The organism is Pseudonocardia ammonioxydans, assembly GCF_900115005.1.
Lineage (GTDB): Bacteria > Actinomycetota > Actinomycetes > Mycobacteriales > Pseudonocardiaceae > Pseudonocardia > Pseudonocardia ammonioxydans.
In genome coordinates this window covers 1-189,255 of sequence record NZ_FOUY01000011.1, presented here as the reverse complement: position 1 = coordinate 189,255, position 189,255 = coordinate 1, and the positions used below count along the sequence as shown (strand labels likewise).

Annotated in this window: 189 protein-coding genes, 1 tRNA gene, 2 rRNA genes and 3 pseudogenes; 77 read left to right on the top strand and 118 right to left on the bottom strand. The window is 74.3% G+C overall.

What is annotated here, in order from left to right; genetic code table 11:
• Positions 1-382: sigma-70 family RNA polymerase sigma factor (locus tag BM093_RS13390; RefSeq protein ID WP_143105369.1), on the top strand; the 382-nt coding region annotated here is incomplete at its 5' end.
• Positions 383-457: 75 nt separating this feature from the next.
• Here the strand turns inward: BM093_RS13390 and BM093_RS13385 are convergent.
• The 5 genes from BM093_RS13385 to BM093_RS13365 all read right to left on the bottom strand — a co-directional run bounded on the left by BM093_RS13385 (position 458) and on the right by BM093_RS13365 (position 5,508).
• Positions 458-1,600: a glycosyltransferase family 4 protein gene (locus tag BM093_RS13385; RefSeq protein ID WP_177238454.1), complete on the bottom strand. Its 1,143-nt coding sequence runs from the start codon at positions 1,598-1,600 to the stop codon at positions 458-460.
• Positions 1,601-1,686: 86 nt separating this feature from the next.
• Positions 1,687-2,889, bottom strand: a complete 1,203-nt coding sequence (locus BM093_RS13380; protein ID WP_093342345.1) for an alcohol dehydrogenase catalytic domain-containing protein — start codon at positions 2,887-2,889, stop codon at positions 1,687-1,689.
• Between the two features lie 12 nt (positions 2,890-2,901).
• Complete coding sequence (locus BM093_RS13375; protein ID WP_093342342.1) at positions 2,902-3,555, bottom strand: flavodoxin family protein; 654 nt, start codon at positions 3,553-3,555, stop codon at positions 2,902-2,904.
• A gap of 79 nt (positions 3,556-3,634) precedes the next feature.
• A complete protein-coding gene (locus BM093_RS13370) occupies positions 3,635-4,588 on the bottom strand; it encodes a glycosyltransferase family 2 protein (RefSeq protein WP_093342340.1) in 954 nt (317 codons plus the stop codon).
• Positions 4,588-5,508 carry a glycosyltransferase family 2 protein gene (locus tag BM093_RS13365; RefSeq protein WP_093342338.1) on the bottom strand — a complete coding sequence of 307 codons (921 nt, stop codon included), beginning with the start codon at positions 5,506-5,508 and terminating at the stop codon, positions 4,588-4,590. Before BM093_RS13365 ends, BM093_RS13370 begins: the two co-directional genes overlap by 1 nt.
• A gap of 73 nt (positions 5,509-5,581) precedes the next feature.
• On the opposite strand from BM093_RS13365, the gene BM093_RS13360 reads away from it, so the two are divergent.
• The 8 genes from BM093_RS13360 (at position 5,582) to BM093_RS13325 (ending at position 14,814) form a co-directional block, all read left to right on the top strand.
• Positions 5,582-6,574, top strand: a complete 993-nt coding sequence (locus BM093_RS13360; RefSeq protein ID WP_093342335.1) for an NAD-dependent epimerase/dehydratase family protein — start codon at positions 5,582-5,584, stop codon at positions 6,572-6,574.
• A gap of 87 nt (positions 6,575-6,661) precedes the next feature.
• Entirely contained in the window at positions 6,662-8,302 is a 1,641-nt protein-coding gene (locus tag BM093_RS13355; RefSeq protein WP_093342332.1) for a carbamoyltransferase family protein, read from the top strand.
• Complete coding sequence (locus BM093_RS13350) at positions 8,299-9,369, top strand: glycosyltransferase family 9 protein (protein ID WP_093342328.1); 1,071 nt, start codon at positions 8,299-8,301, stop codon at positions 9,367-9,369. Before BM093_RS13355 ends, BM093_RS13350 begins: the two co-directional genes overlap by 4 nt.
• Positions 9,366-9,935 (top strand): D-sedoheptulose-7-phosphate isomerase, encoded by a 570-nt coding sequence (locus tag BM093_RS13345; protein ID WP_177238453.1) that lies wholly within the window; start codon positions 9,366-9,368, stop codon positions 9,933-9,935. Before BM093_RS13350 ends, BM093_RS13345 begins: the two co-directional genes overlap by 4 nt.
• Positions 9,932-11,428, top strand: a complete 1,497-nt coding sequence (locus BM093_RS13340; RefSeq protein ID WP_093342325.1) for a PfkB family carbohydrate kinase — start codon at positions 9,932-9,934, stop codon at positions 11,426-11,428. The genes BM093_RS13345 and BM093_RS13340 overlap by 4 nt, the downstream gene beginning before the upstream one ends.
• Positions 11,425-12,114, top strand: coding sequence for an SDR family oxidoreductase (locus BM093_RS13335; RefSeq protein WP_093342322.1), 690 nt, complete (start codon positions 11,425-11,427; stop codon positions 12,112-12,114). The genes BM093_RS13340 and BM093_RS13335 overlap by 4 nt, the downstream gene beginning before the upstream one ends.
• Positions 12,105-13,052, top strand: a complete 948-nt coding sequence (locus tag BM093_RS13330; protein ID WP_093342318.1) for a glycosyltransferase family 9 protein — start codon at positions 12,105-12,107, stop codon at positions 13,050-13,052. The genes BM093_RS13335 and BM093_RS13330 overlap by 10 nt, the downstream gene beginning before the upstream one ends.
• A 172-nt stretch (positions 13,053-13,224) precedes the next feature.
• On the top strand, positions 13,225-14,814 hold the full coding sequence (locus BM093_RS13325; RefSeq protein ID WP_093342314.1) for a phytoene desaturase family protein: 1,590 nt from the start codon (positions 13,225-13,227) through the stop codon (positions 14,812-14,814).
• A 6-nt stretch (positions 14,815-14,820) separates the two neighbouring features.
• On the opposite strand, the gene BM093_RS13320 is transcribed toward BM093_RS13325, so the two are convergent.
• Positions 14,821-15,273, bottom strand: coding sequence for an SRPBCC family protein (locus tag BM093_RS13320; RefSeq protein WP_093342310.1), 453 nt, complete (start codon positions 15,271-15,273; stop codon positions 14,821-14,823).
• Between the two features lie 130 nt (positions 15,274-15,403).
• Here BM093_RS13320 and BM093_RS13315 point away from each other — a divergent pair, with 130 nt between their 5' ends.
• On the top strand, positions 15,404-16,255 hold the full coding sequence (locus BM093_RS13315; protein ID WP_093342307.1) for a PIG-L deacetylase family protein: 852 nt from the start codon (positions 15,404-15,406) through the stop codon (positions 16,253-16,255).
• A complete protein-coding gene (locus BM093_RS35915; protein ID WP_245773499.1) occupies positions 16,183-16,656 on the top strand; it encodes a methyltransferase in 474 nt (157 codons plus the stop codon). The genes BM093_RS13315 and BM093_RS35915 overlap by 73 nt, the downstream gene beginning before the upstream one ends.
• A 9-nt stretch (positions 16,657-16,665) precedes the next feature.
• Here the strand turns inward: BM093_RS35915 and BM093_RS35085 are convergent, their stop codons facing one another.
• A complete protein-coding gene (locus BM093_RS35085) occupies positions 16,666-16,860 on the bottom strand; it encodes a VOC family protein (protein ID WP_143105368.1) in 195 nt (64 codons plus the stop codon).
• A gap of 173 nt (positions 16,861-17,033) precedes the next feature.
• On the opposite strand from BM093_RS35085, the gene BM093_RS13305 reads away from it, so the two are divergent.
• Both BM093_RS13305 and BM093_RS13300 read left to right on the top strand, forming a co-directional pair.
• Positions 17,034-18,878, top strand: a complete 1,845-nt coding sequence (locus BM093_RS13305; protein ID WP_093342304.1) for a glycoside hydrolase family 15 protein — start codon at positions 17,034-17,036, stop codon at positions 18,876-18,878.
• A gap of 80 nt (positions 18,879-18,958) precedes the next feature.
• Positions 18,959-19,765 (top strand): SAM-dependent methyltransferase, encoded by an 807-nt coding sequence (locus tag BM093_RS13300; protein WP_342742993.1) that lies wholly within the window; start codon positions 18,959-18,961, stop codon positions 19,763-19,765.
• 29 nt (positions 19,766-19,794) lie between these two features.
• Here BM093_RS13300 and BM093_RS13295 read toward each other — a convergent pair whose 3' ends face one another.
• The 3 genes from BM093_RS13295 to BM093_RS13285 form a co-directional block, all read right to left on the bottom strand.
• The gene (locus tag BM093_RS13295) at positions 19,795-20,148 is read right to left on the bottom strand and encodes a carboxymuconolactone decarboxylase family protein (protein WP_093342301.1); all 354 of its coding nucleotides are present in this window, start codon (positions 20,146-20,148) and stop codon (positions 19,795-19,797) included.
• 153 nt (positions 20,149-20,301) lie between these two features.
• Positions 20,302-20,505, bottom strand: a complete 204-nt coding sequence (locus BM093_RS13290; protein ID WP_093342298.1) for a hypothetical protein — start codon at positions 20,503-20,505, stop codon at positions 20,302-20,304.
• A 44-nt stretch (positions 20,506-20,549) separates the two neighbouring features.
• Positions 20,550-20,981 carry a hypothetical protein gene (locus BM093_RS13285; RefSeq protein WP_093342295.1) on the bottom strand — a complete coding sequence of 144 codons (432 nt, stop codon included), beginning with the start codon at positions 20,979-20,981 and terminating at the stop codon, positions 20,550-20,552.
• A 400-nt stretch (positions 20,982-21,381) separates the two neighbouring features.
• Between BM093_RS13285 and BM093_RS13280 the strand changes: the two genes are divergently transcribed.
• Positions 21,382-22,296, top strand: a complete 915-nt coding sequence (locus BM093_RS13280) for a slipin family protein (protein ID WP_093342292.1) — start codon at positions 21,382-21,384, stop codon at positions 22,294-22,296.
• A 32-nt stretch (positions 22,297-22,328) separates the two neighbouring features.
• On the opposite strand, the gene BM093_RS13275 is transcribed toward BM093_RS13280, so the two are convergent.
• From BM093_RS13275 to fdxA, 3 genes are read right to left on the bottom strand one after another with little or no spacing between them, the layout of a single operon-like run.
• Entirely contained in the window at positions 22,329-22,709 is a 381-nt protein-coding gene (locus BM093_RS13275; protein WP_093342289.1) for a cupin domain-containing protein, read from the bottom strand.
• Positions 22,710-22,711: 2 nt separating this feature from the next.
• Positions 22,712-23,362 (bottom strand): DUF2249 domain-containing protein, encoded by a 651-nt coding sequence (locus tag BM093_RS13270; RefSeq protein WP_093342286.1) that lies wholly within the window; start codon positions 23,360-23,362, stop codon positions 22,712-22,714.
• Positions 23,363-23,403: 41 nt separating this feature from the next.
• Complete coding sequence (fdxA, locus tag BM093_RS13265) at positions 23,404-23,763, bottom strand: ferredoxin (RefSeq protein WP_093342282.1); 360 nt, start codon at positions 23,761-23,763, stop codon at positions 23,404-23,406.
• Positions 23,764-23,948: 185 nt separating this feature from the next.
• Here fdxA and BM093_RS13260 point away from each other — a divergent pair, with 185 nt between their 5' ends.
• Positions 23,949-24,650 carry a helix-turn-helix transcriptional regulator gene (locus tag BM093_RS13260; RefSeq protein ID WP_093342278.1) on the top strand — a complete coding sequence of 234 codons (702 nt, stop codon included), beginning with the start codon at positions 23,949-23,951 and terminating at the stop codon, positions 24,648-24,650.
• A gap of 21 nt (positions 24,651-24,671) precedes the next feature.
• Here BM093_RS13260 and BM093_RS13255 read toward each other — a convergent pair whose 3' ends face one another.
• Positions 24,672-25,718 carry a MerR family transcriptional regulator gene (locus tag BM093_RS13255; RefSeq protein WP_177238452.1) on the bottom strand — a complete coding sequence of 349 codons (1,047 nt, stop codon included), beginning with the start codon at positions 25,716-25,718 and terminating at the stop codon, positions 24,672-24,674.
• 105 nt (positions 25,719-25,823) lie between these two features.
• On the opposite strand from BM093_RS13255, the gene BM093_RS13250 reads away from it, so the two are divergent.
• Positions 25,824-26,084 (top strand): WhiB family transcriptional regulator, encoded by a 261-nt coding sequence (locus BM093_RS13250; protein WP_342742992.1) that lies wholly within the window; start codon positions 25,824-25,826, stop codon positions 26,082-26,084.
• A gap of 448 nt (positions 26,085-26,532) precedes the next feature.
• Here the strand turns inward: BM093_RS13250 and BM093_RS13245 are convergent, their stop codons facing one another.
• The 4 genes from BM093_RS13245 to BM093_RS13230 all read right to left on the bottom strand — a co-directional run bounded on the left by BM093_RS13245 (position 26,533) and on the right by BM093_RS13230 (position 29,849).
• A complete protein-coding gene (locus BM093_RS13245) occupies positions 26,533-27,393 on the bottom strand; it encodes a class I SAM-dependent methyltransferase (RefSeq protein ID WP_093342270.1) in 861 nt (286 codons plus the stop codon).
• Positions 27,390-28,112, bottom strand: coding sequence for a GAF and ANTAR domain-containing protein (locus BM093_RS13240; protein ID WP_177238451.1), 723 nt, complete (start codon positions 28,110-28,112; stop codon positions 27,390-27,392). Before BM093_RS13240 ends, BM093_RS13245 begins: the two co-directional genes overlap by 4 nt.
• Before the next feature lie 67 nt (positions 28,113-28,179).
• Complete coding sequence (locus BM093_RS13235) at positions 28,180-29,538, bottom strand: cryptochrome/photolyase family protein (protein WP_093342262.1); 1,359 nt, start codon at positions 29,536-29,538, stop codon at positions 28,180-28,182.
• Positions 29,539-29,672: 134 nt separating this feature from the next.
• Positions 29,673-29,849, bottom strand: coding sequence for a CsbD family protein (locus BM093_RS13230; protein ID WP_093342259.1), 177 nt, complete (start codon positions 29,847-29,849; stop codon positions 29,673-29,675).
• Positions 29,850-30,045: 196 nt separating this feature from the next.
• On the opposite strand from BM093_RS13230, the gene BM093_RS13225 reads away from it, so the two are divergent.
• From BM093_RS13225 to BM093_RS13215, 3 genes are read left to right on the top strand one after another with little or no spacing between them, the layout of a single operon-like run.
• On the top strand, positions 30,046-30,621 hold the full coding sequence (locus tag BM093_RS13225; protein ID WP_093342256.1) for a hemerythrin domain-containing protein: 576 nt from the start codon (positions 30,046-30,048) through the stop codon (positions 30,619-30,621).
• 42 nt (positions 30,622-30,663) lie between these two features.
• On the top strand, positions 30,664-31,707 hold the full coding sequence (locus BM093_RS13220; RefSeq protein WP_093342254.1) for a phosphotransferase: 1,044 nt from the start codon (positions 30,664-30,666) through the stop codon (positions 31,705-31,707).
• A 16-nt stretch (positions 31,708-31,723) separates the two neighbouring features.
• Complete coding sequence (locus BM093_RS13215; protein WP_093342251.1) at positions 31,724-32,461, top strand: HAD family hydrolase; 738 nt, start codon at positions 31,724-31,726, stop codon at positions 32,459-32,461.
• 69 nt (positions 32,462-32,530) lie between these two features.
• Here the strand turns inward: BM093_RS13215 and BM093_RS35910 are convergent, their stop codons facing one another.
• Positions 32,531-32,743, bottom strand: coding sequence for a hypothetical protein (locus tag BM093_RS35910; RefSeq protein WP_177238450.1), 213 nt, complete (start codon positions 32,741-32,743; stop codon positions 32,531-32,533).
• A 112-nt stretch (positions 32,744-32,855) separates the two neighbouring features.
• Here BM093_RS35910 and BM093_RS13210 point away from each other — a divergent pair, with 112 nt between their 5' ends.
• Together BM093_RS13210 and BM093_RS13205 are read left to right on the top strand one after the other, a co-directional pair.
• The gene (locus BM093_RS13210; protein WP_177238449.1) at positions 32,856-33,614 is read left to right on the top strand and encodes an ANTAR domain-containing protein; all 759 of its coding nucleotides are present in this window, start codon (positions 32,856-32,858) and stop codon (positions 33,612-33,614) included.
• Between the two features lie 227 nt (positions 33,615-33,841).
• Positions 33,842-34,996, top strand: a complete 1,155-nt coding sequence (locus BM093_RS13205; protein WP_143105366.1) for a hypothetical protein — start codon at positions 33,842-33,844, stop codon at positions 34,994-34,996.
• Here BM093_RS13205 and BM093_RS13200 read toward each other — a convergent pair.
• Together BM093_RS13200 and BM093_RS13195 are read right to left on the bottom strand one after the other, a co-directional pair.
• Positions 34,927-35,859: an SDR family NAD(P)-dependent oxidoreductase gene (locus tag BM093_RS13200; protein ID WP_093342241.1), complete on the bottom strand. Its 933-nt coding sequence runs from the start codon at positions 35,857-35,859 to the stop codon at positions 34,927-34,929. The genes BM093_RS13205 and BM093_RS13200 overlap by 70 nt on opposite strands.
• Positions 35,860-35,901: 42 nt before the next feature.
• On the bottom strand, positions 35,902-36,294 hold the full coding sequence (locus BM093_RS13195) for a hypothetical protein (RefSeq protein ID WP_093342239.1): 393 nt from the start codon (positions 36,292-36,294) through the stop codon (positions 35,902-35,904).
• 248 nt (positions 36,295-36,542) lie between these two features.
• Here BM093_RS13195 and BM093_RS13190 point away from each other — a divergent pair.
• Positions 36,543-36,707 (top strand): annotated as a pseudogene (locus BM093_RS13190) (ANTAR domain-containing protein); the annotation flags it as partial.
• A gap of 109 nt (positions 36,708-36,816) precedes the next feature.
• Here BM093_RS13190 and BM093_RS13185 read toward each other — a convergent pair.
• Positions 36,817-37,683 carry a manganese catalase gene (locus BM093_RS13185; RefSeq protein ID WP_093342236.1) on the bottom strand — a complete coding sequence of 289 codons (867 nt, stop codon included), beginning with the start codon at positions 37,681-37,683 and terminating at the stop codon, positions 36,817-36,819.
• Positions 37,684-37,995: 312 nt separating this feature from the next.
• Here BM093_RS13185 and BM093_RS13180 point away from each other — a divergent pair, with 312 nt between their 5' ends.
• Genes BM093_RS13180 through BM093_RS13165 form a run of 4 tightly spaced genes read left to right on the top strand, consistent with a single transcriptional unit; the run spans position 37,996 to position 40,889 of the window.
• On the top strand, positions 37,996-38,658 hold the full coding sequence (locus tag BM093_RS13180; protein ID WP_093342233.1) for a HemK2/MTQ2 family protein methyltransferase: 663 nt from the start codon (positions 37,996-37,998) through the stop codon (positions 38,656-38,658).
• A 40-nt stretch (positions 38,659-38,698) separates the two neighbouring features.
• Positions 38,699-38,881, top strand: a complete 183-nt coding sequence (locus BM093_RS13175) for a CDGSH iron-sulfur domain-containing protein (protein ID WP_218162754.1) — start codon at positions 38,699-38,701, stop codon at positions 38,879-38,881.
• Positions 38,878-39,930, top strand: a complete 1,053-nt coding sequence (locus BM093_RS13170) for an iron-containing redox enzyme family protein (RefSeq protein ID WP_425439149.1) — start codon at positions 38,878-38,880, stop codon at positions 39,928-39,930. The genes BM093_RS13175 and BM093_RS13170 overlap by 4 nt, the downstream gene beginning before the upstream one ends.
• Complete coding sequence (locus BM093_RS13165; protein ID WP_093342383.1) at positions 39,927-40,889, top strand: L-histidine N(alpha)-methyltransferase; 963 nt, start codon at positions 39,927-39,929, stop codon at positions 40,887-40,889. Before BM093_RS13170 ends, BM093_RS13165 begins: the two co-directional genes overlap by 4 nt.
• Positions 40,890-40,914: 25 nt before the next feature.
• Here the strand turns inward: BM093_RS13165 and BM093_RS13160 are convergent, their stop codons facing one another.
• Entirely contained in the window at positions 40,915-41,874 is a 960-nt protein-coding gene (locus BM093_RS13160; RefSeq protein ID WP_093342227.1) for a YihY/virulence factor BrkB family protein, read from the bottom strand.
• 34 nt (positions 41,875-41,908) lie between these two features.
• Positions 41,909-43,447 (bottom strand): FAD-dependent oxidoreductase, encoded by a 1,539-nt coding sequence (locus BM093_RS13155; RefSeq protein ID WP_177238448.1) that lies wholly within the window; start codon positions 43,445-43,447, stop codon positions 41,909-41,911.
• A gap of 332 nt (positions 43,448-43,779) precedes the next feature.
• On the opposite strand from BM093_RS13155, the gene BM093_RS37230 reads away from it, so the two are divergent.
• Positions 43,780-44,538 carry an ANTAR domain-containing response regulator gene (locus tag BM093_RS37230; RefSeq protein ID WP_177238447.1) on the top strand — a complete coding sequence of 253 codons (759 nt, stop codon included), beginning with the start codon at positions 43,780-43,782 and terminating at the stop codon, positions 44,536-44,538.
• Here BM093_RS37230 and BM093_RS13145 read toward each other — a convergent pair.
• The 3 genes from BM093_RS13145 to BM093_RS13135 all read right to left on the bottom strand — a co-directional run bounded on the left by BM093_RS13145 (position 44,529) and on the right by BM093_RS13135 (position 46,336).
• Positions 44,529-44,831, bottom strand: coding sequence for a PASTA domain-containing protein (locus BM093_RS13145; protein ID WP_093342222.1), 303 nt, complete (start codon positions 44,829-44,831; stop codon positions 44,529-44,531). The genes BM093_RS37230 and BM093_RS13145 overlap by 10 nt on opposite strands.
• A gap of 10 nt (positions 44,832-44,841) precedes the next feature.
• Positions 44,842-45,696 (bottom strand): MBL fold metallo-hydrolase, encoded by an 855-nt coding sequence (locus BM093_RS13140; RefSeq protein WP_093342381.1) that lies wholly within the window; start codon positions 45,694-45,696, stop codon positions 44,842-44,844.
• A 67-nt stretch (positions 45,697-45,763) separates the two neighbouring features.
• A complete protein-coding gene (locus tag BM093_RS13135; protein WP_093342219.1) occupies positions 45,764-46,336 on the bottom strand; it encodes a bifunctional nuclease family protein in 573 nt (190 codons plus the stop codon).
• Between the two features lie 164 nt (positions 46,337-46,500).
• Here BM093_RS13135 and BM093_RS13130 point away from each other — a divergent pair, with 164 nt between their 5' ends.
• Entirely contained in the window at positions 46,501-47,073 is a 573-nt protein-coding gene (locus BM093_RS13130) for a DUF6328 family protein (RefSeq protein ID WP_093342379.1), read from the top strand.
• Between the two features lie 7 nt (positions 47,074-47,080).
• On the opposite strand, the gene BM093_RS13125 is transcribed toward BM093_RS13130, so the two are convergent.
• Genes BM093_RS13125 through BM093_RS13115 form a run of 3 tightly spaced genes read right to left on the bottom strand, consistent with a single transcriptional unit; the run spans position 47,081 to position 50,725 of the window.
• A complete protein-coding gene (locus tag BM093_RS13125; protein WP_093342216.1) occupies positions 47,081-49,195 on the bottom strand; it encodes a xanthine dehydrogenase family protein molybdopterin-binding subunit in 2,115 nt (704 codons plus the stop codon).
• 1 nt (position 49,196) lies between these two features.
• The gene (locus BM093_RS13120; protein WP_093342213.1) at positions 49,197-50,195 is read right to left on the bottom strand and encodes an FAD binding domain-containing protein; all 999 of its coding nucleotides are present in this window, start codon (positions 50,193-50,195) and stop codon (positions 49,197-49,199) included.
• On the bottom strand, positions 50,192-50,725 hold the full coding sequence (locus BM093_RS13115) for a (2Fe-2S)-binding protein (protein ID WP_093342211.1): 534 nt from the start codon (positions 50,723-50,725) through the stop codon (positions 50,192-50,194). The genes BM093_RS13120 and BM093_RS13115 overlap by 4 nt, the downstream gene beginning before the upstream one ends.
• A 397-nt stretch (positions 50,726-51,122) precedes the next feature.
• Here BM093_RS13115 and BM093_RS13110 point away from each other — a divergent pair, with 397 nt between their 5' ends.
• Positions 51,123-51,407, top strand: coding sequence for a hypothetical protein (locus BM093_RS13110; RefSeq protein WP_093342209.1), 285 nt, complete (start codon positions 51,123-51,125; stop codon positions 51,405-51,407).
• Positions 51,408-51,461: 54 nt separating this feature from the next.
• Positions 51,462-52,424, top strand: a complete 963-nt coding sequence (ppk2, locus tag BM093_RS13105) for a polyphosphate kinase 2 (protein ID WP_245773494.1) — start codon at positions 51,462-51,464, stop codon at positions 52,422-52,424.
• 28 nt (positions 52,425-52,452) lie between these two features.
• Here the strand turns inward: ppk2 and BM093_RS13100 are convergent, their stop codons facing one another.
• Both BM093_RS13100 and BM093_RS13095 read right to left on the bottom strand, forming a co-directional pair.
• On the bottom strand, positions 52,453-55,689 hold the full coding sequence (locus BM093_RS13100; RefSeq protein ID WP_093342375.1) for an acetyl-CoA carboxylase family protein: 3,237 nt from the start codon (positions 55,687-55,689) through the stop codon (positions 52,453-52,455).
• The gene (locus BM093_RS13095; RefSeq protein WP_093342206.1) at positions 55,686-57,287 is read right to left on the bottom strand and encodes an AMP-binding protein; all 1,602 of its coding nucleotides are present in this window, start codon (positions 57,285-57,287) and stop codon (positions 55,686-55,688) included. The genes BM093_RS13100 and BM093_RS13095 overlap by 4 nt, the downstream gene beginning before the upstream one ends.
• A gap of 45 nt (positions 57,288-57,332) precedes the next feature.
• Here BM093_RS13095 and BM093_RS13090 point away from each other — a divergent pair, with 45 nt between their 5' ends.
• Entirely contained in the window at positions 57,333-57,953 is a 621-nt protein-coding gene (locus BM093_RS13090) for a TetR/AcrR family transcriptional regulator (protein WP_177238446.1), read from the top strand.
• Here the strand turns inward: BM093_RS13090 and BM093_RS13085 are convergent.
• Complete coding sequence (locus BM093_RS13085; protein ID WP_177238445.1) at positions 57,896-58,786, bottom strand: class I SAM-dependent methyltransferase; 891 nt, start codon at positions 58,784-58,786, stop codon at positions 57,896-57,898. The genes BM093_RS13090 and BM093_RS13085 overlap by 58 nt on opposite strands.
• A 210-nt stretch (positions 58,787-58,996) precedes the next feature.
• On the opposite strand from BM093_RS13085, the gene BM093_RS13080 reads away from it, so the two are divergent.
• Positions 58,997-61,429: an AfsR/SARP family transcriptional regulator gene (locus BM093_RS13080; protein WP_177238444.1), complete on the top strand. Its 2,433-nt coding sequence runs from the start codon at positions 58,997-58,999 to the stop codon at positions 61,427-61,429.
• 57 nt (positions 61,430-61,486) lie between these two features.
• Here the strand turns inward: BM093_RS13080 and BM093_RS13075 are convergent, their stop codons facing one another.
• Complete coding sequence (locus BM093_RS13075; RefSeq protein WP_177238443.1) at positions 61,487-62,215, bottom strand: GntR family transcriptional regulator; 729 nt, start codon at positions 62,213-62,215, stop codon at positions 61,487-61,489.
• A gap of 236 nt (positions 62,216-62,451) precedes the next feature.
• Here BM093_RS13075 and BM093_RS13070 point away from each other — a divergent pair, with 236 nt between their 5' ends.
• On the top strand, positions 62,452-62,901 hold the full coding sequence (locus tag BM093_RS13070) for an FmdB family zinc ribbon protein (protein ID WP_093342191.1): 450 nt from the start codon (positions 62,452-62,454) through the stop codon (positions 62,899-62,901).
• 73 nt (positions 62,902-62,974) lie between these two features.
• On the top strand, positions 62,975-64,087 hold the full coding sequence (locus BM093_RS13065; protein ID WP_093342188.1) for a Zn-dependent alcohol dehydrogenase: 1,113 nt from the start codon (positions 62,975-62,977) through the stop codon (positions 64,085-64,087).
• Between the two features lie 92 nt (positions 64,088-64,179).
• Here the strand turns inward: BM093_RS13065 and BM093_RS13060 are convergent, their stop codons facing one another.
• Positions 64,180-64,395, bottom strand: coding sequence for a hypothetical protein (locus tag BM093_RS13060; RefSeq protein WP_093342185.1), 216 nt, complete (start codon positions 64,393-64,395; stop codon positions 64,180-64,182).
• 248 nt (positions 64,396-64,643) lie between these two features.
• Positions 64,644-65,360 (bottom strand): MmpS family transport accessory protein, encoded by a 717-nt coding sequence (locus BM093_RS35905; RefSeq protein ID WP_177238442.1) that lies wholly within the window; start codon positions 65,358-65,360, stop codon positions 64,644-64,646.
• A 73-nt stretch (positions 65,361-65,433) separates the two neighbouring features.
• Between BM093_RS35905 and BM093_RS35075 the strand changes: the two genes are divergently transcribed.
• Positions 65,434-66,120 carry a hypothetical protein gene (locus BM093_RS35075; RefSeq protein ID WP_143105362.1) on the top strand — a complete coding sequence of 229 codons (687 nt, stop codon included), beginning with the start codon at positions 65,434-65,436 and terminating at the stop codon, positions 66,118-66,120.
• 216 nt (positions 66,121-66,336) lie between these two features.
• Here BM093_RS35075 and BM093_RS13040 read toward each other — a convergent pair whose 3' ends face one another.
• Positions 66,337-67,758 (bottom strand): aldehyde dehydrogenase family protein, encoded by a 1,422-nt coding sequence (locus BM093_RS13040; protein WP_093342175.1) that lies wholly within the window; start codon positions 67,756-67,758, stop codon positions 66,337-66,339.
• Between the two features lie 155 nt (positions 67,759-67,913).
• Entirely contained in the window at positions 67,914-68,729 is an 816-nt protein-coding gene (locus BM093_RS13035) for an N-acyl homoserine lactonase family protein (RefSeq protein ID WP_177238441.1), read from the bottom strand.
• A gap of 328 nt (positions 68,730-69,057) precedes the next feature.
• Here BM093_RS13035 and BM093_RS13030 point away from each other — a divergent pair, with 328 nt between their 5' ends.
• The gene (locus tag BM093_RS13030; RefSeq protein WP_093342168.1) at positions 69,058-70,704 is read left to right on the top strand and encodes a long-chain fatty acid--CoA ligase; all 1,647 of its coding nucleotides are present in this window, start codon (positions 69,058-69,060) and stop codon (positions 70,702-70,704) included.
• A gap of 77 nt (positions 70,705-70,781) precedes the next feature.
• Positions 70,782-73,949 carry an ATP-binding protein gene (locus BM093_RS13025; protein WP_093342165.1) on the top strand — a complete coding sequence of 1,056 codons (3,168 nt, stop codon included), beginning with the start codon at positions 70,782-70,784 and terminating at the stop codon, positions 73,947-73,949.
• On the opposite strand, the gene BM093_RS13020 is transcribed toward BM093_RS13025, so the two are convergent.
• Genes BM093_RS13020 through BM093_RS13010 form a run of 3 tightly spaced genes read right to left on the bottom strand, consistent with a single transcriptional unit; the run spans position 73,903 to position 76,297 of the window.
• Complete coding sequence (locus BM093_RS13020) at positions 73,903-74,454, bottom strand: MSMEG_0567/Sll0786 family nitrogen starvation N-acetyltransferase (protein ID WP_093342162.1); 552 nt, start codon at positions 74,452-74,454, stop codon at positions 73,903-73,905. The genes BM093_RS13025 and BM093_RS13020 overlap by 47 nt on opposite strands.
• Entirely contained in the window at positions 74,451-75,632 is a 1,182-nt protein-coding gene (locus BM093_RS13015) for an MSMEG_0568 family radical SAM protein (RefSeq protein WP_093342159.1), read from the bottom strand. The genes BM093_RS13020 and BM093_RS13015 overlap by 4 nt, the downstream gene beginning before the upstream one ends.
• Positions 75,629-76,297: a hypothetical protein gene (locus BM093_RS13010; RefSeq protein WP_093342155.1), complete on the bottom strand. Its 669-nt coding sequence runs from the start codon at positions 76,295-76,297 to the stop codon at positions 75,629-75,631. Before BM093_RS13010 ends, BM093_RS13015 begins: the two co-directional genes overlap by 4 nt.
• 133 nt (positions 76,298-76,430) lie before the next feature.
• Between BM093_RS13010 and BM093_RS13005 the strand changes: the two genes are divergently transcribed.
• From BM093_RS13005 to BM093_RS12995, 3 genes are read left to right on the top strand one after another with little or no spacing between them, the layout of a single operon-like run.
• Complete coding sequence (locus BM093_RS13005) at positions 76,431-77,393, top strand: carbamate kinase (protein ID WP_093342373.1); 963 nt, start codon at positions 76,431-76,433, stop codon at positions 77,391-77,393.
• Positions 77,390-78,949 (top strand): AllF/FdrA family protein, encoded by a 1,560-nt coding sequence (locus tag BM093_RS13000; RefSeq protein ID WP_093342152.1) that lies wholly within the window; start codon positions 77,390-77,392, stop codon positions 78,947-78,949. Before BM093_RS13005 ends, BM093_RS13000 begins: the two co-directional genes overlap by 4 nt.
• Entirely contained in the window at positions 78,946-80,115 is a 1,170-nt protein-coding gene (locus tag BM093_RS12995; RefSeq protein ID WP_093342148.1) for an MSMEG_0565 family glycosyltransferase, read from the top strand. Before BM093_RS13000 ends, BM093_RS12995 begins: the two co-directional genes overlap by 4 nt.
• 90 nt (positions 80,116-80,205) lie before the next feature.
• On the opposite strand, the gene BM093_RS12990 is transcribed toward BM093_RS12995, so the two are convergent.
• The 6 genes from BM093_RS12990 to BM093_RS12965 all read right to left on the bottom strand — a co-directional run bounded on the left by BM093_RS12990 (position 80,206) and on the right by BM093_RS12965 (position 84,096).
• The gene (locus BM093_RS12990) at positions 80,206-80,607 is read right to left on the bottom strand and encodes a nitrile hydratase accessory protein (RefSeq protein WP_093342145.1); all 402 of its coding nucleotides are present in this window, start codon (positions 80,605-80,607) and stop codon (positions 80,206-80,208) included.
• Positions 80,604-81,194, bottom strand: a complete 591-nt coding sequence (nthA, locus tag BM093_RS12985) for a nitrile hydratase subunit alpha (protein ID WP_093342142.1) — start codon at positions 81,192-81,194, stop codon at positions 80,604-80,606. Before nthA ends, BM093_RS12990 begins: the two co-directional genes overlap by 4 nt.
• On the bottom strand, positions 81,191-81,859 hold the full coding sequence (gene nthB / locus BM093_RS12980) for a nitrile hydratase subunit beta (RefSeq protein ID WP_093342140.1): 669 nt from the start codon (positions 81,857-81,859) through the stop codon (positions 81,191-81,193). Before nthB ends, nthA begins: the two co-directional genes overlap by 4 nt.
• An 88-nt stretch (positions 81,860-81,947) precedes the next feature.
• Positions 81,948-82,433 carry an MSMEG_0572/Sll0783 family nitrogen starvation response protein gene (locus BM093_RS12975; protein ID WP_093342137.1) on the bottom strand — a complete coding sequence of 162 codons (486 nt, stop codon included), beginning with the start codon at positions 82,431-82,433 and terminating at the stop codon, positions 81,948-81,950.
• 53 nt (positions 82,434-82,486) lie between these two features.
• Positions 82,487-82,747: a hypothetical protein gene (locus BM093_RS12970; RefSeq protein ID WP_093342134.1), complete on the bottom strand. Its 261-nt coding sequence runs from the start codon at positions 82,745-82,747 to the stop codon at positions 82,487-82,489.
• A gap of 2 nt (positions 82,748-82,749) precedes the next feature.
• Positions 82,750-84,096: an FAD-dependent oxidoreductase gene (locus BM093_RS12965; RefSeq protein WP_093342131.1), complete on the bottom strand. Its 1,347-nt coding sequence runs from the start codon at positions 84,094-84,096 to the stop codon at positions 82,750-82,752.
• 131 nt (positions 84,097-84,227) lie between these two features.
• Between BM093_RS12965 and BM093_RS12960 the strand changes: the two genes are divergently transcribed.
• Entirely contained in the window at positions 84,228-84,860 is a 633-nt protein-coding gene (locus BM093_RS12960; protein WP_093342127.1) for a helix-turn-helix domain-containing protein, read from the top strand.
• Here BM093_RS12960 and BM093_RS12955 read toward each other — a convergent pair.
• From BM093_RS12955 to BM093_RS12925, 7 genes are read right to left on the bottom strand one after another with little or no spacing between them, the layout of a single operon-like run.
• Positions 84,797-85,609 carry an oxamate carbamoyltransferase subunit AllH family protein gene (locus BM093_RS12955; protein ID WP_177238440.1) on the bottom strand — a complete coding sequence of 271 codons (813 nt, stop codon included), beginning with the start codon at positions 85,607-85,609 and terminating at the stop codon, positions 84,797-84,799. The genes BM093_RS12960 and BM093_RS12955 overlap by 64 nt on opposite strands.
• 10 nt (positions 85,610-85,619) lie before the next feature.
• Positions 85,620-87,053, bottom strand: a complete 1,434-nt coding sequence (locus BM093_RS12950; RefSeq protein WP_093342122.1) for a YlbE family protein — start codon at positions 87,051-87,053, stop codon at positions 85,620-85,622.
• Entirely contained in the window at positions 87,050-88,606 is a 1,557-nt protein-coding gene (locus BM093_RS12945; protein ID WP_093342119.1) for an argininosuccinate lyase, read from the bottom strand. Before BM093_RS12945 ends, BM093_RS12950 begins: the two co-directional genes overlap by 4 nt.
• Positions 88,603-89,601, bottom strand: a complete 999-nt coding sequence (locus BM093_RS12940; RefSeq protein ID WP_177238439.1) for a 1-aminocyclopropane-1-carboxylate deaminase/D-cysteine desulfhydrase — start codon at positions 89,599-89,601, stop codon at positions 88,603-88,605. Before BM093_RS12940 ends, BM093_RS12945 begins: the two co-directional genes overlap by 4 nt.
• Positions 89,598-90,980 (bottom strand): class-II fumarase/aspartase family protein, encoded by a 1,383-nt coding sequence (locus BM093_RS12935; RefSeq protein ID WP_093342113.1) that lies wholly within the window; start codon positions 90,978-90,980, stop codon positions 89,598-89,600. Before BM093_RS12935 ends, BM093_RS12940 begins: the two co-directional genes overlap by 4 nt.
• The gene (locus tag BM093_RS12930) at positions 90,965-91,957 is read right to left on the bottom strand and encodes a DUF7714 family protein (RefSeq protein WP_093342110.1); all 993 of its coding nucleotides are present in this window, start codon (positions 91,955-91,957) and stop codon (positions 90,965-90,967) included. The genes BM093_RS12935 and BM093_RS12930 overlap by 16 nt, the downstream gene beginning before the upstream one ends.
• Positions 91,954-92,739 (bottom strand): phosphosulfolactate synthase, encoded by a 786-nt coding sequence (locus BM093_RS12925; RefSeq protein ID WP_093342107.1) that lies wholly within the window; start codon positions 92,737-92,739, stop codon positions 91,954-91,956. Before BM093_RS12925 ends, BM093_RS12930 begins: the two co-directional genes overlap by 4 nt.
• A gap of 39 nt (positions 92,740-92,778) precedes the next feature.
• On the opposite strand from BM093_RS12925, the gene BM093_RS12920 reads away from it, so the two are divergent.
• Positions 92,779-93,765 (top strand): AIR synthase related protein, encoded by a 987-nt coding sequence (locus BM093_RS12920; RefSeq protein ID WP_177238438.1) that lies wholly within the window; start codon positions 92,779-92,781, stop codon positions 93,763-93,765.
• Between the two features lie 31 nt (positions 93,766-93,796).
• Here the strand turns inward: BM093_RS12920 and BM093_RS12915 are convergent, their stop codons facing one another.
• Entirely contained in the window at positions 93,797-94,147 is a 351-nt protein-coding gene (locus tag BM093_RS12915; protein WP_093342101.1) for a hypothetical protein, read from the bottom strand.
• Positions 94,148-94,241: 94 nt separating this feature from the next.
• Here BM093_RS12915 and BM093_RS12910 point away from each other — a divergent pair, with 94 nt between their 5' ends.
• Positions 94,242-94,739: an OsmC family protein gene (locus BM093_RS12910; RefSeq protein ID WP_177238437.1), complete on the top strand. Its 498-nt coding sequence runs from the start codon at positions 94,242-94,244 to the stop codon at positions 94,737-94,739.
• Here the strand turns inward: BM093_RS12910 and larE are convergent.
• Entirely contained in the window at positions 94,682-95,521 is an 840-nt protein-coding gene (larE, locus tag BM093_RS12905; protein WP_093342096.1) for an ATP-dependent sacrificial sulfur transferase LarE, read from the bottom strand. The genes BM093_RS12910 and larE overlap by 58 nt on opposite strands.
• 98 nt (positions 95,522-95,619) lie before the next feature.
• Here larE and larB point away from each other — a divergent pair, with 98 nt between their 5' ends.
• The 5 genes from larB (at position 95,620) to BM093_RS12880 (ending at position 99,225) form a co-directional block, all read left to right on the top strand.
• Positions 95,620-96,297 carry a nickel pincer cofactor biosynthesis protein LarB gene (gene larB, locus BM093_RS12900; RefSeq protein ID WP_093342371.1) on the top strand — a complete coding sequence of 226 codons (678 nt, stop codon included), beginning with the start codon at positions 95,620-95,622 and terminating at the stop codon, positions 96,295-96,297.
• Between the two features lie 53 nt (positions 96,298-96,350).
• The gene (locus tag BM093_RS12895; RefSeq protein ID WP_177238436.1) at positions 96,351-97,178 is read left to right on the top strand and encodes an amidohydrolase family protein; all 828 of its coding nucleotides are present in this window, start codon (positions 96,351-96,353) and stop codon (positions 97,176-97,178) included.
• A 59-nt stretch (positions 97,179-97,237) separates the two neighbouring features.
• Complete coding sequence (locus BM093_RS12890) at positions 97,238-97,489, top strand: DUF6158 family protein (protein WP_093342093.1); 252 nt, start codon at positions 97,238-97,240, stop codon at positions 97,487-97,489.
• Positions 97,490-97,695: 206 nt separating this feature from the next.
• Entirely contained in the window at positions 97,696-97,881 is a 186-nt protein-coding gene (locus BM093_RS12885; protein WP_143105361.1) for a DUF4177 domain-containing protein, read from the top strand.
• 315 nt (positions 97,882-98,196) lie between these two features.
• Positions 98,197-99,225, top strand: coding sequence for an LLM class flavin-dependent oxidoreductase (locus tag BM093_RS12880; protein WP_177238435.1), 1,029 nt, complete (start codon positions 98,197-98,199; stop codon positions 99,223-99,225).
• 3 nt (positions 99,226-99,228) lie between these two features.
• On the opposite strand, the gene BM093_RS12875 is transcribed toward BM093_RS12880, so the two are convergent.
• The gene (locus tag BM093_RS12875) at positions 99,229-99,702 is read right to left on the bottom strand and encodes a CinA family protein (RefSeq protein ID WP_093342085.1); all 474 of its coding nucleotides are present in this window, start codon (positions 99,700-99,702) and stop codon (positions 99,229-99,231) included.
• A gap of 35 nt (positions 99,703-99,737) precedes the next feature.
• On the bottom strand, positions 99,738-101,135 hold the full coding sequence (locus tag BM093_RS12870) for an aldehyde dehydrogenase family protein (protein ID WP_093342082.1): 1,398 nt from the start codon (positions 101,133-101,135) through the stop codon (positions 99,738-99,740).
• Positions 101,136-101,285: 150 nt separating this feature from the next.
• Here BM093_RS12870 and BM093_RS12865 point away from each other — a divergent pair, with 150 nt between their 5' ends.
• The gene (locus BM093_RS12865) at positions 101,286-101,516 is read left to right on the top strand and encodes a ribbon-helix-helix domain-containing protein (RefSeq protein ID WP_093342079.1); all 231 of its coding nucleotides are present in this window, start codon (positions 101,286-101,288) and stop codon (positions 101,514-101,516) included.
• Positions 101,503-101,850, top strand: a complete 348-nt coding sequence (locus tag BM093_RS12860) for a type II toxin-antitoxin system PemK/MazF family toxin (protein WP_093342077.1) — start codon at positions 101,503-101,505, stop codon at positions 101,848-101,850. The genes BM093_RS12865 and BM093_RS12860 overlap by 14 nt, the downstream gene beginning before the upstream one ends.
• 249 nt (positions 101,851-102,099) lie before the next feature.
• On the opposite strand, the gene BM093_RS12855 is transcribed toward BM093_RS12860, so the two are convergent.
• A complete protein-coding gene (locus BM093_RS12855; RefSeq protein ID WP_093342074.1) occupies positions 102,100-102,432 on the bottom strand; it encodes a nuclear transport factor 2 family protein in 333 nt (110 codons plus the stop codon).
• A 165-nt stretch (positions 102,433-102,597) separates the two neighbouring features.
• On the opposite strand from BM093_RS12855, the gene BM093_RS37225 reads away from it, so the two are divergent.
• Both BM093_RS37225 and BM093_RS37220 read left to right on the top strand, forming a co-directional pair.
• The gene (locus BM093_RS37225) at positions 102,598-102,978 is read left to right on the top strand and encodes a MerR family transcriptional regulator (protein ID WP_245773493.1); all 381 of its coding nucleotides are present in this window, start codon (positions 102,598-102,600) and stop codon (positions 102,976-102,978) included.
• The gene (locus BM093_RS37220; RefSeq protein WP_245773492.1) at positions 102,975-103,445 is read left to right on the top strand and encodes a GyrI-like domain-containing protein; all 471 of its coding nucleotides are present in this window, start codon (positions 102,975-102,977) and stop codon (positions 103,443-103,445) included. Before BM093_RS37225 ends, BM093_RS37220 begins: the two co-directional genes overlap by 4 nt.
• A gap of 12 nt (positions 103,446-103,457) precedes the next feature.
• Here the strand turns inward: BM093_RS37220 and BM093_RS12845 are convergent, their stop codons facing one another.
• From BM093_RS12845 to BM093_RS38175, 3 genes and pseudogenes are all read right to left on the bottom strand, one after another.
• The gene (locus BM093_RS12845; RefSeq protein WP_093342071.1) at positions 103,458-103,895 is read right to left on the bottom strand and encodes a hypothetical protein; all 438 of its coding nucleotides are present in this window, start codon (positions 103,893-103,895) and stop codon (positions 103,458-103,460) included.
• Complete coding sequence (locus tag BM093_RS38180) at positions 103,892-104,806, bottom strand: GMC oxidoreductase (protein WP_342742990.1); 915 nt, start codon at positions 104,804-104,806, stop codon at positions 103,892-103,894. The genes BM093_RS12845 and BM093_RS38180 overlap by 4 nt, the downstream gene beginning before the upstream one ends.
• A 610-nt stretch (positions 104,807-105,416) precedes the next feature.
• Positions 105,417-105,488, bottom strand: a pseudogene (locus tag BM093_RS38175) (hypothetical protein); the annotation flags it as partial.
• An 88-nt stretch (positions 105,489-105,576) separates the two neighbouring features.
• On the opposite strand from BM093_RS38175, the gene BM093_RS12835 reads away from it, so the two are divergent.
• Positions 105,577-106,293 (top strand): TetR/AcrR family transcriptional regulator, encoded by a 717-nt coding sequence (locus BM093_RS12835; protein ID WP_093342069.1) that lies wholly within the window; start codon positions 105,577-105,579, stop codon positions 106,291-106,293.
• 24 nt (positions 106,294-106,317) lie between these two features.
• Here BM093_RS12835 and BM093_RS12830 read toward each other — a convergent pair whose 3' ends face one another.
• From BM093_RS12830 to BM093_RS12810, 5 genes are read right to left on the bottom strand one after another with little or no spacing between them, the layout of a single operon-like run.
• Entirely contained in the window at positions 106,318-107,607 is a 1,290-nt protein-coding gene (locus tag BM093_RS12830; protein WP_093342067.1) for a TRAP transporter large permease, read from the bottom strand.
• Positions 107,607-108,107, bottom strand: coding sequence for a TRAP transporter small permease subunit (locus tag BM093_RS12825; RefSeq protein ID WP_093342065.1), 501 nt, complete (start codon positions 108,105-108,107; stop codon positions 107,607-107,609). Before BM093_RS12825 ends, BM093_RS12830 begins: the two co-directional genes overlap by 1 nt.
• On the bottom strand, positions 108,104-109,171 hold the full coding sequence (locus tag BM093_RS12820; protein WP_093342062.1) for a TRAP transporter substrate-binding protein: 1,068 nt from the start codon (positions 109,169-109,171) through the stop codon (positions 108,104-108,106). The genes BM093_RS12825 and BM093_RS12820 overlap by 4 nt, the downstream gene beginning before the upstream one ends.
• A 29-nt stretch (positions 109,172-109,200) precedes the next feature.
• On the bottom strand, positions 109,201-110,364 hold the full coding sequence (locus BM093_RS12815) for an acyl-CoA dehydrogenase family protein (protein ID WP_093342059.1): 1,164 nt from the start codon (positions 110,362-110,364) through the stop codon (positions 109,201-109,203).
• A gap of 5 nt (positions 110,365-110,369) precedes the next feature.
• A complete protein-coding gene (locus BM093_RS12810; RefSeq protein WP_143105360.1) occupies positions 110,370-111,599 on the bottom strand; it encodes a CaiB/BaiF CoA transferase family protein in 1,230 nt (409 codons plus the stop codon).
• A 162-nt stretch (positions 111,600-111,761) separates the two neighbouring features.
• On the opposite strand from BM093_RS12810, the gene BM093_RS12805 reads away from it, so the two are divergent.
• Positions 111,762-112,160: a cupin domain-containing protein gene (locus BM093_RS12805; protein WP_177238434.1), complete on the top strand. Its 399-nt coding sequence runs from the start codon at positions 111,762-111,764 to the stop codon at positions 112,158-112,160.
• A 109-nt stretch (positions 112,161-112,269) separates the two neighbouring features.
• Complete coding sequence (locus BM093_RS12800; RefSeq protein ID WP_093342052.1) at positions 112,270-113,217, top strand: alpha/beta fold hydrolase; 948 nt, start codon at positions 112,270-112,272, stop codon at positions 113,215-113,217.
• A 41-nt stretch (positions 113,218-113,258) separates the two neighbouring features.
• On the opposite strand, the gene BM093_RS12795 is transcribed toward BM093_RS12800, so the two are convergent.
• From BM093_RS12795 to BM093_RS12785, 3 genes are all read right to left on the bottom strand, one after another.
• Positions 113,259-115,316, bottom strand: coding sequence for an ATP-dependent Clp protease ATP-binding subunit (locus BM093_RS12795; RefSeq protein WP_093342050.1), 2,058 nt, complete (start codon positions 115,314-115,316; stop codon positions 113,259-113,261).
• 72 nt (positions 115,317-115,388) lie between these two features.
• Positions 115,389-115,598, bottom strand: coding sequence for a dodecin (locus BM093_RS12790; protein ID WP_093342047.1), 210 nt, complete (start codon positions 115,596-115,598; stop codon positions 115,389-115,391).
• A 346-nt stretch (positions 115,599-115,944) separates the two neighbouring features.
• Positions 115,945-116,550: a TetR/AcrR family transcriptional regulator gene (locus BM093_RS12785; RefSeq protein WP_093342045.1), complete on the bottom strand. Its 606-nt coding sequence runs from the start codon at positions 116,548-116,550 to the stop codon at positions 115,945-115,947.
• A 100-nt stretch (positions 116,551-116,650) separates the two neighbouring features.
• On the opposite strand from BM093_RS12785, the gene BM093_RS12780 reads away from it, so the two are divergent.
• The 4 genes from BM093_RS12780 to BM093_RS12765 are packed head-to-tail and all read left to right on the top strand — an operon-like array spanning position 116,651 to position 124,455.
• Positions 116,651-118,774, top strand: coding sequence for an acyl-CoA dehydrogenase family protein (locus BM093_RS12780; RefSeq protein ID WP_093342042.1), 2,124 nt, complete (start codon positions 116,651-116,653; stop codon positions 118,772-118,774).
• Between the two features lie 37 nt (positions 118,775-118,811).
• Positions 118,812-120,938: an acetate--CoA ligase family protein gene (locus BM093_RS12775; RefSeq protein ID WP_093342039.1), complete on the top strand. Its 2,127-nt coding sequence runs from the start codon at positions 118,812-118,814 to the stop codon at positions 120,936-120,938.
• Positions 120,935-122,083 (top strand): NAD(P)H-dependent flavin oxidoreductase, encoded by a 1,149-nt coding sequence (locus BM093_RS12770; RefSeq protein ID WP_245773490.1) that lies wholly within the window; start codon positions 120,935-120,937, stop codon positions 122,081-122,083. The genes BM093_RS12775 and BM093_RS12770 overlap by 4 nt, the downstream gene beginning before the upstream one ends.
• A complete protein-coding gene (locus BM093_RS12765; RefSeq protein ID WP_093342036.1) occupies positions 122,080-124,455 on the top strand; it encodes an acetyl-CoA acetyltransferase in 2,376 nt (791 codons plus the stop codon). The genes BM093_RS12770 and BM093_RS12765 overlap by 4 nt, the downstream gene beginning before the upstream one ends.
• On the opposite strand, the gene BM093_RS12760 is transcribed toward BM093_RS12765, so the two are convergent.
• Both BM093_RS12760 and BM093_RS12755 read right to left on the bottom strand, forming a co-directional pair.
• Positions 124,385-124,903: a hypothetical protein gene (locus BM093_RS12760; protein WP_093342033.1), complete on the bottom strand. Its 519-nt coding sequence runs from the start codon at positions 124,901-124,903 to the stop codon at positions 124,385-124,387. The genes BM093_RS12765 and BM093_RS12760 overlap by 71 nt on opposite strands.
• Positions 124,904-124,981: 78 nt before the next feature.
• Positions 124,982-125,524: a pyridoxamine 5'-phosphate oxidase family protein gene (locus BM093_RS12755; RefSeq protein ID WP_218162753.1), complete on the bottom strand. Its 543-nt coding sequence runs from the start codon at positions 125,522-125,524 to the stop codon at positions 124,982-124,984.
• A gap of 190 nt (positions 125,525-125,714) precedes the next feature.
• On the opposite strand from BM093_RS12755, the gene BM093_RS35900 reads away from it, so the two are divergent.
• The 7 genes from BM093_RS35900 (at position 125,715) to BM093_RS12720 (ending at position 130,777) form a co-directional block, all read left to right on the top strand.
• Positions 125,715-125,933 carry a hypothetical protein gene (locus BM093_RS35900; protein ID WP_177238433.1) on the top strand — a complete coding sequence of 73 codons (219 nt, stop codon included), beginning with the start codon at positions 125,715-125,717 and terminating at the stop codon, positions 125,931-125,933.
• Positions 125,926-126,240, top strand: a complete 315-nt coding sequence (locus BM093_RS12745; protein ID WP_093342027.1) for a type II toxin-antitoxin system PemK/MazF family toxin — start codon at positions 125,926-125,928, stop codon at positions 126,238-126,240. Before BM093_RS35900 ends, BM093_RS12745 begins: the two co-directional genes overlap by 8 nt.
• A 592-nt stretch (positions 126,241-126,832) precedes the next feature.
• Positions 126,833-128,089, top strand: a complete 1,257-nt coding sequence (locus BM093_RS12740; RefSeq protein ID WP_342742988.1) for a sensor histidine kinase — start codon at positions 126,833-126,835, stop codon at positions 128,087-128,089.
• Positions 128,089-128,526, top strand: a complete 438-nt coding sequence (locus tag BM093_RS12735; RefSeq protein WP_093342021.1) for a roadblock/LC7 domain-containing protein — start codon at positions 128,089-128,091, stop codon at positions 128,524-128,526. Before BM093_RS12740 ends, BM093_RS12735 begins: the two co-directional genes overlap by 1 nt.
• Before the next feature lie 17 nt (positions 128,527-128,543).
• A complete protein-coding gene (locus BM093_RS12730) occupies positions 128,544-128,921 on the top strand; it encodes a DUF742 domain-containing protein (RefSeq protein ID WP_093342018.1) in 378 nt (125 codons plus the stop codon).
• Positions 128,896-129,555, top strand: coding sequence for a GTP-binding protein (locus BM093_RS12725; RefSeq protein WP_093342015.1), 660 nt, complete (start codon positions 128,896-128,898; stop codon positions 129,553-129,555). The genes BM093_RS12730 and BM093_RS12725 overlap by 26 nt, the downstream gene beginning before the upstream one ends.
• On the top strand, positions 129,548-130,777 hold the full coding sequence (locus tag BM093_RS12720) for a styrene monooxygenase/indole monooxygenase family protein (protein WP_093342012.1): 1,230 nt from the start codon (positions 129,548-129,550) through the stop codon (positions 130,775-130,777). The genes BM093_RS12725 and BM093_RS12720 overlap by 8 nt, the downstream gene beginning before the upstream one ends.
• Before the next feature lie 81 nt (positions 130,778-130,858).
• Here BM093_RS12720 and BM093_RS12715 read toward each other — a convergent pair whose 3' ends face one another.
• Positions 130,859-131,515, bottom strand: coding sequence for an FG-GAP repeat domain-containing protein (locus BM093_RS12715; RefSeq protein WP_143105358.1), 657 nt, complete (start codon positions 131,513-131,515; stop codon positions 130,859-130,861).
• A gap of 166 nt (positions 131,516-131,681) precedes the next feature.
• Here BM093_RS12715 and BM093_RS12710 point away from each other — a divergent pair, with 166 nt between their 5' ends.
• The gene (locus BM093_RS12710) at positions 131,682-132,479 is read left to right on the top strand and encodes a class I SAM-dependent methyltransferase (RefSeq protein WP_093342007.1); all 798 of its coding nucleotides are present in this window, start codon (positions 131,682-131,684) and stop codon (positions 132,477-132,479) included.
• A gap of 21 nt (positions 132,480-132,500) precedes the next feature.
• On the opposite strand, the gene BM093_RS12705 is transcribed toward BM093_RS12710, so the two are convergent.
• On the bottom strand, positions 132,501-133,781 hold the full coding sequence (locus BM093_RS12705) for an ArgE/DapE family deacylase (RefSeq protein ID WP_093342004.1): 1,281 nt from the start codon (positions 133,779-133,781) through the stop codon (positions 132,501-132,503).
• A 147-nt stretch (positions 133,782-133,928) separates the two neighbouring features.
• Positions 133,929-134,882, bottom strand: coding sequence for an AraC family transcriptional regulator (locus BM093_RS12700; protein ID WP_093342001.1), 954 nt, complete (start codon positions 134,880-134,882; stop codon positions 133,929-133,931).
• Between the two features lie 82 nt (positions 134,883-134,964).
• Between BM093_RS12700 and BM093_RS12695 the strand changes: the two genes are divergently transcribed.
• Together BM093_RS12695 and BM093_RS12690 are read left to right on the top strand one after the other, a co-directional pair.
• Entirely contained in the window at positions 134,965-135,384 is a 420-nt protein-coding gene (locus BM093_RS12695) for a pyridoxamine 5'-phosphate oxidase family protein (RefSeq protein ID WP_093341998.1), read from the top strand.
• A 390-nt stretch (positions 135,385-135,774) separates the two neighbouring features.
• Complete coding sequence (locus BM093_RS12690) at positions 135,775-136,755, top strand: glucosyl-3-phosphoglycerate synthase (RefSeq protein WP_093341995.1); 981 nt, start codon at positions 135,775-135,777, stop codon at positions 136,753-136,755.
• A gap of 349 nt (positions 136,756-137,104) precedes the next feature.
• On the opposite strand, the gene BM093_RS12685 is transcribed toward BM093_RS12690, so the two are convergent.
• From BM093_RS12685 to BM093_RS12655, 7 genes are all read right to left on the bottom strand, one after another.
• Positions 137,105-138,433: an MFS transporter gene (locus BM093_RS12685; protein WP_245773489.1), complete on the bottom strand. Its 1,329-nt coding sequence runs from the start codon at positions 138,431-138,433 to the stop codon at positions 137,105-137,107.
• 61 nt (positions 138,434-138,494) lie between these two features.
• Complete coding sequence (locus BM093_RS12680) at positions 138,495-139,259, bottom strand: urease accessory protein UreD (RefSeq protein WP_093341990.1); 765 nt, start codon at positions 139,257-139,259, stop codon at positions 138,495-138,497.
• Positions 139,256-139,936, bottom strand: coding sequence for an urease accessory protein UreG (gene ureG, locus BM093_RS12675; RefSeq protein WP_093341987.1), 681 nt, complete (start codon positions 139,934-139,936; stop codon positions 139,256-139,258). Before ureG ends, BM093_RS12680 begins: the two co-directional genes overlap by 4 nt.
• The gene (locus tag BM093_RS12670; protein ID WP_093341984.1) at positions 139,929-140,597 is read right to left on the bottom strand and encodes an urease accessory protein UreF; all 669 of its coding nucleotides are present in this window, start codon (positions 140,595-140,597) and stop codon (positions 139,929-139,931) included. Before BM093_RS12670 ends, ureG begins: the two co-directional genes overlap by 8 nt.
• Before the next feature lie 14 nt (positions 140,598-140,611).
• Positions 140,612-142,321: an urease subunit alpha gene (locus BM093_RS12665; RefSeq protein ID WP_093341981.1), complete on the bottom strand. Its 1,710-nt coding sequence runs from the start codon at positions 142,319-142,321 to the stop codon at positions 140,612-140,614.
• Positions 142,318-142,770: an urease subunit beta gene (ureB, locus tag BM093_RS38170; RefSeq protein WP_093341978.1), complete on the bottom strand. Its 453-nt coding sequence runs from the start codon at positions 142,768-142,770 to the stop codon at positions 142,318-142,320. The genes BM093_RS12665 and ureB overlap by 4 nt, the downstream gene beginning before the upstream one ends.
• Positions 142,767-143,069: an urease subunit gamma gene (locus BM093_RS12655; protein WP_093341976.1), complete on the bottom strand. Its 303-nt coding sequence runs from the start codon at positions 143,067-143,069 to the stop codon at positions 142,767-142,769. The genes ureB and BM093_RS12655 overlap by 4 nt, the downstream gene beginning before the upstream one ends.
• Before the next feature lie 129 nt (positions 143,070-143,198).
• Here BM093_RS12655 and BM093_RS12650 point away from each other — a divergent pair, with 129 nt between their 5' ends.
• Positions 143,199-144,557: a DUF2252 domain-containing protein gene (locus BM093_RS12650; RefSeq protein WP_093341973.1), complete on the top strand. Its 1,359-nt coding sequence runs from the start codon at positions 143,199-143,201 to the stop codon at positions 144,555-144,557.
• Positions 144,558-144,601: 44 nt separating this feature from the next.
• Here BM093_RS12650 and BM093_RS12645 read toward each other — a convergent pair whose 3' ends face one another.
• Positions 144,602-146,209, bottom strand: coding sequence for a GMC family oxidoreductase (locus BM093_RS12645; protein ID WP_093341970.1), 1,608 nt, complete (start codon positions 146,207-146,209; stop codon positions 144,602-144,604).
• 210 nt (positions 146,210-146,419) lie between these two features.
• Here BM093_RS12645 and BM093_RS12640 point away from each other — a divergent pair, with 210 nt between their 5' ends.
• The gene (locus tag BM093_RS12640; protein WP_093341966.1) at positions 146,420-147,025 is read left to right on the top strand and encodes a dihydrofolate reductase family protein; all 606 of its coding nucleotides are present in this window, start codon (positions 146,420-146,422) and stop codon (positions 147,023-147,025) included.
• Positions 147,026-147,034: 9 nt separating this feature from the next.
• Here BM093_RS12640 and BM093_RS12635 read toward each other — a convergent pair whose 3' ends face one another.
• The 5 genes from BM093_RS12635 to BM093_RS12615 are packed head-to-tail and all read right to left on the bottom strand — an operon-like array spanning position 147,035 to position 151,313.
• Complete coding sequence (locus BM093_RS12635) at positions 147,035-148,045, bottom strand: amidohydrolase family protein (RefSeq protein WP_093341960.1); 1,011 nt, start codon at positions 148,043-148,045, stop codon at positions 147,035-147,037.
• Between the two features lies 1 nt (position 148,046).
• Complete coding sequence (locus BM093_RS12630; RefSeq protein WP_093341956.1) at positions 148,047-148,571, bottom strand: 3-hydroxyanthranilate 3,4-dioxygenase; 525 nt, start codon at positions 148,569-148,571, stop codon at positions 148,047-148,049.
• Positions 148,568-149,005, bottom strand: coding sequence for a RidA family protein (locus BM093_RS12625; protein ID WP_093341952.1), 438 nt, complete (start codon positions 149,003-149,005; stop codon positions 148,568-148,570). Before BM093_RS12625 ends, BM093_RS12630 begins: the two co-directional genes overlap by 4 nt.
• Complete coding sequence (locus BM093_RS12620) at positions 149,002-149,799, bottom strand: 2-keto-4-pentenoate hydratase (protein WP_093341948.1); 798 nt, start codon at positions 149,797-149,799, stop codon at positions 149,002-149,004. Before BM093_RS12620 ends, BM093_RS12625 begins: the two co-directional genes overlap by 4 nt.
• A gap of 47 nt (positions 149,800-149,846) precedes the next feature.
• The gene (locus tag BM093_RS12615) at positions 149,847-151,313 is read right to left on the bottom strand and encodes a 2-hydroxymuconic semialdehyde dehydrogenase (protein ID WP_245773488.1); all 1,467 of its coding nucleotides are present in this window, start codon (positions 151,311-151,313) and stop codon (positions 149,847-149,849) included.
• Between the two features lie 95 nt (positions 151,314-151,408).
• Here BM093_RS12615 and BM093_RS12610 point away from each other — a divergent pair, with 95 nt between their 5' ends.
• From BM093_RS12610 to BM093_RS12595, 4 genes are all read left to right on the top strand, one after another.
• Positions 151,409-152,359: a LysR substrate-binding domain-containing protein gene (locus BM093_RS12610; protein ID WP_245773487.1), complete on the top strand. Its 951-nt coding sequence runs from the start codon at positions 151,409-151,411 to the stop codon at positions 152,357-152,359.
• Between the two features lie 225 nt (positions 152,360-152,584).
• A complete protein-coding gene (locus tag BM093_RS12605) occupies positions 152,585-153,826 on the top strand; it encodes an MFS transporter (RefSeq protein WP_093341935.1) in 1,242 nt (413 codons plus the stop codon).
• The gene (locus BM093_RS12600) at positions 153,823-154,749 is read left to right on the top strand and encodes an MBL fold metallo-hydrolase (protein ID WP_093341931.1); all 927 of its coding nucleotides are present in this window, start codon (positions 153,823-153,825) and stop codon (positions 154,747-154,749) included. Before BM093_RS12605 ends, BM093_RS12600 begins: the two co-directional genes overlap by 4 nt.
• Before the next feature lie 2 nt (positions 154,750-154,751).
• The gene (locus tag BM093_RS12595; RefSeq protein WP_093341928.1) at positions 154,752-156,251 is read left to right on the top strand and encodes a carboxylesterase family protein; all 1,500 of its coding nucleotides are present in this window, start codon (positions 154,752-154,754) and stop codon (positions 156,249-156,251) included.
• Between the two features lie 488 nt (positions 156,252-156,739).
• On the opposite strand, the gene BM093_RS12590 is transcribed toward BM093_RS12595, so the two are convergent.
• The 18 genes and pseudogenes from BM093_RS12590 to BM093_RS12505 form a co-directional block, all read right to left on the bottom strand.
• Positions 156,740-156,813: transfer RNA gene (locus BM093_RS12590), tRNA-Pro, on the bottom strand.
• 26 nt (positions 156,814-156,839) lie between these two features.
• Positions 156,840-157,607 carry a response regulator transcription factor gene (locus tag BM093_RS12585; protein ID WP_245773486.1) on the bottom strand — a complete coding sequence of 256 codons (768 nt, stop codon included), beginning with the start codon at positions 157,605-157,607 and terminating at the stop codon, positions 156,840-156,842.
• Positions 157,604-158,344 (bottom strand): DUF5995 family protein, encoded by a 741-nt coding sequence (locus BM093_RS12580; RefSeq protein WP_245773496.1) that lies wholly within the window; start codon positions 158,342-158,344, stop codon positions 157,604-157,606. Before BM093_RS12580 ends, BM093_RS12585 begins: the two co-directional genes overlap by 4 nt.
• 81 nt (positions 158,345-158,425) lie before the next feature.
• Positions 158,426-161,452, bottom strand: a complete 3,027-nt coding sequence (locus tag BM093_RS12575) for an ATP-binding protein (protein WP_143105356.1) — start codon at positions 161,450-161,452, stop codon at positions 158,426-158,428.
• A 25-nt stretch (positions 161,453-161,477) separates the two neighbouring features.
• Complete coding sequence (locus BM093_RS12570) at positions 161,478-161,729, bottom strand: hypothetical protein (RefSeq protein ID WP_093341917.1); 252 nt, start codon at positions 161,727-161,729, stop codon at positions 161,478-161,480.
• Between the two features lie 31 nt (positions 161,730-161,760).
• The gene (locus BM093_RS12565) at positions 161,761-162,741 is read right to left on the bottom strand and encodes a quinone oxidoreductase family protein (RefSeq protein ID WP_245773485.1); all 981 of its coding nucleotides are present in this window, start codon (positions 162,739-162,741) and stop codon (positions 161,761-161,763) included.
• Entirely contained in the window at positions 162,741-164,156 is a 1,416-nt protein-coding gene (gene der / locus BM093_RS12560; RefSeq protein ID WP_177238456.1) for a ribosome biogenesis GTPase Der, read from the bottom strand. The genes BM093_RS12565 and der overlap by 1 nt, the downstream gene beginning before the upstream one ends.
• A 106-nt stretch (positions 164,157-164,262) precedes the next feature.
• Positions 164,263-164,955, bottom strand: coding sequence for a lysophospholipid acyltransferase family protein (locus tag BM093_RS12555; protein WP_093341912.1), 693 nt, complete (start codon positions 164,953-164,955; stop codon positions 164,263-164,265).
• Positions 164,952-165,626 (bottom strand): (d)CMP kinase, encoded by a 675-nt coding sequence (gene cmk, locus BM093_RS12550; protein ID WP_177238455.1) that lies wholly within the window; start codon positions 165,624-165,626, stop codon positions 164,952-164,954. Before cmk ends, BM093_RS12555 begins: the two co-directional genes overlap by 4 nt.
• A 99-nt stretch (positions 165,627-165,725) precedes the next feature.
• A complete protein-coding gene (gene aroH / locus BM093_RS12545; RefSeq protein WP_093341905.1) occupies positions 165,726-166,088 on the bottom strand; it encodes a chorismate mutase in 363 nt (120 codons plus the stop codon).
• Positions 166,089-166,874, bottom strand: a complete 786-nt coding sequence (locus tag BM093_RS12540; protein WP_245773484.1) for a pseudouridine synthase — start codon at positions 166,872-166,874, stop codon at positions 166,089-166,091. It abuts the gene before it with no gap.
• Positions 166,864-168,477 carry an SMC-Scp complex subunit ScpB gene (gene scpB / locus BM093_RS38345; protein WP_425439145.1) on the bottom strand — a complete coding sequence of 538 codons (1,614 nt, stop codon included), beginning with the start codon at positions 168,475-168,477 and terminating at the stop codon, positions 166,864-166,866. The genes BM093_RS12540 and scpB overlap by 11 nt, the downstream gene beginning before the upstream one ends.
• A gap of 292 nt (positions 168,478-168,769) precedes the next feature.
• A pseudogene (locus BM093_RS37195) lies at positions 168,770-169,627 on the bottom strand (segregation and condensation protein A); the annotation flags it as partial.
• Positions 169,624-170,517 carry a ParA family protein gene (locus BM093_RS12525; RefSeq protein WP_093341899.1) on the bottom strand — a complete coding sequence of 298 codons (894 nt, stop codon included), beginning with the start codon at positions 170,515-170,517 and terminating at the stop codon, positions 169,624-169,626. The gene BM093_RS12525 and the pseudogene BM093_RS37195, both read right to left, overlap by 4 nt.
• Positions 170,518-170,727: 210 nt before the next feature.
• Positions 170,728-171,393 (bottom strand): DUF4097 family beta strand repeat-containing protein, encoded by a 666-nt coding sequence (locus BM093_RS12520; protein ID WP_143105355.1) that lies wholly within the window; start codon positions 171,391-171,393, stop codon positions 170,728-170,730.
• A 127-nt stretch (positions 171,394-171,520) separates the two neighbouring features.
• Positions 171,521-172,390 (bottom strand): DUF559 domain-containing protein, encoded by an 870-nt coding sequence (locus BM093_RS12515; protein ID WP_177238432.1) that lies wholly within the window; start codon positions 172,388-172,390, stop codon positions 171,521-171,523.
• A gap of 128 nt (positions 172,391-172,518) precedes the next feature.
• Positions 172,519-173,442: a site-specific tyrosine recombinase XerD gene (locus BM093_RS12510; RefSeq protein ID WP_093342356.1), complete on the bottom strand. Its 924-nt coding sequence runs from the start codon at positions 173,440-173,442 to the stop codon at positions 172,519-172,521.
• A gap of 12 nt (positions 173,443-173,454) precedes the next feature.
• Positions 173,455-174,447, bottom strand: a complete 993-nt coding sequence (locus BM093_RS12505) for an LLM class F420-dependent oxidoreductase (protein ID WP_093341890.1) — start codon at positions 174,445-174,447, stop codon at positions 173,455-173,457.
• 112 nt (positions 174,448-174,559) lie between these two features.
• On the opposite strand from BM093_RS12505, the gene BM093_RS12500 reads away from it, so the two are divergent.
• Positions 174,560-175,921, top strand: coding sequence for a DUF1707 domain-containing protein (locus BM093_RS12500; RefSeq protein WP_093341887.1), 1,362 nt, complete (start codon positions 174,560-174,562; stop codon positions 175,919-175,921).
• A gap of 3 nt (positions 175,922-175,924) precedes the next feature.
• Here BM093_RS12500 and BM093_RS12495 read toward each other — a convergent pair whose 3' ends face one another.
• From BM093_RS12495 to BM093_RS35895, 10 genes are all read right to left on the bottom strand, one after another.
• Positions 175,925-176,563, bottom strand: coding sequence for an NUDIX domain-containing protein (locus BM093_RS12495; RefSeq protein ID WP_093341884.1), 639 nt, complete (start codon positions 176,561-176,563; stop codon positions 175,925-175,927).
• A gap of 152 nt (positions 176,564-176,715) precedes the next feature.
• Positions 176,716-178,521, bottom strand: a complete 1,806-nt coding sequence (locus BM093_RS12490) for a CTP synthase (protein WP_245773483.1) — start codon at positions 178,519-178,521, stop codon at positions 176,716-176,718.
• Between the two features lie 24 nt (positions 178,522-178,545).
• Positions 178,546-179,457, bottom strand: a complete 912-nt coding sequence (locus BM093_RS12485; protein WP_093341881.1) for a copper transporter — start codon at positions 179,455-179,457, stop codon at positions 178,546-178,548.
• A complete protein-coding gene (gene steA, locus BM093_RS12480; RefSeq protein ID WP_093342353.1) occupies positions 179,454-180,629 on the bottom strand; it encodes a putative cytokinetic ring protein SteA in 1,176 nt (391 codons plus the stop codon). Before steA ends, BM093_RS12485 begins: the two co-directional genes overlap by 4 nt.
• Before the next feature lie 190 nt (positions 180,630-180,819).
• Complete coding sequence (recN, locus tag BM093_RS12475) at positions 180,820-182,658, bottom strand: DNA repair protein RecN (protein ID WP_093342350.1); 1,839 nt, start codon at positions 182,656-182,658, stop codon at positions 180,820-180,822.
• A gap of 113 nt (positions 182,659-182,771) precedes the next feature.
• Positions 182,772-183,683, bottom strand: a complete 912-nt coding sequence (locus BM093_RS12470) for an NAD kinase (protein ID WP_093341876.1) — start codon at positions 183,681-183,683, stop codon at positions 182,772-182,774.
• Positions 183,680-184,501 (bottom strand): TlyA family RNA methyltransferase, encoded by an 822-nt coding sequence (locus BM093_RS12465; RefSeq protein ID WP_093341873.1) that lies wholly within the window; start codon positions 184,499-184,501, stop codon positions 183,680-183,682. Before BM093_RS12465 ends, BM093_RS12470 begins: the two co-directional genes overlap by 4 nt.
• A 2-nt stretch (positions 184,502-184,503) precedes the next feature.
• Positions 184,504-184,710, bottom strand: a complete 207-nt coding sequence (locus BM093_RS12460; RefSeq protein ID WP_093341871.1) for a hypothetical protein — start codon at positions 184,708-184,710, stop codon at positions 184,504-184,506.
• A gap of 117 nt (positions 184,711-184,827) precedes the next feature.
• Positions 184,828-185,823, bottom strand: coding sequence for an HAD-IIA family hydrolase (locus BM093_RS12455; RefSeq protein WP_093341868.1), 996 nt, complete (start codon positions 185,821-185,823; stop codon positions 184,828-184,830).
• Complete coding sequence (locus BM093_RS35895; RefSeq protein WP_177238431.1) at positions 185,820-187,277, bottom strand: tetratricopeptide repeat protein; 1,458 nt, start codon at positions 187,275-187,277, stop codon at positions 185,820-185,822. Before BM093_RS35895 ends, BM093_RS12455 begins: the two co-directional genes overlap by 4 nt.
• Before the next feature lie 612 nt (positions 187,278-187,889).
• Between BM093_RS35895 and BM093_RS35890 the strand changes: the two genes are divergently transcribed.
• Positions 187,890-188,894, top strand: a complete 1,005-nt coding sequence (locus BM093_RS35890; protein WP_177238430.1) for a hypothetical protein — start codon at positions 187,890-187,892, stop codon at positions 188,892-188,894.
• 35 nt (positions 188,895-188,929) lie between these two features.
• Here the strand turns inward: BM093_RS35890 and rrf are convergent.
• Both rrf and BM093_RS12440 read right to left on the bottom strand, forming a co-directional pair.
• Positions 188,930-189,046 (bottom strand): 5S ribosomal RNA (gene rrf, locus BM093_RS12445).
• A gap of 107 nt (positions 189,047-189,153) precedes the next feature.
• Positions 189,154-189,255, bottom strand: a 23S ribosomal RNA gene (locus tag BM093_RS12440); the annotation flags it as partial.

Below are 189,255 nucleotides of genomic sequence, written 5' to 3'. Positions count from 1 at the left end.
GTCCCAGCGGCTCGGCCGCGCACCGCGGCCCAGCGAGCTCGCCGAGGAGCTCGACGCCGACACCTCGGAGGTCGTGGAGGCGCTCGGAGCCCTGGAGTCCTACCGCGCCGCCTCACTGGACATGCCCGGCCCGGACGGGGAGCTCACCCTCGGCGAGCGGCTCGGCGACGACGACCCCGACCTCGAGACCGCCACGATGCGCGACGAGCTGCGGACCCGGATCGACGCCCTGCCACCGCGGGAGCGGCGCATCCTGCTGCTGCGGTTCTACGGCGACCGCACGCAGTCCGAGATCGCCTCGGAGATCGGTGTGTCCCAGATGCACGTCTCCCGGCTGCTGACCCGCATCGTCGGCAGGCTCCGCGAGGAACTCGGAGCCTGACCCGCCCGGTGCACGACGGAACGGGGGAGGGACCGGCGGTCCCTCCCCCGTCTGCCGTGTGTGCGGGCCGGGGCGTCAGCCCGCAGCGGCGTGTTCCGGTTCCCCGACGACGGAGCGGTGGCTGGCCAGCAGAGCGGTCCCGGCTGCGGCCCGGTCGTACACCGCCGTGGCCCGGTTGCGCCCGGCGATCCCGAACGCCTCACGCCGGCACCGGTGCTCGAGCGTGTCCCGCAGCGCCTGCAGGAGCGCGCGGTCGTCGCGCGGCGCCACGAGCAGCCCGCTGACCTCGTCGACGACGAGGTCGGCCTGCGGGCCGGCGGCCGTGGCGACGACGGCGCGACCGCAGGCCATCGCCTCCAGTGCGCCGGTGCCGGCCGACCACTCCGGGGCCGCGCACACGACGACGTCGGCCGAGCGCAGCAGCCGGGGCACCGCGCCGCGGTCGACCGGACCGACGAAGCGGACCCGGTCGGCGACGCCGCACCGCCGGGCCACGGCGAACAGCCGCTCCCGGTCCGGATCCCGCTCCTCGGCCGGACGGCCGCCCGCGACCAGCAGCTCCGCCTCGGGCACCCCGGCGAGGACCGTGATCGCGTGACCGGCACCGCTGTCCGGGCCGACCCCGTCGATCGTCACCATCCGCGGCCGCTCGGCGCGCCGCAGCGACGGGCCGTCGGGCCGGAAGGCCTCGACGTCGACGCTGACCGGGCGGATGTCCAACCGGCTCGGGTCGACGCCGTCGGCCACCAGGGCACTGCGGTCGGACGACCCGGTGACCAGCACCCGGTCGGCCTCGCGCGCCACGGCCCGCTGCACCGAGGCACGGTCGCCCGCGCTCTCCCGCTCGCCGGCGAACACGTTGAGCAGCAGCGGCATCCGGTCGGAGCCGGCCGCCCGCCGTGCGGCGAGCGCGGCCGTCCAGTGGTGGGCGTGCACGAGGTCCGGACGGCCGCCGCGCCACAGCGCACGCAGCCGCCGGGTCATCTCCTCGACCGTGGCCGCCGGGTCCCCCGCCGCGTCCACGCGGACCCGGTGCACCGCTCCGTCCGAGTCGGACGGAGCAGAGGAGTCGCGCCCGGGCACCACGGTCTCGGAGCGGACCCCGGCCTCGGTGAGCAGCGCGACCGTCTGCCGGAGGTGGCCGGCCCGGCCGCACCAGTCGGGCCGGCCGGGCACGGTCCACGGATCGAGGGCGGACGAGACGACGGTGATGTGCACGCGGACCTCCACGGGGGCAGGTGGGACGGCGTCCGCGCAGTCGGTTCTACGCGCTCTCGCCCTCGGACTACCCGACCGGCTCCGCCTCACACACCGGCGGTCGGTTCCGGGATGAAGAGCACCTTGACCGCGCCGTCCTTCTTCTCCTGGAACATCCGGTAGGCGTCCGGGGCCTGCTCGAGCGGCACCCGGTGGGTGGCGAAGCCCTCGACGCCGAGCGGGTCGTCGTCGTCGAGCAGCGGCAGCAGGTCGGGGATCCAGCGCCACACGTTCGCCTGGCCCATCCGCAGCTGGATCTGCTTGTCGAACAGGGTGAGCAGCGGCAGCGGGGTGGCCGCGCCGCCGTACACACCGGACAGCGAGATCGTCCCGCCCCGCCGGACCAGCTCGATCGCCAGCAACAGCGCGGCGGTGCGGTCGGAGCCTGCGGTCTGCATCATCTTCTGCCCGACCGCGGACGGCAGGACCGACGCCAGCTTCTGGCCGGCCGCGGCCACCGGCGACCCGTGCGCCTCCATCCCGACCGCGTCGATGACGGCGTCGGCGCCGCGGCCCTGGGTCAGCGCGTGCACGGCGGCGCGGACCTCGCGGTCGCCCTGTGCCAGGTCGATCGTGGTGGTGCCGCGGGCCTCGGCCCGCTGCAGGCGCTCCGGGACGCGGTCGATGCCGATGACCTGGCGGACGCCGAGGTGGCGGGCGAGCCGGGTGCACATGTCACCGATCGGGCCCAGCCCGAGTACGACGAGCGTGCCGTCGGCGGGGGTGTCGGCATACTGCACGGCCTGGTAGGCCGTGGGCATGACGTCGGAGAGGTAGACGAACCGGTCGTCCGGCGGCCCGCTCGGGACCTTGATCGGCAGCGAGTTCCCGAACGGCACCCGCAGGTACTCGGCCTGCCCGCCGGGAACCTGGCCGTAGAGCTTCGTGTAGCCGAACAGCGATGCCCCGGTCCCCATCTCCCGGTTCTGGGTGGTCTCGCACTGTGACTGCAGGCCCTGGTCGCAGGTCCAGCAGTTCCCGCAGTTGACGTTGAACGGGATCACCACGCGGTCGCCGACCGACAGCTCGGTGACGCCCGGCCCGGTCTCGGCGACGACGCCCATCGGCTCGTGGCCGAGGACGTCACCCTCCTCCAGGAACGGGGTGAGCACCTCGTAGAGATGCAGGTCCGAGCCGCACAGCCCGGAGCTGGTGACCTGCACGATCACGTCGTCCGGCTGCTGGATCACCGGGTCGGGCACGGTGTCCACCCGCACGTCGCGGCGGCCGTGGAAGGTCAGGGCACGCATCAGCGGTCCTCCTCAGGAAGCGTCGGGGCCGGGATACGGGTGCTGCGCGAACAGCCGCACGAGGTGTGCGGCGTTGGCGGCGAGCATCCGCTGGGTGGAGCGCACGGGCTCCGGGGTCTTGTCGAGGTCGCGGTAGTCCGACCCCTGCATGGCCTCGCCGTTCCAGTACACCGAGCCCTGGGCCGGCACGGTGAAGCCGATGTCGGTGAGGGCCTGGCAGAGGTCGGCGATGATCTTGTGGGCGCCGTCCTCGTTGCCGACCGAGGCGATCACCGCGACCTTGCCGAAGGTGGGCGGTCGGCCGCGGTCGTCGGTCTCGGACAGCTCGGCGTCGAGCCGCTCCAGCACGCGCTGGCAGACGCTGCTCGGGTGGCCGAGCCAGGTCGGGGTGGCCAGGACCAGGACGTCGGCGTCGAGGACCCGCCGGCGCAGCGCGGGCCACGCGTCGCCGTCCCCCTCGTCGGCCGAGACACCGGGGGCGACGTCGTGGTCCACGACCCGGACGGAGTCGCCCGTGATGCCCTCGTCACCGAGCACGCCGAGGATCTCGTCGATCATGCGCTGGGTGCTCGAGTCGTGCGGCGAGCGCTCCAGGGTGCAGTTCAGGGCCAGTGCCGTGGGTGCGGTGCCGCCGGGTGTGGCCGTACCGCCGGATGTGACCGTCATGGTCGGTCGGCTACCCGCGTGCCTCCGCCGGAAACAGTGCGGGCGGCAGTGTCAGCCGACACGGCAGCGCGCGGCGGTGTCAGCCGACGTATCGGCGGGCGATCGAGGTCCGCTGCGGTTCCTCCAGCAGCCACAGTCCGTGCTCGACGGCCGGTGGCACGACGCGTCGTTCCCGCAGCACCCAGCCCAGCCCGGCCAGTGCCGCCAGCACCGCCCCCACGGTCGCGCGGTCGGCCGGGGCGCTGCGCAGCACCGCCCCGGTCCGCCGCAGCGCGCTGCGCACCGGGCGGCGCAACCACACCGTCCACAGCGTGTTCCGGATGCCGAGCCGGCGGCGGGCGCGCGGATCACGCAGCGTCGACGGGGCATGGTGGACGACCACGTCCTCGCACCAGCACATCCACCAGCCGGCCGCGGCGAGGTCGAGGGCCAGCAGCTCCTCCTCCCCGCCGATCCACAGCCGCGGATGGAAGCCCCCGGCGGCGCGGAACGCCGCGGTCCGGATCGTGGTCAGCCCGGCCATGATCCCCAGCAGCGCAGGTCCCGGCAGGTCGTCCGGGGCCGGCACCGGCGAGTGCCGCATCTCCGGAGTGATCGGGTCCTCGGCCAGCCCGGGCTCGACCAGGCAACGCCCGGTCACCGAGGCCACGCCGGGGTGGGCGTCGAGCACGTCGGCCGCCCGGCTCAGCGCTCCGGGCTGCGGGCGGGTGTCGTCGTCGCAGAACGTGACGTACGGCGTCCGGACGCGGGCGACGGCCACGTTGCGCCCGACCGCACCGAGGTTGTCCGGCCCGGCGACGAGCTGCGTGCGCGGGTGCCGGTCGCGGACCGCGGTGACGGTGCCGTCGGTCGAGCCGTTGTCGACCACGATCACCGGTGCCGGGTCCGGCAGCGCCTCGAGGTGGGCCAGCGTGCGCAGCAGCTCGTCGCAGCGGTCCCGGGTGATCACGACGACGGTGGTGCGGGCCGCCTCGGCCGGCGGGTGCGGGCGCGTCTGCAGTTCGGGGTCGATCAGCGGGTCGGCGGGGTCCATCACTGCTCCAGCAGGTCGAAGCGCTGCTCCAACCCGGCCGGCAGCACGTCCCGGCGGGCCAGCGCACGCGGTGCGGCGAGCAGGGCGGAGCCCAGCGCCCGGCGCGACGGCGGGTGCGACACCGCCCGCCTGGCCAGCGCCGCGAGCTCGGCCCGCACCCGCGGACCGCGCCGGCGCATCAGGGCGATGAGCAGCTGGTTGCGGGCCTCCAGGGCCAGCCGGCGCTCGTGCGGCATCCGGTGCGGTGACGGGTGGTGGTGGGCGACGACGTCGGGGTGGTGGCACAGCCGCCAGCCCCGGGCGGCGAGGTCGGCGGCGAGCAGCGTCTCCTCGGCCCCGAAGCCGAGCAGCGAGCTGAACCCGCCGGCGTCGTGGAAGGCCCGGACCCGCAGCACGGCCGCGCAGCCGAGGAAGCCGAGCACGTCCGGTCCCGGATCGGTGCCGCCGAGCGGGCTGTCGCGCAGCTCCGCGTTCACCGGGTCGGGCCGGTTCTCGGGCCCGACGAGCACCGCGCCGGCGAGCAGGCCGACGTCGGGGTGGGCGTGCAGGATCTCCGCCGCGCGCCGCAGCGCCTGCGGGGCCCACCAGGAGTCGTCGTCGCTGAAGGCGACGTACGGCGTCCGGACCCGCTCGACGCCGGCGTTGCGGGCCGCCGCGCCCTGCCGGACCGACAGCCGCACCAGCTCGACGCCGGGCCGGCCCTCCACGGTCGCGGCGGTGCTGCCGGTCGACGCGGGTTCGGTCGGGGCAGGACCGCCGGTCGGGGCGGGGCCGTCGGTCGGGGCACCGTCGGTGGAGGCATCGTCGACGACGACGATCGGGGGGCGCGGCCGCAGCGCGCTCAGCCGGTCGAGCGTGCGGGCCAGCTCGCGGGCCCGGTTCCTGGTGGCGATCACCACGGTGGTGTCCGAGTCGTCCACGCCGCCCGGCTACCCCGGCCCGGCCCGCCCATGCCGCCGTTTCACCGCACAGCGCGGAGGTAGCCGCCGCGGTATGACTGCTCACCCCTTCGACCGCGCGATCGTGACCGGCGGTGCCGGGTTCGTCGGTTCACACCTGTGCGAGGCGCTGCTCGCCGCCGGCACCCGCGTGACCTGTCTCGACGACCTGTCCAGCGGCCGCGCGGACCACATCGACCACCTGCTGGGCACCCCCGGCTTCCGCTTCGTCCGGCACGACGTCACGACTCCGTGGCCGGAGCCGGAGCCGTGGCCCGGCGACGCCCGGCCGGGCCGGGTGCTGGTCGCGCACCTGGCCTCGGCGGCGTCCCCGGTGGACTACCACCGCCGTCCACTGGAGACACTGCGGGCCGGGGCGGCCGGCACCGAGCACGCGCTGGCCGCGGCGCACAAGCTCGGCGGCCGGTTCCTGCTCGCCTCCACCAGCGAGGTCTACGGCGACCCGCAGGTGCACCCGCAGCGCGAGGACTACCACGGCGACGTGGACCCGGTCGGCCCGCGCAGCTGCTACGACGAGGCCAAACGCTATGCCGAGGCGCTGACCACCGCGCACCGCCGGGTGCACGGCACCGACACCACGATCGCCCGGCTGTTCAACACCTACGGCCCGCGGATGCGCCCCGGCGACGGCCGTATGGTGCCCGCGTTCGTGAGCCAGGCCCTGGCCGGCGAGCCGATCACCGTCAGCGGCACCGGCACCCAGACCCGGTCGCTGTGCCACGTCGACGACACGGTCCGCGGCCTGCTCACCCTGGCCGCGTCCGGGCTGCCGGGCCCGGTGAACATCGGCAACCCGGTCGAGCGCACGGTGCGCGAGGTCGCCGAGCTGGTCCGCGACCTGGCCGGGTCCGCCTCGGAGATCGTCGCAGTGCCCGCGGCCGCGGACGACCCGCGGCGGCGCCGGCCGGACATCGGCCTGGCCCGCCACGGGCTGGGATGGGAACCGCGCATCGGGCTGGAGGACGGGCTGCGCCGCACCCTCGGCTGGTTCGCCGCCCTGCAGGTCGGGGTCGACTCCGCTGTGTAGCGACGTCCTGGGGCGCCGTTTGTGGCCGGTCGCGGAGGGTAGGAGACCGGTCGTCGGCGATCCGGCCCGCAACGATCAGGAGGTGTGATGCGCGTCCTCGGTGTCAACGCCGTGTTCCACGACCCGGCCGCCGCACTCGTCGTGGACGGCCGTGTGGTCGCCGCGGCCGAGGAGGAGCGGTTCACCCGGCGTAAGCACGGCAAGGAACCCGTCCCCTTCTCCGCGTGGGAGCAGCCGGCGGCCGCAGCGGCCTGGTGCCTGGAGCAGGCCGGGCTCACGCCCGCCGACCTGGACGCGGTGGGCTGGTCCTACGACCCCGACCTCGTCGAGCACGGCCTGCCCGGGACCGACCCGGGCTGGGAGCAGCTGCGCACCGACTTCGCCCGCCGCGCGCCCTTCTTCCTGCGCACGGCGCTGCCGGGGCTGGACCCCGGCATCGTCCGGTTCGTCCAGCACCATCTCGCCCACGCCGCGTCGGCCGCGGCGGCCGCGCGATGGCGGTCGGGCACCGGCGGCGACAGCTGCGCCGTGCTGGTCGCCGACGGTCGCGGGGAGGCCACGTCCTACCTGGCCGGCCGGTACCGGGACGGGACTGTGCAGCGGATGGGGACCCAGCGGCTGCCGGACTCGCTCGGCCTGCGCTACGAGGACCTCACCGCCCACCTGGGCTTCCGGCGCTCGTCCGACGAGTACAAGGTGATGGCGCTGGCCTCCTACGGGACACCGCGCTTCGCCGAGGAGCTCGCCGCCGACCTGCACGCCACCGGCGACGGCGGTGTCCGCGCGGCGCCGCTGGACCTGTCGCGGTTCGCCGAGCAGCGCGGCCCGGCGGACCCGATGGAACCCGAGCACGCCGACCTGGCCGCGAGCGTGCAGCTGCGGCTGGAGGAGACGCTGCTGGACCTGGCTCGCTGGTTGCACAGGCGCACCGGGGAGAACCGGCTCGCGCTGGCCGGCGGGATCGCGCTGAACTGCGTGGCGAACACCCGGATCGCCGACGAGGGCCCGTTCGACGAGGTCTGGGTCCAGCCCGCCGCGGGCGACGCCGGCACGGCGCTCGGCGCCGCGCTGCACCTCTCCGCGCAGGCGGGTGACCCGGTCGTCCCGATGCCCGGGGCCGACCTCGGCCGCGGCTGGAGCGACGACGAGCTCGAACAGGTGCTGCGCGACGCGCGGGTCCGCTACGAGCGCCCCGACGACCTGGCCGCCACCGTCGCCGACACGATCGCCGGCGACGGCGTCGTCGCCTGGTTCCAGGGCCGCTCCGAGTTCGGCCCACGCGCACTCGGGCACCGTTCGCTGCTGGCCCACCCGGGCAAGCAGGAGAACGTCGACCGGCTCAACGCGGTGAAGGGCCGCGAGTCGTTCCGGCCGGTCGCGCCCATGGTCCGCGCCGAGCGGGCCGCGGAGCTGTTCTCCCGCGGCCCCGCGGCCAGTCCCTACATGCTGTTCGTGCACGACGTCGCCCCGGAGTGGCAGCAGCGGATCCCCGCGGTCACCCACGTCGACGGCACCGCCCGGATCCAGACCGTCGAGCCCGACGGCAACCCGCTGCTGGCGGAGCTGCTCGCCGCCGTCGAGGACCGGACCGGGCTGCCGTGCGTGATCAACACCAGCCTGAACACCGCGGGCCGGCCGATGGTCGACACGCCGGTGCACGCGCTGGAGACGTTCGGGTCGGCACCGGTGGACCTGCTGGCCCTCGGACCGTTCGTGGTGCGCCGATGACGCCCCCGCAGCGGGTGCTGGTCGTGCGCCAGGACGCGGCGGGCGACATGCTGCTCGCCGGGCCGTGCGTGCGCGCGGTCGCGGCCGGCGCCGGGTCGGTGACGGTGCTGGCCGGTCCGCGCGGGCGGGCCGCGGCCGACCTGCTGCCCGGGGTGGACGCCGTGCTCGAACGGGCCGCACCGTGGATCGAGCCGGTCCCGGGGCCGGTCGACCGGCGCGAGGTCGACGACGCCGTCGCGGAGCTGACCGTCGGCCGGTTCGACGTCGCGCTGGTGCTGACGTCGTTCCACCAGTCGCCGCTGCCCGCCGCGCTGCTGCTGCGCGCGGCCGGCGTGCCGTGGATCGGCGCGGCCTGCGAGGACTACCCCGGGTCGCTGCTGGATCTGCGCCACCCGCCCGAGCACCACCTGCCCGAGCCGGAACGGATGCTGTCGCTGGCCGACGCCGCCGGTTTCCCCCGCCCCACCGGGGACGACGGCCGGCTCACCGTCCGGCGCCCGCTGCCCGAGACCGGTGTGCGCACCGGCCCGCCCGGCTACGTCGTCCTGCACCCGGGCGCCTCGGTGCCCGCCCGCCGCCCGTCGGAGCGACGCAGTGCCGAGCACGTGCGCGCGCTGGCCGACGCCGGGTACCGGGTCGTGGTCACCGGGGGTCCCGACGAGCGCGCGGCCGCCACCCGGATCGCCGGCGAGCACGCGACCGTCGTGGCCGGGGACCTGGACCTGCCGGAGCTGGCGGCGGTGCTCGACGGTGCCCGGGTCGTCGTCGCGCCGAACACCGGCCCGGCCCACCTGGCGGCCGCCGTCGGCACCCCGGTGGTGTCGCTGTTCGCGCCGGTCGTGCCCGCGCACCGGTGGCAGCCCTACGGCGTGCCGTCGGTGCTGCTGGGCGACCAGCACGCCCCCTGCCGGGACACCCGCGCGACCACCTGCCCGGTCCCCGGACACCCGTGCCTGGACGGGGTCGCCGGTGCCGACGTCGTGGCCGCGGTACGAGGACTGACCCACGACGACCCCGACCCGTACCGCGGCCGGCACGGCCGCCCGAGTATCGGAGGTTTCCGGTGAGCGAGTACCAGCTCGACGAGCTCGGCCGCGCCCTCGTCGGCGCGCGGGCCCACCTGCCGATCCTGCGTTCCTGGGGAGCGCACCTGGCCGAACGGCTCGCCGGCGGCGGCCGCCTGCTCGCCTGCGGCAACGGCGGCAGCGCGGCCGAGGCCCAGCACCTCACCGGGGAGCTCGTGGGTCGCTACCTGCACGACCGGCGGCCGCTCTCGGCGATCGCCCTGCACGCCGACACCTCCTCGGTGACCGCGATCGGCAACGACTACGGCCCCGACGAGGTCTTCGCCCGGCAGGTGCACGCGCACGGCCGCACCGGGGACGTGTTGATCCTGCTGTCCACCAGCGGGACCAGCTCCAACGTCGTCGCCGCGGCCAAGGCCGCGCACGAGCTCGGCGTCGTCACCTGGGCCCTGACCGGCCCCACGCCCAACCCGCTGGCCGCGCTCTGCGACGACGCCGTGACCATCGAGTCGGGGCTGACCAGCACCGTGCAGGAACTGCACCTGGTACTGGTGCACGTGCTCTGCTCCGCCGTGGACGACGCCCTCGGCGTCGGCGCGCCGCGATGAGCGCACCCCTCGTGGTGGTGGGGGACGCCCTGCTCGACGTCGACCTCGACGGCACCTCGACCCGCGACTGCCCGGACGCCCCCGGCGCACCGGTTGTCGACCTGGACGACGAGCGTGCCCGCCCGGGCGGTGCGGGGCTGGCCGCACTCCTGGCCGCGGACCTCACGGCCGGGCGGCGACCGGTCGTGCTGCTCACCGCGCTCGGGACCGATCCCGCGGCCGCCCGCCTGGCCGGCCTGCTCGAGGACCGGGTCGAGCTGCACCCGCTGCCGCTGTGCGGCACGACCCCGGTCAAGACCCGGCTGCTCGACCGCGGACGGCCGGTGGCCCGCCTCGACACCGGCGACGGTCGCGCCGCGCACGACGCCGTCGACGACCGCACCGCGGATCTGCTGGCCGGCGCCCACGCGATCCTGGTCGCCGACTACGGCCGTGGGGTCGCCGCACACCCCGGGCTGCGCCGGCTCCTCGCCGCCCGCCCGCCCGGGGTGCCGCTGGTCTGGGACCCCCACCCCCGGGGCCCGGCGCCCGTGCCGGGTGCCTGGCTGGTCACGCCCAACAGCGCCGAGGTGCGGGAGGCGACCGCGCACGGCCTCCCCGACGCTGCCGCAGTCCCCGACCCCGCAGTCCCCGACCCCGCAGTCCCCGACCCCGCAGTCCCCGACCCTGCGGTGTCCGATCCCGCGGTGTCCGACCCTGCGGCCGCCCGGGCCGCGGAGCTGCTGCGGTGCCGGTGGGACGTGCACGCCGTGGCGGTCACCCGCGGGTCCCGCGGGGCGCTGCTCCACACCGGCCGGACGAGCACCCTGCACCCGCCCCCGGCCGTGGGAACCGGCGGGCGGCCGGACACCTGCGGGGCGGGTGACATGTTCGCCGCCGCGGCCACCGTCGCCGTTGCCGACGGCGCCGACCTGCCGGGCGCGGTCGGGGCCGCCGTCGACACGGCGACCCGCTACATCGCCTCCGGCACGAGGTCGCGGGGTGCCGCCCCGGCGACCGGGCGCGACGATCCCGGGAAGGACGACGGCTTCGCCCTCGCCGACCGCGTCCGCCGGGCCGGGGGCCGGGTCGTCGCCACCGGCGGCTGCTTCGACCTGCTCCATCCCGGTCACCTCGCGCTGCTGCGCACCGCCCGCGCCCGCGGTGACGTCCTCGTCGTCTGCCTCAACAGCGACCGCTCGGTGACGCGGCTCAAGGGGCCCACCCGCCCGCTGACCACCGCCACCGACCGGGCCGCCCTGCTCGACGCCCTGAGCTGCGTCGACGCCGTCGTCGAGTTCGACGAACCGGACCCGTGCGCGGTCCTCGACCGGCTGCGCCCGCACGTCTGGGTCAAGGGCGGCGACCACGACCCCGACCACATGCCCGAGACCACCGTGGTGCGCGCGTACGGCGGCACCGTCGAGACCGTGCCCCGGATCCCGGGCCACTCGACGAGCCGGCTCGCCCACGGCATCGGAGTACCGGACACCCAGGAGGAGATGTGCTCATGACCGACGACCTCGGCACCGTCCTGATCACCGGCGGGGCCTCCGGCCTCGGCGCCGCGGTGGTGGACGCCGTCGCCGACGCCGGCGGCCGCCCGCAGGTCCTCGACCTGCACCCCCCGAAGCGGGACGTCCCGCACGTCACCGCGGACCTCGCCGACACCCGCGCCACCGAGGCCGCCGTGGCCGAGCTCGCCCGCACCGACGGCGCACCCGATGCGGTGGTGACCGCTGCCGGCATCGACCATCCCGCCCCGTTCGACGCGCTCGACGCGACCGACTGGGAGCGCGTCGTCGCGGTGAACCTGCTCGGCACCGCCGCCGTCGTGCGGGCCACCCTCCCGCACCTGAAGGAGCACGGCGGCCGGATCGTGACGGTGGCGTCCACCCTGGGGCTCAAGGCCGTGCCGGACGCCACCGCCTACTGCGCCTCGAAGTTCGGCGTCCTCGGTTTCAGCCGGGCGCTGGCCGCCGAGACCGCCGGCCGGGTCGCCGTCACCACGCTCGTGCCCGGTGGGATGCACACCGCGTTCTTCGACGGGCGCGACGAGCAGTACCGCCCGCCCGAGGACGCCAAGCTCAACCGCCCCGAGGACACCGCGGCCGCCGTCCTGCACGCGCTGCGCCAGCCGGCGGGCTGTGAGATCCGGGAGCTGGTGGTCTGTCACTCCGAGGAGGGCTCGTGGCCGTGACCGGCCGGGACCGTCCGCCGGTGCTCGCCCTGCGGGCACCCGGGATCGGGGACCTGCTGACCGCGGTGCCCGCGCTGCGGGCCCTGCGCCGCGGCTTCCCCGGGGACCGGCTGGTGCTGGCCGCACCGGCCGGCCTCACCGGCATCGTCGAGCTGATCGGCGGGATCGACGCCACCGTCGCCGCGGACGGACCGACCGGCCTGCACTGGAGCGGCCCGCCGCCGCGGCTCGCGGTGAACCTGCACGGCAGCGGCCCGCAGAGCATCGACGCGCTGCAGGCCACCCGGCCCGGCGAGCTGCTGACCCACCGGCACCCGGACCGCCCCGGGGTGTGCGGCCCGCCGTGGCGCAGCGAGGTGCACGAGGTCCGCCGCTGGTGCGACCTGGTCGTCGGGGCCGGCCTGCAGGCCGACCCCGACGACCTCGACCTGGCGCGGCCGGCGACCGCCCCACCGGTGACGGACGCGGTCCTCGTGCACCCGGGTGCGGCGCACCCGTCCCGCCGCTGGCCGCCGGGCCGGTTCGCCGAGCTCGCCCGCGCCCTGCACGCCGAGGGCCACCGCGTGGTCGTCACCGGCGGCCCGGCCGAACGGGAGCTCACCGCGGAGGTCACCGCGCGGGCCGGCCTGCCGCGCTCGGCCGACCTCGCGCCGCGGTGCACCCTGGAACTGCTCACCGCGCTCGTCGCCGCGGCCCGGCTGGTGGTGTGCGGCGACACCGGGCCCGCACACCTGGCCACCGCCTACCGGACACCCTCGGTCCTGCTCTTCGGCCCGACGCCCCCGCAGCGCTGGGGCCCGGAGCGGGACGGCCCGCACACGGTGCTGTGGGCCGGCACCACCGGCGACCCGCACGGCGACCGGCCCGACCCCGGGCTGCTGCAGATCGGCACCGGGCGGGTGCTGCGCGCCGCCCGGGCCCGGCTCGCCGGGCGCTGACCCGCGGGCTCAGGAACCGTCGCGCCCGGGGTCACCGGTCGAGGAGCGCACGCTCCGCTCCCGCAGCCCCGGCGACGTGTGCCGGCCCGGGCCACGGGTAGGCCGCCGGGGTGCTTCGCAGCCCCCGCTCCGGCAGGGTGATCGGGGTGGACGACCCACGGGGAGGACAGCGATGACCGAGCACGTCGACGCCGTGGTGGTCGGGGCCGGGCACAACGGCCTGGTCGCCGCGAACCTGCTCGCCGACGCGGGCTGGGAGGTCCTGGTCTGCGAGGCGGCCGAGGCACCGGGCGGGGCCGTCCGCTCGGCGGAGATCACCGCGCCCGGCTTCGTCAGCGACCTGGCCAGCGCGTTCCACCCGCTGGGCGCGGCGTCGCCGGTGCTGCGCGAGCTGGACCTGGCTGCCCACGGGCTGCAGTGGCGGCACGCACCGGCCGTCGTCGCCCACCCCACGCTCGACGGCCGGTGCGCCGTGCTGCACCGCTCGGTCGACGACACCGCCGCGGCGCTGGACCGGGACCACCCCGGCGACGGGGACGCCTGGCGCTCGCTGGCCGCGGACTGGGACCGGATCGGCACCGACGTCGTCGAGGCGGCGCTGCGGCCGTTCCCCCCGGTCCGTCCGGCGACCCGGCTGTGGCGCCGGCTCGGCACCGGCGACACGCTGCGCCTGGCGCGGATGCTGGTGCAGCCGGTCGCGCGGATGGCGCACGAGCGGTTCGGGGGGTCCGAGGCGGCGCTGCTGCTGGCCGGCAACGCCGCGCACACCGACCTCGGCCCGGACTCGGCCGCGAGCACCGCCTACGGATGGCTGCTGGCGATGATCGGCCAGCAGCTCGGCTTCCCGGTGCCGGCCGGCGGGTCGGGCGCGCTCACCGACGCACTCGTCGCCCGGCTCGCGAGCCGCGGCGGCCGCCTCGACTGCGACCGGCCGATCCGCTCGGTGACCGTCGAGCGTGGCCGCGCGACCGGTGTGCTCGACGCCCACGGCGGCCTTGTGCGGGCCCGCCGGGCCGTGCTGGCCGACGTCGACGCGCCCCGGCTGTACCGGGACCTGGTCGGTGAGGAGCACCTGCCGGCCCGCTTCGTCGCCGACCTCGACCGGTTCCACTGGGACTTCTCCACCGTGAAGCTGGACTGGGCGCTGGACGGTCCGGTGCCGTGGACCGCCGAGGGTGCGCGCTCGGCCGGGACCGTGCACCTGGGCGCCGACGTCGACGGGCTGCGCCGCTACGCCGCCGACCTCACCGCCGGGCGCCTGCCCTCCGACGCCTTCCTGCTGTTCGGGCAGATGACGACCGCCGACCCGGACCGCTCCCCGCCCGGGACCGAGTCGGCGTGGGCCTACACCCACGTCCCGCGCGGGCTCGGCTGGGGCCGCGACGACGTGCTGCGCTGGGCCGACCGGATGCAGCAGGTCGTGGAGGAGCACGCGCCCGGGTTCGGGTCGCTGGTCCGGGCCCGGGTCGTGTCGGGTCCGGCCGACCTGCAGGCCCGCGACGGCAACCTCGTCGACGGCGCCATCACCGGCGGCACCAGCGCCCCGCACCAGCAGCTGGTGTTCCGGCCCGTCCCCGGGCTCGGCCGGGCGGACACGCCGGTGCCGGGGTTGTTCCTGTCCGGGGCGTCGGCCCACCCGGGCGGGGCGGTGCACGGCGGCCCGGGCGCCAACGCGGCCCGGGCCGCGCTGGCCGCCGGCGGGCGGGCCGGGCCGCTGTACCGGGGTGCGGTGCGCTTCGCCCACCGCAGGCTCTACGGCTGAACCGGGTCAGCCGGGGTCCGGCTTCTCCGGCCGGCCACGCGCGATCGCGGCGAGCCGGGCCAGGCTCTCGGTGTTGCGCCACTGCAGCAGTGGTGTGCGCAGCGGGGCCGGCACCCACTGGCCCGGCCCGGACACGGCGTCCTCGTGCATCCGGACCAGCGTCCCGTCCCGGTCGGGCTCGAGCTCCAGCCGGACCCGGGCCGCTCCGAGCGGCCAGGCGTGGGCGAGCAGCTGCAGCACCCGCCGCGGCTCGTAGCGCTCGACCTCCGTGCGGTCCTCGATCATCGTCGGCCACGCACCGACGCTGTGCCGGATGTAGGCACCGGGGTGCGGCCAGTCCGGCGACACCTCCCGGATGTGCACCGCGCCGACCACCCAGAGCCCGAACACCCAGCCGTCGGCCAGCGCCCGGTCGACGTCCTCGGGGCGGGCGTCCATCCGCCGGGTCACCTCTGCCACACGTACTCCTCCCACTCGCGAACGGATCCGTCGCACTCCTACCCGGACCGCGACGGTCCACGCCCACCCGCGGGTTTGCCACGCCGACCGCCGGTGACACGGCCCGGGACACCGCGACCGAGGAGGTGGGATGGGCCCCCGGCACTCCGCCGACGTCTGGGAGGACGCGGCCGACGCGCTCGCCGTCCGGCAGCTCGACCCGGCCGTGTTCCGACGGCTGGTCGTCGTCGCGGCACATCCCGCCGACGACACGCTCGGAGCGGGCGGTCTGCTCCGCGCGGTCGCCGCCGCAGGCGGGACGGTGGACCTGGTGCTCGCCGGCGCCGGCGCGGCGGCGCAGGCCCGGCAGGACCGGACCGAGGTGGACGACGCGCTGGCCGCGCTCGACGTGCCGGCCACCGTGCACCGGCTCGGCATGCCGGACTCCGCGCCCGACGAGCAGGAGCTGGCCACGGCCCTGGCCCCGCTGCTGACCGGCGCCGACGCCTGGGCCGGTCCGTGGCGCGACGACCCGCACCCCGACCACGCCGCCGTCGGGCGCGCCTGCCGTACCGCGGCGCCGGTGACCGCACACGGGTTCGGCTTCCCGATCCGGGCGCGCACCCGGCTCGACCCGACCGATCCGTCCGTGCCCTGGGACCGCGGGTACCGGCTGGTCCTCTCCGAGACCGACCGCGCCGCAAGATCCGGGCCGTCGCCGCGCACACCTCCCGGACCACCGTCCCGCCGGGGGCCACCCACGCCGTCCTGTCCCCCGCCACGCTCGAGCACTTCCACGGCTCCCGGGAGATCTACTTCCGGGAGCCGCCCGAGTCCGGTGCACCGGCGGAGCTGTTCGCCGAGCGCTACCGCGGCGGCGCGGACCCGTGGCGAGTACGCAGCTGCTGGTACGAGCGTCGCAAGCGCGACCTGCTGCTCGCCGCCCTGCCCCGCGAGCACTACCGGCTGGGCGCCGAGCCGGGGTGCGGTCCGGGCGCGCTGACCCGGGAGCTGGCCGGACGGTGCCGGCGGCTGGTGGCGAGCGACGTCGTCGCCGAGGCGGTCGCCGCGACGACCGCGGCCACCGCCGGCAGCCCGGGCACGGAGGTCCACCGCTCCGATGTGGACGATGCCGCCGCGGTCCCGGACGGCGCCGACCTCGTCGTGCTGTGCGACGTGCTCCACCACCTCCTCCCGGCCCGGATCGACGCCGTCCTCGACCGGGTCGCCGGCTCCGTGCCCGCCGGCGGGGACGTCGTCGTGGCGCACCGGCTGCAGTGGCCGGCCGAGGCCCCCACCGACGCCCGCGCCGTGCACCGCCGGGTGTGCGGGGACGACCGGTTCACCACCGTGGTCGAGCACGTCGACGACGACCTCCTGCTGCACGTGGTGCGCCGACGCTGACGCGGGCCGTCAGGTGCCGCCGCCGACGCCGATCTCGTTGCCGTCCGGGTCGCGGTAGAGCGCCTTGCGCACACCGTTGCCGTAGGTCTCGCTGGTCGTGGGCCGAATGCCGCGCCGGGCCGCCGCGTCGACGAACGCGTCGAGATCATCGAGGTCGCCCACGAACAGCGTGACCCGCGAGCGCCCGGCGTGCGGTGGGTGCAGCTCGACGTAGAGGTGGCGGTGCGGCGCGAGGGTCCAGACGCGCTCGGTGTCGTTCGAGGGCCGATCGCCACTGGTCCCGGCCGCGTCCGGCCGTCACCGTGGACCTCCGGCAACGGTCCCGACGGGAATCCGCGCAGGTATCGCGACGGCGCCGGCGTGGAGGTGAGCCCGGAATGGACCACGGTGTCCGCGACGACACGCGCTACCAGCCCATCGAGGATCACGGCGTCGTCGGTGACCTGCACACCGTCGCGCTGGTCGGCAAGGACGGCTCGGTCGACCTCATGTCGTTCCCGGGCTTCGACTCGCCGACGATCTTCGCCGCGCTGCTCGACCACGACCGCGGCGGTCGCTTCCGGATCGCGCCGGAACTGGCCGGGCCGGCGCAGAAGCAGCTGTACCTGCCCGACACCAACGTCCTCCTCACGCGTTGGCTGTCCGCGGCGGGCGTCGCCGAGGTGTCGGACTTCATGCCGGTCGGCACCGACCTGCCCGACCACCCGCGGGTGCTGGTACGGCGGGTCAAGTGCGTCCGCGGGCAGGTCACGTTCGACCTGTGCTGTGCTCCGCGCTTCGACTACGGCCGCGCGGGGCACACCGCGCACGCCCGCGAGCGCCAGATCTACTTCACCGCCCGGGACGCGGCCGGTACCGCGGTGCGGCTGCACCACGAGGTGCCGCTCGAGGTGCGCGGGGACGACGCCGTGGGCCGGTTCACCCTCGCGGCCGGGGAGACGGCGGCGTTCGTCCTCGAGGAGGCGACCGGTGGCCTGGAGTCGGTCGTCGGGCCGGACTCGGTGAGCCGCTGGTTCAAGGACACCGTCAACTTCTGGCGCCACTGGATCGGCCGGTCGCGCTACTCGGGGCGCTGGAGCGAGATCGTCAACCGGTCGGCGCTCGTGCTCAAGCTACTGGTCAGCCGGACGCACGGCTCGCTCGTCGCCGCGCCGACCTTCGCGCTGCCCGAGCAGCCCGGCGGAGAACGCAACTGGGACTACCGCTACACCTGGATCCGCGACGCCTCCTTCACCCTCTACGCGCTGATGCGGCTCGGGTACACCGAGGAGGCCGGTGCGTTCATGCGGTGGATCGCCGACCGGTGCACGGAGCTCGGCGCGGACGAGCCGATGCAGATCATGTACGGCCACGACGGGCGCCGGGTGCTCACCGAGGAGACGTTGCCCCACCTGGAGGGCTACCGCGGCTCCGCGCCGGTGCGGATCGGCAACGGCGCCTACGACCAGCTGCAGCTCGACATCTACGGCGAGCTGATGGACGCGGTCTACCTCTACAACAAGTACGGCGAGCTGATCCCCTCGGGGCTCTGGGACGACCTCGTCCGGCTCGTCGACCACGTCTGCGCGCACTGGCGGCGACCGGACGAGGGCATCTGGGAGGTCCGCGGCGGCCGGCAGGAGTTCCTGTACTCGCGGCTGATGTGCTGGGTCGCCGTCGACCGCGCGATCCGGCTCGGCGACCGGCGCTCGTTCCCGTACCCACGGCAGCGCTGGCACGACGTCCGGGACGACCTCTACCGGGAGATCTTCACCGAGTTCTGGGACCCGCAGCGCGAGACCTTCGTGCAGTACAAGGGTTCGGGCACCGTCGACGCGTCCAGCCTGCTGATGCCGCTGATGCGCTTCGTCAGCCCGACCGACCCGCGGTGGCGCAGCACGCTGGCCGCGATCACCGCCGACCTGGTCGACGACTCGCTGGTCCGGCGCTACCGCCAGTCGGACGGGGCGGCCGACGGCTTCACCGGGGAGGAGGGCACGTTCTCCGTCTGCTCGTTCTGGTACTGCGAGGTCGTGGCCCGCTCCGGTGACGTGCAGAAGGCGCGCCTGCTGTTCGAGAAGATGCTCGGCTACGCCAACCACCTCGGCCTCTACGCCGAGGAGCTGGGTCCGCACGGCGAGCACCTCGGCAACTTCCCGCAGGCGTTCACCCACCTCGGGCTGATCAGCGCCGCGTACGCGATCGATCGCAGGCTCTCCGACGACTCCGGCTGGGTCGGGTGAGACGCACCGTTGGTGAGATGCACCCTTGGCGAGAGGGACCCGCATGACCGGGGCCCGCCCGCGTCGGTGATGCTGCAGGGGTGGATGTGGCGGACCCGCACGGAGCGGAAGCGGTACCGAACCTCGCCCGGATGTACGACTACTACCTCGGCGGCTCGCACAACTTCGCCGTGGACCGCGCGGCCGCGGACCGCGCCCTGCGCACGGTCCCGCACGCCCGGACGTTCGCGCTGGCCAACCGGGCCTTCCTCGGCCGGGTGGTGCGCGCGCTGGTCGCCGACGGGATCGACCAGTTCCTCGACCTCGGGTCCGGGGTCCCGACGGTCGGCAACGTCCACGAGATCGCGCAGGCCGCCGACCCGGCCGCGCGGGTGGCCTATGTGGACATCGAGCCGGTCGCGGTCGGGGTCGCGGGCCAGGTGCTGGCCGACAACCCGAACGCCACGATCACCCACGCCGACATCCGGGACCCGGCGGCCGTGCTCGCCGCCCCCGGCGTGGCGGACCTGCTGGACCTCGACCGGCCGGTGGCGGTGCTGGCCATCGCGATCCTGCACGCGCTCCCGGACGCCGACGACCCCGCCGGCATCCTCGCCGCCTACCGCGACGCCTGCGCCCCGGGCAGCCACCTCGCCGTGTCCCACCTGGCCGCGACCAGCTTCTCCGCCGACCAGCAGAAGGTCGTGCGGGAGGTGCTCGACGAGACGCCGACCCCGGTCACCCTGCGCACCCGCGAGCAGCTCACCGAGATGCTCGCCGGCTACGAGATCCTCGAACCGGGGGTGTGCCTGCTCCCGGCGTGGCGGCCCGACGACACGGGCACCACGGCCGCCGACGACGCCGACTCCAACGGCTACGGCGCCCTCGCCCGGCTTTCCGCCCGCTGAGCGCCGGTGGCGACCCGGGCCGCGGACGGCTACGGGTGCCGGTGGTTCCCTGGGCTCGTCTCCCCCAGCGCGTGCAGCGCCAGGGTCGAGTGGGCGTAGGCGCCGCCCGCCCGCATCTCCGCCGCGACCCAGATCGCCTCCATGACCTCCTCGGCGCTCGCGCCCTTGCGGTGCGCGAGCTTCGTGTGCCCGGTGATGCAGTAGGGGCACTGCGTGACGTGCGCGACGGCCACCGCGATCAGCTGCTTGGTCTTCTCCGGCAACGCGCCCTCGGCGAAGACGGCACGGCTGAAGTTCTCGAAGGCCTCGTTGATGTCGGGGGCCAGCTCCGCCCGGCGGGCGCCGAGCTCGCGGGTCGCCTTCGGGTACGTGTCGTCGGGCATCGGTACTCCCTCCGTCCGGACGCTGCGTCAGCGCCCCGGGGTCGGTGTCTCGGGGTCGGCTTCTCGGGCTCGGCTACTCGGGGCCACTGCCTCGGGGCCAGGACTCGGGGGCCAGGGACTCGGACTCAGTGCCTCGGAGCCAGCGCCTCGGGGTCAGTGCCTCGGACTCGTCTCCCGGCGCCAGGGCGTGGGAACCCGGAGCCGGAGGCCACACGGCTCCCGGTCGAACGGCTCGGCGCCGCGGGCGCGCTGGGCGTCGATCGCCGCGGCGAGCCCGAGACCGAGCCGATGGCCGTCGGCCGGGAAACCCCTCGGCACCCGGCGCAGGCCGCGCAGCACACGCTCGATGACGGTCATGCTTCCTCCCGGTCTCGTGCCACGGATACGGCCCAGGGACGCGGTCACGGCGACGCCGTCCGCAGCCGCACCCGTGGCGGGCGTGCGGCCGCCCGGCGGGCCACCTCGGACCCGGTCAGGGCGCGGGGGCCGGCCAGCAGCACGGTGCCGAGCACCAGACCGGCGACCGCGGTGCTCGCCCGGTCCCGGCGACGCCGGCGAGCTCGGACGACCGGTGTCGTCCGGGCGACCGCGACCGTCTCGAGCGGGACCGCGTCGCCCGGGACAGCGTCGTGCGGGACGGCGTCACCCGGGACAGCGTCGCCCGCGACAGTGTCGTGCGGGACAGCGTTGCCCGTGACAGCGTTGCCCGGGGCAGCATCGAGGGAGACGGGCCCGCTCGCGAACGCCTCGAACGAGCGGGTCAGCTCCGGGGCGTCCAGCAGCAGCCCGCGTTCGATCTCGGCCAGTAGCCCGCGTTCGCGATCATCGAGCATGAGCCACCCCCTGCGCGCACCACGGCCCCTCGTCGGGCCTTCTCCAATTTATATCGCAACACGATATAAATTGCGACGACGTGCGACCCGCCATCCGGCAGCCCGACGCCACCGCTCACCGGTTCCGTGAATGCGCACCCGATCGCGCGAGCGCCTACCGGAATCGGTGAGCGTCGACAGACCCGCCTCGGCGGGCATGCCTGACCGCCACGATTTATATCGTGACACGATATAACGTGCTACGATGCGTGCAGATCGCACCCGGCATATCCGCTGGTCATCCAGCCGGAAGCGCTCATCGACACCCTCCGGCGCGATCGTCCGTCGATGCGACGGGACGGGCCGACACGGACCCCGAGGGCCCCTCCGGCCATGGCGACGAGAGCATGCGGAGGGCGACATGATCATCACTCTCGTGGTGGCGCTCGCGATCGCGGTCCTGCTGGTGGCCGGGTCCTCGGTCCGGATCATCACCCAGTACGAGCGGGGTGTGGTGTTCCGGTTCGGCCGGGTCCTGCCCGAGCCCCGCGGCCCAGGGCTGGCGCTGCTCGTCCCGGTCGCCGACCGGCTGCACAAGGTCACCATGCAGGTCGTGACGATGCCGGTGCCCGCCCAGGCCGGGATCACCGCCGACAACGTCACCGTCACCGTCGACGCGGTCGTCTACTTCCGGGTCATCGACCCGGTCAAGGTCGTCGTGGACGTACAGGACTACGTCCACGCCATCGGCCAGGTCGCGCAGGCCTCGCTGCGCTCGATCATCGGCAGGAGCGACCTGGACGACCTGCTGTCCAACCGGGAGCGCCTCAACCAGGGGCTCGAGCTGATGATCGACAGTCCGGCACTGGGCTGGGGCGTGCACATCGACCGCGTCGAGATCAAGGACGTCGCGCTGCCGGAGTCGATGAAACGCTCGATGTCCCGGCAGGCCGAGTCCGAACGCGAACGCCGCTCCCGGGTGATCACCGCTCAGGGCGAGCTGCAGGCCTCGCAGAAGCTGGCCGAGGCCGCCGAGGTGATGAGCGAACATCCCGCGGCGCTCCAGCTCCGCCTGCTGCAGACCGTGGTCGAGGTCGCGGCCGAGCGGAACTCGACCCTCGTCCTGCCCTTCCCGGTGGAGCTGCTGCGCTTCCTCGAACGGGCCACCCCCGGTGATGTCGCCACCGGCACCACTCCCGCACCACCCGCACACGACGCCGGTCCGGCGCCGCAGCAGGAGGCTGCAGGTGAACCGGCCCCCGCTCCGCTGCACACCGCTGCGGGACGGGAGCGCTCGGAGCACGCAGCGAGCAACGGCGCCCGGGCCGGATGCTAGGCCCCACCCGGGGCGGATCGACGGCCCCGACCTCACCCGGCAGACTGTTCGGGCCAGTCGCGCATGCCGGCGAGGAAGTCGGTCGGCCCCGCCGCGACCAGGACCTCGGCCGGCGCGTCGCCGGGGTTGGTCAGCGACACCGTCTCGTCCTTGCGCACGAGCAGGGAGTCGCCGGGCTCGACGTCGACCGACTCACCGGCGTCGGCGACCCGGATCCGGCCGGTCACGACGGTGAGGACGACGTCCGACCCGCCGTGCGAGTGGGCCGGCATACCGCCACCGGGTGGCACGTGCGCCCGGACCAGTCCGACGTCCGGCCCGCCCTCGTCACCACCGAAGACGACGGTGACGACCGGGCCGTCCGGGATCGGAGGCTTCCGCACCAGTCCGTCGGTCTTCCTGCAGAGCTCCATGATCACGACTCCGTGCCGCGTCGGGAACTGCTGACCGGGGCCTCCAGGACGAGCGCCTGCCGGCGCCGGTGCACCGTCAGGTAGCGGAGTCCGTCGGGTCCCGCCGTGAACGCGCGGCGCGAGCCGCGGGGCAGCCAGAGCAGCGTGCCCGCCTCCAGCTCGACCGTCCCGAGTTCGGTGGTCAGCTCGCCCGATCCGGCCAGGACGTGGACGAGCACGTCGAGGTCGGGGCCGGTGTGGGCGGCGATGGCCCCCTCGGGCGGGAGCGCGATGACGTTCGAGTCCAGGTCGCGCTCGGAGACCTCGAGCTTCCACACGGCACCACTCACGTCCGGGGCGGCGGCGTCCGCGCCGAGCGCGTCGGTACGGGTGAGGACCCGGGGCAGCGGCGTGGAGGCCAGCTTGGTGATCCGGATGCGCCAGTCCCGCGGCTCCCGGTTGAGGTACTCCCAGCCGTAGCCGCCCGGGTGGTCGGTCTCGAACTCGTCACGCAGGTGCCGCGGGTCGTGGTCGTTGACGAGCACGAACGATCCGCCGACCGGCAGCGCGGCGTACCTGGAGAAGATCGTCGGGTGCTTCTCCGGCTTCCGCAGTGGACGGACGTCGAGTTCGTCCTCCACGTCGGCGGGGTGCAGGGATCCCGGGGTGGACATGTCCGTACCTCCTGATCACCGGCCGGGCCTCCGGCCGTCGGTCATCGTCGTGCGTCGTCGAGCGGGTGCGCGGGCAGGGCCGCGACCAGCGGGGTGTCGGCCGGGACCGGACCGAGCCGGGCGGCGCCGCCGGGACCGCCCAGCGGGGTCTCGCGGCCGGGGAGGCCCTCGGTGAAGAAGGCGGCGTTGTCGGCGGTGTGCGCCACCCACTGCTCGGGGACGTCGTCCTCGTAGTAGATCGCCTCGACCGGGCACACCGGCTCGCACGCACCACAGTCGACGCACTCGTCGGGGTGGATGTAGAGCGCGCGCCCGCCCTCGTAGATGCAGTCGACCGGGCACTCGTCCACGCACGCGCGGTCCAGGACGTCCACGCACGGCAGTGCGATCACGTAGGCCATGGCCCCTCCCCCTGTTACGGCGTCCTCTGTTTAACACAAGATGATTGTGAAAAACCAGAGACCGTTGCCGCTGGCCGCACGGCGGCCGACATGCCTGTTCACAGGCATTCAACAGCCACCGAAGGGCGCCGCCGGAGGTGCTTCCTTCTTGTTTTCACGACGATCGGCCGGAGATACTGGCGGGCATGACCGACGGCCTGATGGACCCGTCCCCGGCACGCCCGGCTCCGGACCGGCGGGCCGAGGTGCTGGCACGCCTGCGGGAGTCGGCGGGCACCGTGGGCACCTCCCGGATCGCCGAGTGGACCGGTCTGCACGTGAACACCGCACGCTTCCATCTCGACGGCCTGGTGCGGGACGGCCTGGCCGAGCGCGTCACCGAGCAGCGACACTCCCCCGGCCGCCCCCGCGTCCTCTACCGGGCGGTGACCGGGCACCCCGACACGCGCGGCTACCGCTGGCTGGCCGAGATGCTCACCGGGCTGGTGTCCACACTGGATGATGCCGGGCCGGCCGCGGCCGAGGCCGGCCGGAGATGGGGAGGCCACCTCGTCGAGCGGTCGGCGCCGTACGAACGGGTCGGCGTCGACGACGCGCTGGCCCGGCTGGAGCAGATGCTCGACACGGCGGGGTTCCGGCCCGAGCTCCGCGTGGACGACGACGACCCGCAGGTGCGGCTGCGGCACTGCCCGTTCGGCGAGGTCGCGGCCCAGCATCCCGACGTCGTGTGCCGGCTGCACCTGGGGCTGATGCAGGGTGCGCTGGCCGAGCAGCCTGCACCTGTCGAGGTCCGCTCGCTCGACCCGCTCGTCGAGCCCGGGCTGTGCGTGGCGCGGCTGCACCTGGGGCCGCCCGATCCCGCCACCCGGTCACCCGGCGGACTCTGAGCATCCGCCCGCCCGGCCGGGTCAGGGCGCGGCCGGCGAGCGGTCACCGACCCCGGCGGACATCACCCGCCGGGCCACACGGAGCGCGCCCTCGAGCGACTCCACCCGCTCGACGCCGTCCGGCAACCGCCGCGCGGCCCAGCCGGGGCCCGCCGCGGCCACGGGGGCGTGCGGTTCCAGGCGGGCGATCCGGCCCGGCCGGGCGGTGCGTCCGGTCTGGGCCCAGACGAACAGCACCGCGGTCGACGCGTGCCGGGCGGCGTGGTCGATCGCCGGCCAGGGCACGGACGGACCGAGCACGCGCACCGGCAGCCCCTCCTCCGGCAGGGCCGCGGCCAGGGCCTCCATCGCGAGGGTGTGCTGCTCGCCCTCGGCGCACGCCAGCAGGGCCCGCGGTCCGGGCGCGGAACGCGGGGGCAGCGCCCGCGGCCGGCGCAGGCAGCTGGAGATCGCCCAGGTCAGGACGCATTCGGCGTCGATGCAGGCCAGCGGGTCCTCGTCCGGGTCCGCCGGGGGCGGGCCGGGCCGAGGACCGTCCGCTGCCGTCGGCGGCGGCCCCGTGCGGGCGAGCGCCGGGCGGCACAGCTCGTTCCAGGTGACCGCGCTCCCCTGGCCGGTGATGCTCTCGGCGACGATCGACATGATCGACTCGGCGTCGAGGCGGCGGGCCGCGGTGACCAGCGCATCGACGGGGTGGTCCGCGGCCTGCCGCATGGGCGGCGCCGGCCGGGCCGGGGACGGGCGGGGCCGGATCGCCGTCTCCGGTGGGGTCTCCCGGGCCAGCTGCGCCGCCGTGCCCATGGGCATCCCCTGGCCACGCAGCCGGCACATGGTCACGAACACCGCGACGTCGGCGTCGGTGAAGCGGCGGTGCCGGCCCGCCTCGTGCCCGCGCGGGCCGATGCCGTACCGGGCGCTCCAGCTGCGCAGGGTCGCCGGCGACACCCCGAGGTGACGGGCGACCGCCGCCGCCGTCCAGGCCGGGCCCCGCTCCGGTGCCGCACCGGCCGGCCCGCCGGTGCCGGACCGGTCGCCGGTCGGCGGGACGGGGTCCGGGCGCAAGCTCACACGCGCCATCGTCGCCCATCACCGCTCTCGTGTCGCGCCGTCGCGCTGCCGATTTGCCACGGTTGTGCAACGCTTTGTGGGCACCCGACACGGAAGGAGGTCCGGATGGCGTCCATCGTTCGGCTGCCCCTCCCGATCGACCGGCACTGGGACTGGCAGCGGTGGGCCGCGTGCCGCGGCATGGATCAGTCCGCGTTCTTCCACCCTCCCGGCGAGCGCGGAGCACCGTTGCGGGCACGCGAGGAACGGGCCAAGGAGATCTGCGCCGGGTGCCCGGTGCGCGAGCAGTGCCTGGAGCACTCGCTGAGCGTCGAGGAGGACTACGGCACCTGGGCGGGCTGGGCGAGCGGGAGCGCCGCGCCCTGATCCTGCAACGCCGCCGCGCCCGGCGCGGCCCGATGACAGCAACGGAATCCGACGCGCCCGGGCCCTGACCGGCATCCGGCGGTGACGGACCCATCCCGCTGTTCCTGCTCTCCGGCGTCCTCAACTCGGTGCTGGTCAACACCGAGTTCAACCCGCTCGGGTTCCGGATGCCCGACGTGGTGTTCAGCCTGGTCGTCGGGCTGCTCCTGCTCGTGCTCGGCGCCTACGGACGGTTCACCGGACGCCTGCCCGACGACAGCCCCTACCGTCGCAGGACCCGAGGCCGAGCGGGCCGTGGCGGCCGGTGGCGGCACCGACCGGCAGCGGCACGTCCTGTCCCGCGTCGACGCCGAACGCGACCCGGAGCGTCGGCCGGCGCTGTGGCGGCGGATGACCGCCGGGTGAGCGCGACGGACGAGACCCGCGCGCGACGGGCGGCCGACTCGGCTCACCGCCGGCGCGCCCGGACCAGCCAGGCCGCCGAGTCGTAGACGACACCCCGGTCACCCCGGTGCCGGTCGAGGTCGGCACGCAGTGCCTCGAGGGCGCGGGCGCGGCGGCCGGGGCCCAGCTCGTCGAGCATCCCCGCCTGCTGGCCGGCGACGAAGCGCAGCGCGTCCTCGGTGTCCGGGCCGATGTACATCGACTCACGTACCCCGTCGAGCTGCACGTCGGTGAAGCCGGCGGCGTCCAGGATTCCCCGGACCCGCCCGGGGTCGCTGAGCGCGAACGGGCTGGGCGCGTCCGACGGCGGCACGGGCACCGGGCCCCCGTCGGCGAGCACCGTGACGAAGCTGCTCAGCCATTCCTGCTGGTCGAAGGGTTGCCAGGTCAGCAGCACCAGGCGCCCGTCCGGCCGCAGGGCCCGTCCGATGTTGGTGAACGCCGCGACCGGGTCGCCGAAGAACATCGCACCGTGCCGGCTGATGGCGATGTCGGCAGCGCCGTCGGGGAAACGGTGGACCTGGGCGTCGGCCTGCTCGAACGACACGTTCGGGACGCCCTCGAACTCCGCCCGGCGACGGGCGAGCTCGACCATTCCGGCCGAGAGGTCCACCCCCAGCGCGCTCCCCGACGACGCCGCACGGGCGGCGTCGCGGGTCGTCTGCCCCGTCCCGCACCCGACGTCGAGCACGTGCGCGGTCTCCCCGATCGCCGCGGCGGCCCGGAACGGGGCGCGGTAGGCGGCGACGCCCTCGTCGAACCGGTCCGCGTTCGCGGTCCAGAAGTCCCCGCCGGGGCCGTCCCAGCTGTCCGCCTGCCTCCGGTTCGACGGGTCGACGGGTGCTGCGGCTCCCCCGCCGGTCATGGCCGGCCCGCCAGGTCGCCAGGGATCCCGCCGGCCTCGACGATCACGCCGGCCACGTCGCGGAGCTTGCGGTTGAGCCGCTGCGAGACGTCGACGAGGAACTCGAACGCCCGGTTCTGGGACAGGTTCTCCCCACGCATCAGGATGCCGATCGCGATCCCGATCCGGCGGCTGTTCTCCAGCGCGGCCTCCAGGTTCTCGCCGTGCTCGCGCGAGCGGGCCGAGGCCATGGCGATCGCGGCGTGCGCGGCCAGGATCGTGCCGATGGCGCGCGAGTGCGCATCGAAAGCGTTCGGCCGGGTGGCGTAGAGGTCCAGCGCCCCCGTCGTGTCCTCGGAGGTGAACAGCCGGAACGAGAGCATGCTGGCGACCGGGAACTCCTCACCGACCCGGGCGGCGAAACGGGGCCAGCGCTCATCCCGGCGCAGGTCGTCGATCTGATAGACGGCGTGGTCGGTGATCGCACTCAGGCAGGGGCCCTCGCCGAGCTCGTTCTGGATCACGTGGATGCGGTCGGCGACCTCGTCGGTGGCAGCCACCGTGGTGACCGTGCCGTTGCGGCGGACCAGGGAGACGCCGGCGTGGTCGCAGCCGGGGACCTGCTCGACCGCACGGCGGGTGATCACGAGCCGGGTCGTCTCGGGATCGGCAGCGGAGTCCAGCTCCCGCGCGATGGTGGCGAACACGTCCGCGAGGCGCTCGGGTTCAGGCACCGACATTTCCGTGACGCTAACGCCGGTCATGACGGGTGTCGACCGGGTGATCGCCGACCGACGGCCGCGCCGCTCACCGGCCGCGGGCGGCGCGGAACCGCTCGGCGGCCTCGGAGAGATCGACGAGGCGCTCCGGGTAGTCGATCGCTCGGCGCTGTTGCGGGTCGAGGCGCCACGGCTCGTGGACCTCGGGCACGGCGAGCCCGGCCAGTTCGGGCACGTACCGCCGGACGTAGGCGCCCTGCGGATCCAGACGCGCGGCCTGGCGCAACGGGTTCAGCACCCGGTTCGGCCGGGTGTCGGTACCGGTCCCGGCGACCCACTGCCAGTTCATCTGGTTGTTCGCGAGGTCGCCGTCTACGAGGAGGTCCAGGAAGTGCTGCGCGCCGAGGCGCCAGTCCACGTACAGGGTCTTGGTCAGGAAGCTGCCCACGATCAACCGCGCGCGGTTGTGCATCCAGCCCTCGCGGGCGAGCTGGCGCATCCCGGCGTCGACGATCGGGTAGCCGGTGCAGCCCTCCTTCCACGCGTCGAAGGCCTGGTCGTCGTGGCGCCAGCGGTCCCCACGGGACCGGTAGTCGTGCCGGGCCGCGTCCGGGCGGGCGGCGAGCACCTGGTGGTGGAAGTCGCGCCAGGCGACCTGGCGGACGAAGGCCCGGGCTCCGGGCGAGTCGTCCCGCGTCGCACGCTGTACCAGCTCGACCGGGGACAGGCACCCGAAGTGCAGGTACGGCGAGAGCCGGGACGTGTCGTCCGCGGCGAGCTCGTCCTGGCGGTCGGCGTAGCCGGCGATCCCGTCGTTCAGCCAGCGCTTCATCCGGCGCCGCCCCTCGGTCTCACCGCCCGGTGCGAGCTCGGGCGAGGTGGCGCCCCGGCAGATCTCGGCGCCGTCGGGCAGCTCACCGGCGCGGATCCGGGGCAGCGTCAGCCGCTGCGGGGCGTCGTGGACCGCGCGCAGCGGTCGCTCCGCCCACTGCCGGTGGTACGGCGTGAACACCGCGAAGTGGTCCCGGCCGTTCGGGGTGACCACCCCGGGTTCGACGACGGTGACCACCGACTCGTGCACCACGAGCGACCGCCGGCCGAGGTCGCGTCGCAGCTGCTCCAGGCGGGTACGGGTGAGCCCGCTGACGTCGGAGGCCACGTGGACCTCGACGGCGTCGGTCTCCTCGGCGACCCGTGCGACCTCCTCGACCCACCGTCCGCGGCGCACCACGAGTCCGCCGCCGCGCTCGCGCAGCGACTCGTGCAGGTCGCCCAGGGCGTCGGCGAGGAACCGCGCCCGGTTCGGCGCGTTGTAGGCCGACGAGGTGATGCGCTCGTCCAGGACGAACAGCGGCACGACCCGATCGGCGGCGGCGAGCGCGGCCGTCAACACCGGGTTGTCGTGCACGCGCACGTTGCGGGTGATCACCGCGACCGCGGTCGGCATGGAACTCCCTCGGTGTCCTCGCCCGACGCCCCTCACCGCTGCATCCGCGGCGTACGACGCGCTCGAACTCGTTGCCGCGCAGCGATCCGGGAGGAGTCCGGCCACGCCCGACTCCTACCCGGACCGGCCACGGCTCAGCGGTTCTTCCCGAAGGCGTCCTTGATCTTCTCTCCGGCCTGCTTGAGGTTGCCCTTGACCTGGTCGCCCTTGCCCTGGGTCTCGAGTTCCTCGTCGCCGGTGACCTCGCCGACGGTCTCCTTCGCCTTGCCCTTGAGTTCCTCGGTCTTGTTCTCGGTCCGCTCGTCGGCCACTGTCGTCTCCTCCCAGTTTCTCGGTCGTGGACGATCCCGGGCTCCGGGCCTACCCGCGCTCAGCAGCCGGAAAACGAACCGGGCTCGGCACGATCTCCAGCACGGCTGTCGGCACCGCGGGGCCGTGCAGCGCGGTTTGCCCTCCACCCGGCACGGGTACGGCGGGCATCCCGAACACGTGACGAGGAGCTGAACCGTGGCACACGCACCGACCGGAACCGCCGGCGACGTCGTCGACGAGCTGACCAGGGACCATCACGAAGCACTGGAGACCCTCGCCCGGGTCACCGACGGCACGCTGCCGATGCCGGAACGCCGGAACACGGTCGACACCGTCATCGGTGAGGTCGTCCGTCACTCGGTGGCCGAGGAGATGTATGTCTACCCCGTCATGCGCGACCAGTTCGACGACGGTGGCGAGATCGTCGACCACGACGCCGACGAGCACGCCCAGCTCGAACGGGTGATGAAGGAACTCGAGAAGACCGACCCCGGCGACAGCCGGTTCGACACCCTGGTGAGCCGGATGATTGACGCCCTGCGCCACCACGCCCAGGAGGAGGAGAACGAGCAGTTCCCCCGGCTGCGCGCGCACGTCGACCCGGAGACCCTGCAGAAGATGCGCGATCAGGTCGACACGGCCAAGAAGATCGCCCCGACCCGCCCGCACCCCGACGCCCCCAACTCGGAGGTGTTCCACAAGCTGGCCGGCCCCGGTGTAGGCATGATCGACCGCATGCGCGACCGGCTCGCCGGCAGCCTCGGCAGCTGACGCCCCGGCGTGACGGACGTCGTCCCTGGCGCCGGGCCACCGATGATCGTCGGACGGTACCTGGGGGAGCTCGCTGCAGGAGACCCCCTGCAGCGGCTACTCGGTGACGTCGCGGTCGGCCGCCTCGGAGCGCGCGAGCCGGACGGCTTCTCGGTGTTCGGGCTGCCAGGGACGAACGAGATCTACGCCTACGAGGGTCGCGCGTCGGGCGCCCGGATCGTCTGCAAGTTCTTCGGCACCCGTTACGGCGGCGACGTCGAACTCGCGGTCCGGGCGGCCCGGCGCGAACAGCAGGCGCTGCACGGCCTGCGCGAGGCGGGGTTGTGCGGCTCACCGCACCACGTCGTGTGCCCCTACGGCGTCGAGCCGGCCCTCAACTGCGTCCTGGCCCTGGAGTACTACGACGGCGAACGGCTCAGCGAGGTCATCGACCGGGCCCGCGAGCACCGCGACGTACCGCATCTGCTCCGGCGGCTGGAAGCGCTGGCCTTCTTCCTGGCCACCCAGCACATCCGCACGGCGACCGAGGAGCCGGTGAACTTCGACGTCGACTGTGCCTACCTGGACGTGTTGGTGGGGACGGTGCGCGACACCGGCCGGATCGGGCAGTGGGACGTCGACGAGCTGTCCTGGCTGCGTGACCTCTGGCGCGTGCGGCCGCGGATGTGGCAGGACCGGCAGGTGTGGCTGCACGGCGACGCGACACCGGCGAACTTCCTGTTCGGCGAGGGGCTCGATGTCGCCGCGATCGACCTGGAACGGTGCCGTCGCGGCGACCGGCTGTTCGACGTCGGACGGATCGCCGGCGAGCTCCGGCACGCGTTCCTCCAGGACGCCGACGACTCCCCCGACGCAGCCGACCTGCACGACACCGACGAACGTGACCGGGCGGCGTGCATCGGGCACTTCCTGCGGTCCTACTGCCGTCACTTCCCGGACGAGGAGGCGATGTGCGCGGAGCTCACCACCCGGATGCCCTACTACATGGCGTGCACGCTGCTGCGGGTCGCCCGCAACAGCTACATCCACGGCGAGCACGCCGCCAGGCTGGTCGACCACGCCAAGCAGCTGCTGCGCACGCCCTGACCCGGGGGGAGGCCACGTGACCGTTCGAGCCGTCCTGTTCGACGTCAACGGCACCCTGGTGGACATCCACACCGACGAGCACCGCGACCGCATCTACCGCGTCATCAGCCACGTACTCGCCTACTCCGGCATCGACCTGCCCCGGCGCCGGCTGCGGACGGTCTACTTCGACACCCTCGACGAGCTACGCGACCGCGTGCCGGAGGCCTACCCCGAGTTCGACGCCGTCGCCGTCTGGCGCACCATCATCGAACGCCACACGAGCGCCTGCGCCCGCACACTCCCCGCCGAGCGGCACGAGCAGCTGCCACGGTTCCTCACCGAGCTGCACCGCAGCCTCGCCCGTCGTCGCCTGCGCCGGCAGCCGCACGTACGCACGGTCCTCGGCGAGCTACGCACCCGCCACCGGCTCGGCATCGTCACCGACGGTCAGGTTCCCTATGCCCGCCCGGAGCTCGCCGAGCTGGGCCTGCTCGACTACTTCGACTCCGTCGTGGTCTCCGGCGAGCACGGCTTCCGCAAACCGGACCGGCGTCTGTTCAGCACCGCCCTCGACGCCCTCCGGGTGGCCCCCGAACACGCCGTCTACATCGGCAACGATCACTTCCGCGACATCCACGGTGCCCGCCGAGCCGGGCTGCGGACGGTGCTCTACACCCCGGACGACGACGCCGTCACCGTCGGGTGTGCATGCGTCTGCGCCCCCGACCACGTCATCACCGATCACCGTCAGCTCGCCGGCCTCCTGGAGTGACCGGGCGTGGAGCGTGCCACTCCAGTGAACCCCGGATGGTCGTCGGGAGGACGACGGCGCTCGACCGCGCTACGACGTCGCAGCCCGGGCGTTGGCGTCCGCCAGCTCGGCCGGCCTGGTGAGCATGGGCCCGTGGCCGGCGTCGATCTCGACGACGGCACCGGTGTGGCCGGCGAACCCGCGCTGCAGCGCCGGGGAGAACGACTTGTCGAGGGACGGGCGTCCACCGTTCACGCACGCCCGCTCGTCCCGGCGGGCCGCCGGCTCATCGAGGCTCGTCACGCCCGGCACGGAGACGAGTTCGTCCGTACGCTCGGTGGCGCGATCGGTGCCCGGTTCGACTCCTCGGCGGCCGCATCCGCCTCGGCCGTCTGTCGAAGGGAGCCCGAGATCGATGGTGTCCCCCCACGATCGGTTGGTCGCCGGGCTCCGGACCGCGGCCCACGACTTCATGGCGGATCGACCCGCCGACGGTTCCCACCAGGGCCTGCGGCAGGTCCTGACCGCCGCCGTCGAGACCGTTCCGGGAGTCGACGTCGGCGGCATCTCCATCACCCGGCGCAACTCGATCACCTCGCGGGCGATCACCAGTGACGACGTCCGGACGCTCAACGACCTGCAGGCCCGGTTGCACGAGGGCCCGTGCTTCAGCGCGGTCGAGGAACCCCCCGCTGACGGGGTCCTCGTCGCCCAGGACCTGGCCCGGCCACCCGACACCGGCCGCTGGCCGCAGTTCACCGCGCGCGCCGTCGAACTCGGCTACCGATCACTGCTCTCGACCGAGCTGTCGCTGGGCCGGGGCCGCCGCGTCGGGATGACCCTGTACTCGCACACACCGGCGGTCTTCGACGACACCGCACGCACCCTCGCGGGGATCTCGGCCGTGCAGGCGGCACTGGTCCTCTACGGCACCGACCGGGCTGCGCACCTGCAGCACGCGGTCGACAGTCGCGACCTGATCGGCCAGGCGAAGGGCATCCTCATGGAACGCTTCGGTGTCGACGCCGACGCGGGGTTCCGCATGTTGGTCCGCGCCTCGCAGGACACCAACATGAAGCTGGTCGACGTGGCCCGCGTCGTCGCCGAGGACCGCGGTCTGCACCACGATGGTCAGGGCGACACACCCGGGGGCGCCGTCGCAGCCGACACCTAGCGTGCAGGTATGGGCCGCCGCAGGTGCGGGTAGCTGCACAGGATGGCCGAGACCGAAGAGACCGTCACGCTCGAGCGCGGCGAACGTGCATCCGTGTCCGGGTTCTCCGACTGCGGTGCCGGAGGCGCGCATCGGCGGAGCATCGGGGTGAGAGATCACCGGACGCCGTCACTGTCCCGCCAGTGCACGGGCCCGGCCCAGCGGCCGACCCTGCAGTGGCCCACGTCGTGAGCACAGCTGCCGCATCATCGGGCGAGACCGTGTCCGCCGAGGGCCGCGAGGTCGTGGTCGGTCTCCTCGCCGATCCGGACCTTCCGTCGATGGTCGCCGACCGGTTGCACGACAGTCTGGAAGCCCGGCTGACCGCACAGGTGGCCGACGTCGCGGTGCGCTGGCGGATCGAGGTCGTGCGCGACGCGTTCGAGGCGCGCTCGACCTACGAACGCCTGCTCGACCGGGCCCGCGAACGGGTCCGGACCACGGACTGGGACCTGGCCATCTGCCTGACCGACGCACCGTTGCAGGATGCCCACGGCGTGGTGGTGGCCGAGGTCGGTGCCGACGACAGCACCGCGGTGGTGTCGCTGCCGGCGCTCGGCGGCCTCGACGTGGTGCGCCGCACCCGCCGGCTCGTGGCGACCCTCGCCGTGCACCTGGCCGTGGATGTCGTGGCCCCGGACGGGACCCGCACGCCGTTGCGCGACGACCCGCACCTGCACCGTGCCCGCACCCTGCGCGTGCTCGACCCTATCGACCCCGACGTCAGTGGCAAGATCGCGCTCGGGCACCGGGTCGGGAGACTCCGGCTGCTGCTCGGCATGACCCGCGCGAATCGGCCCTGGCAGCTGGCATGGGGTCTGTCGGCCGCGCTGGGTGGGTCCCTGGCCGGCTCCGCGTTCGGAGTGCTCTACTCCAGCATCTGGATGCTGGCCGACTCGCTGTCGGGCTGGCGGATCGCGCTGGCGTGCATCGCCGCGATCGCGATCTATGTCGTCTGGCTCGTCGCCAACCACGGGCTGTGGCAGCCTCGCGTCACGCCGACCCGCCGTGACGACGTGCCGACCACGCTGCGCAATGCCAGCACGCTGCTCACGGTCGCGATGGGCGCCGTGATGTTCTTCACCACCCTGTTCGCCGGCGTCCTGCTGGCCTGCCTGCTGTTCATCACGCCGGACTACCTCGCCACGAACCTGGGCCATCCGAGCGGGTTCGGCGACTACCTCGATTCCGCCCTGATGGCGACCGTGATGGGCATGGTCGCCGGGGCGGTCGGTTCCGGCCTCGAGGACGACACCACCATCCGCCACGCCACCTACGGCTTCCGCGAACGACACCGCATCGAAGCCCTCGAGAGGGATGCCCGCGAACAGGAGGCCTCCTGATCGACCGCGTGCACCGGCGCGAACAGGTTGCCGGCGCCCGGCCGGGCCGGGCCGTCTCCGCGGAGCCCGATCATGTCGAACACGGTGGCGAACACCCGCTCGACCACCTCGGGCAGGAACGCGTGCGCGTACACGAGTGCCCGCGCCGGGAGCGCGCCCACCACCGTTTCCCGGCGCGGGACGCGCAGGCGTTCCAGCACCGCCTGCGCGACGTCGCCGGGATCGGCCACCGGAGGCGGTGGGTGCGGCGTGCGGGCGGTGCGGTTGCCCGCCGCGGACCAGATCGGGGTGTCCACCGCCGCCGGCAGCACGGTGGAGACCCCGACACCGGTGACCTCGTTCAGCCGCAGCTCCTGACGCAGTGAGACCCCGAGGCCACGCAGCCCGAACTTGGTCATCGTGTACCCCGCGCCGAACGGCAGCGCGATCACCCCGAGGATCGACGACACGTTGACGACCGCCCCGCGCCCCTCGGCGATCATCGGTGGCAGCGCGGCCCGGCAGCCGTGGACCGCGCCCATCAGGTTGACGTCCAGCACCCGCCGCACATCCTCCGGCGGGACGTCGAGGACGGTGCCGAACTCCATCACCGATGCCGCGTTGACCCAGCCGTCGAGCCGGCCGTGGCGCTGCAGCGCGGTGTCGGCGACCTGCTGCACGGCCTCCCCGTCGGTGACGTCCGCCGGCGCGACCACCGGCCGCGCGCCGTGCCGGCGGCACCGCTCGGCGACCTCATCCAGGGCGCCCCGGCGGCGGGCCAGCAGGACCGGGTGCGCTCCCGCGTGGGCCAGGGCCAGCGCAGTCTCCCGCCCGATGCCGCTCGAGGCACCCGTGACCACGACCACGCCGTCCCGGATGTCCATGCCGGCCGGGTACCCCGACGAGGCGCGCCGATGCGGGAACGGTCAGGACCTACCGGTGTGCCGCGCCCGGAGCGCGGGCACTGCGGCGGGCGGCACGCCGGGCACCCGGACGACGCGCCCGTCGACCAGCTCGAGCCGCACCACCTCGTCACCGGGCCGGGGGTCGAGCACGGCGGTCACCCGGGACCAGGGCACGACCGTCCCCCGCAGGACGAGCCGGATGCCCTCGTCCGAGACGACGGCCAGCGGGATCAGCCACAGCGCCCCGATGATCACCACGGTCAGCGGCGCGAGCAGGAGCCAGCCCGACGTGCCGTCCAGAATCGACACGTAGATGCCGAACACCAGGGGCATCCCGGCGAGCAGCGTGAACCAGCTGCGGGTGTACCGGGCGCCCCGGTACGTCGTGCGGTCGCGTCCCGTCCTGCTCCCCACCGTCAGGTGCCTCCCTCGGACGAGTTCCCGGCCACGGACCCGGTCGGACTCCGCGCAGCTCCGTCTCGCGGTCGTCGCAGGCACCCGTGAGGTCCTCGAAGGTGTGGGTCCGGCCGGCGGCCACGTCGGGTCCCGGTCGAAGGTCATCGTGGGAACGGTACAGAGGCTGCGCCGTCCCGGCCCAGCGTACGATCCGACAGCGGCCTGCGTGCCCCGGCGCCGGCACGAGCGCGCAGATGATGGAGACCAACCTGCGGCGCGCGGTCGACAGCCGCGACGTCATCGGGCAGGCCAAAGGCATCCTGACGGCCGGCCGCAACATCGACGCCGGTGCGGCGTTCGACATCCTGCGCCGCACCTCGCAGGACCTCAATGTCAAGCTGTCCGACATCGCCGAGACCCTGGCGACCCGCCCACCGCGAGCTCGGAAGCTCAGGGGCACCGTCCGGTACCGACGGCTGACTCCCGGCCCGTGCCGGCGATGTGTCCCCTGCCGGCCCACGCAACCGGCAGGGAGCACGGTCACCCGAGCCGCTCGCCCGCCTGCTGGGCCTTGCCCTTCACGGTGCCCTTGGCGTTCTCGACGGCGGCGTAGCTGCCGTAGAGCTTCGGGTCCGGCTTCGGCGCGGTCGCGGGCCCGCCGAGCGGTTCCGGGTCGGTGAGGTACTCGATCGCGTCCTCGCCCGTGCTCCAGCCACCGCTCGGACCCGAGCCGCCGTCGGAGAGCTGCCAGATCGTGTTGTTGTGGACCTGGTCCTCCACGTCGAGCAGGGCGTCCGGGGCGATGTCGTCCTCGATGCCGTCGGCCTGCAGCTCCTCGATGGCCTTGAGCCACTGCTTCTGGTGGACCGTGTCGCGGGCGAGGTTGAACTTCAGCATCTCGCGCACACCGGGGTCGTCGGTCATGTTGAAGATCCGCGCGGTCTGCAGCCGGCCCTGGGCCTCGGCCGCCACGTTGGTGCGGAAGTCGGCCAGCAGGTTCCCGGACGCGACGATGTACCCACCGCTCCAGGGGACGCCGTTGGAGTCGCGCGGGGTCGCGCCGCCACCGGCGACGATGGCCTGCTGCACGTCCATGCCGCCCACCGCCGCGGCCACCGCCGGATCGGTGACCCCGTGGGCGACCTCGGTCGCCGGCGCGTTCTCGAGCAGACGGGCGACCATCGTCGCCAGCATCTCGACGTGGCCGATCTCCTCGGTGGCCGTGTCCATGATCAGGTCCTTGTACTTGCCCTCGATGCGGCAGTTCCAGCCCTGGAACAGGTACTGGGTCGCGACCGTCATCTCGCCCCACGCTCCGCCGATGAGTTCCTGGATCTTGCGGGCCAGGACCGCGTCCGGCCCGTCCGGCTTGGCCTCGCACTGCAGCAGCTTGGTGTGTCGGAACACTGTCGACCTCCCGGGTCGATCGGGTCACCACCACTCCGGCGGCGGCACCCTCCTACCCGGCCGGCGCCGGTCGAATCCCGGAACCGTCGCGCCGGGACGCGTTCCTTCCGGCCGGGGCTCCACCGGGCGACACTCACACCCCAGCGGCTCACGCGGTACGGATGAACGGCGTGCCGGTGGGTACCCGGTGATCGTCAGCCGTGCCGTACGACGAGAGGTTCTCGGTGATGAAGACACCTGCCCCCATGTCCCGCCGGGCGTCCGGCGCCCGCGCCGTGCACCGGCCCACGACCGCCGCGGCGGCGTCCTGACATGGCGGCGCTGCTGCTCTGCCCGCCCGGTGTCTACCGGCCGCAGTCCGACTCGGAGCTGCTCGGCCGCGCCGTCGCGCGGTCCGGCCGGGCACCCGCGCGCGACGTGCTCGATCTCTGCACCGGGACCGGCACCGTGGCGCTGGCCGCCGCGCGCAGCGGGGCCCGGTCGGTCAGCGCGGTCGACCTGTCGCGGCGTGCGACGTGCGCGGCCCGGCTCAACGGCCGGCTGCACCGCGCCGGGCTGGCGGTGCACCGCGGCGACCTGTTCGCCGCCGTGCCCGGCCGCCGGTTCGGGTTGATCACCGCGAATCCGCCGTACGTGCCCTCCCCCTCCGACCGGCTGCCGCGCCACCGCAGCGCCCGCAGCTGGGACGGCGGCCGCGACGGGCGCCGGTTGATCGACCGCATCTGCGACGGCGCCGCCGATCACCTGGAGCCGGACGGGGCGTTGCTCATGGTGCACAGTGCGGTGTCCGACGTGGACCGCACCCTGGAGCGGCTCGCCGGTCGCGGCCTGACCGGCCGGGTCGTCGAGCGCCTGCGGATCCCGCTGGGCCCGGTGATGCGTGCCCGCTCGGCGCTGCACGAGGCCCGCGGGATGGTCGAGCGGGGCACGACCGACGAGGAGCTCGTGGTGGTCGAGGCGACCCGTGCCTGCTGATCCCGCCCACGGCACGCCCGCCCCCGGCACCCCCACCCGCGTGACACTGACCGACGACGGCCCGGTGCTGGTCCACGGCCCCGTGGAGGTCGAGCTGCCCGACGGTCGCCGGCTCCGCTCCGAGCGTGCCGTCACCGCGCTGTGCACGTGCCGGCGGACCCGGCGTCCACCGTTCTGCGACACCAGCCACCGCACCCGGGTCAGGGAGGAGAACCACTCGTGACCACCGTGTCGAGCCCCGCAGTGTCGAGCCCCGCGCCGACCGTCCACACCGGTCTGGCCCCGCTACCGGAGCCGCGCGGGCCGCTGTCGGCGGCCGTGCTCGCCGTGCTGCGCGGCGAGGAACCCCCGCAGCGCCCCGACGCAGCGGCCGCCGACCCGTACGGCGACGACCTGCAGCTCGCCCTGCACTGCTGCTACGAGCTGCACTATCGCGGCTTCGCCGGCGTCCCCGACGACCGGGAGTGGGACCTGCAGCTTCTCGCCCTGCGCGGCGCGCTGGAGGAGCGGTTCCTGGCCGCACTGCGCGCCGACGTCCCGCCGGACGACGACGTCACCGCGGCGGTCGACGAGCTCCTGGTCGAGCCGGTCGGACCGGGCGCGGAGACCGGCGTCTCACACCACCTGCACCGCCGGGGCGAGCTCTGGCAGCTGCGCGAGTACGTCGCGCACCGCTCGATCTATCACCTCAAGGAGGCCGACCCACAGGCGTGGGTCATCCCCCGGCTGCCGCGGGCGGCCAAGGCCGGGCTGGTCAGCGTCGAGCACGACGAGTACGGCGCCGGCGACCCCGCACGGCTGCACGCGACCCTGTTCGCCGACATGATGCGCGAGCTCGGGCTGCCCGACGGCTACGGCCACCACGTCGACGCCGTCCCCGGCGCCACCCTCGCCGAGGTGAACTTCATGTCGCTGTGCGGGCTGCGCCGGAGCCTGCGCGGCGCGCTCGTCGGCCAGTTCGCGCTCGTCGAGCTGACGTCGTCGCCCGGCTCGGAGCGGCTGGTGCGCGGCATGCGCCGGCTCGGGTGCGGGCCCGCGGCGATCCGGTTCTACGACGAGCACGTCGAGGCGGACGCGGTGCACGAGCAGATCCTGCGGCGCGGTGTCCTGGACCCGCTGCTCGCCGAGGAGCCCGCCCTGGCCGCCGACATCGTGTTCGGGATCCGGGCCGCCGGATTCCTCGGTGACCGGCTCGGGACGGCGATGCTCGACGCGTGGGCCGCCGGCCGCACCAGCCTGCGCACGCCGCTGCCGGACGGGCCGGGTCGGTGAGCGTGCACCCGGTCGAGCTCGAGTCCGGATTCTTCGACGACACCGCACCGCTGCGCGAGTGCCTCACCGAGGAGCTGCCCCGCATCCCGCCGTGGTTCGGCTACGACGCCCGCGGCTCGGAGCTGTTCGAGCAGATCACCGAGCTGCCGACGTACTACCTCACGCGCGTCGAATGGGAGCTGCTGCGCCGCCACAGCGGCGACATCGCCGCGCGGCTGGACACCCCCCGGGTCGCCGAGCTCGGCTCGGGCAGCGCCAAGAAGACCCGGCTGCTGCTGGAGGCCTGCGCCCGCGACCGGCCCACGACGTACCTGCCGGTCGACGTCAGCCGGGAGATGCTGGAGCACTCCGCCGATCGGCTCTCCGACGTGCCCGGACTGGCCGTGTCCGGGTTGTGCGGGCGCTACGAGGCCGGGCTCGACCGGCTGCGCGACGACGGCGGGCCGCCGCTGGCGGTGCTGTTCCTCGGCGCCAACATCGGGAACACGACCGCTGCCGAGCGCGACGCGCTGCTCGCCCGGATCGCGGCGACGCTGCGCCCGGGTGACGCGTTCGCGGTCTCGGCCGACTTCCTGAAATCCGCCGAGGTGTTCGAGACCTGCTACAACGACCCGCCCGGCCACTCGGCGTTCGCCGAGTTCCGGCTCAACCACCTCGCGCACCTGGCCCGCCGCTTCGGTGGGCAGCTGGATCTCGACGACTACCGGGCGGTGGCCTACTACGACGCCGGCGCCGAGGTCGTCGACGGGCGGCTGTGGGCCCGCCGGGACCAGCGCATCGCGCTGCCCGGCCTCGACCTGGAGCTGGAGCTGCGCCGCGGGGAGAGCATCAACGTCGGGTTCTCGGCCAAGTTCGACCCGGAGCGGTTCTGCCGCGACGTCGAGTCGCACGGGCTCCGCGTGGAGGCCGAGTGGACCGACCCCACGCACCGCTACGGCATCCTGCTGTTCCGGCGCTGATCCCGCTCCGGCGCCGGGTCCGACGCTACGTCGTCCGGTGGGGGTGTTCCTCCGGTGTGGCGTCGGCCTTGACCGCGCCGCGGGACCCGATCGGCTCGGCCGGGCCGCTGGTGGTGTCACGCGCGGTCTGCAGCTCGGCCTCGGCGTTGATCTCCGCTCCCAGCAGCACGATGTAGGCGGTCAGGTAGAGCCACAGCATCAGCACCACCACCCCCGCCAGGGTCCCGTAGGTCGCGTTGTAGTTGCCGAAGTTGTCCATGTAGAGGCTGAACGCGACGCTGCCGAGCAGCCACACCACGGTGGCGACCACGGCCCCCGGGCTCACCCACCGGAACCGGGGGGCGTCGCGGGACGGCGCGAACCGGTAGACGAACGCCAGCGCGACCGTCACGAGCCCGAGCAGCAACGCCCACCGCACCACCTGTGCGAGCAGCCGGCCGACCAGCGGTAGCCCGTCGAGCAGGATCGGCGTCACCGCGACCAGGGCCACGGTGACGACCACGAACACGACCGCTCCGAGGGTCAGCGCGAGCGCAGTGCCACGGAGCCGGAGAACGTTGCGGGTCTCGGTCTCGTCGTAGGCCACGTTGACCGCGTTCATCAGGTTCTGGGTACCGCTCGACGCGCTCCACAGCGCGGCCAGCAGGGCCACGACGAGGGCGATCCCGGACGACCCGCCGTGGGTGATCGTGGCGAGCTGGTCGGTGATCAACGGCTGGGCCTCGGCCGGCAGGATCATCGCCAGCTCCGTCACCTGGGCGCGCGCCTGTTCCGGGCTGACCGCGAGGCCGTACACCGTGAGCAGGGCGATGAGCGCGGGGAACAGGGCGAGGAAGGCGAAGAACGCCACGCCACCGGCGAGCATCCCGACGTTGTCCGCGGTGCTCTCGCGCCACGCCCGGACCACGATCTCCCGCCAGCCACGCGCGGGGACCTCGGCCGGGGTTCGCGCTCCTCCGCCGGGAGCGGCCGCATCGGATCGCATCCTGTCTCCTTCCACGGCCGGGCCGACGCCCGGTTCAGTGCCGGGGGCGCACGACGGCGGCGAGCCCGGGCGGGTCGCCGAGGGGTTCGGTGGACGGGCCCTCCAGCACGGTGCCGTCCGGCGCGAAGCGGGAGGCGTGCAGCGGGCAGTCCCAGCTGAGCTCGGCGTCGTTCCACTGCACGATCCCGCCCAGGTGCGGACACACGGCGCTGCGCTCGTGCAGCCGCCCGCCGACCCGGCAGCGCGCGACCTTGCCGCGCCGGGTCGTCTGCACGACGCCCCGCCCCTCGGCGGGTTCGCCACCGGCCAGGTCCGGGCGGGCCCACCCGGTCGCCAGGTAGCGGGCGACCTGCCCGTTCGCCATGGCCAGCGTCGGGAGCGCCCGTGGCCGCGGCAGGCGGTCCGCACGCATCCGCTCCGCCCACGGGGTCGAGCGACCCAGAACGCGGTCGCACAGGGCGATCGCGGCCGCGGTGCCGCCGGTCATCCCCCATTTGGCGAAGCCGAACCCGACGAGTACCCGGGGCGACACCGGGCTGATCGGGCCGAGGAACGGCAGCCCGTCCTCGGTCTGATAATCCTGCGCCGACCAGCGGTGGGTGATCTCCTCGATCGGCCAGTGCCGGGCCGCCCAGCCCGCCAGGGCCTGCTCGTGCTCGAGCATGGGCGCGGACGTGCCGACACGGTGCCCGTGCCCGCCCACCAGCAGCACCTGCTCGCCGTCGTGGACCGCGTCGCGGACGGAGCGGGTCGGTGCGTCGGCACCGAGGTACATCCCGGCCGGCAGGTCGGTCCCGCAGCGCAGGGCCAGCGAGTACGACCGCGACGGCTCCATCCGGGTGGAGTGCAGTCCGCGTTCGAGCACCGGCAGCCCGGTCGCGAGGACCACCCAGCGCGAGCGCACCCGGCCGTGCGGGGTCCGCACCTCGTGCGGGGCCCGCCAGGACACCGACCGCACCCGGGTGTCCTCGTGCACCGCGCTGCCGTCACCGTCGACCTCGGCGGCCAGGTCGCGCAGGTACGGCAGCGGGTCGAACTGGGCCTGGTCGGGAAGGGTGACGGCCTCGGTCACCGCGAACGGCAACCCCACGTCGGTACCGGCCACCACGGGCAGGCCCGCCGCGGTGAGCAGCCCGCGTTCCCGGCGCACCGTGCGCGCGGCCGACCCGTCCCGCGCCCCGGTGCTGTAGGTGATCGCCGGGCGGCGTTGCAGGTCGCAGTCCACGCCGGCGGCCCGGTCGAGCAGCCAGTCCATCCCGGCCCGGTGGGCGGCGAGGTGGTCGGCCACGGCGTCGGGCCCCGCCGAACGCTCGACGGACGACGCCCGGGTGCCCTGCAGCAGTGAGATCTTCGCGGTGGTGCGGCCGGAGGTGGCGGCGGCGAGGTGCCGGGCCTCCAGCACGGCCACCGAACACCCGGCCCGCTTCAGCATCACCGCCGTGGACAGCCCCGTGATACCGGCCCCGACCACGGTGACGTCGACGTCGAGGTCCTGCTCCAGGCGCGGATACGCGGTCCCGGGGTCGGCACCGAGCCAGAGCGACGTGGAGCGGGTCGGCAGCGGTGGTGTCATGCCCTCGGCTTCCCGGGGCCCCGCGGGCGAAACGTTCTCGCCCCGCGGGCGAAGTGTCATCGCACAGGCGACCGGCCCGGCGAGCCGGTACCCGCCGTTGCCCGGTTGATCGTCTTGTCCTACCGTTCTTCCCGAGCGCCCGGGCCTGCCCGGTCGGCGCCACGGGGTCCAATCGAGCGGCCCAGCGTCTCCCCGACGCGTCCGGCTTCCCGCCGGGCCGGGGATTCCACCGTCAGTGCACGAGACAGCGCTGCCGGACCGCGCCCCGGCCAGGCCCCGACGCCATGACGTCCTCCCGCGCCGACCGTCGTCCGGTGGCGGCGGAGGTCGACATGTCAGCCGGAGCATCGGAGGGTCGCGCGTTGCGCGCGGCCCACGAGGGCCCCCTCTTCCACGCGACGCGGTCGTCGTACGTGGTGCTCGACCGGGAGCTGCGCATCCAGGCGGCCACCCCGGCCTGGTACACCGCCACCCTGCGCGAACGGGACGAGGTCGAGGGCCGTCACGTGTTCGATGTCTTCCCGGACAACCCGGGGCTGCCCGGCGCGGACGGCGTGGCCCGCTTCCGGGCCTCGCTGCTGCGGGTGCTGCGCGGTGGCCGCCGGGACCACATGGGGCTGCAGCGCTACGACGTGCCGGGCCCGCGGGGGTCGGACGAGTTCGTGGAGCGCCGGTGGGTCGCGGTGAACTCCCCCGTCCACGACCCGGACGAACGCCTCGTCGGGCTGCTGGTGCACGTCGAGAACGTCACCGCCGTGCTCGGGGGCGGCGCCCACGACCCGGCCTCTGCCACGGATCCCGCCGGCCCTGCCGACCCTCCCGACGCAGACCTCGACGCCGACACCGGCCTCGACGGTTTCTCGACCGCGGCGCTGCTGCGCGAGGTGGACAGCGAGAACGCGCGCCTGCGGCGCCGCTTCGAGCGCCACGTCGCCATCGAGCAGGCGAAGGGGGCACTGATGGCGCGGTACGGCTGGACCGCCGCGCAGGCCTTCGATCACCTGCGCGAGCGCTCCCAGACCACGAACACGAAGCTGTGGCGGGTGGCCGAGGCCGTCCTGGGGGCGGTCGCCCGACCCCCTCAGCCCTGACCGGACAGCACGGGTCCCGGGCCGACCGGCGTCACACCGGACCCGCCGCCGCCCCCGGAGTCCGGCGGCGGCGACTCGGCCCACACGGTCACGCTGCTGCCGTAGCGGGCGACGGCGCCGGGCAGGGGTTCCTGGCCGACCACCCGCCGCTCCGGTGCGCCGTCGGAGGAGTCGTGCTCGACGGCGAGGAGGCCGCCGTCGAGGGCGGTGTCATGGGCACGCGGCAGGTCGAACCCGGTGAGGTCCGGGACCGTGACGACCGCTTCCCGGCGATCCTGCGTTGTCGTCGGCATGGGTGGGGAGTCACCGCCACGGACCGGGCCCAAACCCGTCACCCGCACCGGGCAGACCGCTGACCTGGCGGCCGGTGGACGGCGGCAGCTCGATCGTCTCCCCGCGCTGCACCACCCGGACGCGGTCGCCGTCGCCGCGGGAGCGCATCTCGTCGAGGAAGTGCGTGAGCGGGGACCGGAACACGTCGTAGTCGTCGTAGTGCACCGGGACGACCCGGCCCGGGCGGACCAGTTCGACCAGGTCGGCGCCCTGGCGGGCGTCGAGGGTCAGCAACACACCACCGATCCGGGTGCCGCCGAGATGGGCGACCATGACGTCGATCCCGTCCACCCGGTCCCGGATCGCGGCCAGCTCCGGCGCGGTGACCGTGTCCCCGGTGATGTAGAGCCGCAGCACCCGCTGCCCCGCCCGCTCGAGGTCCACGACGCTGCCCTGCACCGGCGGCAGCATCCGGTGCAGGACCCGGGGCCCGTGCCGGGCGGGCACCGCGGTGACGCGCACCCGCTCGGCGTGGTCGCCCAGCTCCCAGCTCTGCCAGGTCGCCAGCCCGGTGGCCGCCTCGAACCCCCAGCGGCGCAGCCGGTCCCGGGCGTGCGTGGTGGTGACCACCGGCAGCCCGTGGTCCAGCCCGGCCCGGGCGACGCGGTCGAAGTGGTCACCGTGCAGGTGCGACAGCAGGACCGCGTCGAGGGCGGGCAACCGGTCGATCGTCAGCGCCGGATCGGTCCGCCGGCGCGACGACAGGCCCCACCCGAGCGCCGCCCGCTGCCCGCGGTGCAGGAAGTTCGGGTCGGTGAGCAACCGGAACCGGCCCAGCCGCAGCAGCGTGGTGGCGGTCCCGACGAAGGTCAGCGAGGTGTCCACGGGCGCCCGCGTACCACCGGCCGGGACCCGCACACGCCGTACCGCAGGACCGGGCCGGGACGGTGTGTCACGGGTCGTCGGTGCCTCGCGGGTCGTCGGTGCCTCGCGGGTCGTCGGTGCCTCGCGGGTCGTCGGTGCCTCGCGGATGATCCGTGCGGAAGTCGTCCGGGACGGCGTCGTCGAGGAAGCGCCGGAACTCCTCGACGTCGGGCACTCCCCGCCCGCCCTGGTCCAGGGTGATCGAGCGGGCGGCGACGCCCACCGCGTCGATGACGTCGTCGGCGACGTCGATCCGGACCCGCGCGTGCAGCGCGAGCACGACGGCGTCGCTGGTACGGGCGTCGACGACCGTCCCGTCGTCGAGCTCCAGCTCGGCGTGGAAGATCTGGTCCCGCAGCGACCGGACCCGCACGACCCGCAGCCTGCGGTCGAAGGCGGCGAGGATCTCGCCGATCAGCTGGTGGGTACCGGGGCGCCCGGTGTCCGCGGCGCCCTCGAGCACCGACGCCAGCGCCACCGCCTCCGGTTCCCCGATCGCGACCACGACGATCCGTTCCCGGTCCCCGCTCTCCTGCAACAGCACCACGGGCCGGTCGGTCGCGGAGTCGATGCCGACCGCCCGTACCTGTACCTCGACCATGAGCGCTCCCCGTCATCGTCTCGCCCGGCGCGGCTACCCGGCCCGGCCCGGCCCACACGCCCGCCGGCCGGACGCCTGCCCCACGCATGGTCGTCGCGTCCGCGGGCATCCTCCACCCGCACCGGGCGACGACGACCGGTGCCCGCAGCCCGAAGGAGCGGCCCATGCCGACCTCACCGACCACCACTGCCCGGCCGGACGGCCTGGTCACCGGCAGTGACGGCTGGAACGAGCGGCACCGGGCAGAGTCCCCGCTGCGCCGCGCCGACCGCAACTTCCTCGAGCTGCTGCAGGAGCTGCGGGTGGTGCTGACCGGGGTGCAGATCCTGCTCGGGTTCCTGTTGACCGCCTCGTTCACCGAACGGTTCGAACGCCTCGACCCCGCCCAGCGCGCGATGTTCGTGACGACGCTGCTCGCCGCCGCGCTGAGCTCCGCGCTGCTGGTGGCGCCCGTCGCCGCGCACCGGGTCGTGTTCCGGCGCGGCTGCAAACCCGAGCTGGTCCGGTGGGCGCACCGGCTGACCCAGCTGGGGCTGACCGCGCTCGCCGTCACCCTCGTCGCCGGGCTGACACTCGTGCTCGACCTCGCGATCGGCCGCACCGGGGCGCTGGCCGGCGGGGGCGGCTTCGTCGTCGTGCTCGTGCTGCTGTGGGTGGTCGGGCCCGTCCGCCGGGTGCGGCGCACGGCAGGCGGACCTGCCCCGGCGAACGAACCCGCCCCGGCGAACGGCGGCTGAGCCGCACCTACAGCACCGCGTCCAGGGTGACCGGCAGGTCCCGCACCCGCGTCCCGGTGGCGTGCCAGACCGCGTTCGCCACCGCCGCGGCCGTACCGACGATGCCGATCTCGCCGATCCCCTTGGTCCCCATCGCGTTGACGTGCGGATCGTGCTCGTCGATCCAGTCCGCGCGCAGGTCGGCCACGTCGGCCTGGGTCGGCACGTGGTACTCGGCGAGGTCGTGGTTGACCACGTGCCCGGTCCGGGGGTCGAACAGGCTGTTCTCGTGCAGGGCCATGCCCAGGCCCATGGTCATGCCGCCGACCAGCTGCGAGCGGGCCATCCGCGGGTTGACCACCCGGCCGACGGCGAAGGTCCCGTACAGGCGCGGGACCCGGATCTCGCCGGTGTCGGCGTGCACCGCGACCTCGGCGAACTGCGCGCCGTAGGCCGACATCGCGTAGCGCTCGGCCGCGTCGTTCGGCGGCACCCCGGCCCGGGCGGAGTCGCCGTCGGCGGGCGTGTCCCCGAAGCGCTTGCGGAACTCCTGCGCGGCCGCGACCAGCGTCGAGCCCCAGGTGTTGATCCCGGTGGAGCCGCCGGCCACCGACGCCTCCGGGTGGTCGGTGTCGCCGATGAGGACGTCGACCTCGTCGACCGCGACCTCGAGCGCGTCGGCGGCGATCTGCACCAGCGCCGTCCAGGTTCCGGTGCCCAGGTCGGCGGCCCCGATCCGGGCCACGTAGCGCCCGTCCACCCGGGTGATCTCGGCCTCCGAGACCGGCATCCGCGACGTGGGGTACACCGAGGCGGCCACCCCGGTCCCCCACCTCCAGCCGCCGTGGACGCGCTCCCCGGGCCGCGGGTCGCGACCGGCCCACCCGAACCGTTCGGCGCCCCGGTGCAGGCAGGCGAGCACGTTCCGCGACGAGAACGGCAGGCCCGAGTCCGGGTCGGTCTCCGGCTCGTTGCGCTCCCGCAGCACGATCGGGTCGACGCCGAGCTCGTGGGCGAGCTCGTCCATCGCCACCTCCGGCGCGAACATCCCCGGGCACTCCCCCGGGGCGCGCATCCAGGACGGGATCGGCACATCCAGCGCGGCCAGCCGCGTACTGGTCCGCCGGTTCGGCGCGGCGTACATCGTGCGGGCCGGCAGCACCGTCTGCTCGGCGAACTCCTTGACCCGCGAGGTCTGCTCGACCACGTCGTTGGCGATCGCGGTGAGCCGGCCGTCGGCGTCCGCGGCCAGCGCCACCCGCTGGACGGTCGGCGGACGGTAACCGGCCAGGGAGAACGTCTGCTGCCGGGTCAGCGGGAGGCGGACCGGCCGGCCCGGCACCGCACGGGCCGCCATCCCCGCGGTGACCACGTTCTGGTGCGGGATGCCCTTGGAGCCGAATCCACCGCCGACGTAGGGGCACACCACCCGGACCTGCTCGGGGTCCAGCCCGAGCACACCGCTCACCGTCGTACCGACGGCGTGCACACTCTGCGTCGAGTCCCACAGGGTCAGCGATCCGGCGCCGCCGTGTCCGTCCGGTTCCCACAGCGCCGTCGTGGCGTGCGGTTCCATCGGGTTGTTGTGCAGCATCGGTGTGGTGTACGTGTGCCGGATCCGCACCGGCCCGGCCTCGAGGGCCGCGTCCACGTCGCCCTCCGAGCTGTCCGGCGGATCGCCGCTCTCGACCTGCTCAGGCCGGTACAGATCGTTGCGCTCGGCGGAGAACAGGGTGTCCCCGGGCTGCTCGTCGTAGGTGACCTCGACGAGGTCGGCGGCGTGGCGGGCCTGCTCGAACGTCTCGGCGACCACGACGGCGACGACCTGGCCGCGGAAGTGCACCTCGTCGTCCTGCAGGATCGCGTACTCGGCGTCGCTGGTGTCGGCGAGCTGTTCGGCGGCGCCGCGGCCCCCGGGCGAGCGCGGGGTGAGCACGGCCAGCACTCCGCCGGACGCCTCGGCGACCGCGGGGTCCACGCCGGTGATCCGTCCGCGCGCGAGCGGGGCCTGCACGATCCGGCAGTACGCCGGGCGCTCCGCGGGCGACTCGTCGGCGTAGCGGGCGGTGCCGCGCACCTTCTCCGCCCCGTCGCGGCGCGGCAGGTCGGCGCCGATCGCGCGGTGTTCGAGCATCTCGGTCATCTCAAGCCTCCTGTCGCGCGAGGTCGCGCAGCGTGCCGGCCAGGGTCCGGGTCAGCAGCGGGATCTTGAACGCGTTGCCGCCGTCGACGCCGTCCTGCGGGCGGGCGTCGGCGAGCTCGGCCTGCGCGGCCGCGTGGAACGTCTCGTCGGACGGGGTCGCGCCGCGCAGGGCCTGCTCGGCGCGGTGTGCGCGCCACGGCGTGTGCGCCACGCCGCCGAACGCGATCCGGGCGTCGGTGATGGTGGCGTCGGTGATCTCCAGTGCGGCCGCGACGGAGACCAGTGCGAACGCGTACGACGCGCGGTCGCGGACCTTGCGGTAGTCCGAGCGGGCCGCGACCGGCAGCGGCGGCAGCACGATCGCGGTGATCAGCTCACCGTGCTCGAGCACGGTGTCGCGCTCGGGTGCGTCGCCGGGCAGCCGGTGCAGCTCGCCGAAGGCGAGGGTCCGCTCGCCGTCCGGGCCGAGGACCTCCACCTGCGCGTCCAGCGCGCTCAGCGCGACCGCCATGTCCGACGGGTGGGTGGCGATGCAGTGCTCGGACGCACCGAGGATCGCGTGCTGGCGGGTGGCGCCGCCGATCGCTGCGCACCCGGAGCCGGGGCTGCGCTTGTTGCACGGGGTGGTGACGTCCTGGAAGTACAGGCAGCGGGTGCGCTGCAACGGGTTGCCGCCGGTGGTCGCCATGTTGCGCAGCTGCCCCGACGCCCCGGAGAGCAGCGCCCGGGCCAGCACCGGGTAGTGCCGGCGCACCCGGGGGTCCGCGGCCAGGTCGGCGTTGGCCACGCCCGCGCCGATCCGCAGGCCGCCGCCGTCGTCGCTGATGCCGTTCGGGAGCAGGCCGGTCACGTCGACGAGCAGCCCCGGTTCGGTGACGCCGAGCCGCAGGTGGTCGACGAGGTTGGTGCCGCCCCCGAGGAACGCCGCGTCCGGCCGGGCGGCGACGGCGGCCACCGCCGTCCCGGCGTCGGCCGGGGCCTGGTAGTCGAACGGCCTCACCGGGTCCCCTCCCGCTCCCGCCCGACCCGGGCCACGGCGGCGCGGATGCCCGGGTAGGCGCCGCAGCGGCAGAGGTTGCCGCTCATCCGCTCCGCGATCTCGGCGTCGTCGAGCTCGGGGTCGGCGCCGAGGTCCCCGGTGACGACGCTGGGCCGGCCCCGGGCGAACTCGTCGAGCATGCCGGCCGCCGAGCACACCTGCCCGGGGGTGCAGTAGCCGCACTGGAACGCGTCCTCGTCGATGAAGGCCCGGTGCAGGGGATGGTCCCCGCCGGATCCGGGCGGGCCGGCGGACAGGCCGTCGGCGGTGACGACCTCGGACCCGTCGCGGGTCACCGCCAGCGTCAGACACGCCAGCACCCGCACGCCGTCGACCAGCACGGTGCACGACCCGCACTGGCCGTGGTCACACCCCTTCTTCGGGCTGGTGTTGCCGAGGCGTTGGCGCAGGGCGTCGAGCAGGGAGGTGCGGGGGTCGACGCTCAGCCGGTGCTCGGCCCCGTCGACCCGCAACGTCAGTTCGTGGTCCATGCGCCGCAGCGTTCCCCGGCGCTGCGGGTTCAATCACCGGGCCGGGCCCGTTCCCGAGGGAGCTGGTCGGAGTAGGGCACCGGGTGGTCCTCGCCCTCGTCCAGGAACACCTCGTTGATCGCTGTGCGACGACGTCGTGCTCGTAGGCGGTGATCGGCCGGTCGCCGTTGAGCGCCGCGGCCAGCCGCTCCGGACGCGGGCCGCCGAGCGCGACGTAGGAGGTCCACAGCTGCGGCCAGTCGAGCCCGGTGATCTCCAGCCCCACCTCGAGCGCCCGCCGGGACTCCTCCCGCTGGGCCGGGGTCAGGGCATGTTCGTCGTCCACGCCCCCCGCCTACCCGCCCGGCGCGGTCCCATCCGCAGGTGTGGGCTCCCGTTTCCCGGGAATGCGGACGGCATGAGCACACACGACTCCGACCGGCCGGAGGACCGGAACGTACCGGGTGTCGGCGGATCCGGGTCGACCGATGCCGGGAGCGAGGGACAGTCGGCGCTGCGGCTGCACATCGGCATCTGCGTGGTCGGCGGGCTCCTGTCGGCGTTCGTGACGGTGCTGTTCGCGCTCGTGCTCGGCTCGGTCGCCGGCGCCGTCGTCTTCGGCGTCGTCACGCTGGCCTGTGTCGCGTGGGGTCTCCGGGCCCGGCAGCGGCTGCGCCGGGGCAGGGCGGCGTCGCGGTCCTGACCCGGTCGCGGTTCGGGCAGCCCTGCGCGGGGTAGTGATCCGGCGGAGGTCTGCATGACATCGATCGGACAGGCGGTGCGCGGTTTCCGCGGGCTCCCCGAGATGGCCGGGCGGTCCGAGGGGACGCGCGAGGAGCTGCGGGCGGCCCTGCGCACCGTCGACCTGCTCGACGACCCGCACAGCTGGCAGGTGCTGGAGAGCACCGACGGCGACGCGGCGCTGATCGGCCCGGACGGCGAGGAGGTCGCCACCTGGCTCGAGGACTCCCCGTACCCGGAGCGCATGCCGCGCGCGGAGTACGAGGCGACCAAGCGCGCGCTGCAGATCGAGCTGCTCAAGCTGCAGTCCTGGGTGAAGGACACCGGCCGGCGCGTCGTCATCCTGTTCGAGGGGCGCGACGCCGCCGGCAAGGGCGGCACCATCCAGCGGTTCACCGAACACCTCAACCCGCGCGGCGCCCGGGTCGTGGCGCTGGACAAGCCGAGCAGCGCCGAGCAGGGGCAGTGGTACTTCCAGCGCTACCTGCAGCAGCTGCCGACCGCGGGCGAGATCGTGCTGTTCGACCGCTCCTGGTACACCCGCGCCGTCGTCGAGCGGGTCATGGACTTCTGCACCGACGACGAGTACGAGCGCTTCGTGCGCGAGGTGCCCGGGCTGGAGCGCTCGCTGGTCGACGACGGCATCCACCTGGTGAAGCTGTGGTTCTCGGTGTCGCGCCGCGAGCAGCGGACCCGGTTCGTGATCCGGGTGCTCGACCCGCTGCGGCAGTGGAAGCTCAGCCCGGTCGACCTGGCCAGCCTGGAGCGCTGGGACGACTACACCGCGGCCAAGGAGGCGATGTTCGCCCGCACCGACACCGAGCACGCGCCGTGGACGGTCGTCGACTCCAACGACAAGCGGCGCGGCCGGGTCGAGGCGATGCGCCTGGTGCTGTCCGGGCTGGACTACACCGCGAAGGACGCCGCCGTGGTCGGGGCGCCCGACCCGCTCGTCGTCGGACGCCCCGGCTCCGGCTGACACCCCACCGGGCGGCGCTGCCCCGGTCTCACCGGTCGCGCTGGGCCAGGACCCGGATCAGCACGGCGCGGGTGTCGGCGGGGTCGATCACGTCGTCGATCTCGAACACCGTCGCGACGTGCAGCGCCTTGCCGCGCTCGTAGTAGCCGGCGAGCAGCTCGTCGAAGCGGGCGCGGCGGGCGTCCGGGTCCTCGATCGCCTCGAGCTCGGCGCGGTACCCGAGCCGGACCGCGCCCTCGAGCCCCATCCCGCCGAACTCGGCGGTCGGCCAGCCCACGGTGATCGCCGGCGCGTGCAGCGAGCCGCCGGCCATCGCCATCGCGCCGAGGCCGTAGGCCTTGCGCAGCACCACGGTGCACAGCGGCACGGTGAGCTGCGCGCCGGCCACGAACATCGCGCCGAACCGGCGGACGGTGGCGGTCCGCTCGGCCTCGGGCCCGACCATGAACCCGGGGGTGTCGCACAGCGACACGACCGGGATCCGGTGCGCCTCGCACAGCTGCAGGAACGCGGCGGCCTTGTCGGAGGCGTCGGCGTCGATCGCCCCACCGAGGTGCTCGGGGTTGTTGGCGAGCACCCCCACCGCCCGGCCGTCCAGGCGGGCGAACGCGGTCACCACCCCGACGCCGAACCCGCCGCGCAGCTCCAGCACCGAGCCGGTGTCGAACAGCGTCTCGAGCACCGGGCGCAGCCGGTAGGCGCGCACCCGGTTCTCCGGCACCAGGTGCCGCAGCGTGCGCTGGTCCGCCGCCGCTCCCCCACCCGTTCCGGTACCTTCCTCGGCCGTGCCGGCGCCGACGTAGGACAGCCAGCGACGGGCGTCGGCCACGGCGGCGGCGTCGTCGGGCACCAGCCGGTCGACGACGCCGTTGGCCCACTGCATCTCCATCGGCCCGACGTCGGCGGCGGCGACCCGGCCCAGCCCGCCGCCCTCGATCATCGCCGGGCCGCCCATGCCGAGGCTGCTGCCCTCGGTCGCGATGATCGTGTCGCAGCTGCCGGCCAGCGCCGCGTTGCCGGCGAAGCAGTACCCGGCCACGACCGCCAGCGTCGGGACCCGGCCGTGGAGCTCGGCCAGCAGCCGGAAGGTGGGTACGTCGAGCTGGGCGACCGCCGAGGTGTCGGTGTCGCCGGGCCGCCCTCCCCCGCCCTCGGCGAAGATCACCACGGGGAGCCGGTCCCGGCCGGCGAGCTGCAGCAGTCGGTCGGTCTTCTTGTGGTTGTGCAGTCCCTGGGTCCCGGCGAGCACCGTGTAGTCGTAGGCCAGCACGGCGACCGGGAGGCCGTCGACGGTGCCGGTCCCGGTGAGCAGCCCGTCGGCCGGGGTGCGGGCGACGAGGTCGTCGAAGCCGCGCCGGGCGCGCTGCGCGGCGATCGTCAGGCCGCCGTACTCGACGAAGCTGCCGTCGTCGAGCAGGTCGTCGAGGTTCTCCCGGGCGGTGCGCCGGCCGTTCGCGTGCCGGCGGGCGGTCGCCTCGGGACGGCCGTCGTCGAGCAGCCCGGCGCGCCGGTCGAGCACCTCGGCCAGGTCGGGCCGGATCCGGTCCGGGTCCGCGTCGGCCTCCGGGCCGGCGGCGGCCTCGTCGTCACCGGTGGCGGCCAGGAACGCGACCGGGGACCCGGCCGTGACCGTGTCGCCGACCTTCACCGCAAGGGTGTCGACGACACCGGCCCGGGCGCTGCACACGGCGTGCTGCATCTTCATGGCCTCGACGACGACGAGTTCGGCGCCCGCGGCGACGGTGTCGCCCTCGGCGACCTCGACCGTGACCACGACACCCTGCTGCGGGCTCGCGACCGGCTCGGTGCCCTCGGGCGCGATCGGCACGGCGTTCACCGCGCCTCCGGTCGTGGCCGGCTCGGTGGTGGCCGGCTCGGTCGTGGATGCCGCCGTGTCGGGCAGCGTGACGGTCCGGGGCCGCTCGGCCAGCTCGGCGAGGTGTGCGTCGACGAAGCCGGTGTGCAGGGTGCCGTCGGCGAGCTCGGGGCGCTCCAGCAGCGCCTGCAGCAACGCCAGGTTCGTGGCGACGCCGTCGACGTCGAACCCGGCCAGCGCGCGGGCGGCGCGGGCCGCGGCGGCCGCGGTGCCGGGCCCGCTCGCGACCACCTTGGCCAGCAGCGCGTCGTAGCGCGGGCCGACCGGGTAGCCGGCGTAGCCGTGGGTGTCGACGCGCAGCCCGCGCCCGGTCGGCGGCTGGAACCGGGTCAGCGTCCCCGAGCCGGGCACGACGGTGCCGTCGGCGGTCACGGTCTCGGTGTTGACCCGGGCCTGCACGGCCGCACCCCGCGCCGCGGGGGTCGCACCCAGCTCGAGGTCGGCGAGGCGGGCGCCGCCCGCCACCCGCAGGCCCAGCTCGACCAGGTCGAGCCCGGTGACCTCCTCGGTCACCGTGTGCTCGACCTGGATCCGCGGGTTGACCTCGAGGAAGACGAACTCCTCGCCGGCGAGGAGGAACTCCACGGTCGCCAGGCCCGCGCAGCCACCGGCGATCCGGCGGGCCGCGTCGTGCAGGCCCGCGCGCACGCCGTCGGGCAGCGCCGGGGCCGGCGCGATCTCGACGAGCTTCTGCCTGCGGCGCTGCGCCGAGCAGTCCCGGTCGCCGAGCACGCACACGTCGTGGCCGTCGCCGAGCACCTGCACCTCGACGTGCCGGGCGTCGCGCAGCAGCCGCTCGACGTAGACCCCGGCGTCCCCGAACGCGGCCTGCGCCTCGGCCGCACACCGGCGCAGCGCCTCGTCCAGGTCCTCGGCGCGGGTGACCGGGCGCATCCCGCGCCCGCCGCCCCCGGCCAGCGCCTTGACCATCACCGCGCCGCCGGCCCCGAGCCCGGCGAGGAACTCCCGCGCCGCGGCGAGGTCGGTCGGGCCCGTGGTGCCGGTGAGCACCGGGACACCCACCGCGGCGGCGTGCGCCCGGGCGCGGGACTTGTCGCCGTAGAGCTCGAGCGCCTCGGGGGCCGGGCCGACGAAGGTGATGCCGTGCGCGGCGCAGGCCCGGGCGAGCGCGGGGTTCTCGGACAGGAACCCGTAGCCGGGGTGCAGGGTGTCGCAGCCGGTGCGGACGGCGGCCGCGACGACCTCGTCGACGTCGAGGTAGGCCGCGGCCCCGGCCCCGGGGAGCCGGACCGCCTCGTCGGCGTGCGCGACGTGCGCGCAGCCGGCGTCGTCGTCGGGGTGGACGGCGACGGTGCGGAGGCCCGACGCCGCCGCCGTGTCCATGATCCGTACCGCGATCTCGGCGCGGTTGGCCACCAGCAGGTTCATCGGCTGCTCCGGCGCAGCACGATCCCGGCCGCCTCCCGGTCCCACACACCTGAGTCCACACCGGACTGCCGCAGGACGTGCTTGTGGATCTTCTGGGTGGGCGTCTTCGGCAGCTCGGCCGCGAACTCGACGTAGCGCGGCACCATGAAGTACGGCAGCCGCTCGACGAGGAACCCGGTCAGCTCCGCCGGGTCGATCGTGCGCCCGGCACGGGGCACGACGACCGCCTTGATCTCGTCCTCGGTCAGCTCGGACGGCACGGCGACCACGGCGCTCTCGTAGACGTCCGGGTGCTCGTTGACCACCCGCTCCACCTCGAAGCTGGAGACGTTCTCCCCGCGCCGGCGCAGCGCGTCCTTCATCCGGTCGGAGAAGAAGAAGCGCCCCTGGTCGTCGGTGCGGAACGCGTCCCCGGTGTGCACCCAGCCGTCGACCAGTGTCTCGGCCGTCTTCTCCGGCAGGTTGTGGTACCCGCGCATGACCAGGCGCGGGTCCTCGGGCCGGACCCGCAGCTCACCGACCTGTCCCGGCGCGACCTCGCGGCCGTCGTCGCCGACCAGGCGCAGCTCGAAGCCGTCCCGGGCGAAGCCGCACTCGCCGCCGACCACGCTCTCCGGCGGTCCGTTGAGGACGGCCCCGATCTCGCTCATCCCGTACACCGCGGCGAGGTCGATCCCGAACCGGTCGCGGAAGCCGTCGACGTCGCTGGCCAGCGGGGCCATCACGCCCAGCTCGAGCGGATTGTCGGCGTCGTCCGGGCGGGGCTCGGCCTGCTGGAGCAGTTCGGCCATCGCCCCGAGCATCACGGTGACGGTGATCCCGTGCTCGCGCACCGTCGGCCAGAACCGGCTCACCGAGAACGCCGGCTCCAGCACGCACACCGCCCGGTGGATCAGCGCCTGGTAGACGCCGTACCACTGGCCCGCCAGGTGGAACAGCGGCAGGGTCACCAGGATCCGGTCGCCGGCGACCGGGCGCGCCTGGTCCTCGCGGGAGGCGTAGGTGTAGGCGTGCGCGTGCGAGATCAGCACGCCCTTCGACGGCCCGGTCGTGCCCGAGGTGTACATGTAGGCCATCAGGTCGTCGGCGGCGATCGGCTGCGGCGGCGCCGGGTCCGCGGCGACCACCTCGTCGAAGCCGACCACCCGGAACCGGTCCCGCAGGCCGTCGGCGGCCGCGGTGTCCCCGCGCACGACGACGGTGTGCAGCGCGGTCAGGTCGCCGGCGACGCGGGCGACCCGCTCGGCGTAGGCGTCGTCGCAGACGAGCACCCCGGAGCCCGAGTCGTTGAGCACGTGGGTGAGGAACCCGCCCTTGTACGCGGTGTTGACCGGGACCTCGACGAGCCCGCCGAGGCTCGCGCCGGTCCAGGTGTGCACCGCGTCGAGCGAGTTGTCCATCAGCAGCGCGACCGGCTCCTGCCGGCCGAGGCCGAGCGCGCCGAGCCCGCCGGCGACACGCAACGAGCGCTCGTGACTCCCGGCGAAGGTGTAGCGCCCGTCCGGGCCGATCTGGGCGGTCCCGTCCGGCACCTCGGCGAGCGCACGGTCGTACGCACCGCGCAGCGTCCGGTCCGACACCGGTGGCAGGCCATTCATCGATTCCTCCTCGTCACCCCTGACGACCTGCGCTACTTTACATTTGTGTCAAGCATCGGGTCACGGTCCCTCGACGCCGGGGAGAAGCGGGAACGGCTGCTCGACACCGCCGAGGCGGTGTTCTGCAGGCTCGGGCACGCCGGCACCACGATTGCCGGGCTCGCGACCGCCGCCGGGGTCAGCCGCCCGACCGTCTACGCCTACTTCCCGTCCAAGGACGACGTGTTCCGCGCACTCGCCCGCCGCGTGCGCGACGAGTTCCTCCGGCTGCAGGAGGACGTCGACACCTCGTCCCCGGCCCGGACCGCGGACGACGCGGTGCGCGCCTTCCTCGCCGCCTGGACCCGCCACCAGGGCATCCTCGTCGTGCTCGCCCACCAGGCGCTGGTCGACCCGGCGATGCGCGAGCTGCGCGACGAGATCGTCGCCCGGGTGGAGCGACGCAACACCCGCTTCCTCGAACGCCTGGTCACCGCGGGCCGCGCCGCGCCCGCCGTGCCGCCCGCCGAGATCTCCCGGGCGGTCACCGGCATGGTCGCCCGGGCCGCCGAGCTGGTCGTCGACCACGCCGGGGAGGCCGACCGGCTCGGCGACGGGCTCGTCGCGCTCTACCTGCGGATGGCCGGGATCGCCGACGACCGCCCCGGGGCGGCGGACGGACGCTGACCCGGGAGCGTGCCGGTCCGGCGGCGTGAGGTTCGTGGTCGGCCGGGGCCGAACGGTGCGCGACCGGTGGTGCACACGAACGGGAACCACCAGACCCGCATCCGGGGATCCAGCACCACCTCGTGGAAACGCTGGAGCTGTCCGGCCGTGATGCCCAGCGCGAGCAACCTGGACTCCACCTGCCGGACGTAGTTGCCGTACAGCAGCATCCCGCTGTCACCTCCGCGCACGGTGCGGTGGTGCACGACGGTGTCGATCCCCTCGATCCCGGCGTCCGCCATCACCGTGTCCACGGTTCCCGCCCAGTCGTAGTCGATCCCGGCCGGCTTGCCGACCTGCTCGATGGTGGTCTCGACGACGGTGCGGAAGAGCTCCCCGTCGGCCGCCGACGGGGCGGAGACGACCTGGACGCCGGTGAAGACCTGGTCCCCCACCACCAGCCGGCCGCCGGGTGCGAGCACGTCCACGAGCTCGCGCAGGATCTCCACCCGCCGCTCGAGATGCATCAGGAGCAGGCGGGTGTGGACGAGGTCGAACGTCTCGCGGGTCGGGAGCCCCTCACCGATGTCGTGACGGTGCACGGCCACACCGGCCGGGACGTCGAGGTGGGTGACGTCGATGTCGACGGCGCTGACTTGCTCCGGGGACGACAGGTGCTCGGCCATCCAGCGCGTGATCGACCCACCACCGGCACCGAGGTCCAGGCAGCGGGCACCGGGTTGCGGGGGCGTCGCGGCGAGTACGTGCGTGGTCGGGCCGTCGAGCAGCTGCTCCAGATATTCGAGCTGCCGCCGGCCGAGCTCGCTGCCGGAGTCGAGGACGTAGTCGCCCACCGGTACCCCCTTCGTCCGGGTCGTCGTGCGGATCCGATCACTCCGGGACGCTACGGGCGCCGCTGTCCGTGCACTGTCCTCGTGCGACCGCCGCGGACACCGCGCGGCTTGTTCCCGGTCACCGGGGCGGCGATAATGCGCCGCCGGGGGTGGCGTTACGTGCGGTTCGGTGTCCTGGGGCCCGTCAGTGTCGTCTCACGTGCGGGTCCGGTGCCGGTCTCGGGCCGCCTGCGGACCGGGCTGCTGGCGTTGCTGCTCGCCCGGGCGAACCGGCCGGTGTCGGCCGAGTCGCTGCTCGGCGCGTTCTGGGACGAGGACGGCCCCGCGCACCGGCAGCGGTTGCAGACCAACGTGCACAAGCTCCGGCGCGCGCTCGGCGAGCCGGAACGGCTGGTGTTCGAGGCCGGGAGCTACCGGCTGCTCGTCGAGCCCGGTGAACTCGACGCCGACCGGTTCGAGGCGGGGGCGGCCGCGGCGGCCGGGACCACCGACCCGCGCCGGCGAGCCGAGCTCCTGCGCGAGGCGCTGGGGCTGTGGCGGGGGCGCCCGTTCCACGGGCTCGACCTGCCGGGCCTGGTCGAACCCGCGCAGCGGCTGGGCGAGAGCCGGCGGACGGCCCAGGAGCAGCTCTACGGTGCCGAGATCGAGTGCGGCCGGCACGAGGAGGTGCTCGGCGAGCTCGTCGATCTCGCCGGGCGCCACCCGCTGCGCGAGCGGGTCCAGGCATTGCTGATGACGGCGCTGCACCGGGCCGGGCGCCAGGCCGACGCGCTGGCCGTGTACCGGGACACCCGGCGCGCACTCGTCGACGAGCTCGGGCTGGACCCCGGCCCGGAGCTGCAGGCGGCCGAGTACGCGGTCCTGGCCGGATCGGAGTCCACTGTGCCTGTTTCGTCCACCGCGTCTCCGACGGACGGGCGCGCACCGGAACCCGTCCCGCCGGCGGAGCTGCCCGCGAGCGCCGGCGACATCGTCGGGCGTCGCGCCGAGCTGCACGACCTCGACACGCTCCGGGCGGCCGGCACCCCCACCCCCGTGCTCGTGACCGGCACCGCGGGTGTCGGCAAGTCCGCACTGGTCGTCCACTGGGGACGGACATCTGCGCGGCACTTCCCGGACGGACAGCTCTACGTCGACCTGCAGGGGTTCAGCCCGCAGGACCCGCTGCCGGCCACCGTGGCCCTCGGCCGGTTCCTGCGCTCGCTCGGGGACGACCCGGCGACGCTGCCGGAGGACCTGTCCGAGCGGGCGGGCCGGTTCCGGACCCGCTGCGCGGGCCGGCGGCTGCTGGTCGTGCTCGACAACGCGGCGACCGCCGAGCAGGTCCGCCCGCTGCTGCCGGGCAGCGCGTCCTGTCTCGTGGTCGTCACCAGCCGCAACCGGCTCGACGGCCTGGTGGCCCGGGACGGGGCCCGGCGCCTCGAGCTCGGCCGGCTGTCCGACGCGGACGCCCGTGCGCTGGTCGCGGCACACGTGGACACCGGCACCCTGGGCCCGGAGCAGGTGGGTGAGCTGGTCGGCCGCTGCGCCGGGCTGCCGCTGGCGCTGCGGGTCGCTGCGGCGCGGCTGGCCGAGTCCGGCGACCCCGGGCCGCTGCTCGACGCGCTCGCCGGGGCCGACGGTCCGCTCGACGCCCTCGACACCGCCGACGACCACAGCTCGGTGCGCAGCGTGCTGTCCTGGTCCTACCGCCGTCTGCCGGCCGAGGCCGCCCGGCTGTACCGGCTGTGCGGGAACCGGTGTGAGCACGCCGAGCACCACATCGACGTCGAGGGCGCGGTGGCGCTGCTGGGCACGCCCGACTCCCGCGCGGCACGCCGGCTGCTCGACGAGCTCGTCCGCAGCGGGGTGCTGGAAGAGGTTCGCACCGGGCGCTACCGGATGCACGAGCTGTTGCGGGCGCACGCGGTCGAGGTCGCCACCGGGTCCCCCGAGGACACCACCGGCCTGCTGCGGCTCCTCGCCCAGTACCTGCAGACGGCGACGGCGGCCTCGTCGTTCCTCCAGCCCCGGGAGACTCCGCTGCTCTCGGCGGACCTTCCCGAGATGCGCGCCGAGCGACCGGCCGACCGGGCGACGGCGCTGCGGTGGCTCGACACCCATCGCGGCAACCTCATGTGTTCCGCGGAGTTCGCCGCGGCGCACCAGCGGCCCGAGCTGGTCGTCGACATCTCGACCACGGTGTGGCCCTACCTCGACCGTGACGGTCACCTCGACGAGGCGCGGCACCTGCACACCCTCGCCCGGGACGCCGCCCGAACGCTCGGCCACGAGCCGGCCGAGGGCATCGCGCTGCGCGCGCTCGGCCTGCTCGAGCTCGGGGCGGAGCGCGACCAGGAGGCCGTGACCCTCCTGCAGACCGCGCTCGGCCTGCATCCGGCCGGCAGCCGGCATCCGGATGGGCAGGCCCTGCACACCACCACCAAACTCTGCCTGGCCGCGGCGCACGTGCCGCTCGGCCGGGTCGGCGACGCGCTGCGGCTGGCGCGCGAGGCCGAGCCCGAGCTGGCCCGGACGCCGGCCGCCGCGGCGGCGCTGCGGCACCTCACCCGGCTGCTGCACCGGCACGGGCACGCGGACGAGGCGCGGCACTACCGGCGGTTGACCCCGGCCCCGGCCGTCGCGGCGGTCGGCCCGTCCTGAGCTCGCCCGCGGCGTCGACCGCGGCACGGCCGACGGCGCCGGCACTGCGCCCGCGGCTCAGGACCCGGCCGGCGGCTCGTCGTCGACCAGGATCCCGCGCTCGGTGAGCTGGTCGGCCAGCAGCTCACCGACACCCCGGATGTGGGCGGTCATCGCGTCCCGGGCGATCCGCGGGTTGCGGCGTTCCAGACCGCGCAGCAGCGGCAGGTGGTCGTCGGGCGCGGCCGAGGACCAGCCCTCCACCGTCGACCAGGCCCGGAACGGGGCGTGGCGGACCGTGAGGCGCAGCAGCCAGCTGAGCCGGTCGGCCCGCGCCACCTGGTTGATCATGGCGTGCAGGTCCCACTCGATCCGCTCCGAGACCGGGTCGCCCCGGCCGGTGGCCGCGACGAGCTGGTCCTGCAGCGCGTGCAGGGAGGTCATCTCCGCGTCGGTGATGTGCGCCGCGGCGCGGGCCGCGAGCTCCCCGGAGAAGTAGGCCTGGGCGTCGTAGATGTCGACGAAGTCCTGGCGGCTCATCTGCACGACCCGGAACCCGCGGCCCGGCCGCAGCTCGACCAGCCCCTCGCCGGACAGCGACATCAGCGCCTCGCGGACGGGGGTCGCGCTGACGCCGAACCGGTCGGCGAGGTGCTCCGTCCGCAGCGCGTCGTTGCCCCGCACCTCCCCGCCGACGATCATCTCGCGGACCCGGCGGGCGACCTGCGGGCTGAGCCGCTGGCCGGGGTCGATCGGTACCCCGAGGCCCTCCTGCGACTCCGCGGAGCCGTCCACGCGCTCGCTCACCATCGTTCCCCCGCCCCAGCCTTCCGTCTCGCCCGCCGTCGCGGGCACCCTCCGGCCACCTCCGGCCGGGCGGAGCCCCACGGTCCACCGCTCCACGTAACACCATCACGTCCGGTCCCCGCCGTGCCGTCCCACTCCCCCGCCGGCGCGGCCGAGCGCGCCCCGTCCTTGCCCCGCACCCAAAACTCTATAGAATCGTGCCGGACGGAGCGAGCGATCTGACGAAGGAGTCGGCTGTGCCGGTCTACGACTACGCGTGCGCCTGCGGGGTGCGGTTCGAGACGATGGTCCCGTCCTGGAGCTCGCCCGCTCCGGGCTGTCCCTCCTGCGGCGAGCTCACCCGGCGGCGTCCGCCGTCGCCTGCGGTGCACGGTCGTGCGGCGCCGCCGGCGGCCATGTCCACGGCACCGCAGTCGTGGGAGGGACTGAACAACGGTGACCGCGACACGATCACTCACTGGCGGCGCCGGATGGACGCCCGCCAGGAGTTCGAGTCGCGCCACCCCGAGCACGCCGAGCACCGCGACGCGATCGCCGCCCACGAGGGCGCGTTCGAGCGCCGTCCGCTCACCTACAAGGAGCTCGCGGCGCGGGCGGCGACCTCGAAGGACGCCGGCACGGCGGCCGCCGAGGCCAGCCGGGCGCGCAGCGGCGCAGGCACGACCACCACCGGGGCCGGCGACTGACCGTCGCACCGGCGCACCCGCCACCGACCCCCAGCGCGCGGCCCGCACCGGGCCGCGGAACGGAACGAGGAACATGAAGACGACCGCGGCTGTGATCCACGAGGCCGGGAAGCCCCTCGAGCTGGTCGAGCTCGACGTCGCCCCGCCCGCCGAGGGAGAGGTCCTGGTCCGCTACACGCACGCCGGGCTCTGCCACTCCGACCTGCACGTCATGCAGGGCGACATGAAGGGCTGGCTGCCACTGGTGCTCGGGCACGAGGGCGCGGGCGTGGTGGAGGACGTCGGACCGGGTGTCACCCGGGTCGTCCCGGGCGACCACTTCGTCTGCTCGTTCATCCCGAGCTGCGGGCACTGCCACTGGTGCGCGACCGGCCAGCAGGCGATCTGCGACATGGGCGCCAACATCATGCGCGGCTTCCTGCCGGGCGAGAGCTGGCCGCTGTCCGGGCCGGCGGGGCGCTACGGCGCGATGTGCATGCTCGGCACGTTCAGCCAGTACGGCGTCATCCACCAGTCCTCGGCGGTCCGCATCGACCCGGACCTGCCCCTCGACAAGGCCGCGCTGGTCGGCTGCGGGGTGCCCACCGGCTGGGGCGCGGCCACCCGGGCCGCCGACGTCCGCCCGGGCGACACCGTGCTCGTCTACGGCACCGGCGGGATCGGGATCAACGCCGTGCAGGGTGCGCGGCACGCCGGCGCCCAGTACGTGATCGCGGTCGACCCGGTCGCGGGCAAGCGGGAGGCGGCACTGCAGTTCGGCGCCACCCACGCGGTCGGCACCGCGGACGAGGCCCGCGAGCTGTCGTTCTCGCTGACCCACGGGGTCGGGGCGGCCAAGGCGATCGTGACCGTCGGGATCATGACGGCCGAGGTCGTCTCGGAGGCGTTCGACGCCATCGGCAAGGCCGGCGTGGTCGTGCTGGTCGCGCTCGGCGAGTTCGACGCGCGGACCATCGACGTCTCCGGGACCGTCGCCACGCTGTGGAAGAAGACGATCCGCGGCAGCCTGTTCGGCGACTGCAACCCGACCACCGACATCCCCAAGCTCCTGGGGCTCTACCGCACCGGGGACCTGCAGCTCGACGGGCTCGTCACCAAGACCTACTCGCTGGACCAGGTCAACGAGGGCTACGCCGACCTGGTCGACGGGCACAACCTGCGCGGGCTGATCGTGCACGAGCACTGAGACACGTCCGCTCCCCGGCGGTTCGGCCCCGCCTCCCGTACCCAGGAGGTGGGGCCGATCTTCTTCCCCCGGAAGAGCATCGTGCCCGGCGGTCAGCTCGCGTTGCCGGCCGCGGCGTCCGCCCGGCACTGCGCCGTGGTCATCCCGGTCTGCTCCCGGCACGCACGCAACGCGTTCCGCTGCGCGACCTCGACGGACGACGCCGACTGCTGCTCGGCGTACTCACGGGCCTGCTCCGGGGCGGCGTCGGCGGCCTCCACCGCCGCTGTCACTGACTCGGCCGCGCCCACGGCCGCCTCGACCGCCATGCCTGACCGGTCGGCGCCACTTCGGCCTGCACGCAACCAGGCAGTTGGAGCTCGTACTGCGGGTGGACGGGACGATGCCGGCACACTTCGATAACCCGCGTCCCGACACAACAGTGACCCCGGCCTGGCCGAAGCCGGACCGGGGTCGGGAGGTAGGTGGCGCCCGGCCGGTCAGGTTGTACGTGACTACTCCATGAACCCCGGCCGGGCGCCGGAACGAGAGAGTAGCCGTAGGTGGTGCTAGCCGGTCAGCCGGCGTTGCAGGTGACCACCGCGAACTGGCCGGTCGAGGTGTTCTCGGCCAGTACCTCGCCGTCGCGGGTGATCCGGCACGAGATCGAGTTGTAGCCGTCCCCGGCCTGCGCGGTCAGCGTCGCGATCTGGAACGGCCCGTCGCTGAGCTCGACCGTCTTCGACCACGGCAGGTCGGCGTCGGTGTCCTGCGAGATCTGCATGCTGTCCCCGCTGGTGTAGGTCACGCTCGAGCCCGGACCGAACCCGGTGGCCGTGCCGCCCTTCTTCCCGGTCACCTCGTAGGTGATCCCGGTCGAGGCGGGCTCGGCGGGCGCGGGCGCCTCCACCGGAGCAGGCGCCGGGGCGGGGGCCGGGGCGACCGGGGCGGGCGCCGCGGCCGGGGGCGCCACCGGCTCCGGTGCCACCACGTCCTCGGCGATGGGCGCGGCCGCCGTCGCGGTGTCGGTGGGGTCGTCCCCGCCGGCGCCGTTCACCATGCCGATCACCACGAGGACCGCGAGCACACCGACGACCCACTTCCACTTGCCGCCCTTCTTGCGGGGCGGCTCCGGCGGCGCCGGGGTCCCCGCGGGCTGCCCGTGCGGCGGCTGTCCGTGCTGCGGCTGCCCACCGGGGGCGGCGTGCCGACCGGACGCCCACGGCGCCTGCTGCGGCTGCTGGTTGTAGGGGTACTGCGGCTGCGGGCCCTGCGGGCCGTATGGAGTAGTCACACCAGCTGAGTCCCAGGCCAGCCTGTTTTCGTTACCCGGTCCGGTTCGGATACCCAGAACTGATGATGTAGCCGTGAGCAGGCGTAACGGCCCATCTCGCACCGCCGATCGCAGCGATGTGACTACTCCATCCGCACCCAACCCTCAGCCCGGCCCCGGCTCCCCCGCGGCACTCGCACGAGCTCGCCGCCCGCACCGCCTCACTGCACCGCCGCCCCCGGCGCCCGACGCGATCCCTGCCCAACGGCAGACCCCGCCGCCCACCGGGCCGCCGCCGTCGCCGTCACCGGAGACGCCGCCGTCGCCGCAGCCGGAGCCGGCCCGCCATCCGGCGCTGACCGACCGGACCCGCCGCCGCTACCTCTACATCGGGCTCGCGCTCGGCGTCCCGCTCGCGCTGTTTGCGGTCCTCGCCGCGGTCATGGGCGCCGCCCCGATCCGGGTGACCGGCACCCTCACGCTGACCCCGAATAGCTACTTCACCAGCAACTACTCCTACACCTCGCCGTGCACCACGGCCGGATACAGCGACATCACCGGCGGCACCCCCGTCGTCATCCGCGACGCCGACGGCCGCATCTCCGGGATGGGCGAACTCCGCTCCGGCCGCCGCAGCGGCCCCTCCTGCGTCTACAGCTTCGACGTCGACCAGGTCGACCGCTCGGACTACTACAGCGTCGAGGTCGCCCGCCGCGGCGAGGTCACCTTCACGGCCGAGCAGGTCAACACCGGCAACGTGCACCTCACCCTCGGGGGATGACGCGCGCTCAGCTTCCCCACCCCGGGAGCCGGCACCGCCCTGGATCCCGGGCGACCACGCCGCAACCCGCTGCACCGGCCCGACCTCGTCGCCGCCGCGACGGCCCCGCAACCCCGGCCTCCCACCGAGCGAACCCTGGCGGGGCCCGTGCCCAGCGCCGGAACGACGACGGGGTCCGGGCCCGCACCCGGATCCGGACCCCGCCGTCGTCGTCGCTCAGAGCTGGATGGACTTGATCTCCTGGTACTCCTCCAGGCCGGCCGTGCCCATCTCCCGGCCGACGCCGGAGCGCTTGTAGCCACCGAACGGCGCGTACGGGTTGTAGGCGCCGCCGTTGACGTCGATCTGACCGGTGCGGACCTTGCGGGCGAAGGCCAGGGCCCGGTCCTGATCGGCCGACCAGACCGCGCCGTGCAGGCCGTACTCGGAGTTGTTGGCGATCGCCAGCGCCTCCTCCTCGTCGCGGTACGGGATCACCGAGAGCACCGGGCCGAAGATCTCCTCCTGGGCGATCGTCGAGCCCGGATCGACATCACCGAACACGGTCGGGGCCACGTAGAAGCCCTTCTCCTGCCCGGCCGGGGCCTCGGCGCCGCCGGTGACCAGCCGCGCACCCTCCTCGACACCCCGGGTGATGTAGCCGCGGACCCGGTCGCGCTGGGCCGCGGACACCATCGGGCCCAGCTTGGTCTTCGGGTCCTGCGGGTCGCCGGGCACGAAGCCCTCGGCGGCGGCCCGGGCCAGCTCGAGCACCTCGTCCTGGCGGTCGGCCGGGACCACCATCCGGGTCCAGGCCGTGCAGGTCTGCCCGCCGTTGAGGAACGCGTTCGCGACGCCCATCTTCACCGCGGACCCGAAGTCGGCGTCGTCGAGCAGCACGTTCGCCGACTTGCCGCCGAGCTCGAGGGTCACCTTCTTCACCGTGCGCGCGGCCAGCTCCGCGACCCGGGAACCGGCGCGGACCGACCCGGTGAACGAGACCATGTCGACGTCGTCGTGGGTGGCCAGCGCCTCGCCGATCGTCGGCCCGAGGCCGTGCACCAGGTTGATCACCCCGGGCGGGAAGCCGGCCTCGTCGATCGCCTCGAACAGCTGCCGCACGACCAGCGGCGCGACCTCGCTGGGCTTGACCACGACCGTGCAGCCGGCCGCGAGCGCGGGCGCGATCTTGGCGGTGATCTGGTGCAGCGGGTAGTTCCACGGCGTGATCGCGGCGACCACGCCCACCGGCTCGCGCACGATCAGCGAGTTGCCGACCTTCTGCTCCGGCTCCTCGTTCCCGAGGATCTCGACGTAGGTCGACACGTCGGTCTGCGGCAGCGCGGCCTGGATGCGGCTCGCGATCCGCATCGGCGTCCCGACGTCACGCGCGATCGTCGCCGCGATCTCCTCGGCGCGGGCCGCGAGGCCGTCGTGCAGGCGCTGCAGGTGCCCGGCCCGCTCGGACGGCGGTGTCGCGGCCCAGCCGGGGAACGCCGCACGGGCCGACTCCACCGCACGCGCCACGTCCTCGGTGGTGCCCTCCGGTACCGCCCCGATGACGTCCTCGGTGGCCGGGTCGATCACGGGGACGGTGCCGCTGCCGGTGCTGTCCACCCACTTGCCGTCGAGGTACAGCTGCTCGGTCGGGGTGCTCATCGATCACTCCTTCGGCCGCGATGCAGCCACGGGGGGCGACCCGGCAGACACACGGGCCGCACGAACTTCCGGCCGGAATTCTATAGAGTTTTTGTCTTCGGACCAACTCGCCCACGGTCCGGGCCGGCGACCCGCGCCGGCCCGGACGCGGCGGATCAGGTGTAGCTGTTGCCCGGGCCGAGCTTGAGCTCGGTGAACTGCACCGGGTCGTGACCGAACACGATCGTCGCGTCGGTCCGCTCCTGGATCGAGCGGATCTTCTCCACCGAGTTGAACCAGGCCACGGTGTCGTAGACGATGCCGGCCGCGATCGGGGGCGGGCCGTAGCTCTCACTGCGGTACAGCGAGTCGGACGCGAAGATCATCGTTCCGGAGTCGGCCAGGTCCACCTGCAGCGACAGGGTGCCCCAGGTGTGGCCCGGGGTCCGCAGCAGCGTGATGCCGGGGAGGATCTCGGTGTCCTCGTTGATCGTGGTGAGGTCGAGCCCGTCGTAGTCGGACTTGATGTGCGCGCCCTTGTTGTAGCCGTCGAAGCCGAACGCGCCCTCCTTCTCGGCCTCGTCGACCAGGATCGTCGTCCCGGTGCCGTTCCAGAACTGGGCGTTCGCGGCGTGGTCGAGGTGCAGGTGCGACAGCAGCAGGTAGTCGATGTCGCCCGCCTCGATGCCGAGCTGCTTGAGACGCGAGTCCAGCCACATGTCCTCGGTCGTGGCGTCGACCGGGAAGAACTGGTCCAGGCCGGTCGGCCCCCAGCGCTCCACCCAGTCCCGCGGCACGCCGGTGTCCCACAGCAGCTTCTTGCCGTCCGGGTGCTCGATGTAGACGGCGTGCGTGGGGACCTCGACCCAGTCCTTCTGCTTGTCCGGGTTCGAGGCGCTCGCCATCCGCGACGGGTCGATCAGCAGCCACGTCAGGTCTGCGTGCATCGTGCCGGTCGGCAGGACCGTCACCTTGATCTTGTCGTCTGCCACGTCCAGAACCTCCTCCTCGTTGCGGTAGGTGCTGGGGCCCGGCGCCCGTGGGCGCGACCGGGCACCCGGCCCGGCAGTGACCCGGACCATAGGCGGTGAACGTTCCACATTCCATAGAATCATGTCAACACGACGATCTGCCGCCGCGTCCCGCGATGGCCTCGGCGTCCGTTTCCTCGCCGATGACACCGCGATGACCAGCCCATGGAGTGACATCGGCCGGTGAAGCAGGCACGCTCACCGACAGATGCGCGGATCACCTTGACAGTCGAGAATTCTATAGAGATAGTCCGACGCGGCCCAGGTCACACCTCAGGAGGGTTGCTCGATGGAGAGCTTGATGATGGACCGCCAGCTGCTGCTCAGCTCCCTGCTGTGGCGCACCGAGCGGCTCTTCCACGACAAGAAGATCATCACCAGGATCGGTGACGGGCAGTACCACGAGTACACCTATCGCGAGTACGGCACGCGGGTACGCAAGCTCGCCAACGCGCTGGGCAGGCTCGGGATCGGGCACGGCGACCGCGTCGGCACGCTCGGCTGGAACCACTACCGCCACATGGAGACCTATTTCGGTGTCCCCGGCACCGGCGCGGTCCTGCACACGGTGAACCTGCGACTGTTCCCCGAGCAGCAGCGCTTCACGATCAACAAGGTCTCCGACAAGGTCCTGATCTTCGATCCGGACCAGCTCGCGCTCGTCGAGGAGCTCGTGGACCTCGGGATCCCGACGGTCGAGACGTTCGTCGTGTTCGGCGACACCGTGCCCGAGACCCGGCTGTCCAACGTGTACAGCTACGAGGAGCTCATCGCCGCCGAGTCCGACGAGTACGAGTTCCCCGAGTTCGACGAGCACGACGCCGCCGCGATCTGCTTCACCTCGGCCACCACCGGTGACCCGAAGGGCGTCGTCTACAGCCACCGCGGAATGGTGCTGCAGGCGATGTGCCTGGCGATGCACGACAAGCTCGGCATGAGCGAGGACCAGGTCTGGCTCGAGGTCGCGCCGATGTTCCACTGCAACGGCTGGAACATCCCGCACACCGCGCTGCTGCAGGGCAGCACGCTGGTGCTGCCGGGCGCGCACCCGCAGCCGCTCGACTACGTCCGGATGGTCTCCGACCTGAAGGTGACCGGCATGAACGCCGCCGTCACGATCGGGACGCTGATGCGCGACGCGGTGCACACCTCCGGTCAGGACTGGGACCTCAGCAGCCTGCGGACGATGTGGCTCGGCGGCCAGGCGCCGTCGAAGGCGATCATGAACTGGTGGGCCGAGCAGTACGGCACCTACGTCACGCAGGGCTGGGGGATGACCGAGAACACCCCGCAGATCTGCTTCTCGGCGATCAAGAGCACGCTGCGCGAGAGCGCCGGCGACGACGAGCTGCTGGCGCTGCGCCAGAAGCAGGGCCAGCCGATCCCGCTGGTCGAGATCCGGATCCTCGGCCCGGAGGGCGAGGAGCTGCCGTGGGACGGCGAGAGCGTCGGCGACTTCTGGGTCCGCTCCCCGTTCACCGCGAGCGCCTACTACGAGGACGAGCGCACCGCCGAGAACATGGTCGGCGGCTGGTTCCGCACCGGTGACGTCGGCGCGATCGACGGCGACGGCTATGTGATCCTCAAGGACCGCTCGAAGGACCTGATCAAGTCCGGTGGCGAGTGGATCTCCTCGATCGACCTGGAGAACGCGCTCATGGCGCACCCCAAGGTCCGCGAGGCGACCGTGGTCAACATCCCGGACGAGAAGTGGCTCGAACGCCCGCTGGCCTGCGTGGTGCCGACCGACGACTCGCTCACCGAGGACGAGCTGCGCACCCATCTGGCGGTCGACTTCGCGAAGTGGTCGATCCCGGACCGGTTCCTGTTCGTGCGGGAGGTCCCGAAGACCGGGGTCGGCAAGTACGACAAGAAGGTGGTGCGCTCGCTCTACACCGACGGCGGGTTCGACGCGGTCGAGGCGAAACTGGGGTGACCGTGAGTGGCTATCGCGGCTCTGACCGCGATAACCACTCACGGGCGGCGGAGCCGCGCACGGATAGAGTGACGACCATGCAGGACGGCGTCGTCCAGGTGAGGCTCATCGGTTCCCTCGCGGTGACCGGTGACCTCGCCTCCCCGGTGCCGAGCGGCCGTGCGAGCCGGCTGCTCGCGATGCTCGCCGCCCGTCAGGGCGAGTTCGTGCAGACCAGCACGCTCGCCGACCGCCTCTGGCCACAGCGGACACCGAGCGACCCGCTGCGCAACGTCGCGTCCCTGGTGAGCCGGCTGCGCCGGTCGCTGGGCCGGGAGCGCATCGACGGCGGCCCCCGCGCCTACCGGCTCGTGCACGACCGGCGGACGACGGTCGACCTGGTGGAGGCCGCGCACCTCACGGCGCTGGCCGAGCGGGAGCTCGCGCACGGGCACTCCGGGCCCGCGCTGCGCAACGCCGGACACGCCGTCCGGCTGCTCGACGCCGGGCCGGCGCTGGCCGACGAGCCGGACAGCGACTGGAGCGACACGGTCCGGGACGATGCCGAGGGGGTGCTCGACCGGGCCCGGCGCTGCCGCTGGGCGGCGGCCCTGGACACCGGGGAGCTCGAGATCGCGCTGGAGGAGACGGCGCGTGCGCTCTCGACGAACCCGCTCGACGAGCAGGCGGCCCGGGCGGCCATGCGGGCGCACGTGTCCCGCGGCGCCCCGGCGGACGCGATCGCCGTCTACGAACGCCTGCGTACGGAGCTCGCCGGCCAGCTCGGGCTCGATCCGTCGGCGGCGTCGAACCGGCTGCACCTGGAGATCCTGCGGGGAACGCCCGCCCCCGAGCACGGCGCCGCCGCCCACCGGCCCGGTGCCGGGCCGGTCGGGCGGGACCGCGAGATCGCGACGTTGGCGCGGCTGTGGGACGACGCGGTCCGCGGGCACGGACGGATCGCGCTGCTGCGCGGCGAGACCGGCATCGGGAAGTCCACGCTCGGCGCCGCGGTCGCCCGGCGGGCCGAGGAGTCGGGCGGTGCCGCGGTGACGGTGCGCTGCGCCGAGGCGGAACGGTCGCTGTACCTGCAGCCGCTCGCCGACGTCGTGCGCGGCGTGCTCGCCCACCACCTGCCGGACGCGGCGGACCTCCTCGGTGACGCGGACCGGCGGGCGCTGACGGTGCTGGTCCCCGAGCTGGACGAGCGGGCGGCGTCGTCCGACGTGTCCGAGATGCAGCACCGGCGCACCGTCGACGCGCTGGCCGGCTTCCTGGGCCGGGTCGCCGAACAGCGACCGCTGCTGGTGGGTATCGAGGACATCGAGAACGCCGGGCAGTCCACCATCGACGCCCTCCACTACCTGAGCGAGCGGCTCGCCGGCAACGCCGTGCTGACCGTCGCGACCGAGAACGCCGGCGAGTACCCGCACCCGACCGCGGGCCTGGAGGACGTGGCCGTCGTCCTCGACGTCGGCCCGCTGGACCGGGCCGCGGTCGGGACCCTGCTCGGCGAGGCCGGGTCGCGGCACGACCTCGACCGGTTCTTCGCCTGGACCGGCGGATCGCCGTTGCTGGTCAGCGAGCTGCTGCGGCACCCGGCTCCGGAACACCCGGAGCACGACGGCCCGGACATCCCGGCGACCCTGCACGACGCCCTGCTGCGGCGTCTGGCCACCACCACCGACGACGTCCGCGACGTGCTCGCCCAGGCCTCGGTCCTCGGCCGCTCGTTCACCCTCGACGACCTGGCCGCGCTCACCGAGCAACCGGTGGAGGTCTGCGCGCAGCGCTGCGAACGCGCACAACGGGCGGGACTGCTCGGCGCCCACGGCGACGACTTCCGCTTCGCCAGCGAGATCCTCCGCCGGATCGTCTACGACGAGTCCCCGCGACCGGTCCGGGCCAGCCGCCACCGCCGGGCCGCCGCGCTGTTCGCCGACCGCCCCGAGGCGGCGGCCGGTCAGCTCGCCGCCGCCGGCGACCACCGGGACTCGGCCCGCGCCTGGCTGCAGGCCGCGGACGCCGCCCACCTCGTGTTCGCCCACGCCGAGAGCGAGCGGATGCTCACCCGCGCGGTCGAGCAGGCCGAGCACGCCGGGGACCCGATCCTCGCGGCCCAGGCCATGCTGCGGCGCGGATCGGTCCGCTGCGACCTGGCCCGCTACGACGACGCGCGCGACGACCACGAGCACGCGCTCGGGACCGCACGCGACCACGGGGACGAGGCGCTCGAGACGAACGCCCTCGAGGCGCTCGGCTGGACCGCGCTGCACGCCCGCGACGCGCTGGCCACCGTGGACCTCGCCGAGCAGGCCGGGTACCTGGCCGAGTCGGCGGCCGCCGCTCCCGGGGCGCGGCGCAGCTCGGTGCTGCTGCTCGGCCGGGTCCGGCACTGGGACGGTGACTACTCCGGTGCCGCGGCCGCCTACGACGAGGTGCTCGCCACCGACGCCGACGACGTGCTGTCCGCCACCGCGACCGCCTACCGCGGCGCCCTGCTGCAGCACACCGACCGGTTCGACGAGGCACGCGTCGCGCTGCTGCAGGCCGTCCGGCTCTGCGCCCGCACCGGGGAGTTCCGGACGCTGCTGCAGAGCCTGTTCTTCTGCGCACTGGCCCGCGGGGACAGCGGCGACTTCGCGGGTGCGCTGCGGTCGCTGGACCGGGCCCGCCGGCTGATCGACGAGGCCGGCGTGAACTACTACCGCGCCGGGATCGAGACCACGACGTCGTGGCTGTGGCAGGAGCTGGGCCGGGTCGACCTGGCCCGCGGGCACGCCGAGCTCGCGGTCGACCTCGCCCGCAGCGGCGGGGGTGCGCTCGAGCTGGAGCAGGCGCTGCACGCGCTGCTCGCCCTGGCCGACTGCGAGCTCCTGGAAGGGCGCGACGACGACGCCGGCAGCCGGGTCGAGGAGGCCGCGACCCTGCTCGAGCTCTCGCTGCCGTTCCGCCAGCGGGCCGAGATGCGGCTGCTCGAGATGCAGGCCCGGTGGCGGCCGGAGCTCGCCGAAGAGCTGCTCGAGCACGCGCGCCGGTTCCAGTCGGCCAAGTACGAGGCGCTCGCGCTGGCCCACCTCGGCCGCGACGCGGAGGCCGCCGCGGCGGCGCGGCGCACGGCCTCCGCCCTGGTCGTCGCCTCGGTGTGCCCGGGGACCGAGCGCGACCCGGCCCTGGAACGGATCCGGGCCGGGCTGCCCCCGGACCTGCGCGAGGACTTCACCCGGCGGGGCCGGCTGCTCCTGCCCCGCCCGGTGCTGCACTGATGTCCCCGCCGGCGCTGACCTCGCCGCCGGGGTGGCGCAGGCCGATCGTCATGGCGACGTGCGGGAAGCCCGCGTAGGTCTCCACTCCCCCGGCCGTCCAGCCCAGGTGTTCGAAGAACCGGCGGTTCGGTGGCTGGACGTGGGCCACCATCCGGGTGCCCCCGCGGGCCGCGGCGGTCGCCACGGCGAAGCGCACCAGCGGCGCGCCCGCCCCGGCCGTCCGGCGTCCGGGCAGGACCGCGAGACGGTCGCCGCGCCACAGGCCCGCGTCGTCGACGGGGTACAGGCGCACCGTCCCGACCGCCTGCCCGCCGAGCGTCGCCAGGACGTGCACCACGTCCGGGCGGGCGTCGTGTGCGTCGACGTCGCTGTCGGCGAACACGCCCTGCTCGGTGACGAACACGGCGTGCCGGATCCGGTGGTGCTCGGCGATGTCGGCGCCGGTGACGACCGTGCAGTGGACACCGGTCGCCGTGCGGGCCGGCGACGGCTCGGCCCGGGTCACGACAGGCTCGCCGGTCGGGGGCCGATCTGCAGCATCGTGGGTTGGCGCTGCACCGCGTCGATCGCCGAGCAGGCCTGGCAGCGGGCGCAGCCGGCGACGGCGTCGTCGGCGCTCATCCCCTGCTCGGTCATGTAGTCGGCCACCTGTCGGTAGACCCCGGAGCTGTAGGTGCTCGACGGCGGCCGAGCGTCCTGCAACAGGCTCCCCGCCACCGGCCGCAGCGGCACCACGAACGGATAGACCCCGATGTCGACGGCCCGCCGGCACCCCTCGACGATCAGCTCCGGGTCCTCCCCCATCCCGAGGATGACGTAGGTGGAGACCCGGCCCCGGCCCCAGAGCTCGACCGCCCGCTCCCAGGTCCGGAAGTAGGTCTCGATGCCGGTCCGGAACTTGCCCGGCGCGACCCGGGCCAGCACGTCCGGGTCGAAGGTCTCGATGTGGATGCCGACGGCGTCGGCACCGTCCATCGCGTACACCTCGTCGAGGATGCTCAGGTCCCGCGGCGGCTCGAACTGGATCTCCACCGGCAGCCCGCTGGCCTGCTTCACCGCCCGCCCGCAGCGGGCGACGTAGCGCGCGCCGCGGTCGGGGGCGTTCGAGCTGCCGGTGGTGAGGGTGACGTCCACGACGCCGTCGAGGTCGCGGGCGGCGACCGCCACCTCGGCGAGCTGCTCGGGCGTCTTGCGCGCGATGGTCGCCCCGGAGTCGAGCGAGAGCCCGATCCCGCAGAACCCGCACTGGTCGGACGTGTTCCAGTAGTTGCACGCCTGCACCACCGTGCTGGCCAGCGAGTCCAGGTGCAGCAGCGCGATCTTCTCGTACGGCACGCCGTCCGCGGTGGTGAGGTCGTAGAAGCGCGGCCGCAGCGACCGGGACACCCCGGCGAGCCGCTGCCCGTCCCGGTAGATCCCGTTGCCGCCACCGTCCTCGGGGCGCAGCACGTACGGGGTCGGCGCCTGCGGGTCGGTCACGGTCGGCACGGTGACCGGCCTGCCCTCGAGCCAGATCATCCCGGAGTCGGTGGGCCCGGCACCGCCGGTACGCGACTCGACCGTGGTCTCGACCCGCACGCCGTGGCTCTGCAGTGCCGCGATCAGCTCACCGAGATCGCCGGTCCCGCCGGCGGTGCCGTCCGCGGTGTCCTGCGCGTCGCGGGTCCCGGGTGCTGCCGTCATGAGCCCTCCATCGGGTCGTGTCCTGCGGTGTCGCGTGCCGGGGCCGCACGCTCGATCTCGTTGCGGCGTGCCGCCCGTGCCGCGGCCCACGCGTCGTGGGTCGCGCACGCCTGTTCCTCGTCCGTGCCGGCGAGCGTGTCCCCCGTGCGGGCGTCCAGCAGCGCCGCACCGACCACGTAGGGCCGGTCGGGGTCGTAGAGGTCCGACGTCGCGACGACGGCCCGCCCGGTCCCGAGGTGCATCTCGACGACCCGCGTCGGTGTCGACGTGAGCGTCACCCAGGTCGCGCCCGCGTCGCGGGCCGCGCCGATCGCGGCGCGCCGTCGCCGGGCCCCGTCCGCCGCGTCGATCTCGTCGGCCCGCATCGCGCAGGCCGCGGCGAGCAGGTCCGGGCCGGGTGCGGCCGGGAGGTCGTCCCCGGCGAGGTGCCCGGCCGGGTCCTGCTCCACCCGCAGCAGGTCCTCGACCGAGTGGGCCTGCGCGCGCAGCCGGTCGAGCAGCCGCCCGACCGCACCGGCGGCCCGCTGGTAGGCCTCGCCGTCGGACAGGGCGACGAGCCACAGGCGGTCCCCTGCCGCGCGCCAGCGACGGCGGACGGCGGCGTGCCCGTCACCGTCCGCCGCAGGCACGGGCGGCGACGGCGGGATCGTCGTCAGTTCATCCATGTGCGCCTTCCGACATGTGCGCCTTCCGATCACGTCGCTGATGTCCGCCACGTGATTCGTACACTATAGTAGATGCCGTGGCGGATCGTAGACGTCAATCGATCGGGCCGGTCGGAAAGTGGGGTGGGCGCTGATGCCCAAGACTGCGGTCGTGGCACTGGGCGGGAACGCCATCACACGGAGCAAGGAGTCGGGCACGCACGCCGAACAGGCGGCGAACGCACGCCGGATGGCACGCGCGGTCTGCGGGCTCCGCGATGCCGGGTGGAACGTCGTACTGGTACACGGGAACGGCCCCCAGGTGGGCAACCTCGCGATCCAGCAGGAGGAGGCCGCCGGCATCGTCCCGGCGCAACCGCTGTTCTCCACCAGCGCGATGTCGCAGGGACAGCTCGGGAGCCTGCTCACCCTCGCGCTGCTGACCGAGGGACGCGGCCGGTTGACCGGGGTGGTCTCCGTCGTGACGCACGTGCTCGTCGAGCCGGACGACCCGGCGTTCGCGACGCCGACCAAGCCGGTCGGGCCGTTCTTCACCGAGGAGCAGGCCGGTGAGCTCGCCGCCCGGCGTGGCTGGGTGGTCGCCCGGGACGGCGACCGCGGCCACCGCCGGGTCGTGGCGTCGCCCCGGCCGGTCGGCATCGTCGAGATCGACGCGATCCGGGCGCTGATCGACCAGCACATGATCGTGGTCGCCGGAGGTGGCGGCGGGATCCCGGTGATCGCGGGCGACCCGGGGCTGGAGGGGATCGACGCCGTCATCGACAAGGACCTCACCGCGCAGCGGATCGCCAGCTCGGTCAACGCCGAGGCCCTGGTGCTCGTCACCGACACCGAGAAGGTGCACCTCGACTTCGGCCGCCCGGACCAGCGGGCGATCACCGAGATGAGTGTCGACGAGGCCGTCAAGCACCTCGAGGACGGCCAGTTCCCCGAGGGCTCGATGGGACCGAAGGTCCGCGCCGCGATCCGGTTCCTGCGCGAGGGCGGGACCACCGCGGTGATCACCACCGCGGAACGTGCCGGACCGTCGTTGGACAGCGGGGAGGACCGTGCCGACGACACCGTCGGCACCCGGATCGTGGGGGCGCGAGGATGACGACCACCGTGACGGTGCTGCGCGACACCTACCTGGACTCGGTCGTCCAGCTGTCCGGGACCCGCGCCATGCGCGCGGTCGCGGGGGTCGAGTGGGCCACGGCCGCGATGGCCACCGAGGCCAACCTCGCCACCCTCACCGAGAACGGGTTCGACCCGGCGGGCTGGGACGGCGCCGGGGCCGGCGACCTCGTCCTGGCCGTGCGTGCCGAGGACGACGACGCCGCGGCCGCCGCCGAGGAGGCGGGGCGCGCCGCGATGTTCTCCGCCCGCGACGACGGTCCCGGGACCCGCGAGGAGGCCGACCCGCGCACGCTCGCCGAGGCCCTCGCGCGACAGCCCGGGAGCACGGTCGCCGTCGTCTCGGTGCCGGGCGACTACGCCGCGCTGGAGACGACCAAGGCACTCGCGAACGGCCTGCACGTCCTGCTGTTCAGCGACAACGTCCCCGTCGAGGACGAGGTCGCGCTCAAGCAGCGGGCGCTGGAGGAGAACCTGCTGGTCATGGGGCCGGGCGCCGGTACCGCGATGCTGGACCGGACCTGTCTCGGCTTCGCCAACGTCGTCGGCGACCCGGCCGCGCGCACCGGCACCGTGGCCGTGGTGGCGGCGGCGGGCACCGGGGCCCAGGAGGCCGCGAGCCTGCTGGACCGTGCCGGGATCGGGGTGCGGCACGTCATCGGGCTCGGCGGGCGGGACCTCACCGCGGCCGTGGGCGGGCCGATGGGCCGGCTCGCCGTCCGGTCGCTGGCCGCCGACCCGGACACCGACGCGATCCTGCTGGTGTCGAAGCCGCCGGACCCCGCGGTGGCCCGTGCCGTACTGGCCGAGGCCGGGGACACCCCGCTGGTCGCGGCGCTGATCGGGCTCGAGAAGACCGCCGACGACGACGATCCGCCCACCGTCGAGCGGGCGTCCACGCTGGAGGGTGGGACGACGGCGGTGCTGCGCCGGCTCGGGCACCCCCTCCCGGACAGCACGGCCGGCCTGCGCGACGAGGTCGCCGCGGCCGTGCGCGACCTTCCCGGGGACCGGCGCCTGGTGCGTGGCCTGTTCTCCGGCGGCACCCTCTGCTACGAGGCGCTCGTCCTGCTCGAGCAGGAGCTGGGTCCGGTCCACTCCAACACCCCGCTGGACGACCGCCACGCGCTGCCCGCACCGGCCGGCGCCCACGTCTGCCTCGATCTGGGTGAGGAGGAGTTCACCCGGGGCCGCCCGCACCCGATGATCGACCCGGAGGCCCGGATCGAGCACCTGCGCGAGACCGGGGAGGAACCCGGGGTGGCGGTCGTACTGCTCGACGTCGTCCTCGGCCACGGTTCCCACCCCGACCCCGCCTCGGCGCTCGCCCCGCTCTGCGCCGAGATCATCGGCCGGGGCGGCCTACGGATCGTGGTCTACGTGCTCGGCACCGAGCAGGACCCGCAGGGCCTCGACCGCCAACGGGCGGCGTTCGCCGAGGCCGGGTGCATCGTCCCGCGGACGGCGGCCCGCGCCGCGCTGGCCGCGGCGGCGATCGCCGCCCGGGCCCCGGAGCTCGTGGAGCGTCCGCTGTGACGGGCCTGGCGCTGGTCACCCACTCCACCTCGCCGCGCGGCGGCATGGTGCACACGCTGCAGCTCGCCGAGGCGCTGCACGCCGCAGGCCACCCGGTGCACCTGGTCACCCAGGGCGACCCGGCGGCCGGTCTGTTCCGCCCGACGAGCGTGCCGTACACCGTGCTGCCGGCCCCGGACCGCTCCGGCACGCTCACCGACCGCGTGCACGCCTCGATCGACGCGCTGACCGCGGCACTCGGTGACCTGGCGGGACGCTTCGACGTCCTGCACGCCCAGGACTGCATCGCGGCCCGCGCCGCGGCCCGGGTGCGCGACGCCGGGGCACCGGTGTCGGTCGTGCGGACCGTGCACCACGTCGACGACTTCACCACCCCGGCCCTGATCGAGTGCCAGAAGGCCGCGATCACCGAGCCGGACCGGGTGCTCGTGGTGAGCCGGCAGTGGGAACGCATCCTGCACGAGGAGTACGGCGTCCCCGCGACCGTCGTGCCCAACGGCGTCGATCCGGGACGGTTCCCCCCGGCCGCCGCGGACCGGCGCGCCGAGCTGCGCCGATCCCTCGGCGCGGACGAGGACCGGTTCGTGTTCCTCTCGGTCGGCGGCGTGGAACCGCGCAAGGGCACCCGGTACGCGTTCGAGGCCCTGGCCCGGCTGCACCGGGCGGGCTCCCCCACCCCGCCGCCGGTGCTGGCGATCGTCGGTGGCCACTCCTTCCAGGACTACGCTGCCTACCGCGAGGAGGCGCTCGCCGCGCTGCCCGGCATGGGCCTGGAACTCGGACGGGACGTCGTCCTGCTCGGCACGCTCGACGACCACACCCTGGCCGGGTGGTACCGCAGCGCGGACGCGCTGCTGTTCCCCTCGGTCAAGGAGGGATGGGGGCTGGCGGTGCTGGAGGCGATGGCGGCGGATCTGCCGGTCATCGCCTCCGATCTGCCGGTCTTTCACGAGTACCTGCAGGACGGGGCGAACGCCCTGCTGCCCGCGGTCGGGGACCCGGCCGCCATCGCCGGCGCCATGCACGCCCTGATGACCGACCCCGCGCTGCGCGAGCGGCTCCGGCGGGGTGGCCGCGCCACCCTGCCCGCGTTCACCTGGCAGCGCAGCGCCGAGGCCCACGCGGCGGTCTACGAGCAGGTGCGGTCGGTGCCGGTGGGGCGCTGATCGGCGCCGACCACGACGACGACGACCGATACGACGACGGCGGGCCCCCGCTTCGGGGCCCGCCGTCGGGTTCCGCGCTCCGGCTACCGGTCAGTGCCCGTGACCGTGGCCGTGGCCGTGGCCGTGGCCGTGGCCGCCGTGGTCGTGGCCCGCCGGTCGTGCGGCGAGCACCGCCGAGTGCGCGGCGACCTCGTCCGCGGCCAGCCGGCCCGACGCCACCAGCACGTCCTCGAGCGCGGCGAGCCAGCAGGTGTAGTAGCGGAAGCCGGGGGCATCGGGCCCCGCCTCGGCCTCCCAGGCGGCGATCCGCGCCACCAGCCGGTCCCGGAACGTGTCCCAGGCGAACACGCCCTGCTCCGAGAGCGAGACCGCCATCCCGAACGCGCGGCTCTCCCACGGCTCGGCGAAGACCAGCTCGCCGTTCGCCCGTGGCGGCGCCGCGGCCCCCTCGACGTCGAGCACGGCCGTCGGCGTGCCACACGTCCCGGTCACGGCGCCCCCACCTCGGCCACTCCGACCATCGCGTCCCGGGTGACCAGGCCGGCCAGCCGCTCGGCGTCCCAGTCCTCGGTGCCGGCCGGGCGCCGGGGCAGGATCAGGTACCGCACCTCGGCACTGGAGTCCCAGACCTCGATCCGGCGGTCGGCGGGCACGTCGAGCCCCATCTCCGCCAGCACCGCGCGGGGCTCGCGGACCACCCGCGACCGGTAGGCCGGGTCCTTGTACCAGCTCGGCGGCAGCCCGAGCACCGGCCACGGGTAGCAGGAGCACAGGGTGCACACCACGACGTGGTGGACGTCCGCGGCCTGTTCCAGGACCACGATGTGCTCGCCCTGGGGCCCGCCGAAGCCCATCTCCTTGATCGCCGCGGTGCCGTCCGCGAGGAGCCGCTCGTGGTAAGCGGGGTCGGTCCAGGCCCGCGCCACGACCTTCGCGCCGTTCATCGGACCGACGTCGCGCTCGTAGGTGGCGATGAACTTGTCCATCACGGCCGGGTCCACGAGCTCGCGCTCGACGAGCAACTGCTCGAGCGCCTCGGTGCGCAACGCCGGCGGGATCCGGTCCGTCGGACCACTCATGAGTCGGGCTCCAGATAGCTCTCGAACAGCTCGGCGTGCAGGGTGAAGTCCTCGGCCTCGGGCCCCCACAGGTCCCGGGACCGGAAGCTCACGGTGTAGACGTGCTGGGCGTTCTCCCCCTCGAACACCGCGTGGGTGTCGGGGAGGACGTGCGCGGGCCGCAGCGCGGCGACCGTCCCGGTCCGGCGCCGCAGGTACAGCGGAAGCTTCGTCGGGCCCGTCGGGTGCAGGTCCCGCGTGCGCACGGTGTCGCCGGCGGCGAACCGGGGCGGGTCGTCCACCTCACGCAAGGAACCGGCCGCCGTCGGCGCGTAGTCCGGACGCCGCGGTTCGGGCAGCGGCGGTTCGGTCACGTCCTCGCCCCGGTTGCGTCGCACCCGGGCGTCGACCGCGCCGGGGGCGAGGATCCGGCTGTCGGTGAGCATCAGCTCGGCGGCGTTGAGCCACCGCCCGTAGTAGCCGTCGCTGAGGTAGTCCAGGGGATGCAACCGCCCCAGCGCGTGGCGGAAGGCGTCCAGGTTCTGCCCGGAGATCCGGCCCATCGTCAGGACCGTCAGCGCGAAGGCACGGCCCTCCCACGTCTCGGCGAAGGGCGGCTCGTCCGCCTCCGGGGCCGGGACCGGTCCGAAACCCTGCATACCGCCCATGTCGGCGATCGAGTCCACCGCAGTTCGCTCCTCTCCTGGTCGCGGCGCCGCGACCGGCGCCGGGCGGGCGCCCGCAGGCACCCGCCCGGCGGCGGACCGGGACCGGTCAGACCGTCCAGGTCTGCATGACCAGTGCGCCCTCGCGCCGGGCGGTGAGCTGGGCGTCGAGCACGTCCAGCGGGTTGATCGGCTTGACGCCCTCCATCATGTCCACCTCGCGCATGCCGTACAGCGCCGCGGCGGAGAAGCGGCAGGCGTAGATCTTGCCGCCCTCGTCCATGAAGGTCTGCAGCTGCTTGTTGTAGCCGAGCGCGCCCGGGAACGCCTCGTCGCCGACCTTCGGGTATCCGCGGGACGCGGAGACCATCAGCGATGCCGGGCCGAACATGACGATGCTGGTGTCGAAACCCTTCCGGCGGACCCGGGTCGCGGTCAGCATGTTGACCAGACCCACCGATCCCTCGAACGGCACGGTGTGCATGAAGATGTAGGCCTTCTCACCGGCATCCGCCTGGATGTCCTCGAAGACCTTGTCCTCGTAGTCGACGATCGCGTCGCCCTTCTGGACCCGCTCACCAACGACCTGAACCACGGGATGCTCCTTTGCGTCGTGTTGCCCGGTGGGCGGCCGCCCACCGTGTGTCGTCAGACCGCCGGACCGGACGGTCGGGGCGGTTCGGCCCAGCTGCGCCGGTGGCTGCCCGGCATCGCCCGCAGGATGCGGTGGCGCATCGGCCACGGGAGGGCCCGGTAGACCGGTGCGAACACCCGCAGCCAGAACAGCTCGGCCGGTCCGTGCGGGGACCGCGGCCGCCGGGTCCCGGGATAGCGGCGGGCGAGCTGCTCGTGCGCGCCCACCATCAGGTAGTGCTCGGAGTTCTCCCGGAGCCACCTGGTGAACCCCATCGTCACAACCTCCCGGCCTTGCGCAGCTCGTCCAGGCCGTTGTTGGCGGCCATCACGATCGGTTCGTTCAGTGCGCCGATCGCCGGGGAGTAGACGTTCTCCATCGTCGCGAGGTCGTGCAGGGTCAGACCGAAGCGGACGGCCGTCGCGAGGAAGTCGGCGCGCTCCTTGATCCCCTCCTGCCCGACCATCTGCGCTCCGATGAGCCGCAGGGACCCGGGTTCGGCGAGCAGCTTCACCTTCACCGGCTTGACCCCCGGGTAGTAGCGGGCGCGGGAGATGCCCTGGGCCTGCCCGAGCACGTAGGGGATCCCGAGGGCGGTGGCCGTGGTCTCGCCGAACGACGCACCACCGATCACCCACTTGCCCGCCGGGGTGCCCCAGGGGACGTACACGGCCCGGTAGGTCCTCGACCCCCCGCCGGCGTTGGTCCCGCCCGTCTTGCCCTGGGCATAGGCGTGGCTGCCGGTCAGGCCCTGCAGCGGCACCCTGGTCAGCCCGTGCGGGATCTCGGTGCAGTCGCCGACCGCGAAGACCCCCGGGGCGGACGTCGCCATCCGCTCGTCGACGACGATGCCGCCGGTCGTGCCGATCGTGAGGCCCGCCGCCGCGGCGAGCCGGGCGTTGGGTTCCTTGTGCGTCGCGACCACCACGAGGTCACAGGGGATCTCGCCGTCGGAGGTGTCCACTCCGGACACGTGTCCCTGGCCGAGGAAGCCCTTGAGGGTGGTGTTGAAGTGCGCGTGCACCCCGAGCTCGCGCCACGACTCCTCGACCGGCGCCATGATGTCGGGGTCGGCCATCTCCGCCAGCGGCCACGGGTGCGGGTCCACCAGGTGGGTCTCGATACCACGGTGTGCGAGCGAGGTCGTCATCTCCACGCCCAGCGGGCTCGCCTCGATCACCACGGCCCGCTTCACCGAGTCGAGGACCTTGTCCCACTCCATCGCGTCCCGGATGTTCTTGACGTAGTAGAGACCCTCCAGGTCGCCGCCGGGGACGCCCGGGTCGGCGTAGTCGAAGCCGGTCGCGAGGACGAGCGTGTCGTAGCCGATCTCCCCCTCGCCGTCGACGGTCACCGTCCGGGCGCCGGTGTCGATCGCGCTCACCCGTGTCCGGTAGTGGACGTCGATCCCGGCCTCGACGTAGGCCTCCTTCGTCGCCAGGAACAACCGCTCGAAGTCCGGGATCTCGCCGCCGTGGACGTAGGGGATCCCGCACGGGCTGTAGGCGACGTCCTCGTACTCGGTGTAGACGACGACCTCGGCGTCGGGCCGGGCCGCCTTCACCCCACCGGCGGCGCCCAGGCCACCGGCACCGCCTCCCACGATCACGGTCTTGTGCGGCACGAGGCCCCCTTCGTCGCTGACTACGATGGACCGGTCGTGAACGCCGGATCCGCTCGCTCGACGGCGAGCTGTTCACCATGGTTGATGTGCGTTTACGATACTAATCGATATTGCTCTGTCAAGGAGACCCGATGAGCGGATCCGCAGCCGCGGCGGACGATCACGCGGCGCCGGCGCACGACACCGACGCCGCCGGGGCCGGCCACGAGGCGATCGTGCGCTCGATCGGCCCGAAGCTGCACCGGCTGCGCCAGCAGGCCGGCCTGTCCCTCCAGCAGCTCGCACGCCGTGCCGACGTGTCGTCCGCTGCGATCCACAAGCTGGAGAAGGGCGACATGATCCCGACGGTCACGACGCTGCTGAAGCTGTCCGCGGCGCTGGACCGCCCGATCGGGTACTTCGTCGACGGCGACGGCGATCCGGTCCCGGTGGCGCACCTGGTGCGCGGTGCGGACCGGCCGCCCCTGCCGTCGCTACCCGGCACGGCCCGGACCGGGCTCACCGGGCCGTCCGACCGGTTCGCGCTGCAGGGCTCGGTCGTCGAGGTCGAGCCGGGCGCGGCGCTCGACGTGCGTGCCCGGCTCGCCGAGGACCTGCTCCTGGTGCTGGCGGGGACCGTCGAGGTGACCGTGGGCGGCGAGCGCTACGCACTCGAGCAGGCGGACTCGCTGCACGTGCCGGGTGGTCACCCGCTGCACTGTCACAACCCCGGTCCGGCGGCCGCGGTGCTGACCTGGGTCTCCACCGGCGACACCGGCAGCTGAGCGAGCCCCAGCCGCAACCCGGCGACCAGGCACCGGCCCGAGCTCGCCCCGATCCCGGCGAGGCGGTGTTCCAGCCGGAGCCGCTCGCCGGGGCGGCCGGAGACCACGGCGGCGAGCCAGGCGTGCTCGGGCGCGAGCCCCTGTCCGCGCGCGGCCCAGTGCAGGAACGCGCGCGCGTGCCCGGTGGTGGGCACCCGCCCGGCCGTGCCGGTCAGCCACGGCTCGGCGGCCGGGCCCCACAACGCCCGGGCGACCAGCAACAGGCCCGCGAGCACGTCGTCGCCGGCCGGGGTCAGACCCGGCCCGCGCCCGCCCAGGAGGTCGGCCGCACCGGCGAGGTCCCCGTCCCGGACCGCGAGCGCGACGGCGCCGGTGGCCGCACCGGCCTCGGCCGGCACCCGGGCACCGGCCGGCGCTCCCCGGTGCCGGGCCCGGGCCAGCTCCCCGGGACCGGGCAGCACGCCGATGCGGTCCGGGACGTCGCAGCGCACCGCCCACTGTCGGGCCTCGATCCGGGCCCCGTCGCAGCGCACCGCCTCCCCCGGCCGGGCCGGCGGGAGCACCGGGCCGCGCAGGTGCAGCGGCCCGGCGTCGACCCCCGTCCCCACGTGCGCGACCAGCACGTCCCCGAAGCGCAGGTAGACCGCCCGCCGGTGCACCGACACCACGCGACCGCGCAGGAACCCGGCCGGCCCGGCGGTGCGGGCCAGCTCCCCGAACGCCGCTCCGCGGTCACCGATCGTGCTCACCCGCCCGCGTTCACCGGTCCCGGCGACGTCCGGCCGCGAGGGCACGCAGCGCCTCGGCGAAGCAGGCCTGGGGCGCCGTCGCGACCCCGGCGCCGACCTGCCCCTCCCCCGAGTGCCCGTGCAGGATCCCCGTCGTCACCTTCGGGGTGATGCCGGTCTCGACCACCAGCCGCAGGTCCACCCCGATCGGTGAGCCCGAGAAACCCATCGCCGGCAGCTGGAACCGGCTGCTGGTGCCGGCACAGATCCGACGGAACCCCTCGGTGGCCGCGGCCGCATCGGCCATGGACCCGCCCAGGAACGCCGCCACCGACGGCGAGTTGCCCGCTGCCGGACCACCCAGCCCGACCAGTTCCAGCACGGCGCTGTCGCCGATGTCGGGCGCGGCGTCGTCGGGTCCGTAGCCCGCGTAGTACAACGCGTCGCCGACCGGCGGGGCGTCGGTGACGTACCAGGTGTCCGTGCCGGAGGTCCGGATCCCGAAGGTGGTCCCGTTGCGGGCCATCGAGGTCACGATCGTCGACCCGGGCACCTCCGCCGCCCACAGCGTGAGCGCCTTGGCCGCCGCCATCGCGAGCGTCAGGTAGAAGAGGTGGTTGCCACCCAGGTAGCGGGCGAACGGCGCGCGCAGCTCGTCCGGCAGGACCGCGATGTGCGGCAGCCAGGTGCGGGTCACCAGGTTGGTCGCCGCCTGGGTGCGCATGTGCAGGTCGTCGCCCATCGCCACGCCCTGCGCGGCCAGCGCGAGCACGTCGAGCGGGCCGGCGCGGTCGAGGATCGCGGCGACCGCGGGCCCGCAGACGTCGCGCAGCAGCCGCAGGCGTTCGACGGCGGCCTCGGTGTCCCGGCCGAACCACGCGGTCTCGCCCGGGCCCTGGTTCAGCGGCGCGAACGCGCGCCGGGGGGCTCCGCCGTCGCCGGGGTTCTCCACCACCAGCATCGGCGACGACGGGCCGATCGCGCTGGCCATCGGGACCACGGTGTCGTGCTCGTTGGCGGGCTGCAGGGCGACGTCACCGCGGGCGAGCAGCCGGTCGGCCTCACCGACGTCGGCCGCCCAGCCCTCGGCGACGGTCGCGGCCCGCATCGAGCGGCGCAGCGGGTCGCAGACCCGGTCCCAGCCGATCGCCGGGCCGCAGTGCAGCAGCGTCCGCTCCGGCAGCCGGGGCACCACCTCGGCCGCCGGTGCGACCGTCACCAGCGACGGGACACCGACGTCGAGCCGGCGCACCACCTCGGCGTTGGCGCGGTCCACGGCCGGGTCGGCGTGGAGCACCTCCAGCGCGCGGACCAGCTCCCGGTCGCCGTCGGCCGGCGGGCGCCAGTCCACGTGGAGCACCTGCCCGCCCTGGGCGCGCACGGCCTCGGCGAACATCGGCAGGCCGATGTTGAGCACCTCGACCCGCTCGGGGAGGCGGACGACGTTCGCGGTCGTGCCGGTCATGAGCTCTCCTTCCGGAGGCCGGGGGCGTCGTCGCCCGCCGCCTCGTGGGGCTGATCGTGTGCTACGACGGCCCGGGCGGCCGCCAGCAGTGTCCGTTCGCTGTCGCCGAAGTCGCCGAGCCTGCGCTCGGCGACTTCGGCCGACTCGGCCGCGCGCTCGCGCACGTCGGTGGCCATCCGCTCCACCTCGTCCGGTGCGGCGCCGCCCGTCGCGGAGCGGGACAGCACGATCCGCCACGGGTCGAGGACCGCGGACAGGTCGGTACCGCTGACCCCGAGCGGCCGGCCCAGGTGCTCGCGGGCGGCCTCGTCGACCCGTTCACCGGTGATCGCGACCCCGGGCACGCCGTCCCGGGCGGCGGCCCGCACCGTCCGGCCGACGACGAGGTAGGCGGAGCGGTAGTCGATGTCGCAGGTCTGCACGAGGTGCTCGGCCAGGTCGGTCGCCTGGCTGTAGCCGCGGTGTACCTCCTCGGCCATCCGGTCGGCGTGCACCCGCAGGGTGCCGACCACCCCGGTGGCCAGCCGGGTGATCCGCAACGCGAGGTCCAGCGCCCGCGGGACCTCGCCGTAGGCGTAGATGAGGTTGTCGCTGCGCGCCGACGGGCTCTTGGCCACCGCGAGGAACCCGCTGATCCGTCCGATCAGGACCCCGCAGGCCCCGCGGACGATAGCCAGCGAGTACGGGTTGCGCTTCTGCGGCATGAGCACGCTCGCCCGCGTGAAGCCGTCGGCCAGGTCCACGAAGTCGAACTCGGCCGACGCCCAGATCTCGAGGTCCTCGGCCAGCTTGCTCAGCGTCGACACCAGGCTCGCCGCCGTCGCCAGCACGTGCACGAACCCGTCGACCTGCCACATCGCGTCCCGGGTGTGCTCGATGACCGCCGGGAACCCGAGCAGGTCGGCCACCACCGCACGGTCGTCGAGCAGCCGCGTGCCGTTCACGCAGCCCGCCCCGCCCGGGCTGCAGTCGATCTCCTCCAGCTCGCCGAGCAGCCGCCGGGCGTCGCGCAGCGCCGGGTAGGCGAACGAGAGCAGGTAGTGCCCGAACGTCGAGGGCTGGGCCTGCTGGAGGTAGGTCTGGTCGGGCATCACGGTCCGCCGGTGCTCCGCCGACCGTTCGGCCGCGGTGGCGGCGAACCGCGCCGCCTCGGCGGCGAGCTCGGCGATCTGGCGCCGGACGTGGATCCGCAGCGCGATCCGCACCGCCTCGCGCCGGGGGCGCCCGGCGTGCAGCCAGCCGGCCACGTCGCCCACCCGGGAGACGAAGTAGGCCTCCCGCGAGTTGTACGGCTCGCCGTACGACGGGTCGTAGGGGAACTCCTCCGCGGGGACGGCCTCGGTGTCCAGGAGCAGCGCCAGCAGCGTCCGGTCCACCCCTGAGGGCACCAGGCCCCGCCGGCGCAGGTCGAGCACGTGCGCGATGTCGGCGAGGTTGAGGCCGTGGTGCAGGAACGGGGCGTCGGCGTTCTCCAGGTGGAACCCGGACTCGACGAGTTCGGGGGCGGCGCCGCCGCGCGGAGCGGGCCCCCCACCGGGGAGCAGTTCGGTCACAGCGGGTCTCCTCCGCGTTCGGGCGGTCCGGCCGCGTCCGCGGTGTCGCCGAGGTGTGCGACCGCGGACGGGAGACCGCCGGTGTGCCAGTACAGGACGGGGCCCGGGCCGCCGCCGCGCACGTGGCGCAGCGTCCCGGCGAACGCCTTCGCGCCGTAGGTGTCGTCGAGCAGCAGGCCCTCGGTGCGCAGAGCCAGTACCGCGGCGGCCCGGTCGTCCGCACCGGCGACGCCGAACCCCGGCCCGCGCGCGTCGTGGATCTCCCACCGGTCCGGGCCGGGCGGCGGGGTCCCTGCTGCCGCGGCACAGTCGGTGGCGAGGCGCCGCACGACCGCGTCCGCCTCGGCGGGCGGGCGGCTGACCGAGAACCCGAGCAGCCGGCTGCGCAGCCCGGTGGCGGCCAGGCCGGCGAGCAGTCCCGCCGCGCTCCCGCCCGACCCGACCGCAATGGTGATCACGGCGGGCTCCGGGAGCCTGCCGCTCGCCACCTGGTCGGCGAGCTCACCCGCCGCACGGGCGAACCCGGCGGCGCCGAGCGGGGTGGAACCGCCCCGGGGGACGGCCACCGGCCGGTGCCCCTGCACGCTCCGGCGCGCGGCCAGCTCCTCGACCGCGGCGTCGATCTGCTCGCGCCGGTGCGCCACCCGGTGCAGCCGCGCCCCCGCGGCCCGGGCGAGCTGCAGGTTCGCCCCGTCCGGGGCACCGTCGGCGACGGTCGTCACCACGTCGCAGCCGAGCCCGGTGACCCGGGCGGCCAGCGCCGCCGCCGCGACGAAGTTCGAGTCCGGCCCGCCGCCGGTGACGAGCAGGTCCCGGGAGCGCCGCAGCGCGTCGCCGAGCAGGAACTCCAGTGGCCGGGCCTTGTTGCCCGCCACCCCGAACCCGCTCAGGTCGTCCCGTTTGATCCAGATCGGGGCGCCCCCCAGTACGGCGTGCAGCCGCTCGGCGGGATGCACCGGGGTCGGCAGCACCGCGAGCCGGGCGCGGTCGCTCACGGCGCCGTCCCCTCCCCGGCCGTACGGACCGCCGCGGCACGCTCGAGGACCGCGTCGACCATGGCGCCCGCCGACCGCACCGGCGAGCGGGTGGCCCACTCGCGGACCTCCGCCTCGGTGGCGATCCCGCGCTCCGCCAGCCGCTGCGCCAGGTCGCCGGCGTCCGCGGGCGCACCGGAGGTGGGGGCGAGCAGCTCGTGCAGCAGCTCCTGCGCCGCGTGCTTGCCGATCCGGACGCTCAGCGCCCCCAGCACGCGCTCGGAGGCGAGCCGGTCGCCGAACCGGTCGAGGTTGGCGCGCATCGCCTCCGGGTGCACCTCCAGGCCGGTCACCAGCTCGACGGCGAGGTGCACCGCCGTGCCGCTGAGCAGGCAGACCTCGGGCAGCGCGGCCCACTCGGCCTTCCAGCCGCGGCCGTCCCGCTCGTGCAGCGCGACCGTCCCCTCGAGCAGCACTCCGGCCGAGGAGCGGGCCAGCCGGGCGAGCGTGTCCAGGTGCTCCCCGACCTCGGGGTTGCGCTTGTGCGGCATGGTGATGCTGCCGACCGCCTCCGGGCGCGTGGGCTCGGCCAGCTCGCCGATCTCCGGGCGCTGCAGCTCCACCACCTCACCCCCGATCCGGGCCAGGGTCCCGCACACCGCCGCCAGCACCCAGCCGAACTCGGCGACCCGGTCCCGGCTGGTCAGCCACGAGATCCCGGGATCGGCCAGGCCCAGCTCCGCGCAGAACTCACGGCGCAGCGCGACCGGGTCCACCCCGGCGACGTCGTGGAAGGCCAGCGCCCCGACCGCACCGCCGAGCTGGCCGACCGCCCACCGCGAGCGGCCCTGTCCGATCCGGTCGAGGTGACGGCGCAGCTCGTCGGCCCACGAGGCCGCCTTGAGCCCGAAGGTGACCGGCGCACCGGGCTGGCCGTGCGTGCGCCCGGCCATCGGGGTGTCCCGGTGGACCCGGGCCAGCCGGAGCGCGGCGTCCTCGACCGCCAGCAGGTCGCGCTGCAGCAGGTCACCGACGTCGCGCATCAGGAGCCCGAACCAGGTGTCGGTGAGGTCCTGCACGGTGGCGCCGACGTAGACGTGCTCGCGGACCCCGGCCGGGAGCACCGCGCGCAGACCGCGGATGAGCCCGAGCGTGGAGTGCGAGGTCCGGCGGGTCTGCTCGGCGACGAGCTCCCAGTCGATGCGCTCCACCCGGGCCGCCTCGGCGATCACCCGGGCGGACGCCTCGGGCACGACACCGGCGCGGGCCTGCACACGGGCCAGCACCACGAGGACGTCGAGCCAGCGCTGCCAGCGGGCCTGCTCACCGAGTAGTCGCTCCAGTTCCGGGGTCGCCCAGAGGTGGGCGTAGACCGGCGAGTCGGTCAGGCGGGTGACCACGGTTGCCCCCCTGCGGCGTTGAGCGACTCGAGCGCCTCCCGGACGGTGTCCAGCGACGCGCCCCACGGCACCGAGACCCACGGGTGCCCGTCGGTCGTGCCGCTGCGGATCTCCTCCTGCTGCAGGCAGCACTTCGTGAGCAGGGGGCCGGTGGGCGGCGCGGCGAGCGGGCAGATGTCGACGGTCGGGGCGTCGTCGCCGTAGAACCAGTGGTGGATCTGCCGGGACCGGGCGCACCCGACGAGCGTCCAGTCCGCACGCGGCGGACGTTCGTCCAGGTAGGACAGCTCGGCACCCGGGACCTCGGCGCCGCCGCCGCGGCACGGCAGCAGGTAGTGCCCGGACGGCCGGGACGCGGCCAGTTCCGCGATCTCGACGACCTCCGGGCACAGCCGCACCGGACGGACGGTCTCCGCCACCGCCAGCACCCGGGCGGCCTGGTCGAGCAGCTTCGGCGGGTACGGCGGCACGACCTCGCGCACGGTGACCGCCAACGGCTGCGGGTCGAGCACGAAGTTGACGTGGCCGTACCGGCCGAGCACGACCACGGCGCGCGAGCCGGGGGCGCCCTCGACCGCGGCAGCGACGAGCGCGGAGGGGATCGCGGTGTCGCAGTCGGGCCGTTCCAGCAGCGCGCACTCGTCCGGGCCGGCCAGCCCGTCCACCCCGGTGATCGGGGCGAACAGCGCGTCCGGGTCGGCGCGGGTCACCGCCACGACGGCGACCGGTCCCGGCCCGAGGCCGGCCCGGCCCCGGTGCGCCACGACGAACCGCGTCTTCCAGTAGGCCTCCCGGCCGAGCAGGTGCGCCCGCAGGGAGTCGAGGTCCAGCGGTACCTCGACGCTCGCGACGGCGACCCCGCGGTACCGGCCGGGAACGGTGTTGGTCCGGTCGGTGTTCTCCCGGTCGGTGTTCTCCCGGTCGGTGGGCTCCCGGTCGGTGGGCTCCCGGTCGGCGGGCTCCCGATCGCTGCTCACGGGACCGGCCTGACGGCCGCGTGGAGGTCCGCGGTGTCGGAGCGCAGGCCGAGGCGCAGCGTCTCCACCGACAGCACCTCGCCCAGGCCGACGTTGCCGAGGTTCACCCGTGGCCCGAACCGGCGGATGAACCAGGCCTGCTGGGCGGCCCGCGGAGCCTCGAAGACGATGCGGTCGGTCCCCACGGCCTCGGCCAGCTCCTCGACGACGCCCGCGCGCGGGGCACCGGCGTCGTCGTAGATGCCCACCGTGCCGCTCTGCCGGCCCTCCGCGACGACGAGCGCCGCCCCGGCACCGAGGTCGGCGAGCGCCTCCTCCCGCCACAGCGCCGGCACCGGGGTGTCGGCCGGGTCCTTGGTGCCGACCTCGGCGAGCACGACGAACCGCCCGGCCGCCCGCCGGATCAGTGCCCGCTTGTGGGCGGCGTCCATCGCGACCGTGCCCCGGGAGACCTCGACGTGGGTGAACCCGACCGCCGCGGCCCAGTCCAGGCAGGCGTCCGCGACGCCCTGGCACCAGGCGATCTCGAGCATCGTCCCGCCGAGGCAGGTCGCGACGCCGGACTCGCGCAGCAGGGCGAGCTTCTGCTCCAGCCCGCGGTCGACGTACGCCGTGCCCCAGCCGGTCTTCCAGATGTCGACCGCGTCGCCCGCCGCCCGCAGCACGTCCGCCGCCCCGGCCGGGGTGACCCCGGTGTCGATCACGTGTGTGATCCCGTCCTGCCGCGGCTTCGCCGGACGCTCCGGAACGGAGAGGAAATCGGGAACGATCACGAACGCCATCCTAGATCATATAATGGACACTCATCTACTATGGTGTACATGCCGAGCACCACACCCCTCCCCGCCGCGACCGGATCCGACGTCGCCGCACTCGCGCACGCAGTGCGCACCCACCCGGGCTGGACGGCCAAGTCCGCGATCGGGCTGGTGTCCGAGGTGCTCGGCCCGAGCGACTGGGAGCGGGGCCCGGGCGACGACGGTGCGGTCGTGCCGACCGCGCACGGCCGGATCGTGGCCTGCGGCGAGGCGATGTGGCCGCCGTTCGTGGAGCGCGACCCGCGGGCGGCCGGCTTCGCCGCGGTCCTGACGAACGTCAACGACGTCGCGGCGATGGGCGGCAGACCGCTCGGTCTGGTCGACACGGTGGTCGCCGCGGAGCCGGCCGCACGCGCGATCCTCGAGGGCCTGCGCCGGGGCTGCGAGCTGTTCGGCATCCCGCTGCTGGGCGGGCACCTGACCCCGCACGACGGAACGCCGTCGGTGTCCGCGTTCGCGGTCGGGGACCTCGGCGGGGAGCCGCTGTCGGTCACCCGCTGCGCGCCAGGCCAGGACCTGGTCGTCGCCGCCGCGCTGGACGGCCGGATGCGCCCCGACTTCCCGTTCTTCCCGGCCTTCGAGCAGCGGGGAACGCGCTGCGCCGGGGACGTCGCGGTGCTCGCGACGCTCGCCGACTCGGGCGCGGCGGTCGCGGCGAAGGACATCAGCATGGCCGGCCTGGCCGGGTCGCTCGCGATGCTGCTGGAGTGGGGGCCGTTCGGCGTCGAGGTCGATCTGGACGCCGTTCCGTGCCCGGAGGGCGTCGACCTCGCGGCGTGGCTGACCTGCTTCCCCAGCTTCGGGTTCCTGCTCTGCGCGGCGCCCGGGCGGACCGCCGAGGTGCTGGGGGCCTTCCACGAGCGCGGTCTGGCCGCGGCGGCCGTCGGGCGGCTGGACGACTCCGGAGTACTCGCGTTCCGCCGCGACGGTGCCCGTGCGCAGGTCGCGGACCTGCGCACGGAGCCCGTGACCCGGCTCTCGCGTGCCTGACGAGCGGCGTGCAGGTCCGGCCGCCGTGTCGTCACACCCCGGGTGCGCCGGTGCCGGCCGCCGACCGGGCGGCCACATCGGTCGCCAGGGAGAAGATCCGTTCCATCCGGGCCGGGTCCGCCCAGGAGTGGCACAACGCGAAGTCGACCCACCGGTGCGGGGGGACGACCGCCGAGCGGGACCAGTCGAGCTCGCCCCAGGTGACGGCCATCTCGAGGAGCTCGACCAGCTCGTCGAGGTCGGTCTCGACCCGGAGCAGCCGGTCGTGATGGTCCGGCCAGACGCTGTCGTCACAGGCGCAGGAGGCACCCCACCCCGCAGCCCGTTCGGGCAGCACCGGCTCGGCGAGCAGGGACTCGATCCGGACCTGCTGCAGCGTCATGACGACACCTCCACGAACGCACGACGACGTGACGAACCCCACCATGGTCGAGGATGTTGCACCGCTGTTGCGCGTGCGGAGAAGGAGACGCCCGATGGAACGAGTAGTGGTCGCGGCCCGGGAGGACGGGCTGCGCTGCCGGGTGCGCGCCGGGGACCACGAGTTCGTGGTCGACGAGCCCGCCTCGGTCGGCGGGACCGACCAGGGACCCCAGCCCACCGACCTGCTGCTCGGTGCCGTCGCGTCCTGCTTCACGATCGCGATCTCCTACTGCGCCGCGAAACGCGGGCTGAGCCCGGAGCCGGTGCAGGTGGAGGTCACCGGCACCTACGACGGTCCGATGTTCCGCTCCATCACGATCTCGGCCTCGGTCGGCGGGCTGACCCCGGACGAGCTCGCCACGGTGACCGCGGCGGCCGAACGGGTCTGCTACGTCACCAACACCCTGCGGGGCTCACCGACCGTCGTGGTCCGGTCGGCCCCAGCGCACCCCGCCCCCCGGCCGCACGACGACCGGCCTCACGACGAGCAGCCTCACGACGGGGCGGGAGGCGGCGGACGCAGCGACACGAACGCGCGCCCGGGTGCGTAGGGCCGGTCGTCGAGCTCGGCGGGCTCCAGGTCGGCCGCGACCGAGCGCATCGCGCGGGTGACGGCCCCGAGGACGGCGTCGGTCACGCGGTGCCGCTCGTCGGCGCCGACCTCGACCCGCACGGCCCGGCCGCGGACCCGGCACCGCACGACCCGCGCCCCGGCGACCTCGCGCAGCACCTGCTCGCCGCGCTCGACCGCCGCCAGCACGGACGGCGAGACGCGGGTGCCGCTGTAGAGCCGGCTGGCCAGGCACGGGGCGGCCGGCAGGTCGTGCCAGGCCCGGCCGCGGGCGTGGGCGAGCAGCCGGATCTCCCGCTTGCCCACCCCCGCCTCGACGTACGGGTGCCGGACGTCGTGCTCGGCGGCCGCCTGCAGGCCCGGCCGGTACTCCCCCAGATCGTCGGTGTTGGCGCCGCTGAGGATCGTCGCGTCCGGCAGGTCCGCCACCGCGGCCACCCGGTCGAGCTCGTCGTAGAGGTGGGTCTTGCAGTGGTAGCAGCGGTCCGTGGGGTTGGCGAGGTAGCGCTCGTCGTCGAACTCTCCGGAACGGACCAGGCGCAGCCGCCACCCGAGCCGGTGGGCCGTGGTCACGACCCGCACGGTGGCCGCCTCCGGGACCGCGGGGGTCACGGAGTGGACGACCAGCGTGGACGCGCGCGGATCGGCGCAGGCGAGGTCGGCCAGCAGCAGGCTGTCCACGCCCCCGCTGCAGGCGACGACCCGGCTCGGCATGGTCGCGAGCCGGTCCTGCACCGCGCGGGCGATCACACTCTCGCGCATGCGCGCCTCCCCCGGCGTCGGGACAGGACCCGGATCGACCACGATAGCCGCCGGGACGGCTCGCCGGCCCGCCCGCTCGACGTGTGGAGGTGGCCCTGATGGAACCCGGGTCCTACGCCCATCTCGACCACGACCGCCTCGGACGGACCGGGGATCCGGAGGTTGTGTTCGGCCTCGGCAAGACACCCGCACAGGTGGCGGAGCTGCTGGGCCGGCTGCACGCGGCGCACCCGGAGCGCGCCGTGTTCGCCACCCGGCTCGACGACGCGGCGCTGGACGCGGTCGCGGGTGCGCACCCCGCGGCCGAGCTCCACCGCACGGCCCGGGCCGCGGTCCTCGGACCGCTCCCGGCACCCCACGGATCGGTGCTGGTCGTGACCGGTGGGACGGCGGACGGGCCGGTCGCCGGGGAGGCGGCGCTGACCGTGCGGGTCCACGGAGCCCACGCCCGGGTGATCGCGGACGTGGGCGTCGCCGGCGTCCATCGCGTCCTCGGCATCCGCGACGAGCTCGCCGGTGCGGACTGCGTGATCGTGGTGGCCGGGATGGAGGGCGCGCTGGCCAGCGTGGTCGGCGGCCTGACCGGGGTGCCGACGGTCGCGGTGCCCACCTCCATCGGGTACGGCGCCGCCTTCGAGGGCCTGGCGGCGTTGCTCGGCATGCTCACCTCCTGCGCCCCCGGGACCGTCGTGGTCAACATCGACAACGGGTACGGCGCGGGCGTGCACGCCGCCCGCGTCGCCCGTCGCACGGGCCGGGACGACCCGCGGACCTGAGCAGCCCCCACGGGAGTTGCATTCACTATAAGACATGAGATCTACTATCCGACATGACACGCCTGGCCGTCCACGATGCTCATCGCCATCTCGGCGTCCTCCCGGCCTACCCCTTCTACGGTGGCCCACCGGTCAATCCGGACATCTCCGCCCGCGAGACGATCGCCCAGCTGCAGGCCGACCTCGACGCCGAGGGCACGGAGCTCGCCGTCGCGATCCCCAACTACGGCGTGCCCGACGCCTCGGCCTCGTTCGCGCTGAACGAGCTGTGCCTCGAGGCCGCCGCCACCGACCCGCGCATCCGCGCCGGCATCTGGGCCTCCCCGCGGCCGCAGGACGCCGAGATGACCGCGCGGGCGCTGAAGTTCGCCGGTGAGCCCGGCGTCAAGGTCATCAAGATCAGCTTTTTGCTCGGGGGACGCGCCTCGGACCCCGAGTGCCGCCCCGCGCTCGACGACATCTTCCGTACCGCCAGGGAGCACGACCTGACCGTGCACGTCCACACCTCCCCCGGCGGGGCGTCGGACGTCGACGAGATCGGCAACCTGGTCGACTGGTACGCCGACGACGTCCGGCTGCACCTCGTGCACATGGGCGGCGGGATGAGCGGGCACATCAAGCTGGTCGGCAGCCGGTTCTTCGACTGGATCGAGGCCGGGAAGAAGGTCTACACCGACACGAGCTGGGCGATCGGCTTCGCCCCGCGCTGGATGGCGGCGGAGATCGAGCGCCGCGGGATCGGCGCGGACCGGGTCCTGTTCGCCAGCGACGAGCCGTGGGGCGACCGGGCCGGCGAGCTGGCCAGGATGACCGCCGCCGCCGGCGACGGGGAGCTGGCCCGCGCCGTGCTGCACGGCAACGCCGAGGCCCTCTACGGATGATGTCCGCGGCCGGACCCCGTCGGGTGGCATGATCGCCCACAAGACGGGTACCGGCAGGTATGGCCGATCGATCGCACGGCATCCCGCCCGCCGAGCTCGGTGACGACGAGCTCCGCAGCGAGATGGCCCACCTGCACGAGACCCGGCACGACACCGTGCTCGGCGGGTCCGAGGACGCGTTGGAGACCCACACCCGGCGGATGCTGGAGCTCGAGACCGAGTTCCAGCGCCGGTTCCCGGCCGAGGCGGCACCGGAACCGCGCCGCACCCGGGCGGGCAGCCGCGAGGAGGCCGGTCAGGCGGACCGGTAGTGCGGCACGCCGCCGTCCCGCAGCGCTCGCTCGGTGTCGGCCGGCCGGGTGCGTGGTGGACGAGGCCGTCACCCCGCCCTCGCGCAGCCGGGACTTCTGCACCCGCCGGCTCGGAGTCCTCGGCAGCTCCTCGGAACCGGACGAAGCGAACCGGACGCATGAGCCGGGGTTGAGCATGCCGCAGCGGCACGGTGTCGACTGTGGAGATGACCACGGTTTTCGAGCACAGGATCGTCAAGTTCTCGCTCGGCTGGAAGGGATTCGACCACGAGGAGATGGAACGTCGGCTGAACGACCTGGGCCGGGAGGGGTGGGAGGCCGTGAGCAGCCTGCAGCCGAGCATCGGCGCGGCGCCCACCGACATCCTCGTGCTCCTGAAGAGAGCCCGGTGATGCCCGGCGGGCGCCGTCCGGGACGACGCCCGCCGACACCGCGTCCCGGGACCGGCCTGCCCGCGCACGCTCGCGCCGGCCCGGACAGCACCTCCGGTCCGTGACCGCGAGCCGGCAGGGAGCGCACGCCACGTCCTTCGAATGCCGGGTCGACCCCGGTGTGCAGGAACGCGACGAGTTCCGATCCTTCGGCTTGCTCATCCTCGTCGACGAACCGCCCAACGCCCCCCGCTGAGGCGTACGCCTCCTGGTCGCTGTTCTACCAAACAGCCGTCTGATAGTTTCCGAACGACAACTCCGGCGCAGGGAGGCGCGGTGCGGTTCGGTCTCGTGTGCCCGATCCAGGACGTCGACAGTCCGCTCGACGAGCTGCTCGACCAGCTCCGGGCCGAGGTCCGGGCGGCGGACGAGGCAGGGTTCGACGCGTTCTTCCTGCCCGAGTTCCACCAGACCCGGGCCGGCGGGATCGTGTCCCCGCTGCTGACCGGGGCGGCGCTGGCCGAGGGCACCCGGCGCATCCGCGTCGGGCAGGCGGTCGTCCCGGCGCCGCTGTACCACCCGGTCCGCCTCGCCGAGGACGTCGCGATGACGAGCTGGCTCACCCGGGGACGCGCGCTGCTCGGGGTCGGCGTGGGCCACCTGCCCGCCGACTTCCGGCTCTACGACGTCGCCCGCGCCGACCGGTTCGACCTGATCCGCGACCTGCTCGACGTCGTCGACGCGGCCTGGAGCGGTGAACCGTTCGACGTCACCGGGCGGACCGGGCGCTGGCAGGGCCACGTGACGCCCGCGCCCTACGGCGACCGGCGTCCCGAAGTGATCATGGGCGCGCACGGGCCCCGCGGGCTCGAGCTCGCGGCCCAGCGGGCGGACCTGTGGCTCAGCGACCCGCAGCGCCACGTCGACGTGGTCGCGCAGCTCGCCGACACCGTGCGCGACGAGGCCGCCCGCGCCGGCCGCGAGGTCGGCATCGGGATGTTCCGCGACGCGTGGATCGGCGAGTCCCGCGCCGCGTGCGAGCGGGACTGGCTGCCGCACGCGATGGCCGTGCACCGGCTCTACTTCAACGTCGGCGTCTACCTGCCGGAGTTCGAGCCGTGGGTCGGCGAGGTCCACAGCCGGGCGGACTTCACCCCGGAGCTCGTCGCACCCGGCCGGTTCCTCTACGGCTCCGGTGACGACCTGCGCACCGAGATCGCCGACTGGCAGCAGCGGACCGGGGCCGAGTATCTCGCCCTGCGGATGCGCCAGCCCGGCGGGCCCGGGCACCGGGCGACCCTCGAGGCGATCGCCCGCTTCGGCGACGAGGTCATCGGCCCCCTGCAGGCGGCGGCCGCAGCCTGAGGGTCAGGTCGCCAGCCGGGCCGCGAGCAGCCGGAGCACCTCGGTCGCCGCCGACGCGCAGATCTGCCCCGGCTCGCCCTCGAGGTCGAGCCGCAGCACCTCCTCGCCGCCCGGCTCGCCGGCCGCGGCCAGGTAGACGGTGCCCGGCGGCTCGCCGTCCTGCGGGTCCGGCCCGCCCGACCCGGTCACCGCGACGGCGAGGTCGGCACCGAGCAGCTCGCGTACCCGACGCGCCATCGCCCGGGCCGCCGGCCCGCTGACGACCGGCCCGTCGGGCACCTCGAGCAGGTCGTACTTGACCTCGCTGGAGTAGGCGACGACCGAGCCGCGGAACCACTCGGAGGCGCCCTTCGCCCGGGCCAGCGCGGCCGCGGCCATCCCACCGGTCAGCGACTCGGCGACGGCCACGGTGCGGCCCACCGCGCTCGCGCGCCGGGCGACGGTCGCCGCGATCTCGTCGAAGGTCTGGTCGTCCATGCTCGGTGTTCCTCGCAGCCGCGTCGGGGGGTGGACTACCGGCGCCCGGCCGGAGCCGGCTCCAGGTGCACCACCTTCACCGTGGTCATCTCGTCGAGCAACTCGGGCCCGTAGCCGAATCCCTGCCCACTCGCGCGCCGGGGCTGCGCCGCGCCGCCGGGCGCACCCCCGAACACCGAGTTGACCTTGACGGTCCCGACCGGCAGGGTCCGCCACGCCGTCTGCGCGTGCTCCATGTCGGCGGTCAGCACGGTGGCCCCGAGCCCGTAACGGTCGTCGGCCGCCTCCTGCAGTGCCGTGTCGAAGTCCGACACCACCCGCACCGGCGCGACCGGCCCGAAGGTCTCCTCGGCGAACAGCGCCATGTCGGCGGTGCAGCCGTCGAGCACCGTCGGCGGGTAGTGGGCGCCGGGCCGGTCCGGCAGCTCTCCCCCGGTGCGCAGCCGCGCGCCGGCGGCGACCGACTCGGTGACCTGCCGGTGGACGTCCGCGCGCTGCTCCCGGTCGACCATCGGCCCGATCCGCTCCGCCCACTCGTGGGCCTGTGTGGTGAGTGCGTCGAGGAACGGCTCGGCGACGTCGGCGTGGACGTAGATCCGTTCGACCGACACGCAGATCTGCCCGGAGTTCGCGAACGCGCCCAGCGCCACCTGCTCCGCCGCCCACACCGGATCGACCCCGGCGTCGACCACGAGCGGGTCGTTGCCGCCGTTCTCCAGCACCGGGTGCGCGCCGCTGACCGCGCAGGCCCGGCGGATCTCCGTGCCGGCCGCCGTGCTCCCGACGTGCGCGACGACGTCGACGTCCGACGTGGACAGCGCGGCACCGACGGCCCCGTCGCCGTCGACCACGCACAGGACGTCCGGCGGGAGGTGCTCGGCGACCAGCTCGGCGAACCGCCGTCCGGTCGCCGGGCAGCGCTCGCTCGGCTTGTGCACCACGGTGTTGCCCGCGACCAGGGCGGCACCGATCAGCCCGGCGGCGACGGCGACCGGGTCGTTCCAGGGAGTCAGCACGGCCACCACACCGCGCGGCTCGGACACCATCAGGTCGGTGGCCTCCCACCCGCCGTGCAACGTGCGGCCCCGGTGCAGCGGCCCGAGCTCGGCGTACTGCACCAGCGTGCCGATCCCGGCGTCGACGCCGCCGCGGGCCTCGGCGAACGGCTTGCCGGTCTCGCGTTCGGTCAGGTCGGCCAGCTCGTCCGCCGCGGCGCGCACGGCGGCGGCCGCGGCGTGCAGGGCGGTACCCCGCTCCGCCGCCGGGGTGCGGGCCCAACCGGGCGCCGCCGCGCGGGCCGCGTCGACCGCCGCGGCGCTTTCCTCGGGGGTCGCCGGGGTGAGCCGGCCGACGACCTCACCGGTGCGGGGGTCGTGGATCGTGCGGTCGCCGGCCTGCGTCGGTTCCTGATGCGTCGGGTCGGTGAGTGTCACGCCGAGCGCCTACCCGGCGTCCGCCGGTTCTCACCTCACGCACCCCGAGGGGGGAGCCTCGCCTCGTTACCCGCCGACCCCGTGCCGCCGTACCCGGCGGTAGCCAGAACCGAATCGGCGCCGCCGGTAATACTGCAGTAGCATCATGGTATGAAACTGAGCGTCAGTCTGCCGGAGGAGGACGTCGCCATCCTCGACGAGTTCGCCCGTACCAGGGGGCTCCCATCGCGGTCGGCCGCGTTGCACCATGCCGTGGGCATGCTGCGCCTGCCCGGGCTGGAGCGCGACTACGAGGCGGCGTGGAACGAATGGGAAGCCTCCGGTGACCACGCCACCTGGGATGCGGCCGCGGACGACGGCCTCGCCGATGCTGCGCGGTGAGATCCGGCTGACCGATCTGGATCCCGTCCGCGGGAACGAAGCCGACGAGCGCCGCCCCGCAGTGATCGTCAGCAACGACCGCGCGAACTCGGTCGCGACACGGCTCGGCCGCGGGGTGGTCACCGTCGTACCTGTCACCAGCAACACCGACCGGATCTTCCCCTTCCAGGCGCTGCTGCCCGCGGGCACGACCGGGCTACGGCAGGACTCCAAGGCCCAGGCCGAACAGGTCCGTTCGATCGCCGTCGAGCGGCTCGGCGCCGTACTCGGACAGGTCCCGGCCGACGTCATGGCCCAGCTCGACGACGCACTGCGACTCCATCTGCAGCTGTAGCGCCACCCGGCCGGCTGCACCGAGCAGGTCGGCCCGGCCAGGCTTCAGCGCGGACCGGAATGATGGCAGTGATGCCTGCACGGCAGCTGTGGCGCCTCGGGGTCGTGCTCGACCGGGTCGCGAAGCCAGATCTTGATCGAGGCGACGTCGAGGGCACTTTGAGGACCCACTTCGCCGGCGAGCCGAATGCGTAGGTCGCGCACTGGCCGGGTGCGGCACCGGACGCCCGCTGACGGCCGTACGACCGGCTCACGGGGTGAGGGGTCGGATGGCCAGCACACGGATCCGTCCGTCGGACCCGAGCCCGAAACCGTGTTCCAGGAGCACCGGGCTGCCCGGGAAGTCACCGGAGACCTCGACGACGGCCCGGTGCCCGTCACCGGAGACCTCGATGCTCCGCACCGCGTAGCCCACCTCGGGTACCGCGGCCCACCACGCGCGCACGGCGCCGATCCCCTCGTGCCGGCGCCCCTCGTCCTCGACGACGGCGTCGTCGTCGAACTGCGCGAGGTACGCGTCCGGGTCCGGGTCGGTGGCGAGGGCGAGGTAGCGCTCGACGAGGCGGCGGCCGGCGTCGGTCATGATCGGTCTCCTGTCGGTGGGTCGGTGTGTGCCGGTGGGTCGGGGGTGCGCAACGGGTCAGACGGTGCGGACGGTGCCGACGTCGATGCGGTGGTCGGGAAGGATCTCGTCGTTCATGCGGCCACCGTGGGGTCTCCCCTTACCGGAGGGTCCAGAATCGGTCCCGTGACCGGGTTGCTGAGCATCGGGGAGTTCGCGACGGTGACGCATCTGAGCGTGAAGACGCTGCGTCACTACCACGAGGCGGGACTGCTCACCCCCGAGCGCGTCGACCCGCACTCGGGGTACCGCTACTACTCGGCCGACCAGATCCCGACCGCGCAGGTCATCCGGCGCTTCCGCGACCTCGACATGCCCGTCCCCGAGGTCAGGAGGCTGCTCGCCGCCGACGTCGGCGACCGCGGCGCGCTGATCGCCGACCATCTTGCGCTCCTGCAGCGCAGGCTCGCGGCCACCAGTGAGGCGGTCGGGACGCTGCAGCGGCTGCTCGAACCCGCTCCCCGGCCGTTGGACGTCGTGTACCGCCACGAGCCCGCCGCCGGGTGACCGAGGTCGAGGGCGAGGCCGGTGTCGACGACGTCCTCGACTGGTACGCCGCGGCCATGGCCGAGATCGACGCGGCGGTGGCCGGGAGCGGGGCCTGCCCGACCGGCCCGCCCGGCGGCCTCTACGACAACGCGCTGTTCACCCACGGTCGTGGGCACATGACGGTGTTCGTCCCCACCGACCGCGAGGTGCGGGCCGGGCGGGTCGGTCCGGTCGCGCTGCCCGCCCGCGAGCTCGCGCTGACCGTGCACCGCGGCCCGCACACCGACATCGACCTCACCTACGGAACGCTCGGTGCCCACCTCGCCGAGCACGCACTCGTCGTCGACGGGCCGGTCCACGAGACCTACCTGGTCGGCCCCCGCGACACCGGCGACCCGGCCGCGTGGCGCACCGAGATCGGTTGGCCGGTCTTCGCCACCACCCCACCGACGGCCCCGGAGCGGGTCGTCCCGGGCTCCGGCTGACCCGCCGTCCGATCAGGTCGGGCGGAAGATCGGCCCCCGGTCGCGTACGACGTCGAGCAGCCCGCCCGGGCCGTACTCCGGCTGCGGCGAACCGTCCTGGTGCTCTCCCCGCTGGGCCGCGTAGCCCAGCCACCGCCGGGCCACCGGGCTGAGCAGGTAGGCCCCGGCGAGGACGAAGGTGAGACGCTCGAACGCCGCCGGGTCGGTGGCCTGCAGCTCCTCGCAGTACGCCCGCGGGTCCCGGCCGCGGGCCTCCGCGAGGCGCTGCCGGAACTCCCCGGCCAGATCGGGGCGCAGGCCCAGGGCCCGGTCGACGAACGTCGACGCCAGCCCGGCCTCGTCGGCGGAGGGCCCGTGCTCGTGCTCGGGGATCAGGGTGTCCCCGAGCAGGTAGACGGTCTCGCGCTCCTCGTCGGTCAGGACCGGGGTGTCGCCCGTCCCGGCGCTCAACGCGGCCCCTCGGCCAGCAGGTGCTCCGACGACCACAGTGCCAGCGCGGCCTGGGTCGCGGCGGGGTTCACGCCGCCGCAGGTGACCCACGTGCTGGAGTCGAAGACATACAGGTTCGGGATGTCGTGGCACCGCCCGTACCGGTCGGTCACCGAGGTGGCCGGGTCGTCACCCATCACCGCCGTACCCATCAGGTGCCAGCCGCTGGCCCGGATCATCGGGCCGACGACCGTCTCGACCGCACCCGCGGCCTCCATCGACTCGACGGCGCGGGCCGTGTGGAAGGCCAGCATCGCCCTCGAGTTGGCGTCGGCCCGGTACGCGACCCGAGGGGCGGGCAGACCATCGGGGTCGACGAGGTCGGGCGAGAGCGACACCGCGTTGCTCTCGTACGGGAGGTCCTCCGCGACGATGCTCCACATCGGGGAGCGTCCGAGCCGGGCCTGCAGCGTGTCGTGGAAATTCTCGAACCACAGTGGACGTTCGGACTCCGACCACGGGTAGGAGCGGGTCAGGCCGAGCGGTCCGCCGGTGGGCTGCAGGCCCCACTTCGCGCCGCGGACGAACCCGCGATCGGCGTCGGTCTCGTAGAAGTGCATCGACTGGATCTGCTGGCCCCACGCTCCGGCCGTCGTGCCGAGGTCCTCGTCGAACACCCCGGCGACGGCCGCGAACGGATGCATCATCAGGCGCTTGCCGACCAGGCCCGACGAGTTCGCGAGCCCGTCGGGATGGTCGGCGTCCGCGGACATCAACAGCAGCCTCGGGGTGCCGATCCCGTTGGCGCACAGGATGACCGTTCGGGCCCGCAGCTCGTGCTCGCGCCCGTGGGCATCCCGGTAGAGCGCACCGGTGGCGCGACCGGCCCGGGTGAGGATCCGGCTGACCCGCGCGGGTCCGCAGGTCGGCACCGTCGCGGATCGCCCGCGGCCAGTGCGTGATGTCGGTGGAGGCCTTCGCGCCCTCCGGGCAGCCGGACATGCAGGCGCCGTGCTGGCGGCACGGCGCGAGCTCGCGGTAGGCCGTGGTGGAGATGGCGTTGCTGCCGGGCCACCAGTGCCAGCCCAGCTCGTTGAGCGCGGCGGCCAGCCGGCGGCCGGACTCGCGGATCGGCACCGGCGGGTTCGGCGGGCCGTCACCCGCGGGGTAGGCCGGATCGCCGGCGAGACCGGAGACGCCCAGCTGCCGCTCGGCCTCGGTATAGAACGGTTCGAGATCCTCGTAGGTCAGCGGCCAGTCCTGCGCCACCCCGTCGTGCGAGCGGACCCGGAAGTCGCTCGGCGTCATGCGGTGCCACTTGCCCGAGTACAGGACCGTGCCACCGCCGACACCGTTCCCCATCAGGGCGGCGATGTCCGACGCCGAGTCGTCGACCGGGTAGTCCGCCACCCCCCGCCGCGCGTTGGGGTCGCGGCCCCAGTACAGGTCCGCGGTGAGCTCGAAGTCGTCGAAGTCGGCGCGAGCGCGACCGTGGTCCGGCCAGTCGCCCTGCTCCAGGCAGACCACCCGCACGCCCGCCCCGGCCAGCGTCGCGGCGGTGATGGCGCCGGACAACCCGGCCCCGATGATCAGAACGTCGGTCTCGTCGGCCACGGGCGATCCTCCGTCGGACGGGTGGGTGGCAGCGCGTCGCCGTCAGTCTGCCCGAGGTGACACGCCGGAGCGGCGTACTGTTTCCGTCATGGGAAAGGGCGTCCCGTCACGGCACCAGGGTGACCCACTGGCGTCCGGCCGCGTCAACCAGAAGCGCCGCACCCGGGAGGCGATCCTCGACGCCGCCCGGACGCTGCTCGACGAGGGCCGGGTCCCCTCGGTCGGGGAGGCGGCCGACGCCGCACTGGTCGGCCGGACCACGGCGTACCGCTACTTCCCCACCCAGGAGAGCCTGATCCTGGAGGCGTCGATGGACAGCGTCGTCGCCGTGCTCGATGACACCGACGGTCCAGCCGACGACACCGACGGCCCGGACGGCGACGGCGCGGAGGGCACCGGCGACCCGGCCGAGCGGGTGGACCGGGTCCTGCGCACGATGCACGGCCGGATCGCCGAGCACGAGGCCGCGTTCCGGGCGATCATCCGGCTCTCCCTGGAGAAGCAGGCCCGGCTCGGGCCGGGCGACACCGGCGAGGTCCGGCTCCTGGAGGGCCGCCGACTGGCCTGGATGCAGGACGCCCTGGAGCCGGCTCGCGACGACCTGCCGCCCGACGTGCACGCCGACCTGGTGGCGGCGCTCGCCATGCTCGCGGGGACCGAGTCGTTCATCGCCCTCAAGGACGCCTGCCGGGTCGACGACCCGCACGAGCGGAGCCGGATCATCCGCTGGACGGCCCGGATGCTGCTGACCGGCGTGCTCGCGCACAGCGCTCCCGCCCCGGGCGACGACACACCATGCGACTGAGCGCGCCCGCCTGCCCACGCGTCATCAGCTCCCCATCGTCCCGGGCAGCCAGAGCACCAGGCCGGGCGCGAACGTGAACACCAGGACCAGCACCAGCAGGGCCAGCACGAACGGCACGACCCCGCGGAAGACCTCCTCGGAGCGGAGGCCGGTCGAGCGGGCCACGATGAACACGTTGAGCCCCAGCGGCGGGGTGACCAGGCCGATCTCGGCGAGCAGCACCACCATCACGCCGAACCACACCGGGTCGAAGCCGAGCTGCTCGATCACCGGCAGCACGATCGGCACGGTCAGCGCGAGGATCGCCATCTGGTCCATGAACGCGCCGAGCACCAGGTACACCAGCGCGATCCCGAGGAAGATCACCGTGGGAGCGGCCGGCACCGCCGCGACCGCGTCGACCACGGTCTCGGTGACCCGGCTGAGCGTGAGCACGTGCCCGAACACGTGCGCCGAGGCGATGATCAGCAGGATCATCGCCGTCGTGCACAGGGTCTCCAGCAGCGCCGCCCGGATCCGGGCGAGGGTCAGGGTGCGTTGCACGAGCCCGATCGCGAGCGCTCCCGCCGCCCCCAGCGCCGCGGCCTCGGTCGGCGTCGCCAGTCCGAGGTAGATGGTCACAGTGACCAATCCGAACAGGATCAGCACCGGGCCGACGACCCCGAGTGCCCGGATCTTGCCCGCCATCGGGTGGCGCTCCCCGCGCGGCGCCAGCTCCGGGCGGCGCCGGACCACCAGCAGCGTGGTGACGATCAGTGCGACGACGACGAGCGCGCCCGGCACGAACCCGGCGATGAGCACCTGCCCGACGCTCTCCTCCGCCAGCACGGCGTAGAAGACCAGGATGATGCTCGGCGGCACCATCGCCGCCAGCGTCCCCACCACCGCGACCAACCCGGTCGCCAGCCGCGCGTCGTAGCCACGCCGGGTCATCTCCGGCACCGCGGTCGAGGCGAGCGTGGCGGCCGCCGCCGTGCTGGACCCGGAGATCGCCGCGAACACCGCGCCGGACAGCGTGGTCGCCACGCCGAGGCCCGCCGGGGTGCGGCCCACCCAGATCCGGGCGCTGTCGAACATGCTCCCGGCCACCCCGCTGCGCAGCACGAACTGCGCCATGAGCACGAACAGCGGGATCGGGGACAGCGAGTACGCGGTCACCGCGGTGTGCGGGGTCGTCTCCAGGACCCCGAGCAGCTCCGGCAGCCCGCCGTACAACAGCAGGCCCACCGAGCCGGCGATCCCGATCGCGAACCCCACCGGGATCCGGATCAGCAGCAGGACCAGCAGCAGGACGACGACGAGGACGGCGAGCATCAGTCCGTCACCTCCTGCCCGGGTACGGCGAGCAGCGCCAGCAGCCGGAGCAGCGTCACCCCGGTCCCCATCGGAACCATGATCACCGAGGTCCAGACCGGCCAGGACAGCTCCGACCCGCCCGGCGGCGGGATGTCCCCGCCACTCCAGGCGCCGGCCGTGAGGGTGATCCCGGCCCAGGTCAGGGCGGCGACGAAGAGCACCGACAGCACCCCGCCGACGACGGTGCACCACCACCGCGCGCGGTCCGGGAGCACCCGGTGGAGCACGTCGATCCGCACGTGCGCCCCGGCCCGCACGGTGTAGGGCAGGCCCAGGAAGAAGATCGCGGTGAGCAGGTACTCGGTGGTGAACCCGAGCGCCCAGGACAGCGGTGCCGCGACGACGTAGCGCAGCACCACCTCGGCCACCATCAGCCCGGTCAGCGCGAGCAGCGCGACGGCGGCGACCGCGGCCAGCCCGTCCTCCACCCGGCGCAGGCCGGTCGCGAACGCGCTCACCGGCCCTGTCCCGCCACGGCACGCTGGGACGCGAGCAGGTCGTCGAGCGCGGCCCGGCCGGGCAGCCCCATCCGTTCCATGTCGGCCACCCACTCCTCGCGCACCGGCGCGACCGCCGCCCGCCAGCGTCGTTGCTCGTCGGCGTCGAGCCGGTGGAACGCGAGCCCACCGGCCTCGAGCTTCGTCTGCGACTCGGCGTCGTAGGCGGCGACCTCCCGGCACAGGTGCCGGTTCGTGTCGTGCCCGGCCCGGGTCAGCACGTCCTGCAGGTCCGGCGGCAGCCCGTCCCAGGTGGACCGGCCGATCGAGTAGGTGATCGTGAAGCTGCCCAGCTGGGCGCCGAGGGTGGAGTGCGTCGCGGCCTCGTCGAGCCGGTAGGGCAGCGCGCTCAGCGGCCCGAGCACGGTGCCGTCGACGGTGCCGCGCGAGATCGCCTCGTACATCTCGGTCACCGGCATGGACACCGGCGCCGCCCCCAGGTGGTTCACCGTCCGGTCGATCGTCCCGCCGGACGAGCGCAGCACCATCCCCGCCACGTCGGCGGGGTCGGTGACCGCCCGCCCGCCACCGGTCATCACCTCGTAGCCGGTGACGACCCCGACCACCAGCGGGTGCAGCCCGTCCGGGGCGAAGTCGTGCTCGTGGAGCACCCCGCCCTCGGCCAGCAGCGGTTCGAGTCCCAGCGCCCCCTGGCACGGGTCGGTGGTCATCGCCGGCAGGTCGGCCACCCCGGAGAGCGGCAGCTGGGACGACACGTAGCCGGGCGAGACCATCGCGATGTCGACGACGCCGGAGCGGGCCAGGTTCACGAAGTCCTCGGCCGCCCCCAGGCTCTCCGAGGGGTGGTACTCGAAACGCAGCCGCCCGCCCGAGAGCTCGGTGGCCCGCTCGACGAAGAACTGCGCCCCGTCCCGGGAGAACGGGTGCGTGGTCGGGAACGAGTCGCCGACGACGAGGGTGTGGGTCCCGGGTGGGCCCTCCCGCTCACCCGCACACGCCGTCAGGGTCGTGACCAGCCCGACGGCACAGGCCAGTGCCAGGAATCGGACCGTGCGCCGGACCATCGGGGTCTCCCTCCGCCGGGGTCACGCTTCTAGTACGACTTGGGCAGCCCCAGCACGTTCTGGGCGATGAAGGCCAGCACCAGCTCCTGGCTGACCGGGGCAATCTGCATGAGCCGGGCCTCGCGGAAGTAGCGCGGGATCCCGTACTCCTCGGCGTAGCCCATGCCGCCGAAGGTCTGCATCGCGCGGTCCGCGGCGAAGAACCCGGCGTCGGCGGCGAGGTACTTCGCGGTGTTGGCCTCGCGGGCGCAGCGGTGCCCGTTGTCGTAGAGCCACGCGGCCTTGCGGCACACCAGCTCGGCCGCGTCGAGCCGGGCGGTGGCCTCGGCCAGCGGGAACGCGATCCCCTGGTTCTGCCCGATCGGCCGGTCGAACACCGTGCGTTCCTTCGCGTAACGCACCGCGGCGTCGACCGCGGCACGGCCGATGCCCAGCGCCTCGTGGGCGATGAGGATGCGCTCGGGGTTGAGCCCGTCGAGCAGCACCGAGAAGCCCTCGTGCTCGGCGCCGACCAGGGCGCTCACCGGGACCCGGACGTCGTCGAAGCTCACCTCGTTGGACGCGACGGCGTTGCGCCCCATCTTCGGGATCGGCGTCACCGAGATCCCGGGCGTGGCCATGTCGACGAGCAGGATCGAGATCCCGTGCATCGGCGCGTCGTCGCGGCGGGGCGCGGTGCGCACGGCGAGGACGATGACCTCGCTCTCGCCGGCCTTGGAGATCCAGACCTTGCGCCCGTTGACGACGTAGTGCTCGCCGTCGCGTTCCGCGCGGGTGCGGATGCGGGAGGTGTCGGTGCCGGCGTCGGGCTCGGTCACCCCGAAGCAGGCGTGCAGGTCCCCGGTGGCGACGCGGGTGAGGGTCTCGCGGCGCATCCGCTCCGACCCGTGCTTGGCGACGATGTTCATCCCGAACATGCCCAGGTGCACCGGGGTGCAGGCGTTCATCGCGCCGCCGGAGCGGGCCAGCGTCTCCACCATCACGCTCGCGGCGGCGACGCCGAGGCCCCCGCCGCCGTACTCCTCGGGGATCGAGATGCCCAGCCACCCGGCGTCGGCGAGGGTTGTGTAGAACTCCCACGGGAAGGCGTGCTCGCGGTCGTGCCGCTCCCAGTACTCGGCGTCGAACCCGGCCGCCAGCTCGGCGATCGCGCGCCGGACCGTCTCCAGGTCGTCGTCGACGGTGAAGTCCACCTCGGTCAGCGCTCCTCGGGTCCGGGTCGGTCCTGTGGGGTGGCGCCGGTGGCGCGCCGGTCGAGCTCGGCGCGCAGCGCGGGGCCGTGGCTGTCGAGGGCGGGTGCCTGCCCGGACGGTCCGGAGCCGCTGCGCGAGAACCGCACCGGCGAGCGCGCCTGCCGGACCGCGCCGGCCTGCGGGTGCTCGCTGCGCTGCAGGAAGTCGACGGCGTCGAGGTGCGGGTCGGTGAACAGGTCCGCGACCCCGTTCACCGGCATGATCGGCACTTTCGCCCGGCGGCAGAGCGCGACGGCCTCGGCGGTCGTGCGAGCGGCGAGCTCGCCGTCGAGCCACTCGTAGAGCTCGTCGATGTGGCGGCTGCGCGCCCCGATCGTGGCGAACCGCGGGTCCGCGGCGCGGTCACCGGCGTCGAGCACCTCGAACAGCGCCCGCCAGTGCGCGTCGGTGTAGGCCAGCACGCCGACCAGCCCGTCGCTGGTCCGGTACGGCCGCCGGAACGGCGAGTCGGTCCGGGCGTAGCCGGCCGGGCCGCGGGGCGGGTCGAAGACGTAGCCGCCCTGCTGTTCGAGCAGCAGGAACTGGACCATCGTCTCGAACATCGGGACCTCGATCGCCTGCCCGCACCCGGACCGGGCGCGCTCCACCAGCGCGGCGCAGATCGCCCCGACCGCCATGGCGCCGGTGACCTTGTCCGCGACCGGGGTGCGGACGAACTGCGGCTCGCCCCGGCCGGTCTGGCTGGCCGCCACGCCGGAGACCGCCTGGATGACGTCGTCGTAGGCGGGCTCGGTCCCGTACGGGCCGCCCGCGCCGTAGCCGCGCATGGCGCAGACGATCACGGCCGGGTTGACCGACCGGAGGCTCTCGTAGTCGATCCCGAGCCGGGTGTCGGAGCCGGCCGGACGGTTGTGGGTGACGACGTCGGCGTCGGCGACCAGCTGCCTGAGCCGTCCGCGGTCCTGCTCGTCGCGCAGGTCGAGGACGACGCTCTCCTTGCCCCGGTTGGCGTTGAGGAAGATCGGCCCCAGCCCGAGCTCGCCGGTGTCCCCCACCCCGCGCAGGATGTCGCCGGCGGGCGGCTCGACCTTGATCACCCGGGCGCCGTACTGCGCGAGGATGAGCGTGCAGAACGGGCCCATGAACGTCGAGGTGAGGTCGACGACGGTGATCCCGTCGAGCGGGCCGCCGCGGCCCGCGTCCCGATCCGATGCCATCCGATCCGATGCGGTCACACCCTGCCCCTCGTGCCGAACGTCGTCGTCCGTCGAACGAGAGGAACATAACGAGATGGGATCGGGATATCAACATGGTAGTCCCGTCCCGTGAAGGCTCCGCGCATGCGATCCGGACGGCCGGGTAGCCGGGCGGCCGTGCGAGCGGAGGAGTGGGCGACGGTGGACGAGCTGGTACGGGGCCACGACGACGGCGACCCCGAGCGGTGGGACGACGCGGTCGGCGGGACGTTGACGTTCCGCGCACTGTTCGGCCGGACCCTCACCGCCACCAGTGACCTCACCGCGGGCGTCGCCGAGTTCGCGCCGGGCGAGCACCTGGCGGCGCACTGGCACCACGCTGCGGAGATCTACCTGGTGACCGCCGGCCACGGGACCGTCCGGCTCGGTGACGACCTGCTCGACGTGCGGGCGGGCAGCACGGTGTTCGTCCCGGGCGGCCGGGTCCACGGGGTCCGCAACACGGGCGTGACACCGCTCTCGGTGTTCTACGTGCTCGCCGCCGACGACGTCGCCGACGTCGCGTACCACTTCACCGGCGACGACCACGGTCCCGGCTGAGCGGCACGGGAGGGTCCGGCCACACCCGCCCGACCTCCCGGTTCCCCGCCGGTAACGTCGATCGGGAGATCCGGCGGTGAGACGCACCGGCCGGGCACGGAGGTGAGGCATGGCGGACGCGTCGCCGGTCGAGCAGGAGCTGCTCCTGCACGGGCAGCGGGTCAGCTACCGCGAGGCCGGGCAGCGCGGGCGGCAGGCCGTGCTGCTGGTGCACGGCCTGGCCGCCGGCTCCCTGACCTGGGACCCGGTGCTCGCCCCGCTCGGGCGCCGGCTGCACGTGCTGGCCCCGGACCTGCTCGGGCACGGTGCCAGCGAGGCGCCGCGCAGCGGGGACTACTCCCTCGGCGGTTTCGCCACCGGCCTGCGGGACCTGCTCGTCGCCCTCGACGTGGAGCGGGTGACGATCGTCGGGCACTCGTTCGGCGGCGGTGTGGCGATGCAGTTCGCCCACCAGTTCCCCGAACGGACCGAACGGGTCGTGCTGGTCTCGAGCGGCGGTCTGGGGCACGACCTCGCGCTGGCCCTGCGCGCGGCGAGCCTGCCGGGCAGCGGGCTGGTGCTGCGGTCGGCCGCGTCGCTGACCCCGCCCTGGATGCGCCACGCCGTGCAGCGCATCGCGCACGCGGTCGGCAGCGTCCCCCGCTCCGACGTCGACGGCGTGCGGGCGGCCTGGGAGTCGTTCTCCGACCACGGCACCCGCGGCGCGTTCGTGCAGACCGCACGGGGCGCCCTCGAGCCGTCCGGTCAGCGCCTCGACGGCGCCCAGCGGCTGCACCTGCTCTCGGAGGTCCCGGTGCTGCTGGTGGCCGGCGACCGGGACAAGGTGATCCCCGTCGAGCACACCCTGGGTGCGCACGAGCGGCTGCCGGGCAGCCGACTGGAGATCTTCGACGGGGCCGGGCACTTCCCGCACGCCGAGCAGCCGCGGCGCTTCGCCGCGCTGCTGCGCGAATTCGTCGACGGCACCGAGCCCGCCGACGGCGGCCGCGAGGCGGTCCGCCGGCGGATCCTGGGCCTGCCCGCGATCCCGGCGCCCGCCGACGACGTCGCGGGCTGACCGGGCCCTACGCCGACAGGCGGCCTGCTCCGCGGATCGACCTACTCCGCCGGCCGGACCTGCAGCTCGTCGCCGGCGACGGTCAGGTGCACGGTGCCGCCGGGGCGCAACGCCCCGGAGAGCAGCAGGCGCGACAGCCGGCGCTCCACCTCGCGTCCGATCACCCGGCGCAGCGGCCGGGCGCCGTGCTCGGGCCGGTGCCCGCGGCGGGCGAGCAGGTCGACGGCGTCGTCGTCGACCCGCAGGGTGACGCCCTGGGCCCGCAGCCGCTCCCCGGTCTCGGCGAGCATCATCGCGGTGATGCGGTGCAGCTGCCGCGGGGCCAGCGGGGCGAACAGCGCGACCTCGTCGACCCGGTTCAGGAACTCCGGGCGGAAGTGCGCCCGGGCCAGCGCCAGCAGCGGTTCCCGGACGTCGTCGAGCGGGGTGCCCGCGCCCGCCGCGGCGAGCAGCTGCTCCGAGCCCAGGTTGCTGGTCATGATCACGATGGTGTGCCGGAAGTCGACGGTGCGGCCCCGGGCGTCGGTGAGCCGGCCCGCGTCCAGGACGCCGAGCAGCGTCGAGGTGACCTCCGGGTGCGCCTTCTCGATCTCGTCGAGCAGCAGCACGCAGTACGGCGTGCGGCGCACCGCCTCGGTGAGCCGGCCGCCGTCGTCGTGGCCGACGTAGCCGGGCGGTGCCCCGATCAGCCGCGTCACCGACGCCCGGTCGGCGTACTCGCTCATGTCGAGGCGGACGATCCGGTCCGGTGAGCCGAACAGCGCCTCCGCCAGCGCCCGCGCCAGCTCGGTCTTGCCCACCCCGCTCGGGCCGAGGAACAGGAACGACCCGACCGGCCGGTCCGGGTGGCCGAGCCCGGCCCGGCCCGCCCGGACGGCGTCGGCGACGGCCTCGACCGCCTCGTCCTGCCCGACGACGCGGGCGTGCAGGTGGTCCTCGAGCCGCAGCAGCCGGTCCCGCTCGTCGGTGCCCAGGCGGGCGACGGGGATGCCGGTGCGCCGGGACACCACCTCGGCGACGTCGTCGGCGGTGATCTCCGGGCGGGCGTCGGCGGTGCCGGACGCGGCTCCGAGCCGGTCGAGCTCGCGGGTGAGCATCGCGGCCCGCTCGAAGTCCTCGGAGTCGACGGCGACCTCGCGCGCGCGGCGCAGCTCCTCGGCCTCGGCCGCCGCCCCGGCGGTGGAGCCCCGCATCCCGGCCCGGGCCGCGGCCCGGTCGACCAGGTCGATCGCCTTGTCGGGCAGGAACCGGTCCGGGACGTAGCGGGCAGCCAGTGCGACCGCGGCGTCGAGTGCCGCATCGGTGAGCCGGACACCGTGGTGGCGCTCGTAGGCCGCACGCAGCCCGCGCAGGATCGCGACGGTCTGCGGCCCCGTCGGCTCGGGCACGGGCACCGGCTCCAGCCGCCGTTCCAGCGCGGCGTCGCGTTCGATATGGCGGCGGTAGTCCTCGGTGGTGGTGGCGCCCACCAGCCGCAATGCGCCGCGGGCCAGGGCCGGTTTGAGGATCGATCCGGCGTCCATCGCGCCACCGTCGGCCGCTCCCCCGGCGCCCACGACCAGGTGCAGCTCGTCGACGAACACGATGATCCGCCCCTCGGCGGCGGTCACCTCGTCGATGACGGCGGTGAGCCGCTCCTCGAAGTCGCCGCGGTAACGGGTGCCCGCCACCATCCCGGCCAGGTCGAGCGCGACCACCCGCACGCCGCGCAGCGCGGTGGGCACCTCGCCCGCGGCGACCCGGGCGGCGATGCCCTCGGCGATGGCGGTCTTGCCCACCCCCGGGTCGCCGATCAGGACGGGGTTGTTCTTGGTCCGGCGCCCGAGCACCTCGAGCGCGGCGTCGATCTCGGCGTCCCGCCCGATGACGGGGTCGAGCCGCCCGGCGGCCGCGTCCGCGGTGAGGTCCCGGCCGTACCGGTCCAGGCCGCGGGTGCCACGGCTGCCGGGCGGCCGCCGTCCGGCTCGGGGGTTCCCGGTGTCGTCGGAGTCGGCGCGGCCGTCCCCCGGCGGCCCGTCCAGGTCACCCAGGGTCTCGAACAGCCGCCCGAGCAGGGGCTCCAGCGGACCGAGCGCGTCGCGGAACGGATCCTGGGGCATGCGGGCCTCCTCCTGCGGTGTGCCCCTCAACTATGTCGCGCTACCCCACTCCGGTCACTCCGCACCGATCTGTCATTCCTCGTCGACCTTGAAGCCCACCTTGAGGCCGACCTGGAAGTGCTGGACCGAGCCCTCGTCGAGGTGCAGGCGGATCTGCGTCACCTCCGCCCAGTCGAGGTTCCGCAGCGTCTTCGACGCGTCGCTGATGCCGCTGCGGATCGCCGCGTCGACACCCTCCGGGGAGGAGCCGACGATCTCGGTCACGCGATAGGTGTTGGCCATACGACGGCGTGCCCGGGTCCGGTGTGCACGAAACACCCGCCCGCCCGGTCCCCGGCCTCGCGGCCGCGCGGGGCGATTGCGTGCCACCCGACCGATCCGGCGACCCGACATGCACGCTTCCGCCCCGCAGAGGGCGATCCCGTGCAGATCACCGGGCCGGGCGCCGCCGACGTGCACGCAGTCGCCCGACTCGGGGCGCTTCCGTGCCACTCGACCGACCCAGCGCCCCGACATGCACGCTTCCGCCCCGCAGAGGGCGATCCCGTGCAGATCACCGGGCCGTGCGGACCCGACCTGCACGCTTTCGCCCTGCCGGAGGTCAGTCCTCCGGGGGGTGCTCCGGGGGTCAGTGCTCCGGCGCCGGGGTGCGCGGGAGGAGGAACTCCACCAGGCGGACCACGTAGCTCTCCCCGGCCGGCAGCAGCCGGGCCCGGGCCGGCTCCGGCGTCGCCTGGACATGGTTCATCACCGCGCCGCACAGGGTGTCGAGCAGCAGCGTCACCGAGGTGTCGGCGGGCAGCTCACCACGGCGGATCGCCCGCCGGACGATGGCGCGGGCCGCGAGGACCTGCGACTCGCGGATCGTGGCCCAAAGCTCGGCCACGCCGGGGATCCGGTCCGCCTCGACCGTCATCCGCAGCGCCGCCCGGCCCGCGTCGCCGAGGTAGTGCCGCATCAGCTGCATGCCGAGCTGGACCAGCTCGCTGCGCACGTCGCCCGCCTCGACCGCGGCCACGCCTTGCACGTGCCGGCGCAGCGCGTCCACCAGCAGGGCCTGCTTCGTCGGCCAGCGCAGGTAGATCGACGCCTTGCCGACGCCGGCGCGCCGGGCCACCGCCTCGACGCTGAACCCGGCCCAGCCCTGCTCGCCGAAGAGCCCGATCGCCGCCTCGGCGACCTTCGTATCGACCACGGGGTCGCGCGGACGCCCCGCTGCCTGGGTCTCGGTCACCGCGCACCTCCTCGCCTGCCGTGCCGCCCGTGCCTATTGCTGAACGGTCGCCGTCAGAATAGCCTTACGGACGGTTCCCGTTCAGATATGGGGTGCGCCCATGACGTCGCAGGACGAGCTCGCCGCCGTCGCCGATGCGGTGGCCCGCATGGCCGATGAGCAGTGGGGTGACGCGACCGCGGCCCCCTCCGGTGATCTCGAGAAGCTGTGGCGGAGCGCCGCCGCGCAGGGCTGGTTCGAGCTCGGCACGGCCGACGCGCCGGATGCCGCGCTGGCAGCGGTCCGGGCGCTGGGGCGGGTGGCGTGCCCGCTACCCGTGCTGGACGGCTTCGTCGCCGCCCGCCTCCTGCCGGACCCGGCCGGTGTCGAGTCGGGCGAGGTCCGGGTGCTGGTGGCGCTCACCGGAGCCGGAGCCGGCGCCGCCGAGCACCCGGCCGCCGAGCACCCGGCCGCCGGCGAGCCCGCCGTCGTGGAGCACGCCGAGGCCGCCGAGGCCGCCACGCACGTGCTGCTGCTCCCGCCCGGGGGCGGGACCGCGGTGCTGCGGGAGATCGCCGGGACCGAGCCGCAACCCGGGCTGGCCGTGCCGTCCTGGTCGCGCGTCCGGCTCGGTGCCGTGACGGCCACGGCGGACATCGACGCGGCCCGGGCCGACGAGGCTGTCCTGCTGCTGCGGCTGGGGCTCGCCGCCCGGGCGTCGGCGGCGGCCCGGCGGGCGCACGAGATGGCCGTCGAGCACGCCCGGACCCGGCACCAGTTCGGACGCCCGATCGGCTCGTTCGGTGCGGTGGCGCAGCGCACGGCGTCCTGCCAGATCGACGTCGCCGCGGCGGAGCTGCTGCTCGCGCAGGCCCGCCGCCGGTGGGGAGCAGGAGCCCCGGACCGGGCGTCGTGGGTGGAGATCGCGGTCGAGCACGTCCGGGACACCGCGCCGCGGGTGCAGCTCGGGGCCCAGCACACGCTGGCCGCGGTCGGGTACTTCGAGGAGCACGAGGCACCGTGGCTGTTCCGGCGGGTGCACGCCGACCTCACGCGGCTGCGCGAGTTCCCGCGCAGCGCGGGCGAGCTCGCCGACGTCCTGGTCGAGACCGGCGCGTCGCTGCCGCCGTTCGACGCCGGCCCGGTCGGCGAGGCGTTCCGGGCCGAGGTGCGGGCGCTGTTCGCCGGCTGTGCCCACACGTCCTCCGGCAGCACCCGGCTCGACCGTGACGTGGTGCGCGCCGTCGCCGACCGCGGCTGGCTGGGGTTCGCCTGGCCCGAGGAGTACGGCGGTCGCGACGCGAGCCTGGCCGAACAGGTCGTCCTGCAGGAGGAGGCGGCCTATTCCGGCGCGCCCGTCACCACCGCGCTCGCCTCGGTGATGCTGCTGGGCAACTCGATCCTGCGCCACGGCAGTCCCGAGCAGCGGGAACGCTTCCTGCCGCTGATCCGCCGCGGCGAGCTGGAGTTCTGCCTCGGCTACAGCGAGCCCGAGGCCGGGTCCGACCTCGCGTCGCTGCGCACCCGCGCCGTCCGCGACGGCGACCACTGGGTGATCAACGGGCAGAAGCTGTGGACGACCGGCGGCCACACGGCGAACTGGGTGTGGCTGGCGACCCGGACCGATCCCGACGCCCGTCCCCGCCACGCCAGGATCACGGTGTTCCTGGTCCCGATGGACACCCCGGGGATCACCGTCCAGGAGCATCGCGCGCTGTCCGGCGAGATCTCCTGCACCGTGTTCTACGACGACGTCCGGGTGCCCGACGCCGCGCGCGTCGGCGAGGTCGGCGGCGGCTGGACGGTGATCACCGACGCCCTCGCCGGCGAGCGCATCACGATGGGCAACATCGCCGCGACGCTGCACCGCCGGCTCGACGACCTGCTCGCGGTGGTCCGCGCCGACGTCGAGGGCACCGTCGGGCCGCGCGGCTCGGCCCGCCGGGCCCGCCTCGGCCGGGTCGCCGTCGCGATCCAGGCCACCCGCGCGCTGGTGTCGGCCGCGATCGACGCGACCGCGCAGGGCGGCGGCGCCCGTCTGGAGGCCCCGATGGCCGGTGTGCTCGGCGGCGAGACCGCCGAGGAGTTCGGCGAGGCGGCACTGGAGATCCTCGGGCCGGCGGCCGCCCTGGAGACCGCGCCGTTCGAGTACGCGCTTCGCCTGTCGGTGATGTACGTCGTCGGCGGCGGCACCAACGACGTCCAGCGCGGGCTGATCGCCCGCGGCCTCGGGCTCCCCCTCTGATCCGGTTCGTCCACCATCACCACGAAGGAGTGTGCAGATGGCCGGTCCGATCACCCCGCAACGGCTCGCGTCGTTGTTCCGTCCCCGCTCGGTCGCCCTCGTCGGCGCCTCGGACAAGTCCAACTTCTCCGCCGTCACCTACCGCAACCTGGTCGACTTCGGCCTCGGCGACCGCACCCACCTGGTCAACCGGCGCGGCGCCGAGACGCACGGCCGGCCGACGGTCACCTCCTGCCGGGAGATCGGTGAACCGGTCGACGTCGCCTTCATGATGGTCCCCCAGGCGGGCACGCTCGACGCCCTGAGCGACGCGGCCGCGGCCGGCATCCGCAACGCCGTGGTCCTGTCCGCCGGGTACGGGGAGGCGGGCGAGGCCGGCCGGGCCGCCCAGGCCGAGCTCGTGGCGCACGCCGAGTCGCTGGACATGGTGCTGCTCGGACCGAACCAGCTGGGCTTCGCGAACTTCGTCCACCGGACGCCGGTGACCCCGATCCCGGGGCTGCCGGACGCGTCGGGCCCGGTGGCGCTGCTGTCCCAGAGCGGCGCGAGCTCCTCGGCCATGCTGGACTTCGCCGGGATCGCCGGGGCGGACCTGTCCTACATGGTCACGCTCGGGAACGAGGCGATGGTGACCGCCGGGCACGTCCTCGACTACCTGGTCGACGACGAGCACACCCGCGCGATCGCGATCTTCCTGGAGACCGTCCGCGACCCCGGGGTGTTCCGGGCCGCGGCCCGGCGCGCGGCAGCCGCGGGGAAGCCGATCGTGGCGCTCAAGGCCGGCAGCAGCGAGCTCGCCGCACGGACCGCGGCCGCGCACACCGGTGCCCTGGTCGGCGACGACCGGACCGTCGACGCGGTCTTCCGCGACCTCGGCGTCATCCGGGTCGACTCGATCGAGGACATGCTGATCACCGCGGGTACCGCCGCGCGGCTGGGCCGCCTGGCGCGGCCCGGGATCGGCGTGGTGTCGATCTCCGGGGGCGCCTGCGACATCCTCGCCGACCGCGCCGAGGACCTCGGCGCCGAGCTGCCGCCGTTCGCCCCGGCCACCGAGCAGGCGCTGGACGCGATGATGCCCACCTACGGCACCGTCCACAATCCACTCGACGTGACCGGCGCGGCGATCATCGACCCGACCCTCTTCACCCGCGCGATCGAGGCCGTCTCGGCCGACCCCGGGGTCGGGGTGGTCGCGGTGGTCAACTCGCTGCCGTGGGCGTCCGACGGGCGCCCCTACAGCGGGCAGGTCTTCGCCGACGCCATCGGGGACGGCATCGCGAACGCCGCGGGCCCGGTCGTCTACGTCAACCAGGTGCTGCAGCCGATCACCGCCTACACCCGCGAGGTCATGGCCCGGGCCCGCGTGCCGCACGCGATCCCCGGCCTGCGGCAGGCCGTGGTGGCCCTGCGCAACCTCGCGTGGTGGTCCGAAGCCACCCGCGACAGTGCTACCGGGACACCTCAGGCAGGGACACCGGTCGTGGTGTCCGAGGGGGCGCCCCGGCGTGGCGCGTGGAGCGAGACCGCCGCCCGCGACCTGCTCGCCGGGGCCGGGATCCCGGTCGTGCCCGGGGAGACGGCGACCTCCGCCCGGCAGGCGGTGAAGGCGGCGACCGGGTTCGGCGGCCCGGTCGCGATGAAGATCGTCTCCCCGGACATCCTGCACAAGAGCGACATCGGCGGGGTGCGGCTCGGTGTGGCCGGGGACGACGCCGTCGCCGCGGCCTACGACGAGATCACCACGGCCGCGTCGAACGTCGCCGGGGCACGGGTCGAGGGCGTGCTCGTCTCGCCGCTGCGTTCCGGTGGCACCGAGCTGCTCGTCGGCGTGGTCCGCGACCCGGACTGGGGGCCGGTGCTCGCGGTGGCACTCGGCGGGGTGTTCGTCGAGGTGCTCGGCGACTCGGCCCTGTCCCCGCTCCCGGTCTCCCCGGCCCGTGCCCGGGCGCTGCTCGAGAGCCTGCGCGGTGCGCCGCTGCTGCACGGCGTCCGCGGCGCCCCGGCCGCGGACCTCGACGCGCTCGGCGCGGTCGTCGCCCGGGTCGGCGACCTCGCGCTCGCCCTGGGCAACGACCTGGAGTCGCTCGAGATCAACCCCCTGCACGTGTCCGGCAGCACGATCGAAGCCCTCGACGCCGTCCTCACCTGGAGAGATGCATGATCCGCACCGCCCTGACCGACCTGCTCGGGGTCGACCACCCCGTCGTCGGGTTCAACCGCTCCCCCGGCGTGGTGGCCGGCGTGACCAACGCCGGTGGGTTCGGCGTGCTGGCCGCCACGGCCTACACCCCCGAGGAGCTCGACGCCCAGCTCACCTGGATCGAGCAACAGGTGGACGGCAGGCCGTACGGGGTCGACCTGCTGGTGCCGGAGAAGTTCGCCACCGGCGACCCCGACGACCTGGTCGCGAGCCTGCGCGCGCAGATCCCCGCCGAGCACATCGAGTTCGTCGAGAAGCTGCTCGCCGAGTACGGGGTCCCGCAGGGCGCAACCCGTTCGCCGCAGACCGACGAGCTCGCGGTCGCGCTGAACCCCGACGGCGCGGCGGCCCTGCTCGACGTCGCGTTCTCCCACCGGATCTCCCTGGTCGCCAACGCGCTGGGCACCCCGCCCCCGAACCTGGTCGAGCGGGCGCACCGGGCCGGTGTCGTGGTCGGTTCGCTGGTGGGGCAGCGCAAGCACGCCGTGCGCCAGCTCGAGTCCGGTGTGGACCTGCTCGTCGCGCAGGGCACCGAGGCGGGCGGGCACACCGGCACGATCGCCACGACGGTGCTCACCCCGGAGATCGTGGACCTGGCCGGGGACCGGCCCGTCCTCGCGGCGGGCGGGATCGCCTCGGGCAGGCAGATGGCGGCGGCGCTGGCGCTCGGCGCGGCGGGCGTGTGGTGCGGGTCGCTGTGGCTGTCCAGCCACGAGGACATCACCCCGCTGCCGGTGAAGGAGAAGTTCCTCGCCGCGGCGAGCTCGGACACGCTCCGTTCGCCCACCCGGACCGGGAAGCCCGCCCGGCAGCTGCGCAGCGCCTGGCACGACGCCTGGGAGCGGCCGGGAAGTCCCGGGCCGCTGCCGATGCCGTTGCAGCCGATGCTCGTCAGCGAGGCGTGGGAGCGGATCGACGCCGCCGCCGAGCAGGGCCACGAGGGGGCGACGGCGCTCGAGTCGTTCTTCATCGGCCAGGTCGTCGGCTCGTTCACCGGCCTGCGCCCGGCCGCGGAGATCACCCGGCAGCTGGTCGCGGACTGCGAGCGCCGCCTGGGCGCGCTGAGCGCGCTCACCTCGCCCACCGACGAGGGAGCACGGGCATGACCGACCATTCCTCGCTCGATCCCCGCACCCCGGTGCTCGTCGGCGTCGGGCAGGCGTCCGACCGGGTCGACGACCCCGGGTACCGGCAGCTGTCCGCGGTCGGCCTCGCGGCCGAGGCGGCCCGGGCCGCGCTGGCCGACACCGCCGCCGACCCGGCCGCACTCGGTGCCGCGATCGACACCGTCGCGGGGGTCCGCCAGTTCGAGATCTCCACGCCGGGGGCGAGCGCGCCGCTGGGCCGGTCGGACAACTATCCGCGGTCGGTCGCCGCGCGGGTCGGCGCCGTGCCGGGCCGGGCGATCCTCGAGGTCAGCGGCGGCCAGTCACCGCAGCACCTGGTCACCGAGCTGGCCCGGACGATCGCCGAGGGCCGCTCGGAGGTCGCGCTGGCGTTCGGCTCGGAGGCGATCTCCACGGCGCGCCGGCTGGCCGGGGCCGAGGACGCGCCGGACTTCACCGAGCACGTCGGCGGCGACCTCGAGGATCGCGGCTTCGGGCTGAAGGGCCTGATGTCGCGGCACCTCGCGAGCCACGGCCTCACCGACGCCCCCAGCCAGTACGCCCTGTTCGACAACGCCCGCCGGGCCCGGCTCGGGCAGTCGCGCGAGGAGTACGCGCTGACGATGGGCGAGCTGTTCGCGCCGTTCACGAAGGTGGCTGCGAACAACCCGCACGCCGCCGCACCGGTGGAGCGCAGCGCCCGCGAGCTGGCCACGCCGACCGAGCGCAACCGGCCGATCGCCGATCCGTACACCCGGTTCCTGGTCGCCCGCGACCAGGTCAACCAGGGTGCGGCGGTGCTGCTGATGTCGGTCGCCGCAGCACGCTGGCTCGGTGTCGCCCAGGACCGCTGGGTGTTCCTGCACGGGCACGCCGACCTGCGCGAGCGGGAGCTGATGGACCGCGCGGACCTGTCGGCGGCGCCGGCGTCGGTGCTGGCCGTCCGGCACGCGCTCGAGGTCGCCGGGCGCACCCTGGACGAGATCACGACCCTGGATCTCTACAGCTGCTTCCCGATCGCCGTGTCGGCCGTCTGCGACGGTCTCGGCCTCGCCCCGGACGACCCGCGCGGCCTGACCCTGACCGGCGGCCTGCCGTTCTTCGGGGGTGCGGGCAACAACTACTCGATGCACGCCGTCGCCGAGACCGTCACGCGGCTGCGGGCCGAGCCGGGGGCCTTCGGCCTGGTCGGCGCGAACGGCGGGACCCTGAGCAAGTACTCGGCCGGGATCTACTCGACCACTCCCACGGGGTGGCGCGCCGACCGCAGTGCCGAGCTGCAGGCCGGGATCGACGGGTGGGACGCCCCGGTCGAGGCGCTGCAGGCGGACGGCCCGGCGACCGTGGAGACCTGGACGGTCAAGCACGGCCGGAACGGGTCGCGCACCGGCGTGGTCGTCGGGCGGCTGGAGGCCGACGGCCGCCGGTTCGTCGCCATGACGCACCGCGACGACGAGGAGATCCTCGAGCTGCTCACCACCGGCGAGCCGGTCGGGAGCCGCGTCCACGTGCGCTCGTTCGGCTTCGGCAACCGGGTGACGACGACCGGGTCCAGGATGGACGAGCTGTTCCCGCCGCGTCCGGCGGTGCTGCGCGACGACTACGAGCACGTCCTGGTCCGCCGGGACGGGCACCTGCTCGAGGTGACGATCAACCGGCCGCAGGCGCGCAACAGCCTGCACCCGGCGGCGAACGACGAGCTCGACGAGGTCTTCGACGCCTACTTCGCCGACCCGGACCTGTGGGTCGCGATCCTCACCGGGGCCGGGGACAAGGCCTTCTCCGCGGGCAACGACCTCGTGTACTCCGCGAGCGGGAAGCCGATGTGGGTGCCCAAGAACGGGTTCGCCGGGCTGACCGGGCGCCGGGACATGACCAAGCCGGTGATCGCGGCGGTGAACGGGTTCGCGATGGGCGGCGGCTGCGAGATCGCGCTGGCCTGCCACCTGGTCGTCGCCGACGACACCGCGACGTTCGCGCTGTCGGAGGTGAAGGTCGGGCTGGTGGCCGGGGCCGGTGGCCTGGTGCGGCTCCCGCGGACGGTGCCGCCCACGGTCGCCACCGAGATGATCCTGACCGGACGGCGGGTCACCGCCACCGAGGCCCACGGGTACGGGCTGGTCAACCGGGTCGTCCCGGCCGGGACCGCGCTGGAGGGCGCCCGGGAGCTGGCCGCCGAGATCCTCGACGGGTCGCCGACCTCGGTCCGGGCCTCGCTGCAGATCATGAACGAGACGGCGGGGATCACCGACACTGTGGACGCGGTGCACCATCCCTCCCCCGCTCTCGACGAGCTGCTGCTCAGCGAGGACGGTGCCGAGGGGGTCCGGGCGTTCGCCGAGAAGCGACGACCGGTGTGGCGCAACCGGTGAGCTGATTCGCCGCCGGCACCTGCTCCCGGCTCCGGTGATGGGCCCACGTCGCGGCGCCGACGAGCGCGGCCCAGACCGCGCAGTAGGCGCCGAACACCGCTCCCCCGGAGCCGGTCAGCAGGTCGCGCGCCACCATGCCGAGGGCACCGGCCGTCGCCGACACGAACACCGTCGCCAGCGGCACGGTGAGCAGCCACCGGTTCCACCCGGCCGGGAACCAGGTGGCGAACAGCAGCAGCCCGGCGGCGAGCACCCCCAGCCCGGCGTTGGCCCACTGCGCCGCGGCCACCTCGCCGGGGGCGTAGGCGGCGTAGCGCGCGAGCGGGACGACGGGGCCTCCGGTCACCCCCAGGGTCCCGGTCACGGCGTAGTGGACCTTGGACAGGACGTAGAGCATCGTCCAGGCGGACGCGGCCGGGGCGAGGACGGTGATCGGCTGTGCAGGCATGTCCCGAGCGTCGCGGCTCCGCGCGGGCTGCGGCTCCCTCGCGCGAGGGGTCCGGTTCCCTCCGGCGAGCCGGACCGCTCAGGCCCCGCCCGCGGTCTCGCGCGTCCCGCCCCGCCCGTCGCCGGCGACGTTGCGGGAGTCGTGCGACTGCGGGTAGGAGAGCGTCTGCACCCGGATCAGCACCCGCTTCGGGCTGTCGAGCAGGCGGTGCAGCTGCTCGGCACCGGCCGGCGCGAGCGTCGCGGCCAGCCGCGGCAGCATGCGGTCGAGCGTCGCCCGGTCCCGGTGCAGGGTGGCACGCCCCTTGATCCGCACCATCCGCCGCCCGGGGAGGTCGGTCCCCCGGTTGCTGATCACCATGCCGACCCGGGAGTCGCGTTCGACCGCGCGGGCGTGCTGCCGGTCGGTGACCGCGGCCAGCCAGAACACGCCGTCCTCGTGCAGGTAGCTCATCGTCACCCCGGCCAGCCACCCGTCGGCCGCGGTGAACAGGAACACGCACTCGCCGGCCGCCGCGACGAGCTCGTCGATGGCGTCCTGGTCGGCCCGGGCCTGGCGCATGTCCTCGAGGTCGCGGGTGCCGACGTGTGCCGCGGGCTCCCCCGTGCCCGGCCCGGTCACCGGCCGGGCTCCCGGTCGGCGCGGTGTCCGGTGTGGATCGTCGGCATGGGGTCTCCTCGATGCTCCGGCTCCTGCCGGTGGTGAGGCTACCGATCGGGGCGCCGGCGCGACCTCGCGCAACGCGAGCGATGGGCAGGCGAGTATGCGGCGCGATGTACAGGTCGGTGTGCACGCCGGTAACCTCACCGGTATGTCAGAGCGCCTGAGCGTCTCGTTCGACGCCCCTACCGCGGCCCGGGTCCGGGCCTGCGGGGCCGCGAACCGGGGTGGGGTGTCCGGTTACCTGGCCCGCCTGGTCCGGGAGGACGAGTTGCGCCAGGCCGGCGACCAGCTCGCGGCCTTCTACACCGCCCATCCGTCGCTGATCGACGACGCCGAGGCAGAGCGCATCGCTGCCGCCGGTGAGTGAGATCCGTCGGGGGGACATCCGGCGCTACGAACCGGTCCTCGCACGCCCCGGGCAGAGCCTCTACCGGGTCGTCGTCAGTCCCGACGCCTTCAACCAGTCGGCTTCCCCGATCGTCCTGGGGCTGCATGTCGTCGACCACGATCCCGGCGGCCTGCTCGCCGTGCAGACCGGATCCGGGGGGTGGGCCTTGATCCCGAGCATCGAAGGCGTGCACAAACGCCGCCTGGGCGAGATCGTCGGTCGGCTCACCGCCGAGGAGCGCGAGGCCGTCGACCGCGCGCTCAAAGCGGTACTCGACCTGGACTGATTCTGATCGGTCACCACCTGCTCGAGGTCGCCGGCCCCCACGGGTGGGTGACGCACGGCAGGGGCACCGGTCACCGCGCCCGACGGCACGCCCGACCATTCCGCTACCCCATGACGGGCGTGCGTGAGAACACATTCGGAGAATGCGCTCCGAATTGCTCGGCCGAATCGGCGGAGGCGACAGCGGAACGAATCACAATTGATCACATCACCCCCGGCCGGAATCCACGCCGGCCGTGACGGCGACCACGCCGCCCTGCAGGTCTGCTCCGGACGGCAGCACGCCACCCCGGCGCGACTGGACCAGTAGGGCGCAACCAGAACGGCGAGTGGCCAGCCGCTCGCTCACTATCCTACCGAACGGCGCAGTGCAATAGGCTGACTGGGCCAACAGACCCGGTGTCGACATTCCCCGGCCGTTCTGCTTCCATAACGCGGGCTCCCCGGAGAATGACCGGTCAGACACGCACGGTCACGGCCAATACATACCGTCACGACCAAAGGTGAGGCGCATGGCGACGCGCGCACGCGCTCGTGAACTCTTCGATCGATCACGTGTGTTGCTGGGTCGCTCACGTGTCGCAGCAGCACAGATGCTCGACCCGCAGCGGAACCAGCCGGCCCCGCTGCGGACCATCGAGGCCGCTCCGGCGCCGTTCGGCGCACCGGAGTACCCCGCGGCCCCGAGCTCCCCCGGCCTCCAGGACCTCCAGGACCTCCCGGCCGTTCCCCCCGGGGCCGCGCCGGACGGGTCGCTGATGGACGTGTGCGCCAGCATCGCGCTGCGCGACCTCAACCTGATCGACACGCTGCTGTCCAACCTCGAGGCGATGGAACGCGGCGAGGACGACAGCCACCGGCTGGACCAGCTCTACCGCCTGGACCACCTGGCCGCCCGGCTCCGGCGCAACGCCGAGAACCTGCGCGTGCTGGTCGACCACGACGCCGACGAGGACAGCGGGGACACCATCTCCGTCCTCGACACCGTGCGCGCGGCGATGTCCTCGATCGACCAGTACGCCAAGGTCAGCATCGGCCGGGTGGCGTCGCTGGGCGTGGTGGGCTTCGCCGCGAACGACCTGAGCCGGGTCATCACCGAGCTCCTCGACAACGCCACCCAGCACTCCCCGCCGAGCGCGGACGTGCGGGTCAGCGGGCACCTCACCGAGCAGGGCAGCGTCCTGATCCGGATCGAGGACGACGGGATCGGCCTCCCCGCGGACCGCCTCACCGAGCTCAACGACCGGCTCTCCCGGTCGCAGCGGCTCGACGACGTCGCGGTGCGGCACATGGGCCTGGCCGTGGTCCGCCGGCTCGCCGAGCGGCACGGGCTGCGGGTCTCGCTCGACCACCGGATGCCGAACGGCACCACCGCCACCGTCCTCGTCCCGCCGTCGCTGGTGACCGAGCTGCCCGAGGGGAGCTGGTCCGGCGCGCAGACCGTCCCGTCCACCAACGGACGGCACCACTTCCGTCAGCCGCCCCCGCCCGAGCCGGCCCCGCTGTCCGACACCGGACCGGTACCGGCCACCCCGCCCGGCGGGCTCGGGCACAACGACGGTCCGCCGCTGCAGCGCCCGGCCGCCGAGCCGTCGGCCCCGCGGCCGTCGCCGACGCCCCGGGCCCCGGCGTCCCCCGCGGTCGCCGGCACGACCTCGACCGGGCTGCCCCGGCGCGTGTCGCGCAGCATCAAGCCGGGCGCGACCGGCGGCGAGGCGCCGGGCGCCGCGTTCGACGCCACCGCCGAGGACGCCCAGGACCAGTTCCTGGCCGACCTCGACGGCTTCACCGACGGTGAGACCGCGGCGCACGCCCACGACGCCGGTGCCGAGGACGGAGACTCCAAGTGATGTCCGAGACCGCCTCCGCCCCGCAGGAGTTCGGCTGGCTCGTCAACGAGTTCGTCGGTCGTGTGCACGGCGTCACCCACGCCCTGGTCATGTCCTCCGACGGGTTCCCGCTGACCGCATCGGAGTCCGTCTCCACCGACGACGCCGAGCAGCTCGCGGCGATCGCCAGCGGCCTGCTGAGCCTGGCCCACAACAGTGCCGCGCTGTTCGACAAGGGCGGCTGCGAGCAGATCATGATCCGGATGACCCACGGGTACTTCCTGTTCATGGGCATCGGCTCGGGCGCCGGGCTCGCGGTGCTGACCGCGCCCGGCTGCGACATGAAGGTCGTGGGCTACGAGATGACCCAGTTCGTGCGCAACGCGGGTCACGTGCTGACCCCCGAAGTCCGTGCCGATCTGCGCCGCGTGCTGTCCGCACGCCGGGCGCAGGCCTGACCCGGGAGGTGACCACCATGCCGTCCGACACGCCGCCCGACGGGCGCGCGCGAGCGCGCAGCAGGCGGATCCGCCCGTACACGCTGACCGGGGGTCGCACCCGGGCCCGGCACGAACTGCTGGTCGAGGCGCTGGTCTCGGTCCCGGAGTACGACCCGAGGCTGCCCGAGACGCTGATGCCCGAGTCCCGCATGCTCTACGAGCACGCGCGCTCGCGGGCCTCGATCGCCGAGCTGTCGGTGGCCATCGCCGCCCCGCTCGGCGTCGTCCGCGTGCTGATCAGCGACCTGGTCTCCCAGGGCGCCGTCTACGTGCACGCCACCGCGCACACCTACCAGCACGACCGCGAAATGCTCGGAAGGATCCTCGATGGCCTCCAACGGCTTCCGGTCTGAAGCACCGGCCGTGGCCCCCGGCAGCGCTCCCCACGACCAGTCCGCACCCCACGGCCGGGAGACCGTCTCCGCGAAGATCGTGGTCGCCGGAGGGTTCAGCGTCGGCAAGACGACGTTCGTCGGCTCCGTCTCGGAGGTCCCGCCGCTCAACACCGAGGCGTGGATGACCGAGGCCGGGACCGGCATCGACGAGCCGGTCGACGCCGAGAAGACCACCACCACCGTGGCGATGGACTTCGGCCGCATCACCCTGCACTCCGATCTGCTGCTCTACCTGTTCGGCACCCCGGGGCAGCCGCGGTTCTGGTTCCTCTGGGACGACCTGACCCGCGGCGCCCTCGGCGCCGTCGTCCTCGTCGACACCCGCAGGCTGGAGCGGTCGTTCGCCGCGATCAACTACTTCGAGAACGACTCGGAGCTCCCCTTCGTGGTCGCGGTGAACACCTTCGACGGGGACCTGCACCACGACCTCGACGACGTCCGCGAGGCGCTGGCGCTCCCCGCCCACGTCCCCCTGTTCACCGTCGACGCCCGCGAACCCGCGTCGACGGTCGAAACCCTGCGCCGGCTCGTGTCCTACGTGCTGTCGCTGGGCGAACTCTCACAGCCAGGAAGGCCACGAACACATGCCTAAGGTCCTCATCGTCGGAGCGGGCCAGTCCGGACTGCAGCTCGCACTGACCCTGCGGGAACACGGCTACGACACCACGCTGATGAGCGCCCGCACCCCCGACGAGATCCGCCGCGGGCGGGTCATGTCCACCCAGTGCATGTTCGGCGACGCGCTGCAGATCGAGCGCGACCACGGGCTGAACCTCTGGGAGGAGGAGACCGTCCGGGTCGAGGGACTGGGGGTCTCGATCGCGGGCCCCGACTCGACCCGCGTGCTGGACTGGGTGGGCAAGCTCGACGAGTACGCCCAGTCGGTGGACCAGCGGGTCAAGATGGCCGGCTGGCTGGAGCTGCTGGAGAAGCGCGGCGGCAAGGTCGTCACGCACGGCGTCACCACCGCCGACCTCGACCGGCTCACCTCCCTCTACGACCTGGTGATCGTCGCGGCGGGCAAGGGCGAGCTGGTCCAGCTCTTCGACCGCAACCCCGAACGCTCCCCCTACACGCGTCCCCAGCGGGTCCTCGCCCTGGCCTACGCCCACGGTGCGCCGCCGCGCCCGGAGCACCCCGAGTTCCGCGCGGTCCGGTTCAACGTCATCCCCGAGGTCGGCGAGCTGTTCGTCATCCCCGGCTCCACGCTCAGCGGCAACTGCGAGATCTTCTTCTTCGAGGGGCTCCCCGGTGGCCCGCTGGACTGCTGGGACGACCGGCCCGGCTCGCAGGAGCAGTGGGACCGGATGCGCGAGATCATGAAGAAGTACCTGCCGTGGGAGTACGAGCGGGCCCGGAACGCGACCCTCACCGACCCGCTGGCCGCGCTCGCCGGCGGCTACACCCCGACCGTCCGGCACCCGGTCGGCGAGCTGCCCTCGGGCGGCGCCGTGCTCGGCATGGCCGACGTGGTCGTGGCCAACGACCCGATCACCGGTCAGGGCTCGAACAACGCCGCCAAGTGCGCGAAGTTCTACCTCGACTGCATCCTGGAGCGCGGTGACGGACCGTTCGACCGGGAGTGGATGAACGCGACGTTCGAGCGGTACTGGGACTACGCCCGGCACGTCACGGACTGGACGAACGCCATGCTGGCGCCGCCGCCGGAGCACGTGATGAACATCCTCGGCACGGCGCAGCAGAACGACACCGTGGCCCGGCGCTTCGCGAACGGTTTCAGCGACCCGTCGGACTTCCAGCACTGGCTGATGGACCCGGCCAAGACCGCGGCCTACCTGGCCGAGGTGTCCTGACCCTCCGGTCCCCACGGGTACGGCGGCGCCGGCATCGGTTCCGATGCCGGCGCCGCGCCGTATCCCCCGCACGTCCCCCCGTCAGTCGGCGGGCGCGCAGCCGGCCGGATCGACCTGCAGCAGCGGGTCCGTCCGGGGAACGCGCTGCACCGGCACCACGGAGGTGGGTGTCGCGGTGCCGTTCGCGACGGTGAGCGCCGTGCGGGTCCCGCTGTAGGTGTTCGGGTCCGCCGAACCGTCGTCCAGGCGGGCATCGACCAGGACGACCTGCCGGCCGTCGTGGTCGGCGAGGCAGCCGTGCCCCGCGATCGCCGAGGCGCCACCGCCCTCGCTCACCGTCCACGGGGCACCGCCCGGGTCGGTCATCTGCCGCAGCCCGGCCCCGGGCCCGAGACCCCACAGCGTGGAGGTGACGGTGTTGGCGCCGACCGATCCCGGCACCAGCACCTCCGCGCGGCCGTCGGCGTCGAGGTCGACCGCGCGCGGCGCCAGGCCGCGGGCGTTGCCCGGAACGGTCGCGTCGACGAACCGGTCGGCGAGACCGACGCGCAGCAGCATGGACTCCGGCGTCACCTGCACCAACGTGACCGGGTCCGCCCTGCCGTCGCCGTCCAGGTCGGCCTCCGTGCGCGCCTCGTCGGACGGAGGTGCCGCCACGGCCCCGCCCGGGACGAGGAGCGCGCCCCCCAGCACCGCCCACAGCACCGCCGCCACCGCGTGCACGCTCTTCCTGCTCATCTCGACCCCCCGATCCGGGACACCGGACGTGTCCCCGCTCACAGGGGACGATGCGTGGGAGCGGCCACCGGATGGCCCGATGTGACGAGAGTCACTTCTCGTCGTGCGGTCGACTCGACCCGCGTGGCCCACGCGCGCGGCCGCCGGTACGCGGATGATGACGGCCATGGTGCGCAGCGGCGGGTACCTGCTCGACAACCGGCAGCCCCAGGCCGGCGTCCGTTTCGACGCGCTGACCGAGCTGTTCGATCCGTGCACGTTCCGGCACCTGACCCGGCTGGGGGTCGCCGACGGGTGGCGCTGCTGGGAGGTGGGCGCCGGCAGCCGGTCGGTGCCGGCCTGGCTGGCCGCGCGCACCGGCCCGCGCGGCCGGGTGCTGGTCACCGACATCGACCTGTCCTGGCTCGACGGCCCCGGCGCCGACGACCTGGAGATCCGCAGGCACGACGTCGGGACCGAGCCGCCACCCGCCGCCGACCTGGACCTGGTGCACACCCGGCTGCTGCTCACCCACGTCCCGCAGCGGGACCGGGCACTGGCCTCGATGATCGCGGCGCTGCGCCCGGGCGGCCGGCTGCTGGTCGAGGAGGCCGATCCGGGACTGCAACCCCTGCTCTGCCCGGAGGACCGCACGCCCGAGGAACAGCTGGCCAACCGGCTCCGGCGCGGGTTCCGCTCGTTGCTGGCCGGGCGCGAGGCCGACCTGGCCTACGGGCGGACGCTCCCCCGGCGGCTGCGCGAGCACGGGCTCACCGAGGTCGGCGCCGACGCCTGGTTCCCGATCAGCGCGCCGGCCTGCACCGTGCTCGAACGGGCCACGGTCGTCCAGATCCGCGAGCAGCTGGTCCAGCACGGCATCGCCACCGACGCCGAGATCGACCGGCACCTGGCCGCGCTCGACGCCGGCCGGCTCCCGGACCTCGCGACCGCGCCGATGGTCTCCGCCTGGGGCACCCGGGTGTGAGCCCCGGTCCGGCGCGCACGCTCAGCCGTCGATCGGTTCCACGCCGCACCACTCGGCGACGAACAGCGCGATCGCGGTCGTGATCCGCCGGACCGACGCGATCTCGACGCGTTCGTCGAGGCCGTGGATGGCCTCCGAGACGGGCCCGTAGACCAGGCACGGCATGTTCCCGTAGAGGGTGAACACCCGGCCGTCGAGATAGCCGGGCGTGGTGAAGGACTCCAGCTCACGGCCGAAGACCCGCTCGTGCGAGCAGGCGAGCACGGCCTCGGCCTCGGTGCCCTCCTCCAGCACGTAGCCCTCGGCGAAGAAGCCGGACGGGGTGGCGACGACGGCGTCCGGAAGGTCGATCTTCGCCGCCGACCGGGCGAGTACCTGCTGGATCTCGGCCCAGGCGTCGGCCGCGGCGACGCCCGGGTAGAGGGCCGCGCGCACGGTGAACGTGCACTGCGCGGGGACGCTGGAGGGCCAGTCGCCACCACTGATCATGCCGAAGTTGAGGTTGATCGGGTGCTCGGTGTCGGCGAAGTAGGGGTGCTCGTCCTTGCGGGCGTTCCACTCCGCCTCGAGCACGCGCAGGTCGTTCATCACCGAGTAGGCGGCGTCGATGGCGTTCTGCCCGCTGCCCATCTCCCGCAGGTGGGCGGGGACGCCGCGGACGGTCACGTCGAACCACAGCACGCCGACGTTGGCCCGGACCAGCTTGTCGTCCTCCGGCTCGGGGATCACGCAGGCGTCGGCGGTGTAGCCGCGCAGCAGGGCGGCCAGCGAACCGTTGCCGGTGCACTCCTCCTCCACCACCGACTGGACGTGGATCCGCCCGGTCGGCCGCAGCCCGGCCGCGGTCAGCGCGCCGAGCGCGAACACGTTCGCGCCGATGCCGGCCTTCATGTCGGCGCTGCCGCGCCCGTACATCCAGCCGTCGACCACGCACGCGTCCCACGGCGACCGCGACCAGTACGCGGGCGGGCCGGTGGGGACGACGTCGACGTGCCCGTTGAGGATCAGGGAGCGGCCCCGCTCCACCGGCGGGGTGTAGGTGCCGACGACGTTCTCCAGACCGGCCGGGTCGACCGTGGTCGGGCCGTACCCGACGTGCGCCCGCAGCTCCGGGGAGTCGATCACCCAGCGGTCGATGTCCAGCCCCGCCTCCGACAGCGTCCGCTCGACGAGGTCCTGGGCGTCCGCCTCGCCGGCGCGCAGGCTCGGCAGGCCCACCAGCTCGGCGGTCCAGGCGAGCTGGGCCTCGAAGCGCTCGTCCACCGCGGCGGTGATGCGTGCGGCGGTCTCGGGGTCGAGCATGCGGATCGTCCTCCGTCCGGGGTCGGAGCCGCTGCGGGCCCGGATCCACGCTCGTCGTCCGGCGGGTGGGCAGCAAGAGGACACCGCACAGAGTTGCCGGGGCCGGGGGTGTGCAGGTCCACAACCGGCCCGGTCCCGCTCCCCCGGCTACGTCGCCTCGCCGACGGGGCTCCGGCGGAACTCGCTGGGCGCCACGCCCCGGACCCGCTTGAAGGCCGCGCTGAACCCGAAGGCGTCCGAGTAGCCCACGGTGCGCGCGACCTCGGCGACCGTGGCCTGCGCGCGCTCGGTCAGCAGGTCGGCCGCCAGGGTCATCCGCCAGCGGGTGAGGTAGGTCAGCGGCGGTTCGCCGACCAGGTCGGTGAACCGTTTCGCCAGGGTCGCGCGCGACACCCCGGCCCGGCAGGCCAGCTCGGCGACGGTCCAGGGCGCTGCCGGTTCCGCGTGCAGCAGCCGCAGGGCGTGACCGACGACGGGGTCGTGGTGCGCGGTGTACCAGGCGGGCGGTGCACCGCCGGGCCGGTCGAACCACGCGCGCAGGCAGCAGACCAGCAACCAGTCCAGCAGCCGGTCGAGGACGACCTGCTGGCCCGGCGCGTCCACGGCGACCTCGGCGGCCAGCAGGTCGCGCACCGCACCGGCGGTACCGTCCGGGTCGATCCGCAGGACGCCGGGCAGTGCGTCGAGCAGCCGCCTGCCGATCTCGCCCCGCACCGGGTAGGCACCGACGACCAGCGTCGTCGCCCCGGTCGCGCCGGGCGGACCGCCGTCGTTCCAGCCCAGCCGGTGCCGGGTGCCGCCCTGCTCGGGCGTCGCGCAGAACGCGCCGCAGTCGACCGGCTCGACCCGCACGGCGCCGGGCCCGATGGCGTCGACGAAGCCGAACGGCGCAGGCCCCTGCACGATCACCGTGTCACCGGCGGCCAGGTGCTCGGGCGGGTGCCCCTCGGGGACGAGCCACCCCGCCCCGTCGAGCACGGTGCACAGCGTCAGCGGGGCACCGTCGACGAAGCGCAACGACCAGGGCGCCGTCAGCGTCGAGCTGCCGAACAGCGAGCCCTGCGCCCGTACCCCGCGGAACAGGTCACCGAAGGCGTCCACCCCGGCGATGCTAGACGCTGACACAGCTGTTCCGGCTTCTCACCTATGGCTCCGTCCGAGCGGCCGGCGTTGACTCGCCGGTATGCAGACCGACACCACCCCGACCGTCGAGGATCTCGAGTTCCTCGCCCGTCCCCTGCTCGGCTTCCTCACCGTCGCCGCCGGTCCGGTCCCGGCGCAGCCGCGCCCGGTGTGGTTCGACGCCGCCCCGGACGGGACGATCCAGTTCTTCACCCCGTCGGTCTCCCCGAAGCTGCGCCGGCTGCGCCGCGATCCCCGCGCCTCGCTCGTCGTCGCCGCCCCGGCCGAGGAGCGCGAACGGTGGGTGTCCGTCACCGGGCACACCACCGTCGAACCCGACGGCGCCCACGAGCTCGCCGCGCGGCTCGCCGCCCGCTACTGGGACCTCGCCGACCGGGCCGACGACCTCACCGCGCTCCTGGCCGAGGACCACGTCCGCGTCGTCCTGCATCCGGAGCAGGTGCGCCGCGCCGCATTCTGATCCGGGTCACGCCGGCGCCGCGTCCGGCGTCGACCCGTGGCAGGGGGTGCCGTGGCCGCGACTTCGGCAAGAACACCTGGCACGGCCTCGAGCTGGTGCGCCACTGCGATCGCTTCGTCGAGACCGGATGGCCGGTTCTGGCAACCCTGTCCCACAAGGGCTTCATCGGCGAGACGCGGGGTGTGGAGCTCGACGGCCACTTCGAGGGGGACCCTCGCGGCAACCGCGATCGCCGCGTGGCACGGTGCTCGGGTGTTCCGTGCGCACGACGTGTCCGCGACCCGACGTGCCCGCGACATGCTGGCGTCGATCAGCGGACGGCGCCTGCCGACGAGGACCGTCCGGGCCCTGGCCTGAGCGAGACCGGTGGTCCGCGAGAGGGGAGACGACGTGGACGGCCGACCGTCGTGGTTCGACCGCAACACCTGGCGTGCCTCGGACCGGACAACCGACCTGACGCCGGCGGCGATGCGGGACCAGAGCATCTCGGTGGTGCTTCCGGCTCTGGACGAGGAGGCCACCGTCGGCCGGCTCGTCTCGGCCCTCCACCCGCTCACCGAGGGTGAGACGCCCCTGATCGACGAGCTCGTCGTCATGGATTCCGGGTCGACCGACCGCACGCGGGAACGGGCCCGGGAAGCGGGCGCCCGCGTGCTCGACCGCCACGACGTGCTCCCCGGCATCGAGGTCCGGCCGGGCAAGGGTGAGGCACTGTGGCGAGCAGTGGCGGCCACGTCCGGGGAACTCGTGGTGTTCCTCGATTCCGATCTGGTCGACACCGATCCGGTGGCGTTGGTGACCGGGCTCCTGCAGCCGCTCCTGGCCCAGCCGTCGGTCCAGCTGGTCAAGGGCTGCTACCGCAGGCCGCTCCGTATCGAGTCGGAGACGACGGCGGAAGGCGGCGGGCGCGTCACCGAACTGCTCGTCCGGCCGCTGCTCGCCGCGCTGCACCCGGACCTGCGCTGGATCATCCAGCCGCTCGGCGGGGAGTATGCCGCCCGCCGTGAGCTGCTCGAGTCACTGCCGTTCGCCGCCGGGTACGGCGTCGAGATCGGGTTGCTCGTCGACACTCTCGCGCACCACGGCCTGGACGCCATCGCCCAGGTCGATCTGGGAGTCCGGAAACACCGCAACCGGTCCGTCGTCGAGCTCGGGGTCATGGCGCGTCAGGTGCTCGGCGCATTGCTCCGCCGGACCGGGTCCGGTGTCGCCGACCTGGGAGAGGCCATCGTGCAGTTCGAACGGGCGGCCGGGGACTGGCGACCGGTGGTCACCGAGGTGGACGACGGGGATCGCCCCCCACTGACTGCTATCGGCGTAGACGCGGTTGCCGGTAGGCATACCGGACCGGTGCAGCCGAGATCCACCTGAGCTTCTGCCCACCGCAGCCGTTCCGGGCGTCCTCGACCCCGATGGCCGAGTCGTACTCCCCCGAGTAGCAGTTGCCGAGGATGGTCGGCGAGGACCTGTCGCCGGATCCTGAAATCTGACCCCCTGGCGTAGAAGCCGAGATCCCGAAAGGGGTCAATTTTCAAGATCCGTTGACAGGACCGGGCGCCGATCCGGACGTCGACCCCCGCCCTGGGCGAACTGCGACCGGATCGCGGTACCGATGTTCTCGAACGGCGTGTTGCCGGCACCCGGCCACGATGATCATCGTGAAGCACGTCCGCGTCGCCCTGCACCCGCAGCGATGTGCCGCGCCGCGTTCCGACCCGGGTCACGCCGGCACCGTCCCGAGACGGTCGGGGGCCGGTACCTCGCCGGGCGGGTCGAGGCCCCGAAACACCGGGACGAGCAACGCCACGACCGCAGCCGTCCCGGCCAGGACGGCCAGCACGACCCCCGCAGCACCCAGCCCGGCCGCCGAGGCGACGGCGGCGATCGGCGCACCGGTCGCCGCCGGGGCGGCCAGAACCAGCGTGTTCTGCGCCCCGAGCACCCGGCCGCGCATCGCATCCGGGGTCGCCTCGATGATCAGCACACCGAGCACGGCCCCGACCGGGGCATTGGTGAATCCCACCAGCGCCGCCGCGGCGAGCACCAGCCACGGTGCGGCCAGGCTCCCGGCCAGGGCGATCCCGGCCCCGAAGCCGAGCATGCCGAACACGAACCAGGTCCGGCGCCGCACCCGCCCCGCCAGCGCCGCGTACAACGCCGAGCCCGCGATGCCGCCCCCGGCCAGTGCGCTGAGGGTCAGCCCGGTGAGGGCGGGAACACCCGCGGCGACGTAGTACGCGGGCAGCACCGTGGTCTGCAACGACACCACGACCGCGACCAGCACCGCCGAGAACAGCGTCGCCCCCAGTACCAGCCGGTCGGCGGCGAGGAACCGCCAGGACGCCACGAGATCGGCGACCGCACCGCGCACCCCACCGGCCCCGCTCTCCCCCACCGCCCGCGGCGCGACCGCTCCGACCCGAGGGTCGAGCAGCCCCGTCGTCGCCGCCGCGAGCAGGCTCGTCACCGCCGTCACCACCAGCACCACGGGTGTCGGACCCAGCACCCCGACGAGCACCCCGCCCACGCCGGGCCCCGCGAGGGCCAGCACGTTCCCGACGTTCTCCCGGATCGCGACGAGCCGGTCCAGCCGCCCCGGCCCGTCGCCACCGAGCCGAACCAGTACCGGCAGCACCGTCTCCTGCGCCGTCGTGCCCGGCACCCGGATCACCGCGCCCAGCACACCGAGGACCAGGAACCAGACCAGGTCGAGCCCCCACAGCAGGTCGACCAGCGGCAGGGCCGCCACCGACACGGCGGCGAGCACGTCCGACACGATCGTCACCGTCCGGCGGTCCACCCGGTCGACCAGCAGACCCGACACCAGCCCGGTTGCGGCCGACGCCGCGGTCGTCACCGAGGCGAGCACCCCGGCGGCGAGCACGTCACCGGTGCGTTCGAGCACCAGCAACGGAAGCACGACCGCGGCGATGCCCTTGCCCAGCAGCGACAGCCCGTAGGAGGTCAGCCAGATCACCGGGCTGGCCCGGATCCCGGGGGCACGCATCGCCGGCGCGGACCGGTCCGGTCGTCGATCCGTCCTGGGCATCGTGTCCTTCCGGTCGTCCGCCCGTGTCGGAGCCAGGAGACGCGGTGCCGCAGCGGCACCCTCAAGCCGCTGTGCGGCAGGTCACCGTGCGGGCCGGCCGGGTTTGTCCGACCAGGCGCCGCCACCGGGCCCAGGTGGGTTCCAGGGCGTCCTCGGCGAGGTGGGCGTGGTCGGCGAGCTCGCGCCGGAGCGCCCCGGGCCCGTCGAGGGCCGTCTCGTGCGGGTCGGCGAGCTCGTCGGGCCGGATGCCCAGCAGCGTGGCGGTCGCGAGCACCCGGCGGGTCCCGAGGACGGCGGGCGAGCCCCGCAGGACCGGGTCGGTGAGGTCCAGATCCTCGGCCTGCAGCGGGCGTCGGTCCCGGACGGCGGTCAGGGTCGAGCGCAGCGCGCCGCCGCACTCGTTGCTGCGGCCCAGCACGAACGTTTCCCGGAGCAGGACCGCGGCACCGGGTTCCAGGTCGATCCCGGTGTGCCGGTGCACGTCCGCGCCGTGGGCGACGACGAACGGCGCCGCGCCCCACACCAGCGAGCCACCCGCCTCGACCCGCACCGACGCCGTCCAGTCCGCGCGGCCGCCGCGGGCGTCGTAGGCGACCGTCCCGGAGGGCTCCACCAGCTCGAGGGCGGCCCCGGCACCGACCTCGACCTCCAGCCGCAGGTGGTCCCCGGCGAGCAGGGACGCGCAGGCGGCGACCAGCGCCACCCGCGGGCCGGCACCGGAGCCCAGCAGCCGCGGCCGCAGGTAGGTACTCGCCGTGAGCTCCCGGATGCGGGTGCGCGCACCGTCCTGCTCGACGACGATCCGGGCGGGGGCGTCCCGGGTCACGGGTGGGCGTGGGTGTGCGGCGCCATCGGCCCGGGGTCGTGGGCGACGTGCCGCCCTGCCCGGTAGCCGGCGACGACCTGGCGCACCCAGTCGGAGAGCCGCACGATCGAGGCCGGGTCGTTGCGGCTCAGTGCGAGCACCGGGAACCCGTCCCGGACGGCGACGGCGTCGCTCACCATGCGGTCGACGTCGACCTCCACGTACGGGGCGAGGTCGGTCTTGTTGATCAGCAGGAGGTCGGCGCGCTCGATGCCGGGACCGCCCTTGCGGGCCACGTCCCCGCCGCCGGCCACGTCGAGGCAGAAGATCTGGGCGTCGACCAGCCCGGGGCTGAACGTGGCGGTGAGGTTGTCCCCGCCGCTCTCGACCACCACCAGCTCCAGCGGCGCGAACGTGGACTCCAGGTCCTCGACGGCGAGCAGGTTCGCGGTGATGTCGTCGCGGATCGCGGTGTGCGGGCAGGCCCCGGTCTCCACCGCCTTGATCCGCTCGACGGGCAGCACCTCGGCCGCGCGGAGCAGCCGGGCGTCCTCGTCGGTGTAGATGTCGTTGGTCACCACGGCCATCGACAGCTCGGCGGACAGCTCCCGGCACAACGTGGCGAGCACCGTGCTCTTGCCGGTGCCGACCGGGCCGGCCACGCCGAGCCGGAACGGGCGGGTGGGGTGCTCAGGCAACGAAGATCCTCCTCGAGCGGGACGCGTGGTCGAGCGAGTACTGCTCGACCAGAGGGGCGGTGGTGGCCGGCATGGTGTCCGGGCCGGTGCAGGTCAGGGCCCGCGCGACGATCTCCTCCAGGGTGGGCCCGGCGTCGAGCAGCCAGCGGGTCGCGTCGGTCGGGTCCACGGGCAGCAGCTTCAGCGCCGCGGCCGCGACCGTCTGCGCGTCGTCGTAGAGGCTCGCCCGCGCGACCTGGGCGTCGGACATCCCGACGGCGGCGCCGACGACCCCGAGCGCCACCGGTCGCAGCGGTGGCGCGCCGAGGGAGTCGAGCGCGGCGACGGCGGGGTGTTCGGGCCACAGCCGCCGGGCCAGCCGGGCGAGCCCGCGGCCCAGCAGCTCGGAGGCCGTGCGGGCCGGTGCGCTGGGCATTCGGGCCCGCAGCGCGACCTGCACCTCGTCGACGTCCGCGCCGGCGGTGCGGCAGCGGCGCAGCGTGAGCACGGCGGCGGTCGCCTCGACCAGCCCCACGGTGCGCAGCCGGGCCTCGAGGTAGCGCGGGACGTCGTCGGGTCCCGCCCCCGCGGCCAGCGCGGGTTCGAGCCCGCCCGAGTGGGCGTGCCCGCCGGTGGGCAGCCGCCCGTCGGCGAGGAGCAGGGCCCCCAGTTCGGCCGGCATCGTGGGTCCGTTCCTCAGAACATCGTGTAGCGCTGCGCGAGCGGGACCTCGCTGACCGGCTCGGGCCGCACCCGTTCACCGTCGATCGCGATCGCGAACGTCTCCGGGTCGACCTGCAGGTCGGGCAGAGCCGTGTTGTTCGGCAGGTCGGCCTTGGTCAGGCCGCGGGTCGGGCGGACCGCGGTGAGCCGCCGGCGCAGGCCCAGCCGCTCGCCCAGCCCGTCCTCGATCGCGAGCGGGGACACGAACGTCGTCGCGAGCCGGGACGCCGACCCGGGGGCGCTCGGCAACGCCGGCCGGAGGAAGACCGGTTGCGGCGTGGGGATCGCCGCGTTCGGGTCGCCCAGCGCGGCGCTCACGATCGCGCCACCCTTGATCACCGAGGACGGCCGGATCCCGAAGAACGCCGGGTCCCAGAGGACGAGGTCGGCCATCTTGCCCGGTTCGACGGAACCGATCTCGTGGTCGATGCCGTGGGCGACCGCCGGGCAGATCGTGTACTTGGCGACGTAGCGGCGGGCCCGCTCGTTGTCGGCGGGCAGCGAGCCGCCCAGCGACCCGCGCCGCTGCTTCATCACGTGCGCGACCTGCCAGGTGCGGCAGATCAGCTCACCGATCCGGCCCATCGCCTGGGCGTCGGAGGAGGTGATCGAGATGGCGCCGATGTCCTGCAGGATGTCCTCGGCGGCCATGGTCGTCCCCCGGATCCGGGACTCGGCGAACGCGAGGTCCTCGGGGACGCGGGGGTTGAGGTGGTGGCACACCATGAGCATGTCCAGGTGCTCGGCCTCGGTGTTGACCGTGTGCGGCAACGTCGGGTTCGTCGAGGCGGGCAGCACGTTGGACTCGCCGGCGACGAGGATGATGTCGGGGGCGTGGCCGCCACCCGCGCCCTCGGAGTGGAACACGTGGATCCCGCGGCCGGCGATCGCGTCGAGGGTGTGCTGGACGTAGCCGGTCTCGTTGAGGCTGTCGGCGTGCAGGGCCACCTGCAGCCCGAAGTCGTCGGCCGCCCGCAGGGCCGCGTCGATCGCCGCCGGGGTCGCGCCCCAGTCCTCGTGGACCTTGTAGCCGCCGGCCCCGGCGCGCGCCTCCTGCTCCAGCGCCTCGGAGCTGACCGTGCTGCCCTTGCCGAACAGGATGACGTTGAGCGGGATCTCGTCCAGGGCGCGGTGCATCATCGCCAGCGACCACGCACCCGGTGTGACCGTGGTGGCCTTGGAGCCCTCGGTGGGCCCGGTCCCGCCGCCGATCACCGTGGTCGTCCCGGTGGCCAGCGCCTCGCGCATCTCGATCTCGCTGAGGAAGTGCACGTGGGTGTCGACCGCACCCGCGGTGAGGATCTTCCCCTCGCCGGCGATCACGTCGGTGCTCGGTCCGATCAGGAGCTCGGGGTGGACGCCGTCCATCACGTCCGGGTTGCCGGCCTTGCCCACCGCGACGATCCGGCCGTCGCGGATGCCGACGTCGGCGCGGACGATCCCCCAGTGGTCCAGGACGACGACGTTGGTCACCACCACGTCGAGCGCGCCCTGGTCGCGGGTGGTCAGGCCCTGGCCCATCGACTCGCGGATCGTCTTGCCGCCGCCGAACCCCGCCTCGTTCCCGCCGAAGGTCAGGTCCTGCTCGACCTGGATCCAGATGTCGGTGTCGCCGAGGCGGACCTGGTCGCCTTCGGATGGGCCGTAGAGCTGTACGTACTCCCGGCGGTCGATGCGGCTCACGGCTGCCTCCCGTCGTCGTCCGGTCCCGGTTCCGCCGGCTCGTCGCTGACCCGCACCCGCCGGCCACCCGCCCGCGGGCCCTGCGTGACCTCGCTGCCCGGCGCGCCGAAGGGCACCACCGGCCGGGGTTCGCGCCCGTGCGTCGGGAGCTCGTCGCCGGCGTGGATCTGGAGGCCCGGCACGTACTTGCGCCCGCCCAGCTCGACGATGTCGACGGTGCGGCTGACCCCCGGCTCGAACCGCACCGACGTGCCCGAGGGGATGTCGAGCCGGTGGCCGGCGGCGCGGTCCCGGTCGAAGCTCAGGGCCGGGTTGGCGTCCGGCAGGTGCAGGTGCGACCCCAGCTGGATCGGCCGGTCGCCGTCGTTCACGATCACCAGCGAGTCCGATGCCGGGCCGGTCTCGAGCTCGGCCGGCTGCCCGGCCACGCGCACCTCGCCGGGGATCACTGGATCGGCTCCGTGATCGTGATGAGCTTGCGCCCGTCCGGGAAGGTGGCCTCGACCTGGACGTCGTGGATCATCTCCGGCACGCCCTCCATGACGTCGTCCCGGCTCAGCACGTGCCGGCCGTCGTTCATCAGGTCGGCGACCCGGGCACCCTCCCGCGCGCGTTCGAGCGCCCAGCACGACAGCAGCGCGAGCGCCTCCGGGTGGTTGAGACGCACACCCCGGTCCAGACGGTCACGGGCGACCATCCCTGCCACGCTCAGCAGCAGTTTCTCGGTGTCGGACGGAGTGAAGTTCATCGGTCACCGCCAATCGCAGAGCTGATCATGACCGTAACACCGGGTGACCGGGGCGGCTCGGTGTGCGGAGCGCTGCCGGATGCCGTTTCCCCGCCGGTCCCGCGCCCTGGCGGGTGCATCATCGAGGGCATGGCACCGTTGGCCGAGATCCTGTCCGCGACCGACCCCGAGCGGCGGTCCCGCTGGATCGTCGACACCCTGGTCGAGGCGTTCGCCGACCTGATGTCGGCCGCCCCCGAGGCGTTCCGGGTGAAGTTCCGCAAGATGGCCGCGGACCCGTTCGCCTTCTACCGGGGCAGCGCCCCGTTGTTCTACGCCGATGTGGCCACCCTGGCGGATCCGTGGGTCGACGAGCGCACCAGCCGAGTCTGGATCCAGGGGGATCTGCACGCCGAGAACTTCGGTACCTACATGGACGGCGACGGCGTCCTGATCTTCGATGTCAACGACTTCGACGAGGCCTACCTCGGGCACTTCACCTGGGACGTGCAACGGCTGGCCGCGAGCATCGCCCTGCTGGGCTGGCGCAAGGCCATCCCGGATGCCGGTATCGACCAGCTGGTCGCGGGCTACGCCCGGGCCTATGTGGACCAGGTGCGGCGGTTCGTCGAGGCGCGCGAGGACGAGCACGACCACGCGCTCCGCATCGACAACACCGCCGGGCCGGTCCACGAGCTGTTGCTGCGCTCGCGGTTGAGCAGCCGGCTCGGGCTGCTCGACGCGGTGACCGAGACCGAGGGCTACGACCGAGTCTTCCGCCACGGGCCGGGGGTCCGCCGCCTCGGGGACGCCGAGCACGCCACGGTCGTCGAGGCGTTCGGCCGGTACCTGACCACGATCCCGGCCGACCGGAGGCTGCCCGACCCGGCCTACGTGATCAAGGACGTGGTGGGCCGCAGCGGGTTCGGTATCGGCAGCGCCGGCCTGCCCGCCTACACCGTGCTCATCGAAGGCCTCAACCAGGCTCTGGACAACGACATCGTCCTGTCGATGAAGCAGGGCAACGTGGCCGCCCCGTCGCGGGTGGTGACCGACCCGCGGATCGCGGACTACTTCCGGCACCACGGGCACCGCACCGCCGTGTCGCAGCGAGCGCTGCAGGCCCACACCGATCGGCTGCTGGGCTCGACGGAGATCGACGGGGTCGGCTACGTGGTCAGCGAGCTGTCCCCCTACGCGCGGGACCTGGAGTGGGACGAGCTCACCGAGCCCCGGGACATCGCACCGGTGCTGGACCACCTGGGACGGGCGAGCGCGAAGATCCACTGTGTCGCCGACGCCGACAGTGATCAGAGCCTGGTCGGGTTCTCGACCGAGGAGGCGATCGCGGCCTCGATCGGCGACCGCGACGACGAGTTCGTCGGCTGGGTCTGCACCTTCGCCCGGGAGTACGCCGCCGTCGTCCGCGACGACCACCGCCGGTTCGTCGACGCCTTCCGGAGCGACGCGATCCCCGGTGTGCAGGCCACTGCCGGGCTGGACGGCTGACGGCCGGGCCGGCGTCACCCGTACCCGTACGCGGAACTGCGCCCTCAGACTCGGGCCTCGGCAAGGATGTGGTCCGCGGCATGCCACGCCAGCGCCGCGACCGGGCCGTTGGGGTTCCCGGACACCATGATCGGCAGCACCGAGGCGTCGACGACGCGCAGCCCCGCCGTGCCGCGCACGCGCAGGAGCGGGTCGACCACATCGTCGTCGTGCGGCCCCATGGCAGCGGTCCCGACGGCGTGGTAGCCACAGGTGCCCGTGACGAGCCCGGCGTCGATGATCTCCTGGTCGGTCCGGACCGTCGTCCCCGGAGCGGTCTCGTGCGCGATCCGCTCGGCCAGCGGCGCGGTCGCGAAGAGCCGGCGGACGGCACGGAAGAGGTCCACCGACGTCGTCCGGTCGTGGGCGGTGCCGAAGTAGCCCGGGTCGATGTCCAGCGGCGCCGCCGGGTCCGCCGAGGTGATACGGACGCTGCCCTCGCTGTCGGTGCGGAGCGGGTAGGCCACGCACAGCATGCCGGGCTCCGGTTCGATCTCGATGGCCCGGCCGGGTTCGGGCGGCAGCATCGAGAACGGGGCGATCAGCAGCTGCGCGTCGGGCCGGTCGAGCTCGGGGTGGGTCTTGAAGAACCCGACGACGTCGAAGGAGGGCGAGGCCATCGGCCCGCCCCCGCTCGAGCGGTAGTCGTCCATGGCCTGCTGCCGGCCGTCCGGGGTGCTGAGCAGCCGGTTGTACCCGAGGTCCTCGGTGAGCCGGAACTGCAGGGTGAAGCCGCGGTGCTCGCGCATCCGGGCGCCGACGTTCGGGCTCTCGGCCACCACGTCGACCCCGGCCGAGGCCAGCGTCGCGCGGTCCCCGATCCCGGACAGCTGCAGGATCTTCGGCGTGGCCAGCGCCCCGGCGGAGAGGATCACCTCCCGGCCGGCGCGGTACTCGACCGGCTCCGTGTCCTGCCGCGCCCGGACACCGACCACCCGCCGTCCGTCGAACACCAGTCGCTCGACCACGGTGCCGGGGACGACGGTCAGGTTCGGCCGGTCGGCGACCGGGTGCAGGAACGCGTCCGCCGCACTGACCCGGCGTCCGTCCCGGATGGTCGCCGCCGCGTAGCCGATCCGTTCCTCATCGGACTCGTTGAGGTCCCGGGTCCGCTGCCAGCCCAGTCCGGTGCCTGCGGTGATCACGTCGTCCAGCAGCGGGTCGCCCCCGTCCACGGTCGAGACGTGCAGCGGGCCGCCCGCGCCGCGTGTGCCGGAGGCGCCCAACCGGTGGTCCTCGATCGCGGTGAAGACCGGGAGCATGTCGTCCCATCCCCAGCCGGGGTTGCCGCGGGCGGCCAGTGCGTCGTAGTCGGCACGGTGGCCGCGGTTGTAGACCATGCCGTTGACCGCACTCGACCCGCCGAGGGTCCTGCCCCGCACCCAGTACTCGACCTGCTCCGCCGGGCCGAACGGTCGGGTCGGGTAGTGCCACGCGGTGGTCGGATCGCCCAGCAGCTCGGAGAACCCGCGCGGCACCGGGATGAGCGGATGGGTGTCGCGGCCCCCGGCTTCGACCAGCAGGACGCTGGTCCCGGGATCGGCGGAGAGACGGTGGGCGAGCACGCAGCCGGCCGTCCCGGCACCGACGACGATGTAGTCGACCTCTGTCACGGGGGCTCCTCGGGTCGTCGTTCACCTCGTACGACGCCCCGGATCCACCGCGTGCGGCCGGGATCAGCGACGGGACGTCATGAGCCGCGGACCCTAGTTCCGGACGGGCAGGCTGTCGCAAACATTTCCGGCCGCGGACCGATCCGGCTCCGATGAGTTCGTGACCCTCGGCCGGTCCTCGTTCGTGACGCCCCAGGAAAGGACACCGCCATGTCAGAGCTTCTCGTCGACTTCATCACCTCCCTCGACGGCTACGCGTCGGGAGAGGGCTGGCCCGGCTTCTGGGGCCTCGAGGGCCCGGAGTACCTCGCATGGCTCGGCGAGCAGCCCGAGGTCACCTACCTCATGGGGGCGAACACGTACCGCCTGATGTCGGGCTTCGCCGCCGGCGAGGTCCCGAGTGGCCAGGACGAGTTCCGGGCCGAGGAGGAGGCGTCCGTCGACGAGCTCACGCGAGCGTCCAAGGTGGTCTTCTCCTCCACGCTCGAGAAGCCGCTGACGTGGGCCAACTCCACCCTCGTCCGCGACGACGCCGTCGAGACGGTCCGTGCCATGAAGGAGAACGGCTCGGGGCTCCTCAGCACGATCGGCAGCCTCAGCCTGTGCCGGTCCCTGCTGAAGGCCGGACTCGTCGACCGCTTCCGGGTCGGGATGTTCCCGGTGATCACCGGGGCCACGGGCACGGAACGCATCTACGACGGCTACCCGGACGTCGCTCTCGACATGATCGAGCACCGCACCTTCGACGGGGGCATCCAGGTCGTCGAGTACCGGCCACGCGTGCTCGAGCACCCGCCGCTCGGCGCCCCTGCGTGACACGGTTCGCTACCCGTCGGTGGGCCGGTCGTCGACACCGAGGAACCGTTGCGCGTTCCGGACGGTGAGGTCCGCGACCTCCGACTCGGTGAGGTGTTTCGCCCGCCGCACCACCTCGCCGACGGGACGCTCGCCGAGTGGGTACGGGTAGTCGCTGCCGACCATGACCTGCGACGCGCCGAGCGTGTCGACCAGCGCGCGCAGCGCCACCGGGTCGAACACCACGGAGTCGACGCTGAAGCGGTTCACGTACGCCGAGGGCGGCCGCTCCGACGTCGCGATCAGATCGCTGCGCTTGTGCCAGGCGTTCTCCAATCGGCCCAGCCAGAACGCGAAGGACCCGCCGCCGTGGGCGAAGCAGATCCGGAGGTCCTCCGGAACCTGGTCGAACACGCCCCCGAGGATCATTGCCATGATCGAGAGGTGTGTCTCGGCCGGCATCCCGGTGATCCACCGGGCCATCCAGCGGTCGAGCCGCGGCGAGTCCGGCATGTCCCAGGGGTGGACGAACACCGGCACCCCGCGCGACGCGGCGTGCTGCAGGAACTGCACCACCCCGGCCGAGTCGAGATCCCGGTCGCCGACGTGATTACCGATCTCCACCCCGGCGTGTCCACTGTCGACCGCACGGTCGAGTTCCGCGCACGCTGCGTCGGGGTCCTGCAGCGGGACCTGGCAGAAGGGGATGAGGCGCCCGCCGCCGGGCTCGCAGATCTCGAGCGCGAGGTCGTTGAAGATCCGGGCGATCTTGGTGGCCTCGCCCACCGGCGCGTCGTAGGAGAAGAACACGGGGGTCGGAGAGACGACCTGTGCTCGGACGCCGTCGGCGTCCATGTCGGCCAGGCGGATCTCCGCGTCCCAGCAGTCCGCCCCGATCCGGCGGAACTCGCTCGAGCCGACCATGATCATCGCGTCGCGTTCGGAGTCCAGCCTCAGCCACGGAGCGTCCGCCCCGAGGTCGGGCCATCCGCGCGGCACGTAGTGCGTATGGACGTCGATCGTCCCCGAGAACCGGTCCATCTCAGCCCTTGCCCGGGTGCAGCGTGCCGCACCGGTCGCAGGTCCGTCCGGCATCGGAGTCGTAGAACTCGGAGAACACCGGGGGCAGGTCCGCCACGATGTCGCGGACCTGGAGCTGCACCTCGTGCACCCGGTTGTCACAGTTCGGGCAGAACCAGGCGAAGCGCTCCGGCGTGCCCTCCTCGCGGATCCGCTCGATGACGATGCCGATCGAGCCGGGCTCGGGTCGCTGCGGGGAGTGGTAGACGTTGCGCGGGAGCATCCATGTGTCGCCCTCGCGGAGGTCGACGCGCTGCGGCCCGTCCTCGGTCATCAGGTTCACGTGCATGCCGCCGCGGACCTGGTAGAACCATTCCTCGTAGGGGTCGAGGTGGAAGTCGGTCCGCTGGTTGGGTCCGCCGACCACCTGGACGATGAAGTCGCCCATCGGCTCCCACATCTGCTGGTTGTTCACCGGCGGCTTCAGCAGGTGCTCGTGTTCGGTGACCCACTTCTCGAAGTTGAACACCGGCGGGATCGTGGTCATGAGCGCTCCTTCTGTCCGTCGGTCCGGGAGACGCAGGCGATCGCCTGGATCTCGATGAGCAGGTTCGGGTGCGGCAGCTGGTGGACCGCGACCGTCGTGCGGGTCGGCCCGTGCTCGTCGAAGTACTCGCCGTAGACCTCGTTGTAGCCACCGAAGTCGTTCATGCTGACCAGGTAGGCGGTGACCTGGACGAGATCGTCGAGCGTGGCACCGACCGCCGCGAGGATGTCGCGGATGTTCTCGATCACCGCACGGGTCTGGGCCCGGATGTCGAGCGTCGTGACGCCCAGCTCGTCGACCTCGGCTCCGGCGAACGTGTTGTCCGGGAGCCGGCTGCTGGTACCGGAGACGAACACGAGATCGCCCACGACCTTGACGTGCGGGAAGCGGCCTCGGGGCCGGGCCTTGCCCGGGACGACGTGCGAGCCGGTCATGCCGCTGCCCCACCGGTCTCGAAGGTGACCGTGCCGAGCCCGGCGACCTCGGCGGTGACCGTCGTGCCGTTCCCGGTGGGCAGCGCCGCGGCCGCGGTAGCCGCACCGGCCAGCACGATCGTGCCCGCCGGAAGGGCCGGCCCGTACCGGGCCGCCATCCGCGTGACCGCGCCCAACGCCTCCAGCGGGTCACCGAGGATCGCGCCGGTCGACCCGGACTCCACGATCTCGCCGTCGATCCCGAGGGTCACCGCGAGGTCCGCCACGTCCAGCCGGCCGAGGACCTCGTCCGCGGGCTGCCAGTCCCCGATCACGAACCCGGCGGCCGAGGTGTTGTCCGCGACGACGTCGGGGAGGCTGAACCGGAAGTCCCGGTAGCGGCTGTCGATGATCTCCAGTGCCGGGGCGATCCCGGCGACCGCCGCGAGCGGGTCGCAGGCCGGGTCGTCCGGGTCGATCGCCGAGCCGAGCCGGAACGCGATCTCCGGCTCGACCCGCGGATGGATCAGCGTCGTCGTGTCCAGCCGCCCACCCGCGGGTACTCGCATCGACTCCGTCAGCACACCGACGATGACGTCGGAGACGCCCATCTGCTCGGCCTTGGCCCGGCTGGTGAGCCCGAGCTTGACGCCGACCACGGCGTCACCACGCGCCGTGCGCCGCTCGATCCCGGCACGCTGGATCGCGTAGGCGTCGTCGAGCGTGATCGGCGCGGAGTGCGTCAGCTGCGGGACCGCGGTCACGCCGGTGACCGCATCGTCGAGGACGGCGGCGAGCGCCGGGGGTGAGATCACGGTTCCTCCTCGGTCGTGGGGTGCACCAGTGGGGTTCGCGGCCCGGTTCACAGTTGCACGCAGACGTTCGTCGGTTCGGTGTAGAAGTGCAGCGAGTGCGCACCGCCCTCCTGGCCGATCCCGGACAGGCCGGCACCTCCGAACGGCGTACGCAGGTCACGCAGGTACCAGGTGTTCACCCAGGACATCCCCACCCGCATCGCCTGGGCCACCCGGTGACCACGGCTCAGGTCCCGGGTCCAGACCGCCGCCGCCAGGCCGTACCGGGTGTCGTTGGCCAGCCGGATCGCCTCGTCCTCGGTGTCGAACGGGACGAGCGCCGCCACCGGCCCGAAGACCTCCTCGTGCAGCACCCGCGAGGAATGGTCGAGCCCGGTCCACAATGTCGGCTCGATCCACGCACCGCCGGCGAGGTCGGCTCCGAGATCGGGTACGCCACCCCCGAACAGCTCCTGCGCCCCGTCCTCGCGCGCGAGCTCGAGGTAACGCCGGACCTTCTCCCGGTGCGCGGCCGAGATCAACGGCCCGGTGGTCGTGCCCGGTGCGTCGGGGCGCCCGAGCCGCAGAGCGCGGGCCCGCTCGACCAGGCCGGCGACGACGTCGTCGAACACCGGCCGCTCGATGTAGACACGCTCGGTGCTCAGGCACACCTGCCCGGTGTTCGTGAAGATCGACCGAGCGAGCCCGTCGACGGTCCGCTCGAGGTCGCAGTCGGCGAACACCACGGCCGCGTTCTTCCCGCCGAGCTCGAAGGAGACCGGCCGCACCCGCGGCGCGACCGCACGCATGATCGCGCTGCCGGTCGACGACTCCCCGGTGAAGGTGACGCCGTCGATCCCCTCATGGGTAGTCAACGCCTCGCCCGTCGATCCCGGGCCGAAGCCGTGCACGACGTTGTAGACACCGTCCGGCACCCCGGCCTCGGACATGATCTCGCCGAGCAGCGTCGCCGTGGACGGTGTCTCCTCCGACGGCTTGACCACGACGGCGTTGCCGCAGGCCAGCGCCGGCGCCACCTTCCAGGTGAGCAACAGCAGCGGGAGGTTCCACGGCACGACGACACCGACGACGCCGAGCGGCTTCGGCACCGCGTAGTTGAGCGCCCGCGCGCCGCCGGCCATCTCCGTCAGATACGAGTCGAGCCCCTGTCCGGCGACGACATCGGCGAACGTCGTGAAGTTCACCGCCGCGCGGGCGACATCCAGCGTCCGCGCCTGCTCGAGCGGCTTGCCGGTGTCGCGCACCTCGGCGTCGACCAGGTCATCGAACCGCTCCTCGATCCGGTCGGCGACCCGGCGCAGGAGCCGCGCCCGCTCGGCCGTCGACATCCGGCCCCAGGGACCGTCGAGGGCGCGGCGCCCTGCCGCGACCGCCGCGTCGACGAGCTCGGGACCGGCCTCGTGGACGGTCGCGACCACCGCACCGTCCACCGGGCTGATCTTGTCGAACGTCGACATCCCCTCGACGAAGGCTCCGTCGACGACGTTCAGGACCGGAGGCGCAGTGGCGGGCACGGGACGAACGTAAGGGCGCGATGCCATGCCCGTCCAATGCCAATGTCCTGCTCCGGTATACCTGAAGATGCATATCTGGCGTTACGCTGGCGCCCGTGCAGAGCCGACTCCTCGACGGGCGCATGAAGCTGCGCCACCTCGTCCTCGTCGACGCGCTGTCCGAACGCGGCAGCGTCGTCGGCGCTGCCGCAGCGCTGCACGTGACCCAGCCGGTCGTGACGCGCAGGCTCCACGAGCTCGAGGCCATCCTCGGGGTCGCGCTGTACGAGCGCGGGCCGCGCGGCATCACGCCGACCGAGTTCGGCCTCGCCTTCACCGACCACGCCCGCGCCGTCCTGGCCCAGCTGACGCAGGCGGTGCGGCACGTCGAGGAGATCGCGGACGCGACCCGCGGTCATGTCGTCGCGGGGACCCACCTCGCCGGCTCGAACCTGCTGATCCCGCGCGCGATCGTGCACCTCAAGCGCCGGCATCCCGATCTCGGCGTCACCGTCCGCGAGGGCACACCGGAGTCACTCCTGATCGACCTGACGGCGGGCCGGGTCGACGTGGTCGTCGGACGACTCGGTGGGCCAGGGGCGGAGAACATCCGGCGCACGCCGCTGTACGACGAGAAGATCCAGATCATCACCGGCGCCCGGCACCCACTCGCCGTCCGGGAGCAGGTGACCCTGGACGACCTCGAGGGCTACCCGTGGATCCTCCCCGGGAGCGAGACCCGGCTGCGCCAGGAGCTGGAAGCCTACTTCGCCGGGCACGGTCTCGAGCCACCACGCAACCGGGTCGAGACGACGTCCTTCCTGACCGTCCGGCAACTGCTGATCGAGACGGACATGATCGCAGCGTTACCGGGGTTGATCGGCGCCGACGATCCTCGCCTGACCGCGCTCCCGATCTCGCTCGAGGGCGTCGGCCACAGTGTCGGCATGACGCTCGCCACCGACCGGCGGCTGAGCCCGGCTACGCAAGCACTCGTCACCTCGCTGCGGACGGTCGCGGCCGAGATCGCGGATGGAGCGCCTGGCGACGACGTGCAGAAGGCGTGACGGACGAGGCCGTGCCGCTATAGCCAAATGGGCATGGAAACGTCGCGAAGTGCTATTGGCCGGGAATTCCGCGGGCTGTGACGATGACGCGAACGTCACGTCGATCGGGCACCGCTCGTCGGCGTCCCACCGTCTCGACGCCGAGGAGTCCCCCGTGTCCACTGCCCCATATGACGGCGCGTCCGTGCACAGTGTCCGTCCGACCGACCTGCCGGTGGGGACCCGATGACGACCCGGGAGTCCGCCCGGGTCAGCGTCCCGGTCGTGGTGGTCGGGTTCCTGCTCGTGCTCGTCGACGGATTCGACAGCGCGACGATCTCGGTCGTGGTTCCGCAGCTGGCCGCCGACTGGGGGCTGGCACTGTCGGACTTCACCTATCCGATCGCTGCGACCAATGCCGGGGTCGCCGTCGGCTACATGATCGCCGGATCGCTCGCTGCCCGGTTCCGCACGGCGCCCACTCTGTATGCCGGCCTGCTCGTCGCGGCTCTCGGGAGCGCGCTCAGCGCGGTCGTCCTCGTGACCGAGTCGATGCTCCTGCTCACCCTCGCCCGGGTCGTCACCGGCCTCGGCATCGGGGTGGTACTCCCCGCGGCGATCAGCGTCACGACCTCGCTCAACCCGGCGGCCGTGAAGCAGCGGATCTCCGTCCTCGTGACGCTCGGCCTCGCTTCGGGCATCGCCGTCGGCGGACTGGCCGGGAAGGCGATCCTGACACGGTGGGGGCCGGCCGGCATGTACTGGGTAGCCGCAGCGGCCACGATCGCCGCGGCCGTCGTCGCGGTGGCGGTCCTTCCGCGGCGAGGCGAGCCGGCGGCACGGGCGACGGACGAGGCGGCGTCCGGCCGCGTGCAAGAACTCCTCGTCCCCGCGTACCGCTCGACCACGCTGCTGCTGTGGGCGTTCTCGTTCCTCGTGTTCATCACCGCGTACATGCTGACGAGTTGGATCCCCACGATCCTGGTCTCGTTCGGCTTCACCCCCACGGAAGCCCCGATCGGCCTCACCTACCTCAGCATCGGCGGGGTGCTCGGCGGGCTGTGTCTGCTCGGGCTCGCGGCGCGGTGGGGAATCGGCCGCGCCATGCTGGTCGCGGCGACCACCGGGGTCGTCTTCCTCGCCCTCCTCGGTCTCGTCGGCGCCGGTGGTCAGCCGCTGCTCCTGCTCATCCTCGGAGCGGGTGCCGGGGTGGTGGCGTGCCAGATCGGTCAGCTCACGATGGCGGTGTCGGTCTACTCCGACGCCCTGCGCACGACAGGGGTCGGCTTCGCCGCGGCGATCGGACGGATCGGTTCCATCGTCGGACCCGCCGTCGGCGGGGTGCTCATCGCGCTGTCGGTCGGGCCCTCGACCGTCATGCTGCTCGCCGCCGGTCCCGTTCTGGTGGCGTTGTTCGGTGCCGTCGCTCTGGTGCGCCGGACCACGGATCAGGCATCGGTGCCCCGCGCCGCGGAGGGCGTCGGATGACGGCGAGCCGCGTGCGGTCGTCGTCCGCGCCGCTGCAGGTGGGGAGGGTTCGACTCCACGTCCTCACCGAGATCGAGCGCCTCGCCGTCGAGCCGTCCGAGTTCTTCCCGGACTTCCCCGTCGACGACCACGCGGATGCGTGGTTCCTCGACGAACCGTTCCGCGACCGGTGCACGGGACGACTCGTCCTCACGATCCGGGCGTACCTCGCCGTTCTCCCCGGACGGGTCGTACTGATCGACTGCGGGGTCGGGAACGCGAAGACCCGGCTACGGCCGGAGTTCGACCACCTGGACACGGACTGGCTCGACGACCTGAGCAGCGCGGGAGTCACTCCGGAGGATGTGGACACGGTGGTGCTCACCCACCTGCACGTCGACCACGTCGGGTGGGCGACCCGCCGGGAACGGGACGCGTGGCGCCCCACCTTCCCGAATGCCACATACCTGGTGTCCGAGCGAGAGCTGGCGTTCTGGCGGAGCCACACCGGGGCCGCGGCGATGCACCGTACGGGCGACTACCTGGTCGACAGCGTCGACCCGCTGGCCGCCGCCGGGCAGCTGTCGACCGAAGGTCCGGCAACCGTCCTCCCTCCAGAGATCGTGGTGGAGGAGCTCCCCGGGCACACGCCCGGCAACCGGATCGTCCGGGTGATCGACGGGGATGCCGAAGCCGTGCTGTCAGGTGACGTGCTCCACCACCCGATCCAGTGCTTCGATCCCCGGATCAGCTCGCGCTACTGCTGCGACTCCCCCGGCGCGGCGACGGCGCGCCGCGGGCTGCTGTCCGACGTGGCCGACCGGCGGGCGTTGCTGCTGCCGAGCCACTTTCCGGGCACCGGTGTGGGTCGCGTCGTGCGCGCGGGCGGGACGTTCCGGTGGATCGAGCAGGCTCCGGTGTCCTCGAGCGAGAGGCATGATTGATCATGAATGAGTCCTTGGTCCGGACGACGGCACCCGGCGCTGTCCGCGGCGAGCACGTGGACGGCGTCGAGGTCTACCGCGGGGTCCCCTACGCGGCGTCGCCGGTCGGCGAGCTCCGGTTCGCACCGCCGGTACGGCATCCGGGCTGGGCGGGTGTCCGGGACTGCCGGTCGCCGGGCCCGGCCGTACCCCAGCCGCCCTCGCGGCTCGAGGCGGTCATGGGTCCGACACCGACGGTCTTCGACGAGGACGACTCGTTGAACCTCAACGTGTACGCGCCTGCTGAACCCGGGCCGCATCCGGTCCTGCTGTGGATCCACGGCGGCGGGTTCAGCAGTGGAAGCGGCGGATGGCCCTGGTACGACGGCACGCGGCTCGCCCGCGCGGAACGCATCGTCGTCGTGACCATCAATTACCGCCTGGGCCCGCTCGGCTTCATGGCGCTGCCCGGTACTGGGCCCCAGACGTGGAACATCGGAGTCCGGGACCAGGTCGCCGCGCTGCAGTGGGTCGTCGCGAACGTAGCCGGATTCGGCGGTGATCCGGCCCGCATCACGGTCGGCGGCCAGTCGGCGGGCGCCGCGTCCGCGGCGGCCCTGACCGCGTCCCCGGCCGGCCGGCACATCCGCGGAGCAATCCTGGAGAGCCCTCCGAACTCGACCCTGTTCGCGACGCCCCAAGCCGCATTCGACACGGCACGGCGGGTCCTCGATCGGGTCGGGATCGACGCGGACCAGCCGTTCCCGGCGCTGCGCGAAGCGCCGGTCTCGGCACTCCTGGCGGCCACCGGTGAGATCGCGCGCGCCGACGCCCGGGTCGGCACGGTCGACCCGGTGTTCCGTCCGGTCGTCGATCCCGAACTCGGGATCGTCGACCGAGTCGGCGGCGGGCTCGCCGACGTCGGCGACAATCCGGTCCCGTTGCTCGTCGGCACGACCCGCGACGAGATGGCGGCGTTCCTCAGGCCGGCAGGCGCGGCGGTGACCGAGGAACAGGTCCGCGAGTGGTTCGTGGCCGGACTCGGGCCGGGCGGTGCGGACGCCTACCGGGCGGCCCGCGAGGCGTCACCCGACCTGCTTCCCGCGGAGCTGTTGGAGCGTGAGTCGACCGGGCGGGCCTTCCTCGCCGAAACGGTCGTGATCGCCCGTTCGCGTGCAGCGTCGCGGGCGCCGACCTGGGTCTACCGGTTCGACTGGAGTCCCGACAGTGGGGGCTTCGGCGCCTGCCACTGCGTCGAGCTGCCGTTCGTGTTCGACACGGGCGACGCGTTCGCCGCCGCCCCGATGCTGGGCGGTGAGTCGATCCCGCGGGATCTGGTGCGCGTGTTCCGGTCGGCGATCGGTTCGTTCGTCCGGGACTCGGTCGTGCGGGACGGGGCCGCGGGGGCCATGCCGAGCTGGCCGGAGTTCGGCACGGACCAGAACGTGCTGCATCTGGGCAACGCACCCGTCGTGCGTGGGCTCGACGACACCGGCGTGGCGGCCTGGTCGTCCGGTCACTGAGCCGTCGTCTCCCGGGCAGGTCCTCCACTTGTGCGAGGCGCTACCAGAACTCGCCAGACGTCCCCTTCTGGGGCTGAACGTGTGCAATTGGTCGCCGTCGCTCCGGGCGTTTACACGGCGCACCCGACCGGTTGGCTTCGGCGCACCATCCCTCCGTCGCAACAGCGAGGTAGCGACCGAGTGCGCGCGGGCCGCAAGCTGGGGGTCGCCTGGGCGTTCTCATTCCTGGTGTTCATCACCGCGTACCGGCGGTGCGAACCGGAGCTCGCCGACCGACGACGGCCCGTCCGCCGGGCCCGACGACGACGTGTGCGCGTACCCCACGCTCATGCACTCACATCGGACTCACCAATGATGAGATGGTCATGGACCAGGCACAGTAGCGGCCCCCGACCACGGCACGCCCGCCGCAAATCCCCCGGGGCGTTTCGCAGGTAGATACGACAAAGGGCGGCCCTTCCGTGAGGAAGAACCGCCCTGATCGACCGTCGGGACGACAGGATTTGAACCTGCGACCCCTTGACCCCCAGTCAAGTGCGCTACCAAGCTGCGCCACGTCCCGGCCGCCCCTCGCGGGGCGTATGAAGACTACCGCACGCCCCGCTCCGGGATTCCGGGGGTGCCGTCCTCGACGTCGACACTGCGCACCAGGGCGACGGCCTCCAGCTGCGACCCCACGCCGAGCTTCGCCAGCACCGCCCGGACCTGGGTCCGGACGGTCGGCAGGGACACCACGAAGTGCTGCGCGATCCCCTGCGCCCGCATCCCACCGGCGAGCAGGTCGAGCACCTCCCGCTCGCGCCGGGTGAGGGTCGCGAGCTTGGCCCGGATCGCGCGCTGGCGCCGGTCCCACTCGAGGTAGCGACGCACGAGGTCCTCGCGCTGCGCCGCCGGCAGCAGGGACCGGCCGGCGCGGGCCTCGCGGACGCTCGCGAACAGGGTCGGCATGGATGCCGCCTTGGAGACCCAGGTGAAGCCGCCGTGGTGCAGGGCCGCGCCGATCCGCAGCGGGTTCGAGCTGCCCGAGAGCACCAGTACCCGCCAGCCGGCCGCGCGCAGCACCGGGATCAGCGGGATCGTGTCGACCCGGTTGCCCTGCTGGTCGCGGCCGAGATCGAGGTCGAGCACCAGCAGACCGGGGGTGCACCCGTCGATCGCCTCGTACACGTCGGGCACGGAGTGCGCCGGCCGGAAACGCGCCGGGACGCCGTCGCGGCGCAGCGCATCGGCCAGCGAGGTCCCGACCAGCTCGTGGTCGTCGAGGATCAGCACCGTTCCCGGGGCCGTGGACGGCGCGACGCCGCCCACGGCCCGGGACGCGGACACCCGCCCGTCCCCCACACGGGCGGGTGTCATGTCAGGGCTCCCAACGTGAGGAGTCCCCGTCCGATGAGCGCGGTCCGCCGGTCGAGCGCGTCGATCTCGCGCTCGTACTCGGTCGGGCGGGACCGCTGCTCCCACAGTTGCAGCACCTGGCGCCAGGTCACCTCGCGGGCGAGCACGACCGGGACGTCGGTCACTGCGTCGCACCGCGGCCCGCTCTGGCCGAGCAGGGTGTCCAGGTGCCGCGCGAAGGTGTCGTTGACCGCCCGGTAGTCGGCCCGTTCGGCCGGTCCCGGCGCGCTGCGCCCCAGCACCGTGCACGTCCGGACGACCGCGGGCGCCAGGTCCAGGTTGACGTGCGCGGTGATCCCGACGACGGCGAACCGCACGGGGTCGATCCCCGGCTCGGCCCGCCGGTCGAGCAGCACCGCCCAGGCCCGGGGCACCGCGGCGCCGCCACCGGTCGCGCGCAGGTAGCGGCGGGCGAACTCGACGTCGAGCCGGGCCAGGAAGTCCTTGCCGCAGACCTCCTCGTCGTCGAGCAGGGCCCGGATGTCGCGGGTGACCCGCAGGTAGAGCCGGTTGAAGCAGGCCAGACCGTCCCGCACGCCGTGGTCGCGCTCGAGGACCTCCTGCCACCGCTCCAGCGCTGCCACGACCCCGTCGACGTCGTCCGGGAGACCCGACGGCAGCCCCGTCGGCAGTGCGACCCCCCGGCCGCGTCCGCTCGGCGGACCGGCATCCGGTCCTCCGGGCGGGCGCTCGATCATCGTGGTCACGCGGGCCTCCTGCGTGCGCGGTGCGGCCTCCAGCCTCACCGATCCGCCCGCCCGGGACATCGGTCGAATGCCCTACTCGGTGCGCTCGGATTCCGGGACGTGCCGCCGCAGGACGCCGGCGGCCTGGGTCCGGTTGGTCACCCCGAGCTTGGCGAAGATCCGCGCGAGGTGGGCCGCGACCGTCTTCGGGGCGATGAACAGCCGGGCCGCGATCTCCTTGTTCGTCGCCCCCGCGGCGAGCACCTCGAGGACCTCGAGCTCGCGCCCGGTGAGTGTGGACAGCGGGTCGTCCACCGGCGACGAGGGCACCACCGGCTCCACCCGCACGGCACCGGCCGGCGGGTCCGGCAGGTCGGGCACCGCGACCCGGGCCCGGCGGGCCACCGCGGCGATCTCGGTGAGCAGCGGGTCGGCCTGCAACGCCCGCGCCCCCGCCGCGGCCCGCGCCAGTTCGGCGGCCCCGCTCCGGCGCCGCCCCGCCAGCAACGCCTCCGCGCTGCGCAGCCGCGCGTACGCCGTCGGGTACGGCTGCCCGAGCCGTTCCAACAGGTCCGCCACCGCACCCCAGGTCGCCGGATCGGCCCCCGCGGTGACCCGCGAGTCCTCGGCGGTGCACATCGCCTCGTAGGTGGTGAGCACCCCGCGCAGCGCCGGGTCGGAGCGCTCGCCGCGGTCGATCAGCTCGCGCCGGTGGCGGCGCAGCCGGCGCAGCCCGCCCGCGTCCGGGGGGCGACCGGCCAGGACGGCCTCGGCGTGGGCGCGGGCGCCGTGCCAGAGCAGCGGGGCGACCGCCCAGACGTCGTCGATCCCGGACTCGACGACGTCGAGCCCCACCCCGACGTGGGTGAACGCGACCTCCGGCCGGCCGCGCCACATCTCCAGCCCGGCCCGCAGGATCAGCAGCGGCAACCGCAGCTTCGGCAGGCCGGTGGAACCGGCGACGAGCTCCACCGCGGCGAGGTCCAGCTCGGAGCCGTCGAGGTCCCCGCGCCCCATCCGCAGCCGCGCCCGCGCCAACCGCAGCTCGATCATCTCGGCCCCGGCGGGCCCGGCCGCCCACGCCCGGGCCACCTCCTGCTCGCCCTCGTCCCAGGCGCCCTTGCGGAACAGCCCGTTCGCGGCCAGCGCGCGCAACGACACCGCCGCCGTGCGGCCCAGCCCCAGCTCGGCCATCCGCTCGGCCCCGGCCCGGGCCGCCGCCACGCCGTCGTCCAGGGCATTCAGCGGGCCGGACAGCAGCTCGGCCCGCCGCAGCAGGCACTCCCCCAGCGTCGCCGGGTCCCCGGTCGCCTCGGCGATCTCGACCGCCTCGGCCAACGCCTCCTGCGCGGCCCCGCCGTCGCGGGTGTAGGCGGCACCGAACCCGAGCACGCCGAGCACCGACGCCAGCGCCCGCGGCTCGCCGACTCGCCGGGCCGGTTCGAGCGCCTGCTGGGCGACCGTGCGGGCGGCGGCGAAGTCGGCCCGCGCGAGCAGCGCACCCGCGTAGCCGGCGAGCACCTCGGCACGGGCGGCCTCGGTGGGGTCGACCGGCAGCATGTTGGGGCGGGGCCCACCACCGGCGTCCGGGCCGCCGGGCGGCAGGACCGCACCGGGAGGTCCCGCACCGGACGCCACGGGGTCCGCGGGCAGGACGGCGGCCGCCCGCCGGTACGCCTCCTCGGCCTCCCCCGCCTGCCCCGCCGACATCAGGTAGCGGCCCAGCCGCGCCCGCAGCACCGCCTCGTCCAGCCCCACCGGCGCGTCCGGACCGGCGAGCCGCTCGGACAGCAGCGCGACCGCCGAGTCGTGGTCGCCGGCGAGCTCGGCGGCCCCGGCGGCGTTCTCCAGGTACCCGCCGCGCGCGGCCTCAGCGCCGGGGACGGGCAGGGTCGCGGCCCGCAGCCAGTGCCGGTGCGCCTCGGCGTAGCCGCGCAGCCGCTCCGCCTCCTCGGCGGCGGCGATGGTGGCCGTCAACGCCTCCTTCGGGTGCCCGGCCCGCTGCCAGTGGTGGGCCAGCCGGGCCGCTGTCCCGGGGACGCTCTCGTACCCGGCCAGGGCGTGCGCGTAGCGGCCGTGCAGCTCGATCCGCTCCGCCGGCAGCAGGTCCCCGGCGACGACCTCGGTCATCAGGCCGTGCCGCAGCGCGTACCCGTCGCCGCCGGTCACGACGACGATCCCGGCGTCGACGGCCTCCCGCACCGCCGCCGCGAGCTCGGCCCCCGACCGGTCGAGCACCGACACGAGCAGCGGGTGCTCGACACCGCCGACCCCGGCCGCGACCGCGCGCACCACGTCGTGCGCGGCCGGCGACAGCGTCGCGGTCCCGGCGCGGACGAGCTCGCGCACCGTCTGCGGCACCCCGCGCGGGTCGCCGTCGAGCACCGCGCGGACGGTCTCCTCGGCCAGGAACACGTTGCCCGACGAGTGCTGCCACACCAGCGGTTCGAGGTCCGGCCGGTCCGGCACCCACATCCCGAGCAGCTCGGCGAGCGCTCCCCGCGGCAGCGGTTCGACCTGCCGGAACGTGACCGTGCGGTGCCGGCGCAGCTCGGTGACCAGCGGCAGCAGCGCCGCCGGCACGCCACCGGCGGGGTCGTCGCGGTAGGTGCCGACCAGCAGCACCGGCTCGGTCGCGAGGCCCGCGAGCAGGTAGGCGAACAGGTCCCGGGTGGACCGGTCGGCCCACTGCAGGTCGTCGACGACGAGCACCACCGGCGCGCTGCGCGCGGCCCGCCCGACGACCGCGCCCAGCTCGCCCAGCATCCCGACCCGGTCCCCGGCGGCACCCCCGGTCTCGTCGAGCCGCTCGAGGGCCTCGGCGAACGTGCGGGCGGCCGGGCCGGCCCCGCTGCGGGCGTGCATGCGCAGCGCGGTGACCACCGGCCAGAACGACGGCGCGTCGGCGATGTCGAGCGCCCGTCCGGTCAGGACGGTGGCGCCCTCGGTGGCCGCCGCGCGGCCGAACTCGCCGACCAGGCGGGTCTTGCCGACGCCGGCGTCCCCGCCGAGCAGGACCGCGGACGCGCCGTGCTCGGCCGTGCGGCGCAGCGCGGCACCGAGCAGCTCCAGCTCGGCGGCCCGACCGTGGAACGCACGTCCCGCCGCTGAGTGCGTCACACCCGGCACGGTAGCCACCCCACGATCACCGATCCAGGTGCGCCCGACCGGTCCCGGTACCCTCGGCGACGATTCGCCGGGCCATCAGGATGCTCAGCCAGGCGTACACCCGGGCGGCCGGCTCGCAGCCGTGTCCGTTCCACGGGTACAGCATGTCGGCGTACCAGGACGCCTCGGTACACGCGTCGGCGACCAGCGCGTCGCCCCCGTGACGGGCCAGCGCGATCTCGCACGCCGCCCGGGCGCGCCAGATCCACCATCGCTCGAGCACCGTCACGTCAGCGCACTCGGTGCCGGGGTCCGCACGGTTACACCTGCGACGGGGCGGGGTCGCCGAGGTCGAGGACCACCTTCCCGACGGTCGTGCCCGACCGCAGGTGCGCGGCGGCGGAACCGGCGTCGTCGACGGGGACGACGCGGTCGACGGTGGCCCGGACCCGGCCGTCCGCGACGAGGTCGAGGACGGGCGTCAGCGCCGCGGCGACGGCGGCGCGCTCGTCGGCGGAGCGGACGCTGAACGTCGTCCCGATCAGCCGCAGCCGGCGGAACGACAGCGTGTTCAGGTCGAGCGTGGCGGCCGGGCCGGCGAGCCGTCCGATCTGGACGACGGTGCCGCCGGTCCGGACCCCGGCGAGCGCGGCCGCGAGGTACTCGCCGCCGACCAGGTCCAGGACGACGTCGACCCCGGTGACCGCGCGCAGCTCCTCGAGGCCTACCACCGGGGTGGCGCCGGCGGTGGCGATCGCGTCGCGCTTGGCCGGCGAGGTCGTGGTCGCCGGCACCGGGGACGCGCCGAGCGCGGCGGCCAGCCGGATCGCGACCTGGCCGACCCCGGTCGTGCCGCCCAGCACCAGCACCGAGCCGCCGGTGAACCCGGCCTGGGTGACGAGCGCGTCGTGCGCGGTCTCCAGCGCCACCGGCAGGGCCGCGGCGTCGGTCCAGCCCACCCCGGCGGGGATCGGCAGCGCGCGGCGGGCGTCGACGACGACGTAGTCGGCGAACGCGGCCGGCGCGGTCGCGAACACCCGGTCACCGAGACCGCGGCCGGTCGTGCCCACGGTCCCCGGACCGGCCGCGACCACCTCACCGGCCAGCTCCATGCCCGCGGTGAACGTCCCGTCGGCGTCCGCGTGCGGGACCGGGTAGCCGCCGGAGAGCGCGAGCAGGTCGGCGCGGTTCAGCCCGGCCGCCCGCACCCGGACCAGCAGCTCCCCCGGCCCGGGCTCCGGCACCGGCACCTCGGTGAGCTCCCAGGACCGCGCACCGGGGCGGCCGCGCAGCGCACGCATCACTTCTGCCGCGGGCGCTTCTCGCGCACCCGCACCGACAGCCGGATCGGCGAGCCCCCGAACCCGAACTCCTCGCGCAGCCTGCGCTCGACGAACCGGCGGTAGCCCGCCTCCAGGAAGCCGGAGGTGAACAGCACGAACGTCGGCGGGCGGGTCCTCGCCTGCGTCGCGAACATGATCTTCGGCTGCTTGCCGCCGCGCACCGGCGGCGGGGTGGCGGCGACCAGGTCGGTGAGCCATTGGTTGAGCCGGCCGGTGGGGATGCGGGTGTCCCAGGACTCCAGCGCACGACGCATCGCCGGGGTGATCCGCTGGGTCGCGCGACCGGTCAGCGCGGACACGTTGACCCGCTCGGCCCAGCGGACGCTGATCAGGTCGCGTTCCAGCTCGCGGGAGAGCTGGTGGCGACGCTCCTCGTCGACCAGGTCCCACTTGTTGAACAGGATCACCAGGGCGCGGCCGGAGTCGGCGACCATCGACAGCACCCGCTGGTCCTGCTCGGCGATCGGCTCGGAGGCGTCGATCAGCACCAGCGCGACCTCCGCGGCCTCGATCGCCGCGCTGGTCCGCAGGGACGCGTAGTACTCCATCCCGGACGCCATCTTCACCCGCTTGCGCAGGCCCGCGGTGTCGACGAACCGGAAGACCTCGCCGTCGAGCTCCACCAGGGAGTCGACCGGGTCGACGGTGGTGCCCGCGACGTCGTGCACGACCGAGCGCTGCTCGCCGGCGAGCTTGTTGAGCAGACTGGACTTGCCGACGTTGGGCTTGCCGACCAGCGCGACCCGGCGGGGGCCGCTGCCGGCGCCGAGCCCGAAGTCGTCGCGCGGGGTCTCGGGGAGGACGTCCAGCACCGCGTCGAGCAGGTCACCGGAGCCGCGCCCGTGCAGGCCCGACACGGGATGGGGCTGGCCCAGCCCGAGCCGCCACAGCTCGGCGGTGTCGGAGGTGAGCCGGTCGTCGTCGACCTTCGTCGCGGCCAGCAGGACCGGGACGTCGGCCCGCCGCAGCACCCGCGCGGCGGCCTGGTCGGTGGCGGTCGCGCCGACCGCGGCGTCGACGACGAGCAGGACCGCGTCGGCGGTGCGCATCGCCGTCTCCGCCTGCTGGGCGACGAAGCCCTGCAGGCCGTCGGCGTCCGGCTCCCAACCGCCGGTGTCCATCAGCTTGAACCGGCGGCCGTTCCACAGGGCGTCGTAGACGACGCGGTCGCGGGTCACCCCCGGCACGTCCTGCACGACCGCCTCCCGGCGGCCCAGCATCCGGTTGACCAGTGTGGACTTACCGACGTTGGGGCGGCCGACGACGGCGAGGGTCGGGGTGGCCAGCACCTCGTCCGGGTCGATGCCCGCCGCAACCCGGCCCTCGTCGTCGACCGCGACGAACTCGGCCGGGTCCAGGCCCAGCCGGTCCATCTCCGCCCGGTCGGCGGCGGACCCGATCTCGACGGCCCCAGTCTCGACGGCGCCGGCCTCGACGGCGCCGTCGCTCGTTCCGTGTTCGCTGCTCTGGCTCACCTGTTCACTCACGTTCCGGCCGGTCGTACCGGCCACTCTGCTGTCCCTCACGGGGAGTCTCCAGTTCGCGGACCAGGGTCCGCAGGGCCGCCGCGACGTCCTCGGTCGCGGCGGTCAGGCCGTCCCGCCCGGGCGCGGACGGCGGCGGCAGCGGCTCGCCCACCAGTACGTCCACCCGGGGGCGGAAGCGGCGCCGGGCCCCGTCCGGGCGGCGGGTGCCGCGCACCGCGACCGGCAGCAGCGGTGCCGCACCCGCGCGGGCCAGCCACGCCGCACCCCGCCGCACGGCCGCCACGTCGCCGGTGCCGCGGGTCCCCTCCGGGAACACCCCGACCATGCCGCCGTCGCGCAGCACGCCCAGCGCCGCGGTGAGCGGCCGGCGATCGACGACGTCACGGCGCACCGGGATCTGTCCCAGCGCCGGGAGCAGGAACGTCAGCGGCCCCGCGAACATCTCGGCCTTCACCAGGAACACCACCCGCCGCCCGAACATGCCGAACAGCAACGGTCCGTCGACGAACGCACTGTGGTTCGCGACGAGCACGACGGGCCCGTCCGGTGGTATGCGTTCCGGGTGGTGCAGCCGCACCCGCAGGAACGGCCGGTAGATCCACGTCCCGAGCCGGCGGGCCAGGTCGTGCAGCCATCCGAGGCTTCCGTGCGGCAGCCCACCCGCGTCCGCACGAAGCGTGCTCACCCCTCCAGCCCCCGCTCCGCGACCAGCTCGCGCAGCCGGTCGAGCACCGCGTCCGCCGAGAGGCGGTCGGTGTCGAGCACCAGCGCGTCGGCCGCGGCGTACAGCGGGGAGATCCGGCGCGAGGAGTCGAGCCGGTCCCGGCGCTCGACGTCGGCCAGGGTGACGTGCAGGTCGCTCTGCCGCCCGGCCTTCGCGTCCTGCCGGCCGCGCCGCGCCGCGCGGACCTCCGGCGACGCCGTCAGGTACACCTTCAGCGGCGCCTCCGGCACCACCACGGTACCGATGTCCCGGCCCTCGACGACGATCCCGCCGCCGTCGCCGGTCGCGTCCCGGATCATGGCGTGCTGACGGGCGACCAGCGCGGTGCGCACCTCGGGGACGGCCGACACCGCGGAGACGAACCCGGTGACCTCGGGGCCCCGGATCTCGGCGGAGACGTCGTCCCCGTCGAGCAGGATGGTCGGCGCGCCCGGGTCGGTGCCGGACTCCATCCGCGCCCCGGTCGCCGCGCGGGCGATCTCGTCGGCGGCGGAGTTCTCGTCGAGCCCGGCCCGCAGTGCCGCGAGCGTCGCGGCCCGGTACATGGCCCCGGTGTCGAGGTAGGCCGCCGAGCAGGCCTTCGCCAGCCGCCGCGAGACGGTCGACTTGCCCGTCCCGGACGGACCGTCCATCGCGACGACGCCCCGCAAGGCCACCTGTCCCCCTGAAGTCGTACCGGTATTCCGCCGGGCATTCTCGCCGGTCCGGTGCGGTGGTCCGGGGGCGGGGTCCTACTGGGGCAGGTCGGTGCGCAGTGCGCGTGCCCCGTGCAGGTAGACGTGGCGCAGCTCGGACCGCGGCCGCGGGGTCTCGACGTGCGCGAGCAGCCGCAGCACCCGGGGCAGGGCGCCGGGCACCGCGATCTCGGTCGCGCACATCAGCGGGACGTCGGTGAGCCCGAGCAGCCGGGCCGCGTACGCCGGGAACTCCGCGGTCAGGTCCGGGGTGGCGGTGAACCAGATCGAGATGACGTCGTCGGAGACCAGCTCGTTGCGCTCCAGGACCGCGCTCACCAGCTCGGCCGAACGGTCCAGGATCTGCTGCCGGTCGTCCGCGTCGACCTGGGTCGCGCCGCGCAGCGCTCGCACCGCCATCTACAGCCCCACCGCCTTGTACAGCGACCCGACCTCCACCCGGTCGAGCGGGCGGAGCTTGCCGGGCTTCTGGTTGCCGAGCCGGACCTCGCCGACCGCGGTGCGCACCAGCCGCTGCACCGGGTGCCCGACCTCGGCCAGCATCCGGCGCACGATGTGCTTGCGGCCCTCGTGCAGCACGAGCTGCACGGTGGAGCGGCCGGGGACCATGTCGACGAGCTTGAACGTGTCGACCCGGGCGACGCCGTCGTCCAGCTCGACGCCGTCCCGCAGCCGGCGGCCCAGGTCCCGGGCGATCTTCCCCTCGACCTCGGCCAGGTAGGTCTTCGGCACCTCGTAGGACGGGTGCATCAGCCGGTGGCCGAGCTCGCCGTCGTTGGTGAGCAGGAGCAGGCCCTCGGTCTCGACGTCCAGGCGCCCCACGTGGAACAGCCGCTGCGCGGCGTTCATCAGCTCCACCCGGTCGGCGAGCAGGTCACCGACGCAGGGCCGGCCCAGGTCGTCGGACATCGTCGAGTGCAGGCCGACGGGCTTGTTCAGCGCCAGGTAGACCTGGTCGTCGCGCAGGGTGACGCGGGCCCCGTCGACGTGCAGCACCGCGGTGTCCGGGTCGATGCGCCGGCCCATCTCGCGGACCGTCTCGCCGTCGACCTGCACCCGGCCCTGCGCGATCAGGTCCTCCGCGGCGCGCCGGGAGGCGACACCGGCGCGGGCCAGCACCTTCTGCAGCCGGACCCCGTCGGGATCGTGTCCCGTGCTTCCAGCAGTCATCTCGTCAGATTCCATCCAGGTCGTCGATCGCGTCGATGTCGGGCAGCAGCGGTGCCAGCGGGGGCAGTTCCTGCACCGAGGAGAGGCCGAGCCGTTCGAGGAACAGCTCGGTCGTCCGGAACAGTGTCCCCCCTGTCTGTTCCTCGGTGCCCGCCTCCTCCACCAGGCCGCGGGTGAGCAGCGTGCGCAGCACGCCGTCGCAGTTCACCCCGCGCACCGCCGACACCCGCGCACGGGTCACCGGCTGGCGGTACGCGACGACGGCGAGGGTCTCCAGCGCCGCCCTCGTCAGCCGCGCCCGCTGACCGTCGAGCAACAGCTTCTCGACATACGGGGCGTAGCGGTCGCGGGTGTAGAACCGCCACCCTCCCCCGGCCCGGCGCAGGTCGATGCCGCGACGGTCGGCGGTGTAGGCCAGCGACATCCGGTTGAGTGTCTGCCGGATGCGCGACGGGGTCTGGTCCAGCGTGCTCGCCAGCGACGCCTCGTCGATCGGGGAGTCGACCACGAGCAGCAGGGCCTCGAGGGCGAGTTCCAGCTCGGTGTCCTCGGTGAGCTCCAGCTCTGTGTCCCCGGCGAGCCCCGGCTCTGCGTCCCCGGCGAGCCCCGGTTCGGTGTCGCCGGCGGGCTCCCGCTCGGGGTCCTCGGCGGGCTCAGTGCCGCCGTCGAGCTCCCGCTCGATGTCCCCGGCGAGCTCCCGCTCGGTGTCCCCGGCGAGCCCCGGCTCTGTGTCCTCGGCGAGGTCCCGCTCGGCGCCGCTGTTGAGGGCGTCGGTCCGGTCGGCGGCCTCGGAGTCGTCGGTGACCGCGGCGGTGGCCATCGGACCGTCGGGTGTGCGGTCCTCGGCTGTCGGATCCTCGGCTGCCCGGGCATCGGGTACCGGGTCGTCGGCCCTGGAGGCGTCGGGCGCCCGGGCTCCGACCGCTCCGGCTCCGGAGGAATCGGGTGGCGGGGTCGCGGCTATCGGCCCGTCCTCGGCGGACTCGCCGCCCCCGGCCTGTCCGGCTCCTGCGGGTCCTGGCTCCACGGCCCCGGCCGCTGCGGCGCGCGTCCACTCGCTCCCGGTCTGCTCCGTCGCCGCGACCTCGGCTTCCGCCAGCTCGGGGCCCGTGCCCTCCTCCGACTGCGCGGCGGGTCGCTCGGCACCGTTCCCGGAGTGCTCGACGCGGCGGGCAACCGGGCCCGCCGACTCCTCGCTCGGCGGGGAGCCGACCTCAGCCGGGCTGGAACGTGCATCTCGGCCCGCGACAGGCTCCGCATCTGTGCCGAGCTGCGCGCTGTCGCCCTCACCGGGGCGGGACCGCGCACCTCGACCGTCGGTGAGCGACCCGCCCTCGCCGAGTGGCACGCCGCCGCCCTCAACCGGGCCGGAACGTGCATCTCGGCCCTCGACAGACTCCGCATCCGCGCCGAGCTGCGCGCTGTCGCCCTCGTCGCGGACGGGCCCCTCATCGTGCTCATCGGAGGCGACGGCCTCCGCAGCGCGTGCGGCCGCCTCGTCGCCCGCGCGGTGGGCGCCGGCGTGCGGGCTGCGCGGCACGGTGCGGCCGATCAGGCGCAGCAGCTCGGACGGGTCCTCCGGGTCGTCGGAGCCCGGCCGGTCGTCCGGCTCAGTCACCGGGTGCCCCGGTCCCCTCGTCGTCGTGCAACAGCTCGCGGTGCATCACGTCATTGTCCGCGTCCGGGCCCGCCCCATCGACGCCGGTCCCCGGCTCGCCGGCCGCCCCGTCACCGGAGTCGGTACCGCTCGCAGCATCAGCACCATCATCGGCATCGGCGTCGGTGTCACCATCGGTAGCGGCGTCGGTAGCGGCGTCGGCCTCCCCGTCCGCCGACCCGGCACCGGACGAGTCGTCCACCCGGTTCTTCTTCCGCCGGCGCCGGTTCCGGGCCCGCACCGCCTCCTCGGCGGCGGCCGCCTCGTCCTCCAGCGCGGCGGCGTAGGCGACCGGATCGTCGGTGCGGTCGGCGGTCCAGGTGACGGTGAGATCCCCGAACGGCTCGGGCTGTTCCAGCGCCACCGACCGCTCCCGGTACAGCTCCAGCAGCGCCATGAACCGTGCGACGACCTCCAGCGTCGCCACACAGTCCGCGGTCAGCTCGGCGAAGCTCGCGACCCTCACCTCGGCGAGCCGCTCGCGCAGCAACTGGGCGTGCTCGGGCACCGACACGTGCACCGCGTGCAGGTGGTCGACGCCCACCTCCTCCGGCGGACGCGGCCGGAACACGGTCGCGGCCAGCTCCGCGAAGGCCTGCGCGTCCACCCCGAGCAGCACCTCGGGCAGCAGCTCGGCGTACCGCTCCTCCAGCGACACCGAGCGGGGGAACCGGCGCATCGCACCGTTCTCCAGCTCGACGAACAGCTGCGCGGCCTCCTTGTACGCGCGGTACTGCAGCAGCCGCGCGAACAGCAGGTCGCGGGCCTCGAGCAGGGCGAGGTCCTCCTCGTCGTCCACCTCGGCCCCCGGCACCAGCCGGGCCGCCTTGAGGTCGAGCAGGGTCGCCGCGACGACGAGGAACTCGGTCGTCTCGTCGAGGTCGGCGTCGTCACCGAGGTCGGCCAGGTGCGCGATGAAGTCGTCGGTGACCTTGTGCAACGCCATCTCGGTGACGTCGAGCTCGTGCTTGCCGATCAGCTGCAGCAGCAGGTCGAACGGGCCCTCGAAGTTGGCCAGCCGGACGGTGAAGCGGCGGCTGCGCGGGGAGGCGACGTCGTCGTCGCCGAGGTTGTCGACCGGCCCTGCCGGATCACCAGCGACCAGCGTCACCGAGCGATGACCTCACGGGCCAGCATCCGGTACGCGTCCGCCGCGTGCGACGTCGGCGCCCACGACGTGATCGGCTCGCCGGCGACCGTGGTCTCCGGGAACTTGATCGTCCGGTTGATGACGGCGTCGAACACCTTCTCCCCGAACGCCTCGACCACGCGGTCGTGGACCTCCTTGGTGTGCAGCGTGCGGGTGTCGAACATCGTCGCGAGCACCCCGAGCAGCCGCAGGTCCGGGTTGAGCCGGTCGGTGACCTTGTCGATGGTGTCCATCAGCAGCGCGACCCCGCGCAGCGAGAAGAACTCGCAGGCCAGCGGGATGAGGACCTCGTCGGCGCAGGACAGTGCGTTGATCGTGAGCAGGCCGAGCGAGGGCTGGCAGTCGATGAGGACGACGTCGTAGTCGGGCAGGAAGCGCTTCAGCGCGCGGCCGAGCGCCTGCTCCCGTCCGACCTCGGTGACCAGCTGGACCTCGGCCGCGGACAGGTCGATGTTCGACGGCAGCAGGTCCATGTTCTCGACGCCGGTGTCCTGCAGCACCTCGTCCGGGTCGACGTCGCGCTCCATCAGCAGGTTGTAGACCGTCGACTCGAGCTGGTGCGGCTGCACCCCGAGCCCGACCGAGAGCGCGCCCTGCGGGTCGAAGTCGACGAGCAGGACGCGGCGGCCGTACTCGGCCAGCGCGGCCCCGAGGTTGATCGTCGAGGTCGTCTTGCCGACGCCGCCCTTCTGGTTCGCCACCGCGATCACACGGGCGGGGCCGTGCACGGTCAGCGGCGCCGGTTCGGGCGCGCGGGCGCTGGTGCTGGGGGTGCCTCGCCCCGGGTCCGGCGTCGGCTCGTCGGCCGAGTCGTCGTGCCGGCCGTGGGGTTCCGGCCGCGTCGGGTTCATGCGGTCTCCGGTCTCGTCGTGGGTGCCGTACCGGGGTCGCGGATCTCCACTGCACTGATCCCGATCCGCACTGTAGGAATCGGCCCCACGTGCGGCAACGCGCCTCGCCGTGCACGTCGCGAATGGATTTCGGGTCACCCTACCCGCGCGGGGCGGCCGCCCGGCGGCGCCCGGCGGGTGCGGCGTGTCGCCCGGGGTCGATCGGCCGGGTCAGTCGGCCGGCACGACCCGCACCCCGCCCGCCGTACTGCGCGCGGTGATCCGGTGGTCGGCTCCGGGCTGGTCGGGCACCTCGACGCTGGTCGACCCGGCCGTGGTCTCCGCCGTCACGTGATAGGCGGGGCCGATCGGCACCCGGATGTCGACCGACCCGGCCGACGACTCGGCGTGCACGTCCGACGCGGGCGTGGCGAAGGCCAGGTCCACCCCGCCCGCGGTGGAGCGGGCCCCGACCGAGCCCGGTCCGAGCCCGGTGCCCCGGACCCCGCCGGCGGAGGTCTGCAGGTCCTGGTCGCCGGTCAGCCCGCTCACCTCGATCCCGCCGGCCGAGGCCTCGACCCGTGACTCGGCGGACTCCGGCACGGTGATCACCAGGCCGGCCTGGCAGCGCTCGCCGCCGTCGTCGGGGCAGCGGACGGTCACCGTCAGGACGTCGCCGTCGAGGCGGTGCTCGACCTCCGGCTTCGCGTCCCCGGTCCAGCGCAGGTCCTGCTCCACCGACGCCCGGTCCCCGGCGACCAGCCGGACCTCCCCGGCGTCGGACTCGACCTCGACGCGGTCGACCGTCCCCTCGACCGGATCCGTCAGCGTCTCCCGCTGCTCGGGGCCCGTGCCCCCGCACCCGGCCAGCACGAAACCCGCCGCCGCCGTCGCCATCCACACTCCGTACCGCATCAGGACCAGAACGTAGCGGAGCACCCCGACCCGCCCCCGCGACGGGGCGGCGATCACGGATCGGGAGGGGAACCGGCCATCGGTGACCGGTTCCGCGCCGGATCCGTGATCAGCGCGCCCGGGCGAGGGCGTGGCGGATCTGGGCGAGGACGCGCCCCGGGGCCTTCTCCAGGTCGTGCCAGGTCACGCGGAGCAGCACCCAGCCGGCGGTGACGAGCTCGTTGCCCTTGCGCCGGTCGTTGCGGAACCGGGCGACATCGGAGTGCCACGCCCAGCCGTCGATCTCGATCGCGAGCCGGGCGGCCGGGAAGGCCAGGTCGATCTCGTAGGGACCGAAGGGGTACGCCAGTCGCCAACCCCCGATCCCGGCGTCGCGGAGCAGCCGGACGAGCCGTCGTTCCGCAGCCGAGGCAGCCCGGTCGGCCGCGGCGACGAGCAGCCGCCGGGCACCGGTCGCTCCGGTCGCTCCGCACAGGCGGCACCACGCCGCGTGCACGTCGTCGAAGGTGACCCATCGGCGTTGCAGGGCGCGGTCGAGGAGGGCGCCGCCGTCCGGGACCGCGATCGCCGTCTCCAGGACCGTCAAGGGGCGGGCGGTGAGCCCGATGCCCGCACGGCTCGCACGGTCGGCCGCCGTCAGGTCCCGCCGGCGCACCCGCGTCCCGGGCCGGGGACGCCGCGACGTCGCACGCGGAACGGTCACCGTGACGACGGCGGGTGGCGTCTCGAGCAGGCCGTACCACCATGCAGCGGCCGGCCCCGAGATCAGCCCGCGGGGCCCCGCCCACAACGACACCGCACGGATCCTGGCCCGGGGCCCGTACCGGTGCGCGCCGTCCAGGAAGACCCCCGGGTACGGCGACGACCAGCGTCCCTCCTGGACCCAGCGGCGCGCCGTCCGCGCGGAGACCCCGCAGGCCACGACCTGCGCCGTCGTCACGACACCGTCCTGTGCGCGCAGCACCGCAGCCAGACCCACGGGCTGATCGTCACCGTGCCACGCCCCCGGCACGTCGGATCGCCCTCCCGCGTCGCGGGCGCGAACCGCTGATCACGCATCGGGAGCGGGACCGGCCATCGTCGACCGGATCCGCGCCGGATCGGTGATCAGCCCCGGGCCCGGGGGTGGGCGGTGGCGTAGACCTCACGCAGCGTGTCGACGGTGACGTGGGTGTAGATCTGGGTCGTCGCGACCGAGGCGTGCCCGAGCAGCTCCTGCACCACCCGGACGTCGGCGCCGCCGGACAGCAGGTGCGTGGCGAAGCAGTGTCGCAGGGTGTGCGGCGAGATCGACGCCACCACCGACGGTTCCAGGCCGGACGCCTCGGCCGCGGAGCGCAGCACGTGCCACGCGCTCTGCCTCGACATCCGGTTGCCGCGGGCGTTGATCAGCAGGGCCGGGGTGCCCGCGCCGCGGGCGCCCAGCGTGGGACGCGCGCGCACCAGGTAGGCGTCGACGGCGGCCAGCGCGGGCCGCCCGACCGGCACGATGCGCTGCTTGTTCCCCTTGCCGTGCAACAGGACCGTTCGCGCCTGCTGGTCGAGGTCGTCGAGGTCCGCGCCGACGATCTCGGAGATCCGGGCGCCGGTCGAGTAGAGCAGCTCCAGCAGCGCCCGGTCCCGCAGCCCGGTCGGCGAGTCCGCGACGCAGCCCGCGATGAGCTGGTCGACCTGGTCGATCGACAGCGCCGTCGGCAACCGCGACGGCAACGACGGGGGCGCGACCCCGGCGGCGACGTCGGTCGGCACCGTCCCCTCCTGCACCGCGAACCGGTGCAGCCCGCGGACCGCGGCGAGCGCCCGCGCGGCCGAGGACGCGGCCAGCGGGCGCTCCCCCGTCCGCAGCGCGGTCACGAACCCCGCGACGTCGGTCTCCTTCACCGCGGACAGGTCGCCGCGGCCGAGGTCGGCGAGGTGGCCGGTGTAACGGTCCAGGTCGAGCCGGTAGGAGCGCAGCGTGTTCGGCGCCCGCCCGCGTTCGACGGCGAGGTGGCCGAGGTAGTCCTCGACCACGCGTTCCGGAGTCGGCATCACCCGGACCGGTCAGCCGCGCAGCGCCGGAACGACCTCGCGCTCGAACAGCTCGATCCCCGACCGGTCGTAGGCGGCCTCCGGGAAGTAGAAGATCCCGTAGCTCATGCCGGCGTCCTGCAGCGCGGACAGCTTCTCGACGATCTGCTCGGGCGTCCCCACGGCCGGCAGGCCCTCGAACGCCGACAGCGCGCTGCGGGCCTTCTCCGGTCCGACGATCGGGGTGATCCGGTCGACGAGCTGCTGCAGCCGGTCGGAGACCTCGGCCTCGGTCTCGCCGATCGCGACGTTGTAGTTGGCCGAGCGGACGATCGCGTCGAAGTCGGTCCCGACCTCGGCGCAGTGGCCCGCGAGCACCTGCGACTTGTGCCGGAAGCCCTCGAGGGTGCCGTCGAAGTTGGTGTACTGCGCGTACCTCGCGGCGATCTTCAGCGTGACCTTCTCGCCGCCGCCCGCGATCCAGAGCGGGATGCCGCCGTCCTGCAGCGGGCGGGGCGCCACGATCGCGTCGTCGACCCGGTAGTGCGTGCCGTCGAGGGACGCGCGGCCGTCCCGCCAGGCCTGGGCGAAGATCTGCACGCCCTCGTCGAGCATCCCGAGCCGCTCGCCCGGCCGCGGGAAGCCGTAGCCGTAGGCGCGCCACTCGTGCTCGTACCAGCCGCCGCCGATGCCCATCTCGACGCGGCCCTTCGAGATGACGTCGCAGGTCGCCGCGACCTTCGCCAGGTAGGCGGGGTTGCGGTAGGCCATGCACGTGCACATCTGCCCGAGGCGCACGCGCTCGGTCGTCGCGGCGAACGCGGCCATCAGGCTCCACGCCTCGTGACAGGCCTCGTCGGTGGGCTCGGGGACGGTGTGGAAGTGGTCGTAGACCCACACCGACTCCCAGACGTCACCACGGTCGGCGTGCTCGGCGACGCCGCGCATCACGTCCCACTGGGCCGCGGGGTCGATGCCGACGAGGTCGAGACGCCAGCCCTGGGGAATGAACAGTCCGAAACGCATGGGCCGAGCCTAGGACGGCGGGCACCCACCGGCCGGGCACGCCACGGCGCGCCGTCGGCGCGGTCTGCACTGCGTCTGCACAGCGGGGTCCATCGCCGATACCGTCGTGGGCATGAGCGCGGACGAGGTCGGCTACGCCGAGCAGGAGGACGCCGTCCGGGCGCTGTCGGCCCACTACACCGCCGGACGGCTGGACGTCGACACCTTCGACGACCGCGCCCGGGCGGCCCGGGCGGCGACGACGCGGGCGGCGCTGGCCGGGCTGTTCAGCGACCTGCCTGCGCCGCACCCGGACGGTCTCGGCGATGCCGCGCGCGGGACGGCCAGCGCACCCGCGGACGGCACCCCCGCAACGCCGCACCCGGCGGCCGGGCAGCCCGACGCGTCGATAGCCGCCGGGCAGTCGGAAGCCGCCGGGCAGCCGGACACGTCGGAAGCCGCCGGGCAGCCGGACGCGTCGGAGGCGGCCGGGCGGCCGGACGCGTCGACGGCGGCCGGACCGCCGGAGCCGTTCGCCGCGGAGAGGGGCGCGGTGCCCGGGACGCCGTCCGCCGCCGGCACGTCGGAGGCGGTCGGTTCGGCCGCGGCAACCGCGCGGGTGCCGATGCCGGACCCCACGCTCACGGCCCCCGCCCCGGACCCGTCCGGGCACCCGGCCGCGGGGCCCTGGCCCGACTCCTCCCCCACGACCGCGCAGCCCGTGCCGCCGTGGCCCGCGGGGGGCGGGTCCGGCACGCCACTCGGCCCGGCGACGTACGGACCCGCGGGCCCCGGCTACGGCACGGGTCCCCCTTACGGCGCGGGGAGTCCCGGGTACGGCGCGGCCGGGTACGGCGCGGCCGGGTACGACGCCGCCGCGTACGAGGCGCCCGGTTCCGGATCGGCCGGCCACGGGGTGGCAGGCCACGGAGCCGACGGCTACGACGGCGCCGGCTACGGGATCGCCGGCCACGGGGCTGCGGGCCACGCACCAGGCGGGTTCGGACCCGCAGGCTACGGACCAGCAGGCCACGGACCCGCCGGCTACGGACCGGCCGGGAATGGCGGCCCGGCCGGGTATGACGCGGCAGCGTTCGGCACCCCCGCCGTGGGTCCGCCCTACGGCGGCGCACCCTGGTTCGGCGCCCCCGGCTACGGCACCCCGGCGTACGGCGCGGCCGGGCCCGCATACCCGCCGCACCCCGGCCCACCCGTGTACGGCCCGTACGGCTACGACCCGTCGGCGCCGTTCGGGCGCGAGCCGTACTCCGGGCTGCCCTACTCGGACAAGCAGAAGATCGTCGGCGGTCTCCTGCAGATGTTCCTGCCGTTCGGCATCGGCCGGTTCTACACCGGACACACCGGGATGGCGATCGCCCAGCTGCTGGTCACGTTCTTCACGTTCGGGCTCGGCGCCGTCTGGCCGTTCATCGACGGGATCGTGATGCTCGCCGGGCGCCCGACCGACTCCGCCGGGCGCCCGCTGCGCCCGTGAGGCTCACTCGTCGCCGTCGCGGCGGCGGGCGAAGCGTTCCGGCCGGTCCACCCACTCGGTGCCGACCGGCCGCGGCTCGTACTCACCGGCCAGTACCGACCGGGCGGCGAGCAGCCCGGCGCAGGACACCGCGTTGACGATCTCGCCGGAGTGGACCATCCCGACGGCCTCGTCGAGCGGGATCCAGCGCAGCTCGAGGTCGGCCTCCTCGTCGTCGCCCAGGTCCGGGCGCGGCTTCTCGACGAGGTCGCGCGCGAGGTAGATTCGCACGGACTCGTCGGAGAACCCGGGTGAGGGCACGACGTCGAGCAGCACCGACCACGTGTGCGCCGACAGCCCGGCCTCCTCGGTGAGCTCCCGGTCGGCGGTGACGGCCGGGTCCTCCCCCGCGATGTCCAGCAGGCCCGCGGGCAGCTCCCACAGCCGGCGGCGCACGGCGTGCCGGTACTGGTGCAGCATCCGCACCCGGCCCTGCTCGTCGACGGCGACGACGGCGACCGCGCCCGGGTGCTCGAGGATCTCCCGCGTCGCGACCCGGCCGTTGGGCATGACGACCCGGTCGGAGCGCAGCGCCATGACCCGGCCGGAGTAGATGTCGGTGGCCGACCGGACCGGGAAGTCGTGCTCGCCGGGGCGGATCATCGGGCCGCCGCCGGGGTCACGGGTGCGGGAACGCAGTACGACACGATCACGCTCCGCAGCGTAATGGCTCCGCAACGCGCACCGCTCGCGCGGCGGACCGTGCCGCCGTACGGCACCCGTGACGCGGCGGTCGGCAGCCGCGCACACCGGGCTCAGGACCGCCGCGTGCTCTCGGTGGGGGCGGACCCGTTCGCGCTGGCCGCGTCCTCCTGCACCGTCGCGTCGGCACCGGCGCCGCTGTCGGTCTCGATCTCCGCCTCGGCCACCGGCCCGGGGTCGGACGAGCGCCCCGGCAGCTGCACCGGCAGCCGGTCCTCGGCCCGGTAGCGCAGCGCGGCGTTCACGAACGCCGCGAACAGCGGGTGCGGCCGCGTGGGACGGCTCTTGAGCTCCGGGTGCGCCTGGGTCCCGACGAAGAACGGGTGCTGCGCCGACGGCAGCTCGACGAACTCGACCAGGGTCCCGTCCGGGGAGGTGCCGAACACCAGCCCGGCGTCGGACAGCTGCTGCCGGTAGGCGTTGTTGACCTCGAAGCGGTGCCGGTGCCGCTCGGAGACCTCCTTGGCGCCGTAGGCCTTCGCGGTCACCGACCCGGGGACCAGCACGGCCGGGTAGGCGCCGAGGCGCATGGTGCCGCCCATGTCGCGCTCGCCGGCGACGACGTCGCGCTGGGTCGCCATCGTCGAGATCACCGGGTGCTCGGTGTCCGGCTCGAACTCCGAGGAGCTGGCCTCGGGCAGGCCCGCCAGGTTGCGCGCGGCCTCGATCACCATGCACTGCAGGCCGAGACAGAGCCCGAGGGTCGGGATCTTGCGGGTACGGGCGTGCGTGATGGCGCCGAGCTTGCCCTCGATGCCGCGGATGCCGAACCCGCCCGGGACGAGGACGCCGTCGACGCCGTCGAGCGCCTCGGCCGCCCCGGCCGGGGTCTCGCAGGTGTCGGAGGGGACCCAGCGGATCGCGACCTTGGCGTGGTGGGCGAACCCGCCCGCACGCAGCGCCTCGGTGACCGACAGGTAGGCGTCGGGCAGGTCGACGTACTTCCCGACCAGCGCGATCGTCGCCGTCTCCTGCGGGTGGTGCACCCGGTCGAGAAGGTCGCCCCACACCGTCCAGTCGACGTCGCGGAAGGGCAGGCCGAGCCGGCGGACGACGTAGGCGTCGAGGCCCTCGCCGTGCAGCACCTTCGGGATATCGTAGATCGACGGGGCGTCGGCGCAGGCGGCGACGCCGTCGAGCTCGATGTCGCACATCAGCGAGATCTTGCGCTTCATCGCGTCCGGGATCTCGCGGTCCGCGCGCAGCACCAGCGCGTCGGGCTGGATACCGATGTTGCGCAGCGCGGCGACCGAGTGCTGGGTCGGCTTGGTCTTCAGCTCGCCCGACGGTGCCAGGTAGGGCACCAGCGAGACGTGCAGGAAGAAGCAGTTGTCCCGGCCGACCTCGTGCCGGACCTGGCGGGCGGCCTCGACGAACGGCAGCGACTCGATGTCGCCGATCGTGCCGCCGACCTCGGTGATCACGACGTCCGGGGCGATGCCCTCGGCGTCGGGCTCGGCCATCGCGAGGACGCGGTCCTTGATCTCGTTGGTGATGTGCGGGATGACCTGCACGGTGTCCCCGAGGTACTCGCCGCGCCGCTCCTTGGCGATGACCTCGGAGTAGACCTGGCCGGTGGTGACGTTGGCCCGGCCCTGCAGGTCACGGTCGAGGAAGCGCTCGTAGTGACCGATGTCGAGGTCGGTCTCCGCACCGTCCTCGGTGATGAACACCTCGCCGTGCTGGAACGGGTTCATCGTCCCGGGGTCGACGTTGAGGTACGGGTCGAGCTTCTGCATGGTGACCCGGAGTCCGCGTGCCGTGAGGAGCTGCCCCAAGCTCGAGGCGGTGAGGCCCTTACCCAGCGAGGACGCGACCCCACCGGTGACGAACAGATGACGGGTGGCGCGAGTCTGCACGGAACTTCAGCCTACCGTCTGGTTTCAGACGGCCGGAACCGGGCTCGTCGCGCCGGGCCCGGAGCCGTACTGACCGGTGCGGCCCGCGTTGCGCTCGGCGAGCGCGAGGACCGTCGCGACCCGTCCGGCGCCGGTACCGACCCCGTCGACGGCGGACAGCGGGCCGCCGCTGCCGCGGGCGGCGCCGACCGCGCCGTGCGGGGACGCGTCCCGCCCCGCGAGCACCGCGCCGGCACCACGCCGGTCGAGCTCGGCGGCGAGCCCGGCCGCCGTGGCCGCGGACCCCGCGGCGTCGACACCGTCGTAGGCACCACCGGTGACGACGACGGCGAGCCGCCCCGGCACGAGCTCGCCCGCGGGTGGTGCGGCGAACCCGCCCCCGGCGAGGCCGGCGACGACGGCACCGGCCTGCTGCGGGTCGGGTGCGGGACCGTCCGCGGGGGCGAGCAGCGCCGCACCGAGCAGCCCACCGGCGAGCGTGCCGGGCTCGGAGGAGGCGGGCAGCTGGGCACCCGACGGCAGGAGCTGCGCGGACAGGTCCCGCAGCTGGTCGGCCCGGGCCGGGTCGGTGACGGCCGGGGTCAGCTCCACCTCGGAGGCGACCTGCCCGCCGGCCGCGGTCACCAGTTCGGCGACCGCCCGGGTGTCGGCCGGATCGGCCCCGAGCGCGACGACGGTGACCGGCACGCCCTCGAGCTTGCCCCGCACCAGCTCCGGCGCGATCCGCATCGTGAACTCGTCCGTCGAGCGCTGCTGCGCGGCCAGGGTGTCGCGTTCGGCGCGCAGCTGCTCGACCTCACCGGAGCCGCCGGCGGCGTCGGTGGCACCGCTGACGATCCGCTGCGGCAGGCCGACCGCGGCGATGACGACGCCGGCCGCCAGCGCGAGCACGAACACCGTGACCAGTGCGATCCGGTGGTAGCGCCGGGAGATCACGCCGGGAACCAGGACCGCACGGTCTCGATCACGCCGCGGCCCCACTCCAGCACCGCCGGGCCCGCCCCCGACACGAGCACCGCGACGACGACGGCCACCACCGCCGCGGCGATCAGCAGGAGCAGCGGCGCGAACGACGTCCGGCTCCGGTACATCTGCGCGATCATGGCGCCGTCGACGACGGAGCCCCCGGCCTGCAGCCGGGTCAGGAACGTCGAGGCGTTGCCACCGGAGCGGCCGCGGTCGAGGAACTCGGCCATCGAGGCGGACAGCCCGACGGTGACGATCATCCCGGCGCCGTGGTGATGTGCCAGCAGCAGCGCGAGGTCCTCCGGGTTCGCCATCGACGGGAACGTCACGGCGCTGGCACCGAGGTCCTGCACCCGGTGCAGGCCGGGCGCGTGCCCGTCCGGGAAGGCCGGGACGACGACGTCGGCGCCGCTGGTCAGCGCCTGGTTCGACACCTCGGACGGGTCGGCGACGACGAGGTGCGGCCGGTACTTGGCGTTCATCAGGGCGTCCGCCCCGGCGCCGACACCGATCAGGACCGGCCGGTACTCCTTGATGTAGGCCTTGAGGCGTTTGAGCACCGCGGTGTGCTCGAAGCCCGCGGCCACGACCAGCACCGGGCGGCCCTCGAGCGCGACGTCGACGTCCGGGACGCCGTGCCCGTCTAGCAGCAGCGACCGCTCCCGGCGCATGAACTCGATCGTGTTGGCGGCGAACGCCTCGAGCTGGTGGGTGAGTCCCTGCTTGGCCTCGTCGAGCGCGTCGGCGACCGAGTCCTCGGTCTGCTCGCGCCCCTCGCCGAGCGGTTGCTCGCCGGAGTAGAGGACGCCGTCGTGCAGCCGGACCTTCGTCCCGTCCTTGACCGCACGCAGGAGCTCGGCGCCGCAGTCGTCGACCAGCGGGATCCCGGCCTCGACCAGGACCTGCGGGCCGAGGTTGGGGAACCGGCCGGAGATCGACGGCGCCGCGTTGACGACCGCGGCGACCCGGGCGGCCACGAGCGCGTCGGCGGTGGACCGGTCGAGATCGACCTGGTCGAGCACGACGATGTCGCCGGGGCGCAGCCGGCGCAGCAGCGCCTCGGTTCGGCGGTCGGTGCGGGCCGGGCCGGTCAGGCCCGGCAGCTCCGGTCGCGTTCGGTGCAGCAGGCCGGACAGCTTCATGGAGCGCACTGTGACACCGGGGACGGCCGGGACGGCGCAGGCACGCCGCAGCGTGACCACAGCGTCACCGGCTCGGGCGGTACGGGTGAGCCGACGGGCGACGCGGTGCGCCCCCGCCGGGCCGGCCGTACACGCCCACCCGGGTACGGGCGTGCCGGGCGCGCGTGCCCGGCCCGGCCGCCGCGGGGCCTCAGCCGGCCTGCGCGACCGTGCGACGCCGGGACCGGCCGCCGCCGCGCGCGCCACCGGCGCGGCGCGACCGGGCCTGGGCGAGGTCCGCCGGGGCGGCCGCCGCCCGGTCGGCGTCCCGGTGCGCGGTCGCAGCGGCGCGCAGCTCCTCGGCGTGCGCCCGCCCGGTGTCGGTGTCCTCCATGCCGGCGAGCATCCGGGCGAGCTCCTGGCTGCGTTCCTCCTCGGACAGCCGCCGCACACTGGAACGGGTCACCCCGGCGCCGGAGGCCTTCTGCACGACCAGGTGCCGGTCGGCATACGCCGCGACCTGCGGCAGGTGCGTCACGACGATCACCTGGTGCCGCTCGGCCAGCCGGGCCAGCCGGCGGCCGATCTCGACCGCGGCCCGGCCGCCGACCCCCGCGTCGACCTCGTCGAAGACCATGGTCGGGACCGGGTCGGACCCGGCGAGTGCCACCTCGAGCGCCAGCATCACCCGGGAGAGCTCACCGCCGGAGGCCCCCTTGTGCAGCGGCTGGGCGGTCGCGCCGGCGTGCGGGACCAGCCGGATCTCCACCTCGTCGACGCCGCCCGACCCCGCGTGGCACTCCCGGCCGCCGACCGTGAGCACCGGGCCCTCCCCCGCCGGCCGCGGCACGACACCGACCTGCAGCCGCGCGTCCTTCATCGCCAGCCCCTCGAGCTCGGCGGTGGTCGCCTCGGCGAGCCGCCCGGCCGCCTCGGTGCGGGCGGCCGTGACCTCGGCGGCCCGCTCGGCCAGCTCGGCCGACAGCTCGTCCCGGCGCCGGGACAGCTCGGCCAGCGCCTCGTCGGAGGTGTCGAGCCCGTCGAGGCGTTCACGGGCCGAGGCCGCCCACTCCAGCACACCGTCGGTGTCCGCGGCGTACTTGCGGGTGAGCGACTTCAGCTCGGCCTGCCGTTCGAGGACCCGGGACAGCTGCTCGGGGTCGGCGTCGAGCCGGTCGAGGTAGCCGGACAGCTCCGCGGTCACGTCGGCCAGGACCGCGACCGCCTCGGCCAGCCGCGGGCCCAGCTCCACCAGCGCCGGGTCACCACTGCCCTCGACGAGCCCCTTCGCCTGCCCGGCGAGACCGACGGCGCCGGGCGACTCGCCGTCGTCCGAACCGGACAGCGCCGCCCGGGCACTCTCCGCGGCGGCCCGCAGGTCGTCGGCCTCCGCCATCCGGCGGGCGCGCTCGACCAGCTCGCGGTCCTCGCCGGGCTGCGGGTCCACGGCCTCGATCTCCGCCAGTCCGTGCCGCAGCATGTCCGACTCCTGGGCCAGCCGCCGGGCGTTGTCCCGGCGTTCCGCCAGCTCGGCGGTGACCTCGAGCCACGCACCGCGCCGCGCCCTGTAGGCCGCCAGCGGGACGGCCACCGGGTCACCGGCGAAGCGGTCGAGCAGCGCACGCTGGTCCGAGCCGCGCAGCAGCCGCAGCTGGTCGTTCTGCCCGTGCACCGCCAGCTGGGCCTCGGCCAGCCGCCCCAGCACCCCGTTCGGTACGGACCGGCCTCCGAGGTGCGCGCGGGACCGGCCGTCGGCCGACACCGTGCGCGCCGCGATGAGCGAACCGTCGTCGTCGGGCTCCGCACCGACCTCCTCGGCCAGCTCGAGCGCGCCGGGCGACGCCACGAACCGCCCCTCGACAACCGCGCGCTTCGCCCCGGCGGACACCCGCGACGACTCGGCCCGCCCCCCGCCGAGCAGGTGCAGTCCGGTCACGACCATGGTCTTGCCCGCCCCGGTCTCACCGGTGAGCACGGTCAGACCCGGGTCCAGTTCCAGGGTCGCGTCGTCGATCACGCCGAGCCCCTGGATCCGCATCTCGGCCAACATGCGGGGGACCATACGTTCGAACACCGACAGCCGGAACCGCCGACACACCCGAACGCCGAACGGATGTTCGCGCGGTCGCCTCCGTGCGCCGAACGGTCAGCGCCGAAAAGCGATCAGGTGTTCGAGACGCGGCCGCGCCAGCCGCGCACGGGAAGATCGAACTTGCGCACGAGCCGGTCCGCGAACGGTTGCACCGCGAGCCGGACCATCCGCACCGGTTCCGCCGCGCGGCTCAGCTCCACCCGGCCGCCGGGCGGGACGGAGAAGGTCCGCCGCCCGTCGCAGTCGAGCACCGCGGCCGGCCCGTCGGCCGAGACCTCGATCGCCACCGCACTCTCCGGGGCGATCACCAGCGGCCGGGCGAACAACGCGTGGGCGTTGCTCGGCACCACGAGCAGCGCGTGCACCTGGGGCCAGATCAGCGGCCCGCCCGCGGAGAACGCATACGCCGTGGACCCGGTCGGGGTCGAGCACAGCACGCCGTCGCACCCGAACGACGACACCGGCCGCCCGTCCACCTCCAGCACCACCTCGAGGATCCGCCCGCGCGTGGTCTTCTCGACGACCGCCTCGTTGAGCGCCCAGGTCCGGCCCAGGACCTCCCCGTTCGACCGGACCAGCGCCTGCAGGGTGGTGCGTTCCTCCACCTCGTAGTCGCCGGCCGCGAGCTTCTCCAGGGTCTCGTCGAGGGTGTCCTCCTCGGCCTCGGCGAGGAAGCCGACGTGCCCGAGGTTCACCCCGAGCAGCGGGACACCCGCCGGACGGGCCACGTCGGCGGCACGCAGCAGGGTGCCGTCACCACCGAGGACGAGCACCGCCTCCGCACCACGGGCGGCGTCCGGCCCGGCCGGGACCTGGACGGGCGCCGGCCCGTCCGGCAGGTCCGGGTCCGCGCCGAGCTCGGCCCACTCGTCGACGAGTACCCGGTTGCGCAGGCCGAGCCGGCTGAGCTCGCTCATGACGTGCACGGCGGTCTTCCGGTTCGCCGGCCGGCCGGTGTGCAGGATCAGCAGGATCTCTCTCATGCGGGTCCGTCCGCGACGGCGGTGGCGAGCATCGCCTCCGCATCCGGCTCGGGACCCGGGTCGTCACCGGCCGTGCGGCGCAGGTGCAGGAAGTACTCGACGTTCCCGGACGGGCCCGGCAGCGGGCTCGCCGTCGCACCGAGCACCCCCAGGCCGAGGCCGGTCGCGACGGTCGCGACGTCGCGCAGGGCCTCCACCCGCAGCTGCGGGCTCCGGACGACCCCGCCCGAGCCCAGCCGCCGGCGCCCCACCTCGAACTGCGGTTTCACCATCGGCAACAGGTCCCCGCCGGGTGCGGTGCAGGCGGCGAGCGCGGGCAGGACCGTGCGCAGCGAGATGAACGACAGGTCGGCCACCACCAGGGTGACCGGCCCGCCGATCTGCTCGGCGTCCAGCGCCCGGACGTTCGTGCGGTCGTGGACGTCGACGCGGTCGTCGGACTGCAGCCGCCAGACCAGCTGGCCGTAGCCGACGTCGGCGGCCACGACCTGGCGGGCTCCCCGGCTGAGCAGGACGTCGGTGAACCCACCGGTCGACGCCCCGGCGTCGAGGCAGCGGCGCCCGGCCGGATCGACGTCGGTGAACACCTCCAGCGCCCCGAGCAGCTTCTTCGCGCCGCGGGAGGCCCACTCGGGCTCCCCGGTGCCGGCCTTCACGACGACCGGGGTGTCCCGCTCGACGAACGTCGCCGGCTTCGCGGCGGGCAGGCCGTTCACGGTGACCCGGCCCTCCGCGATCAGTTCGGCCGCCTGCCCGCGCGAGCGGGCGAGCTTGCGCCGGACGAGCTCGGAGTCCAGCCGCGCACGAGTGGGCGCCACGCTCAGCCCCGCTCCGACCCGGCGCTCAGTGCCCGCCCGAGCGCGCTGTGCACCCGTTCGAACGCGGCCGGGTGCTCGGCCACCGGGCGGGCGTCGAGCCCGTCGAGCCCGGCGACGGCCTCCTCGACGTCGGCACGCAGCGCGGCGACCGGGCGCTCGTCCGGCGGCCGTGGGTCACCCGGACGCGGGCCGGGGGTGGGAACGGTCATCGATGATCCTCGGGGACGGGGTTCTCGCGGCCACGGTAGTCGACCGCCCCGACAGCCGGCGGACCGCAGGGCGCCACCGGAGCGGTCGGCGCCGCGCGGTCGCCGGGCGCGGCGATCTCAGCTCCCGAGCCCGAGCTGCGCGAGGGCACGGCCGGCGGCACCGCCCTCCGCGGTGACCCGCACCGCGCCCTGCTGCCAGGCGGCCGCGCAGAGCGCCCGCAGCGCGTCGGTGACGGGCTCGGCGGACGTGCCGTCGCCGGACAGCCGCAACCCGTCGGCACCGGCGTCGACCTGCCAGCCCGGGCGCGGGCCGGGCACCAGCTCGTCCGGGTGGCGGGTGAGCGCGGCCAGGTCCGTGCCGAGGTAGGTCGGGCGCAGCTCCGGCGGCGCCGCGAGCAGGTCGGCCGGGCCGCTCGCCCCGGTGAGCACCATCAGCGACGGCGCACCGAGGGCGTGGGCGCCCTCGATGTCGGTGTCGAGCCGGTCACCGACCACCAGCGGCCGCACCGCAGGCCCCTGCGCCTCGCGCAGCAGCCGCGCGGCCGGCTTGCCGGCGACCTGCGGCTCGGCCCCGGACGCCGTGCGGACGACCTGCACCATCGAACCGTTGCCGGGCAGCGGACCCCGCTCGGTCGGCAGCGTGGCGTCGACGTTGGTCGCGATCCAGCGCGCACCGCCCCGGATCGCGACGACGGCGTCGGCCAGCTGCCGCCAGCCGGTGTCCGGGGAGTGGCCCTGGACGACGGCCGCCGCGGCGTCGGCGTCGGCGGTGACCGTGAGCCCCCGGGCCCGGACCTCGTCGGCGAGCGCGGCCGCCCCCACGACGAGCACCGACGCGCCGGCCGGAAGCTGCTCGGCGAGCATCGTCGCCGCGGCCTGGGAGCTGGTGCGCACGTCCGCGACGTCGGCCGGGAAGCCCAGCTCGGCCAGGTGCGCGGCGACCGCGGACGGGCTGCGGGAGGCGTTGTTGGTGACGTAGACCGTCGGCACGCCCCGGTCCGCGGCACCGCGCACGGCGTCGACGGCGCCGGGGATGACGTCGGCTCCCCGGTACAGCGTGCCGTCGAGGTCGGCGAGCAGGACGTCGTGGTGGGACAGCAGGTCGTCGGTCATCCGCGCTCCGCCGTCGGGTCCTCCGGACCGGGGTCGTCCCCCGGTACGTCGGCCTCGGCGGGCCCCGTGCCGTCCGTGGAGCCGTCTCGGTCCTCGCCGGTGTCGTCGCCGGACTCCTCGAGGGCGGTCGGCCCGTCGACGACGGCGGCCTCGGTGGAGGTCGCCGGCACGCCGTCGTCGGCGTCGTCGGCGTCGTCCCGGTCGCTGCCGATGGTGTCGCCGGCACCGTCGCTCTCGCCACCGTGGCTCACGCCGCCGTGGACCTCACCGTCGCCGTGGACCTCGTCGCCGTTGTGGATCTCGCCGTGCAGCTCGTCGACCGGGACGTCCTCGAAGGCGACGGACAGCTCGTCCTCCTCGAGGCCGGGCAGCTCCTCGCCGGTCAGCTCGGCGATGCGGTGCGCCGCGTCGGTCCGGCCGTCGGTGTCCGCATCGTGGGCGTGCACGAACCACTCGACGGCCTCGGACTCCCGTCCTGCGGCGAGCAGGTTGTCGGCGAACGCGTAGAACAGCCGCGCGCTCCAGGGATCGCGGCGGGACGCCTCGAGCTCGGGAACCTGCAGCCCGACGACGGCGGCCTCGACCTCCCCGAGGTCACGCCGTGCACCGGCCGCGACGATCAGCAGCTCGATCCGCTCCTCGGTACCGAGATCCCGGGCCTCCGGGCTCCGGGCGAGGTCGAGGGCCCGCTCGGGGCGTCCCAGTGCCCGCTCGATGTCCGCCATGACGTGGACGTGCCCGGGACCGCCGCCCATCCGGCGGGACGCGCGGAACTCGCCGAGCGCCTCGTTCCACTCCCCCGCGTGGTAGGCGACGATGCCCGCCGCCTCGCGCACCACGGCGATGCGCGACGCGCGCCGCCGGGCGTAGCGGACGTGTTCGAGCGCGAGCTCGGGTTCCTCGTCCACAAGGACACCGGCCGCGACGAGGTGCCGGGCGACCGACTCCGCGGTCTCCTTCTGCAGCCCCCGCAGGTCGCGCCGGACGCTCGCGTCCAGCTCCGACGCCGAGATCGAGTCCGGGAGCTCGGGCTCGACGACCATGGTGCGTTCGGCCGCCTCGGGCACCCGGCGGGGACGCCCACCGCGCTCACGCCGGTCGTCACCCCGGCCGGGCCGGTCGTCGCGGCGCCGGTCCGTGCGCGGACCACGGGCCCGGCGGTCCTCCCACTGCTCGGGACGACGGCGGGGCCGCTGCTCTGCGCGGTCGTCGCCGCCCGATCGGCCGTTCGCCTCCGCGGCGGGTCCGGTGGGCTGCTCGCCCACGGCCGGGCCGACGGCAGCCGTGTCCGCCGGCTGTGCACCGGCCGGATCCACCCCGACGGCCTCGCCGGGCTCGTCAGACCCGCCGGAATCGTCGGCGGGGCGCTGGTCGCGGCGGGGACGCACCGGACCGACCTGCTCAGCCGGCGGGAGGTCGTCACGGTCGTAGCGGCTGGTCTGCTCCGCAGCCACCGGGTCCGTGCGCTCCCCTCCGGCGGTGGGCCGGGGGTCCTGCTCCTGGACGGTGTGGCCCCGGTCGTCGTCCCGGAAGCGGTCACGGTCGCGGGACGGCCTCCCGTCACGCTCGCCGCCCCGGGGCGGGCCTCCCCGGCTCGCGTCGTCGCGGAACGGCCGTCCGCCACGGTCACCGCGGGCCGCGCGTGACCGGTCGTCGTCGCCGCCGGGGCCGCGACGGCCACCGAACCCGCGGTCGTCGCGGTCGCGGTACGAGCCCCGGTCCCGCCGGTCGTCACGGTCACGCCGGTCGTTCCGGCCGCCGCCATCGCTGTCCCGCGACGGCCTCGCGCTGCGGTCATCACGGCCACGGATGTCGTCGCGGCCACCGAACGAGCCCTCCCTGCGGGGCCCACCGTCCCGGAAGGGGCGGCGCTCACGGCTGTCGGACGAACGCTCACCCCGGTCGTCCCGCGCACGGGACGGACGCCGGTCGTCACGACCGCCGAAGGAGCCCTCACGGCGGTCGTCACGGCCCCGGTACGGCCGGTCCCCGCGGTCGTCGCGGCCCCGGGGCGAGCCACCACGGTCGTCACGGCCCTGGTACGGCCGGTCCCCGCGATCGCCACGGTGCGGGCGGCCCCCACGGTCGTCCCGACCGCCGAACGAACCCTCACGGCGGTCATCGCGGCCCGGGTACGACCGCTCACCACGGTCGTCACGGTGCGGGCGGCTCCCACGATCGTCGCGACCGCCGAACGAGCCCTCCCGGCGGTCGTCGCGACCCCGGTACGACCGCTCACCACGGTCGTCGCGGCGCGAACCGCCGCCGCGGTCGTCGCGGCCCCGGAACGGACGATCGCCACGGTCGTCGCGTCCGCGAGACGGCCGGTCGTCACGCCCACGGAAGCCGCCGCCGTCGCGTTCCTGGCGCGCCCGGAACGAGCCGGGACGGTCGTCCCGGCCTCCGCCACCGCGGTACGGGCGGTCCTCACCAGCGCGGCCACCACCGGGCCGCCGGTCGCCGCGGTCGTCACGACCACCGAATCGACGATCACCACGGTCGTTCGTCGTAGGGCCGTCGCCACCGCGATCCGAGCGGCGCTCGAACGGCCGGCCACCGCGGTCACCGTAGGAGTCGTCCCGACGTCCACCGGACGGCCGGTCACGTCGGTCTCCGTCGCGGCGCCGCTCGCCGTAGCCGCCGCTGCGGTCCTGGCCGGCGCTCCGGCCGCCGCGGTCCGCGCCCGGTCGCCCGCCGTCGCGGCGATCGCCACGGCCGCGATACCCGTCCCGGTCCGGGCCTCCGCCCCGCCGCTCACCGCGGTCGTCGCGTCGCGGGCGGTCATCGCGTCGCGGGCGGTCATCGTCGTTCCGGCGTCCGCCGCTGCGTCGCCGGTCGTCCGACCCCTGCGACCATCCCGAGCCGGCGCGGGCTCCGCGGCCGCCGCTCCGCTCAGGGCGTCGGCGTTCCTCGCCTTCCCGGCCGCCGCCGGGACGTTCCCCGTCAGTCACGTGTTCAGGGTACAAACGACACCGTCACTTCCGCGGTCGGCGACCGCACAGAGCGTCCGTCCCCCAGCTGTGGCGGGAACGACCGCAGACACACGAAAAAAAGGGGAGCCCGCACGGTGACAGCACCGTTGCAGGCTCCCCTTTCTGAGGTTGAATGTCGGCAGTGACCTACTCTCCCACACCCTGTCGAGTGCAGTACCATCGGCGCAGGAAGGCTTAGCTACCGGGTTCGGAATGGGACCGGGCGTTCCCCTACCGCCATAACCACCGACAACACTATCCAAAACAAAACCCCAACCCACACAGGTCAGGGACCGAGCACAACCACACAAACCATGGTTGTGGACTCAGGGTCACACAGTGGATGCGAACAACATGTCATGGCAAGCCCTCGGCCTATTAGTACCGGTCAACTCACAACCCCTCACAGGGCTTCCATCTCCGGCCTATCAACCCAGTCATCTCCTGGGAGCCTTACCCA

Coding starts and splice junctions, on each gene's coding strand:
- BM093_RS13285 (WP_093342295.1), bottom strand. CDS start 20,981: ATGCTCGATGATCGCGAACGCGGGCTACTGGCCGAGATCGAACGCGGG.
- BM093_RS13360 (WP_093342335.1), top strand. CDS start 5,582: ATGACTGCTCACCCCTTCGACCGCGCGATCGTGACCGGCGGTGCCGGG.
- BM093_RS12650 (WP_093341973.1), top strand. CDS start 143,199: ATGGCACCGTTGGCCGAGATCCTGTCCGCGACCGACCCCGAGCGGCGG.
- der (WP_177238456.1), bottom strand. CDS start 164,156: ATGGACCGGCTGGGCCTGGACCCGGCCGAGTTCGTCGCGGTCGACGAC.
- BM093_RS12635 (WP_093341960.1), bottom strand. CDS start 148,045: ATGGACCGGTTCTCGGGGACGATCGACGTCCATACGCACTACGTGCCG.
- BM093_RS12695 (WP_093341998.1), top strand. CDS start 134,965: ATGCAGACCGACACCACCCCGACCGTCGAGGATCTCGAGTTCCTCGCC.
- BM093_RS12950 (WP_093342122.1), bottom strand. CDS start 87,053: ATGACCGGCACGACCGCGAACGTCGTCCGCCTCCCCGAGCGGGTCGAG.
- BM093_RS12960 (WP_093342127.1), top strand. CDS start 84,228: ATGAGCGGATCCGCAGCCGCGGCGGACGATCACGCGGCGCCGGCGCAC.
- BM093_RS12580 (WP_245773496.1), bottom strand. CDS start 158,344: ATGATCGAGCGCCCGCCCGGAGGACCGGATGCCGGTCCGCCGAGCGGA.
- BM093_RS12915 (WP_093342101.1), bottom strand. CDS start 94,147: ATGACGCTGCAGCAGGTCCGGATCGAGTCCCTGCTCGCCGAGCCGGTG.
- BM093_RS13010 (WP_093342155.1), bottom strand. CDS start 76,297: ATGGATGAACTGACGACGATCCCGCCGTCGCCGCCCGTGCCTGCGGCG.
- BM093_RS13260 (WP_093342278.1), top strand. CDS start 23,949: ATGACCGACGGCCTGATGGACCCGTCCCCGGCACGCCCGGCTCCGGAC.
- BM093_RS12800 (WP_093342052.1), top strand. CDS start 112,270: ATGGCGGACGCGTCGCCGGTCGAGCAGGAGCTGCTCCTGCACGGGCAG.
- BM093_RS12520 (WP_143105355.1), bottom strand. CDS start 171,393: ATGGCGACGGCGGCGGCGGGTTTCGTGCTGGCCGGGTGCGGGGGCACG.
- cmk (WP_177238455.1), bottom strand. CDS start 165,626: ATGGACGGTCCGTCCGGGACGGGCAAGTCGACCGTCTCGCGGCGGCTG.
- BM093_RS35900 (WP_177238433.1), top strand. CDS start 125,715: ATGTCAGAGCGCCTGAGCGTCTCGTTCGACGCCCCTACCGCGGCCCGG.
- BM093_RS12505 (WP_093341890.1), bottom strand. CDS start 174,447: ATGCGTTTCGGACTGTTCATTCCCCAGGGCTGGCGTCTCGACCTCGTC.
- BM093_RS12890 (WP_093342093.1), top strand. CDS start 97,238: ATGGCCGATCGATCGCACGGCATCCCGCCCGCCGAGCTCGGTGACGAC.
- recN (WP_093342350.1), bottom strand. CDS start 182,658: ATGTTGGCCGAGATGCGGATCCAGGGGCTCGGCGTGATCGACGACGCG.
- BM093_RS13295 (WP_093342301.1), bottom strand. CDS start 20,148: ATGCCCGACGACACGTACCCGAAGGCGACCCGCGAGCTCGGCGCCCGC.
- BM093_RS13275 (WP_093342289.1), bottom strand. CDS start 22,709: ATGGAGCTCTGCAGGAAGACCGACGGACTGGTGCGGAAGCCTCCGATC.
- BM093_RS12470 (WP_093341876.1), bottom strand. CDS start 183,683: ATGAGAGAGATCCTGCTGATCCTGCACACCGGCCGGCCGGCGAACCGG.
- nthA (WP_093342142.1), bottom strand. CDS start 81,194: ATGAGTGGTCCGACGGACCGGATCCCGCCGGCGTTGCGCACCGAGGCG.
- BM093_RS12595 (WP_093341928.1), top strand. CDS start 154,752: ATGAATGAGTCCTTGGTCCGGACGACGGCACCCGGCGCTGTCCGCGGC.
- BM093_RS12895 (WP_177238436.1), top strand. CDS start 96,351: ATGACACGCCTGGCCGTCCACGATGCTCATCGCCATCTCGGCGTCCTC.
- BM093_RS12655 (WP_093341976.1), bottom strand. CDS start 143,069: ATGAACTTCACTCCGTCCGACACCGAGAAACTGCTGCTGAGCGTGGCA.
- BM093_RS12795 (WP_093342050.1), bottom strand. CDS start 115,316: ATGCCCCAGGATCCGTTCCGCGACGCGCTCGGTCCGCTGGAGCCCCTG.
- BM093_RS12495 (WP_093341884.1), bottom strand. CDS start 176,563: ATGATCCGCCCCGGCGAGCACGACTTCCCGGTCCGGTCGGCCACCGAC.
- BM093_RS13040 (WP_093342175.1), bottom strand. CDS start 67,758: ATGAGCACCCCGACCGAGCAGCTGTACCTCGACGGCAAGTGGGTGGAC.
- BM093_RS13110 (WP_093342209.1), top strand. CDS start 51,123: ATGAGCACACACGACTCCGACCGGCCGGAGGACCGGAACGTACCGGGT.
- BM093_RS12625 (WP_093341952.1), bottom strand. CDS start 149,005: ATGACCGGCTCGCACGTCGTCCCGGGCAAGGCCCGGCCCCGAGGCCGC.
- BM093_RS12835 (WP_093342069.1), top strand. CDS start 105,577: ATGGGAAAGGGCGTCCCGTCACGGCACCAGGGTGACCCACTGGCGTCC.
- BM093_RS12670 (WP_093341984.1), bottom strand. CDS start 140,597: ATGCCGGCCGAACTGGGGGCCCTGCTCCTCGCCGACGGGCGGCTGCCC.
- BM093_RS13130 (WP_093342379.1), top strand. CDS start 46,501: ATGCCGACCTCACCGACCACCACTGCCCGGCCGGACGGCCTGGTCACC.
- BM093_RS13235 (WP_093342262.1), bottom strand. CDS start 29,538: ATGCCGACCGCGGTCGCGGTGATCACCCGCAACGTGCGCGTGCACGAC.
- BM093_RS13370 (WP_093342340.1), bottom strand. CDS start 4,588: ATGGACCCCGCCGACCCGCTGATCGACCCCGAACTGCAGACGCGCCCG.
- BM093_RS13210 (WP_177238449.1), top strand. CDS start 32,856: ATGGTGTCCCCCCACGATCGGTTGGTCGCCGGGCTCCGGACCGCGGCC.
- BM093_RS13270 (WP_093342286.1), bottom strand. CDS start 23,362: ATGTCCACCCCGGGATCCCTGCACCCCGCCGACGTGGAGGACGAACTC.
- BM093_RS13220 (WP_093342254.1), top strand. CDS start 30,664: ATGATCGTCGGACGGTACCTGGGGGAGCTCGCTGCAGGAGACCCCCTG.
- BM093_RS13290 (WP_093342298.1), bottom strand. CDS start 20,505: ATGACCGTCATCGAGCGTGTGCTGCGCGGCCTGCGCCGGGTGCCGAGG.
- BM093_RS12865 (WP_093342079.1), top strand. CDS start 101,286: ATGAAACTGAGCGTCAGTCTGCCGGAGGAGGACGTCGCCATCCTCGAC.
- BM093_RS12705 (WP_093342004.1), bottom strand. CDS start 133,781: ATGCTCGACCCCGAGACCGCCGCACGCATCACCGCCGCGGTGGACGAG.
- BM093_RS13380 (WP_093342345.1), bottom strand. CDS start 2,889: ATGCGTGCCCTGACCTTCCACGGCCGCCGCGACGTGCGGGTGGACACC.
- BM093_RS13155 (WP_177238448.1), bottom strand. CDS start 43,447: ATGACACCACCGCTGCCGACCCGCTCCACGTCGCTCTGGCTCGGTGCC.
- BM093_RS13315 (WP_093342307.1), top strand. CDS start 15,404: ATGGGCCCCCGGCACTCCGCCGACGTCTGGGAGGACGCGGCCGACGCG.
- BM093_RS13245 (WP_093342270.1), bottom strand. CDS start 27,393: ATGACCGGCGGGGGAGCCGCAGCACCCGTCGACCCGTCGAACCGGAGG.
- BM093_RS13355 (WP_093342332.1), top strand. CDS start 6,662: ATGCGCGTCCTCGGTGTCAACGCCGTGTTCCACGACCCGGCCGCCGCA.
- BM093_RS13095 (WP_093342206.1), bottom strand. CDS start 57,287: ATGAATGGCCTGCCACCGGTGTCGGACCGGACGCTGCGCGGTGCGTAC.
- BM093_RS12910 (WP_177238437.1), top strand. CDS start 94,242: ATGGAACGAGTAGTGGTCGCGGCCCGGGAGGACGGGCTGCGCTGCCGG.
- BM093_RS13340 (WP_093342325.1), top strand. CDS start 9,932: ATGAGCGCACCCCTCGTGGTGGTGGGGGACGCCCTGCTCGACGTCGAC.
- BM093_RS12775 (WP_093342039.1), top strand. CDS start 118,812: ATGGCCGGTCCGATCACCCCGCAACGGCTCGCGTCGTTGTTCCGTCCC.
- BM093_RS13025 (WP_093342165.1), top strand. CDS start 70,782: ATGCAGGACGGCGTCGTCCAGGTGAGGCTCATCGGTTCCCTCGCGGTG.
- BM093_RS12735 (WP_093342021.1), top strand. CDS start 128,089: ATGTCCGAGACCGCCTCCGCCCCGCAGGAGTTCGGCTGGCTCGTCAAC.
- BM093_RS13115 (WP_093342211.1), bottom strand. CDS start 50,725: ATGGACCACGAACTGACGTTGCGGGTCGACGGGGCCGAGCACCGGCTG.
- BM093_RS13000 (WP_093342152.1), top strand. CDS start 77,390: ATGACGACCACCGTGACGGTGCTGCGCGACACCTACCTGGACTCGGTC.
- BM093_RS13060 (WP_093342185.1), bottom strand. CDS start 64,395: ATGGCGGTCGAGGCGGCCGTGGGCGCGGCCGAGTCAGTGACAGCGGCG.
- BM093_RS12875 (WP_093342085.1), bottom strand. CDS start 99,702: ATGGACGACCAGACCTTCGACGAGATCGCGGCGACCGTCGCCCGGCGC.
- BM093_RS13180 (WP_093342233.1), top strand. CDS start 37,996: ATGGCGGCGCTGCTGCTCTGCCCGCCCGGTGTCTACCGGCCGCAGTCC.
- BM093_RS12765 (WP_093342036.1), top strand. CDS start 122,080: ATGACCGACCATTCCTCGCTCGATCCCCGCACCCCGGTGCTCGTCGGC.
- BM093_RS12715 (WP_143105358.1), bottom strand. CDS start 131,515: ATGAGCAGGAAGAGCGTGCACGCGGTGGCGGCGGTGCTGTGGGCGGTG.
- BM093_RS12455 (WP_093341868.1), bottom strand. CDS start 185,823: ATGACCGACGACCTGCTGTCCCACCACGACGTCCTGCTCGCCGACCTC.
- BM093_RS12500 (WP_093341887.1), top strand. CDS start 174,560: ATGAGCGCGGACGAGGTCGGCTACGCCGAGCAGGAGGACGCCGTCCGG.
- BM093_RS13135 (WP_093342219.1), bottom strand. CDS start 46,336: ATGGTCGAGGTACAGGTACGGGCGGTCGGCATCGACTCCGCGACCGAC.
- BM093_RS12510 (WP_093342356.1), bottom strand. CDS start 173,442: ATGCCGACTCCGGAACGCGTGGTCGAGGACTACCTCGGCCACCTCGCC.
- BM093_RS13375 (WP_093342342.1), bottom strand. CDS start 3,555: ATGACGGTCACATCCGGCGGTACGGCCACACCCGGCGGCACCGCACCC.
- BM093_RS12565 (WP_245773485.1), bottom strand. CDS start 162,741: ATGCGTGCGCTGCGCGGCCGCCCCGGTGCGCGGTCCTGGGAGCTCACC.
- BM093_RS12855 (WP_093342074.1), bottom strand. CDS start 102,432: ATGACCGACGCCGGCCGCCGCCTCGTCGAGCGCTACCTCGCCCTCGCC.
- BM093_RS13005 (WP_093342373.1), top strand. CDS start 76,431: ATGCCCAAGACTGCGGTCGTGGCACTGGGCGGGAACGCCATCACACGG.
- steA (WP_093342353.1), bottom strand. CDS start 180,629: ATGAAGCTGTCCGGCCTGCTGCACCGAACGCGACCGGAGCTGCCGGGC.
- BM093_RS12860 (WP_093342077.1), top strand. CDS start 101,503: ATGCTGCGCGGTGAGATCCGGCTGACCGATCTGGATCCCGTCCGCGGG.
- BM093_RS12720 (WP_093342012.1), top strand. CDS start 129,548: ATGCCTAAGGTCCTCATCGTCGGAGCGGGCCAGTCCGGACTGCAGCTC.
- BM093_RS13125 (WP_093342216.1), bottom strand. CDS start 49,195: ATGACCGAGATGCTCGAACACCGCGCGATCGGCGCCGACCTGCCGCGC.
- BM093_RS13065 (WP_093342188.1), top strand. CDS start 62,975: ATGAAGACGACCGCGGCTGTGATCCACGAGGCCGGGAAGCCCCTCGAG.
- BM093_RS12605 (WP_093341935.1), top strand. CDS start 152,585: ATGACGACCCGGGAGTCCGCCCGGGTCAGCGTCCCGGTCGTGGTGGTC.
- BM093_RS12585 (WP_245773486.1), bottom strand. CDS start 157,607: ATGACACCCGCCCGTGTGGGGGACGGGCGGGTGTCCGCGTCCCGGGCC.
- BM093_RS13030 (WP_093342168.1), top strand. CDS start 69,058: ATGGAGAGCTTGATGATGGACCGCCAGCTGCTGCTCAGCTCCCTGCTG.
- BM093_RS13325 (WP_093342314.1), top strand. CDS start 13,225: ATGACCGAGCACGTCGACGCCGTGGTGGTCGGGGCCGGGCACAACGGC.
- BM093_RS13160 (WP_093342227.1), bottom strand. CDS start 41,874: ATGCGATCCGATGCGGCCGCTCCCGGCGGAGGAGCGCGAACCCCGGCC.
- BM093_RS12730 (WP_093342018.1), top strand. CDS start 128,544: ATGCCGTCCGACACGCCGCCCGACGGGCGCGCGCGAGCGCGCAGCAGG.
- BM093_RS13250 (WP_342742992.1), top strand. CDS start 25,824: ATGGCGTCCATCGTTCGGCTGCCCCTCCCGATCGACCGGCACTGGGAC.
- BM093_RS13015 (WP_093342159.1), bottom strand. CDS start 75,632: ATGACGGCAGCACCCGGGACCCGCGACGCGCAGGACACCGCGGACGGC.
- BM093_RS12600 (WP_093341931.1), top strand. CDS start 153,823: ATGACGGCGAGCCGCGTGCGGTCGTCGTCCGCGCCGCTGCAGGTGGGG.
- larB (WP_093342371.1), top strand. CDS start 95,620: ATGGAACCCGGGTCCTACGCCCATCTCGACCACGACCGCCTCGGACGG.
- BM093_RS37230 (WP_177238447.1), top strand. CDS start 43,780: ATGTCAGCCGGAGCATCGGAGGGTCGCGCGTTGCGCGCGGCCCACGAG.
- BM093_RS13335 (WP_093342322.1), top strand. CDS start 11,425: ATGACCGACGACCTCGGCACCGTCCTGATCACCGGCGGGGCCTCCGGC.
- aroH (WP_093341905.1), bottom strand. CDS start 166,088: ATGGCGGTGCGAGCGCTGCGCGGCGCGACCCAGGTCGACGCGGACGAC.
- BM093_RS12970 (WP_093342134.1), bottom strand. CDS start 82,747: ATGGGGTTCACCAGGTGGCTCCGGGAGAACTCCGAGCACTACCTGATG.
- BM093_RS12685 (WP_245773489.1), bottom strand. CDS start 138,433: ATGCCCAGGACGGATCGACGACCGGACCGGTCCGCGCCGGCGATGCGT.
- BM093_RS12640 (WP_093341966.1), top strand. CDS start 146,420: ATGTCAGAGCTTCTCGTCGACTTCATCACCTCCCTCGACGGCTACGCG.
- BM093_RS13350 (WP_093342328.1), top strand. CDS start 8,299: ATGACGCCCCCGCAGCGGGTGCTGGTCGTGCGCCAGGACGCGGCGGGC.
- BM093_RS12790 (WP_093342047.1), bottom strand. CDS start 115,598: ATGGCCAACACCTATCGCGTGACCGAGATCGTCGGCTCCTCCCCGGAG.
- BM093_RS12920 (WP_177238438.1), top strand. CDS start 92,779: ATGCCGAGCACCACACCCCTCCCCGCCGCGACCGGATCCGACGTCGCC.
- BM093_RS12540 (WP_245773484.1), bottom strand. CDS start 166,874: ATGGAATCTGACGAGATGACTGCTGGAAGCACGGGACACGATCCCGAC.
- BM093_RS12770 (WP_245773490.1), top strand. CDS start 120,935: ATGATCCGCACCGCCCTGACCGACCTGCTCGGGGTCGACCACCCCGTC.
- BM093_RS12925 (WP_093342107.1), bottom strand. CDS start 92,739: ATGGCGTTCGTGATCGTTCCCGATTTCCTCTCCGTTCCGGAGCGTCCG.
- BM093_RS13145 (WP_093342222.1), bottom strand. CDS start 44,831: ATGCCGACGACAACGCAGGATCGCCGGGAAGCGGTCGTCACGGTCCCG.
- BM093_RS13305 (WP_093342304.1), top strand. CDS start 17,034: ATGGACCACGGTGTCCGCGACGACACGCGCTACCAGCCCATCGAGGAT.
- BM093_RS13200 (WP_093342241.1), bottom strand. CDS start 35,859: ATGGACATCCGGGACGGCGTGGTCGTGGTCACGGGTGCCTCGAGCGGC.
- BM093_RS12630 (WP_093341956.1), bottom strand. CDS start 148,571: ATGACCACGATCCCGCCGGTGTTCAACTTCGAGAAGTGGGTCACCGAA.
- BM093_RS12760 (WP_093342033.1), bottom strand. CDS start 124,903: ATGCCTGCACAGCCGATCACCGTCCTCGCCCCGGCCGCGTCCGCCTGG.
- BM093_RS12780 (WP_093342042.1), top strand. CDS start 116,651: ATGACGTCGCAGGACGAGCTCGCCGCCGTCGCCGATGCGGTGGCCCGC.
- larE (WP_093342096.1), bottom strand. CDS start 95,521: ATGCGCGAGAGTGTGATCGCCCGCGCGGTGCAGGACCGGCTCGCGACC.
- ppk2 (WP_245773494.1), top strand. CDS start 51,462: ATGACATCGATCGGACAGGCGGTGCGCGGTTTCCGCGGGCTCCCCGAG.
- BM093_RS13240 (WP_177238451.1), bottom strand. CDS start 28,112: ATGTCGGTGCCTGAACCCGAGCGCCTCGCGGACGTGTTCGCCACCATC.
- BM093_RS12710 (WP_093342007.1), top strand. CDS start 131,682: ATGGTGCGCAGCGGCGGGTACCTGCTCGACAACCGGCAGCCCCAGGCC.
- BM093_RS12460 (WP_093341871.1), bottom strand. CDS start 184,710: ATGACCGTTCCCACCCCCGGCCCGCGTCCGGGTGACCCACGGCCGCCG.
- BM093_RS13100 (WP_093342375.1), bottom strand. CDS start 55,689: ATGAACCTGCTGGTGGCCAACCGCGCCGAGATCGCGGTACGGATCATG.
- BM093_RS13280 (WP_093342292.1), top strand. CDS start 21,382: ATGATCATCACTCTCGTGGTGGCGCTCGCGATCGCGGTCCTGCTGGTG.
- BM093_RS12740 (WP_342742988.1), top strand. CDS start 126,833: ATGCTCGACCCGCAGCGGAACCAGCCGGCCCCGCTGCGGACCATCGAG.
- BM093_RS12725 (WP_093342015.1), top strand. CDS start 128,896: ATGGCCTCCAACGGCTTCCGGTCTGAAGCACCGGCCGTGGCCCCCGGC.
- BM093_RS12830 (WP_093342067.1), bottom strand. CDS start 107,607: ATGCTCGCCGTCCTCGTCGTCGTCCTGCTGCTGGTCCTGCTGCTGATC.
- BM093_RS12820 (WP_093342062.1), bottom strand. CDS start 109,171: ATGGTCCGGCGCACGGTCCGATTCCTGGCACTGGCCTGTGCCGTCGGG.
- fdxA (WP_093342282.1), bottom strand. CDS start 23,763: ATGGCCTACGTGATCGCACTGCCGTGCGTGGACGTCCTGGACCGCGCG.
- BM093_RS12525 (WP_093341899.1), bottom strand. CDS start 170,517: ATGAACCCGACGCGGCCGGAACCCCACGGCCGGCACGACGACTCGGCC.
- BM093_RS12885 (WP_143105361.1), top strand. CDS start 97,696: ATGACCACGGTTTTCGAGCACAGGATCGTCAAGTTCTCGCTCGGCTGG.